Genomic DNA, 230686 nt, shown 5'->3' on the forward strand with positions numbered 1-230686 from the left:
CTATTTCCTGATATATTTTTTAGGTTCAATGACAAATTTTTTCCTGCAGCCTTCCGAGCAGAATCCGTACACAGTCTTTTCATATACGGCTGTTCTGGTATGGCCTGCTTTTACCTTCATTTTGCATACCGGATCGTTACCGTCTTTTTTCAGCGTGTCCGTCTGCAGGGTTTCGCTAACAACCTTATCGTTTGCTTTAGCAACAGAAATACCCAGCAACAGCATCGCTACTATTATATATCTTATCTTTTTCATCTTTTTTACTTTTGTTGTCACGGCTTTGATTCTTTATTTTTCTTTCAAAAGAATATCCATGTCTCCCATTAGCTTTTCTACCTGATCTTGCTTGGTTCCATCATACGCTTCGCGCACCCTCCGGTGCTTATCGATCAGCACCAGATAACCCTGGTGCACATAACCTCCCGGAGCGGCCTTGTCTTCGTTGACCGACACCAGGTAATCCTTTTGGGCCATGGCGTAAACAAGGTCCTTAGCTCCCCACACAAACTGCCATTGTTTACCTGCTGCCCCAAGCCTGGTACGGTAGGCCTTCAGCCTCGATGGAATATCATAACGGTAATCAATCGTGTGGGATAAAAACATCACCTCAGGATTGCCCTTATATTTTTCATACACTTTTAAAAGGTTGCGGTGCATGATGGGGCAAATGGTTGGGCAGGAAGTAAAAAAGAAATCCGCCACATAGATTTTGCCGTCGAAATCTTTATTGGTTACCATTAAGCTATCCTGGTTTAAAAAGCTGAAATCCGATATGGCTTTGTAAACCGTATCAATCACGGGTTTTCCATCTACCATGGTCTGCTTCACCCCATCCGGTATCAGCGGCAATCTGCGCGCTGTTTGCCCGCACGAGCAGATCATGGCGACCACTGCAAGCAGCAGCAGGCACTTTAAAGTTTCCTTCTTCATCTATTCGCTTTTTAAATTAATGTTTACTGTGGTCATGTTCAGCCACTGCTGAAGCAGGTTTCAGGTTAAACTTTTCCAGGTAAGCATCCGATTCATCCAGCGCCTTTTTGTATTCACCATCAAGCTTTTTGATCCTGATCATCTCAGCCTGAAAATACTTCACCGCCTCTCCATTACTCTTTCCCTCAATATCCGGCTGGAAATGATGCATCCAGTCCATCATATTATCATCTGCCTTATTCAGCTTTGCAATCAATAAACTGATTTTATTTTTTTCCTCCGTGGTATCAAGATCGGGCTTTGCCTGCTTAAGCTCCTTTAATCTTACTTTGGAAAGGGTATCCAGTACCATTCTGTTTTTTACTGCCTTTTCCCCATCTCCCATTACCTTATCATGAAGATCCATCACCTCCTGGCGTACGGTTTTATAATCGGGTTCACTTTTACAGCCAATGGTCATTGCTGCACAGAAGGCAAATGCACCTAAGGCACCTAAACTTTTTTTGATTAAATTTTTAATATCCATAACTTGAATTTTTAGATTGTGTATTTAAAACGGAATACTCATGTGTACCATCAGGCGGTTTCCGGCATATGCCCTTCCGCCTGCCAGGTCCTGCGATCTGATGTTCTGATAATTGGCGCCTACCGAAAGTCCTTTCATGGCAACCTCCAGGCCTGCAACTGCTGAAAGCGAATAACCACCAGACACGTCGACCATATATTTTTTGTTCTCCACATCCTTATCCGCGGTCTCATAGAGTAGCCCTGCATTTGGCGCTACCGTTACGGTATGGGCGATGCGGAACTTATAGTACACCAGCGCGTTTGCGGTAAATTTATTGCCGTAACGGTACGCATACTGGTTTTCGGTATTTATTTTATAGTTGGCATTCAGGTTCAGTCCAAGGTCGTTATAGCGGATATCATAAGCTGCATTTACTGTAAAATCGGTACTTGCGGTACCCAGCTGGAAATTGTTGGGCGATTCCTGAACGGCCAGGCGCTCGGCAGGTTCATATTTCCCGGTAGGTACCTTAATACCAGCCCCCACCCAAAGCGACTGTACAAGTAGTTTTTCGCCCAGGGTGCCAGTATGGTTGAACAGGTTATAGTATCCCATTACTGCAATATCGCCTGGTCCGTTCTTTGTACCATTTGCTTCCTGGCTTTTACGCTGGTTGAAGTTATAAGGAACAAATGCTAAAACGCGAAACTTCTTTCCAAAGTTCCATCCTCCCCACAGTTCAGCGCTCTGGTAGGTCTCGTCTGCGGTCAGCGGCGTGCGCTCCCCTTGCGGCCCAAGGTGGGTATGCAGGGATTTGTACTGATAACGCAGCCCTAAAAACCGCTTGTTATATTCGGGCAGGATCCCGATGTAGTAGCTCCCCACCCCGCAGCCGCAGATATCGCAGGCCAGGGAAGGAAAGCTAAGTGCCATCAGAAAGATCCATATCAATGTTTTTTTTATGCTCATCCAAATTGTTATTGTTCGGCCAGGGCCGGATTATTTATAAAAGTCTCATCGTTCAGTGTAGCTAAAAATGCCAGGAGTTTCCCCTTTTCATCATCACTCAGGGCAATGCCCAACCTGGCGCCATTCTTTAGGATGGGATCCAGGTTTGGAAGGTCCTGCACCTGCGAGTTGTAATGTTCCAGTACACCGTCAAGCGTTAAAAATCTGCCGTCATGCATGTAAGGCGCTGTATATTTCAGGTTTCGGAGTGATGGTACCTTGAACTTGTACCTGTCCGTTGCAATCAGCGTTGCTGTATATAATCCCTGGTCATTTATCGGGCTTAAAGAAAGTCCGTTGTTGTGAAAAGATCCGTCGGTGAACAAAGGCTCGCTGTGGCAAGAAACGCATTTCTCTTTAAAGAGCAGATAACCTTGCTGCTCCTGAGTGGTAAAGGATACACCCGCTTCCTTTCTCATCACTTTATCGTATTTGGAATTGCTGCTGATGCACATCACCATAAACTGCGATAGTGCTTTCATCATCCTTGCAGTGGTGATTTCCTCACTGCCAAAAGCTTTCCTGAACAGGGTGGTATATTTTGGCAATAGCCTCAGTTTTGCCATCACGTTATCCACGCTTTCATCCATTTCTTCGTGGTTGGTAATGGGCGCAACAGGCTGCAGGTCGAGGTCAAAAATGCCTCCGCCCCACATAAAAGCTTTATTCCAGGCCAGGTTCATAATTGGCGGAGAATTCCGGGTACCCAGGCGGTCATCTATGCCATGGCTCACATCATGCCCGTGCTGCGTAAAAGCAGAAGACTGGATATGGCAGGAGCCGCAGCTTACCGTATTGTTTCTGGATAGCCTGGCTTCGTAAAAAAGGCTTCGCCCCAGCTCAAAGCCTGCCCTGGTTACCGGATTGGCAGAAAGGTTGTAAACCGGCTGCGGAAAATTGGCCGGTTGCTGAAATCCCAGAAAAGTTTCCACCTGCTCTTGCACCATATCGCTCTTCTTGCAGGCGTAAACAAAAAGACATAGCGAAAAAATAATCAATAGCTGTTTTTTACTCATCATGCCTAGTTTTCGGTGTGGTCGTGTCTGAACATACTGGTCAGGTTTTTTGCAATGTTTACGCTATAATCGCTGAACATCACATTGGGATGCGCGGCGATACTAAAGCCATTAGGCCCGTTAAATACCTTCATCGCATCTACAAAAAGGTGCACGTTACTCTGCCTGTCCTTTCTCACTTTGGCAATACCTGCAGTGGTCAGATCGACGGTGATGGTTTTGATATTGTTGATTGTCGGCGCAGCATAACCACCAAAGCCGCCGATGTGGTATTTGAATTGTTTCTTTCCGGTTGGATCACCATTTGCATCATCCGAAATCACCCCTGAATTTCCTTCAAACCTGAAAAATATGTAACCGGAGTTCCAGCCCCAGTACATGCCTCCGCTATCATGATCGCCATTTGCTGCCGGGTCAAGTACTCCTGTACGCTTATCAATGCCCATCGTACTTCTCAGGCTATCTACACCTAAAGTAAAAGTAAGCCTGGTATAATCGCCCTCAGGCACGCGTACTTTTGCAAAACGGGTAGCTTTGTCTGATGATCTGATCAGAAAATAACTGCTATCCTGTTTTACTGCGTATTCTTTTCCATCTGCGGTAGCCACCTTAATGTTGCTGATGAAATACTGCAGCATGGAAACGGTAAACTTTTCGCCGGCTGCGTTGGTGTAAGGCGCAGCGGTATTGTTGAAGGTAAGCGTGCGGTCGCCAATGATGTTATCGAACTCTACTGAAAAAGGTGCCAGATTGGTTTCCACAAATTCCGGAGCGGGTTCATCACTTTTTTTACAGGAGGCCAATATTGAAAAACAGGCCAGGAGCAAAATGAACTGATTATATCTTTTATTAAATTTTTCCATTATACATTAATTAGGATTACTGAATTTTTTATTTTTTGTGAAAGCATCATCCGTAAGGGCGGATAAGAAAGCTTTTATGGCCGCTTTTTCTGCCTGCGAGATCGGAATACCTAAATTGCCATTATTTTGATACAGGGCCCGATCTACAGTTGCTGAATAGGTGATTCCCGAACGATAGTGCTCTAACACCTGGTCCAGGTTACTGAATCGTCCATCATGCATATACGGAGCGGTGAGCATCACGTTCCTTAATGAAGGGGTTTTGAATTTTCCTATATCAGCCGCATCAAAGCTCACACGGTACCTTCCCTGGTAAATGCCTTCCAGATCGGCTGGAAAAGCGGCATCAATGCCGTTATTGTGATAGCTGTAGTCGGTAAAAAGTTGACCCTGGTGGCAGCTGCCACATTTTGCATTTACCAGCGCAAGTCCCTCCATTTCCTGGCTGCTCAATGTCGCGCCAGGCACTTTCCTGGCATATCGATCATATTTTGAACCAGCAGAGATCAATGTCCTTTGAAACTGTGCCAATGCCTTAAGTACATCTGTCGAGGTTATTTCCCTGTTAAACACCAGTTTAAACCTTTTAACGTAATCCGGCACCGCTTTTAGTTCCCTTTCCAGCTCATAAAGATCCTGATGCATTTCATCCTCACTGGTCAATGGTCCTAAGGCCTGCGATTCGAGGTTCTTTGATCCACCGTCCCAGAAAAGGCCGCTTTTTGCCCATGCCAGATTAAACAGTGTTGGTGTATGGCGGTGAAGGGGCTTAGCCGATACCCCGATATTGGTCAATGCGGTTGCATCAGAAAAGGCAATATCCTGCCTGTGGCAGGATGCACAGGAAAGTTTGTTGTTTCCTGATAATCTTGCGTCATAAAATAAGATCCTCCCCAGCTCAGTTCCTTCAGCAGTAAGCGGATTGTCCGCATCGTCTGCTACCTTCGGGAAATTACCCGGCACTTCCAGTCTGGCTGGTGTAGGTGCCGGGAAATTTTCAATAGCGCTGTGATCCTTTTTACAGGATATCACCGTGCCCGAAATCAGAATCAAGGCAGAAAGATGCAGGACTGCATATTTGCCGCTCATGCCAATTAGTTTGCAGACTTAACCGAAAAAACTTTACCACTGTAATTGGCTGCTACAGCACTCATTACAGCTGCCTGCGATGCGCCGACAGTTGGTGTAGCCATCACATCAATGCCGTCAAATGCTTTTGAAAGGTCTACATTGAGAACAATGTTTGCTGATTTTGAAGCGCCGATTTTAATGGTTTGTGGAAGATTCAATGCAACCGTTTTATAATTGGCGTTTAACCCTGTTTCTACCTTAAGTGTTTTACTGGTAGTGCCTTCTTTAACGGTTCCGGTAGCCGAAGTAAAGATATAGCTGGTCAGCCACATCCACGATACGTTGGTCATCCCGTTCAACTGAGAAAGCTCACCCGACTGTAGGCTCATATTATCGTTATATTTCTGGTCTACCCCAACGCCAAACTTAATGGCTTTATAATCACCGGCAGGAATTTCTTTCAGCACTACGTCTTCGCGTTTTGTTGCCGGGTAGATGGTTCCGGCATTATCATTGTTTACCCCTACAAGGTTTATGGCACCTGTTTCCTCCAATAAATAATAAGATCCCGGAACCTTTACTTCCTCGCCTGCTGCATTTACCAGCGCTACGTTGCTTACCCAGTACCTGAACCTGGTAAAATTAAAGGTTTTGGTGCCCAGGGCGAAGTCTTTGTTCAATGCAAAATCGCTGCCATTAAAGGTAGCATCAAAAGTAACGGTAGTTTTGCCGGCACCATCGGCAACGGTAACCAACTCATCTTTTGAACATGAAGTAAATAAAATTGCAGATAATGATATGATGGTTAAAAATTTTTTCATTTTTTTTAATATAATTCGTTTGGGCATACCTATCGTATGCCATTACGGTATGGGTTTGTCATTTGGATTTTTTGGGCAGAATTCTCCCGAAAATAAAATACAGGCCTAAACACCAGGGTTAGCCAAAAAAATGACAACCATGGATGAACATTATACAAATGCCTGGCAATCAGAAAATTCCTGGATGCAACCGGCAAAAAAAGATAAAACAATTGGGTTTAAGCCTGAAAACTTAAGGCTTTTGGCGGCTGGAATATAGAAAAGGCACGGTGCATGGTACCCGGCACCTGACGTTCCGGATAGATCATTTTAACAGTTGAGCGTTTAAAGGTAAAGGACGAGGCAGCGGCAGGCAACGCTTCCATGTAATGGCTTCGCTGGTTTTCCCTTTCCTGTTTTTTCTCCTTTTCCTCGGCCTGCTTTAATTTCTTCATCAGAAAACATTTCCCATTACAGTGCATCCACGGACGGTTCCTGTTCTCGCATAGTTTTTCTGTTATATACTTCTGGTTTACCTCGAAACCGGCATAGATAAAAAAACGCGAAAAATTGGATCCGATCAGTGCAAATAATAGAGATATGGCAACAAACCTGTTCAACATTTCGCCGCAAAGATAACGATAAACAAACCCGAAAATAAAATAAAACAAATAAATTACCACAAAGCCTTTTCAAAAAGCCGTTTTGAGGTGAAAATTTACTGGCTTAAGCCGTTTATCCCCTTATCTGAGGCGTTCTTTAATTTATTGTGTAAGCGTAAATCGGCCGAGTTGATCTATTCGGGCCTTATGTTTACAACAAAAATAAAGCCTGCGCCGGCGTTTAACACCTGGCTGCATCAGGCAGAAATTCAACAGGTTTCCATCATTTTTATGTAATCATGTAATTGTGGTATTGTTAACGGCATGGCCAGCGGTATTTGCCTGCAGCTTTTCCTTGATGCTGGATTTTACGGTTGGCGGGTTCCTGCTTTTTCTCTTTTTTGTGCGCATCTTTTTATTCTGGTCATCTATCAGAACCTGAGCGATACAGTAGCCCTGATACTGAAAGGCGTTCCCGGCGTAAAATGAATCTCCTCCACTGGCAGGGGCTCATTCTGCAACCTCGATTCGGTTGCAAACTGCGTTTCATTCCATGCCCGGTTAAAAATGTTTTCGGTAATCAAGCCAAAGGTAAAACGGTTCCACATATAGTTCACATTGGCATCGGTAATAAAATAACCCCTGGCAATAATGGAGTTATCCCCATTAGCCGGGCGTGAGGCAAGATAGCGGGCCTTAATGCTCCCGGAGAAGTTATCCAGGTCTTTCATGCTCAGCCCCCCGGTAAAGGTAAAAGGTGGCGCAAGGGGAATGTAGTTTGCCCCTTCCGGCTCATCCGGTGCCCTCCCGTGGTTGTAGGTCATATCGCCGTTTATAAAAAACCAATTGTTTAACTGGTAGCGCAATCCAAAATCAATCCCCTTCCTTGCTGTTCTCCCACTGGGCTCAATTACCCCTTCATCACCAACATATACAAATTCCTGTTGCAGATAAAGATACCACAGGGCTGCGTTTAGTATCAAACGTGGTGCCGGTTTCCAGCTTGCCCCAAGGTCTGCTCCATAAGCAGCCGGCAGGATTTCCTGAGTCTTCTTTGCTATCACCACGCGCGAATCATTGCTATGAAATCCCTTCCCCATTTTCAAAAAGAACTGAAGGTCTTTACGCTCGTTATATAGAAAATTCAGCTTAGGACTTATCGTGGCCTTTCCTGTACGGGCAGCAAAATTACCATTCAAATGATCAACATACTTAAAGTTAAAGTAATCCAGGCGAACGGCAGGATTGATCAGGAGTTTACCCATATCAATCTCTGTATTCAAAAAGGCATAAGCATTAATTTCAGAAACATCACCAAACTGAACCTGTTCAAGGGTAGTGCTCCGGTTTAGCGTATGGGAAAGCTCAATATCTTTAACCTGGTCTGCCCTTAAGCCGGCACCGAACTGCATGCCATAGTCAGCCCCTGATAAACTGTATTTCTTATTCAATACCGATTGCAGCCCATATATGTTCCTGCCCTCCTGCTGTTTAATCTGGTCTCCGTTCACCGGATCACTAAGAAAAAAAGTAAAGTTGCTGTAAAGCCCGAAATCATAACGGCTGTAAAAGGCGCTGGATTTGAGCGAGGTACTTTCATTGATGAACTGATCGTATTGCAGATTGAGATTGGTGCGGCTGGTTTTTCCACCCTCATTGGCATCAATAGCCCCGAATCGGGAAATGAGTCCCTCATCTACCGCACGTTGTGGAATCTGGCCGGAGGCGAGCCACGAACTATTAAAGTGCATGGCTGAAAACGAAAGCTTATCGAGGTTATTGAACAACCGGGTATATTTCCCCATCAGGTTAAGCCTTTTAAAATCCTGGCTAGCCTCAAAAGGACCATCGCTTTTCATATAACTCCCGGCTACATAGGCCGCCTGTCTGGCATCATTTACCAGATTAATCAGTCCAAGTCCCTTAAAGGTATTGAACTTTCCGCCCTCCAGCGTAAGGGAGTTGTGATCTAACCTGTCCTTTGTCTGGAATGCAACGTAGCCGGCGGTAGCCAGGTTACCTTTATCTGCATGATAGGGGCCTTTATCAAAATCAATCTTTTCCACCAGTTCAGGAATCAGGAAATGCAGGTCTGCATAACCCTGCCCGTGCGCATGACTGACCATGTTTACCGGCATACCATCTACAGAAATGTTGATATCTGTTCCATGATCCAGGTCGAAACCACGAAGAAAAAGTTGTTCTGCCTTTCCCCCGCCGGCATGCTGGCCGATAAAGAGGCCGGGTACTTTTCTTAAAAGTTCCTGCGAAGAATTTACCGGGTTTGTAGCGAGATCCACAGCCGCTACAGACGATAGATGGTTTATACCTTCCGATACAACCACTTCATTGAGCTGGAAATTAGCGGGTAATAAACTGATATTCATTTCAAATCCGTCTACAGCTGTTGTTACAGGTAAATAACCCAGCAGCGTTACCCGGATGGAATCGCCCTTTCTTACCTCTTTCATCATAAAAAAACCAGCCTCATTGGTATGTGCATGCTTTTTGCTCCGCAGGTTCTCCAGGTAAACATCTGCTAAAGGGAAATCCCCGGCAGTGTTTATCTTACCCTTTAAAACCTGCGCAAAAAGACTTGTTGAGCACAGGCTCAGCATCATCGCATAAAAAATCTTCATCGGGGGCGAAACTACAAAATGTTATAAATGATTTCGCATTAGCCCATCACTTCGCAGAGAATAAAACGAATACCGGTGAGTTGGCCCACTATGTGTATCGGCGGGGCGTTCATCTTTTTTAGTAAAATCAGGTTGCTTTTTTTGCAGGATGAAAAATTTAAAGCAATTCACAATCGTGCCGTTTTGTTGCATTACCGGCGCAACCGGCCATGCTCCTGTTACCTCAAATTTAAAAGGTTATTTTGAGATTAAAAAAAAGATCACCTAACTCACTAAAATCGTTTTTATTGAAAGTATTTAAAGCTTCTTACTGATAAATTTTATATTGAAAAACTAAACAATAAGTACTACAGAACAAATATTTTTAATCTTGATTAGCAACATTTTACGAGGGGTAATCATGAAATAAAATGACGATGAGATGCGTTTTACTTTCAGGCGGATCAGAATTCCTCAAATTGACCTGATTTAAAAGCCGCAAAGATTCATACAATGCCCCTTTCTCTGCAATGCCAGGCCAGCAAAAATGTCGAGGAAATATTCAATTTCTCCCGTAGGGCTTTAAGTTTTTTCTCAATATGGCTCAGGCTGGATGAAGACATTCCCTTTTTTTTGAAATAGGCTGCTATCGATTTTTGCTTTACCCCTTCGGTGGTGAGTTTTAAAATAAGTTTTTCTTCGCCGGTCAGTTCAGCTAAAATTTCATCACCCGGAAAGCGGCGAAGATTGGCTGAGCAATATTTCCGGCCATCGTTAACGGTTTTTATTGCTGTTTTAAAAGCATTAACTGCGCCAAAAGATTTATGCACGTAGGCATCAATCTGGTAATCTTTAAAAAGCCGGTCGGCAATGTTTTTACGGTCATCTGCAGAAAAAACCATCACTTTGATTGCCGGCTGTATTTCCTTAACCGTCCGGATCAATTCCCAGCCGGAAGAAATTTCCCTTTTTTCAGTATCCCCCTTAAAAGATAGATCAGCAATAAGCAACTGATAGGGATGAGCTTCGCTGATGGCCTTTTTTACCCGGCTATAGGCATAATCGCAGTTCACTACATAATCGCGGTTATCCTGTACAATGCCCAGGTCTTCCAATGCCATCCTCAGTGCGATATTCATAAATTCTTCGTCTTCTGCAATGAGTACTTTTTTAAACATATATCACTATCTTAAATGATTTAAGCCTTTTGGGGCTCCCGGCTCAAAATTAATCAGGATCACACATGATCAATTACGGGTTACCTTTCGGATGTTCAAAGATGGTTCTAATTTACAGGTGTTTGTTTAAGTTGTCCAATCTTCAATAACAACTCCGTCAAGTCGTTCAAAATCGCTTACGTTTTTTGTTACCAAGGTTAGGTTATTGAAAATGGCTGTTGTTCCGATCAGCAAATCAAAATCGTCTAGCACGCGGCCTTTGGTTTTCAGTCGGGCTTTTTCTTTTGCATAAATGTCGAGAACAGGGAAAATGGGAAGAATGATAAATTTTGCTATAAATGCTTCTATGTTTTTTCGATTATTTTCTTTATGAATGCTGTTTTCAACACCAAATTTAAGCTCTGCTAAGGTAACTTCCGACAAAAAGCAGTTTTCTTCGCCTATGGCTTTTATTTTTTCGTGCAGGTTAAACTTTCCTTTGATAAAATAAATGCATATATTGGTGTCAAGCAAGTATTTGTTCACAACTCTTCTCTTTTTCTGGTAAAGTTTCTTGCTGCTTTAAGTTCTGCAACCAATTCATCAGCGGTTTGGTCAGATTCCCAGGAGCCATATAACACATCCAAAGAAATTTCTTTTTCTTTCCTCTCAGTCGTTTTCATTGATTTTGACAGTCGGGCGATAAGCTCCAGCTTATTATCGGGACTTAAACTTTTCAGCAAGGTGAAGTAACTGTCTATCAGATTGATATTTATATCTGCTGTTTTCATTTTCTGTCGTAATTTATGATTACAAAAATAATAAAAAAGTGTTTTTGCTTTAGATAGCCATTGTCGTAATTGTTCTACTTATATATTTTCTATTACTAATTTAATGATTTTATATTTACGTTTCAGTACTATTTTTTGTTTAAGTCGGCTATTATATTATAGATTTTTTATGGTTGCAAATGGTTGCAACTTTCACATTATCGGCAAATATTTTATTTCCCATTTTAAAGCAGCCTACCAACGATGTTGCCGATAGGCTACGGTAATTTATTCTTTGTCAATCTCAATGACTAACTTACCCTGTAATGTAGTAATGATTACATGTGAATGGCATTCGAAACCGATTTGCTCCAACCATTTTCCTTGTAACATGATTTGTGGAACAATTGATCTGTTCCAGGCATAATCCCTACATTTTGGTTGAATTTTTAACCTTCTCATTCCGTTTGGAAGTTTTGGTTTTCTGGGTTCACAGGCTCCGCACCTACAGGTTTTGTTCGGTTGTAACTCCTGGGTTACTTTTGGTGTTTTTTTCGACGTTCGCATAGTTGAAAAATAATAAAACACCAGGTCGCTGCGAACGTCGCCGGAGACCGGAAATGCACAGTACTTTCAACTGCTCGCCTGGATATTGTTAATAAAATTTTGTCTATTGGATTGCTCCAACAACGTTCGCACAATAAATATAGGAATTTTATTTTAATTGGTCATGAGATAAATGGCTGATATTTGTATTTTTTATAGTTAAATATTTAATTGATTAAGCAGCCTCTTGAAATTATTAAAAATTATTTTTTGTATTTCTGCTTCTTCTAAATGCCACTCATTAGTTAAAAAAGAAATTACTTCTTTCACTTCACCTGGTCTTATCGGAAGACTACCATGATTAATAAATGGCCCATCGGTTTCAGTTAAAATGAGCTCTCTGGGTATATTTGATATGATTTTTCTTCCAGATGCAGATCTCGTCATAGCCGGATTAATAGAAAAAAAATATTTTGTGTCTACAATATCTTCAATCATATTTATTCCTCCTGAATACCAATGGAAAATTGCAGACTTTATGCTGTTTTTTATTAGAAGCTCTAAAACTTCTTTTTCAGCTTTTCTAGAGTGAATACTTAAAATTTTTTTTTGCCCGGAGATGGCCTTTAATATCTTGGTAAAAGTGTTTATTTGAATTTCTTTTGTAGAAATACCCTCATTAGAGAAGTCTAAACCTACTTCACCAATGTATGACGTCTTGTTGATATTTTTGAGAAATTTATTAAACTCCTTTTCGTGCGAATCTGCCATTAAAGGATGCATACCTAAAGCTAATCGTATCCGTTTTAACGATTGAAAGTGCATATATCCCATTTCAAAGTGACTTGGAAGATTTGTCATCGCTAGTACCGTTATATCATTTTTTACTAAATCCTTCAGTACTTGTTTTGGATTAGGATATAAATCTATGTGGCAATGTGTATCAATAATCATCTTAACCCTAACTCAGATTTAATAAATATATTTCCTTTGTCACTAAACAACTTTAGTACTTCTTGTTTTGACCTTAATACCATTTCAGCATAATCCGTGAGTTCGTTTATTTCGATATTACCATTTACTAATAAATCTCTTTTCATTTTTTCCAAAGAAATCTCTTTTCTTAAATAATTAATTAATGCTGGCAAATCTGTACTGTATTTCCTTGAATCTGGCCTAGTAATAAAATTCCCATATTGGTTTTCATTATCTAGTCCTGCCTTATGCAAAGCAGCCCTTCTATAAATACAAGGCATGCAAATCCCACACTCCTGAACACCTCTTTTTACTTCCCAATTTTGCTTTCTTCCTCTTTTTCCACAGGAAACCGATTTTTGGAAAATGCTTTGTATAAATGTTTGATTTGCACATTCTGTAAACATTTCTCCTTTTGTTTTAAACGTATAAGGATTGTGTATCACGGTAGACAATCCCAATTCCCTAAGTAATTCCTGTGTATTTTTTAAAACATAAGGATGAGTTGTTCTTGTACTCAAAGAACTTACTCTTGAAGGTGTAAGAGGATAATTAATTGATATTGTACCATTCTCAGGAATGATTAAATTATCGACTGGAGATAAATAGCAACCTAACCCAATAAAAAACAGAGATCGACTGCGATAATTATTTTCTATGGTTACTCTGTTATCATCTGAGTCTTTTCTTGATAATGCTAATTTTGATTGTACCCAATATATTTTATCTGGATATTGAGTTATTAAATGTCTCAATAATGTTCTTTGGTCTCCACTTGGACCTGGTGATTTTGAATCAAAATGAGAAACTAAAAGTATCCTTTCATTATTTCTTAACTTCTCCAATTCATCAATAACACCTATTAAAGAATCTAATCCACCTGAAAATAAGCTTACAGATTTAATAGTATTTTTTTCATAAGTTGGAGTTTTTCTTCTATTCGCACGTGGTTGAAACAAATCAATATCTTCAATTTCTCGGAATGAAATCTGCCAATTATCTCCTGTTAAGAAATCTAAAATCTGTTTAAATTTATCTTCTTTACCACTCCAAATAGCTAAATTATTCACAGGAAACTCTACTTCTATATCTCTTGTCCAGCCATCGTTTGAGTAATTAGCACGGCTAAGTAAGTTATCCACACCATAAACAATTGCTGATACAAGAAAAAAATCAAATTTTACAGAAGTAAAATCAGATGAGAAATCAAAAACTCTTTCATATCCTAAGAAAGATAATGAAACATTTCTATTCACTCCGTTATCTATATAACAAAGCTGTAAATCTGAGAACTTTCCATAATCTGGGTTCTCAATAACTACGTTTACTCTCATAACTATTCAAATACGGTTAATATATCTTCTTGAATATTTTTTACAAGCCTATCGGCTTCATCTGAACTCCAATCAATGTTTTGTAATGGATTTCTTTTATGCATATCTCCAACTCTTTCAATTATGAAATTTTTTATTTGGGTAAAAAGATTATTGCAATCACTTTCGCTCTTACTTTTTATTAAATTTTCATAAAACCACTTTGATAAAAGCTCATTTATGTAATAGCCAAAATACTTTACTATTACATCTTCCAATGTATTGGTTGTAAAGGTTTCTTCTAGTAAAGTTTGCACATCATCTATAGATTCAGCCTGCCCCATTAATTCTTCTAATAATAATCTTGTAGCTTCTTTTGCTGCATTATCATCTATAGTTGTTGCATTACCAGAACAATATTCAATTAGATGATTAATGACGTCACCAACCGTTTTATTATCAATATCTGTTAAACCGGTAGATTCAAGTGCTGTTCTAATATTATTACCCGAACCAATAAATGTTGAAAATATTCCTCCGATTTTCTTTGCAGTTCTGATACTGCTTCTTCCTCCTACACTCGAGCCCCCACGCCCTCCTGTTGATGCTCCACCCAATGCTGAAACGAAATTCCCAATTATAGTTCGTAGTTTCTGATCAGTTAGAACAGACGAATCACAATTTGAGGTAAGCGAAGAACTAAGCGTACCCCAATTTGGAACCATTGAGTGCTTTACATCGGAAAATGATTTAGATGTTCCCATTTTTATTTTTTTAAATTATATGCTTTACTTGCTCTAGATTTTCCATCTTTGAAATAGTCATTTAAAAATTCTCCTATTTCAGGTTCTGATTTAAAATCCGCTAATCTTGTTGCAATGGCGGGTTCAATATCAGATACACTAATTATCTTAAGAGATTCTATGTAATGATAAACTGTGTTTTCAATTTTATCCCCTGTCATTATATTGAATATTTCATAAAGCCTTTTTTGTTGAGGATTCCTTTTTAAATTTGAAGATAATAAGTTGAAAAATGCTTCTTTTTCAATATCGCTAAATGACTGAAACTTCTGAGCAAGTAAAGATTTGGTAACTGTTACCGTCATATTATCCGGTAACAACTCATTAAACAATGCTCGTACTAATGGAGGAATCATACTTGTAGCAGTAATAGAATTTTCTAATTTATCACGGGCGATCCAATAATAATCTCGTAGATCAATTCCTGATAGTAGTGGCTCAATCTGAAACCATTTTATTATTTTGGGTTTATTCCATTCTTTAAAATCAGTATCTTTTATTTCTGAGATAATATCATTAATTTCATTATCCTTACATATAGCTTCTATTTCAGTCAACTCTTTTGGTAATCCGTCCTGAAGAATCTGCCACTCAAATAGCTTTTTGAACAATTTTGGTTCAGAATATTCAAGGATCATCATTTTTGCAAGAATTGCATCATTAAAACTTTCCAACGATGCAACTTCTGCAAGCCTTTTCCTGATCGTGTAAGTATTTAAAAACCGTTTGATCTGTCTGGGATTTCCATACAAACTGTTTGTGATTAATGGTACCAATGCAGGGATTGTAATTACATTGTTTTTAACTTTTTCAAATTCCTCAGCCTCTAAAATCTTTTCAAAGTTTGATAATCCAAATGCAGAATACTTATTTGTTTGTCTATATTTCGTAAATTCATCAAGTACATTTTTAAACTTGATATCGCCTATCTCTTTTTTACAGATAAGCATTGATATGTAAGTTTCAACTTCTGATTCGGAAAGTCTTGGCAAAGAATATGGAAGCTGGATTAATTTTTCTAGATAATCAATTACAATACGGTTGTTTTCTTCTTCAATTTCTTTGTTATTTTTGTATTTATGCTCAATAGCATATTTGACTATTCGAGGGTCTGCTCCTATAATGAATGCTGTTTTCGGTACATTCAAGAAAAGTTTAATTGCTTCAAGATTTTCAATAATTCTTTCAGGACTACATCTATCTAAATCATCAATTATAACAACTAATCTTTTGAATCCTGTAGCCTCTAAGAGTTCAGAGAAATCTTTTCTAAATTCTGCAACAGCATTAATAGATTTTTTATCTTCTTCTTTTCCCTGTTTAACAAATGCACTATATATTTCTCTTCCTTCTTCAGATTGAAGTCTTTCTATTATGTTCTCTGGATTATCTCCCCATTCAGCCAACTTTTGGAATGCAAATGGAATTAAGCTAAGACCTCCAGTAAAGTATGCAGAAACAGCAGGCAAGGCAACATTCTTCATAACCATCCCGGCACCACGTATCCAATCGATAGATTTCCAAAGCTTCTTTGCTTTTTCTTTTATCGAATCCTTTATTTCTTCCGAAATCTTCTTGTTTTCCTCCAATTCCTTGAGAATTGAATTTAGTAACGCAGCTTTAGCATCATCATATCCCTCGAAAGTCCATCCATTAAAATATATGCTTAGAGAATCTTTGTCATCTGCTTTATCAAATTCTTCTTTGACAATTTGTAAGATGCTGGATTTTCCACTTCCCCAATCACCAAAAACTCCTATCGTAATTGGTAAAATAGATTCGTCATTAATAATGTTGATTAACAAATCTGCATGTACTTTAAATCCTAAAAGATCTTCAGAGGTTTCGTTATCTGCCCACATAATTTATTGTTTATTTTTTTTAAATTTTTCCATAATTAAATCCCCATCACTTCCACCTTACTCCTTCCACTCTGTTGCTTGCTCACTTTAATCTGCACCGGGATCCGTTCCGTCATTTCCTGTACGTGCGAGATCACGCCTACTTTACGGCCCTGGTTGTGCAGGCGTTCGAGGGCATCCATGGCGATATTGAGGGTGGTAGGATCCAGCGAGCCGAAACCTTCATCAATAAATAAGGATTCTACTTTCATGCGGCTGGACGACAGCGAGGCTAAACCTAAGGCTAAGGCCAGTGATACGAGGAAAGACTCTCCACCCGAAAGCGAATAAACCGTACGTACTTCATCGCCCATATCCTGATCTACCACCTGAAGGCCCAGCGATGCCGGAATGCGTTCGATCCGGTAACGGTTGGTTAAGGCCTGCAAATGGATATTGGCATAACCGAGCAACACATCCAGCGTATATTCCTGCGCAATCTGGCGGAATTTCTTCCCATCGGCCGAACCAATAATCTCGTTGAGCTTGGCCCAGTTTTCGGTGATGGCTGCCTGTGTTGCGATACTTTGCAGCAGGTCGCCGATCCGGTTTTTGTTGGCTTCATCCTGTTGCAACCGGAAGCTGTTTTCTCCTTTTTTATGCTTCTTTTCTTCCACTTCCAACCGGGCATTCGCCTGCAGGGTCATCAGTTCCTCAAGTGCTGTTTCCGAGTTACTGTTTTCCTGATGACGGTCCAGAGCCTGTTTCCGTTCGGTCAGAATGCTGTTGGCTTTGGTCAGTTCCTCGTCAATGGCCTGCAATGCCATCCGTTCATCTTCGATCCAGTCATTCCCTAAAGCCAGTAAGCGGTAAAGATCGTCCAGGTTTAGGGATTGACCGTTCTTTTGGTTATAATCGTCCAGCCAGTCCTGCATTTGCCCGGAAGTTTTCCGGATGGCCGTCTCCAATGTGGTTAGGGCATTCGTGAGTTCCTGTTGCTGGGTTAGGACTTTGATATGTTCGATGGCCACCTCTTGCTGCCTGGCTTTCACCTGTTCTACATCTGCCTGTGCTTGAGTAACTGCCTGTTTGAATTGACATTCCATCTCATCAGCAGGCTGACCGTCGAAGAGCGCTTTACGTTGTTGAACAAGATCCCGATACGATTGCTGTTGCGTCAGGTGGATTTCTGTTTTCCTGCCGGCTTCCGTTACCATAGTTTCGGCCTGGCTTTTAAGTTCTTTCAGCGTAGCTTCTAAGGCTGTTTTTTCCCGGATATGAATTTCCAGTTTTTCGGCATGTTCTTTCCATTCCAACGCAAAGTTGGTGATGCTTTCCACAAATGCTCCAGGGTTTTCTTTCCACTTATCTATCCAGCCTGATGCTGTAAAATAAGGCGTAAGAAGCTGTTCAATTTCACTTAGGTGGATGGTGGCAAGTTCTTGTTCGCGTTCAGACTGGCTTTGCTGTTCGTTATAAATCGACAAGCTGTTTTGAAGATCTTTGAGTTGTCCGGAAAGCGCATCGGTACTTTCTTTGAGCTGATCGATCCCGGTTTTAGCGGTTTCGAGTTCCAGCTTCTGCTCGGCATAGGCTTTTAATTGAGCAGATAAACCGGCTTGTCTCGTTTTAAGGGCTTCTAATTGTGCTGCGATCCAGTCTGCTTTTTCGGTATCGGCGATGTCATGGCTATTTTTGGCGATGTCTAAGTGCGCCCAGGTTTGCCTTTGTTGGGTTAAGGCTGAAGCTTTAGATTCTATTTCTTCATATCGACGCCGGATGTTTTCCTGTAGGGTTGTACATTCCTGTTCCAGGGCATTATGACGGCTTTGGAGGCTCAGATGATGTTGTGTTTTCTGCTGACAGGATTTTTCCAGCTGGGCCAAAAATTTTTCCAGTTGCGGATTTTGAATAGCATAAGGATGATGGGTGCTGCCACATACCGGACAAGGTTCATCATCCATCAGGGCTTCCCTCAACGTTTGTACATTTTCTGCTGATGCCAGACGGGCCTGTTGCAGGATTTGATCTGCGGTATCGCTTTCCGCTTTTGATAAAGGGATTTCCTGTTTCAGTTGTTGTAAAATTGCTTGTTTGCCCTCATAATCGGCTTGATCCTGTTTTTGTTTCTGCCCCAGGTTTTCCCACTCCGTTTGGGCATAATGCAAGAGCTGCCATTGTGCCTGTGCCCTGATGCTTTCCTCTACTTTTTGGTCGGTCTCGGTTTTATCGAGGGTTAAAGTTTCAACCGGAATGGAGTGTAACGTTTCGGACTTTGCTTCATACGTTTTTCGGGTATCGTCCAGCAATTGAAGTTGTTGTTTCCAGCTGTTCTCAAAGGTTTTCTGCTTTACTTCTGTCGTCTGGATTTTATTTTTTACCTCGACCAATTTTGCCGAGGAAGCTTCTACGTTCACCTGGAGTTTTTGCGCATCTTCAAGTTTGGCGAGGATGAGGTCTGTATGTTCGGCAACCGCTTTCCGGTGGGCCTGCTCGTTTTGCCACTGCGTCATACTTTCAATCTGTGAAACCAGATCGCTAAAGGTTTGCTGTTTTTCTTTTAAGGTATCCTGATGCTGCCGGTTTTGTACGTCCGCTTTTTCAGCGTCTGCTTTCAGCCCGTCCAACTGTTCTTTTTTCTCTCCCAGCAAGGTATCCAGTTTGCGGGCTTGTTCCAGTAATGGCAGGGCATCGGCCAGTTTCTGGCTTTGAAGGGAAAGCTGGTGTTCAACCTGTTGAAGTTGTGTTTCCAGGGTTTCTTTTTGCTGCTGTAAAGAAACAAGGGTTTCTTTTATGGTTGCCAAAGCGGTTGTTTTAGCGGCATATTGTTCTTGTGACTGCGCTAAAGCATCTGCCCAGCTTCGGGTTTGTTGCACATGTTCAACCATACGCAGGTGCTGGCTTCTTGGCAGGGCCGCATTTTTGTTTTCCGATGCCTGCTGTAAAGACCGAACGGCTTCATCATGGCCTTGCCGGTATTTGGCCAGCTGCTCGTGCCAACTGATTCCTGCATTTAACCTATCCAGTTCTTTTTCCAGCTCTGTAATCTGCTTTTCCAGAAGTGCCTGATCTGCGGTTAAGGCTTGCAGTTCTTCATCGCTCAGGGTGATGATGCCTTCTTTACGGATATGGAGATCGCGCAGCTGTGATTCTTCTGCTTTGTATTTTTCAAAGATCTTCCTGGAGATTTCGGAATAAATATGGGTTCCGGTCAGTTTTTCAAGCAGGGAAGATTTCTCATCCCGGTTGGCTTTCATAAAAGCGGTAAAGTCTCCCTGCGCCAGCAATACCGAACGGGTAAACTGTTCGAAATTCAAGCCGACCAATCTTGCGATTTCACTATAGGTTTCTGCTTTTCTTCCCGGAAGATCAACCTGATTGGAAATGTTTTTTAAGGTCACGGCATCCGACTGCATGCTTCCGTCGCCGCGATTCCGAGCCCTTCTCACACTCCAGGTTGCCCGATAGTTTTGTCCGTCGATTCCTCTGAAATCCACCTCTGCAAATCCCTCTGCCGTCCCGTCACGTAAGATACCGCGCACATCGCCCTGGCTCAGCGTGCTGCCCTGAACGTCTTTAATCTCTATACCTGTTTCCCTCGCTTGCAAATATCGCGGTGTTTTACCATATAAGGCCAGGCATAAGGCATCTAATATGGTCGATTTTCCCGCTCCGGTTGGGCCGGTAATGGCAAAAATACCCGCCGAACATAAGGGTTCTGCCGTAAAATCAATTTCGGTAGTGCCTTCCAAAGACGCTAAATTTTTAATGCGTATGGCTATTATCTTCATGTTATCCGGCGGTTTGGTTTACTTCCTCTACAACCTGTTGAAATAATTGCATGATTTCCGATGGTACTTCGCTATGGTATCGGGATTGGTAGACTTTACCGAAAACATCAATTGGTTGCAGTTCATTCAGTTTTTCAGCGGTAATGAGTTCCTGGGTCTCTTTGGTGGAAGCCGGATACTGCGCATCGATTTTGGCTAGCCGTACAGGTTTACCAGCCAGGGCCGTTTCTATTTTATGCCGTAAAGCGGGCTCGGGTCCATCGAGTAACACACGCACTTGCAGATAAGGCATATTTTCCGGGTTGGAATCGGCTACTGGTAGTTGTTCCAAAAGGGAAATGACTTCATGTAATGGCTGATGCTGTTGTGGAATTTTTTGCAATGGCACAGATACTGGAATTTCAATCGCTTTCAGATCGCTGATTTCCTGATCAAGGTCAAAAACAATGACCTGATGTTTGTAATGAATTTCGGAAAAAGACATTGGCAAGGGACTGCCGGAATACCGGATATGTTCTTTTCCGCCAATTTTTTGTGCTTTGTGGATGTGTCCCAAAGCCACATATTTGATGTCGGGATGAAAAGCTGTGGCTGAAATGCATTCCACACCACCCATGATCAGCCTTTCGGTTTTATCCAGATCAGTAATTTCTGCCTGCTGGGTATGCAAATGTCCCATGGCAATGACGGGTTGATTTTCCGTGTTATATTGTTGAGCATAATTAAAAGCGTCCTGATATAAAGCTGCCACGCCTTCGGTATACGGATTGGCACAGTCGGCAATGGCCGGATAGTCGCCCATACGCAGAAAAGGAATGGCCAGGCACCAGGCTTTGATGGTCCCGGAAGCATCGTGTATTTTAACCAGCAGTTTTTCGTAATCGATATTTCCCAAGGCATCTTTTTCTACCAGGCCAATGATGTGAACATTAGAGGATTCCAGTAAAGGTTTGGGTGCTTCCAAACGTGCTGCTGAGTCATGGTTCCCAGCCGTAATGATAATTTGCAGACCAGGCAGTGCTGTTGTTGCCTCATTTAGGAAACGGTAGAACATCCTCACCGAGGCTGCCGACGGGTTGGAACTATCAAAGATGTCACCACTGATCAGCAGCACCTCAATTTTTTCAGCAACCAAGGTTTTCACCAGCCAATTCAGAAATTGCTGATGTTCGTAGCTTCGGTCGTATTCGTGAAACAGCTGACCAATGTGCCAGTCTGCAGTGTGTAGAAATTTCATAATAGGGATTTTAAATACGCTCAATATTTATCGTATAATACTTATAGGATAAAAAAGTCCATAGCTAAAATAGCCATGCAAACCACGTAATGCTTTAGTAAAGCTGCTTATCGAATTAAAATGGGGGCTGGTCTATTTGGTTTTTTCATGATGAGGCGTTATTAGTTGATGCAATTTAATCAATTCAAAAACAAATTTCCAAATAATTTATGTGCCCGCATAAATTCTTACAGCACTACTATTACTATCGGATCGAAATTAAGCTAAATAAACAGCATAAGGATGAGGGAAACCGTAAGGTTAGACAGTTTATTTTTATATCAGACGCTTCGATTGTAAAGAAAAAAATGATTTCCTGGTATCTGGTATGTCTAATTTTGGCTAAAATTCATTTTTTTAAGTGTCTAAGACGTAACTGATAGTCAGAAGATTTAATTTTAATTGCTTCTTTTTTAACCACTTATTTAAAATAGAAAAAGTACGTTCTAAATAGTTTAAAATATATTTTTACATATTAAACAGAACTTCTATATTTGCAGCTCATTAAAAAAATGGGCCTCGGTAGCTCAGTTGGATAGAGCAACGGTTTTCTAAACCGTGGGTCAGGGGTTCGAATCCCTTCCGGGGTACTTAAGATGGCTTTCAGATCAACCCTGAAAGCCATTTTCATTTTAACGTATGCTACATCTGTTTGGAATTTTACGCAAGGGTTTAAAATTATTTAATTAATTATAAATTGAAACGTTTGGTTTGACGGGTTAGACAGAAACCACATACCATTACTTCTGAATATCCGGATTGCAATCTATTTCTTTCTTTTAGCGGAAAGGTTTTACTTTTGGACAGGCAATGATTTGCTAGCCGATATCATCACTGAACTCACTTGTTCCGCCTATACGCTCTAAATCAGTGCCAACCGGTAAGTGCAGATATGGGATAATGGCCTGATGATAATTTACAATGGTATTGACTTCGTAGATCATGGTATGCGTATGGCCGCCTAAAAGTTATTCTCTAACATGCAAACCTGATTACCTGGCTGCTTAACTGAACCGGTAAGCTTTAAACGCAAATAGCATAAGCCTTTTTTAATATGATTGACCATCCGAGCCGCATAAACAATTACTAAAGCGGTGTGTTATCAACTAATCAAATTTAATGCACAATATGATGAAATACCTGATGATGATACTTTATTGTTTTCTGATCTCTACGGCAGTCAGTTTGTTTGGGGTATTTATTTTGCAGACGATGAAGGTAATGGGTACAGCAGACACTGATTTTATCAACTTACCTTATGGCATTGCAGTCGGTTTCAATATCTGCCTGGCTTTTGGCACCCTGCCAGTATTATTTAACCTCAATAATACGGTTAAGTTTAGTCCGCTAATGAGTGCCTTAAGCTTTTTTCTGCTGCCAATGATACTGGTATTATTCTCCTTATTATTGATGTGGGACGAGCCATGGCCAGGAATACTCTTTGCGTTTCCTTATTTATCAGTATTAATGATTTTCTTTATGCGCTTTAGACGCGGACAGCATTTAAAGCAATATAATCAATAAAATTTCCCTGCAACCGGTATTGGACATTCGATACCTGGAGGGAAGCTTTATAAAGTAATTAATCGCTGGCCGACCGGATGTTGCGTATTAAATGAAGCACCTGCTGTATGGGTACCTTAATTATTACCAAGCGGGATTTATTACAATGATTGCCCAGGTTTGTAAACCTATAGTCTACACCCCAAACTAAGCATCTTCACCATTCCAAACATCATCATCAGCCTGCCTGATTTTTTTGTGACCGGAACTGACGCTCTTTAATTCTTCGTGGTGGTAATTTCTTTCCGGATTTTCGGGCAAGGTATGGTCATGATGGTCTGGCACTTGCTGCTGGTGCGCCGGCTTTTTTAGCTCCGGTAAATCATCGTGTACAACAGAGGGTGTTAAAATTTTCTTTGTGGGCTTATTGTGGTTTTCCATAATGACAATGGTATCAAATTTTAAGCCACAAGCAACATGTGGGTAATTTTTTTAGGGCGAGGGTAGCTGATGGGTTAAAAGCAGTAACTAAAAAAGGGCAATTATGGAGGGGTTACCAAAATCAGTTTAACATACCCCACTCCCCTTTAACCATGATAATTACCTTTAAAAGATGGTTTCGATAAACTTAAGGCCGGGAACTTATGGTGACACGTTTACGGCAACAATAAAAAAAGCCATTGGATGTTTTTATTTTTAGCCTCGTTGCCTCACCTGTTTGTTAATGAATAGCGACCGGATTTAGCTGAATAGCTAATTTGGCAAACCTGAGCACCTCTATACTCTGAAAACCGAAATCCTCTACCACTTTGCCTAGAATGAGGTAACAGCCTTTTCCTTTAAAAGGATACTGCGGGCTGGTATTGGGGAAATGGGTGGTATCAAAAAAATCGCCCCTGGCATCTAAAAAGGTACCGAACCACATTTTGTTATTTTTAATGGTATGAACAGTTTTTTCGCATACGTAATTCCCCACCATCCTTACCGTTTGGCCGAGGTACCTGGACAGATCGGCCGCCATTACCTCCCCGCGGAAAGGTGTTTTCAGAAAATCGAACATGTTATAGTTGAGCGGATAGCCCAACAGCTCTAATTCTGTGTAGGCATTTTCCAGATCAGAATCTGCCAGTGCCGGGAGCTGATAGGTTTTATAACTGATGTTAAACAGTTCGGCATGGTTTACTTTTTTCTGTTTAAAACCCAGGTATTGATGTACATCCCAGAGCAGGGTTTTACGATCTTTGCCGGTAAAGCGCAGCGCACCAAGCCTGATGAGGATAATGGCCTGTTCAAGCGAGATACAGGTACGCTTTACAAAATCTTCGAGATGGAGATACAAACCATTTGCGGCACGCTCCTGCGGAATGATTTTAATGACTTTTTCTTCCAGGCCCTGAATACCAATAAAGCCAAGGTAGGCATCCTCCCCCCTGATATTGACCACCTCATCGCTATGGTTAACACAGGGCAGGTGCACTTTGGCACCTGTTTTCTGCAGTTCGTACACGTAAACCCAGCGACTGTAAAAACCACCGTAATTATTCAGTACCGCTACCATAAACTCCATGGGGTAATAGGTTTTAAGGTAAAGGCTCTGGTAACTTTCAACAGCAAAGGAGGCCGAATGTGCTTTTGAAAAACTGTAACCGGCAAAAGAGGAGATTTGCCGCCAAACTTCGGTAATAAGCGCTTCTGAATGGCCCTGTTTTCTGGCTGAGGCAAAAAATTTATTCACCAGTTCATCAAAAGCCAGTTTTGAGCGGTACTTCCCGCTCATGGCTTTACGCAGGATATCGGCATCAGCCAGGTTTAAACCCGCAAAATAGTGGCATACTTTGATCACATCTTCCTGGTACACCATTACGCCATAGGTTTCGCTGAGCTGTTGTTTCATCACATCGCACAGGTAGACTACCTTTTCCGGGGCATGGTAACGTTCTATATACGATTTCATCATACCTGAACTGGCCACACCCGGGCGGATGATGGAACTGGCGGCCACGAGGGTAAGGTAATTGTCACATTTGAGTTTTTTGAGCAACTGCCGCATGGCCGGCGATTCGATGTAAAAACACCCGATGGGCTGACCTTCTTTAAGGATTGCATTTACTTTCTGGTCTTTTTTAAAGCTTTTGAAATCGTGGATATCGATGTCTTTATTTTTGTTCTGTTTAATGAGCTGCACCGCCTCGCGGATGTGCCCGATACCCCGCTGGCTTAAAATATCAAACTTTTCGTAACCGATGGCTTCAGCCTCGTACATATCCCATTGCACCGTAGGGAAACCTTTTGGGGGCATATCTAACGCAGTATAATAGGTAATCGGCTCCTGGGAAATCAAAATCCCGCCGGCATGGATAGAACGTTGATTGGGCATACTCCTGAGGTACCGGTGTACCGCCAGCAACTTCTGGTAAGTTGCATCTGACAAATTTTCGCGTTCTTTGGCGGGATCGGTAAAACCATCTATTTCTGCCTTAGGCAAACCCAAAACCTTACCAATTTCCCTGATTACTGCACGGTCTTTAAAAGTGCTCATGGTACCCAAAAACGCAACATGCCATTTTGGATAACGTTTAAAAATATATTTCTGAATGGTTTCCCGCTCATCCCAGGAGAAATCGATATCAAAATCGGGCGGGCTGGTTCGTTTCTCATGCAGGAAACGTTCGAAATACAGATCGAGATCAATGGGATCTACATCGGTAATGCGCAGGCAATAGGCAACCATACTGTTGGCGCCCGAGCCGCGGCCCACGTGGTAAAAACCACATTTATTGATGGCATACCGTACAATATCAAACGTGATGAGGAAATAAGCGCAGAAGTTTTTAAGTTCGATGATGCGAAGTTCTTTCTCCAGCCGTTTAAGGGCCTCCTGGTGGTATTCGCCATAACGGTATTTAAGCCCCAATGTGGCCAGCCGGCGGAGCATTTTTTTATCGCCCTCTACCCCTGTTTTGGTATAGTGAAACCTGTTTTTTGAGCTGGGTACGGTAGTCTCTTCAAAATAGGCGCTTAAATCGCAGCTGTTGATCAGCTTTTGGGTATTCTGAACGATAAAAGGATACTGCTCAAACCGCTGGGTAAGTTCGGCCTCGGGAATGAGAAATTCATCAGGTTCACATTTTTCGTCGTCAGGAACCTTACTTAAAAGGGTATTGAGTGCAATGGCCCGTAAATACTCATGCAAGCGATAGGTAACTTTATTGCTTATGGTAACGGGATGCCATACCAGCAGCTTATCTTTTTGCTTTAAAAGCGGATGTTGATACAAATGATTGAGCTGTTTTGCACGGATGCCGACATATTCGTTGGCATTAAGCGTTTTATTGAACGTTTTATAAAAGGGGTAAACGATATACACATTTTCCATTGCCGGCGGCGTTTGAGGAAGCGGAAGGTGATGAATATGATGGTGGCTTAAAAATGTATTGAGCTCGCGCATGCCTTCCTTATTTTTGGCAATACCCACATAGCGTAAACCATTATCGCCGCGGAATTCGATACCGGCTACCGGCTTGATCTGATAAGGGATATTACCTTTGTGTATATCATCAGCCTCTTTGGCTATGCCCTGTTTGTAACACTCGCGGATAAACTCAACCGCCCCGCCTGAGTTATTGATATCAGTAAGCACCATTTGGTGAATACCCAGATGCCGTGCGGCAGCAATAAGCTGATTAATGCTTTGTGTACCATATTTAAGGCTATAAGAAGAATGCACATTTAAAAACATAATTACTCGTATGATTTGGTACCTGTTGTTCCCTTCTCCCTCATAAAACTTCTGATTTTTGACCGCTTTCTGATTTCAGGCGCCTGTTCTGCCTCGTCGGCATTTTCGATCAGTTTTTTATTTTTACGCGGGTTGTATTTGATCACTTTCCCTTGTTCATCGCGGGGTGGCTGGGTAACAATACAAGCCTTTACCACTGCTTCGGCACCATAACTGTTGCGCACCCTATCCATGGCCTGGCAAAGGCTATACTCTTCTTCAGCAACGTTATACAGGCCAATCTGTTCGTAACCACTTACCAAGTGGGAAAGTTTTACGCCTACCAGGCGCAGCAGCATCCGTTTTGCATATACTTTTTCGAAGAGGCGATGGGCTTTGCTGATCAGAAATGAATCAAGCGAGGTATAGGGGATCCGCTCCTGCTGGGTAACGGTTTCGAAATTGGTATAACGCACGGTTACGGTAATGCAGGCAGTGAGTTTTTGCTGGTTGCGCAGCTGGAAAGTTAACCCGCTGACCATTCCGGTTATAATGGCTTTTAATTTAGCCATATCCATGGTATCGCTTTCAAAAGTGGCCTGTGTGCCGATAGATTTTCTTTCGCGGTAAGGCACCACGGGCGAAAGATCGATCCCGTTTGCCTTTTGCCATAAGCTTAAGCCATGCTGACCCAAAATTTTAAACATCAGCTGTTGCGGGATCTGAGTAAGTGTGCGGATATCGCGAACCCCCATTTCGCTCAGTTTTTTATAGGTGGCATGGCCAATGCCCGGAATTTTATGGATAGCCAAAGGATCGAGAAAGGGCCGCAATTCAGGAAAACTGACCTGCCTTTCGCCATCAGGCTTCGATTCGTTCGTGGCGATTTTAGCTACGGTTTTATTGATCGACAGGCCAAAGGAAATAGGCAGGTGCAGCTCTTTCATAATGTTTTGCCTGAGTGCAGATGCGAATTTCATGCAGCCAAAAAAGCGGTCCATACCGGTCATATCGATATAATGCTCATCAATGCTGGCTTTTTCGAAAAGCGGAACCTGATCGGCAATCATCTCGGTAATCTCATGCGAGGCTTTGGAATATTCTTCCATATCGCCTTTTAAAAATATGGCCTGAGGGCATAATAATTTAGCCGTCCTGCCCGGCATTGCAGCATGTATGCCATATTTTCGCGCCTCGTAACTACAGGAAGCAACCACCCCTCTATCGCCGCCGCCACCGATAATTACCGGCTTACCGGATAACCCGGGATTTTTTCTGATTTCTACAGATACAAAAAATGCATCCTGATCCATATGAATAATCTGCCTGTTTTGATCCATTTTCTTATGATTAGGGTGATTGAAATCAAAATTACTAATATTTTTAGTTTATTTAAAAATTGTAGCGCCGGTAGTTGTAAATTAATGCTAATAAATTTAGCCAATAATTAATGAAAATAGTTTATCCCTCCACTAAAAATGATGCAAACCATTGATGTACTGCGGCAATAAATGGAACTGATGGTGTGCATGTTAGGATACAGCCCACCTGGGCGGTTAGGCGAAACGGAGGATTGGAGACGGATATGGACCGCGAAAAATTGGCTTGTACCCGGGGCCCGGGTCTGTGCCCTCCCCGCATTGATGGCAGGTTAAATTTTACGATAGGCCAAAGGCCACAACAATCATTTGCTGGTCTGCTGTTTTGGTTATAAAAATAAAACTTTGTGTTCTTTTAAACTGTTAACTTAACAATCAACAAGATGGCTATGGAAACTAAAGACAATAAAAAAGCGGCTGAAAAAGCAAAAAATGAAAAAGGAAGCTCAAAAGGTAAGGCTTCCTTTGATCAGAATGGCGAAGGGGCATCAGAAAAATTTGGCCAGGCTGGCTCAACACCAAATGAATCAGGCGATGGCGGACCTGGCACAGTAAACAAAAACAAAGAAAATTAAAAGATAAAAAGAGTTTTACACTCTTTTTATCTTTCGTAAATACTCATCTTCTCGGCCAGTTCAATGATGCTTTTGATTTTAAGCTTTTGAAAAAGCCTAAGTTTATACGTACTTACTGTACCCATTTGAAGGTTTAGCTGATTGGAAATTTCCAGTACACCAATACCTTTTGTTAAAAGCTCTGCTACTTCCAGTTCGCGGCCGGATAGTTTGGTGAAAGGGTTATCGGCATCATTTCCCAATATGCTGTTAAACATATTCTCTTTAACATTTCTGCTGGAGTAGCGGCTACCCGCTAAAATAGTAGTAATTGCCGTTACAATTTCTGACTCTTCAGCATTTTTGGTTAAATAACCAGATGCACCTGATTTTAAATAAGGTACAGCATAAATGTTTTCATTTAATGACGAGAATACCAGAATTTTTGCGTTGGGCTGAACCACCTTAAGCTGATCGATTACCTTGAGGTTGTTACCACCCGGCAAATTCACATCGATGATGATTAAACTTGGTAATTTTTCGGTTTCTACCAGCGCCTGCTCCATTGTAGCGGCGTGAATGATTTCGACACCAGGCCAAAAGTCTGATATTAAGCCTTTTAAACCACGACGGATAATTTCGTGATCATCGGCGATGAGTACAGTAAAAGTACTTACGGCATTTTTTGTTTTCATGTATAATTAAGGATATTCTGCAAGTTAGCAAAAAGTTACTTTTTTCATACAATTGTAGTGAATTTTTTGTTAAAACTTGTAAATATTATTATACACAATTTAACTTTTTTGTTGAAAACTTGAAATATGCAGCAGCGCCGTCAATGAATTTCCTGCCTATACCATTCTAACCCAGGGAATAAACACCTGCCTGTTGATGGCTGTTACCAATCCCTTTTTAGCAGTTTAACACTGCCATTACGCATAAGCAGCCCCTATCTGATTTTGCTATAAGCACGAATGAAACCGAAAGAAATAACACACTGGTTAATAAACAGATAACAGCCAAAACAGATCTAAAAAACACTTTTGTATTGAGGAGAAAAAGAAAATATCAGTATTGTTTGCTGACACGAATAAATGAAAACCATTTTAAACAGGAACGGCCACCAATGTACACCCAATACTACATATTAAAGAAAAAACGTACCTGAATTTAAGGGCGTGTATTAAAAATATTTTATTGACAAAAGTCAACTGAATATTTCAGAGTGTTATTAATACTACATATTGATAAACGCCAATACATGAAATACAGAAGCAAAGAAAACTCATTAAAAATGATCAGATCCTGGCCCGGATACGGCTCAGTGTTTCCAACCTGATGGCAAGGAAAGAAGCGATGTATTTTAGTGAAACCCGGTTAATAAGATCGGGAAAGGAAACCAGGAACCGCTGGTATCGTTTTTCAGCAGAAGAAATTCTGCAGAGATAGGCACGTTCTTCAGCCGAACGGTAATATAACTCCATCATTTTCCTGCCCACAATATTCGCTTCGGTAAAGTTCTCATATAGGTGTTCTGACAGCACGTGCGGAATGGCAATCAAATCAACATCTTCCAATGCCTGTAAATATTCATCTGATTCGCTTTCTAACCATAAATTGCGTATGGTACCCACTACTTCGTTTTCTTTCGCAATCCAGGTGGTAATTTCGGTACTTCCGTCTTTGATAAACCCCCTGACAACGCCTTTTACAATCAAAAAGAGATATTTATTGCGGTCAACCGGTGAAATGACGTATTTGTTCTTTCTATAGCTGACTGGAAACGTATGCTTATTGATGCGTCTTTCAATTTCATCATTTAATGGATGAAACTTCTTGAAAATATCGATCAGTGGCGAAGAATTGTTGTATTTTTTCCACTTGTCCTCATCAGATAAATTAACTGCAATCATAGCATCAGGGTTCGGATAGACAAATTTTTCCTTTTAAAGAAATTTGCCTGTAATAATAAGCACATTGATTTAAAAAAAGAAGTTTTTAATCACTTATCACTCAAAATGACATCAAAAAGTTTTCTCTACCCCAAGGCCAAATAATGCAAAGTCGTACTTTACCGGATCTGAGGGGTCGAATTCCTTTAACCGGGCAGTTAACTCTACCGCTGTTAACCAATCGGTTTGCTTTCGGTTAATGAGGCCTAACAACCGCCCTACCCTGTCTACATGCACATCGCAAGGACAAATCAGATCTTTAGGCTTCAGCCTGTCCCAGATCCCGAAATCAACACCGTTATGATCGGCCCTGACCATCCACCTTAAAAACATATTTAAACGCTTGCAGGTTGATTTTTGCTGTGGTGAAGAGATATGCTTTTTGGTACGGTGCGGAAAATCATCAAGCGAAAAAAAATACTGCCTGAAATAATTGAGGCTTTGTTCAATGGAAACCTGGAGCTGCCCGGCTAAACAAACTTCGGGAGCGGCATAGGTTACCACTTCAGCTACCTTGATACAGACATCAGGAACTACTTCCTGTTTAGGCAGAAAAGCCTGTTCCAGACTATCAAACCGGCTGTAATGCATGTTGAAGAACGAAATAAAATAAAGAAGATCTGTATCGTTAAAGGTACGGTGCTTAAAGTGAAGCAGCCGTTTTAAATCATTGTCGTTATGGTTCAGAACAAAATCGTATGGGGCATTGTCCATCCGGTTAAGCAAATCGCGGCATTTACTGATGATGGTTTTCCGTTGACCCCAGGCCAAAACCGCGGCAAAAAAACCAGCAATTTCGATATCCTGTTTTTTATCAAAAAGATGCGGAATGCAAACCGGATCGTTGGCGATAAAATCAGGATGATTGTACTGCTCGGCTTTGCGGTCAAGAAAATTCTTTAGCTCCAGAAATTGCATATGGGTAATTATTTTTTACGAAAACAGCAGCACACCAGCAGCTAACTAAACCGGGTTGAAACGGTATCATTTTTTGTTTTGGAGATTTTGATAAAGCCGGCACTTCGGCAAAAAGATGCAGTGTAAAGCCCTACGAACAAAACCTTAGCACGGCAGCTGCTTTACAAAAAATAAAAAAACCGGGCAAATGATCACCATAATGCCCGATAGAATTTTAAGCCAGTGCGCGTTCCAGATCTTCCAAAAGATCATCAATATCTTCTACGCCCACGCTTAAACGCAGCAGATTATCCGTCACGCCAACTTTCTCCCTTTCTTCTTTTGGAATGGAACCATGCGTCATGGTAGCCGGGTGATTGATTAAAGATTCTACCCCGCCTAAAGATTCGGCAAGTGTAAATACCTTAAAGTTAGATGAAATCCGGAAGGTTTCTTCCAGATCAGCGTTTTTTAACGTAATCGAAATCATGCCTCCAAAGCCCCGCATCTGTTTTTTAGCTACCGCATGGTTAGGATGATCTTCGAAACCCGGCCAATAGATTTTATCAACCTTTGGATGTGTTTTTAGATAATGTGCAACACGCTCCCCGTTTTCGCAATGTGCCCTCATCCGGAGATGAAGCGTTTTAATGCCCCTTAAAACCAAAAAGGCATCTTGCGGACCCGGTGTTGCACCGCAGGCATTGTAAATAAACCACAGCTCTTTATACAATTGCTCATTATTGGTTACCAAAGCCCCCATTACAACATCAGAGTGGCCACCGATATATTTGGTTACCGAATGCATCACAATGTCGGCACCGAGATCGATAGGGTTTTGCAGGTATGGCGATGCAAAGGTATTATCGACAGTTAATATGAGGTTTTTCTCCTTGGTAATTTTTGCTACCCCCTCAATATCAATAATCTGCATGGTTGGATTGGTGGGTGTTTCTATCCACACCAGCTTTGTTTTATCGTTGATATAAGGCAAAATATTTTCTGGGCTGGAAAGATCCAGAAAATGGAATTTGATGCCATATTTGCTATATATTTTAGTAAAAATACGGTATGAGCCACCATAAAGATCATTTCCGGTAATCACTTCATCCCCCGGTTGCAATAATTTTAATACCGCATCAGTAGCGCCCATCCCGCTGGAAAAGGCTAAGCCATATTTGGCATTCTCTAAAGCAGCCAAACAATCTTCCAAAGCCTTACGGGTAGGGTTTGTTCCTCTTGAATACTCGTAGCCCTTGTTATCTCCGGGAGATTTTTGCCAATAGGTGGAGGTTTGATATATGGGTGTCATTACGGCACCAGTAGTTGGATCAGGCTCTTGCCCGGCATGTATGGCTTTAGTTGCGAATTTCATTTTTTTTTAGTTTTGAGATTTGAGACAATAGATGTGAGATACAAGATTTGTTTTCTCTCAAATCTTATATCTCATATCTAAAACCTACCTAATATGCTCTTGCAAACAATACCCTTTGGGTAGACGGCTTTCCTGAATAAATACATACGCCATCTTCCAGTTTATTATTTAACGGAATACAACGTATAGTTGCTTTCGTTTCTTCCTTAATTTTTTGTTCCGTTTCCGGCGTTCCGTCCCAATGTGCCGAAATAAAACCGGCTTTGGTATCCAACAGTTCCTGAAATTCTTCGTAACTGTTTGCTTCGGTGATATGCTCATCACGATAAGCCAGTGCCTTATTGAACATGTTCTGTTGAATATCTTCCAATAATTTGGCTACATAGATATCGAGGCCCTCCTGCGGTACTGTTTGTTTAACTTTGGTATCTCTGCGGGCAATTTCTACCGTTTTATTTTCCAGATCGCGGCCGCCAATCGCGATGCGCACCGGCACGCCTTTCATTTCGTAATCCGCAAATTTAAAGCCCGGGCGTTGCGTATCACGATCATCATATTTAACCGAAATACCCATTCCCTTTAAACGTAAGCTTAGTTCGTTAACATATGCTGAAATTTTAGCAAGATCCTCATCGCTTTTGTAGATCGGAACAATAACCACCTGTACCGGTGCCAGTTTCGGTGGAATAACCAGGCCGGAATCATCACTGTGTGCCATAATCAATGCACCCATTAAACGGGTAGAAACGCCCCATGAGGTAGCCCATACATGGTCCAATTTTCCATCTTTGCCCGTAAATTTAACATCGAAAGCTTTTGCAAAATTCTGTCCTAAAAAGTGCGAAGTACCCGCCTGCAGCGCTTTACCATCCTGCATCAAAGCTTCAATGCAATAGGTATCCAAAGCACCTGCAAAACGCTCGTTTGGTGATTTACGCCCCCTGATTACCGGAACGGCTAACCAGTTTTCTGCAAAATCGGCATAGATATGCAACATACGTTCGGTTTCTTCAATCGCCTCTTCTGCAGTAGCGTGGGCCGTATGTCCTTCCTGCCATAAAAATTCAGCCGTACGCAGAAACAGCCTGGTACGCATTTCCCACCTTACTACATTGGCCCATTGGTTAATGAGTATGGGTAAATCGCGGTATGACTGGATCCACCCCTTATAGGTATTCCAGATAATGGTTTCTGAAGTTGGCCTGACGATTAATTCTTCTTCCAATTTGGCAGTTTCATCTACAACGATATTGCCATTGCCATCGTTTTTAAGCCGGTAATGGGTGACAACAGCACATTCTGTCGCAAATCCCTCTACGTGCGAGGCTTCCTTTGAAAAAAATGACTTTGGGATGAATAATGGAAAATAAGCATTCTGATGCCCGGTATCTTTAAACATCTTATCGAGTATGGCCTGCATTTTTTCCCATATGGCATAGCCGTTGGGCTTTATAACCATGCAGCCACGCACCGCAGAATGCTCTGCGAGGTCGGCTTTCAATACGATATCATTATACCACTGGGAATAATCTGTCTCTCTACTTGTAATTTCTTTGCTCATCTTATGTATTTGGAACGTAATTTGTACGTTAAAATGTGTAAAATTAATGGCAAATTTATAAATTTATGCCTACAAACGATTAACAACAACCTCAAATATTTTACAGCTGTTTTTCGACCAAAAAAATAGGCAATAATTCTTTACTTTTGATTTGTTTATTACATAAGTAAACGCACACAACTAAATATAAACACAATGAAACCAATTAAATTTTTACCCATTGTCATGATTGCCACCGCCGGGATGGTGGCCTCATGCTCAACATCCAAACTGGCTCAAACAAAGCCGGTTGATGATGTTTATAATTCTGTAGCGAAAGCCAGAGAGGTGGAAGTTGTTCTTCCTGCTCAAAATCAACAGGCGCAGAATCAAAACAACGGTCAGGAAGAATATGATGAGTATTATGGAACTAGCAATCCATATTACGACATGGATTATGCTTCCAGGATCAACCGTTTTCATAACGGATACAGCTTTCAGGGTTATTATGACCCCTATTTCGATAACTACTATTATGGCAACAGTTATGGCCCTTCCAACTATTTAGGTTTTGGTTTGGGCTGGAACAGCGGTTATGGTTTAGGTGGCTGGGGCTTTGGCGGCGGCTGGGGCTGGGGCAGTATCTGGAACAACCCTTTCTATTATGGCAACTACGGTTTCGGCTGGAATAACCCTTGGGCATGGAACGCCTGGGGACCTTACTCCTATTACGACCGTTTTGGCTGGGGCGGTGGATACTACGGCGGAGGCTGGGGTATCGGCGGAGGATATTATGGCGGCGGTGTATATACCAACAACAATTTCAGACCAAGGCCAGGAAGTAATGACAGGGGTACCCCTAGATATGGCAATGGAAATGGTGGTAACTTAGGCAGACCAAGCAGAAGTGGTATTGTGAATCAGAACGGAGGCGTATCTTACGCACCAAACAACAATGCCGGCAGGCCGGTTAGAAACCAGGGTGGCTATAGCCAAAATGACGGCATGCAAAGCGGCAGACCAACCAGAAACAGTAATTATTCACCTCAGCAAGGCTCACAAAGCAGCAGACCTACCAGAAATGAAGGTTATACCCCTCCTGCAAGAACCGAAAGCAGGCCAACTTATTCTCCTCCACCATCATCATATGGCGGCGGCGGTGGCGGCTCTACTGGTGGTGGAGGCGGTGGTGGCTCAAGACCATCAAGAGCTGGAAGAGGTTAATTATAAAATCTAAACACACAAATGAAAAAAATAATCATGGCTTCTCTAGTAGCTACAGTAGCTGCTATGGGAACAACATATGCCCAAAGTTATGCACCTGATGCATTCCGTTTCTCTCAAACCAATTATGGTAGCTCTGCCCGTTTTAAAGGAATGGGCGGCGCGCAAATCGGCGTTGGTGGCGATATCGGTTCTATTAATGCCAATCCTGCCGGATTAGGCTTGTTTACCAAATCGGAATTTAGCATCACACCCGAATTTAACTCGGTATCTAACAATAGCGCTTACCTGGGAAATAATACGAAAGCCAATAAAAGCCAGATTAACCTGAATAATATAGGCGTGGTATTTTACAGTCCTGCAGCTAAAATGAAAGGAGCTGCTGTAGATAAAGGTTTAGTAAGTACGGTATTTGGCTTAAGCTATACCCGCAACAATGATTTTTTGAATAACATCAATTACAATGGTTTAAATACCAATAGCTCCATCAGGGATTCTTACGTAGATCAGGCCAATAATTTCGGTGTATCAAACAGCATTGCTGGTGATGCCTACAACAGTTTCCTGATTAATAAAAACACCCCTACTTATCCGAACCGATATTCTGCCGAGCCTTACAATAATGCCAGTTTCCAACAGAACTGGAACGAATCGAGGTTAGGTTCGACTTCAGAATTTAACGTGGCTGGTGCACTTAATTTTGGCAATAAGGTATACATCGGCGCTACAGCAAGTTTTGTTAATGTTAGGTACACCAGCGACGCTGCATTTACTGAGTCAGGTATTGTTAATTCTTATAATGATGGCGACGCTGTACCTACCTACAACGGAAATGAAAATTACAACCTTAGCCATTTCAGGAACCAGGAAACAAAAGGCGGTGGATTTAACTTGAAATTAGGTGCTATTTTCAGACCGGTTAGCGAATTAAGGATCGGCTTAAATTTCCAGACACCAACCTGGATGAACATTGAAGATAATACCAGTGAGACTTTGCAAGCTACCACTGCAGGAAATGCGAATACCGGACCAACCAAATCTAACAATCCAACGCAATATTATGCATTCACATATAACTTACGTACACCACTTAAAGCTTCAGCTGGTATCAGTTATGTTATTGCAGGTACTGCCTTAATATCAGCTGATGTGGATTATGTAGATTATTCTTCTATGCGTTTCTCTGATGCTAATGGCTCAGATATTTCAACCATCAATGCCAACAATTCTTTTATCAAAAATAATTATAAAGAAACTATCAACTATAGAGCCGGCGCTGAGGTAAAAGTAACTAATGAATTAAGTTTACGTGCAGGTTATGGAGTAAATGGAAGTGGTATTAAAGATGGTGACAACAATTTCTTTAAAGGTCAATACTACACGGGTGGTATCGGATATCGTATAGATAATTATTATTTCGATGTTGCATACCAGAACTATAAAACGAATTTCAATTCAAGTCCTTATTTACTGGATGATTATACAGAACCGGTTGCTGATGTTAAAAGCAATAGAAATAATGTATTCCTTACTTTTGGAGTAAGGTTTTAAGTTTAACTACACGATATAAAAACGGCTCAGTTTAAAAACTGAAGCCGTTTTTATTTACTCTTCACCAAAATCTCTTGCTCGCCATATACCACGCCCCCATCGGTTACACCCTGTATAACAATTTTAAATGCCCCGGTTAAATCGCCTGTATTAAAGCTGACAGGTGTTTCACCGTTAATCATTACCTGATAATTCCAATATACGGTTGAAAAATTGATTGGTTCGTTTTTGTTATTGATATCAGATGTATAAAATTCTTTTGGCAGGCTAATTCCTTTTAATATCAGCAGATTCAATTTGGATTCATCATCTGTACAACCCTGATAAATGACTGAAACACGTGCTCTTCCATCTAAATATTTTTTTCCTTTAATAGGTTCCCGACTGTCATAATCGCCTAAATGATTAGGACAGTTTAAAATATTAAACTTGCATACATAGTCGCCACATCTGTTAACTCCTCTTTTGCCGAAGTAAGTACTGTTGTCTATAGTTTTATTTATAACTACATCTTTCAGCTTAATGCCCATAGCTGCAGTAATACTATAGCTATTGTCATCAGCAACTTCAGTTTTACTTACGGGTTGAGTAAAGGACTGTTGCAGCAGATAAGCTTTAATATCTTTTTGTGGTTCATTAATCTTAAGTTCAAAATTTTCATAGTCGGGCGTGCCCATACTTAACCACACATTGGGCTTGGATTCACTGGTAAGCAGGTTAGCGAAAGGGATGCTGAACTTACCACTACTATCGGTACTTAAAACATTAATGTTAGTACCGGCAATAGTATTTAAACTCATAGGGACTTTTAACATTTTATTTTTGCGAGTGATGCTTCCATTATACTCCAAACTTGACAGTAACTGAGACTTTTCAGTTTTTTTTAATTCAACTTCGGGCCACTTATACTTTCGCCAGCCTTTTACCAGCAGTATATCGTTTAAATAATCTTTATCACTAAACTTCCGCCCAAAGCTATTGTTTGGAAAATCGCTGAGCTTGTCCAAATAACAGGCATCGATAATGTTTGTATTGTTAGCTAATAATAACCGGTTTGACTGTACACAAGCAATGGAAACCAGCCCGGCTACAGGTTTATTATTTCTATTAGTTATTTTCAATGTTAGATTGACCTGCTCACGCGTTTGATATTCAATTTTTTCAGGTATAACCTTAACCTGATTAATTTGATCATAATGCGCAAAGAAGATCCGTTCTGCCAAGGGTTTATAGTTACTATCTAAAACGGTTATAGTATTTAAGCCCACCGGCACAGAATCTAAATTAAACCTGATCGGTTGTATTTTACCTGGCTTTAACGCGACGGTACCTTGCAAAAAAATAGCCGAAAAGTTATGCACCAGGAGGTGTACATTCGCATTGAAATTAGTTTCCAGTTGTATTTTGAATTCATCATCACTAATGGCCGATGGCATACTTAAAGCCACACCTTTATTCAGGACGGATGGTAAAGAGTAAGAAATAGCCTGCTGGCCATCCGCCAGTAATTTGAGCATATAACGCCGTGTTGATTTGGGCATCAGATAGAAAGCACCAATTCCCATCGAACTACTGGAAATGGTATCAATTGGTATGTTATCTTCGTACAATACTCCTCTTGCCCTTACTCCTGCTCCTGCCATATCTTTTATCTCAAAGCCAACTTTTGTCTTTAACTCATTAACCAAATAGCCACCTTCCGGATAGAAACTAACCCGATACTTTGGGCTGTTCATAACCGGAAGCTCAAATTTTACATCACGTGTATCATTTCCTTTTTTAATAAAGATACTCAGCAGGTTGTTTTGGGTTGTAATTTTATCAGCAGGATAATCGATCATTAATTCTCCAATAACACTGCTTTTGCCTACCGCAGACTTTAAAAGCTGTTTATCGCGTCCGATCTGATATTTAATCTGAGCATCTTCTACAAAGCGGTTTTCGCTAGTTAAAATTTTCAATAAAACAGTACCATTACCAGTACGTTCATCAAAAGGTTTGAAAACAGAAACCTTGTCTACTAAGGGGTTAACTGTAGTAGATTTGATAGTAACCAGTTGAATAAATTCGGCATCGGGCTTTCCATCTAACATGACGTTTGTATTAGCTACGAATCGATAATCTCCACCCTGTAATGAATCGGGAAGGTTAAATGCACCGTAGCAAATACCTTTATCTATTAAAAATTTTTTTTGAGATACTACACTACTGTCCCTGTTGTTAATAAGAGATAAGTGAAGCGTATGGTACGCATCCATACCGGCTACTGCTTTAAGCAGGTAAGCCGTAAACCATACCTGATCATTATTGGTATATACATTCTTATCAAAATGTACAAACAGGTTAGATTGCAGATTATTTGAACCATAGTGATTCAGGTTTATAGCTATACTATCGAGTTGATGATTTTGTGCCTTTACTGATACACAAAGGAAAACAAATAAAAAAGTAACCAGCAGATGTTTTAAAAGCATAATATTAGTATGCTTAAAAATCACCTTTTTATTTTGATTATTCAAATAAATCCAAATTAATAAACTTGCCTGATCTTGTGATGAAGCCAATTTTGCATACACAAAAGTTTAAATCCTTTTCCAGTACATATGCCAAAGCAATCTTATTAAATGTTTACTATACCATGCTTTACCGCATACAAAGCCAATCCGGTACGGCTTTTGAGCTGTAGTTTTTCACAGAGTGAATTCCTATACCCATCAATGGTACGCGGACTCACAAACATTTCTGCTGCAATTTCATTATAGGTCTTTTCTGTACAGGTGTATTTTAAAAATTCCATCTCCCGTTCTGTTAATTTTACAAAACCGGATAGCTTTGAACCAGGTGACAAAGCACTCAACGATTGCATGACCTTTCGGGTAACCAGTTCATTGTAAAAGTAGCCTTTGCTTAATACCTCATCAAAAGCCATTTTAAGTTCTTCAGGTTCAGCATCTTTCAGCACATAACCTTTAGCACCATTGGTAATCATCTTAATGATGGCCGTTTCGGCATCCATTGTACTTAACGCAAGTATATTTACCTCGGGATGATTCCTGTGCAACCATGAAGCCGTGCTATAGCCATCCATTTCAGGCATATTGATATCTAACAAGGCAATGTCTGGTAAACCATATATTTCTAACTGTCTGATAAAATCCTGGCCGTTTGCAGCCTCAAATAAGATATTATAGCCTTGAAAATAGCTGATCAATGCGGCCAATCCTTTTCTAAATAATACATGATCATCAACCAAGGCTATCTGTTTAATCTGCTCAGACATAAGGTATAGTTAAGGTAATTTTGGTTCCATTATTAATCACACTGTCGATTGTCGCTTCTCCCATAATCAATTTAGCGCGCTTTACAATATTCAAAAGACCCAATCCGGTATCAATTTTGGCTTTTTCAACGGTGCTAAAACCGACACCATTATCTGCAATAGTGATGTTTAGCTGTTCTGCAAAATCAAATACGACCTCTATTCTGGTGGCCTGGGCATGCTTTAAAATATTTTGCAAACTTTCCTGTACAATCCTGAAAGTAATTATTTTCTTCTGTTCGGTAATGTGCTGCTCCTTACCGGTTACCTCAACTTTGGTTACAATTGCCCCTGCCCTGCTTATGCGTTGCAGCTCCTGCTCAACGGCCTGCACCAGGCTTAACTCCTGAATGCGGCTTGTACTCAAACTTTTCGCAATATCACGTAAATCGTTTAGCGCATTGCCTACATTCCCTTTAATCTCGGTGACCAACACTTTCTCGCTTCTTTCTTTTTTTTCCAATAAACTTAACTGCAGTTTAGCCAAACTTAACAATTGGCCGACATTGTCGTGTATTTCCTGGCTTATGGTATCGAATGTCTGCTCCTGCATTTCCAAACGCGATTGCAGCAACTGCTCGCCGTACTGTTTTTCCAGTTCTCCTTTTTCTTTTGCATACTGAAATTTCTTTTTCTGAAAATAAAGCATAAAGAAAACAATCGCACTACTTAGCGCGAAAAAGATAATGATGCTGGGAATAATTACAAAGAGTACTTCTCTGTCTTGATCATTTTGCATAAAAAAGCGTAAGCAAACAATAAATACATGATGATATTGGTGATTAGATTTAATTTTTTCAGTTTAACCGCTAACTGCTCATAATTTGCGGTTAAATAATGGAACATTCCCATATAGGGTACAACGCAGGTGTAATACACAATCAAGCCGATAGCAACCCAGAATTCACCTTCGTTTAAAAGTGAAGTTGTTTCGTTTGATGTTAATTTTTCGTAGCAGTAGATAAGCGCAAAAAAGATAATAATTGTTCCGCCAAACACAAAAGAATAGCTACTCCACTGCAATATATTAAAGCAATAAAAACTAAATATATACCAGAGCACCGGGAATATAAACAAGAATAGGTTTATCGCTTTTAGCACGTAGGTATTTTTGACAATCTGCTTTAAGAAATAAGCATAGAACATAAATTCCACCAGAATAAAAAAATTATACTGGGGCAATATATTTCCCTGATAACCAAAATTTTGCCTGAATAAAAACACACTCAATTCCAGCAGAAAAGTATAAGTGCATAACAAAGCAACTGTTTTGAGTTGCCTTGTTATTTTGTTCATTTGGTAAATACCCGTGATGGCGGATACCCCCAGCGAGATAAGATATAGATATTTGAGATACATAAAATTTAAATATGTATCTAAAATAAGTATTTACTATTAATTTGAAACATCAAGTGCTGCCATATTATCAGTTGATGGAGGTGGAGTGGGATCTCCGGTATCCATTGTGTACAAATTGTTTAACATATTCCTTAATATTTTATATTCTTCTGTATTTAATAAATCTAATATTTTGTCCAATCTAACTCTATCATATGGCTTTTGTAAAAGTTTTTTCCATACAGGATTATCTCCAATAAATGAATGACCTATTTCTGCAATTGTTTCTATTGTTCTTAAAATTAAAATTTCATCATCCAGATAAATCTCGCTATTGTTTTCATCTATAAATATAAAATCAACTGTTAGCCGCTGTTTATAAGTCTGAGGAACTACTCCACCAAAAGTCCCTTCGATTTCATCTTCATCCGTATAAGAAACCAATCTTATTTTTAAGCCATAACCCGAGTATTTTTTTAAATGATCTTCAATTAAATCGCGTAACTCTTTAATCTTTTCGATATCAAACCATAGGTGCTTTGTTTCAAAACACTTATTGCTTTCATCTTCAACGGTCAAAGTTGAAGTAAGTCTGTCCCGTTTCCCATCTGGAGTTTGAAAATTTCCCACGTACTCTAGAGCAAGTTCTTTTGATATTGGCTCAATGGTGCTATCTTTTGGTTTACCCGCTTTTATGTAATATACACCACTGTCATGTTTATCGGTTGTACTTACAAAAATTAAATTAAACCGACCTCGTTTGCTTTCAATCTGATTCGGACCATAAGTTCCAAAATAAATCCGAAAGCCGTCTATTTTTTCATTTTCATTAATTAATTCATTTATATGATCTGATACGACTTTCGCTTGATGGAAATATACTTCCTGCGTTTCAGATAATGCTCCATTTTCTTTTGCAGCATGATATAGTACACCATACTTATGTGCGTTGAACCATGCTTTTCTGGCATCGCCAATTGATTTTGGCACGTAGATACGTGGTAATATTAGACTACTCATAATTTCTGCTTTTAGTTTGAGGTTTATAAATAACTTATACCTAAATATACACGATGAAAATTTGAAATTGAAAATTCTCCAACCATACCCCACTCAGGCAAAAAGCCTTTCAAAACCTTAAAAATCAAGCCATAACGCATTTAAATTAAGTATCACATTTTTTAACCCTCTTCTATTTATTTTAAAATACAGCGATTTCACGGTAGTGTATTGCGTTTTTCACGTGTACAAATTCGAGCGGTTTCACGCTTGATTTGGATATAATCTCCATGGTAGTTTTGAATGAGCAATTGGTTTAATGGGGAAGCTGAAAACCAAAAAGAGTAGGCACTATAATTAAAAGAATTAAAAATGAGTTCGCTTGGAGAATTAAATCAAAAATTTGACTTAGATGTATTATCAGAACAGTTAAAGGCAACTGTTGACTCAAAAGATCCGGTAGGATATATGCGAAGCAACATTAATTGGGAAATTGATAAAGATTTAGACGACAAACCAAATTTGGATATGGTTGCAAATATGATGAGCATATCATATTCATCAAATATTGGTTATGAAATGTGGAATCCATTTCGAAGGTTCCTTGAATGGCTGGGCAGAAATAAAACGGCAAGCCAGATAAAAAAAATTCTTTGTAAAATCTATGCTGAGATACAGAAACTGATTGATGAAGAAGCGGGATTGAAAAAAATATTAACTGTTGCATTATCAGCAATAGCGGCTACAATCGGGATAGGTGCCATCAATCCGATGATCCTCACTTTGGTTGTAGGTTTTCTTGCAACAATGATTTTAAAAGGTGCAGCCAATTTTTGTGGTATTTAAATTTTATTCTATTACATCAATTGTAATGAACAACTCTTAAAACCACGTCTTATGCTTGCATAATTAGTACGTTTTTCAGGTTATATCATTCCAAATAACCTTCCACCCTCTTTACCCATCTCATCTATTTTAGCCTCAACCACTGCATCTTTAATCAATTCTGGTGCGTGGTGGGGCTTTTTTCGTGCATCAATAACCAATGGTCCTTTACAGCCCCAGTGTTTATTAATGGTAAAATCGTTAATGCCATAAATATCTGCTGCAGGGTTGCTTCTCGTAAAAGTTACCCAAACAAAATTATTAACCGTTGCAGCGGTAAACGCTGCGTCATCAGCCAGAATAATTAAGGGTAGGCCCGATAAATCCTGATTCATTAGTATCATGTTTAATAAAGCAATTTCAGCAGCCGTTTTCTCAGCATTTTTATACCTATTGCCTTGCAGGACTAAAACCCCTGGCACCGCTATTTTTGGTTGGTTAAAATCGTCACTCAGCCTTAGTCCTTCAGGAATTTTATCCCACAGTGCGCGTTTTTTTTCCCCTGCTGCAGCAATAACAACCTTCGATCCACTATTTAATCCGTCGCCACTGTAATCAAGTGTATCAATGGTGGTATTGGTGTAAAAATGAATGTCCCTGCTAAAATCCACCCTTTCCAGTACGTGTTTTATAAAATCATCGATATGGTGCGTACTTAAATGCTGATCATCTTCCTGAGCTGCAATAAAAAGATATTTAGCCAGGCTCAACTGGTTTTTGCCTAAAATATGATTGGCTATGGTTAAAATTTCCTGCGGCCTTCTCTCTATTAAATAAGGTGTATAACGCTCACTACCTATGGCAAAAAGCAAGGGATGTACACCGGCCGCATCTACTGCATGTACTTCCTTTAAGCCATGTATTTCCTGCGGAATGGCCGAACCTGTAATTTCATGAATCAGTGCGCCAAAGCTGGTATCTTCCTGCGGCGGACGACCAACCACCGTAAATGACCATATGGCATCTTTTTTATGGTACACGTTGTGTACTTTCATTAAAGGAAACGGATGGGTTAAGCTGTAATATCCTAAATGATCGCCAAAAGGGCCTTCCGGTTTATTTTCGTTTGGGTACACAGTACCTGTGATGATAAAATCGGCATCCGCAGAGATACAGAAACCTTCATCATCATAAAAATAGCGGAAACGCCTGTTACCCAGTGCGCCGGCAAAAGTCATTTCAGACAAACCTTCGGGTAAAGGCATTACAGCAGCCAGGGGATGTGAAGGTGGGCCCCCAACAAAAATACTCACCTTTAAAGGTTGACCCATCGCATTCGCTTTTGATTGGTGCACACCTATCCCTCTGTGGATCTGGTAATGCAAACCGATTTCCTTATCCTGAATATAGTCATTTCCACCTAACTGAATACGGTACATTCCAAGGTTTGCATTCAACACACCCGGCTTTTCGATATCTTCCGTATAAACCTGCGGCATGGTAACAAAAGGTCCGCCATCCATAGGCCAGTTCACAATCTGTGGTAACTGACTGATGCTGGTTTTCAAAAACTTACTTTTAGCAGATGGTGTTTTTAGCGGCAGTGCAGATAAAGCTGACATTGCAGAGCCGACATATTTGAGAGGATTTTTTAATGCCTTCATGGGGTCGTTCCTCAAGGCAACCAACTGTTGCACTTTGGGTAAGGTATCTCTGAAAATGAACTTTGATCTCTCTAAGGTTCCAAATAAATTGGAAACGGCAGGAAAAGGGCTTCCTTTTACTTTTTCAAATAGAATAGCCGGACCTTTATTTTCGTAAACCCGTAAATGGATCGCGGCCATTTCCAAATAAGGATCTACTTCTTCTTTTATCCTGATCAAATGACCATGCTTTTCGAGATCTGAAACACATGCTGCTAAACTTTTATATGCCATGTTCAAAGATAAATATTTAGACTTTCTATAAAACAAAAAAGCCTTATATAACCAGATTTTACAATAAATCTACTTACATAAGGCCAATAACCTACTATTTATAATACTATCTCTTACCAGCGAAAGAACGTAACATCCAGGTATTTTTCTCTTTAAACTGCATAAACTTGTTTACCATGTCGTTGGTTCCATCATCACCAGCCTGTTCAGATGCTTCCATTACTTCACGTTCCAACTCGATCAGTGTGGCCATATCGTCTAAAATGGCTTCAACCATATCTAAATCTTTCATGCCAATGGTATCCACTTCCTTGATTTTGGATTCCTTAATGTAATCGGCAAAGCGACTGTGTGGCGGTTTTCCTAAAGTCAACACACGCTCTGCAATCTCATCTATGGTTAACTGAGCATTAGAATACAATTCTTCGAACTTTACATGAAGCGTAAAAAAATTCTGCCCTTTAATGTTCCAGTGGCAGCCTCTTAATTTTTGATAATGAATATGGTAATTAGCCAGATAATCGTTTAACAGATCTACAACTGGTTTAACTTCTTTTTCATTCAAGCTTATTTCTTTCGCGTCCATTTTATTATGATTTATATTGTTTTTGATGTGAACGTAACAAACGGAATTTATAAAAGTTTGCTCAATTTTGTCTTTTGAACAATACGTTATTTATTCAATCGTTTAATAGCTAATAAATAGCAAAACGAAGATATTACAAATATTTGTAAATGAATAACATAACATTATTGACAGATTAAAATCATCCCGGTATTAGTCGCAAGTCAACCGTTCAACTTAAGATGTTTAGCAATATTATTCGTATAATTGCGCTCCTTGATTTAGAAATTTATATAGAAATAAATGCATAAAATATATTTATCTGCTGTTGTATTATTTGCCTTAAATATTGCAAATGCAAAAGCCAATACAGCGAGAGACTCTATCGGTGTAGAAAATAATAATGGAAAAAAACTCATCGTTCACCAGACTGTAGCAAAAGATACCTATTATTCTATCGGAAGAAGATACAATGTATCCCCAAAGGATATTATGGCTTTTAACAACAACAAATATTTACAGGTGGGGGTCATCATCAAAGTGCCTACCAATATTCCTTTTGCTGCTAGCGGATCATCCAATACAGAGACAGCTTCTGCTATAGGTACTGTGGTTGAACATACCATTAAGCCGAAAGAAAACCTGAACATGCTGGCCGAAAAATATGGCACCACCATCACTGAAATTAAGGCATTAAATCAGTTAAAAAGCAATAATTTAAGTATTGGGCAGGTTTTAAAAATACCGGCAAAAAACGGAACGCAGGTTGCAGAAGCCGAACCGCCAGTGAGCCAATCTGCGAGAACCAATACAGCGTCAACGGTAAGCAACACGCCTTCGTCCGATCAAACCATGATTGAACACACCGTTGCAGCAAAAGAGTTTTTAGGAAAAATTGCGGAGAAATATGGCACTACGGTTGAAGAAATAAAAAGGGCCAACAATTTGTCAGGCAATAACCTCCGGATTGGGCAAAAGCTTAAAATTCCCGCCACTAAAAATATTGATGAAAATAAAGCATTAGCGACTGCCGATGAGAAACCGGTACAGGAAAGCAAACCTACCGATGCAGCAGGCAACCATACCGTTTTAAGAAACGAAACAATTTTTACCATTGCCAAGCAGTATGGCGTTACGGCCTACCAACTCAGGAAAATGAACAATCTTCCTGATAATGCCATTACCATCGGACAGGTTTTAAAGGTACCTGGAGGAATTATTACAGATGTTCAGGTACCAAAAGAAAAACAGGCTGAAACAACAACAAAAGAAGTTCCTGCGGCCAGCAAGGAAGAAAGTTTTATCCACACAGTAGCTACTGGTGAAAACATTTTTTCCATTGCTAAAAAATATAACCTGACTGCCTATCAGATCAGAACGGCAAATAAACTTGAGGACAATAATATCAAAGTTGATCAGAAACTGATTATTCCTAAGCCACCACAACCAAGATCGGTAAATGATTTATCAAAAGAAGAACAGGAAAATGAGCCGGACAGCACCATGGTTAAAGATCCTAAACTCCGCCGCGACCCGAGCGTATACGGTTTAAGCCAGATTGAAGAAAAAGGAACGGCAGTATGGATTGCAGACCAGGATTTAGACGGAACGAAAATGTTGGTTTTACACCGCACAGCACCTGTAGGAAGGGTAATTAAGATTACCAACCCCATGACCAACCGTACCACCTTTGCAAAAGTTGTTGGTAAATTTACAGAAAACGAATCTACAAAAGATGTTATTATTGTGATGACTAAGGCAGTAGCCGATTCGTTGGGAGCTTTAGACAAACGTTTTTTCTGCAATTTAACCTATAGTGCTCAATGAGTGTAAACAAAAAACCATTTATAATTGGTATTGCCGGTGGCAGCGGATCGGGCAAAACATTTTTCTTAAACTGCTTTCTCCATCATTTTAAACAGGATGAAGTGACGCTCGTATCGCAGGATGATTATTACATTCCGGCTGGCGATATGACACAGGAAGAAAACAAATTGTACAATTTTGACCTACCCTCAACCATTGATAGCGAACAGTTTTTAAAAGACATTAAACAGCTGATCAACGGCGAAGTGGTTTATAAAAAGGAATACAACTTCAACAATCCACTGGCTGTTGTTAAAATCCTGGAAATCAAATCAGCCCCTATCATTATTGTGGAGGGCCTTTTTATTCTTCACTTTAAAGAAATTGCAGCATTATTGGATCATACTATTTTTGTTGATGCAGATGAGCATATTGCTTTAGACCGCCGTATTAAACGTGATGGTTTAGAACGTGGTTACCCTGAAGATGATGTACTTTACAAATGGCATAACCACGTGGTGCCTGCTTATAAAGAATACCTTTTACCCTACCGCAACGAGTGCAATAAGGTAGTGATGAATAATACCAACGAACCCGATGAAATCATTGCCATCACAGAAGATATTTCAAATAATTTAAGGAATAGCGTTCTGGTTGATATACAGTAAATCAAAAAGGAGTCAGGTTTAAGAGCCTGACTCCTTTTTGATTATTATAGCTTTTGTCAGCCTGAGCGGAGTCGAAAACATGCTGTAATATAATTGAAAGCGTTTCGGCCGCCCCAACCTGACAAAATGGAAATCATAATCGCCGTAGCTTGTGTCTCCGCCAACCACTAATTAATCCAGTCTCATTTCAGGGATTTCGCCCTCCACGATTAATCTTCCAGCTGTAGATTGTTGTATAAACTCGATACTTACCCCTGGTGCACGCTCTAAAAGTTTAAAACCACCTTCAGGTAAAATATCCAGCACAGCCAGTTCAGTTACAATTTTTTTGATACATTTTACCCCGGTTAAAGGCAAAGTACACTTTGGCAACAACTTGCTTTCTCCGGCTTTATTAATATGCTGCATGGCTACAATAATATTTTTGGCTGATGCCACTAAATCCATTGCGCCCCCCATTCCCTTCACCATTTTACCCGGAATTTTCCAATTGGCGATATCTCCGTTTTCTGATACTTCCATGGCACCTAAAATGGTCAAATCTACTTTTTGTGCGCGGATCATCCCGAAACTCATGGCCGAGTCAAAAATAGAGGACCCCGGCAAGGTAGTAATGGTTTGTTTTCCTGCATTAATTAAATCGGCATCTTCTTCCCCTTCAAAAGGGAACGGTCCCATACCCAACAAACCGTTTTCTGATTGCAATACGACGTTAATTCCCTTTGGAATATAATTGGCCACCAGCGTAGGTATGCCAATGCCCAGGTTAACATAGTATCCGTCTTTTATTTCTTTAGCGATGCGCTGTGCGATCTCTTCTTTTGAAAATGCCATTATTTATTTTTTCCGATTAAGCCTAAATGTGTGTGATTAAATGCATCGCTATATTTTAAACCATAGCCCAGCGCCCTATCCATACTGGAATGAGCGAACAATATGATGCCCGATAACTGCAATGCCGGCACCTTATAATAAAATCCGATCAGGAAAGTTAAAATTGCAATTGCTTTATGGTGAAATAAATTATAACACCACGCACCGACTTTTGAACCTGCAAGATACCCCAACATACTTAAATCTGGGACAAGCAAGAGAGCCGGAAATACCCACCATTGAAAGGATAGCTTTGAAAAGGCAAATACCGCCAGCAGAAACATGCCGATTTCTTCAATTGCAATGATTTTTTTCATTACGATTTTGTTCTTACAGTTCGTTGTTCAATTCTTTTCTCATAATCCCTACCCTGAAAAATGCGATGTACATAAATGCCAGGGGTATGAATATAATCAGGATCCAACTCACCTGCTTCTACCAGTTCTTCCACCTCAGCGATGGTAATTTTACCTGCCATAGCCATTACCGGATTAAAATTTCTGCTGGTGGATCTAAAGATCAGATTCCCTGCGGTATCTCCTTTCCAGGCTTTTACAATAGCAAAATCCGCATCAAATGCATATTCCATTAAATAATCCTTGCCATTAAAATTACGGACTTCCTTACCTTCTGCCACCTCTGTGCCTACACCTGCAGGGGTAAAAATTGCGGGCATCCCGTATCCTGCGGCCAGGCAGCGGGTAGCCAAAGTACCTTGTGGAATAAGCTCTACCTCTAGTTCGCCACTCAACAATTGACGTTCAAATTCCGCATTTTCGCCTACATAAGATGAAATCATTTTTTTAACCTGCCGTTGTTTCAGCATCAAACCAATACCAAAATCGTCAACACCAGCATTGTTAGAAATACAAGTGAGGTTTTTTACCTGCTTGTTTACCAGCGCCTGAATACAATTTTCCGGAATCCCGCAAAGCCCGAAACCACCGAGCATAAGGGTTGTACCATCTGATATATCTTTGATAGCCTCTTCAGCACCAGATACCACTTTATTTATCATTTTATGAATTTTTGGTTAGTTCGCTAAATTACAAATTGCCATCAGAAATGTAGCATTTAAAAATTTTAAATCAATCAGGAATACAAATTGATTGGAATTAATCTAAATAACCCTTACCTTTGTGTTGAAATGATTGACGAGAGAGAAGAAAATAAATTCATATTACCCACCGACCCTGAATTTCAAAAGGGAATGGGTTTTATTTTCAGTTGTACTGCTGAGCATAAGAAATGTTGCGAGAAATTTAAAAAAGGTAAACGTTGTAAGAAGTGTCCCGGCAACAAAAAGAAATAGGTTATTTCGCTATTTCCACAATCTTATCATCACTTCCATTACTGGTGCAGATGTAAAGTTTTCCTTCCGGCGATTGACAAATAGCCCTTACCCTGCCATAGGTGTTAACGTAAAAATCTTTAGTTTCAATAATTTTAGACTGCGCGTCATCTAATTTCAATTGCATTAATTTTGTGCCCTTTAATACCGCCAACAATAAAGAGTTTTTAAACTGCGGGATATAGTTGTTATTATAATAGGTTAAGCCACTTGGCGCAATAGTTGGTGTCCAATTGATTAACGGTTCTGCTACGTTATTGGAGCTGCAAAAAGACTGCTCTCCGCTTTCGTTACAGAATCCTTTTATATTTGGCCATCCGTAATTTCTTCCTTTTTCAATAACATTAATTTCGTCATCAGAATCAGGTCCATGTTCAGAAGAGAAAATTTTATTACCCACCTGGGTCAGTCCCTGCGGATTTCTGTGGCCTAAAGACCAAACCGGATTATTTGGATAAGGATTATCGGCGGGAATAGAGCCATCTAAATTTATTCTTAAAATTTTACCTGCTAAAGAATTAATGTTTTGGGGAAGATTAGTATCAGCAGCGTCACCCGTACTGATATACAGTTTACCTCCGCTGATCAACAAGCGAGAACCGTTATGAATAGAAGCAGCAGGAATCTGATCCAGTAAAACCTGTGGACTCGTTAAATTTCCCCCGGCATAGGTATAGCGCACTACTTTAGCGCTATAGGTATTTCCATAACCATAAATTACATAAACAAAAGGATTGCTTGCAAAATCGGGATGCAATGTCATTCCAAGCAAACCGCCTTCTCCATTGGTGCGTACTTCGGTTATGGTTAGCAAAGCTGTTACCTGGCCTGTAACAGGATTTAACCGGCTGATTTTACCTGCTTTTTCCGTAAACCAGATAAAATTATCGGGACCATACACCATTTCCCAGGGCTGGTTCAGTCCTGATACAATTACCTTTGATTTTAATTCTGCATCCTGCAGGTTACCTTGATCTTCACTACCATTGTCCGTTTTCTTGCAAGTTGCGGTAAGCAGTACCACAAAAAGGCAAAGTAATACTTTTTTCATAAGCGTAACATTTTAAAAACAACACAGTTACGCCTATAAAGTTTTGTATGCTATCAGGTGTCTTCATCTGACAGGCTAAATTGTAGAGCGAATATGAGAGTAATTTAGAAAGAGAGTGGCGAACAGGAGTTTTCTCAGTGTCGGATGGAAACATCCAACATCACTATTGGTGTCAGATGTTGCCATCTGAGAGATTTCAAAAAAATAGTGCCGGATGGTAACGCCCAGCACCACAATTAAGCATAATTGCGTTAAGATTATCTTCGATGAGCACTTGTGGTTCACAATCGAGTTGAAATGATGATTCATCTCCTTGCGCTTACACTCCTTAGAAAGAGACGAATAAATAATTTTGCGATTTTATTGCAAATGAGAATAGTCGTCTGTGAGAAAGCAATGTTAAAGCGTTTGCCATCACCCCTAATGGTAGGATTGCATCGTGCCCCGCAATTACGGAACAGGCGAATGAAAGTCAAAAATCTCCATCATCCATTTTACATCTTACATTTCCCGTCCGAATCAATTCAAATACACATAGGTAATGCCATCACCACCCCTGTCGGCATGCTCATCTTCCATCCTGTTTACCTGGCTATACTTGCGTAAATATTCCCTGATCATCTTCCTCAAAATTCCGTCGCCTTTTCCATGTATCAGTTTAATAGACGGAAAGCCGAGCATAATTGCTTTGTCTAGATACTTTTCTACTTCGAATAACGCATCTTCGGTACGTTTTCCACGAAGATCCAGTTCTGCCCTGAAGCCAGAAACCGCATCATTCATCCGCCCGGCGAAAGAACTGGCGCTACTTTGAATTACTTTTTTAGCTTCGCGGTTGCTTACTTTTTGTACACGGTTCTGTTTGACCGTCGACCGTAAATCGCCAATAGCCAACACCAGTTCATTGCGGTTTATTTCCAAAACCTGACCAATGGTTTCACTATCATTAAATTTCACCAAATCACCGATTTCAATTTCACCGCCAACTACTACAGGCAAAGGTTTTGGACGTTCTTTTGGCACTGTATTTTTAACCAGTTCTTTTTGTAAATTCTGGCGGAGTTCTTTAGTTACTTCTTTATCAGCTTGCTTTTCCTTTATCTCGGCAATTGTATTTTCAACCAGTTTATTGGCATTTTTTATGATATTCTGGGCCTCTTGTTTGGCCTCCTTAATCAATAACTTTCTATTTTCCTCTAAAAAGCTCTTTAGCTTTTCATTTTCAGCAACCAGGTTTTTTGCTTTATTCTGCTGGTTGGCCAAACTTACTTTGGCATCATAAACATTTTTCTTTTCACGTTCCAGATCAACAAGCATCGTATCTATCCTATTCTGGTTTGAACCTGTCTTCTCTTTCGCAAGCTCAATAACCTCCTTAGGCAAACCTATGTTCTGTGCAATTTCAAATGCATAAGAACTGCCTGGCTTACCCATTTCGAGGACATACAGTGGTTTCATTTTGGCATTATCAAAAAGCATGGAGGCATTTTCCAAGCCTGCTGTATTACCTGCAAACAGTTTTAAATTAGAATAATGCGTGGTGATTACTCCCCGAACCTTTTTATTATTTAACACTTCCAAAACAGCCTCAGCCATTGGTCCGCCAAATTGCGGATCGGTACCCGTACCAAATTCATCAATCAGCACCATTGTTTTCGGCGAGGCATGTTCTACGAAATAGCGCATCTTCTTTAAATGTGCACTATAGGTACTCAGATCGCTTTCTATGGACTGATCATCGCCGATATCTGCAAAAATATTCTCAAAAATCCCTACTTCGCTATTGGCGTCAACCGGAATTAACAGACCAGTTTGCAACATAATCTGTAAAAGGCCAACCGTTTTCATACAAACCGATTTACCACCGGCATTTGGCCCCGAAACCAGCACCACACGTGTTTCGGCATCTATATGAATATTTAAAGGAGTTACCGTCTTCTTTTCGGCAGCAAATGAGATCGATAATAAAGGGTGCCGTGCATTGATCAGCCTGGTTTTAGGCTCTTTTAAGAGACCCGGCATTTCGGCTTCAATATCCATTGCAAATAATGCTTTTGCCCGAACAAAATCCAGTTTGGTTAAAAAACCGTGGTACGAAAGCAATAATGGCGAATAAGGCCGCAGATCATCCGTTAAGGCAATTAAAATCTTAATAATTTCACGGCGTTTATCAAATTCTAAATCGCGCAGTTTATTATTTAACGTAAAAACTTCTTCAGGTTCAATATAAACCGTTTGCCCGGTTGCCGATTCATCGTGCACAAAGCCTTTCAGCTTGCGTTTATTTTCTGCTAAAACCGGAATGCACATCCTTCCATCACGAATGGTCAAACTACCGTCGGCAACCCAATTATTTGCTATAGCCTGCTTATAAATAGCATCCATCCGCTTACGCACATCCTGTTCTGCCTTCGAAATGGCCGAAGTAATTTCCTGCAATTCTTTTGATGCGTTGGGTTTAATCTTTCCTTTTGCATCGATTACGGTTTCTATTTTCCGGAGAATGTTTTTTTCAATCGGGAGATGTTCAAATAAAGCTTCAAGTGTAGGGTATACTTCTGCACGTTCTTCAAAAAAACGGAGTACAGAAAAAACAGTCTGCAATGAAGTGTATACCTGAAACCATTCCTCTTCTAAAAGGTACGTGCCTTCAACCCTGATTTTTTCAACCAGCGATTTAATATCAAAAAAGGTATTGATCTGTAAAGGCTCCTGATTTTGCAGGATGCTCTTAAACTCCTTGGTTTGACGTAAGAATTTATCAATTTGATCAAAACGGTTCATCACCTGCATCTTTTCTACCATTGCCTGGCCCATAGGGCTCAAACAATGTTTGCTGATCAGTTGCCTGATTTCTACAAAACCTAAACGTTCTAAACAATTATTGGGATATAACATATTATTGTACTGCAACTGGTGTGGGCAATGTACTTACCACTCCGGCTTTTTTTATATTAATGAGTGAATCGGCCTCTTTTTTCTTTTTGGCAATTGCTGCCACCGCTTTAACCTTTGATAAAGAATCGGGTTTCATTTTTTTTCTGATCGCAAGAGAATCGGCCTTAAATTTCTTTGCTATCACCAACGAATCAGTTTTAAACTGTTTTTTTCTGATCATTAAATCGGCTAACTCCGTTCCTTTTTTTTGTTTAGCCAACATTTTCTGTACGTTTTTATACACGGTTTCCAATTCAACAGGGTTGGTATTGTACCAGAGTAAACTTTTATTATACTGGGCAGAATCTGTTCCAAACTTTTTGTAAATCCCCTTGTAATAAGCAGCGGCAACTTTCTTTGCCGAGTCTACTACATAAATGCTGGAAAGATATCCGTCTACAATGTGCATATCATATAAAATCTTTTCCATTTTATCAGGTTTGATAATGTCGTCAGGTATGCCCGGCTTACAGCCAAACCATAATATAGCTGTCATTAAAACCCATATTAATCTCTTCATCCTTAATTTAAGTATTATTTTTTGCCCAAATTGCGGCAAGGTTATTAATTTTACCAAAAATAGTTATAAATGAGCATAGCTGATAATCTTAAACAATATAAAAGCGAAGTTGAATCAGAGGGGATTAAACTCATTGCAGTTTCGAAGACACAACCGATAGCATCAATTTTAGAAGCATACAACGCCGGACAGCGCATTTTCGGAGAAAACCACGTACAGGAGATGGTTGAAAAAGAGGCACAGCTTCCAAAAGATATCGAATGGCATTTGATTGGTCATTTACAGAGCAATAAGGTAAAATACATCGCTCCTTTTGTTAAACTTATCCATGGTGTTGACAGCCTAAAATTGCTACAGGAAATCAACAAACAAGCGGCCAAAAACAAACGCATCATTGATTGTTTATTACAGGTTTATATTGCTGATGAAGACACCAAATTCGGACTTGGTTTTGACGAAGTAGTTGAACTGTTACGCGCGGAAGAGTTAGCCGAATTGAAAAACATCCGTATTGTAGGTTTAATGGGAATTGCCACCAATACGAAGAACGAAAAACAGATTGCAACAGAGTTTAACGAATTGAAAGTGTTTTTTGATGGCATTAAAGTAAGTTTTTTCCGCAAAGATGAAGCTTTTAAAGAAATATCAACCGGAATGAGTGCCGATTATAAAATCGCCATTGAAGAAGGAAGTACAATGGTGCGCATTGGTAGCAGTATTTTTGGAAAAAGGATAATCAAACATTTTAAAACAGATATTTCGGCAAATTAATATGGAGTTTAACATCAGATTTGCAACAGCACAAGATTGTCCGAGAATATTAGAGCTCATTAATGAACTGGCTGTTTATGAGCGGGCTCCTGAAGAAGTTACCGTTACCTTAGATCATTTCATTGATGCCGGTTTCGGTAAAAATCCGGTATGGAAAGCTTATGTAGCTGAGGTTGATCATACCATCGTCGGATTCGCATTATATTACACACGCTATTCTACCTGGAAAGGATGCAGGTTATATCTTGAAGATTTTATCGTTACGGAAGAATTCAGAGGAAAGGGATTAGGCAAGATATTATTTGAAAAAGTAATAGAAGAGGCAAAAAACGGCAACTATAGCGGCATGGTTTGGCAAGTGTTAGATTGGAACGAACCTGCAATAAATTTCTATCATAAATATAAAGCGCATTTGGAAAGCGGATGGATCAACGCATCGCTATCTAAAGAACAGATCAAGGCATTTTAATATGGATATTTTTAAGTTTGGAGGTGCCTCGGTAAAAGATGCAGCAGGTGTAAAAAACCTGGCCAATATTGTACACGATTATAAAAAAGGAAATCTGCTGATCGTTATTTCAGCCATGGGCAAAATCACCAACAGATTGGAAGACCTTACCTATGCATACCTGTCGAAAAATGACGAAGCACATGCCGTTTTTGAAGAAATAAAACATTTCCATTTCAGCATTATCGATGAACTTTTTCAGGGACAACACCACCCTGTTTATGATGATGTAGCCAACACCTTTGTTGAAATAGAATGGTTGATTGAGGATGAGCCAGATCATAATGCCGATTACATCTACGATCAGATTGTATCTATCGGCGAGATCGTTTCTACTAAAATTGTAGCGGCCTGGTTAAATGAAACGGGCAATAAAACCCTTTGGGCAGATGCGCGCAACTATATCCAGACGGATAATACGTATAAAGAAGGTAAAGTTGACTGGGTTAAGACCAACCAAATCATACAGAAAGACCTAAAACCATTGTTAACAGACAATATCGTTGTAACACAAGGTTTTATTGGTGGAACGAGCGAAAATTATACTACAACACTGGGTCGCGAAGGCTCTGATTATTCGGCAGCGATATTTGCTTCCTGTTTAGATGCCGCGGGCTTAACCATCTGGAAAGATGTTCCAGGGGTATTAAATGCAGATCCGAAGTGGTTTGATGAAACGGAATTGATTGCACAACTTTCTTATCATGATGCGATAGAACTTACCTACTATGGCGCAACAGTAATTCACCCAAAAACCATAAAGCCCCTTCAAAACAAGGGTATTCCACTTTTCGTGAGGTCCTTTATCCAGCCGGAAGGTTCAGGAACAGCCATTACCAAAGAAAATAATCCATTGCCTGTTCCATCTTTTATATTTAAGGTAAACCAGGCGCTGATTTCTATTTTCCCAAAAGACTATTCTTTTATTATTGAAGAAAACCTGAGCAATATTTTCGAGCTATTCCATACACATAAGATCAAAATTAATACAATGCTTAACTCGGCCATTAGTTTTTCAGTGAGTATTGATGATCATCCAGTACAGATCGAAAAACTGATCAATGATCTGTCGGAAGAGTTTACCGTAAAATATAACAAAGGACTTGAACTGGTAACCATCCGTTATTACAATCAGCAAACCATTGATCGTGTAAGCATTGACAAAGATATTTTGTTGGAAGTAAAGAGTCGGCACACCTGCCAGATGGTGATGAAGAATAAAAGTAGTAGCAAGTAATTAGTATTAAGAATCAAGATCGGATACTCCCCTTAATACCCGCTACCTATTACTTGATACTGTTATAAACAATGAACAATAAACTTTTAGCTCGAGCCGTACAAGATTACATCAATGCAAATTTAAACGCTGATGTAAACCAGATTGCTTTAGCAAAAAGTCGGTTCGAAGGTATAAGCCCTGCAGAGCTAGCTACACAAATTACCGCAAAAAAGAAATCAGAAAAGAAATTACCTTCCTGGTTTAATACCGGAAACATTTATTATCCGCCGGTACTATCCATAGAACAAACCTCTTCTGAAGTGACTGCAGCATACAAATCAAAACTGGCTAAAGGTGATACGTTGATTGATATTACCGGAGGCTTCGGAATAGACAGTTATTACTTTTCACAAAAGGTAAAAACTGTAACGCACTGCGAAATCAATCCTGAACTATCTGCAATAGCACAGCATAATGCACAGGCTTTACATGCAATGAATATAGAATTTCAGGCAGAAGATGGCATTGCCTATATCAAAGATAAGGATGCATGTTTTGATACCATCTATGTTGATCCTGCGCGAAGAGCTGAAAAAGGCAAAGTTTTTATGCTCAAAGATTGCACGCCCGATGTGGTAAGCAATCTTGACGTATTACTGGAAAAATCTTCACGAATAATCATAAAAACTGCCCCATTACTCGATATTTCTGCCGGATTATCAGCATTGAGACACGTAAGCGAAATCCATATTGTAAGTGTAAGAAACGAATGCAAAGAACTTTTGTGGGTAATAGATAAAGATTACGAAAACGACACAAAGATTAAGGCCGTAACTTTAAATAATGAGATTGAAAAGGATTTTTCCTTTTACAGATCGTCATCAAATACTTCAGTACATTTTACAGACCGTTTGAGCATTGGCGAATACCTGTACGAGCCTGATGCTGCCTTATTAAAATCGGGTGCTTTTAATTTAATTGGAGCAACCTACGGGCTCTTAAAATTACATCCTCAAACACAGCTGTTTAGTGCTGATAGTATAAAAACAGATTTTCCAGGCCGAATTTTTAAAATTGAAGCCATCCTGAATACCGGCGAACTGAAAAAAGATACCAGGTTAAAAGGTAACGTCATTGTACGCAACTATCCTGCAAAGCCCGAAGATTTGGTCAGGAAATATAAAATTAAAGCTGATCAGAATCAGTTTTTGGTTTTTACCAAAATTGCAAATGGAGAAAATGTGATTTTGAAAGGATTGATTATACAATATTATTAATCGCAATACCTTTCCCAGGACCAATCAATCCATCATAAAGCCGATAACCAAATCAGAAATAGCTGACATTAAAACCTGAATTAAATAAGCGAAATGGCGGAAGTTTACAACCCCCGCCATTTTTAATAGTATTTATCAATCTGTTACCAAGAATCACCAAACAAAGTAAAACCACTTCAATTGCCATACTGTTCTCATCAACACCTCATCCATCCTACATTTTACATCATCCATCAAACCTCTTCCATCTACCAGGCTACATTCTTTCCGGAGAAGTGATTCCCAGTATCAGCATTCCGGCATGAATAATATCCGCAGTTTTTCTACAAAGGTTTAAGCGGAATTGTTTCAACTCACCTTCTTCAGTTTTTACTATTGGCGGTACCTCATGGTAAAACTTATTAAACAACTTGGCCAGTTCATATAAATAGTTGGCCAAACTCGCCGGGCTGAAAGCCTTGGCAGCGATTTCTATTTCTGCAGGGTATTTGGCCAATTGCAGGATCATTTCCAGCTCAACTGCTGATATCCCTGAAAACTGCTCACCGGCCGTTGCAAACTGATAGTTCGATTTACTTAGCAAAGATTTAATCCTGGCATGAGTGTACTGAATAAAAGGGCCGGTATTGCCTTGAAAATCAATGCTCTCGGCCGGATTGAACAATAAACGTTTTTTAGGTTCTACCTTCAGTAAGAAATATTTTAAAGCACCCAAACCAATGTTTTTGTAAAGCGCTTCTTTATCTTCCTGAGGGAAATCGTTGGTTTTACCCAGTTCTTCGGTTTTCTCGCGTGCGGTAGTGATCATGCTTTCAATCAGTTCATCAGCATCTACCACGGTTCCTTCACGGCTTTTCATCTTTCCGTTAGGTAAATCTACCATCCCGTATGAAAGGTGATATAAACCTTTCGCCCAGCTTTTCCCCAGTTTCTCTAAAATGAGGAATAATACTTTAAAATGGTAATCCTGCTCGTTACCTACCACATAAATCGACTCATCCATATTGAAATCCTCGTGTTTCATTTCGGCAGTACCTAAATCCTGGGTAATGTAAACGGAAGTACCATCTGCACGCAATACCAGTTTCTGGTCTAAACCATCTGCAGTCAAATCAATCCAAACTGAACCATCTTCTTTTTTAAAAAATACACCTTTGGCCAGTCCTTCGTCAACCGTACCTTTTCCTAAAAGATAGGTATTGCTTTCGTAATAGAACTTATCAAAATCTACACCCAGGTTTTTATAGGTAATATTAAAACCTGCGTATACCCACTCGTTCATCGTTTTCCAAAGCGAAACCACTTCCTCATCACCCTGTTCCCATTTTAAAAGCATTTGTTGAGCTTCCTTAATTAATGGTGCATTTTTCTTGGCCTCTTCTTCCGTTTGCCCCGCTGCTTTTAAAGCATCAATCTCTTTTTTATATTCTTTATCAAATATGACGTAGTATCGGCCAACCAAATGGTCCCCCTTTTCGCCCGTACTTTCCGGGGTTTCGCCATTACCCCATTTTTGCCAGGCCAGCATCGATTTGCAGATGTGTATACCGCGGTCGTTAACCAGGTTTACTTTTACCACATCATAACCATAAGCTTTAAGCAATTCGGAAACAGAATAACCCAATAAATTATTACGCACATGGCCCAAATGAAGCGGTTTGTTGGTATTTGGTGATGAATACTCTACCATTACCTTTTTTCCGTTTGAGGGAAAAACACCGAAATCAGGCGCCAAAATTTCTTCGTTAAACTGCTTCAGGAAATAACTTTCAGCAATGCTGAGGTTCAAAAAGCCTTTAACTACATTAAATTTTGTAATATCTTCTACGTGAGCAACTAAATATTCACCAATTTCGGTTGCAGTTTGCTCAGGGGATTTTTTAGAGATTTTCGTGATCGGAAAAACCACGATTGTAGCCTGACCTTCAAATTCTTTACGCGTTTCCTGTATATTGATTACACTTTCAGCTATTTCTTCCTTATAAAGCTCCAAAATGGCTTTCTGTGTCTCGGTAATAATAAAATTCATGGCGTAAAAATATATAAAAAAGGTGGAAGGTGAAAGGTTTAAGCTGGAAGGTTTTTAAGCTTCTTCATGCCAGGAAAGGTGCTGTAGTGCCTGTCAGCGCCGATAGCCGTTCTTTCCGCTATAGTCCCGGTTGAAAAAACCGGGAGCTGCCGCTACAATAAGGTTTAAAGATGCCGGCCATTGTACATTAAAGCAGGGATCTGAGTCAGCGGCCCGGCAATTCTTCGTACCTCCGACTTTCCAACCCCTGACTTTTAAAAAATTCTAATAGCTTTGTAACAACTAATTTATTTATGAGCGAGCAGAATCTAAACTTTAAAGTGAATGTAAACACCGAAATCGGCAGGTTACGCAAATTGTTAATTCATAGCCCGGATAGCGGTTTGGGCAAAGTAGTACCATCTAAAGCACAAGACTGGCTTTTCGAAGATATTGTTCATTTAGATACCATCCGTAAGGGTGAATATGACTATTACATCAAACTGTTGATGTACTTTTTAGATCCGGATAAGATAAAGGGCAAACTGGCTGAAATTGATTCTGAAGAGGCCAACCGAAATTTCTATAAGCCCAATCATCCTGAATTTCACAACTCGACAGCAGTAATCGAAATACAGAATTTATTGAGCGAAATGCTGGAGGATGAATCCATCAGAAAGAAACTGGTAGCCGCAGTTTGTGCCATTGAGGGCTGTACTTATAAAGTTCAGATTGAACTTACTCAAACCCCGGCCAAAGAACTGGCAGAGATTTTTATTTCAGGCACCCTGGCCAACGATACGATGATGTTTGCGCCAATTCCAAACCTCATTTTTACCCGTGATGTGGGTACCACGATCAATAACCATATTCTCTTAAATAAGCCAGCAAAAAAAGCGCGTGTACGCGAAACGCTTTTAATGCGCTATATCTTTTTTAACCACCCGTTATTTGAAGGTTACCGCAACAACATCCTCGAAATTCCGGATGTTACCATGCACTTTTTAAGGCCTGGTGATGAGCCTGCTTTCAGCACCACGCTTGAGGGCGGAGATGTGATGATGGTTAGTCCTAACCACGTATTAATCGGGTGTAGCGAAAGAACATCAGAACATGGTGCCAATGAAGCCATTAAACTCTTATTTGATCAAAATGTGGTTGAAAAGGTAACGGTAGTCAAAATACCGAATAAACGCGACTATATGCACCTGGACACTGTTTTCACACAGGTTAAACGCAATACCTGGGTGATCCTAAACTCGATTGCGCACTCGCCGAAATATAACCCTTACGAGCCGATCAATTTCTTAAAAGAGCCCGAAAAACTCGAAGCCACAACTGCCATTCAGTTTACTAAAGCCAATCCGCAGGAACCAAAGCATTTCGAGCATGTAGAAGCCTTGCTGAACGACATTAGCCAGAATGATTTAAAGAGTACCGAACCTACTAAAATTATTTATAGCGGAAACAATACCTTCCCTTACGATTCAAGAGAGCAATGGACCGATTCGTGCAACCTGTTAGCCATTAAAGAAGGTGTAGTTTTAGGTTACGACAGGAACGATAAAACGGTTGAAGCCTTCAAAGCGGCAGGTTTTGACGTGGTTGATGTAAAAGATTTAATCCAGGACCTGGAAAGTGGCAAGGTAAATACCGAAACCATAACCGATACGTTGATTTTAATGCCATCAGCAGAGCTATCGCGCGCCCGGGGAGGTTTCCATTGTATGAGTTTACCTATTTTAAGAGACAATATCTGAGGCTAAGAAGGTATAAGGTAAAAGGTGTAAGGTTTATACGCCTAAACCCTATACCTCAAACCCTATACCCTTTACCTAAACCTCAAACCCTAAACCCTAAACCATTTACCACGATGCAAACTACTAACCATATCCTCATGATCCGCCCGGTTGATTTTAAATTCAACGAGCAAACGGCAGGAAATAATAAGTTCCAGGTTGCCTCTACCGAAATTGATGTACAAACAGAAGCCTTAAAAGAATTCGATGGTTTTGTTGATCTTTTGCGCAAAAATGATGTCGATGTTACGGTAGTGGATGATACGTTGCAACCAGAAACCCCCGACTCGATTTTCCCGAACAACTGGGTATCTTTTCACGAAGATGGCTCGGTTTATCTATATCCCATGTTTTCTGAAAACCGCCGTTTAGAGCGCAGGAAGGAAATACTTGAAAGCCTGAAAACCAGGTTTGAGCTAAACCATGTAAACGACCTGAGTTTTTATGAAATGCAATATGCTTTTTTGGAAGGAACAGGCAGCATGGTGCTGGATCGCACCAATAAAATTGCCTATGCCTGCTTAAGTGTACGGACTGATGAAGAGGTCTTAAATAACTTTTGCATGCTTACCGGATACGAGCCTGTGGTTTTTCAGGCGGTAGATGGCGATAATTTCCCGATTTACCACACCAACGTGATGATGTGTATTGGAGATCGTTTCGCAGTAATTTGTCTTGATTCGATCAGAAATGCTGAAGAACGTATGCAGGTGAGCATCAGTTTAAAAGGTAGCGGTAAAGAAATTATCGAAATCAGTCTGGAACAGATGAACAAGTTTGCAGGTAACATGCTACAGGTTTCCAATGCGGCCGGCGAAAGTTTACTGGTAATGTCAGAGCAGGCATATTTATCCTTAAACGCTGAACAGGTTAAAGCATTGGAACAGTACAGCCGCATCATTTATGCACCACTTTATACCATTGAAAAAAATGGAGGTGGCAGCGCAAGATGTATGCTGGCAGAAATACATTTGCCGGTTAAGTAAATACCTTTCGTCATTTCAAATGTAGCGCAGTCCCGAACTTTTGGGAAGAAATTTTTCGCCGTGGTTCGTTTCTGCACGAACCACTTTATTTTTTTGTCACGGAAGCTCATAACACGCGGAAAACCGAACTAAGAGAATACGCCTTGCTATCAAATTATTCCAATTAGTTTTATTACTTTCGCGAAAAATTTAAATATCCATGTCTTTACTACAAGAATTGCAAACCCGTTCAGGAAATAAATGTGAGTTATGCACCGCTGAAAACAATTTATCGGTTTATGAAGTACCTCCTACCAGCAATGCGAACAGCGATAACAGCATTTTAGTTTGTAAAACCTGTTTAGACCAGATTGAAAAAAATGAACAACTTGATGCCAGTCACTGGAAAATTTTACCAGAAACCATGTGGTCTGAATTTCCGCCTGTTCAGGTAGTGGCCTGGCGCATGTTAAGCCGCCTGAGAAATGAAGGTTGGGCAGCGGATAGTCTGGATATTTTATACCTGGACGATGAAACTTTAGAATGGGCTAAAAAAACCGGCGACCACGAACAGGAAGGAACAGTAGAGTTTCATCAGGACAGCAATGGAACCCGTTTATTTGAAGGCGATACCGTAGTTTTAGTTAAAACGCTCGATGTTAAAGGTTCTACACTAAGTGCCAAATTGGGTACGGTGGTAAAAAACATCCGCCTGGTACACGATAATACCGAACAGATTGAAGGCAAAGTAGAAGGCCAAACCATTGTGATTTTGACCAAATATTTAAGAAAGGGATAATTATCTAGCTGGCGCCGTGTCAAACGTGTGCCTGTGAGCTTAAAGATTTCACCATTAGAAACCTCATTATCAGCTTTATACACCGTGTTCCGTGTCTTCACCAACCATTTATTTTTTGCCACGGAAGCTCAGAACTCATGGAAAACTTTCACATTAAAGCACCTTGCTATAAAACCAAAAATAGCTACACGGTATTTGCCACCTTAAACCTGATCGGAACGGGCAAGAGTGCAACGAGTAAAGTGGAGAGCAGGGCCAACCCAAACCTATAAAAACAGGAACCTGCTTTTCAAATTATTGTTAAATATTAATCTCTTTCAAGATACGGAGAGTCTTAGCGAGACGCTAAGAACAGATAGTTGCTGGCGCGCGTTTCAAACGCATGCCTGAATAGCTTAACGATTGTATCGTTAGAAAACTCATTATCATCTTTATATACCGTGTTCCGTGTCTTCACCAACCATTTATTTTTTGCCACGGAAGCTCAGAACTCACGTAAAACTTTCACATTAAAGCACCTTGCTATAAAACCATAAATAGCTGCACGGTATTTGCCACCTAAACCTGATCGGAACGGGCACGAGTGCAACGGGTAAAGTGGAGAGCATGGCCAACCCAAACCTATAAAACACAGAAACCTGCTTTTCAAATTATTGTTAAATATTAATCTCTTTCAAGATACGGAGAGTCTTAGCGAGACGCTAAGAACAGATAGTAGACGCTAAGACCAGATAGTTTGCTTGCGCCCGTTACAAACGCGTGCATAATAGCAAAACGATTGCATCGTTTTAACCATATTTTAAATCATGGTGCTTGTTGTTTTGCCACGGAAGCTAGAAATACACGGAAATTATTCGCATAAAAGCAACCTCAATATGAACCCCTGAATAGTATTACAGTCTTTGCCATATAAACCTCATCGGAACGGGCACGAGTGCAACGGGTAAAGTGGAGCGCAGGACCAACCCAAGCCTATAAAAACAGGAACCTGCTTTCCTAAAAACAAGAAGCAGATAAAATGAAATAAATAATTGAATTACAATAACTTAAATAAAAAACCAATCACATATTATTTTAAAAACATTTTATATTAAAATTTTGTAATTAAACCAAGCGTTTCCTCACAGTAAAAATATTTTTAATAGCGTTTAATTCTCGATTTAAAATTACATTTTTGCAAAAATTATTTAAAAGTAAATGCAGAGTTACTCAGAATTTCTCGATCTAAGCGTTGGCTTTCCGCAGGAAGGCTTTGATGTGATAGATGATGAATTATATTTTCAGGATTTAAACCTGATGGAAATGATTGAAACTTACGGTACTCCCCTACGTTTCACATACTTACCCATGGTAAGTAAGAAAATTCAGCAGGCGAAGATTCTTTTCCAGACTGCCATTTTAAAAAACAACTACCGCGGCGATTACAAATATTGTTATTGTACTAAAAGTTCGCATTTCAGACACATTGTAGAAGAAGCTTTAAAGAACAATATTCACCTCGAAACTTCTTCTGCTTTTGATATGCCTATGGTTGATGCACTGGAAAAGAAAGGTGCCTTAACTAAAGATACCACGATTATCTGCAACGGGTTTAAAACCTACCAATACAAACAGTATATCATTGATATGCTGCATGATGGTTACACCAATATTATCCCGGTTTTAGACAACAAAGAGGAATTTAACCTTTTTGATGACGAGGTAGATATAGATACCCCTTGTAACCTGGGTATCCGTATTGCTGCTGAAGAACAACCCGATTCGCAGTTTTATACTTCGCGTTTAGGCGTACGCATGGAAGATGTAATTGATTTTTACAATAATAAAATTGTACATAATCCAAATTTCCGGGTAAAGCTTTTACACTTCTTCATCAATTCGGGTATTACTGATTCGCCATATTACTGGAACGAATTGGAAAAATATGTGACCCTTTACTGCAAATTTAAAAAAATCAATCCTGATTTAGATACGCTCGACATTGGTGGCGGTATGCCGTTCAAAGATTCGTTGGTTTTTGATTTCGATTACGAATATATGGTAAACGAAATTGTAAAAAGGATTAAAGAAATCTGTGCCATCCACGAAGTAATGGAACCAGATATTATCACCGAATTTGGTAAATATACGGTTGCTGAAGCTTCCGGAATTCTGTACAAGGTTTTGGGTCGTAAACAACAAAACGACCGCGAACGCTGGTTAATGCTGGATGGTTCTTTTATCACCAACCTGCCTGATGTTTGGGCGTTGAACCAAAAATATATCCTGCTACCGATTAACAACTGGGATGCAGAATACGAACGTGTTAACTTAGGTGGTATTACCTGCGACGGACAAGATTATTACAACCAGGAAGCACATATGAACAGTGTATTTATGCCAAAAACCCGTAAGGTACAATATTTAGGATTCTTCCATACCGGTGCGTATCAGGAAGTATTGAGCGGATATGGCGGTATACACCATTGCTTATTACCAAGTCCGAAACATGTACTGATCCGTAGAAACCGAGACGAGAGTTTTAACTTTGAAGTTTTTGGCGAAGAACAGAACAGTAAGCAGGTATTGAAGATATTAGGTTACTAGATCATTTGGTTTAGCGAGCGTAAAACAAAACATTAATTAAAATACATAAATACCTCAGTTTTTTTACTGAGGTATTTTTTTTATATTTGAATATGGCACGTGAACAAATTAAGTTATTCGATCGGATCATTGCTACTGATGGTTTGATGGGAGGAAGACCTACAATACGCGGGTTGAGATTTCCGGTTTCTGATATACTTGAACTATTAGCAAGTGGCATGAGTGAGGAACAAATCCTCGAAGAACATCCCATCCTGGAAAAAGAAGATATTAGGGCTGTCCTTTTATACAGCGCCCAAAAAGTAGATGAGGACTTAATGTATGAATGATTGGGAAATTTGGGTCGACACCAATATATCTCCTATAATTGCCAAATGGCTTTCAGAATACACAAATTTTAAAACAAAATCTTCTTTCAGCCTAAATTTGCATTCAGTAGATGACTTGACCATTTTTAGAATGGCTCAAATTAAAAGAATGTCATAATTGTTTCCAAGGATTCTGATTTCAAAGAATTAATCGATTGGTTTAGTGCTCCTCCAAACTTATTCTTATTAAATTCGGGAATTGTTCAAACAAACTGTTTTGGCAAAAGCTGGAACCAAAGATTAACCCAGCATTAGAAGTTCTTTTAAATAAAACAGAAGAAGTCAACGTAATTAGTATCACATAACATATATTTAAAAATGCAATTCGGTAAAGTAGAAGATCCTTCAATAATAGATTATACCCTTCCGGCTGATGCGCCTGAAACAGCGGCAATTTTAGCCAAAAATAAACCTAATCAATCTTTTAAGGCTTATGTAGGTTGTGCGAAATGGAACAAGGCCGATTTAAAGGGCTTTTACCCAAAGGGAACAAAAGACGAGCTTACCTATTATGCTACTCAATTTAATTCAATTGAACTTAATGCCACCTTTTATGGCATGCCAACCAGCGAACAGGTCATTACATGGACGCAAAAAACACCTGCAGATTTTAAGTTTTTTCCTAAACTGACCAATACCATCAGTCACTTTAAAAGATTAATCAACGTTAAAGAGCCTGTAGCGCAATATTGCGATGCCATCAGTAATTTCGAAGACAAACTGGGCATGGCTTTTCTTCAATTGCACGACAACTTTAGACCCAAGGATTTTGAAAGGTTAAAAATTGTGATCAACGAATTTCCAAAGGTTATTCCTTTAGGTGTTGAAGTAAGAAATACGGAGTGGTTTACCAACCCGGCCATCGCCAATGAATTTGCTAAACTTTTTGAAGATAACGGAATAACCAACATCATTGTTGATACTTCAGGACGAAGAGATATGCTGCACATGCGGTTAACCACACCGACAGCTTTTATCCGTTTTGTAGGTGCCAACGACGATGAAATTGATAAAAAACGTTTAGATGACTGGATTGAAAGAATTGTGGACTGGAAAGCGCAGGGTTTAGAAAACCTATATTTTTTCGTCCATCAAAATGTTGAACTTTCCTCTCCACTATTTTCCGCTTATTTTACAGAGAAACTGAACAAAGCGGTAGGGACTGATTTAAAGATTCCGGTAATGGCGAACCAAGCTCCACCTAGTTCACCCAGTTTGTTTTAACAGTTAAAAGATGAATCAACGGAATATGCTTTCTACAAAAGAGCGGGCAGATTAGCGTATTTCTGAATTTGGAGCCAATGCGAAACAAAATATGGTCAGATCTCTGCACTATCCTTGATTTACGGTCTTCATTAAATGAATAAATCATGCATTGAAAAAAATCTTGGAATGAAAATCGAGCCGATTTGTGGATTGCTTGCATTTTATTTTTAATTTCGTGCCATTATGAAAGAAACAGTGGTGAGCGGTATTCGCTCAACAGGAAAATTACATTTGGGTAATTATTATGGCGCAGTTAAAAACTTTGTTCAAATGCAGAACGACTATAACTGCTACTTTTTTATCGCCGATTTACATTCCTTAACTACACACCCTACTCCGGCAGATTTGCACGGAAACATTAAACATGTTTTGGTTGAATACCTTGCCAGTGGGATAGATCCGGAAACTAGCACCATATATATACAGAGTGATGTACCTGAAGTTGCAGAGCTTTATTTATACCTGAATATGAATGCTTATATGGGTGAATTGGAACGCAGCACTTCATTTAAAGATAAGGTTCGTGCCAATCCCGATAATGTTAACGCAGGTTTATTAACCTATCCGGTATTAATGGCGGCTGATATTTTAATCCACAAGGCTACCAAAGTACCGGTTGGGAAAGATCAGGAACAACATTTGGAAATGGCCCGTACTTTCGGGAACCGTTTCAACAGGTTATACCACACGGAATACTTCCCCGAGCCTTATGCTTTTAGCTATACCGATAACCTGATTAAGGTACCTGGTTTAGATGGAAAAGGAAAAATGGGCAAATCGGAGGGCGAAGCCAATGCTGTTTACCTTTCCGATGATCCTGAAACCATCCGTAAAAAAGTGATGCGTGCAGTTAGTGATGGTGGCCCGACAGAAGAAAACCAGCCAAAACCTGAGCCGATCCAGAATCTTTTTGATTTAATGAAAGTGGTATCGAGTGCTGATACACTTGCACATTTCGAAGATTTATATAGCAAAATGCAGATCCGTTACGGAGATTTCAAAAAACAACTGGCAGAAGATATGATATTGGCGACTGCACCGATGCGTGAGCGTATTCAGGATATCGCCAAAGATGATGCTTATTTAAGGCAGGTAGCCAAACATGGTGCGTTGAAGGCCCGTGAAAGCGCACAAAAAACCATCAGAGAGGTTCGAAGTTTAATCGGGTTTAAAAGTTTTTAATTATTTAACAGATTTGAGAGGTGAGAAGCCAGATTTGAGATAGATTATTTTATTTCAGAATCTCATATCTCATATCTCATATCTCATATCTAACAAAGATGCACATAGCAATTGTAGGCAATATAGGTGCCGGTAAAACGACCTTGACAGGCTTATTGGCCAAGAATTATGGATGGGAAGCTTTGTACGAAGCCGTGGACAATAACCCTTACCTGGAAGATTTTTACAGCGACATGAAACGCTGGAGTTTTAATCTTCAGATTTATTTCCTGAACAGCCGTTTTCAACAGATCACTGATATTGAGGTTAACAAACGCAATGTAATACAGGACAGAACCATTTATGAGGATGCCTATATTTTTGCAGAAAACCTGCACGACATGGCTTTAATGACTACCCGCGACCATGAAAATTACAGGGCTATTTTCGATAATATTACTTCATTTATTAAACCGCCAGATTTACTGGTATATCTGCGTGCATCGGTACCTACGTTAGTCAACAATATACAACGCCGTGGACGTGAGTACGAAGCGAGTATCCGGATTGACTACCTGTCTAAACTGAACGAAAAATACGAAGCCTGGATTAAAGGATATAAACTCGGCAAGTTATTGATTTTGGATAAGGATAAACTGGATTTCACCAATAATCCTGAAGATTTGGGAACAGTAATTCAATCCATTGAAGCAGAAATTAACGGGTTGTTTTAGTCCAAACTCCTAAATTGGAGTTGAATTGTGATAGATGCTTAAATATTCAATGTGATTGTATGGAAAAAGACTTCGGGCATGAAAATCCAGAAAATTGGAAATGGGGTACTTTTTATTTCAATAAAAAAGACGCCAGGTTAATTGTTCCGAAGCGTATAAAATTACTTGGATGGACACTTAATTTTGCCCATCCAATTTCTTACTTGATCATCGCATTCATAGTTGTATTTGTTTTTTATCAATTCTATCGCAACAATATATGACCGATAAAAATTTAAAATTTCCGCCAGGAGATTTAGGAGTTATAGGCATTATACCTGCCCGCTATGCCTCTACACGTTTTCCAGGAAAACCATTGGTTGATATCGCTGGTAAAACGATGATCCAGCGGGTATACGAACAGGCTTTGAAAGCAAAAACTTTATCTAAAGTAATTGTTGCTACTGATGACGAGCGAATTGCTGATGAAGTAACGAGGTTTGGTGGAGAATTTGCATTTACGGCTTCTCACCACCAAAGTGGAACCGACAGGTGTGCTGAAGTAATTGAAAAAATGCCTGGTTTTGATATTGTTATTAATATTCAGGGCGATGAACCCTTTATCGAGCCGGCACAAATTGATTTGCTGACCAGCTGTTTTGTAGCAGACAAGGTAGATTTGGCCACTTTAATTAAACCGATCCAAAGCCAGGAAAGCATTTATAACCCGAACAGTCCGAAAGTGGTAATTGACGTAAACGGCCGTGCCATGTATTTTAGCCGTAGCCCGATTCCTTTTATCAGAAATGGCGAACCGGGTGTATGGGCAGAAAAACACCAGTTTTATAAACATATCGGTATTTATGGCTACCGTACCGAAGCCTTAAAAGCCATCACCCAATTACCGCCTTCGTCTTTAGAGATTGCCGAAAGCCTTGAGCAACTGCGTTGGATTGAAAACGGATTTTACATCCAAACAAAAATAACTGATTTAGAGACAGTTGCCATAGACACACCGGAGGATTTATTGAAGTTAAATAATCTATTGGAGGCGCTAAAGCACGAGTAAGGTTTATTGGTTATTGGTTATTGATCACTGTTCATTGGTTATTGATCATTTGTTCATGCCAAGTGCTAATAGCTTGAGAGCAATCTACTCCGACCTCTAGACCAATGACTTCGGACTTTGGACATCGGACTATTTCACCACCAGCTCCATCTGTATATTGCATCGTGCGTATGGTGTAGGTTTAGCTGGCACTTTTTTAAAGCCTAATTTATGGTAAAGGTTAATGGCCGGTTTTAAAATGGTATTGCTTTCTAAATAGATTTTAGATGCGCCTAATGATCTTGCTTTATCAATAATTGCATTTGCCAATAGAAAACCTACATTTTTACCCTGAACTTTCGGCGATACCGCCATTTTGGCGAGTTCAAAATCATATTCACCATCATTCATCTTAATTAGCGCACAAACGCCAATTGGTTCACCATCATAATTTGCAACTAATATAAAACCTCCTTTATCTACAATATAACCTTGCGGATCGTCCAATGCTTTATAATCAGATTCTTCCATGGTAAAATACTTCGAAATCCATTCTACATTTAACGACCTGAAAACCTCCTGGTGTTCAGGTTTGTAATCTATAATTTCAACATTAGCACCATCGCGTTCTTTTTTCTTGTCCATAACCCTTCTTAACAAGCTTTTTTGTTCCAATAAAAATTCCCACTCTCCTATTGCTTCCCAAAGTTTGTGTTGTGCTTGTGCCGAGATTTCTTCAATTGCCGCATTCACATCTATAAGCTGATCCTTTATTCCTTCTGAAATTTTCATTCCTTTTTTCGAAAGGCTTATCACATTTCTACGTCCATCAGTTTCGTCCTTATTTTCTTTAACATAACCTTTTTTAAGCATTTCACTAATGATTTTACTAACCGAAGGGTGAGAATGGCCAATGGCTTTGGCAAGTTCGGTAACCGTTTTTTCCCGCTCTTTGGTTAATGCGTAAAATACCGGAAACCATTTAGGCTACATATCAATATGATACAATGTATAAATCTCTGCAGCATTTTCAGTCACTTTATCAGTTAACATTCTTAACCTGCTTCCGATCGCTACTTTACCTATCTCATCAAAAAATCCCATAAAAAATAATTAATTACGTAACCAGTTACGCAAATTTAAATGATTATTTGAAATACCGATACAATCGTTCATTTCCTGATATTATTTTAAGTAGCCTGAATTGTAATAAACTTAAAATTTGTATTTTAGGAACATGAGAAAATTACCGATCTTCATGGTTTGCTGCTTCATTGTATTTTCTGCCTGTCAATCTAAACAGGGTAAAGAATCAGGTGCCGTCGAATTCAAAAATATAAATCAAAGCGTAGCCAAATCGTTTTCCGATTTAAAAACACTCGATACCTTTAAAATAGAACTAACCGGCAGAAAACCAGAGGAAATGGTATTGAATTTTACGATCAAAAATGCTGACGGAAAAGAAATTTACAATACCAAAATCAAAGGCACTGAATTATTGGGTAGCACAGATCCAAATATTGATCTTTCAAAGGAGAAAGACCAGATTGTTTTCTTAAAAACCATAGCCGATGATTTTTTTAGCGATGAAAATTTTCTTGAGCCTGCCGTTATGCCGGAGGATAAAGCCGATAAGTATACTCCAGATAAAGCCCTTTATGAAGAGTTAAAAAAATCAGGCCTAAATGGCTTTAAATATCGTTTAGGAAAAGAAAACAATATTTACATCGCCTGGAGCGAGAAAGAGCAGCAGGTAACGGTTTACTATAATTGCTGCTAGCTAGTATCTAAGCTCAGAAATTTAGAAATGAAAAGGCCTGAATTTATTGCAAATCGATTAAGAGAAATTTTCATAAGCGGTTATTGGATAGCCAATACCAATTATAAAGATCAATTACAAAGCATTAATCGGGAACAGGCCGTTCAGCAGGTAGGTGACTTAAATACGATTGCTGCCTTAACTTATCATATCAATTATTATTTATCAGGCATTCTAGATCTATTTAACGGCGGTCTTCTTGAAATTAAAGATCAATATAGTTTCAACCTACCCCCTATCCATGCTGAAGCTGACTGGAAACAACTGGTTAAGAAATTGCTAGCCAATGCGGCCGCCTTTGCTGATGAAGTGGAAAAAATGCCTGACGAAAAATTGGATGAGGTATTTGTAGATGAAAAGTACAGTACCTATCTGCGAAATATAGAAGCTGTTATAGAACACAGTTATTACCATTTGGGGCAGATTGTATTGATCAGAAAATTGATTCGAAAATAAAAACCAATGTCGTAAACCGTCAAACTCAACCCTAAAAAAAAATATTGCAAGTATTTTAGCTAAACTAATCAAATAGTTGTATTTTCACGCACCATAGCCAAACAACTATTTATCAACGTTTTCTCTGTACATGCTCAAAAATCTCCTCACCGTATTTATATTTTCGGTACTATTTCTTCCTGCCTTAGCTCAAAAAGCCAATATTAAAGGTGTTGTAGTCGACACTGTAGAAAAAAGAAACCTTTCAAACAGTTCAATACTGCTCATTAACAGCAAGGATTCCGTTCTGGTCAGGGATACCAGAGCCAAAGGAAACGGCGAGTTTGAACTGGCCAACCTAAAAAAAGGCACTTACACCTTGGTCATCACCTACCCTAAAATGGCCGACTATATCAGAGATATCCAATTGTCAGATTCATCAAAATTTAACCTGGGTACAATTGCAATGGATAATAAAGCCACCCTTTTGAATGAAGTGACGATTAAGGCACAAAAACAAGCCATCAGGATGAAAGGCGATACGATAACGTACCAGGCAGATAGTTTTGCCGTAAAACCACATGCCAACTTACAGGATTTGTTGAGGCGGTTACCTGGAATTGAGGTAGATAAAAACGGTGCCATCAAAGCCGGTGGTAAGGATGTAAATACCTTGCTGGTAGATGGGGAAGAATTTTTTGGTGACGATCCGCTTCTCGCCCAGAAATACCTAAAAGCCAATGCAGTAAACGAAGTAGAAGTATATGATAAAAAGAGTAAGAACGAGGAGCTGACGGGCATTAAGGAAGAAGATTCAAAAGAAAAGGTGATCAACGTGAAGCTGAAAGAGAATGCTAAAAATGGCTATATCAGTACAACGGAAGCGAGCAGCGACCTGAATAAATACCGCAACTTAGGTGCCATGGCGGGAGTTTATAAGGGGAAGTTGAAAGTGGCCGCTTTCGGTTTCAACAACAACATCAGTACTGAATCTAAAACCAACAACGCCATGAGCCGCCTGAAGGGGGATGAATATGATGTGATCGAGGTTGGTGATGATGGCAGTTCTGTTATGATCAGCTATGGTAACAATGATGATGATGATTTCAGGCCTGGTGGCGGTATTCCGAATATTACAACTTATGGTGCGCATTTTTCCAATAAATGGAAGGACAATAAGCTGGGTATGAAACTGAACTTCAAAGGAGCGGATAACAGTTCATTTAACGAAAGCACCAGTCGTAATGAATCGCTGATTCCAAATGGCACCACCTTTTTAAGTCAGGGCGCAAGCCGGGAGGAAAACCGCACGACAGGGCAAAGCCTGCGTGGAAGTACAGAGTTCAAGCTCGATTCGCTATCGAACCTGAAGATTTCTTTCGGGGGACGCCAGCAACACAGTTCGTCCAGCAGTTTCAGCAACAGCGAAACGAAAAACGGACGGGGCATTATGGTAAATAGCAACAACGAAAATGGGTATTCTAACGGCAAAAGTGAAGCCTTTAACGGTAATATCGGCTATGTGAAGAAATTTAAAACCAAAGGGCGGATTTTAACGGTAGACCTACAGCCGGAAAACAACCGGAATAATAATGAACGGAATAGCCTGAACCAGACAAATCTGTTTGATTCTACGGGTGTGATGCTGACTCCGGATCGCCGAAACTACCTGAATGACGACCAATCTAGCAAAACTTCACTGGCCTCGCGGATTTCTTATACCGAGCCCCTGAGCAAAAGACTCTCATTACAGGCAGGATATAGTTTTAAAACCATCCGTTCCAGCAGCAAGAAGTACACCTACAACCGCGATCTGGGTAACCAGAAAATCGATTCATTAAGTAACTTTTTCGAATTCAATAACTTTTCCAATGTCGGGAATGCGGTATTGCAGTACAAGGGCAAAAAGTTTACGCTACGCGGCGGAACACAGGCCATTCAAACCACTTTCCACCTGGACGATGTAGACAGGAACCGCCAGGTGAACCGCTCCTATATCAACTGGGCACCCGAAACGAGCCTGAGTTATAAACTGGGCCGGAGCGGCAGCATCTCCGCCGGTTATAGAGGGAGCACCGATCAGCCAGATATTGAGCAGCTGCAACCATTAAGGCAGGTGAATAGTCCTTTATACACATTAATCGGCAACCCTAACCTTAGGCCATCATTCAACAATAACTTCAACCTCAACATCAATACCTATCAGCAGAAATCTGAAATTTTTGCCTACAGTTATCTGGGTTATAATTTTGTGCAAAATGCAGTAGCTTCCAGCACCACAGTTGATCAATCTAACAAAACTGTGACCACTTTTGTCAACCTGAATGGCGGAAAAAGCCTCTATGCCGGCGGTAGTATCGGGAAAAGTTTTAGCAAGATCCACCTGAATACGAATATGGGTTTCAATTATAACTATAACCAGGACGTTTCTATCCTGAATAAAGAATTAAATAAAACCAGCCGGAGCAGCATGTCCTTAAGACCACGGATCAGTATCTATCATGATAAGTTTAGCCTGGAATACAATGTTTCCCTAAATTTCTCCAAAAGCCGTTCTACCATCGGCACGGTTAATGATGGGAAGAACTTCCGTCATGATCATGAGATTTCAGGGAACATCAATCTTCCCTACAGTACGGAATTCAATACTTCCGTGTCCTTATCTTACCAACCGGCCAATGCATCATTTGCCCGCCCGGTAAACATTGCTATATGGAATGCCTATCTGTCTAAAAGGATGCTAAAGGCTGAAGAAATGGAGATCAGGGCTTCAATTTCCGATATCCTGGGTCAAAGGGTTGGTTATAACCGTTATGTAAACGGGAACAGTATAGGAGAAAGCACTAACAGCTTTATTCCAAGATATGTATTGATAGGTGTGGTTTATAATTTAAACGGCAATTTTGTTAAAAATGAAAAGAAATAATTTAGCTGCGCTCTGGCTGATCTTCAATCTAATTTTAGGTCTGCAGATGGTTCATGCACAAACAGTATTCATCAGGAGTGCTAAAATTACTTTTGAGAAAAAGGTGAACATTAAAGAGCAACTCGCCAATAACCAGTGGCTGACTGATGAGGCCAGAGAGAAAATGGGTAAATACCGCACCACCAACTGGGAATACAGTTTCAATGACAGCACCTCGGTTTACCGGGCTAAACCAAAGGAGAGTTTAGGCGACAATGCCTTCTTCTTCAGTTCTGACAATACGGATGAACTGTTTACAGATTTGGCGAAGAGCAAACGTGTGAAAAGAAAAAGTATTATGGGCGATGATTTTATCCTGAAGGATACCATCCCGGGTCTGAAGTGGAAAATTATGCACGATCTGCGTAACATTGCCGGTTATGAATGCAGAAAAGCTATCGCTAAGATCAATGATACGGTTACCGTAGTGGCCTTTTATACGGATGAAATTTTATTAAAAGGCGGCCCGGAAGGCTTTACCGGTTTACCCGGAATGATATTGGGTTTAGCCATCCCACGTTACAATACCACCTGGTTTGCCACCAGGATAGAAGCGAAAAACGTTCCGATCTTAAACATCAGTCCACCAACAAAAGGAAAGAAAACCGACTCGGAAAAAGATTTGAAAAAATTGATTGATCTTTATACCCGTTATGATGATAAAAAGAACCCGAGAAAGATAGAAGATATTAAAAAGGAACTTTATTCATTATTTCTTTAGATCAGCATTTTTTGTTAACAATTTCAATATCAGCCAGATGATAACCACAAAAAATATTCTAATCACAGCCTAAAAGCCGTATTTTTTTTTCTTACCTTTGTATCCCGTACAAAAACAATTAAGCAGGCCTCAAACGCCTGCTTGATATCACAAATTATCAATCATGACAAAGTATATTTTTGTTACGGGCGGTGTAACTTCCTCTTTAGGTAAGGGCATCATTTCCGCATCTTTAGCTAAACTTTTACAGGCACGTGGCTACCGTGTAACCATTCAGAAATTCGATCCGTACATTAATATCGATCCAGGAACATTGAATCCATACGAACATGGCGAATGCTTTGTGACAGAAGATGGTGCCGAAACCGATCTGGATCTTGGTCATTACGAACGTTTTCTTAACGTTCCGACTTCACAGGCCAATAACATCACTACCGGCCGCATCTACCAAAATGTAATCAGTAAAGAACGCAAAGGTGAATACCTGGGCAAAACGGTACAGGTTGTTCCACATATTACCGATGAGATAAAACGCAACATGCGTATTCTGGGCGAAAGTGGCGAATACGATATTGTGATTACTGAGTTGGGTGGTACAGTTGGTGATATCGAATCTTTGCCATTTATCGAAGCTGTTCGTCAGTTTAAATGGGAAGAAGGGAGTACCAATGCCATTGTAATCCACTTAACCCTGGTTCCTTATCTGGCTGCTGCAGGTGAGTTAAAAACAAAACCAACTCAACACTCTGTTAAAGCATTACTGGAGTATGGTATACAACCAGATATTTTAGTTTGCCGTACCGAGCACCACTTGAGTGCTGACCTGAGAAAAAAAATAGCCTTATTCTGTAACGTTAACATCAATGCCGTAATCGAATCAATGGATGCATCTACCATTTACGATGTACCTTTACTGATGTTAAAAGAACAACTAGATAAAACGGTTTTATCGAAATTAAAACTGCCGACAAAAAACGATCCGGATATGGAAAGCTGGAAAGATTTCCTTGGGCGTTTAAAAAACCCGACTGCTGAGGTAAAAATCGGCCTGATTGGTAAATATGTAGAGCTACCGGATGCATACAAATCGATTATCGAATCTTTTGTACACGCAGGCTCTAAAAATGAATGTAAAGTCAGGGTAGAATATATTCACTCTGAGGGTATTTTCCCTGATAACGTAAAAGAAAAACTGGGTCATTTACAAGGCGTTTTAGTGGCGCCTGGTTTTGGTAGCCGCGGTATAGAAGGTAAAATCGATGCCATAAAATACGTTCGTGAAAATAATGTGCCTTTCTTTGGAATCTGTTTAGGTATGCAATGTGCCGTTATCGAATTTGGGCGTAATGTTTTAGGCTTGAAAGATGCGCACACTACCGAAATAGAAGAAAATTCTGCAAATCCGGTTATCAATATGATGGAAGAGCAGAAAAAAGTAACCAATAAAGGTGGTACAATGCGTTTAGGCTCATACCCTTGCGATATCAAAAAAGGTACAAAAGCTTATTCTATTTACGGCAAGTCACATATCAACGAGCGCCATCGTCACCGTTACGAATTTAATAACGCTTATTTAAAGCAATATGAAGAGGCAGGAATGATTGCTTCAGGTATGAATCCACAGACTAATTTAGTTGAGATCGTAGAGCTTAAAAACCATCCGTTTTTCGTTGGCGGACAGTTTCACCCAGAATTAAAATCAACAGTTGCTAATCCTCACCCACTTTTTGTTAAATTTGTCGCCGCTGCAATGGAGTTTGCAAAAAAGAAAACGAATTAAAAAGCAGTACATACATAAATAATGGATAGAAATACCTTTACAGGACTGTTCCTGATTATGATCATTTTGGCAGGATCATTCTACTTTTTGAAGCCGAACGAGGCCGAAATAAAAAAAGCCAAAGAAACAGAGCGTTTAGATTCTTTGAAAAAAGCCGGTATTGCACCTGCACAAAAAGACACCACTAAAACAGCTGCAATGACTAACCCTGCGGTAGATTCTGCAGCATTAAAAGGTCCTTTTGGTACTGCCTTAAACGGCACGGAAGCCAACACTGTGCTGGAAAACGAAAATTTATTAATTAAATTAAGTAATAAAGGTGGTAAAATTATCTCAGTTGAAGTTAAAGGACAGAAAACCTTTACCGGCAAACCGGTTGTTTTATTTGATGGTAACCAGAATAAATTTGGTTTAAATCTTAACGCTGCCGGTAAGGTAATCAATACTAACGATTTATACTTTACACCAACTAAAACCGGCAGTACGGTTACCATGCGCGCCAATTATGGTGCAAATGCTTATGTAGAGTATGTTTACGATTTAAAAGCATTGAGTAACAAAGTTGCTTTTAACATTAATCTGGTTGGCTTACAGCAGGTAATTGCTGGCAACAGCATCGGTTTAAACTGGCAGACTACTTTACTGCAACAAGAAAAATCCATCGAAAGCGAACACCGTTATTCTGCACCATATTATAAATATTTAGATGGCGATGTAAACCACTTAAGTGTTTCTAAAGATGAAAAAGAAGAACTATCAAAAGGCAAAATCCAGTGGTTCTCTTTCAAACAGCACTTTTTCTCGGCATCATTAATAGCTAAACAAGCTTTTGAAAAAGGAAGTTTAGAGGTTAAAATTCCAACTGCTCCGGGCCAGGTAAAATTCTACGATGCCAATATGCAACTGCCATATACGCATAGTGCAAACCAGGTTTATGAAATGGAGTTTTATTTTGGTACCAACAAATTCTCTGCTCTAAAAGCACAGGGATACGATCTGGAACAGCAGGTTGATATGGGTTACTGGCCTTTAAAATACATTAACCGCTTTATTGTATTACCGGTATTCAATTTCTTGAACAGCTTTGGCTGGAACTACGGTTTAATCATCCTGGTACTGACTATTTTGTTAAAAGTGGCCTTATCGCCGCTTACCTACAAGTCATACCTTTCAATGGCTAAAATGCGTGTATTGAAACCGGAAATGGACGAAATTAAAGCTAAAGTAGGTGAAGATAACCCAACATTGGTTCAGCAGGAATATTTAAAACTGTACAAAAAAGCAGGTGTAAACCCACTTGGCGGTTGTTTGCCTATGGTACTACAGTTGCCTTTGGTAATGGCGTTTTTCTTCTTCTTCCCTAACCTGTTTGAGTTAAGAGGTGAGAGTTTCCTTTGGATGAAAGATTTATCAACCTATGATGAGTTTATCAAATTTGGCGTAAAAATCCCTTTCATTGGTGATCACTTAAGCTTAATGTGTGTATTGATGACGGTATCAACGCTGATCATGACGTATTTCAACAACCAGGTTTCTGGTGCTACGGGTCAGATGAAATATATCGGTTACATCATGCCAATCATTTTCTTAGGCGTATTAAACAGCTATCCAGCCGGATTAAACTATTATTATTTCTTAGCCAACTTAATGACTTTCGGACAGCAGTTCCTGATCCGCAAAATGGTTGATGATGAAAAAATCCATGCTTTAATCCAGCAGAACAAAGCCAGACCAGTTGATGAGAAAAAGAAAAAATCTAAATTCCAACAGCGTTTAGATGACTACATGCGTCAGCAGCAACAGCAACAAACCAAGAAATAATCTTGTTTTATTCCAAAACAAAAATCCCCGGTTATTTTTAAGTAATCGGGGATTTCTGTTTTGGGCTGAGCGATAAGTGCATGGCGTTAGGCGCTTGTGCCCACACCGCCTAATCTTCTCCCCTTTAACCTTTGCCTTTCCAAATAACGCCTTAAATTGTAATATTTGGTATACAAGTTTCTTAATAAGCTAAAATTTTCCAATTTTAGAAGATTAAATCAACAAACTAATTAATTTAAAATGCAAAAGAGACTAACTGTTATTCTGTTTTTCGTTGTCAGCTTTGCCTACGCACAAAAGAAACCTTTAGATCATTCGGTGTACGATACCTGGGAATCAATAGGCACAAAGCAATTATCAAATAATGGCCAATGGGCGATGTACAGCATCTTACAGCAGGAAGGAGATGCGCAGTTATACCTTGCCAATATCAAAACAAATATCAAAATCAATGTTCCCAGAGGGATGAATGCGCAATTCAGCAATGATTCAAAATTTGCGGCTTTCAACATCCGTCCGCTAAATAAAGAGCTGCGTCAGGCCAAAATCAAAAAGAAAAAGTCAGACGAATTACCAAAAGATTCATTAGGGATTGCCAACCTTACAAATAATGCGGTAACAAAAGTACCCAGGGTAAAATCTTTCAAATTCCCGGAAGAAGGCACTGGTGTATTGGCGTATTTAACTGAAAAACCAGATACTGCGCAAAAAGCCATGAAACCTGTTGAAAAAAAAGATGGCGAAACTGATTTTGCTGATGATGAGCCTGCCGGAAAAGGTAAAACCGAAGAAGGAACAGATCTGGTGGTAAAAAACCTTACAACAGGAACTGACAAGACCTATAAGTATGTTACTGATTACTACTTCAGCAAAGATGGCAAACAATTGGTTTTTGCTTGCAGTGGATCTAAAAAAGACAAAACGGCTCCACAGGGCGTATTCTTGCTCAACACCGAAAAAGGTACCTTAAAAACGCTGATTAAAGGTAAGGGAAGTTTTAAGAATTTCACTTTTGATGAAGAAAGCGAACACGTGGCATTTGTAGGTGAACAAAGTCCGGAAAAAAGGGAAATAAAAGACTACAATATTTATTATAGCTCTTTAACACTTGACACGGCGCAGATCCTGGTTGATTTTGATATGCCCGGACTACCAGCGAAATGGTCGGTTAATGGTGATGGCAAAATTGCTTTCAGCAAAGATGGGAAGAAGTTATATTTTGGCATATCGCCTGTTAAAAAACCAAAAGACACTACAATAGTAGATTTTGAAGTGGCTAAAGTTGATGTGTGGAATTATAAAGATGATTATTTGCAACCCATGCAGCTTAAAAATGCAGAAAGAGACAGCAAAAAAAGTTATTTATCAGTTATTGATGTTTACAGCAGTGATCCAAAAGTAATTCCGCTAACCGATGTAAAACTACCTGATGCCAGTATCATCGCTGAAGGTGATGCAGCGGAGGTTTTGGCTTCTACCGATTACGGCAGGCGGATCGAATCGCAATGGAGCGGTTCAACTTCAAAAGATTATTACCTGGTTGACACAAAAAACGGCCAGAAAAAGAAAATCATCGAAAACCTAAATGGTTACGCTTTGGCATCACCCGCGGGGAATTATATCCTTTACTTCGATCGGAAACTAGGCAGCTGGAACACTTATCAGGTAGCCAGCGGAAAGGTTACCGTTTTAACCGCAGGCTTAACTGAAAAGTTTGTTGATGAAGAAAATGATGTACCAGACCTTCCTTCTGCTTATGGTTTAGCCACCTGGACCGAGGGCGATAAAGCGGTCCTGATTAATGATAAATATGATCTATGGTCGTTTTCGCCAGATGGAAAATCGGCACCGAAAAATATCACTGCAGGCTTTGGAAGAGCAAACAACATCACCTTCCGTTACGAGAACGTACGGACAGACAGAACAGAAAGAAATGCCAGTAAGTTTGTTAAAGCAAATGAATTGGTTTGGTTATCTGCCTTTAATAATCTGACCAAAGAAAACGGCTTTTACCGCACTAACGTAGGTACTTCTAAGGCACCCGAACCAGTTGTAATGGCAAAATTTAAGTATTCCGGTCTCACAAAAGCTAAAGATGCTGATATTTACATCTACGATAAAGCAAATTATGTAGAATCGCCAGATGTTTACATCACTACTGATTTCAAAACCGAAACCAAATTGAGCAACACGAATCCGCAACAAAAAAACTACAATTGGGGTACTGCAGAATTGGTGAAGTGGACTACACCGAAAGGTTATAAAGCTGAAGGGATTTTGTACAAACCGGAAAATTTCGATCCAAATAAAAAATATCCGATGATTGCTTATTTCTACGAAAAATTATCGGATGGTTTATATACTTACCAAGCACCAGCACCTACACCCTCCCGCTTAAATATTTCCTACTTTGTAAGTAACGGCTACCTGGTGTTTGCACCAGATATTAGCTATGAAAACGGACACCCGGGAAAATCGGCAGTTGAGTTCATCAATTCAGGTGTGGAAAGCCTGAAGAAAAACAGTTGGGTAGATGGCAGCAAAATTGGTATTCAAGGTCAAAGCTGGGGCGGTTACCAGGTGGCTTACCTCATTACGCAAAACAATATGTATGCTGCTGCCTGGGCAGGTGCACCTGTAGTGAACATGACTTCTGCTTATGGTGGTATCCGTTGGGAAACCGGTATGAACCGTCAGTTCCAGTATGAAAAAACACAAAGCCGCATTGGTGCAACCCTTTGGGAAAAACCAGAGTTATATATCGAAAACTCTCCATTGTTTATGCTACCAAAGGTAAATACCCCGGTTGTGATTATGGCTAATGATGCAGATGGTGCAGTGCCATGGTACCAGGGCATCGAAATGTTCACCGCCCTGCGCCGTTTAGGTAAACCGGTTTGGATGCTAAACTATAATGGTGAAGCGCATAACCTGGTTCAACGCCAGAACCGGAAAGATATTCAGATCCGTGAACAGCAGTTTTTCGATTATTATCTAAAAGGCGCCAAAGCTCCGGCCTGGATGACAATTGGAATTCCCGCTACCGAAAAAGGAAAAACATGGGGCTTTGAGTTAACAGATGATAAACCGTAGTTAATCCTGGGTTAGAAGATCGAAGTCCATGGTTGATAGTACATTTATTATGTGCCATGGATTTTCTGTTTAGGGGTATGATGGATAAGTCTGATGTATACTTGCAATCGTCACCCTGATCCGATAACGCTTATCGGATTTATTTCAAGGTCTATTCAGCGAGAAAGATGCTGGAAACAACTTCAGCATGAAGATCGTAAATAGAACAACGATTCTTATGAATTTCAGCTTAAAAAAACTATTTTCACGCATCAAATAAAACTAAACAATCCTAATGGCATTAAGCAGAATCTGGTCGGCATTTATTATTATAGCTATTGTTGTAGCAAGTATTAAATGTTTCTTCTTCGGACACAGCGATATATTTAACTGGATGGTAATTGGCAAATCATCCGACCCTTTAAATCCTTTAAAATTAGATGGCATTATCGAAACCTGCTGGATTGCGGTAGACCTTTGTATTAAATTAGTAGGAACATTAGCTTTATTTATGGGCTTAATGAGCATCGCTGAAAAGGCAGGCGGCATCCGTTTATTATCCAGAATTATAGGTCCTTTTTTTTCAAAACTTTTCCCGGAGATTCCGAAAGGACACCCTTCTATGGGGCATATGATCATGAATTTCTCTGCCAATTTGTTAGGCCTAGATAATGCAGCCACACCATTCGGTATAAAGGCGATGGAAAGTTTGCAGGAGCTGAATCCCAATAAGGAAGTGGCCAGCAACTCACAGATTATGTTTTTATGCCTGCACGCCGCCGGTTTGTGTTTAATTCCGGTCAGTGTAATTGCCATCAGGTCTACCCAAAATGCGCAAGACCCTACCGATATTTTTATCCCCTGTTTAATTGTAACCTTTGTAGGTACAATGGCTGCAATGCTTATTGTATCTTTTAGGCAGAAAATAAATTTACTTCAACCCGTTATCATTACCTGGGTACTTGGTATATCAGCTATAATAGGTTTGCTGGTTTGGTATGTAAGCAAGTTAAATGCAGAAAGTATAAAATCATTTTCGGGCTTATTGAGCGGAGGTATAATTTTACTGATTTTTTTATTGATTGTATTGGGTGCCCTGTATAAAAAAATAGATGTTTTTGACGCTTTTATTGATGGCGCTAAGGGTGGATTTGAAACGGCACTGAAAATTATCCCTTACCTGGTGGGTATTTTGGTAGCCGTAAGCATGCTGAGAACAAGCGGAACTTTTGATGTAGTGATGAGTGGAATTAAAAGTTTGTTCGTATTCTTTGGAGCCGACACCAAATTTGTCGACGCCCTGCCTACAGCCTTAATCAGGCCTTTAAGTGGCGGTGCGGCCCGTGGTATGATGGTGAGTACAATGATTTCAAGCGGACCTGATTCATTTGCCAGTAAACTTTCGGGAGTTTTTCAGGGCGCTTCAGATACGACCTTTTATGTGGTAGCGGTTTACTTTGGCGCTGTTGGAATAAAAAATACGCGTTATGCAATAGGCTCGATGTTACTGGCTGATCTGGTTGGCGTTTGTACGGCAATTGCGCTCAGTTACATGTTTTTTGCTTAGTTTGATGAATTGGTTATTGGCGATTGCTCATTGGTGAATTGGCGCCCAGGTTATGATTTACCGGGCCGGTTTCTTACCTGTTGACGCCATCCAACATTGGCTTCGCTATCGGATTATAGCTTTCAGGTTAAGCGCGATTGATAAAGATTCTTCATTGCAATCAGCATGACAACATAGGAAAATACTGAAAAAATCCCTGCCAGAAATTCATCTGACAGGGATTTTAATATCTTAAAATAAACAGAAGCCTTATGCCTCAAATGTTTATCATGCAATACTAGCGGGAGTTTGGGGAGATATTCTATTGATAATTTCATCAATCGCGTCTGGATCAATCACCGCATTTTTCGAAGCACACCATTTTTCCGACTTATTATCTAACCAGATACAGAAAGAATGGTAACCGTCTAAAATTACAGCATAAGTTTCATGAAAATCATCTTGAATACGCATGCAAAATCCCTTAAAAATTTTGCCTCTCACGTTAAACTGCAGAGTGGAATAATTTTCTAACATGGCTCATTATATTTTAGGTTAATTTACAACAAAATATAGATGAGAATGTTTTGTTAATATAAAGGAATTAACAACTTATTCTTAAGCGTTGTAACTTAATTTAACCTATGTTTAACATGTTCGAATAACCTTTCGCAATCAACCGTTTTTTTGAAGGCAAAGATAGTTCACATTGAAGATTTAGAATCGTACGTCCTCTTTTCACGATTGACGTTTCTGCAACCACTTCGTCGCCCTCACTTGCTGTTGCAAAATAGTCGATGTAATTATTTACAGTGGTATACCGATCGTTTAATCCCATCGTAAAAACCGTTGCACCGATCAGGTCGTCAATAATGCCAGCCGTTACGCCGCCGTGCAAAATCTGATATGGATTAGTCATTTCTTTACGGATCGTATAGCAACACACCAGTTTTCCATGCGCTGCTTCGACTAAAACCGGTGCCAGCCAGTTCATAAAGTTAGAAGGCGAATCAGTAATCACTTTACCAATCGATTGTCTTAAAAAATTTAGTCGCTGCTCGCTCAAAGAGGGTTCCATAATTATAAATGCTTAAATATTTGATGCTTTAGGTAAAGGTAAGGAAAATGAGGCACAGTCTTTAGAACGAAAGGTTAATAACCCTTATCCGATTATAGATATGAGGATCATATTAAAATTCATTTTACATATTTAAAGCGCAGGGCCAGTACAAAAAAACAAAGCTCCCTCCCGTTTTTCGCTTATACGCTTCGCTTCCTCGTACCTCGTTGCTGCAGGGTAACGCTGCAACCGGGGCTAAATGGCCAAAACTGTATTTCATTTGTGGGGTTGCAGGGTGCACAAACCTTTGTTTTTAAAACCTAAGGGATTGAGCGGAATAGCCCGGAGCGCAGCGAGGACTATTAGTGAAAGCGGGCTATTGCCCGCCAAGAAACACGAACCGCCCATTTCCTGATTAAAAAAGCCTTATTATCTTTGTAGCGCAAGGCCTCTGCCGAACACCTCATTTCTGCCTGTTTTACGCTTCGTTGTCTCGTATCTTGTTGCTGTTGGCTAATGATGCTACCGGGGCTATTGGCCAATACAGCATTTCATTTGCGGGGTTGCAGGGTGCACAAACCTTTGTTCTTAAACCCGATTGCAATGTAAAGCCCGCATCCCGATTTTTTCAATCGGGAGAGGACTTGAAATGAAAAGCGGGACCAGCGACCGCCAAGAATCACTTAACGTTCATTTCATATAACATATCTTCAATTAAAAAGATTGCTTCGTCGTTCCTCCTCGCAATGACGGATAAAAGAAATTCGGTAAAACTATTGATCTGCGGCAAAAGCATTTTTTTTTAACTCTTAAAGTGGAATTATCATTTTAAAACTCAAATTTCTGCCCATATTGTAAATCCCTGACCGGCCGTTGGGCGATTGGTTATAATATTCGAAATACTTTAACCTGTTTAAATTAGACTGATAAGCAATATTGAAAATATTATCGGCCTGAAGAAATATATCGCAGATGGTTTTTCCTTTTCTTGTTATCAGCGTTGATCCGATCCCGCCATTAATTAAGGTATAGCCTGCCGTAAAGCTTTCTGTATTGTCAAGTGCATAAAATTTGTCCTGATCGGCGAAGAGGGCAGCATCGATTTTGATATAAGGTTTATCAAAAATGCCGATAGGTTTTTGAGCGGTTGCCTTGATTTCGGTTCTCACCTGCAAAGGCGGAATAAAAGGTAGATATCTGACCTCATCACCATACTGATCCAATAGTTCCCGGTTTTGATTCAATCCTACGGTATAAGCTAAACTATTATTGAAACTTAGCCATTTTAAAGCGTTGGGATGCAGATTGATAGAAATTTCCGCACCGTATAGCCTGGCTTTTGATTGCTGGTATTGATAGGTGAGGTTTCCCGGAACAATAACCACCTGATTCCCATTGGCATCGGTTAAGCGCGATTGATAAATGTAGTTGTGGATCTGGTTATTAAACAGTTCCAGGCTGATATCGGCATCTTTCAAATAGGCGATCATGCCAAGATCTTGCTGAAGGTTAAATTCTGGTTTAAATGTCCTGTTCCCTAAATATACAATGTGCGCACCCGGATCCAGTCCGTTGGAACCGATTTCTGTAATGTTTGGAGCCCGGTACCCCCTGGCAATGTTGGCCTTGATCAAAAACCTTTCTGAAATATTGTAAGTTAAACCCAGACTGCCAGATAAACCATAATAATTTTTAGTAAAAGATGGAAATTGCAGTTTTCCAGTTAGGTCGCCAGCACTTACCCGTTTATCAAAACACGTTAGCACATTAGTACCCACATAAAAATCATCCCAACTGATGTTTCTCCTGTCGATCCTGATCCCTCCCGAAACATCTACCTTTCCCATTGATTTTTTTGCAAAATAGAATGCACCAATATCAAAGAGTTTATAATCCGGGATTGGAAAATCGGTAGCATCCTTACTCTTGTTAACCTGGTACATGCCATTTAGTCCAACTGTACTTTCGATACCTGCAAAATCGGGCAGGTTGTACTTAAGATCATAATTAAAAGTGTTCAATACCACGTAAAGCCCGGGCTGATTTGGCCTTGTAGGGTGATTATATTCTCTTCTTACACTCTGTTGGCCGCCAACCAATACATTTAAATCACTGGTTCCGAATTTGAACTGACTCGTGTTATAAAAACGGAAGTGTTGAATGTGTTGATGTAAAGGGTTAATGATATAGGTATTCAGATCGCGTTCTGCTACAAGAGGCCTGTTTTTGATATCGTCCCCTTCATCCAACACCTGCCTGGTAAATCTTCTTGATAAAGAATCTCTACTACCATCTGGGATTTCCATTACATTATCATAATAGGTAACGGCTGTTTTAGAAAAACCCCAGCTTTTATCTAACCTGGCACTGGCAGATAGATTGTACTCTCTAAAAGCGGTTCCATACACCAATCCATCAATCTTATTCCGGTAATTATGTGCCATTTTTCCGGTAGCCCTAAAGGTATATTTCCAATCATTTTTGACGTAAGCCAGTCCTACTGACGAACCGATCATTCCATTATTGCTTTGATAATTTGCGGTAAGATCGCCTTTTAACTTCCCGTTTTCAAAACCAGGCGTATAGGGGATCATATTAATTACACCAGCCAATGCATCGGACCCATAGGTTAAACTGGCCGGACCTTTTACCACCTCTACCCTGGTAATGGCGTATTCATCTACCTCAATTCCATGTTCGTCGCCCCACTGCTGTCCCTCCTGCCTCAAACCATCGTACAAAGTTAGCACGCGATTGTAGCCTAAGCCCCTGATAAATGGTTTAGAAACGTTTGGACCGGTAGTAACTGCTGTAATACCAGGAACGCCTTTCACGATAGCATCTATTAAATTGGTATTTACGTTTTGGTCCATTGTTTTTCTGGAAAGTACGGCAATGGGTACCGGGCTTTTCCGTAATTGTGTGGCCCGGTTTACCCCGGTAATAACCACATCGTTTAAGTTGGAAGAAAGGCTTAATAAATCGGCATTAACCGTAACAGTATCTGCTTTCAACGTTACCCTGACTACATGAGCCTGATAACCAATGCCTGAAAACACCAGATCACAAATCCCGTAAGGAATTTCCTTTAATACATAACTTCCTGAACGGTTCGATTTTGTTGAACTTTTACTACCTGAAACTTTAACGGTGATATTTTCCAGAACTTCGCCATTTGATGTGACTATACCTTTTACTATCGCATGTTGTGCAATAGCATTTAGCGATATCAATAAACAGAAAAAACTAAGGGACAGCAATTTCATAAAAAATGATTTATCTAAATATAATTTTAGACAAATCTAAATTTTAATTTAAATATATCAAATAAAATATTTAGACAATATTTTATTTCATTTTGACTTTACTGCACAAGCTTGCTACCTAGCGCAGATGTTAGCGTGCTAAGCTTAAGTCACGGCGTGACTTGTGCTTTTAAATTATTTGTTGCTGAAAGGAAGTCTGTGGGAATATATCCTTTCCTGGCGGCGTATTTCTATCTTAGAAAACCCTATTTAAATGTTCTTGTACAGTTATCATCCCAAACCTTATTTTATCATGGGTAATTGGTCATAGAAAAGTAATTGAAACTAAACATCTAAAGGATTGTTGTGCCTAAGAATTTAAAACAATACAAACTATTTAACTAAAATATATGTTGGTGATCAATAATTTCGAGGAGTACGAATCCTATCTGGGTAAAGAGCTAGGCATTTCGCAGTGGCACACTATAGACCAGGAGCAGATCAATAAATTTGCGGATGCGACTTTAGATCATCAATGGATTCACACTGATACCGAACGGGCTAAAAATGAAGGGCCATTTAAGGCAACGATTGCACATGGCTACTTAACCCTGTCTTTAATCCCCTATTTATGGAAACAGATTGCCGATGTGCGCAATATTAAAATGGAAATCAATTATGGAATTGAGCGTTTTAAATTTGGCCAGGCTGTTTTAGTGAATAGTGAAGTACAATTAAAAGCCAAACTGATGTTCATCAGTAATTTAAGAGGGATTACTAAAGTAACCATTCAGGCTACACTTGTGATTAAAGACCAGCCTAAACCAGCTTACGTGGGCGATGTGGTATTCTTATACCATTTTATATAGATGCTTGGTAGATATGAAAACCTTAAGAATTTCATTTTTTATTCTCCTGTTGATTTAACTCGACAGGCACCCATACGTTTTCATGATTGTTACATTAAGGTGGAAACAATCCGGCTGGCCAGTCGTTAATTTACAGAGAAGATCAATAAAATTAAGATATGGAAAACATCATCACCCCTGTTCAGTTAATCAACAACCATGCAAATAACGGTAATAAAGCGACTTTAAAAATCGGAAGTAAGTTTCAATGGGATCCTAAATATGCCTCCAAAGAAACACCTTCCTTTGATTCTTTTAAAAGTGAAATCGAAAATTTTTACGAATACAAACTGGTATTTGGTTATGAAGGTGCAGTTGGCCAAAGTATTTACATGGTAACCGGTGTGAAATAAATACTGCAATCAGTTCTTAACTATCATCATAACTGGCACCTGACTACTCACACTTGACCAAAACGATTAGGTCAATAAGAAGTTTAGCGTAAAGTTTAATATATAAAAAGCCCGGATATCCACCCAGGCTTTTCTTATCAACTAACCTAAACTTATAAATACTAACCAAATATTTATACTGCAAAACTAGATATCGATTATTAATCCAGTGTTAAATATTTATCATCTGTTAAGTGCGTTTGATGATTAATCGTGATCGATACTCATGGTCGGGTCTGATTATAAAAAATTGAAGAACCTCAACACTTATTTCGCAGCCCGGGTTGCCTTATCAAAAGATAATACCAGGTTCTTTTGATCAATCTGATTTAACGGCATTTCATGTACATTTTTACCAAGGCCGGTCGTAAAGTAAACATCGGCTTTAACCGTCTCCCCTTTTTCAATACCATCTTCAAATAGCGCGATCCCAAACAAACTGCTGTCTACTTTTGATGAGGCCTTAATACTCACTGTACCCAGCGCATACTTGACATTATTCTTCAGGGTAACAACGCCCTGTTTATAGGTGTAACTTACTCCTTTCAATGTTTCCAGGTAGGTTTTATTTTTACTGGTAATCGGTTGATAGGTTTGGCCGTAACCTGAAAATCCACAGGCTGCCAGCACTGAAACAAAAATGATTTTTTTCATGATCTTATCAGAACTAAATAATACTTAAATATCACAAAAAAGCTTATTATAAATCAACTAAAACAAACTTTGAACCTGATAAATGAAGGATTTTACAAATTAATGAAGAAAGGCGTAAAAATACTGATATTCAGGGCATTTAATACATTTTAACCTGAAAACGACACCTAAATGATAACACATCACTTCGTCGATTTTCACCATATATCTTTGGATAATTATATCTCTAACTGAAAATTATTTTCATCACCATAACCAGCAAGGCTGCTGTTAATGTATTTAAAAAATTAACCATATTATTGCCAATTACGCCTCTACGCTCCAGCACAGCGCCCAAGATAGAATCAGTCAGGTTTCCCGCCGTGCCGGCAATAACGATCAAACAAAAATTCATATTCCATCCGGATCCGAGCGCCTCAATACCTGCAATAACAATACTGCCTGCCACACCGATCAATGTTCCTTCCAAACTGATTACCCCATCGTTTCCACAGCGGTCAGGTCTGAAAGACATCACATTAAAGAAACGCGTTCCATAAAGCATCCCCAGTTCAGATGATAAGGTATCTGATGTGGCTGAGGCAAAAGCGGCCGCCATTGCCGCAAGCATTAAATAGTTCAGCGAAGGATAAAACAGCATCACTACAGCCGCTACACCCGCAACCCCGGCATTAGCCAGTACCTGGAGTGCGGTACGGCCGTTCCTGGTTTCGGTTATCGTAGCAGAAATCTGTTTTTTATTTCGCTGCCATGAAGTGGCAGCAGAACCCAAAATAAAAAATGTGGTCATCATCGCCAGGCCGGTGTAACCAGCCGCAAAATAAATCAAGCAAGCCAGTATAGCTCCGGCAAACGCAGCTATAAAGGTAAGTTTTTTAGTTAAGATACTGTAAGCCATACCCGCCAGAACAATAACAGGCAAAAAGATAACGCTGTTTAACATCCGTCAAATATATTCGAATTATTTGTGAAACTTAAGCTAACCAATTAGCAGATGAGCAACAACCTGCACTCTCCCTCTTTTTCCAGCGGTGCCCGGTGGATACAGGGTAAACATTGTTGATCAGGATGAGCTACGGCCAGTCTCCACAAATGGCCTACTTCCAATTTTACAGGCCTTGCACCTGTTTTAGCCTGGTAATGCAGGTCAAAATAATGTTCCGTCAAAAAGCTTTCAAATTCGTCCTCTGAACCCTCGTGCAATTCGCTAAGCTTTTGTCTGATTTCCGGCACCCAAACTTTTTGTTCAGCTTGATCGTTAGGTAAGATTTCACTCGCAGCCCCATAATAAGTACATAAAAAAGTATCAGTACCAACGGGCGAACGATCTACATGAAAAGAATATACATCTGTTGATATGAAATCGAATTCTTCATCACGCTCGTAACTTTTAATTAAATTTAGCGAAGGTGACGCACCAGCCTCTGTTAAGCGTTCAAAATCGTGCATGATCTGTGTTCTTGCGATATTTCCCGGTTCTGAAAGTTTGAGCGCCCGGAGTTCATCCATCGAAATTTCCGTAAGATTTGTTTTTAGTTTGAGTTTAGATACAATTTCTTTAAAATCGCCTGATAGGTCTCGCTGCCAGCATACCGCATTCAGGTCGCCCTTAAAAGCCGTATCCATCAGTTGAGAAAAAGTGGAGACCACTGTAACCTGCGTACTTTCAGAAAATTTGTTTTCCATTTATATTTAAATCACACAACCATTTGCTGCAAAAGTAGGGATTACGTTAAAAGACAAGGTGAAAATCACCTTATTTTTAGAAAGAATAACTGGGCAACGCATTTTAAACGTTTTGACTATTGTCCAATCTTATCAACTGATACAATATCATTATAAGATTATGATAAACCTAAAGACAGGCTTTATTAAGTTTTATACTTTATTTTCCCATAACAAGCCGGTAGGTAAATGCAGTTTTTTTATCTGTCAAATCCCATTTCGAAACTTCATCCAAAACGGCTTGCTTATGCTTCTTGCTGATATCGCGAAGGGCATTACCTACTGACTTTCTCAGATATTCGCTATCATCAGATTTGTTTGTACCGATCAGCGCAATGGCAATTTTCGGATAATCTTTAAAATAAGGACGGCCCGTCCAAATGCGAAGACCTTCGGTTACTGCTCTTTTTACATTCGGGTTAGGCGCTGAAAGCCATTTTTTAATCACTGGAATACTTTTCCCGTAACCTATAATTTTGCAATATTGGTCGAAAGCTTTTGCCAGCATTTCCTGTACCCGCCAGTTTTGATCATCTGCCACGCGTGTTTCAAGGAGCGAAAGTGCTTCCGGGTGGGTTGGCGAGAGTATTCCTAACATATAGGTGGCCAGCATCCTTACCTGATAACTATCATCGGCTAAAAACTGAAGCGCAAGGTCGTAATGCGATTCATCCTGAATTGCAAAAATCTGGTCGCCGGCATCGATAATGTGCCTGAATCCATGTTCGATTTGCTTGATATGGTCAATGATTAACGGTATCATTCCTCAAGGCATAGGTTATTATTGTACTGCTTGTCCGTCCCTGGCCGGTGTATCCGATATTCTAACCTGAGATCTATTACTCAAATATACGATCTTAAATACATCCCTGGTCAATTTTTGGGTCAAAAATCAACCCATTCCGTAATAGAAAAAATGAGCCTAACAGTAAAACGGGCTCAACTTCAAAGGTATGCCTAATATGCTGCCTATAATAAAGTCCGGTTCGAAGCCTTATCAATAGCTTTATTATGATCGATCAACAGACAATCATCTATTCAAAATATTTATAAACGTTTAGTTTACCACAGCGTTCACCCTGGCTACAAAATCATCGATACTGAAAGGTTTCGCAATAAAATCGTCTGGATAGCATTTTCTGTTAACCTCTGCTACAGAGCAATGTGCAGACATCATCAGCACCGGAACACCAAGTGTACGCTGATCATTTTTTACCTCCCGGCACAAGTCGTGGCCACTGCCATCAGGCAGGCGAACATCCAAAATCACCAGGCTCGGATCAGTAAAAAGCAAATCTTTTCTAAAGCTCCGTATATCAGGATATAATTTAACCTCATAATTCTCTTCATCCAATAACAATCCTATGATCTCCCTGATATCACGATCGTCCTCTAAAACCATTATTTTCTTTTTCATCATCGTTCCCATGTGTATCAATATAACCATTTGGATGCCATTTGGTTTTATGAATTTAGAAACAATTAACCATCCGCGTAAAACATACTCATTTATTCAAGTCAGGATGGTGATTACCAATCCTGCAAAATTAATGGATTGATTTAGAGATAAGCATGATATTTCAATCAGGAAAAGGGTTCAGCCCAACACTTGTTTAATTCGAACAGGTCCCTTAATCTTTTTAACGTCTACTTCCTTACCTTTCTGGGTAATTAAAATCTTTCCATTATTGCAAAGGTCTATCGCCACCTCCATAACGGCCGCCATTTGTTCCCGCCAGTGACCGGGGAAGAGCATTCTGGCAATTTCTGATGGGCAGGTGCTTTTATCAGCCCCCCGCTGTTCAGCCACGGCCAATATGCGTTCTGCTATTTCTTTCTTTCCTTGCATCACCACTAAAACGCAAGCCATCTCCAATTGGTTTTGAAGAATGCCAGCACCAGACCAGTAAACGGTAAAACAATATGTTGCAGATACATTATCGAGATTTAAAATATACCAATTCACAGAATAAGCATTCGGCTTTAGAATTACTCAAAACTTTCAGCGTTTTATCAAGTTCTTATTGTAGCAACTTTAAAAATCCCAATGAATATCGGAATAATAGCACATCTAAAACATCCCATCCGCAAGCCATATATGGGCGGATTGGAGGCTTTCACTTACGAAATTACTAAAAGACTCATTGCCAGGGGGCATACGGTTACCTTATATGCAAGCGAACTGAGCGATCCTGACCTCAATGTTAATGTGATACTTACCGATGTAGATTACGACAGGGAAACGCTAAGCAGGTTCAGGTCTCATGAACTTAGTGAAGATTTTATATCTACACACCATGCTTATCTGGAACTGATGCAGGATATAGACGGCCGCAAACATGATGTGATCTTCAACAACAGCCTTAATTATGTTCCGCTTACCATGTCTACCATCACAACCACGCCAATGGTTACCGTACTACATACGCCTCCTATTTTTGAAATGAAGCGGGCCATGTTACAAGAACGTAAAACAGGCCGAATACGTTACGTGAGTGTTTCTAAACCCAATGCGCTTGCGTGGCAACCTTTTCTTAATCATTGTGAGGTGATTTGTAATGGTGTGGATATTTCATTATGGAAGTTTTATGCCAAACCCACTGGAAATTACGTGGTCTGGTTTGGAAGGATCCATCCTGATAAAGGCACACACATTGCTATACAAGCCGCAAAAATAGCAGGATATCCAATTAAACTGGCCGGCAGTATTGCTGATACACATTATTTTCAGACTTATGTTGAGCCGCTGCTTGGTGAGGGTGTGGAACTGCTGGGAAACTGCAGCCATGAAACACTTAATGAATTAATAGGCAATGCCAGATGCGCGCTCATTACTCCCTGCTGGGATGAACCATTTGGTCTTGTTGTGGCCGAAAGCCTTGCCTGCGGTACACCCGTAGCGGGGATCTCGCGTGGGGCACTTCCCTATCTGGTAACTGCCGGAACGGGTTGTTTAACAAGCAGCAACGATCCTGAAGAACTGGCAAACTGCATAACCAAGGCTGTTGATATGGATCGGGCAACCTGCCGACGCCAGGCAGAAGAAAACCTGGATATCGAACGGATGATCGATGCTTACGAAATATTGTTAACAGAGACCGTAAAAAGCGTAGCTTGATATGGAAATCGCTTTTTACGTTCATCACCATGGATCAGGCCATTTGATGCGGTGCCTGGCGATTGCTTCTGCACTTAAAAATTGTCACATCGCTTTTCTGGGAAGCAGGCTTGAACAGTATAGATCACTGATTCCTAACAACATAAAGCTCATTTCCCTACCGATGGATACGCCTGGCGATCAGGATCTTGACGTTGTGAATCAAAGCCCGGTCGGGCTGCATTATGCACCGCTAAATGTTAACGGACAACTGCAACGGGTAAACACAATCACCAGTTTTTTGGCCAGTAACCCTAATTTGCTGTTTATTGTAGATGTTTCGGTTGAAGTTGCTATGCTGTCGAAACTCTGCGGCGTACCCACGATTGTGGTGAGGCAGCATGGCCTGCGAGATGATTTACCACATCAAATCTGCTACCGCAATGCGATTGGATTATTAGCCCCGTTTGATGAGCGGATGTCTGGCCAGGTGCCGGAATGGATCAGCAACAAAACCTTTTACACTGGCGGGCTTAGCCGGTTTGCACCAAGTGCAGATTTGTCTGATGCCAGCAAACAGAATGTAGCCGTACTGATCGGAAGTGGTGGCACAAGTATAAACAACCATTTTCTGGAACATCTGTCTGTTCAATGCCGGCAATGGATATTCCATATTGTAGGCAATATCCACAGTTCGAAAAACATCAATAATTTACATTTCTACGGAAAGCTGGAAGATCCCCGCACTGTTCTGGCAAACTGCTGCCTTGTAATAGGCAATGCCGGCCATAACACGGTGATGGAATGTGCTTCGCTCAATAAACGTTTCATTGCCGTATCCGAAGAACGTCCGTTTAAAGAACAGGAAGAAAAAGCACGTATTATCGAAGACCTGGCTCTCGCAGTACACATCCCCGCTTCTGAGATATTCAGGGTTGATTGGGAAGAAATACTTGAAAACTCGTTAGCCAGTCGCCCCAACTGGAATGGATTAATCAGCAGTGATGCAGCTGAACGTGCTGCAGCCTATTTAATGCATACCCACCGCACCGTCTTTCAGCACAATTAAGTTAATTTAAGCGCAGTTTCAATTTCCGGGGCTGAAGGCATGCGCTTTAATTCAAGACTATCTTTAGACCATCTAATTAATCCTGCTCGTTCAAACTTGCTTAGCCAGCCCTCCATAGGCCAGATACCCCATTTTCCCTGAAAAGCCTTTGCATTGCTGATGATGTCTAAAAGATGGTTCATTGGAGGGTCGTAACTTGGATGATATTGATGGAAGGCTGTTGCGCTTATAGTAATCATCGGTATTGCTTTTGCTTTAGCGGAAAAAGCGAAGTCGGTATCTTCTGCCCCATAACCGATAAAAAGCTCATCAAATCCGCCAATTTCCTTAAAAGTGGTTTTCCTACAGCCAAAATTAAGCGACCAAAAAAGTTCATAAGGATATTGATCAATATTTTCACGGATAGGATCTGCTATGCTATATTCCATCAGACGTTCGAAAAAGTCATTTTTTTCCATCGCCTTAGCGGTTAAATATCGTACACGACCTGAAATAAGTGAATCAGCGCTGGAAAAAGCTTCAATATAAAGAGAAAGAAAATCTGGTGCCGGGATACAGTCAGCATCGAGAAATATTACGTGATCACAAGATGCTAGCGAAACCGCAGCATTTCTTGCCGCTGCCAGCGGTAGTTGATGCACGCTGTTCACCACTTGCTGTTTGACAGGAAAAGTTGAGGATGGCATTTGATAGGGTTCCTCATTCATATGTATAACTACGAGTTCAGTTGGTTTTGGTGTGCAGCGTTCCAATCCAAGAACCATATTAACGAGTGCAGTACGTCGGTTTTTAACAATCGTAACCAGTGAGATATCCATATTATAATTAACCATTACAAAGGTCAAAAAGTTTAGCAGAATCTGTTTGTAGACATTATTTAAATAGTAGAAAGGGAGTATTTTAACACACCATACCGATTTTTATCATCATCATATGATTGTCAGCATTTTGCTTATTTCGGCAAATTGCTTACCAATGTCGTATATTTGTTACATATCAAATCCAAACAGCCTATAGCAAAAAAGCCCTACTTAAATCATTTCAACTAGTTATCTATGAGAAAATATATTCTGAGCATCTTCTGCATCATTTTATCATTAAGCTTTTTCTTATTGGCTACGAGTGGTAAAAAAATCGGGCATCTAAAAACCGTTGCCAGGGTTTCAACCCCAATTAAACCGAGTTATGATGCGTATGCAAAATCACTTTATAACCAGGTTCATTTAAAAGATTCTGGTTTGACCTACCCTGTATTTGAAAAAGCACTTACAGGATATTATAACCTTAAGGAAGCTGGTAGATTATCTGAGCATGCACTTTTAAGTATTGCAGATTTTGATCAAAAAAGCACCAGGAAAAGGCTTTATGTGTTAGACTTAAGTAAAAAGCGAATTGTATTAAATACCTGGGTGGCACATGGGCAGCGCAGTGGTGAAGATGAAACGGTAACATTTTCCAACCAAAACGATTCGTATAGCAGCAGTATCGGCTTTTACGTTACCGGTGAAGAATACGTAGGCGCCCATGGAAGATCGCTCCGCTTAGATGGTATGGATGCAGGATATAATGATAATGCGAGAATGCGTTCCATTGTCATTCATGGTGCACCATATGTAAGCCAGGGTACCATTGAGGCTTTAGGGCGTTTAGGACGCAGTCAGGGTTGTCCGGCGGTGAATCCTAAACTATCCGATCAATTGATCAGTGCAATGGGTGAAGGAAGTGTGCTTTTTATCAATAAAAGTGCAGAGAAATATGCTTCCCGTTACCTGGATGAGAAGCAGGCCGCACTGGCTGCGCTACCAGCCCTGAACAATAACACTGATCAGGGCCAGTTCCACATGGACTAAGCCTTATTCAAGTGCGTATAAAGTACAGCATCCTGACCATAAATATCATTGGCAAACATCAGCTTACCGCTATTTGAATCTTTCCAGCAGGTAAAGTAGACCAGGTATACCGCAACCTGTTTAGGAAGAGAAATGTTTTCGGCTTTTGGATCTTTGCTTTGCATTCCTTCTTTAATTTTATCGAATTTTCCGCCCGGACCAAAAAGCACCCTGGCAAGTTCCATAGGCTTTTCCAGCCTAACACAACCATGGCTTACCGCCCTCACCGCCAGGTTAAAGGCTGCTTGGGCTGGTGTATCATGCAGGTAGACACTGCTTTGGTTATTAAAAAGGAATTTGATTTTACCCAACGAATTGTCGGCGCCCGGCTGCTGCTTGAAGGTATAGGTTTTTCCTACATCAGGTGCAGACCAGTCGATAGTCTCCGTATCCTCAACCTTTTTTCCTTTATAAAAAACGTCAATATTTTTATTGCTTAAATAATAACGGTCTTGAGAGGCATACTTCACAATTTCATTACTGGCTATACTTTCAGGGATATTCCAAACCGGATTAACCTGCACACTATGGATCATACTTTTCAGTTGAGGAGTTTCCCGATTAAATGCCCGGTCTTTTTTCAGGTCGTTTTCATCATATTCAGTTAAAGAGGTTGACTGTCCGGTATTGCGCCCTTCCCCCACGCATACCTTCATGCTTAAAACCGGTTTTTGTTTTTCCATTACCTGAAGTTCAAAAGCTGGTATATTTACCCATACATACTTATCTTCCTGTTTGGCAGTGTGCCATCTCAGGCGTTCCATATTTACTTCTATAATTCGCCTCGTTTCTTCAGCAGAATGACCAGGAGCGGTAATTTTCTGACTCAGCGCAGTCTGTAGCGTTTTATAGGCTTCAGATTTGGGTTGGATACTATCTAAAAAAGCTGTGATGCTACTGGTTTGATATGGCTTTTTAAACGAAATGGAATCTGGTCGGAGTACCTTGGTGTAAAATTGTGCAAATATTTTTCTGGGGCTTACTATTCCGTATTGCATAGCCGCCGCATAATCGGTAATAGCGCCACTTGCAATCAATTCGAGATCAATAACCGCATCATAAGCTTTATCAATCGTATTTACCTCTATTTTGGAGTAAATTTTCTCTAACGCTGCGTTAAATTTAGCGGCCTGGAAGTTTTCAGCCGAAAGACCGTGTTCTTCTGCCGCACTAATTTTTTTCGCTGCATTTTTTAATCCACTGTCGGGAAGAAATTTAGCTATTAAAACCGGTTGGTAATCTGCCTGCTCGTAAATTTGCTCCGTAAATTTTGGGTTCGACATCGATTTCCCTCTTTTGCTTAATGCCGCTTTCAATTTATCGTTCAACACCTCAGCATCAAGGTCTTTATACAATTTAATACCGGTAATTTTGGTTAGTTCGGCACCAGTTTTTGATTTAGGCTTGTTACAGGCCTCCATTAGTATCAAACATGGTAAAAGCATCAATAGGCTTCTCAAAAGTTTAGGTACTTGTTTATTTTTCATGCTCATATAATTGGTTTTTCGTCAAATTGTTTTTACAAACCACATAATCACCTGTTAATTAATGATTTATTTTTTCAAGAAATTAAGATTAAGAGGTTTACAAAAGCGCGGCATTCCACTTCTGATAAAATGTATTTAAAAAAATTAAAGTTGTGACTTGAATTGTTCACGTTGAGCCAGGCCCATAATAAGCTTAATGAAATATCAAAACCTCTTAAAACATTTCAAAAAAATTTGCTCCAAGCGACCATTGACAGCCCCAACAAAAGAATCGTCATCTCCGTAGCAACGCGAAGTGGAAAGATCTTTGGATTAAGTTGACCGAAATCAAATTAAAAGATCTCTCTACTGAGGTAGAGATGACGATCATATCATTTACATTAATGTTTATGCAATAATTTATCCCTCAGGATGAGCGTTGATCGATTAAGGATGCCCGCTTCCACCAGCTGCACCGTAAATCTGTCCGGTTGCGTAACTTGCGCTATCATCTGCCAATTGCACATAAATTGATGCCAACTCTGCTGGCTGGCCTGGCCGCGCCAAAGGCGTTTGTTCGCCAAACTTTTCAATTGCATCCTGTGGTTGGCCGCCACTGGTTTGCAGCGGAGTCCATACGGGGCCCGGTGCCACGCCATTTACACGAATGCCTTTAGGACCAAGTTGTTTTGATAACGATTTTACGAAAGCCACATTGGCTGCTTTGGTCTGTGCGTAGTCAAAGAGGTTTTCTGAAGGGTCGTATGCCTGTACTGAACTGGTTGATATAATCACCGATCCAGGTTTTAAGTGTGGTAATGCAGCTTTGGTAATCCAGAACGGGGCGTAAATATTCGTTTTCATCGTGGCATCAAATTGCTCTTCACTTAATTCAGAAAGTGAGTCAACCGCCTGTTGTTTACCAGCATTATTTACCAATATATCCAGGCCGCCCAGTTTTTCTACCGCATCATTGACCAATTGCTTGCAAAATTCGCTGCTGGTAATATCACCAGGGATAGCGTATGCATTTTGCCCTGCATCGGTAATAAGCTGAACTACTTCATCGGCATCAGTCTGCTCTTCAGGCAGGTAATTGATTACCACATCAGCACCTTCACGTGCATACGCTATGGCTGCTGCCCGGCCAATACCGGAATCTCCGCCTGTGATTAAAGCTTTTCTGCCCTTCAACCTGCCGGAACCTCGGTAACTTTCCTCACCATGATCTGGCTGAGGGCTCATTTTACTGGCCAGCCCGGGAGGTTGCTGTGGCTGGCGCTGAAAGGGAGGTTTAGGATATTGCTCCAACGGATTCTTTAATGTTGTATTTTGTTCATTTTTCATAGTAAAATATTTTGATGTTTGCTTAAAGCAACAAGGCTAAAATGGCCTTTGTTCAAATTATTTTCATTTAAATTCATTAATCCTGTGAAGAATGGACTTAACAGTTACCACTGTAAACGTTTTCCTGCCCGATAATAATCTGCGCCATCGGATTTTTAGCGAACTGCCCGGCATGATCCCTGTTGTTGTTCAGGTAGCGGTAAAAAAAGCCTGGTAACCTGCTTAATTTGATAATCAAGATGTTGTTTTTGCCATATCAGAGTATTGGATTTTAACACTCGTTTCCTATAGTTCTGCTCAATACCTAACCGTGCTTGTTTGTACATGAAAACAAAATACAAAAAGCCAATAACTGCATTTTAACGATCAATCAATTGATATTACTTATCCTTTTTGAACGGAGGAGCTAAAAAGTTAAAAATAAGCCTGTTCAAGTAATCTGGTCGCTCAAATGGCACATAATGTGTGGCATTCGGCACGATTTCCAGCTGGGATTTAGCTATACTGGCTGCAATGAGCTTAGTATGCTCGGCTTTAATTACATCGTTACTTCCAGCGACAACTAATACAGGGTTTTGGATTTGCTGCAATTGTTCAGGAGTCATGTTAGGTTGCGCCAACATTAGCTGAATCAATCTGGGGTTTTGGCTTGGGGCTTTCGCCAGCAATTGATGTTTAAAAGAGGCCATCAAACTATCCGAAATACCAGACGGATAAAGGTTGGCACCTATGGTTACAATTTTGCTGACCATATCCGGATGTGCCAGATTAAAACTTAATGCGGTATTCCCTCCGTCGCTCCAGCCAATGATATTCACTTTTTTCAAATCCAACGCGATAAGCACTTTGTATAAATCGTTAGCAAATTTGTCATAACTATATGGCTCTTCAGATAAATCAGTACTTCTTCCCTGGCTTCTGGTATCAATGGCGATAACCCTGCAGTGCTTTGCAAAAAAGGGTATTTGACGATAAAAATCTGCTATGCTTCCATTATTTCCATGTAAAAGTATCAACGGTTCTCCTTTACCATACTGTTCAGTGTAAATTCTTGCATCGCCAAGATCAATATAACTACCTCTCTTATTCCTTCCGTAGCCGCTTTTAATGGATTCCCGCTTGTGCTGATAGTAATCTGCTAACATCGCGATCTCCGGACTGTTATCAGCCAATGAATTTTCCTGCGGCTTTAGGTTTTCCCCTCCTTTCTGGTATCGGATATCAAGATTAGCAATAAACGTTCCCGCACTGTTTTCCCAGTTTCCCTGTTTTTGATATCGGAAAAGAAGATCCTTAGCCAGGGTCTTTTTTGCTGAAACCCCAAAAATAAAATTTCCACTACTGTCTGGCACATAATCAACAAGCTGCAGGGTTACGGCAATCTGATCCAAACCGTCAAAATTCAGATGATGTGGTGCAAGATCTATTTTTTGCCAGCCTAAAGAAGTAGTCCGATAGGTAATAAGTTTTCTTAAAAGATTGCTGTCTGGTAAATTATTTTTTACCGCATATAGATTAAACTTTAAGGTAATAGAAGCGTATTTTGAGCTGGGGATAATGTAAAAATTATAAGCTTTAAGTACAGTCTGATGATAGATCTCAAAAATATTTCCCTGTTCAATACTTGGAACATTTTTGTCAAACATTCTGGAAAAAGTTATCATCGGTCTGGATCGCTGCCCTATAAGCTGCTCCTTCATTTTGTTCCCTTTTATAACCACTTCAGCCATATCAAAAACCTTTTCTTTAAGGGTAACCAACATTCCGGGTTTGAATTCTGAACGCCCAACTTGCTGGTCATTAAAACCAACGGCGCTGAAGATTACAGGACTTTGTGATAAGCTATCCGGGATAACCAGTTTAAACATACCGTAGCCACTGGCTACAGTACCGACTTTACTATTTTTAATACCTATTGAGCAATGCGGAACGGGTTGCCGGTTGGAATCTCTTACAACACCGGTCAATATGTATTGTGCGTTTGCATTAATGAAGATAAACAGCGCTAGCAACGTAAAATATAGTTTTTTAAAAAGATGTATTATTATTTCCATATTAACGAGATGATTAAACCAATCAGATTGGTTGCATCAATACACCCAAAAAATAACTTTACCCGATGGATTCCACAACATTTACTTATACTGATCAACAATACCAGCATAAAGCTTTTGATCTAAATTTCTAATATCTTTGTTTTATTCTGGCTATGGCAAAAAAAGCACAAGACATCCCGGTTAACGTTTTACCAAATGGCACCAGCCGGGGCATCATGATGTTAAGAAAAATACTTTGATGGGTTTCCTGACAATGAGCAGGTTAGCAGGCCCCATCGTGATGATGGCTATACCTTTATATTGCAGGAAAACGGAATCACCAATATTGAGATAGATTTTCAAATCTGCAGCATTCAGGCTCCTGCAATCATCTACCTCCATCCGAGTCAGGTTCACCGACTCATCGCATTTGAAAAAGCCGAACTCAGTACCTGGATTATTGCGGAGGAAAACCTCCATCCTAAGTACCTAAGGATGTTAAACGAGCTGATGCCGGCAAGTGCTTTGGCACTGAGCAATGAAACACTTGCCATTTTTTTGCAGGTGGCTAGTCTATCTCATAACCTTTACACAAAACCTGACGAAAACTTATATCGTTCCACACTGATAGAGATCATTAATAGCCTGGCCGCACTCACCAGTTCACTATATCAGGCCCAATCCAGCCTTACTGAAAACCGCACCAGGTTTAATATCGTAGCCAGAGCCTTCAGAAAGGAATTAGACCTTCGTTACAAAACCGTAAAGCGTCCGGCATTGTATGCAGATTTCCTGAACATCTCTGTCTCATATCTCAATGAATGTGTAAAGACTGCTACAGGGCAATCGCTTTCAAACAATATCCAACAACGCGTAATGTTGGAAGCTAAAAGGCTTCTTTATCATTCAGACAAATCAGTAAAAGAAATCGCAATTGAACTTGGTTATGATGATTATTCCTATTTCATAAGGCTGTTCGTAAAAGTAACCGGATCAAAACCGTTATACTTCCGGAATAAAAACCGCGGATAGTCCTATACTTACGCCGTATAGACATTCTTTAAACGCATTACATGACGTTCCTTTGTGCTATTAAACAAGCCATATGGAAACTTCAAAAAAAATAAATTTAATAAACGGAATTGATATCGCTATTGTTGGTGGAGGACCTGGCGGACTCGCCCTTGCGCGATTATTACAGCTTAAAGGTGCTCACGTGAATGTATACGAAAGAGATCTTAATCAAAAGGCACGCGTACAGGGTGCAATTGTGGACCTGCACTATCATTCAGGACTGAAAGTGCTTGAAGCAGCGGGACTGATGGATGCTTTTAAGGCCCGATATATGCGCGGGGCAGACAGTTTCAGGTTAGTAGATGAAAATGCGAATGTTTTAGCGGATGATTATTTTCAAAGTGGCCGATATACGTTCGGCGATGAACATTTTCGTCCCGAAATTGACAGGGGTGCCCTTAGGGATATCCTGATCGATTCGTTACTACCGGGTACGGTGGTCTGGGACAGTCAGCTGATTCACCTGTCTCTCAGTAACGAGCGATGGGAAATGCAGTTCAAAAATGGCACTCATGCCAGCTCGGATCTGGTTATCGGCTGTGACGGGCATCGCTCCGGCGTCAGGGAATACCTAACAGATATCCAGTCAGTGTATTCGGGTGCCAGCATCATTCAGGGAGAGATTGATGCCCCACAAACAGCTTGTTCTGAACTGTACTCCATGATCAACAATGGAAGCCTTATGGCAGCAGGACAGGGAAAGATGCTGATGGTACAGCCAAGGGGCGACGGTGGCCTGACCTTTTATGCAGCATCAATGTACCCGGAAAACTGGGAAAAAGTTAGTGGTATAGATTTCCGTATTTCAAGGGAAGTAAGTGATTATCTCAATAATTTTTATGATGGCTGGCATCTGGCATTTCATACAATGTTCAGTGCCTGCACACATTTTACCTACCGGCCACTTCATTATCATCCGTTAACACTACGCTGGCAAACCAAACCCAACATTACGGTTTTGGGAGATGCCGCTCATCTGATGCCGCCAAACGGCGAGGGTGTAAATCTGGCGATGCTGGATGCGCTTGACCTAAGCGAGTGCCTGACTAACGGCACTTATCAAAATATCGAATATGCGTTAAGGGCTTATGAAGATAGGATGTTTGCAAGAGCTTCTCCTATCTGTGAAGAGACCGTAGAAGGGATTGAGGATTTCGCTTCACCAAACAAAGAAGCCATCCAAAAACTTATACAGGTTTTCGGTAATGATGGAAATGTTTGAAATAATACGCGGTAGAATTGCAGCATTTTATTTATGAATAACTGCTTTTTTCTTATACCGCTTAAAATGACATTTAAGTATGTTAATCACCCAGAAGTGAACCCGAAATTTAAAAATTTCGGGTTCACGTGATGTAGAATTTAAATGGGAGTAACTTCAGGTAATTTATCGTTGGATGCCGTCTCATTCAACAGATCGATAAGTGCCTTAGCCGTTGGGCCGGCCGATAATGGATTTTGACCGGTAACGAGCAAGCCGTCCTTTTCCACATGCGATAAAAATGGCACAAGAGCTGTTTTTACTTCAGCACCGAGTTCTTCCAGTTTAGTTTGAAGCAGATAAGGTACATTGCCACTTCTGCCCACCAAAGTTTCTTCGGTATTGCTGAAAGCTGAAACGATTTTTCCCTTTAAAAAACCCGGACGTTGTCTTTCTGCACTGATCAATGCCGCCGGCCCATGACATACCGCAGCAACCGGTTTACCAGCATCCAGGAAATCAAGGATTAAAATTCCGCTGTTATTGTCTTGTGCAAGATCCCATATTGGGCCATGGCCTCCGGGATAGAACACCGCATCGTAATCGTCAGACCTGATCTGATCTAAAACCTGGGTGTGCGAAAAGGCTGCTTTCGCTGCCTCATCGTCATTGTACCTACGGTTAGCGCCGGTTACATGTTCAGTTAATTCACTCATCGGATCTACGGGAGGCCTCCCTCCTTTTGGACTGGCTAAATTTACCTGATAACCTGCATCTATAAACTCATAATAGGGATCTGTGAACTCACCTAACCAAACACCTGTTTTTCCATCAGTATTTTCCATCCCGCTATGTGATGTTAATACCATCAATATCTTCTTCATAAAAGCCTTATTTAATATCATCGGGTTCTAGTTCATTTCCTTCTTCATCAACACGCTGGTGTTCGTTCCAGTTTGAATCCTGGTCGGTTTTATCCTGCTGCTTCACATTTTCCTCCTGTGTTTGCAATTCCTTTTCTTTAGGGTCTACCATAACAATGATTTTAGTTTAAATAACAACAGCGCCGGACATAAATAGTTCAGTAAAATGAATAATATGCGTAAATTCCAGGTTGCTTAACCCATAGCCTGTTATTTATAATTGATTAAAAATTAATAACCTATATTTATCGTAAGAGACTTATCATGATCAAAAAAGAAATTTTAACAGACAGGCTGATATTGCGTGAACTGGAGACACATGACCATTCGTTTATCTTTCAGCTGGTTAATTCTGCAGGCTGGCTGGAATTTATTGGCGACAGGAAGATAAAGACAGATGAAGATGCGCTGGCCTATGTTGAAAAGATCATAGCTAATCCCTTAGTCAAATATTGGATAGTGAAACCGAAGGCAAATGATCTGCCGCTGGGAATTATCACACTTATTAAAAGAGACGATCTGGAATATTATGATATTGGCTTTGCTTTTTTAACGGGCCATACAGAAGTAGGATATGCCTATGAAGCTACAAGCGCCGTACTTGATATGCTCCCTGATTCGATTCTGACAGATAAAATACTGGCCATTACAACAGATCGAAACAGCCGCTCAGTAAAGCTACTGGAAAAATTGAAATTTAAATACGAGCGCCAGGTGGATATTGCAGGAAAAACAATGTTGCAATATGCTTTAAGCACAGATGAGATACAGATCGGCAAAATTACCCGTTCATTTTTTAAACTATTTGATAATACTTTGAATGAACCTGATTTTGAACCGGTTTACCAGCTATGCACTACTTCTGCAAGCATCATCAGAAAATCTGCTATCCATGCAGATGTTTACGGGCTGGAATCTTTTATTGAACCACGAAGAAAAATATTAACAGATGGTACATTACAACAATTCACAGAATTCGAAACAGATGAAGAAACCAGGATTATCGGAAATATCGCACAGCGGTACTCAAAATACCGGAAACAAGGCATGCTAAACGGCGTTTATTTTGAGGGCCGCGGGCATAAGTTCTTTCATTTTATGAAAGAGGCAGGCGAATGGAAAATTGCACACGTTATCTGGGAGGATGAAGTTTAAATCTAAATAAGAAAGTGATAAATGTATCCAATTTCCAAAACCAGTGCCAGCTACTTTTGAGCCTGACCTGAAGGTATCGGATATTGATGATTTTAAATCATTGCGTTTTCCTGATCAGTAAGTGATAAATGGCCAGGCAACCCGGAATCATCGGAAGAATTGCGGTCCACATGCCCGGAAAGTAGTACTGCCCGGTGGTTTTAACATAAAAATTGGGCATCATCGGGATTGTGGCACCTTTAATTGATGCTGTTAATGAATGCGGATCATTTGGAAGCAGCTCAGGGGCAATAAGCGGAAAAATAAAATGGGTAAATTCTGCTACACCCGGACCGATAAATATAAACCAGGCTACAAATCCTGCAATCGGGACTTTATAACACAGTCCAAGTGAAGTAAGGGTATAAATAACCGGACCGATTAGCGCAAACACCATCAAAAAACTCTTTTCGCTCCATGGAATACCAAATAGCCTGCTCATGGCTGGCGCAAAGCCCATGAGGTATTCCTCAACAATGTGAATCTGTAAAGCAGCAACGGTAAGGATAAAAAGCGGTAGGATAATGTTGGGTTCTACCGGTTTTTTCAGATACGTAAAATACCAGCAGCACAGGCCAACAAGTGCCGAGCCTCCTACAATGATAACAGGTGGAAGCCCGATAGAAAGATATCCTATAATGGGTGCTACAACCGTAAACGTACAGGCTGCCATAACGCTTAACTTCTGGGATGATGATAACGGATTTTTCATAACAGATGAATTTTAACCCGAAAGTACAACCCTGTCACGCCCCTGCATTTATCATATGATAAAAACTATTTCATAGCCCTGATTCTGCTTAACGATACCTGTGTAATACCGAGGTAAGAAGCCAGATCGGCCAGACTGATGCGTTGCAAAAGTGGTCCGTGTGCTTGCAGAAACTTATGGTAAGCGATCTGAGCTTTTTCTTCAAGGGTACCGCCAATTCTTTCCATCATATTTACCGCAGCAAGTGCGAGAAGTTTCCGGTAAAAGGTTTCCATGGAATGATACCGCTTGCAAAGCATTTCCAGGTCATCGTAATTGAGACAGGTAATCTCAGTATCTTCAAGCGCTTGTACAGCATAGGCAGAAGGCCGCTGAGCTAAAAAACTGTCAATAACCGTAAACATACTTCCTTCCGCGAAAAAGCGCATAATAAATTCCCGGGTATCGGTATAAAAGAAAGTTTTAATCAAGCCACTGTCTATAAAATAGATCCGCTTACATACCGCCCCGGTTTCGAGGATCAGCTCTCCTTTACGATATTTCTTTTGATAAAGTTTTGATCGCATACTTTCGTTTGCTTCGCTTTCAAGAGGGGAAAGTGATGAGACAAAAGCTAAAAAGTTAGTTGCATCGGCAAAGTGATCGGTGATCATGACCACAAATTACAAAAATAGCGGTAAAATTTGGCTCAACATTATATTTAAATCTGCGTGAAAGGAAATAACCGGTTTGATCTGATGGGAGTAATAATGATAACCTTTGTAATAAAAAAAGCTGCGGGAAACCTCCGTTATCCCACAGCCGTCATCAACAAACTAATTTTTTTTTATTTCTCCCCTATTACTTCCCCGCAGGTTAGCATATTTTTTGGGTAATAAGGATTTTCGATTTTCTTGTCGTTACTTAACCAGGTCACACCAGTCATTGGGCATTTCTGCTGGTAAACGGTTGTATTTTCTGGTTTCAACTTATCAATGATTACCCAAAGCTGTTCAGATAACTTTTCCATAATTTTTCGCTGCTCATCCAACGACGAAGACGCAGCGATTTGATCAGCCAATGCTTTAATGCTTATACGGGTAGTTGTGGCCACGTTCATTTGCTGCAAAGTGAGCTTTTTAAATTTGAATTGACCAAGTGCTGCTGAAAATTCAGTAGAGGAAATAGCCGTTTTTTTGGCGTCGGAAATCACCAGGCCATTCTTCATTCCCATATAACTGCTGATAATGGCTTTTTTTTGCGTTTCTCTTTGCTTCACCAATTCAGGTACTACTTCCTGCGAAGACGTTTTTACTTGTGCTTTTACGGTAAAAACCAAGCCACTTACAGCCATAACTGCTGCCAATATATACTTTTTCATACTATGGGTTTAAAGTTGTTTTTTTCATAATTTTGTCTATTTCCCGTTGCATATCTGCCAGGTGTATGGCTTCAATTCCTGTTGTTTGAGGTATTAAGGCGTTTACTTTTTTTCTGATGGCCTGGATATGAGCAATGGCTTCAAGCCTCACATCACTACGCTGTGCACTATTCATCATCTTACCATCTGCCACATCTTTTGGATTAATTAACATGCCGACTTTTTCCAGGTAAGAACGTTGTAAACTCCTCAAATACGAATCCTGTAAAGGATTATTAGATTCCTTTTTCCATACCAAAGGCAGCAGATCATTTAGAAACTCGCTTACCGGATAAGGATCTTTTGCATTTAAAGCTTTCTGACTCAGGTTGAACAATAAACCCTGACTTAAGAAAATATTCAACATCTGCGTTTGCTGATCGGAAATATCTTCCATAGGCTTCAGGTTGATATAATCGGAAATTTCTTTCGGATATAACCATAGTGGAGCGTCGAATACCTGGCGACCAACATAGTCAACCGCATTTTTAACCTTTTGCTTTGGGATTTCTGCATAGACCACACCTTTTTCATCCACGCTTCTTTTGGTTACGTATCGGTTGCCCACGCTTTTGAGCACATGGTAAAGGTAGCGGCTATACTGGGCAACAACTCCTTTGTGCAATTCCGCTAAATTATCATATTGATCGCCAGACTCATAAGTCCACTGCTTCAGATTAGCAACCACGCGTTTAAGGTTTTTTATCCCGTAATCACTGGCAGCAACAGCATCATCACCTAAATCTTCTGCCTGGCTCCTCGGGTCTTCATCCTTACCTTCACCACCAAACCATAATCTCGGGTTTTTAGTCAGCGTATCGGTCGTCATTTTACTAAGTAGTTTTTCTTCGGCAAATTCATCCTTTTCGCGATCGAAATAGCGATAGCCCCAGTTGATTGCCCATTCGTCATATGCGCCAATTCTCGGATAAATGCCTTTAGGCCCAATATGGTCTTCAGGCTGCGCTACATAGTTAAAACGTGCATAATCCATTATGGAAACCGTATGTCCGTTTTTCTCTACCCAGGCCTTATCGCGTAATTTTTCAACCGGCGTTTGGCTACTGGCGCCCATGTTATGCCGAAGTCCCAAAGTATGCCCCAGCTCGTGCGAAGAAACAAAACGGATCAATTGTCCCATAAGCTCATCATCAAACTGCATTTTCTGTGCCCTTTTATCCAGCGGACCAGCTTGTATCATGTACCAGTTGTGTACCAGTTTCATCACGTTATGATACCAGCCAACATGGCTCTCCATAATCTCGCCGCTACGTGGATCGCTGATCCGTGGTCCGTAAGCATTTGGCGTTTCCGAAGCATAGTAACGGATGACCGAGAAACGGGCATCTTCCAGGCTCATGGTCGTATCCGCTTCGGGCCATTCTTTACCTATAATGGCGTTTTTAAAACCAGCCTGCTCAAACGCTTTCTGCCAATCATTTATTCCTGCAATAAGATAAGGGCGCCATTTTTTTGGCGTAGCCGGATCAATGTAATAAACGATTTGCTTTTTAGGTTCAACCAGAATCCCTTTTTTGTATTTTGCCACATCTTGCTTTTTAGGCTCTAAACGGTAGCGCTGTACAATATATTTGGTTTGTGTACGCTGGTAATCTTCATCAAAAAGAATGTATTTATTAGCAAAAAAGCCAACTCTTTCATCAAAAAGACGCTTACGCATGGGCACTTTCGGCAATAGAATAATCGAAGTATTTAACCTTAAAGTAGTAGCTCCGGTAATTGCACCAACCGTAAAACCCGGACCAGAGGTTGCATAGGTTTTGGTGGTTTTGATTTCGGTGTTTATCGGATAACAGGAAATACGTTCAATAAAAGAGCGGTCATCAGCTAAAGCGCTAAGTTTCTTTGCCGATTTTTCTTCAGCCGGGATAGCTACTACGGCAACATCCTTCTTAAAGAAGTCGGTTACATCAATAACATAGTTTCCTGTTAATGGATTTTTAGCTTTGATATCGAAACTGGCAATAATCGGGCTTTCCTGCGACTGCATTACCGCCTGAAAAATCGGACCTTCGGTAGTTTTACTTTCCTGGCGATAAACAACCCCTTTTAAAAAGAGGTTGTTATTGTTTCCTTTCTGAAAAAATAGGGTTTGCTCATTTACTTTCTCACCACCGAAACTTCCATAACCTTGCGGCGTAGTCACGTACCGGGTTACCGCCAGCAGGTATCTGCCAAGCAAAGTGTCTGGCACTTCGAAATACCATTTTTGATCTACCTGGCGAACATTAAAAAGCCCATTCTGGGCTATAGCGGTAGAAGGAATAACTTTGGTGTAATCCATCGGTGCTTTTTTGGCAGCACTATCAGGTTTAACTACAGGTTTTTGACCAAATGCAGTAAGGGAGAGCGTACATGCGATCGGAAATAGGACTGATTTAAAATTCATCTTAGAACGGAAGGGTTTCGTTAGTATTCAATCTTAGATTTGGATTAAGTTTCATTGCACCTGATGGAAAAGGAATAATATATAATCTGGAGTTAGGACTTAATGAGTAAGTTACCTGAGGAACAGTCTTGTTCACAATGGGAAAAGTATGTGTAACTGTTTTAGCATAATCGGGTTCATTATTTAATCGTTTCAAATCAAAGAAGCGATGGAAACCAAGCAGTAATTCCTTTCTTCTTTCCGTAATAATGATATTCATGGTTTCCTTTACGGTAGTAGGAACCGGCAAGGTAACAGTGCCACTCAATATTCTTTTAGCACGCAGCTGATTGATAATAGCCATGGCTTCATTTAGATTCCCTTCACGGGCCAAACACTCAGCAAGCATAAGATATACCTCCGTTGTTTTCATACCTACGGTTGGGTAAAAGAATTTGGTGTAGTTTACGCTAAAATAGGCTGTTCCTGCACCGGCATCCATTAAAGATGTACTTGTTGTGTTCATGAACAGATTAAACCGGGCATCGTTTGTACCAAAAAGTTTAACCAATTCGGGACTCAAAATACAGGTGTACGCAAAACTCATTTCAGTATACCCGGTCATATACTGGAAACTAAGCACTTCCGGATTTTCACCCGCTAATACAGGCACAGCATTTGGTCCGCCCAATTTGTTATAGGCAACTAAATCGTAAATGGCATTATTATAACTCAACGATTTTTGTGCGGCTTCTTTGGCCAAAGCAAACTCATGCTTAAACATATGAATTTTTGCCTTTAATCCCCACGCAAAGGCTAGAGATGGGTGATAAGGATCAACAGGTACTTTTTGGAGGTACGGAAGTGCATCGTCGATATCCTTCTGTATAAAATCGTAAACTTGTGCTACCGTAGACTTCGCTGGCTTTGCTTCAAGATCATACTTATCCATGATGCAGATACCACCATCCGTTGCCGCCGTAGCCGGGTCGTAAGCTTTAGCATAAACGTTGACCAGCATAAAATGATCAAAGGCCCTGTACACCTTCGCTTCTGCTTTTGCTAGTTGTTTAATGTTATCATCACCCTTACTTCCATCTACAAGTGAGATAATCGTGTTCCATCTGTTGATATAAGCGTAAGTTTGACTATAGAAAGATGATGCCGTCAATAAATTTGTGCGGGCATCGGTATCATCAAAGGTAAAGTTGATAATGTCAATGTTTTTTATCTGACCAATCACATATGACTCGCGAATCCACTGATCGTCAACCAGGTATTGAAAGTTATTGATTGGATAAGCCCTGTTTGGAAGTGATACCAGTTTGTAAAAATCATCAGCGGTTTCAACCACGATCGAACCGGTCGGTATAACGTCGGTATATTTTTTACAGCCTCCTACCATAACTACCAGTAAAAGAGCCATGATGTATGAATATTTTTTCATCTTTTGATTAAAAAGTTACGTTAAGACCAAGAATGAATGTTTTAGGAATTTGTAAAGACCTGGTTCCGGAATTAGGCGAATAGGTTTCCGGATCAATATCATCGCCAGCTGCACTCCAGTACCATAAATTGTTGACCTGGCCTGATATTCGAACATTATTTAAATGAATTAAACGACTGATTTGTCGAGGTAAATTATAAGAGACAACAATGTTTCTTAGTTTGATGTAAGATGCGTCCAGTACCTGAACATCTGAATATCGCCACAGGCGACTTAATGTACTAGCGTAATTGGCGGCAGAGGTAGCATAATCTACAAATAGACGAGGTAATTCACTCGTTGTTGTACCCGTCCATCTTTGGGTAATATCTTGGTCGTACACCGTGGTTGATGACAGATCGGTTACATCTTTTCTTAATTTATTACCACCTGAGAATACCAACATCGCACTTAACTCGAAATTTTTGTAGCTAATTTTTTGACTGAATGAACCTGAATACAAAGGTGTCAACGAACCCATATTCACAATGGCATTTCTGTTTGTAATATCTTTAACTGCTGTAGGAACTCCGGCTGAATTGAATGTTACATTAGCGTTACCATTTTCATCTAAAAAGTATGGGTAACCGTTTGTCATGCCTCCATATTGATAGGCGTAGAGCGAATTAAATTGCTGTCCTACAAAAAAGTAATCTGTTGGTGAACCAATATACGAGTAGGCATTCTGTGCAGCTGTGTTGACTGCCATCACTTTGTTTCTATTATATCCGATTACAAACTGAGAACTTAATAACAGATCACCTGATTTATACCAGTCACCAATTAAATTTAATTCTATCCCTCTGTTTCTTAATGCACCATTGTTAAGCACTCTAGATAAAGCACCAACTGTAGGATCTAATTCTGTACTCACCAATAAATCGCTGCTGTATTTGTTATACAAATCTAAACTACCACGTAAACTGTTATTTAGCATGGAAAAATCTATACCGAAATTGGTAGAGGCAACCTTTTCCCAGCGCAATTTTGGATTAGGAAGTGCAGAAATATTGGTGTACTGCAGTGATGGGAACAAGCCATCATTTCTAAGTGTTGCTGTTAAGTATGGGGAAGAAGTCTGATCTACGTTCCCATTTATTCCATAGGTAGCACGTACCTTTAACGTGTTCAACCACTCAATATCTTTCATAAAATTTTCGCGGTTTGCGTTCCAACCTAAACCTACAGACCATAAAGGGCGGTTTTTATATTGAGGATCCACACCAAACAAATCAGCCTGGTCTACACGAATACTTCCGGTTAAATTATATTTTCCCTGAAAGGTATAACTCATATTGCTATATGCAGAAAAATACCTGTGTTTGATTTGTTCCTGTTTGGTAGCTAAAGCACTAAGGGTCCTTGTACCGCCAATGTAACTGGTTATTCCGGTGTTGCTTAATGCAAATGAATTGAGCGTAACAGAGTTCAGCGTAACAGGGTCATAACCATACCTTACATTCTCCAAACTTCTCGGCACTAGCGTTTGCCTCATTTCTACCCCGGCGATGGCTGCAATATTATGTTCCTGATTTTTACCAAAACTATGATCATAGCTCAACTGATTTCTAAAGGTGTAATTGTTACTTTTTTTATTTATTTGATAAAACCTTCCACCTTCAGGTAAATTACGTGTGTAAATATTCGTTGCAGCATTGTAACTCGTTAAATAGTTATAGGCATATCGCATTCTGTAACTATTTTTATCAAAAAAGGATTCCCGATCTGAATTATTATTTTCATACTGAAATTGCATGCTATAACTTAAACCCTTATAAATTTTTGCCTGCAGGTTTGCAAATGCCCTTAAGTTGATAGCCTTACTTTTATCTAATCCTTCTTGAAGTGACTCTAAAACATTAAACCTGAATGATTTAAAATTATTATTGTTTTTTAAGGTTGCTATAACTGCTGGATTTACTTCCCCAGATGTACTAAAACCATCTTTTAATTTCACATAATCCGAATAAACCAGGTTTCCGTTTCCATCTGTAATCTGCGCATACCTCGGCTGTAACAAGTAGTCGGTATAATCAAAACTACTGGTAGAACTGGTGTTATAGGAAGCATTTATGCCAACTGTAGCTGTCAACCATTTCTGTAAATTAAATGTAGATTTATTGTAAATATTGAAATTCTCAGATTTGTTATATTTCATTCGCAAATCTGATGCATCATAATTTAGCGACAAATAGTTACTACTCTTTCCGTTGCCTGAATTAAAAGATAAGTTGTATCGCTGTCTTACTTCACTTTGCCAGACATTATCCGCGTAGTCTTTAAGGTAATCATTTTGCCTCAATTGATTAATTGTGGCATTCAATTGATCGGCACTGATGCCACCTGCAGCTTGCTGACGATAAAGTTCATACAATGGACTGTAATATTTTATCGTTCCGTTATTTACATTACCATAGCTATTAAACATCGCATCTGTAGTTGCAAAACGGGCTCTTTCGTTGTTGTAAACTGCCGTTTCGTAATCTATTTGATCACTGGTTGAAGCATAATGCATACTCTCGAAATCGGGCTTTCCGGTAATAAACAAATCAGCGTTTAGCGTGATATTTACCCCTTTTGCTTTACCTCCTTTTGTAGTCACCACGATTACACCATTACCTGAACGTGAGCCATAAATAGATGCCGCTGCACCATCTTTTAATACCGTAATCGACTCTACATCATATGGATTAATTTGATCGAGTGTAAGTTCTGAAGGTAAACCATCCACGACAATTAATGGACTTGTACCTATATTGGTCGAATAAGTACCTACACCCCTCAATACCGGCTGATCGGCGGTTAATCCCTTTGGATTTTTGGTATATAATAAACCTGCAACCTTGCCCTCCAAAGCCGCTAATAAATCTGGATTAATCTGCCGGTTAAGTGTTGCACTATCTACCACCGAAATTGCCGCTGCACTTCTTTCTCTAGGTAAAGCCTGAAAGCCATTGACTACAACCTCAGATAATAGCGAAGCATCGCTTTTAAGTTTAATTGTAACGATATTTTGCGCAGCGATCCTATCAATTTTTTGTAATAGCGGTCTGTATCCGATATAATTGATGTCGAGGGTATTATATTGATCGGTTAAGCCAATGTTAAAATGCCCGTTACCATCAGTCACTGCAAATTTTGTGGTTCCCTTTAATTTGACAGAAGCGCCCGGAAGCGGTCCGCCAATGGTATCAGTTACCATACCATGCAAAGTGTATTCGCCTGCATTTTCACTTCTGGTTTTTAAAACGATGGTTTTACCGTTGCTGATTTCGTAAGTAAAATCCTGTCCTTTGGTTACTGCATCCATTAAAATCCTGATGTCGGGCGTGGTTAAGGTAATGGTAATCGGTTTTGCCGTTTTTACCAGGTCAGCATCATATACAAACTCGTAAGATGTTTTTTGGGAAATCTGTGTAATGACCGTGTTGAGTGGTGCCTGAAAAAACTTGTACTGGTTGTTTTGCGCATTTACATTCAACGAAAAAAATAATGCTAAGCACAATAATGCCAGCCAGTTCAATAAATTGCTGCGTCCCGTCCGGACGAAGCGAAAGTAAAGGTTTGTCATAAAAAATTAGTTTGGTTGGTTGTTAATTGACGACGATGGATAAAAACCTATTCTTTTTTTAAAACAATCTGATTGCCCTTCAAATCAAACTCAAGATCAGTAGCCTTGGCGATCATTTCAAGCACCTCTTTAATATCTGCCTTACGGGATATCCGCATATAAAGGTTTTTTGATGGCATTGATGCGGGCTGAACCTCTAGATTATACCACCTCGCCAACCTTTGCATTACTACGGCTACCGGAACATCATTGAAAAGAAACTCTCCCTTCGTCCAGGCATTAAAATCTGCAGCAGAAACATCCTTTAGCGATAAATGACCATAAGCAGAAAAAACCTGCTGATTAGGTTTCAGCAGCACATTTTTCCCTTCCGCGTTACTGAAGCTTACACTTCCTTCTAAAAGTGTAGCCTCTACACCCTTGGTTTCAGGATAACTGTTCACATTAAACTGGGTACCTAAAACTTTAATTTCGTTTCCGCCTACATTAACGATAAAAGGTTTATCAGCATTTTTGGTTACACTAAAAAATGCTTCACCTTCCACATACACTTTCCTTTCCGGCCCGCGGAAGCCTGTAGGAAATGTTAGTTTCGAGCCTGCGTTCAACGCCACCATAGAGCCGTCGCTCAAAGTAACCTTGAACTCTCCACCCCTTGGTGTAGTAATGGTGTTCAGTTTCACTGCCGTTGCCGAATCAGCATTCACCCCCATAAACACAACCGTGCCATTGCTTTGCGTCCTCACCGTTACCCCACCATGTTGGTAAAGCAGTCGTGCTTTTTTAGCCCCTAAAGTGTCATTTCTCCCATTGAAACTCAAATAGGCTTTTTCACCACCGGGAACAACTTTTGTTCCCTTTGATAAGTCGCGGCTCACTAATAGTCCGGCAGATAAGATGACCACCACCGCAGCAGCATTCCGGATAAACCGAGCTGTACCGATCAGTTTCAACACGCTGTTTTTTGGTCTTGCGAAAATTTCATCCGCCAAACGGCCGTGAATAACTTCAAGACGTGCAACATCTGCCTGATCTAAAGACTGGGTTTCCAGGTCAAATCCACTTTTGATCAACCCGTCAAGTTCAGCCTGATCGGCCTCTTCTAAATAAGCAAAAAGCATTTCAAGCTCCCTGGCATTACTTTTATTGGCAATAAAGCGGTCGAATAATTGTTTGTTTGAAGGTCGTTTTTCCATCGTTGTCTATATATATTATGCACGAGATGGACAAACACACTATCCGCACTTAAAATTTTTTATTTTTTTAAATAAGCGGCAATACAAAGCAGAATAAACTCCTTGGAGTGAAAGAAAACATATCGCTTGATGTATCTGGTAGCATTAACCAACTGGTTGCTTACTGTTGAAGAACTGAGTGATAAGATTTCTGCTGCTTCCTGATAAGTTTTCCCCTCTATTTTACAAAGTTTAAATATTTCCTTTCGCTGTGGAGGTAATTTTTCGATCGCCTGATTTAACAATTCAACCCGCTCTTTGTTGAAAATATAATCTTCCGTTTGCTCATAAAATTCGGCAAAAGTTTCCAGCAAATAGCGCTGCATTTTTACATCAAGGGCAACGCGCCTGTAATAACCATAAATAGTATGTTGCGCAATGGTAAAAATCCATCCCGCAAAAGAACGGTTTAGATCAATCTCTGCGCGGTTTAACCAAACTTTTAAGAAAACATCCTGCATCAGCTCATCAACCACCTCGTTAACCTTAACCATCCGCTGCATTTTAGGCAGAAGCAACCTGCTGTATTTCGAATAAATAAAATCAAAGCCCTCGCGATTGCCTTTTATCAGGCTATCGAGTTGCCGTAGTTCTTCATGATCGTTGGGATGGCCGGTTAACATTTTGCCAAAAATACACATTAAGCGTTTAAAATTGAATACATTAACACCCTTAGGCAGGCATTTGAAAAAATAAACCGGTTTGGAATACCTGATTGATTGGCTGATACAGGAATGTAAAAATTCATGCTGAGATGCAACGCGCCTATAAATCTGGTGTCTTATTCCTAAATACCTTACCATCTATGAATAAAACCGGAATTATTGCTCTGCTATTGCTTACCTACACCAACATTTTTGCCCAGAAGACTTTTCGTGACAAGCTCGATAGCGTGTTTACCGTTATGTACAATCAAAATCAGTTTAACGGTTCTGTATTAGTAGCCGAAAAAGGTAAAATATTGCTGGCAAAAGGTTATGGCTTCCGCGATACTTTATCCAGGTATCAAACAAATGAAAATACCATCTATGAACTGGGATCTTGCTCAAAACAGTTTACAGCTACAGCCATTGTACTGCTGCACCGGAAAGGCCTGCTGCAATATGATGATCCGATAACCAAATACATTCCCGAACTGGGCAGATGGCAAAATGTTACAATATATGATCTGCTTAGGCATACCAGTGGCCTTCCTGAATACATTGGAGACATGGCCAAAGGATGGGACCACAGAAAAATTGCCACCAATAAAGATCTGATCACATTTTATGCAGCCCGGAAAGATACTTTGAGTTTTAAACCAGGCAGCATGCACCGGTATAACAATACCAATTATGCGCTGCTGGCCAGTATCATTGAGCGCATCTCTGGAAAAACTTATGCAGATTATTTGAAAGATAACATTTTCAGGCCACTAAAGATGAAGTCAACATTCGTTTATAACCGAAGACAAAACCCTAAAAAGATAAAAAATTATGCTACTGGTTATGTTTGGAAGCGCCAATCTTTTGATAAAATTACATCCGAAAACCCAAATTACGGTGACAGTGTAGTATACTATCTGGATGGCATCGTCGGAAGTGCCAAGGTTAACTCCACCATCATGGATCTGTATAAATGGGAAAATGCGCTCAAATCAAATACCTTTCTTACTCCCAACGAATTTGAACTGATGACTGAAGTGACGAAAACCTCAAAAGGAAAAAACATCCCTTATGGTTTCGGACTTGAACTTTCCGGAGGAAAAAACAACCTTTCATTTGGCCATACAGGCAGCTGGGATGGTTATGCTTCTTTTATTTATCATAAGGCAGGTAAAGACAGAACCATTATTACCCTCCAGAATTTTAAAATGGGCGCTTATCCCTTTGAGACCATTAACCAGATTTTGGATAAACGCAAAACCGAGATAGAATACCCTAAAAAAATCACCTTACCAGCTCCGCAGATCGCACAATATGAGGGGACTTACATCAGCAGGGATGATGGGGAAGAACAGCTGATTACTTACTTAGATGGCCACCTGGTGCATAACACCAACCGGATTAAATGGGATATGCGTTTTTTCCCCATTGCTGAGAACGAATTTCAGGGCATCAGGCAAGGTGGCGCAGATGGCGTACTTAGATTTACGCAATTGCCTAATCAGGAGATAAAACTAGAAATGCTGGAGTATGGCAAAGTGATAGGAACGGCCTTCAGGAAAACCAATAATTAAAACATCAGGGATTTAATAAGAAATCACTTAATATTGAAATTATTTATCTTAAAAATGTAACCGCGACACATTTAGTTACATCTAACAGGAAAATTATTTATCGAATGAAAAGTACAGGCCTGCGTTTATCCTATTTAATTTTGCTATTCTGCTCTGTTTTTTTGAGTCGTTCAACTGCACAGGATGTACCAGCGAAAAACAGGTCGAAACCTTTTTCATTTCCGCCTCAATTGGAAATGCGTGTACCATTTGGCCCTACTGCTTTTCCAAACGGATCAAATTTTTATCTGATCTATGAGCTTTATCTCACGAACTTCGGTGCTTCACCCATTCATTTAAAAAGGATGGAACTGCTTAACGGAGACCGGAGCGGCAACGCCCCAGTCCTATCTTTTGACTCGCTTGAACTCAAAACCATGGTGAAAATTTTGGGTAACAACAATCTAAAAGACGCCTTAAATATTGAAGCCGGGCAGAGTGCGGTCGTAGAAGCAAAAACGAGTAACAAGACAGGATTTCCGAATAATATCATACACCGGGTCATTGCCTCGGCTGATTCTTTAGATGGAGCGGCAATAAACACACATACTACTAAAATCCAAACGCTTAAACCTCCTGTATCGGGTTCGGATTGGATTGCAGCCGATGGCCCTGGCAACAGTATTGATAATCATCACCGACGGGGGAACATCATTCTTGGCGGACACACCGTAAATTCAAGGCGTTTCGCCATTGACTGGAAAAAGGTCAAAGACAGTGTATCTTTTTCCGGTGATGCGGCAAATGTGCGTTCGTATTTCTGTTACGGAGAAAAAATCTTTGCAGTAGCCGATGGCACAATCATCTCTGCTACAGATGGATTACCTGATAACATTCCGGGGCATGGAAAAGCCTTCCACCCGGCAGTGCCACTCACCTTTGAAAAACTGCCCGGTAACAATATCGTAATTGATCTTGGCGACGGACACTATGCCCACTATATGCACATGCAGCCAGGTAGCTTGCATGTTAAAAAGGGCGATCATGTACGCAAAGGGCAATTATTGGGCAACATCGGTAATTCCGGAGATGCGCGCGAGCCACATCTGCATTTTGAGGTGACTACTTCCTCAAAGCTCCTTTATGGCGATGGTATTCCTTACATCATTGACCATTACCGGCTGGGCTACCAAAATGGTTTCGATGATGTACACCATAATGAATTACCTAAAGAAAAACAAATTGTAGATTTTGGAAACGCACGGGAAAGGTAACCAGCAAAGACTTTTATCATTAACTATTCATCTTTATTAAATGTTATAAATGATCTGCCATAGTTTTTAACTTAATACCGGTTGCCACCGCTTTACTTATAATTGCTTATGTTTATTTCAAACTTTTATTGTATTATTAAAATGTTAGATCATTTGAGACCATCTATATTATTATTACTGCTATCATTATTGTTTTTAAAAGCAAATAGCCAGGACATACATCAACGGATCATCACCTCTGACATTAAGAATTTTTGGACAGCTTACGATAAGATTAAGGCGACCAGCGATAGCACTTTACAGGTAGGCTACATTAATGATCTGTTTATTAAACGCGGTACTGATGGCCTGAAGTCTATTATGAAAGCAAGAGGATATACTGCTAAATCTTATGTTGATGCGATCCACAATTATCCACTATTCTGGCATTCAGTACGAGCTAATACCCAACGCGCAGATGAATTTGCAGACAGTATCGCCAAAGAAATTGATAAATTGGCCGGGATTTACAAAAAGCTTAAACCTGCCCGTATTTATTTTACTATTGGGGCCCTACGTACCAACGGGACAACATTGGATGGGAACGTTTTAATAGGAAGTGAACTTGCGCTCGCTGATGCACATACTGTATCTTCTGAATTCCCGAAAGCGCTATCACACCTGAAAGCGTTTTTTAGCAGCAACCCGATCCGCTCAACCGTATTCTTAAATGTGCATGAATATGTACATACCCAGCAGAAGAGCAGTATTGGCTATAATCTCCTTTCTCAATGCGTTATTGAAGGCGTAGCAGAATTTTTAGCAGTTACGGTTACCGGTAAACCCTCACAAACGCCGGCTATTCAGTTTGGATCACAGAATTTTGAAAAAATAAGAAGCGTATTTGCCAAACAAATGTTTTTTGAAGATAGTGGATTCTGGTTATACAGCAATGCCGATAATGAATTCAAAATGCGCGATCTGGGCTATTATGTAGGATATGAAATCTGCAAAAAATATTATCAAAATGCTAAAGATAAAAATCTGGCCATAAGTGAAATGATTACGTTCGATTACAATAATCCATCGGCTTTACATCATTTTGTTGATCGATCCGGTTATTTTGAAAAACCGGCATCAAAATTTTACCGGCAATACGATAAAAGCAGGCCGACTGTTACGGGCATTAAAGAGTTTAAAAACGGAAGCAAAAAAGTTGATTCTGGTTTATCCCAGATTACGATTAAATTTGCTGATAAAATGGATAAACGGTACCGGAATTTTGAACTTGGACCGCTGGGAGAAACACATATATTAAAGATAAAAGAATTTAAAGGCTTTTCTGCTGACGGATATTCTGCTTCGTTCGATGTCGTTTTAAAACCCAATCACAAATACCAGCTAATGGTAGGGAGCGGTTTCCGCAATGAGAACGGAATACCACTTAAACCATATCTGATCGAATTTACCACCACAAAATAGTTTGCCTGTGTGATTCAGTATATTCGGTATCAATGAGGCATTCCTGACTCTCCTCCGATTTACAGCAGATGTCAACCTGAACCGGGATCACTTAATGGATTAAATTCAGCATCATCAACTTGCCAACTTATAGTTAACCCTGCAGCGGCTTCCGACCTAAATTAAGCCGTATGACTCACGTTAAATTATCTATTCACCAAGGCCACCTGCGTGTAATCATTACAACTTATGGTTTTCTATTTTATGCTATATTTTAAGTGAGTTAGACTTGACAACAGGTTATGAACACAAAAAGCCTTTCTCCTGAAAAGCTTTTTGCAGTCCGGATAAACCTGTTATTTCTTGTTTAAACTTTTTTAACATTTACAGCCTGTAAACCTTTTCTGCCTTCGGCTACTTCAAATTCTACTTTGTCGTTTTCTTTCAAACTTTCAATTCCGCCTAAAACATCTTTAAAATGCACAAATAAGTCTTTATTGTCTTCTTGTACAATAAATCCAAAGCCTTTTTCCGTATTAAACCATTTAACTTTTCCGGTTGCCATAAAAAAATAAAAATTGTATAAATAAATAAACCTTTTACGCCTTGATCAGCATTTAATTTAAACAATTGCGTATTAATTCAAATAAAACAACCAGTTTAAAGCATTAATATTGAAACAAAACTATCAAATATAATAACTTACTCATATAACACAAGTCATTTTGGCCTGTTCAACAAGAATGTTGCGTTTAAAAAATAAATTATTTATTTGGCTGAGGTGTTGTACGTAAATAAGGTTTAATAACCTGGTGTCCTTTCGGAAATTTAGCCGGAATATCTTCTGTCTTAATGCTGTTTACCACAATTACGTCTTCCCCATCTTTCCAATCTGCGGGGGTAGCCACGCTGTAATTTGCGGTAAGCTGCAAAGAATCAATTACACGCAATACTTCATTAAAATTACGTCCGGTTGATGCCGGATAAGTAATGATCAATTTTACTTTCTTATCGGGACTGATGACGAACAATGACCTTACCGTTAATGTTTCAGAAGCATTCGGGTGGATCATGTCATATAGATTGGCTACAGTTTTATCCGGATCGGCGATAATTGGAAACTCCACCGAAGTATTTTGAGTTTCGTTGATATCATTTATCCATCCTTTATGCGAATCGGCAGAATCTACACTCAGGGCTAAAACTTTGACATTTCTTTTTTCAAACTCATCTTTCAATGCAGCTGTTCTACCTAATTCAGTAGTGCAAACCGGTGTATAATCAGCAGGGTGTGAAAACAGTACGCCCCAGCTATCGCCTAAATACTCGTAAAAATCTATTTCGCCAATAGAGGTATCGGCTTTAAAATTTGGTGCGGTATCGCCTAATCTTATACTCATGATCTTATTAATTTAATTTTTGACTAACACAAATCTAAACAATACCATAGTAAATACATAGATTTTATATTAATTTTAGACTTCCAAATTACAAATCCAACAAAAAGCCCTGAAGAAATAATCTACAGGGCCTAAAAGTATTAATTTGTTTGGGGTATTGTCTTAATATGCTTTGATCATAAATACATAATCTTGTATTTTTTCAATCTGCTTGGTACGTTTTAAACCAGAAAGCAAGCTTTTTTTATTGGCTGAAAGTTTATTTGTGCCTAGCGAATCCTGAGGGATAGCCCTCATGGCCTCCAGGATATATTTTGATTTTATGGCAAAGGCTGCACCTTCTGTCTGATCTGGCTTGCCACTTATGATACCGACCAAATTTCCGTTATTATCCAAAACCGGCCCCCCACTATTACCCGGATTAACTGAAATAGCTACCTGATATTGGGTGGTGTCCCCCACAAAACCATTTTTAGAACTTACGTAACCTTCGCCAAGTACGGCATCATCTTTCGGATAACCTAAGGTGTATACAATTTCACCAATGTTACTGGTATTTCTTTTGATGGTATATGGAATAGAAGATAAGTTACTGAAATGTTTGTCGCTTATTTTAAGAATGGCAATATCATTTTGAGGATCTGTGTAAACAGATTTTACTTTAAATGATTCTCCTTTACTGTTTTGTACATATAAAGAATCGGCACCATTAATAATATGCAGGTTGGTTAAAATGTAACCATTTGTAGAAATGGCAAAACCAGTACCGCCAAAACTATTTTGACTATTTGGTTTATCAGCAGTTGCGCTACTGTGCTTGATGTTTCTGATTAAGCTATTTTGAGTTTTAATGGCATTATTTACCCGGTTACTTAACTGCCTGTAGCGCTCGGCCTGTTGAGTACTATGCTGAATAGAATAAATGGAAACCAGAGAAAGTACAACAAAAGATGCGGCAACTGCAATGGCAGATTTATGTTTCCGCCATAGCTGAACCACGCGTGAAGGATGTGGCCTCAGTGTAGCAGCCAAACCTTCCACATCAATTTCTGAATGGATATGGTTTAACTGTTCTTTTAAACGCAACTGCTCTGCAAATGTATCCATAGAAGCTAAAAAGAACTTATGCGAAACTACTTTGTGATCTACTGTAGCGTCGTTAAGACGTAACTTTTCAAAAGCTTCCATTTCCTGTGCATTAAGTTTACCTAACAGATAATCTTCAATAATTGCATCTAACTCCAAATCGTTTCTCATTTCAAATTATGGTTGAAAAAATAATTTCTTTAACCGCTGCAGGCATTTATACTTTTGCGTTTTTGCGTTATCGGTATTGGTATAACCGAACTTTTCGCAGATATCCTGCATGGATAAATTATGGATATAAAAATCCTGAATAATGGTTTTACAAGGTTCGCCCAGATGATCAAGTGCTGATTGCATTTTTACAAATGACGCGTCTTTCTCTTCATGGTGTTCTACATCTTCCTCTATAGCAAAAACATCCTCATAATCAGTAATACTTCCGGTTTTTTTACTGTTCAGACTAAGTTTTTTTAACCAGATACGCCTGCAAACTGAATAAATGTATGTTTTCAATTTGCTGCTCAGCTCAAAATTACCAGCCTTAATTTTGTTATATAAGATTATTATGCCTTCCTGGTATACATCTTTTGCATCATCTTCATCGCCGTTGTTATTCAGAATAAACTGCAAAACCATTGCATAATATGCTTTGTATAACTTATTAAGTATATCTTCTGAGTTATTTAGGATACCTAAAATAACCTCTCTATCTGTTGGAACTGAACCCTTTAAACTGTTATTCACTAGTTAATACATTTTTCTGTAAATAGTAACCCAATATTAGACAAAAAAATATTTATAGCCACTATAATTGCTTAATACAAACATCAGGCAAACGGTAACCCAAATTCAGGCTAAAAAAATATTTTAACTTTTCTGTAAATTTTCGGGTTACCTTTTTACCTTTGCCGCATTAATAAGAAATTAATTACTAAAAAAATTCAAAAATGAAAAATGCATTCAAATTAGGCTTTTTAGCTTTAGCTTTATCTTTATCAGTTGTTGCTTGTAACTCAGAGAAAAAAGCTGAAGGTGCTGATACTACTTTAACTGATTCTTCTACTATCGTAACTGATACTACTGCAAAAGATACTTCAGTTAAAGATTCTACAGTAAAAGATACAACTGTAAAAACTACTACAGAAAAAACTGAAGTTAAACACTAGTCTAACTTACTCATAAAAAAAGCGCCTTAAAGTCATCTTCAAAGCGCTTTTTTATTTTTATTCACTTTTTTTATTTTTTTTGGGTTACCTTTTTAAATCTTCGGTATTAACAGGTAAATTAATTAATTACTTAAAAAATATTCAAAATGAAAAATGCATTCAAATTAGGCTTCTTAGCTTTAGCTTTATCTTTATCAGTTGTTGCTTGTAACTCAGAGAAAAAAGCAGAAGGTGCTGATACTACAGCTACTGATTCTTCAACTGTAATCACTGATACTACAGCTAAAGATACTACAGTTAAAGATTCTACAGTAAAAGATACAACTGTAAAAACTACTACAGAAAAAACTGAAGTTAAACACTAGTCTAACTTACTCATAAAAAAAGCCTTTGAAATTCATTTTTCAAGGGCTTTTTTATTTTTCCACGTCAAATACAGGTTACCTTTTAAAATTTTTAGTATTAATGGTATATATTAACCCTAAAACATATACCAAGATGAAAAATGCATTCAAATTAGGCTTTTTAGCCATGGCTTTATCACTAACTGTAGCTGCTTGTGGCGAATCAGGTAAAAAAGCGGATGGCGCCGATACAACAGTTACAGATTCGTCGACGATTATTACAGATACAACCAAGGTTGATACAGTAGTAAAAGATTCTACCGTAAAAGACACTTCTGTTAAGGCCACAACCGAAAAAACCGAAGTAAAACACTAATTTCCATCAATTAATTAATATAAAAAGGTCTCGGTTTTAATAATTGAGACCTTTTTATATTAATAAACCGGGTTACTTTTTGAATATTCCGGCATTAACTTGAAATTAATTAATTTTTAAAACCAAACCAGACAAAAAAAATGAAAAATGTATTCAAAATGAGCTTTTTAGCGTTAGCTTTATCGTTATCTGTTGCAGCTTGTAAATCAGAAAAAAAAGATGGCGGAACAGATTCATCTAAAGTTGACTCAACAGTTGTAGATACTACAGTTAAAGATACAACTGTGAGAGATACAACCGTAAAAGATACCGTAAAAGCTGACACGACTAAAAAGTAGTTACCTGCATTAAATTTTCACCCTGAGCTTGTCGAAGCCTTTCAGAATGTTTTAAAGTTTTGATACTTCGTCAAGCTCAGTATGAACAAAGCTAAATATGATATATGTTAGCGTTGAAGCTACAGCTTACGACACAACCTCTTTTTATTTTAGCGATCAAGGCCTTAAAATCCATCAATTGTAGTAAATTTGCGGCAAAAATATAATCCGCATAATGAATTTAACATCACTACAAGCTATTTCACCTGTTGATGGCCGTTACAGAAGAACTACAGAAGGTTTAGCCGCTTACTTTTCTGAAGAGGCTTTAATTAAATACCGGGTTTTTGTAGAAATCGAATATTTTATCGCGCTTTGCGAAATCAACTTGCCTGGCTTGGAGAATTTTGATCGAAATCTTTATGTTGAACTACGCAAAATCCATGAAAATTTTTCAGAAGCTGACGCTTTAGAAATTAAGGAAACCGAAAAAGTAACCAATCATGACGTTAAAGCAGTAGAATATTTTATCAAAAATAAATTTGATGCTTTATCTCTTCAAAACTATAAAGAGTTTATCCATTTTGGTTTAACCTCTCAGGACATCAATAATACTGCTATTCCCTATTCCATCAAACTGGCTTTAAATGAGTGTTATTATCCGGCTATTGATGCTTTAATCGAAAAAATAACTGCGCTGGCAATGGAATGGAAAGATATTCCGATGTTGGCGCATACACACGGTCAGCCAGCCTCACCTACCAAATTAGGAAAAGAGTTTTTGGTTTTTGCGGAGCGTTTGGCCATCCAGGTAGAAAGTTTAAAAAGTATCCCTAATAGTGCCAAATTCGGTGGGGCAACCGGCAATTTCAATGCACACCACATTGCTTACCCTCAGGTAAACTGGGTTGATTTTTCAAACCAATTCGTGAATGAGACATTAGGTTTATCGCGTGCACAACACACTACGCAGATTGAGCACTATGATCAGTTTGCCGCACAATGTGATGCCTTGAAACGAATCAATAACATTATTATCGATTTGGACAGAGATATCTGGACTTATATTTCAAAAAACTATTTCAAACAGAAGATCAAAGCCGGAGAGATCGGTTCATCAGCAATGCCACATAAGGTTAACCCGATTGATTTTGAAAACGCAGAAGGAAACGCTGGGATTGCAAACGCACTTTTCGAATTCTTTGCTGCCAAACTGCCGATTTCACGCTTGCAAAGAGATTTAACAGACTCTACCGTTTTAAGGAATATTGGCGTTCCTTTCGGACATACATTAATTGCCATTCAAGCTACTTTGCGTGGATTAAATAAGATTTTGTTAAACGAAACGGCTTTACATGCAGATTTAGATGAAAACTGGGCAGTTGTGGCAGAGGCTATACAAACTGTTTTAAGAAGAGAAAACTATCCTAACCCTTACGAAGCCCTGAAAGAATTAACCAGAACAAATGCTAAAATCAATGCAGCAAGTATTGCCGAATTTATTGAAGGTTTAAAGATTGCAGAAGATATAAAAGAACAATTAAGAACCATATCTCCTTTTAATTATACCGGCGTTTTTTAGTTAAATTAAATTGACGTTAAGCAGACAGCCGATAAAGGTTTTATTTAGGAGTAATTGTTAATTTTGTTTATTCAAATAGATAAGACATGACGATTAACGTATATACAGAACAGACTCCGAATCCGGCTACCATGAAATTTATGGTAAACAAACTGTTAATAAACGGCAGCGAGGATTTTGCGACTAAAGAGAGTGCTGAACATTCGCCTTTTGCTAAAGAGTTGTTTAAGTTCAACTTTGTTTCTGGCGTTTTTTTCGCCAGTAATTTTGTTACCATCACCAAAACAGATGATGCAGAATGGGCAGATATTGAGGCGATCTTAAAAGAATTTGTGAAAGGCGCTGTAGAATCTGAATTAAAAATTAAAGAAGCAGCTGCAGAAGAAACGCCGACGTTTGAAGGTACAGAAACTGAAATTAAAATTCAACAGATTTTACACGATTATGTACGCCCTGCTGTTGAACAGGATGGTGGTGCTATTACATACAAATCTTTTGATGAAGGTGTAGTAACTGTAGAATTACGCGGCTCTTGCAGTGGCTGTCCATCCTCTACCATTACACTTAAATCAGGCATTCAGAACTTATTGCAGAGAATGGTGCCGGAAGTTACCGAGGTGGTTTCTGAAGCGCTTTAAAATGGTGCATTTTTCATAGTATATATAGTGAAAAGGTCGCGATGAGAATCGCGACCTTTTTTATGCTTTTTTCGTTAATCCATTCTGATAGAGCATAAATTCGTCTATTCACAATTGCCTGAAGAGGTTAATCAATGATTTTTTACGGCGTTGTCCTTAATTTTGCTCAAAAAAGATACAAAAGCTGTAGAACATATTAAATTCCATCATTGCGATGATTTTCAACGAAAACCTTTGCAGAATTCTCAGATCACTTCTGTTTGATCACATTGAACCGCCAACCCTGAATACTGCAATTGAGCATTAATTAATAGCATTGACCTGATTTCGATCATCCAGCCTCGTGCTAAACATCCTTATCAGTAAGTACAAATATGCTTCCCTCTCCTACCCGCCTTTGTTTAAAGCCATCAAAAATAAATAAAGCACAAAACCAGCAGGGACAAACGACTGGTCTATACTAGCGCAAATTATATTTTTCGCTAATCTGCTAAGCTAGCTGCTAATTTTCATTGTATTTTCTTGCCGGTTTATTTCATAAATATACTGTTCGCTGCCGCACATTTACTGTCCGGAAATGAACAGACATAAACTAGAAATAAGGAAAAAACCACCTCAAATGGCTATTAAAGCGCTATTTATATTCTGGCATAAGCTTAGTTAAGTATGCCGCAGAATAATACTGGTGCAGATTAATTCCATGAATTGACCACCTTAACCGAAAAGTTTAACATATAATTTAATAAACAGACAATGAAAACTTCAATTAAATCGCTCATCGCTATGGTATGTACAACAATGACTTTAACAGCTACCTACCCAAATAATTTATGTGCAGCAGAAAAAAGCAAAACTACTTTTATTAAGATCCAAAACTTTAGAAAGATTGTGATAAATGGAAATATAGAAGTGATGCTGGTTCAGCAACCAAGAGTTGGCGTATCTTATGCAGATGATAACAATGGAACTGTAAAAGTTATTCAACAAGGTGAGGTATTACGCGTTACCAACTCCGATACACAAAAGTGTAAACTTATTATTTATGTAAATGATATCTACCGCATTGAGGCAAGCCAAAATGCAGTACTGAGAACAGATGCGAAGCTCAGCACCAAATTTCTCCAGGTTATCCTTAAAGACAATGCCATTGCAGATATTAATACCAGTAGTGAGGGATTATATACTGAAATTCTGGATAACAGTACGTTAAAACTAAAAGGCAATACTAACCACCACGCTTTGGTTATGGGTAAAACGCCTAATTTAACCATAAATGGTTTTGTGTCAGTTCAAACAGATGTCAGGCGCGTAGAAACAGCTGACGAAAAAATTGCTGCGCTAGCTCTTTAAGTTAAACACCTTTTACAAAATATCCAACATACTGATATTGAATAAATTGAAATCATTTTTTTTATTTTAATTTACTTTAAAAAATAAAAAAAATGTATCATAAGTATATTTTATCATACTGGGGAATAATTTATGGTGTAGAGATTAATCTGATTGACAGATAAATTTAAGTAGATAATATCTTTGGAGAAATCGTCATTCCCAACTTGATTAGGAATCTTAAGCTAAGCGCTTTAAAAATTCTCGCACATTCGGGAATGACGTTTTTTTTTGAAGAGTATGCTACAATGCCGGTTTCCCGAAGTATCGGACCAAATAGTAAAAGAATTTTATCTGAATGCATTAGTAAAATTTTGCTACCCCGATAAGCCAAACAAAGGCTAAGCTCAATGTGACGAATTCAAAGTAGTTAGGATTATTTAACTCTGTTCAATTTCCTTAAGGCTATTCATTTTTTTATAGGCTAAGAATCCTTTAATATCTTCGAAATGTTCACGAACACGTTTATTGCCAAATTCAAATACTTTTTGCACCAATCCGTCAAGGAAATCACGATCGTGCGAAACCAAAATCAAAGTACCATCAAAATCCTTCAGTGCGTCCTTAATAATATCTTTGGTTTTCATATCCAAATGGTTGGTAGGCTCATCCAGTATCAATACATTAACAGGCTCTAACAACAGTTTAATCATTGCTAAACGCGTTTTCTCACCGCCAGAAAGTACTTTAACTTTTTTGGTGGTATCATCGCCACTGAACATAAAGGCACCTAACAGGTCCTTGATTTTAATGGAACCATCGCTCAACGGAATTTGATCAATGATTTCAAACACGGTGAGGTTTTCATCAAGTAAAGCGGCCTGATTTTGCGCAAAATAACCAATTTTAGCATTGTGTCCCACTTTTAAGCTGCCTTCAAAATCAATTTCCCCCATAATGGCTTTGATCATAGTCGATTTACCTTCACCGTTTTTACCTACAAATGCCACTTTTTCTCCGCGCTCAATTACCATTGATGCTTTTTCGAAAACCACATGATCTCCATAAGTTTTGGTAAGCTCCTCTACCATTACCGGATACTGACCCGAACGTGGAGACGGTGGAAACTTTAGCCTTAACGCCGATGTATCTACTTCATCAATTTCGATTATTTCCAGTTTCTCAAGCATTTTCACGCGAGATTGCACTTGTAATGTTTTAGAATAAGTTCCCCTAAAACGGTCAATAAATTCCTGGTTATCAGCAATAAAACGCTGTTGCTCTTCGTAAGCCTTCAATTGATGGATACGACGATCAGCACGCAGCTGGAGATAATGGCTGTATTTTGCTTTATAATCGTAAATCCTTCCCATCGTCACTTCAATAGTACGGTTGGTGATGTTATCTATAAAAGTACGATCATGTGAAATCACCATTACGGCCTTTGCCGAATTGATCAGGAAATCTTCCAGCCATTGAATACTTTCAATATCCATGTGGTTGGTAGGCTCATCCAATAGAATCAAATCAGGTTTTTTCAATAAAATCTTGGCTAACTCAATGCGCATACGCCATCCGCCTGAAAACTCGGCGGTTTGGCGGCTAAAGTCTTTACGTTCAAAACCCAAACCTTTTAATACTTTTTCTACTTCAGCATCGTAATTGGTTTCTTCAATTGAATAAAATTTCTCACTTAATTCTGATACGCGCTCGATCAGCTTCATGTAATCATCACTTTCGTAATCAGTACGGATCGTAAGCTGTTCATTCAGTTCATCAAGCTCTTTCTGCATCTGGTTTACCTCCGCAAAGGCTTTCATAGTTTCCTCAAAAACAGTAACATGATCCTGAGTGAGTAAATGCTGTGGCAAATAGGCAATTACAGCTTCTTTCGGACCGGTTACGCTACCGGAAGTAGGCTTGGCTACATCAGCAATTATTTTTAGTATGGTAGACTTGCCTGCGCCATTTTTACCCATAAGAGCGATTTTGTCGTTCTCGTTTATGGAAAAGGTTACATCGCTAAAAAGGTTGTTTCCGCCAAATGATACGGAGATATTATTTACATTGATCACAAATCGGGAATATTAAATTAGCGGCAAAGATAAAGGAAAGCAGTTAAATTCTTGTCAGAATAAACCACATAAAAAGCACTTCTTTGGATGCCACTATTTTACTCAAACAGAATAGCAATTACATCTGCACCTGTTTAGATTTTACATCAAAAACAGAAAATTATCCCCGCATGATGACAGATTTCCAGCTCAAAGCCTGAACGATTGGTTTGAAAGGTTAATCATCGAATTTTATTGCCTCCATAAGGCTGAACCAAGAAGCACACAGCAAAATCAACAACATTAAAAAAAAGTGTCAGAAAAAAAACACATTACGTCCATTTGCTGTTATATACCCTAAATTCAACCACATAACGAGCGCTATCAGGCAATGATTGAGGAAAAATCAAAAACAACGGACCTTGCGGCGCATATCCATACCAAGCTGAATCACAGCAGACTGGCACTGGCTACTCCTCCCTTGACTGTTCTCGAAGACCTTTTCGAGTGCCTTTTTTACACCTCGATGAGAACAGAAGAAGGTGAGCTGACCAAAGTAGCCGTAACGCTCATTGATCCTGCCAACCCAGATCCGGCTCCACCGAGAAAAATCGTTTCCGAACGATGGAGCTGCGTAGAATTTGCTCAACGCATTCCACTTGATATCAGGTCGCTGGTAAAGCTTTCAAAGGCAGCCGACCCATCTGGCACCTCTCTTGCCGTTTATTATGATCAGGATGGAAAACTCTTTATCTGGGGAATGATCGATCAGGCGATGCACTACCAGAGTTTTCTGAACTATGAATCTGAATCAGGATCTGAACAGCCTGGGCTGTTTCAGGTATTTATAGACGATATTGCCACGCTTAAGGTCATGTTCGACTATGAACTGCTGGCCACCTTAAAACAAAATGTACTGGTTACCCGCTATCTGGACGTATTTACCATCGGACCAGTATCTAAAATTATCAGAAAAAATGCCGGTGCCATCAGGGCTGAAATCAAAAATTTCCTTGCCGCATCGCACCCCGGGGAAGATTTCACAGATTGGGAAGAATTTGTAGACAGTATATGGACCCAAACCCTATCGAGGTTATTGCTAAAAATCCAAAACTACCATCATGGCGGGGCAGTACTGATCTCAGAAGATAGCACCGATGTTGACATCAAATACGCAGTAAATTATAAAAGATTGCTGCTGGCCATCAGCGGCTACCTAAAGCAGGCCATCAATAGCTATATTACAGAAAACAGGATTGACCAACGGTTGGCGTCGGGCAAGCAAACGGTCACTAAATTACTTTACGAGCAGGAAACTATTGCCCTGCATGCCAAAACAGAGGTGGCCAATGAAATTAAGGGTTCGGTAAGTTTCATCGCCTCTCAAAGCTGTGTTGACGGCGTCGTGTTATTTGGCCAGGATATGGTGGCAAGGGGATTTGGAGGTGTAATCCGTTCTAAAAAAATGCCAAGAAAAATCTACATTTCTGCTACGGCCACTGCAACTGCTAAATCACTGCTACCCACAGACCCGAAACACTTTGGTACAAGACACCGCTCTATGATCGCCTACTGCTGGGAGCATCCTGGCAGCTTAGGTATTGTGGTTTCACAAGATGGAGATATCCGTGTGTTTTCAAGAATCGAAGATAAGCTAATTATGTGGGAGAACATCAAAACACAGCAATATCAAAAGAGCGGAAAGCTCAAAGCAACAAGAAGCTAAACCTAGATAAAATTAACGCTACAATTAATATAATTTGAATAATATAGCAATACTTCCCCAGAACGAAAAGCAGCGGCTACAGGCACTTGATTCTTATCAGATTATGGATAGCCTGCCTGAAGAAGATTTCGATGAGCTGACAAAAATGGCTTCACAAATCTGTGGAACGCCCATTGCGCTGATTACCCTGTTAGATAGCTCTCGACAGTGGTTTAAGAGCAAATTAGGAATTGATGTCCAACAGACTCCAAGAGCGCATGCTTTTTGCGCACATACTATTGTTGATCCAACTGGGGTGATGGTAGTTAGCGACGCCAGGGAAGACCAGCGGTTTGCTGAAAACCCTTTGGTTACCGGGGATCCGAACATCGCATTCTATGCCGGAATTTCACTACTGACACCCGAAGGAATGGCGCTAGGTTCGCTTTGTGTAATAGATACTGTTCCAAGAAAGCTCGATGAGCAGCAAATCTGGTCGCTCAAGGTACTGGGAAAACAGGTAATTGCCCGGATGGAACTAAGAAAAAAACTGCTGCTGCTTTGTGAAACGAACAGACGCCTTGCTGAGACCAATCAGTTTATGCAGCAGTTCGCCACAACTGCCGCCCACGATATCAAAAACCCATTGACTACCATTTCAATGAGTGCCGAATTATTAACCAGACACCTTGAAAATAGCGGCGATAAAAAAGGCCATAACTTAGCATTGGTATGCCTGAATGGTATAAAAGCCCTTAGGAAACTTATTAACGACATGTTAGACTACTCCATTAGGCCAGAAATTCTGACAGGACAGCATGAAACCATTGAACTTGGTAGCTTCTTACGCAAAACAGTATCGATGCTCAGCATTCCGGAAAATGTACAGATCAGTTACCCGGAAGCCAAAATTGAGATCAGCACCTCGGCCATCGCACTGCAGCAGATTATGATTAACCTATTAACCAACTCTGTGCGGTACAATGATAAACAGACCTGCCTGATTCAGATAGACTGTGTTATTATTGACGACCTGGCCAACATTACCGTTCGCGATAATGGGATAGGCATTAGAAAAGAAGAGCTGGAGCGTATCTTCCAAAGAAATGTTACCCTAAATACTTCAGACCGTTTTGCCCAGAGTGGAACGGGGATTGGCCTCGCTACAGTAAAACTTTTAGTAGAAAAGTTAGGCGGTGAGATCAGTGTCCAATCAACCCCACACATTGGCAGTGCCTTTACCTTTACAATCAGATCAAAAAAAACAGCATAAATACAAGTTTAAAAGCATTATATATTTGAAAATTATGGTTAAGCAGTTAAAAACCAACGCTTAGTAAGTATTCAGGTCATCTGTTTGATGAGATCATTTGCTGAATAATTATCCTGTTTCTGCTCAATTGGTGATGCGCATAGATCTGTCGGTTTATCTCTTAGCAGTTAAACTTTTAAGCCCTTTAACTAAATAATGTTCACCGTCGGACCAAAGTGTCTGACCTTTTGTTAGCCAGGACAGCCCAAACGCTTCTACGGCAATGGATTCAAATACGTAGATTACCGGAAAGCCTTTCAGGTCGGGTTTGAATATAAAGTACAGGCCTAAAATAACCAGGCAAGCTATAATGATCCAGCCGCAAACCTTGAAAACAATATTCCGTTTACCTTTCTGGCTTAGTGTCCCGTCGGTATTAAAACAATTTTCTTTTCTGCCTTTGGTAAAAAATACCAGTGAAAGAATAGCCAGTACAAATAGAAAAGTTGCCGCAAATATAAAGTGAATGGCAGTGCCGGCAAGTTTGGGGAAAACGCCTCCGCTATTGGTATGAACACTGTTAAGACAGTCTTTGCACCGCTGCATGGTAGGTACAAATGCAACACCTATGCTGCCAATCCCTGCAATAAAAGTAAGCAGGCGTTCTTTCCAGTTATAACCGGAATAAGTAATTAAAAATGCGCCGAGTACACAAAGGATAACCACCAGAATATCGCCTCTATCTGTGTAAAAATAATCACTGATAGAGGGTTCAAAGCCATAATATTCTGAATCACGGCTGGGAAAAATGGCCAGGGCAATTGGTAGTGACACGCCACCGAAGCCAATTAAATTACGCAATGTAAGGTAGGAGAAAACCAATTCATTATTGTCTTCTTTAAGCTTATCGACCGAAGTAACTTCATTTTTTAGTGTTTTCATTTCAATTATAAATTTATAATTCTTTAATAATGTTGATTGAATTATTGAATCTGAAATCCAACCTCCACCCAAGGTTTTATAAGCGGGAATCTGGGTTTTTCGGGATAGACCGATCACCCAACTGATGAAGCCACTGCAATCACATAAGCCATCCCTGGAAGGAAGGGTATCTTTTGGAGCATACCACCGCTCGCTAATTTATACGCAATTGATGAATTGATAACAGATTTTGCTCGATTAATCAGCATTGAAGCCGGGGTTGGAAGGCTAAACCTGGCATCTTCCGGAATGTCATGCATATTCGGAATCTGAATAATCTGATTGATAAATAGCTGATCGGGATGCTGAATCTGGTTCAGATTAAGTATGGTGCTTAATGGAACATTAAACTTTAAAGCAATTTTACTGAGTGTGCAACCAGCTGAAACGGTATAGACCATAAAGTATTTTATGTTTAATTGACGGTTAATTATTTAAAAAATGCTGCTATTGTTAATTAATTCAGCTTTTTTGTTTTTTTACTTTGATAGCCAGACCTCAAAATGACCAGGTCTGGTTCCTCTGCCATTCCCCGGAATTTTCACTGGTGCGGGGCTCATGGTCAGGTTCGGAAATTGACTGCGAACAATATTGAACAGACGCAATGCTTCAGAGAATTCTTCTGCACGATAATACCTAATTTCGGTTTTCGCAGGTATGTATCGGTCACCCCTTTTTCCAATATTTTCGATACCTGGAACCTGAAAATTCTCATTTTGCAATACTGTCTGAAGTACATTTGCCTGTCCACGCTGATCTTCACTGCTAATGTGCAAATAGGCCCTTGGTAGTATAAGCGATGTAGAAACAGACACTAAAGGTGACTCCTTTTGTTCTATAAGCTCATTGACTTTTGCTTTCTCTATCTTCTGTGCAGGCGTCGGATTTATAATGGTATCCAGCGCTTTGCTCTTTTCTTTTAAAATAAGATAGTTGGCATGCTCAATTTTTAGCGTATCATAATACTCTTTCCATGATTTTTTGAGTTCACCATTTGGTGCAACAATCATTAAATATCTGGATAACTGGAATCTTTCCTCCAGCCCATCAACTTTTTTCACATCTTGGGCATATTTGTCAAAATACTCGAGTTCTTTTACATCCTGCTCCCTTTCCTTAAAAAGATCGGTGATAATTAGCGTAACGGTGGCTATGGCAATCGAAACAATAGTATATTTAAAAAGATCGATCATCCTATCAAGCCGTTCCAATTCGATTGTTTTATCTTTAAGGTTTTTAATGGCGATGATCAGGCCGATTATCGCAATACCAATTAAGGCGGCATATAATGTTAGTGAAACAGTTCCTGTGTTTGAGAGCATCATATTTATATTTTTTGTTTGTTTGATTATTGGCTTTTGAGCAGATATTTACTAATACTTAAATTTAAACAGATAAACGCTCCAATAAAATACTCAATACTGGGTATTTAGCGACTGGTCATTTCAGCAGCCTTTTATTAAGAGCATTAAAGTACAGTTAATGAAAGCGCTTGCACGAAGTCAGTCTGGATTATATTTTTTAAGTACAGATCATAGACCAACTCTATGGTTGATTACTAGAATTCACTATCAGGGTTAACATTTACCTTTTAGCTAAACCAGAAAGCATTAAAACCGCAGCAAATTCGCTTATTGCAATCATTTTAAATTTTCACCATCCTTAAAATGTAAACGCCTAAATACAAGGCCTGATAATATAGTCAGGGCACCTACTACAAGAAAGGTATACCTGAATGCATTATGGATATCATCATGGATGAGTTTTACATCTCCCTGAAATATTTTTAAAATAATCAGCCCGAAGGCAACACCAAAGCCGATTGCCAGCTGCTGATTAACGGAGATTAAAGAATTGCCACTACTGGTATGATACTCACGCAGATCCGCAATAGAAATGGTGTTCATGGCTGTAAATTGAATGGAGTTAAAAAAGCCCATCATCACGATAATGGGTACATAGTAGTAAATAGACGAACTGATGGCGGGTATCGCCATTGTACAGATCAGACAGCCAATGATAAAAGTATTGGCCATTAATGTGGTTCGGTAACCAAACCTGTTCAGGATTTCAATGACCTGCGATTTTGCAAGAATAGCGGTTAGTGCCATAGGGGCGATGATCCAGCCAGAAACTACTGCAGATTGGCCGTAAGCAATCTGAATCATCATGGGCAATAATAAAGGTATAGCACTGATACCCAAACGTGTGGCAAGGTTACCGAGTATACCCACCCTAAATGTTCTCACCTGAAACAGGTTCAGTGGAAAAATAGGATTATTGTCTGTTACGGCATGCCGGTAATAAAAATAAAGCATCAATACACCGAGTGATAAAATAGCCAGGGCGGGCGTAGTGTAAACCTCGTCTCCCAGGAGTTCAAGCGCAATAGAGAGCAATAATGATGCTGTAGCAAATATCAGAAAACCACGCAAATCAAAATCAATCTCATCAGATCGATAATCAGGCATGTACCTCAGGCTAAGCACAATACCCAAAACACCCATCGGTATATTAATCAAAAATATCCAGTGCCATGACAGGTAGTCTACCATATACCCTCCAACTAGCGGGCCTAAAACGGGGCCAATGAGCGCTGGTATAATTGCAAAATTCATCGCTTTCAATAAATCTTTTTTTGGAAAACTCTTTACCAGCGCTAGTTTACCAACAGGTGTCATCAAACTCCCTCCCACCCCCTGAATGATTCTTGACATGACCAGTTGAGTGAGGTTTCCGGAGAGCGAGCAGAACAGAGATCCTGCGCTGAAAAGTACCAACGACAGAATAAAAACCCTCTTGGTTCCAAACTTATCAGATAAAAAACCACTTACCGGCATAAACACTGCAAGTGTTAATACATAACCGATAATGGCATTTTGCATATTCAAGGGAGATTGATGAAGATCTTTCGCGATAGCCGGAAGCGATGTATTGAGTATCGTCGAATCGAGCATTTGCATAAAAATAGCGGTAGCCAATATCATTGGCAGCACACGTTTTGTAGCCTCTATATTTTTTGATGGTAAATGTTGCGGCATGGCTAAATTGGTCTGTTTTGAATGATATAACGTTCGGTATTTTTGAATTATCTTACCCAGTCACAATATTAAGTGCCTGTAAATATATAGGCAATAACACCTCACCTACAAATTTGGTTGTTTAATTTAAAAGTTCACCAACCATATCATCATATCACACAGATGGATTAATGATTCGCCTAAAAGTCAGGTTTACCCTAGGCCCAATAGGTTGAGCGGTCTTGGCAATCCGGTGTTCCCATCTTGTCTGCAAATCACCTTTCATAATTAAAAGAGATCCGTGTTCCAACCTGACGGCATATTTTTCCCGGTGTTTTTCTTTTTTCCGGATATCAAAACTGCGTACAGCACCAAAGGAAACAGAGGCGATAACCGGATGCGATCCCATTACCGTTTCCTTATCACTATGCCAGGCCACCGAATCATTGCCGTTACGATAATAATTGAGCAATACACTATTAAATGTAATTCCGGCAATGGGTTCCACCCATTTTTTAAGTTCCAAAAGTGGGGTTGTCCATTCCATTGGTGCAGACTTGCCAAGGACTCCATAGTCAATGTCCTCAATATCTCCATACCATGCGGTAAGCCTGGGTGTAAGTACTTCCCGGTCGTACATTTTTACAAGCCTTTGCTGCCAGGGCGTGTTCTGAACAAAGGTTTTGAGCAACAGATCGCTTTGATCCTGATCGATAAAACCTGCGTGATATTCGAGCACATCTCTCGGTAGTCCTGCCGATTGCCCGCTAGGAGCAAAAAAACTCAATTGTTCCATTACCTGTTCACCTCTTCCCACCCAAATGATTCTTTTTTATAAACCAGTGGCTTTGCGAGCAACGAAAAATCATCCGAAAAATTATGGTTGAATACCTGGAAGTTTACCGACCACTCATCTTTGAGCAAACCTGGCACAAACTTTGAAAATATGCCTTGAAAGCTTTTAAAGTTAATCCCTTCTTTGCAGATGATCATATAGGCAGCATCCGACCTTAACACCACTTTTTCGACCAGATTCGGCCAACGCGAACAGATTTCATGGGGAAGGTAGTTAAAATACTGTGCATCAATATGACCGGTAAGACCAATCAGAAGATCCTTGCTAAGTTCATCACAATTTTGAAGCTTCCAGGTACCTTGCCATTTTTGCATACTGCCAATCAGTTCACCATCCAGCACGATCTTCCAAGGCTCTCCAACCCCAAAACGGATCAATTGATAAACCACTGATATTCCACTTTCATCCTCAAAAAAATATTCCAACTCCGTCATAAAAAAGATCCTTTTTATATTTTTTAAAGATCAAATATAAATACTTTTACTAAATAAATTAGCATTTATTAACATTTTTATATTACAAAAGTTCAATAATACGACTTAAAACCATAATAAAATATTTTTGTTCACAATTTAATAATACTAATATTTTTAGTATTATTTTTGCAAGGGTGATATAGAAATTATTTTCCCTGCTCTAGCAAAAGGATATGGCGGCTGTTAAAAAGGATATTATAGGCAAACTTCAGGAACAGATCCTGAATCTTCAGGGCTTTAAACCTGAAAGGAATGCTCATGGGATAGACTTTGGACTGGGTATAATTTCCACTGCTTTCCCGGGTAATGCATTTCCATTGGCTGCCCTGCACGAATTTTTAGCGACAAATCTGGAAGATGCAGCGGCAAGTGGCGGCTTTATTTCTGCCCTGCTTTCTACCCTGATGAAAAAAGGTGGTCTTTGCCTGTGGATCAGTACGCAACGCAAAATCTTCCCTCCTTCACTCATCACTTTTGGCCTGTCGCCAGAACGCATCATTTTTATTGACCTGCAAAACGAAAGGGATGTATTATGGGCAAGTGAGGAAGCATTAAAGTGCGAAAGCCTCACTGCAGTAGTAACTGAACTGGATGAGATCAGTTTTGCGCAGAGCAGAAGGCTCCAACTGGTGATCGAAAAAAGCAGGGTTACCGCTTTTGTAATCCGAAAAAATGCGGAAAAACTCAGTTCTACCATGGCGACGGCCAGGTGGCGCATATCTGCTATGCCAAGCGGGGCCATTGATGGATTACCCGGACTAGGCTTCGCCAGGTGGCATGTTGAACTGCTGAAGGTTAAAAACGGAATACCTGGCAACTGGACGATCGAATATGCAGCCGGAACTTTTAAACCAGTAAAACAGGTACCTTTTAACGATCTGAAAATCAGGAAAGCGGTATGATGCAAAAAAGATATATGTCTATATGGTTTTCTACCCTGCTTACCGACTGGATCCGCATCAAGCGGCCAGCTTTGAAGGATTTGCCGCTTGTTTTTTCAGATAAGGCCGGTAACCGAATGGTGATTACCGCCGCCAGTAAAGAAGCGGCTTTGCTCGGTATCCACCTGGGAATGCCGCTGGCGGATGCCAGGGCGATTGTACCCGATTTGGAAGTCATCGAAAACCAATGCCATAAATCCAAAAAGTTATTAACCGCACTTGGCAGGTGGTGCATCCGTTACACCCCGTTGGTGGCTTTAGAGGAAGATCAGGGCCTGATTTTAGATATCAGCGGCTGTGCTCATCTGTGGGGAGGTGAAAAAGCATATCTCCGCGAAATCGTTAACCGCTTACGTGGGATAGGCTATCAGGTCAGGGCTGCGATTTCAGATACTATGGGTACTGCCTGGGCCGTATCGCGTTATGGAAGGGTTTCCCCCATCATTAAAAGTGGTGAAGAGCTGAATGCGCTTCTGCCCCTGCCGCCAATGGCGCTCCGCATTTCGCGCATAGCCAGTCAAAAATTGATCAAGCTTGGGCTAAAGACCATCGGCAGTTTTATTGCTATGCCCCGATCAGTATTGCGCAGAAGGATCGGAGAAGACAGTATGGAAAGAATTGAGCAGGTATTGGGAGAAAAAGAAGATGTTTTTTTACCGATTACTGTTCCTGAAGTTTATAGCGAAAGATTGGCTAGTATGGAGCCGATCAGAACGCGGAAAGGGATTGAAATCGCCATCGAAAAACTGCTGCTTCAACTTTGCACCAAACTGCAAAGTGATGGAATGGGCCTCCGTTCGGCCCTGTTGCAAAGCTACCGGATAGATGGCCAGGTAATTAAAACCCAAATTGGTACCAATAGCCCAAGTATCAATACGAGCCATCTTTTCAAGCTGTTTTCACTCCAGATCGATAAGATTGAGCCCAAAATGGGTATTGAACTTTTCACTATGGATGCGGTTAGGTTTGACCGGCTGGATCCAGGTCAGGAATCTTTATGGATGACAGAAAAAAATATGAGCAACCAAAAGGTCATTGAACTTTTGGATAGGCTGGCCGGAAAACTGGGTGCCCAGTCCATTCATCGCTATCTGCCACAGCCTCATCACTGGCCGGAGCGATCCATTAAAAATACGGATTCCATTACCGAGCCGCTTTCTTTACCCTGGCGCACTGACCGCTTGCGCCCGGTACAGCTACTTAAAGTACCAGAGCCTGTACAGGTTACTGTCCCTATCCCCGATTATCCACCCATGCTGTTTCGCTATCAGGGCGTTACCCATCAGGTAAAAAAAGCAGACGGGCCGGAACGCATTGAACGTGAATGGTGGCTGGAAAAGGGTGAGCATCGGGATTACTATCAATTGGAAGATGCAGAGGGAAAACGCTACTGGCTTTTCAGATCTGGTCATTATAGTCCGGAGAAACCCTCTCAATGGTTTATACACGGTTTTTTTGCTTAGTGAAATGGAATATATAGAACTTCAGGTAACGAGTAATTTTAGTTTCCTCAGGGGGGCTTCACACCCAGAAGAATTGATCGATCAGGCGGCAGTTATGGGCTACCGCAAACTGGCCATTACCGATCGCAATACGCTGGCAGGAATTGTGCGTGCACATGTAGCGGCGAGAAACCACGCTATCGAACTGATACCTGCCTGCAGGCTAGATTTACTGGATGGACCATCGATATTGGCTTATCCAACAGACAGAAAAGCCTATTGCCGACTTTCTGCTTTGCTTAGCCTGGGTAATAGCCGGGCAGAAAAAGGCAGTTGCCACCTTCATCAGGCTGATGTATTTGAACATAGCGAGGGTATAAAGTTTATTGTAATCCCCCCAGATGAAATGAACTCCATTTTTGATTACCAGGAGAACTTTAAAGCTCAACTGTCAGATTTCAGAAAAAAATTCGGCAATAATCTGTTTTTAGCTGCAACAATGGGTTATACCGGAGCTGACCATAAAAAACTGTTCAGGCTAAACCAGTTATCGCAAGTGCTGGATATTCCGCTTATTGCCACAAACGATGTACATTACCATCATCCAGACCGGCGGGAACTGCAGGATATACTCACCTGTACGCGCGAAAAATGCACGGTTCAGAACGCCGGATTTTTGCTCCACCAGAATGCAGAGCGGCATTTAAAGGATCAGGCAGAAATGATCAGGCTCTTTAGGCAGTATCCGCAAGCCATAAAAAACAGTATCTTATTGGCTGAGTCCTGCCAGTTTTCACTGGACAGTTTAGAATATGTGTATCCGGAAGAAATTACTACCGATGGAAGATCGCCACAGGAGGAACTCAGCTATCTTTCCTGGAAAGGTGCCAGAGAGATGTTTGGTGAAGAAATTCCGGAAAAAATTACTGCTAACATTCGGTATGAACTTAAATTTATGGAAGAAATGAACTATGCTTCCTATTTTCTCACTGTATATGATATTGTCAGGTTTGCGCGTTCAAAAGGAATTTTATGCCAGGGACGTGGCTCTGCAGCCAATTCAACCGTATGCTATTGCCTGGGCATTACTTCGGTCAACCCCACCAAATTCGACCTTCTTTTTGAGCGTTTTATCTCTTCAGCCAGAAATGAGCCGCCGGATATTGATGTGGATTTTGAACATGAACGCAGAGAAGAGGTGATCCAGTATATTTATCAGAAATACGGCCGCGACCGGGCGGCCATTGTTGCTACTGTAACCCAGCAGCATCAAAAAGGTGCAATACGGGATGTGGGTAAGGCCATGGGACTTTCGGTAGACACCGTGGCCAAGTTATCAGGGGCAATCTGGGAATTTACCGACGAATGGTTTGAAGAGGCGCGGATACTGGAAGCCGGACTCAACCCTAAGGATCCGCTATTAAAAAAGGTATTGCAACTTACCGGGCAAATGATGGGTTTTCCCCGCCAGCTGGGCCAGCATACGGGTGGATTTGTGATTACCCAGGGAAAACTGACTGACCTCTGCCCCATTATAAATGCCCGAATGGCAGACCGCACCAATATAGAATGGAACAAAGATGATATCGACGCATTGGGTTTTCTAAAAATTGATGTGCTGGGATTGGGTATGCTCACCTGTATACGGAAAGGGTTTGAGCTGGCTAAAAAACATTACGACCTTGATTTAACCCTGGCCAATATCAATGAAGAGGAAGATCCAAAGGTATATGAGATGATCAGCAATGCAGATACCATTGGCGTTTTTCAGATCGAAAGCCGGGCACAGCAATCGATGCTGCCCCGTTTACGCCCCGAGTGTTTTTATGATCTGGTTATCGAAGTAGCCATTGTGCGCCCGGGGCCTATTCAGGGAGATATGGTGCACCCCTATCTAAGGAGAAGGAATAATGAAGAAGCTGTTGAATACCCTTCGCCCGAACTGGAAGAAATATTATACAGAACGAAAGGTGTGCCTTTGTTCCAGGAACAGGCGATGAAAATTGCCATAGTAGCGGCGGGTTTCTCTCCGGCTGAGGCAGATGCTTTAAGGCGCAGCATGGCCACTTTCAAATTTAAGGGGCTGGTCAACCAGTTTGAAAAAAAACTCATTGATGGGATGTTGGAACGCGGCTATAGTGAAGATTTTGCCAAACGTATCTTCAAACAGCTGGAGGGTTTTGGAAGTTACGGTTTCCCCGAAAGCCATGCCGCGAGCTTTGCGCTCCTGGTATATGTGTCATGCTGGCTGAAATGTTACTATCCCGATGTTTTTGCAGCAGCATTGCTCAACAGTATGCCCATGGGCTTTTATCAACCGGCACAGATTGTAATTGATGCCAGGAACCATGGCGTGGAGGTCCGTGCGATAGATGTTAACTATTCGGCCTGGGACAATATACTGGAGGAAAAAACCGGAAAATATCATGCCATTCGCCTGGGCTTTCGCCAGATCAAGGGGATTGCCCTGGAAGAAATGGAATTACTTGTTAAAGGAAGAGCAGCTTCCTATAAAATGATACATGAGCTGATGGATGCCGGCGTATCACAGCGCACGCTGGAAATTTTGGCTGATGCGGATGCTTTCCGCTCATTGGGAATGGACAGGCGGCAGGCACTTTGGGAGGTTTCGGCACTGGCAGACCGTCCGGTTGGCATATTCGAAAAACAAGCCTCTGAAAGTGAAAAAGAACCACAGTTATCACTGCCACTAATGCATGATTCTGAACATGTTGTACACGATTATACCACTACGGCGCTGTCGCTCAAAGCGCATCCCGTAAGTTTTGTTCGCGAAAAACTGAGTTTGCTTAAAATCCTTTCTACCAAAGAAGCCGCAGCATCCTGGGATGGCAGATTGGTAAAAGTTGCAGGGCTGGTACTGGTACGCCAGCGACCCGGAACTGCAGGCGGAGTCTGTTTTATCACTGTTGAAGATGAAACAGGTGTAGCGAATCTGGTTGTTTTCCAACATCTTTTTGAGAAGTACCGAAAGGAGATCCTGGGTGCAAGGCTTCTGATGGTAGAAGGAAAACTACAGCGTGAGGGTGAGGTGGTGCACGTTATTGTAAAACGCTGTTTTGATCTGACCAGTCTGTTGAAAGGACTCTCCGATACAGGGCATGAAGAACTCCCTTTGTTAACGCTTTCAAGGTCAGATGAACGCGTGCCTTACCCAACGGAAAACAAACGTACACAAAAAAGAGAGCAGGCAGATGGAACAGTGTTCCCTCCAGCCAGGAACTTTAAATAGTTTCGGGTTGAAGGCCTTAATAAAAAAATCAGTTGGTTTTAACTCACAATAATCAGTACCATATTAAGTTGCGTGGCAATATCATCGCAATAAGTAGTCTGGTATTTGCCAACGTAAACCCGATAATGGAAACGGCATTATTTAACAGCCACAGTTTAAAGTTTACCAAATAATCAAGATAACCTGGAGACCATGCTCCAGGATTATCGCCATGTGCGCCACCAGCCCTATGAGAGGGGCCTACGTAGTACCAAATACAGCACACAAAACTTTACTTTTCTAAAAGGGCAAAAGTACACCATAAGTATGGAGACTGCCCGTGCGAATCGCCCACGTTTCTCGGGCGGTCGTAATAATATTGTTTATCATTTTTCTTGTTTGTACCTACACATACTTCTGCAACATCACCCTTCTCATTGATGTAAGGAACCAATGCCAACCACGCTTTTCGGGCCACTGGTGCATATTCCTGCTTATTTAGCCATCCCTGTTTCACTCCGCTGATCAGGGCATAGGTAAACATCGCTGATCCTGAAGTTTCTGCCCAACAATCAGGCTCATCAATTAATTGGTTCCACATGCCACTGGGCCTTTGGTAATCTTTCAAACTTTTCATCATCGTTTCATAACCTTTCATGATCCTAGGGCGGTCCTTACTGTCTTTAGGCAGCAAACGCAACAGTTCTGTCATGCCTGCGGCCATCCATCCATTGCCACGCCCCCAATAAAACGGCACATCAGGCGCATGATAGAAAAGGCCGTTAGGGCGCTGCAGTTCATCCAGGTAAAGCACCATTTCGCGAGCAGCCCGATCAATATATTTCCGGTCTCCGGTGGCTTTATAAGCCTGTGCCTGTACAATGGTAATCATGTACATATCATCAATCCATAGGCGGGTTTGCCACGAAAACCCTTTATCTGCCCATTCTTTCTGCTTTTGATCAGCATTAGGCGGAAGCGTCCACTGCGTATCCGCATAAGGTATACCCAGATCGAAATAACGTTTGTCTTTGGTAATCTGGTAGAGTTCCAACGGTAAACTGCCAAACATATTCAGGTCAACATGGTTCATAACCGGTAACAGTTGTTTTTCCTGTGAAGTAAGTTTCTCAAACCTTTCTTCCAAAAGTGATAGGAGCTTTTTATCTTTTGTTAACTTGGCGTAACGCAGCGCCCCTGTCCAATTAAAAGTTTCAGGATAGCTGATCCATTTGCCCCCATGGAGCATATGTTTTCTGTCTGGAAAGCGGTATGCCAAGCGTTTTCCCACTTCCTTTGGTCCAAAACCCTCCGGAAAATCTATTAACAGATTTTGCTGGGCAAACAGGATATTACTGGTAATCAAGAGTAAAAATAAGGAGATTGATTTTCTACACATATACATTTATATTTTGGTCATCGTTCTTTTAGTGAAAAATTTTTTCTTTTAAAAAAATATAGTCGGCTACCACGTTCAGCATGATCTGATAATACATATTCTTTTTAGGTCCTGCACTGGCAAAACAGACCGCATGGCCTGTACCCCTTTCAACTTCAGCAAAAACGAATTTAAAATCAGGTGAATAAAGCCATGAATGCAATGCAGCATCGAAATGAAAAATGTGGCATTCAATGTTACATGCCCTTGTTGGTAAACTGAAAAATTCAAGGCAATAGGCTATTTTTAATTCTATAATGCCATAACTGAATAGGTCAACCAGGACTTGTGTTTTTTCAACCGCTTTTTCCATTTTTAGCTTCACGTTTTGCAGGTAAACCTGGTATTAGTAGCCAGGGTTCTGTTCTAGTCTTGCGCCATTGTTGCGCTCAATTTCTGAAGCAGGAATAGGCCATAGGTTATAAGTGGTAAGTACATCGTTATAATAAGGATTACATTTCTTTACACGATCGTAAACCAGACCAAGCCTCATCAGGGTGATCCTTCTTTTTTCTTCCGAACCCAGCTCACGCATCCGCTCATCTAAAATATAATCAATGTTCACGTTCGCTGGCAATACAGGAGATGCATTTGATCTGGCGCGCACCACATTAATATCAGCTGCAGCTTTATCAAGCTGGTTTAAACCTAAATAAGCTTCGGCCCTGAGTAAGTAGGTTTCTGCCAACCTGAACATATACTGATCAGCATAGGTTCCACCTGCACTTGCTTTAAGCAGCAGCTCCGATTTATCCTGAAACATGCCATCAGGATGGTCGCCGGGAGTAGTTACCTTCGATTGGAAAGCATAAAAATCCCTTCGAGGCACGGTGATACCTGCAGGCGGATTTATGGTGGATATGGTTTGCCCAAATCGTGGATGTGCCGGATTAGTTACCTTAAACTCACGCACAAAGTTGAATGGTGCATTCCTGAGGTCGTTATTAAAATCGCTCTGCCAAATCACATCCGAAAAATATTTGGTGGGTATTGCCCAACCAATTCCCCTACCGCCGCTATAATCGCTGATGGGATATAAAAATGGCTGAATACTGCTTCCGGCAAGCCTGAATGTAAGAAATTGTGGGGCAAAATGCCGTTCCATCTGATAAGAGCCACCAATTCCTGTAGAAACAGCTCCACCGCCAGGTACATCAGTTTCAAATTGAACCACCCAAAGGCTTTCCCGGTTGGTTCCATTTTTCCGGTTTTGGTTGCCACGCTGAAAAAGATCCCAATACACATTTTTTGTAGCGTCTGAAGCTTTCACCCCGAACCTGGTCGTCATCAGGCCAACATTGGGGTTACTGATTACGGTAGAAGCTGCATCTACCGCATTTTGAAACTGCCCGGCCGCCAGGTAAACTTCCGACAGGAGATGGTAAGCCGCAAGGTTATTAATTTCCCCATCCTGCACCACATTGATAGCAGGCAGGTTTGATGATGCAAATTTAAGATCGCTGATGGCCTGCTCCAGTACCGCGGTTTTAGGTTCCCGTACATAATCTGTTTTGGGCGATACTACCTCGGTTGTGTTTAAAGGTACGCCACCGTACAGATAGGCAAGTGTACGGAAAGCCATACCCCTGAAAAATTTCGCTTTGGCTTCCATTAGCGTTTTATCTGCGGGAGAAAGTGCTGAAGCTGGAATGCGATCGATAATGGTGTTCGACTCCGCAATAATTTTATAAAGAGATGTCCAGTGAATTAAAGGAATTTCGGTACTCAGCGGCGAGTAGGCCGCGATCATATTGGTGTGCCTGGTGGTGGAAGGCTGACCGTCAAAAACAAGGTCACAACCAAACACATAATCGAAAGGCCGCTGCTCACCACTGTTATAAAACTCGCTTCTTACCCGGCTATATAAATTGTTCACGGTAGCATCAAAGTCTTTAATATTATTGTAGGCATTTGTGGTGCTCAAAAAATCCAGTGGTTCTTCATCCAGAAAAGATTTTTTACAGGAGAAAAACGTCATGATCAGGGCAGCAGCTATAATTGTAAAGGTTATCTTTTTCATTGTTTTTTATTTAAAATGTAACATTGAGACCTAAAGAATAGCCTTTGAATACAGGCCTCCCATCATTGGTCAATCCCTGGTTGGTTTCCGGGTCCCAACCATCCCATTTGGTCCAGGTAGCCAGGTTTCTGCCACTTACAAATACATTCAGGTTCTGCAATTTCATGCGCTCAATCAGTTTCCCACTGAATTTATAAGAAAGAGAAACATCCTGTAGCCGCACAAAACTGCGGCGCTGAAAAAGTGGCGGGTTCAAGGTTGCAGAAACAATAGAGCGGGGATATTTGCCATCGGGGTTATCTGGCGACCAGAAATCTATACCACTGAGGTAATTGTTTCTGATGGAATTATCATCTCTGATCAGCCGCGCGGTATTGCCGGCAAGATATGATTTATTTCCACCCTGAACGGAATTTAAAAATATGCTTAAGGTAAAGTTTCTGTATTGAAAATTGTTCAGCAAACTGATTCGGTAAGCTGGCGCTGATGATCCCAATACCGCTCTATCATTCGCATTGATTACGCCATCACCGTTTTGATCAACAATCCGGTAAGTTCCCGGAGAATAACCTGTAGGAATTTTTTCACCTATTTGCCAGATCCCATTCACCTGATAATCATAGATTACAGCAGTAGGCTGACCGATAAAAAGGCCACTCTGGGGAAGGTCATCTTCAACCCCATCGCCGTTACGATCGCCCAATAACTTCACCACTTTATTTACATTCCTGGCAAAGTTTAAAGAAGATGTCCATTTAAATCCACTGCCGTTGATGTTTTTTGAATTCAAGGAAACTTCCAGGCCTTTATTGTTCAATTGCCCGATGTTGGTGAGAATATTGCTAAAACCGGTAACTACCGGAATGTTTACCGAATAAAGAAGGTCGGTTGTTTTGGTATCATAATATTCGATTACGCCTGATAACCTGCTTTTAAGCAAAGTAAACTCCAACCCCAGGTTGGCGCCTGTGGTGCGTTCCCATTTTAAATCCGGATTAGACAGGGAATTAACCTGCTGGCCAAATTGCGTGGAACCACCATCGCCAAAAACATACGACGCACTTACGCCTACGTTGGCGAGCGATGAATACCTTGTGGTCTGATTTCCGGCAACGCCATATCCTACCCTAAGTTTCAGGTTATCTACCCAGTTAACTTTAAAAAATGGCTCCTTCGAAATATCCCAACCTGCTGATACTGATGGAAAAATACCATATTTATTGTTTTCTGCAAAACCTGAGAATCCATCCCTCCTAATGGTACCGGTAAACAGATATTTGCTCTCATAATTATAATTTAGACGGAACATCTGATAATTTAAGGTTTCTCTCCATGCATTGGATATGGCGAAGCGGTTGGTACCCTGCTGCAGGTTATCGTAACCGAGGGTTAACCTCGAAAAACCTGTTGAATATGCCCTGGTATAGCTGTTATCGCGTGCAATTGCACCATAAAGTAACGTTCCGGTAAAACTGTGTTTACCAATCGCTTTATTATAGGTTAACAAATTATCAAAGGTATAATCATAATAAGTGGTATTTTCTTTCGAGGCCTGCCCGGTAAGGTTGGCATCGTACATGTTGGATATATTTTTAAAATCGAGGCGGTAATTGTTACCAAAACTGATTTTATAGCTCAGTCCTTTAACAGGTAGCTGCACATTACCGTAAACATTGGCAAAGAAATAATTGTGGCGGTCGTAATCTTTCGCCTGATAGTTCAACAAAGGATTAGTCACATTGGTATTAAAGGGATTGATTTTCAGGTTACCGTTATTATCCCAGGGCAGAATTAATGGCGACATTAAATTGATATCTACAAAACTGGGTTCTACACCATCTTCATTTATAAAAGTACCGAACGATTGCAGGCCAATGGTAAGCCAGTCTGTGGCCTTTGTTTCGATGTTTGCCCTGATGGTTTTCCGTTTAAAAATATCATTATTAATAAAACCTGAATTTCGGGTTAAACTCCCTGACAACAGGTAGTTGATTTTATCCGTTCCGCCTGATACACTCAGTTGGTTATCCACTATTGAACCCGTTTTAGTGGCTTCGTCATACCAGCTAAAATCATTTGGTAACAGATTGCCTTGTGCATCCTTCATAGAAGCATCTACCTTACTTACCAGATTAAATGCAGGATTAGGTCTTGTAAAATCAGGTGCAAGAAAAGCCTCATCATAGTACAAATATTTCACATGTTCTAAATATTCATCCCTCGCCATTGGCCTGAGGTCTATATTGGGCTTTTGAATTGCATACTGGGAAGAAAAAGAAATCCTGGTCCGGCCGATGGCACCTTTTCTACTGGTGATGAGGATTACTCCGTTTGCGGCCTGTGCGCCATAAACTGCCGTAGCACTCGCATCTTTTAAGATGTCAATTGAGGCAATATCATCCGGATTAATAGAAGTTAAAGACCCGTTATATTGTACTCCATCCAAAATAATCAATACATTCTGGTTACCCCCCAATGTATTTTGCCCCCTGATGCTGATGCCTGGTGTAGCACCTGCGCGATTTACCTGCCCCACGTTCAACCCTGGTACAGTTCCCTGTAAAAGGTTGGCCACATTGGTGGCAGGTGAATTTCTAAAATCATCGAGATTTGCCCGCACCACCGATCCAGTTACATCTGCTTTTTTCTGTGTTCCATAACCTACCACTACCACTTCATCCAGATTGGCCTGTGAAGATTTTAACACCACATTAATATTTTTCAGGTTACCAACGGTTACCTCCTGTACATCATAACCGATATAAGAAAATAAAAGCACCGTTTGGGCATCGGTTACACTGATTTTATACATACCATTTTCATCAGTCACAGCAGTGGCCGAACCATTTTTCACCTTAACTGAAACTCCCGGTATCGGTGATTTTGTTTTTTCGTCTGTAACTTTACCAGTAATACTGATATCGTCCCGGCTGAAGAAAGCAGATTCAGTTTTCTTATATAGCAACACAGCTGCAATGCTAGCGTTTGCTGTAGCGGTAAAGGCCAATACCATGACCGGCAAAAAAGTGATGGCTATAATTCTTTTGGGTAGAATTCTATATCTCATATTTGGTTAAAATTTTTGATCCGCTAAACCTTGTAAATGGGCATTATTAGGTTAGCGAAATATGCAAAGCGGTGATGCAGGGTTTTTATATCTGGTTTCCTGGTATCAAAGTAAAAAAATGCTCTTTATAAAAAATGTTCATTCCTTTGTCGTTTTATCTCAAAATGAGATGAGTGGTTGAACATGACGTGTATCTTCAACCACTCCTATTCACCCACTGGTACCGGAATATTCACTCCTGTGGCTGTGGCTGTCCCAAAATTTGGCGAGCCATCTGTATTCCAGGTCAGTTTTTGCATCCTTGGTGTTCTCGATCCATTGCTGGTATTGGCTACGCTACGCGCATGGTAAATAAACCAGTTTTCGCTTTGCAATACCCCATTAGGATCGGTATAACTGCTGGTAAAAAAGCCGTTGTGCCCAGGGCCATAAACCCCATTGGCATCGCTTTTAACAAATACCTGCTTTTTATTGATCCAATCGGCTGCTATCATCGGATCGCCCCCATTTCTTAGCTGGATCTGCGCCAAACAATAATTATCGCTACTGTAGCGGCTGGCAGAATAAATAATAAACAGCGGGCTATTGGCATCTTTTCTAAGCATAATAGGGCCCTCGTTAACACCTGCTCCTAAAGAACCACTTGGTTCATATTTTTCCCAATTATTAGTGGGCGATGATATTTTTACCCTATCGCTGCTTATTGTCCAGGGGTTAGACATCTGAGCGATGTAGATATATTGTTTGTATTTGGTGGCCACATTCTCCCATCCTGACCAGATGAAATAGTTCGCAGTTCCAACAGTTAAAACCGATCCGTCAATTGCCCATTGATCGCTTGGATCGCTGATTTTGCCTTTAAATGTCCAGCTACCTGTAGTAGGATCGGCATTGGAATTTTCAAGCACATACATGCGATGGGTAACATCGCCTCCATCATTTGCGGCAAAATAGAGGTACCATTTTCCGGAAAGAAAATGTAATTCCGGTGCCCAGATATTAGATGAATAAGCTGCACCTGTCGGAGGTGTCCATACTACTGTTTCAGCTGCCGTAGCAAGTAAAGACATGGTTCTGGTTTTTCTCAACCCAATATTGCTCCCACGGGTATACATAAAGTAGTAATAACCATCCTTTTGAGCAACATAAGGGTCGGCCCTGCTCGCATTAATCAGCGGATTCTGGAAATTGGTATCATGAAAATTAAACATTCCCTGTGTACCGGTTAGGGCGGTTTTCTGCCTGATTTTGGTACCAGGTGTATTGCTTTCAGGATCGACCGCCATTTTCATACCAGTGGCCCTGTTGGTAAGGGTGTATACATTATTACCACCTGTATAGTCGATAGCCCATTGTTGTGCGTCGCTGCCATCATCGGTACCCTGTTGCAAAATATCTCCTGATGTAGTTGATGGTGATTTAAGGCATTTATTACTGGTCACATTAACAAGTTTGTAATAAGTGGCATCAGTTTTCACCAGCTTCCATTTCTGGCCATTGTTAGGAAACCACGACCATTGCTGGATAGGCGCATTTTCTGCCGTTGAGTTACCGGTAACTTCTACCACCGGGCCGTCAGGCAATGATGAAGTTCCACGGATGCGGTATATTGCCCCATCAATCAAGGTACCCAATGGCGGTGCCGCGGCAATTACAGTTGAGGCAGACAGTTTTCCGACTTTGCTTACATCAGCATCCTCAGTAAATGGCCCTTTCTGGCAGGAACCAGTTAAAACAACCAGGGCGGTTGCGAGATGAATCCATAAATTGTTTCCCATAGTACAAGGTTGAAACTGCAAAGGCTTGTTAAGCTCGTAGAAGGATTTTGCAGCTAGGTTATTAATTTGGTTAAATCAGATCAAAGTAAGGAAATGATGCCTTTAAAATTTGTTCATCTTTTTGTCGAAATGTCTCAAACAATCTTTAAAAAACCATATAAACAACTGAAAATCAGCACCCAAAAAATCAACCATTTAAAACCCGGTAAAAAGGCACCTCAAGTTGGATTATACAACACCACGATTTATATATATTTGAGATTAACTTGAATATGCGTTTTGTATTATTTTATCTGTTGTTGAATTTGTTTTTTGCAGCTTCTACCTGCGAGGGGCAATCCTATTATTTCAGGCAATACCAGGCCGACGATGGTTTGGCACATAATTCGGTTAATACGGTTATACAGGATAAAAAGGGCATGATTTGGGTAGGAACCCGAGGCGGTTTAAACCGCTTTGATGGCTATACTTTCAAGACCTTTAAAAATGAAAAAAGCCGCTTCGGAAATATTGGCAACAACATTATTGTAAGCCTTGCTGAAGATAAAAACGGCATATTATGGATAGGTACAGGTCGTGGCATTTTTAAATACGACCCTGTCAAAGAGCTATTTACACCACTGAAAACCGACTTTAAAAAGTACATCAATACTATTCTGGTGGATCATGAAAACAACCTTTATTTTTTAGCGAACAGGGTACTTTTTAAATATGTACAGCAAGATCACAAGATCATAGACTTAAAACTAAGTGCAGCCTGCCTCGCCATTGATGAACACCGGAACATTTTGGTTGGCAATGATAATGGCGAACTGGTTACTTATAACCCAAAGAATGGATCAAAAAAAACTGTAAGAATTATTAGTGAATCCATACCTGCAAACCTCCGGTCGATCAGCAAAATATATCCAACGGGCAACCATAATATACTGGTAGGATGTTTTAAGCGTGGATTGAAAAGTTATGATACCAAAACCGGGCTGATCAGATCTCTGATTCTTAAAAACAGCGACAATACGGATATTTATGTACGCGATATCACCCCAGGTAAAAAAAACGAGTATTGGATTGCCACAGAATCTGGTATTTACATCTATAACCTGGCCACGAACACCAATATCAATTTACGCAAACAACCTGGCGATCCTTATTCCGTGCCCGACAATGCGGTATACACGGTTTGTAAGGATCATGAAGGTGGCATGTGGGCAGGTACTTATTTCGGAGGATTGGGTTATTTTTCCAGGAACAATGCAAGGTTCGAAAAATATTATCCGCTGTTGGGCACCAATTCTATTTCTGGAAATGCAGTGAGGGAAATCTGTCCCGATAGTAAAGGCAATTTGTGGATCGGGACGGAAGATGCCGGTGTGAACAAATTTAATCCAAAAACCGGGCTTTTCACCAATTACAAAGCCAACGGTAAAGCAGGAAATTTATCGTACCCCAATATCCATGGCCTGCTCGCTTTAGATCATCAATTGCTGGTGGGGCCGTTTTTACACGGCCTGGAAATTATGGATATGGATAAAGGAAAAGTGATGGAGCGTTTTAAGACCATTGGCGACGAAAACGAAGAAACGAGCGACTTTGTACTTTCGATCCACCGCGCTAAAGATAGCACCATTTATGTGGGTACTGGCTATAATATGGGTTCGGGTCTATTTATTTTTAACCAAAGTAAGAGAACATTTAAACGGATTAATGAGATTCCCATAAATTCATATGTTTACGATATCTGGGAAGATCGGTTTGGTAATATCTGGACCGGTAGCGTATCGCGTGGGGCATTTTATTTTCACCCCAAAACAGGTAAACATGGCAACATCTCTTTTGGTGAAAAGGTTAACAATAAGACGATCCATGATTTTCCGGTATGCGGCATCATGGAAGACAGCAATAATGCGATGTGGTTTACTACCGAAGGCGGTGGACTGATCAGGTTGAGTGCAGACCGGAAAATAATGACAAAATTTACAACCGAGAACGGACTGCCCACCAATATCCTGTTCCGGGCATTAGAAGACAACTCCAAGCATTTATGGATCAGCTCGCTCAAAGGCTTGATCTGTTTTGACCTGCTGACCGAAAGATTTAAAATCTACACCAAATCAAATGGGCTGATTACGGATCAATTTAATTTCAGTTCAGCCTATAAAGCCCCAGATGGCAGAATGTATTTTGGATCGGTAAGGGGAATGATTTCTTTTGACCCTAAAGATTTTGAGCAGAAAGACACTGCCCCTCCTACTTTTATCACCGGTTTCCAGATCAACAATAAGGAAGTTTTTCCCAATGTTGAAAATAGTCCGCTGAGCAGGTCTGTATCTTATACCGATACCATTGTGCTGGCGCACAATCAGAACAATTTCAGTATTGAATTTGCTGCGCTTAACTATTCTTCCCCGGAAGTAACCAGATACGAATACGTAATGAAAGGTGTAGACCAGGGCACCACTTACCTCAATAATAACCGAAAGGCTTATTTTACGGATTTATCGCCAGGAAAATACACTTTCTTGGTTAGGGCTAAAAGCAATGTAGACAGCTGGACGGGCAAAGAGCGTAGGCTTTTTATCCAAATCCTCCCACCATTTTGGAAAAGCACTACGGCTTATATTTGTTATCTGCTAATGATTGCAACAGGTCTGTTTCTGGCCATTCGCTATTATCACCGCTACATCGAACGGAAAAATCTCAATGAACTGCAACTGTTCGAACACGAAAAGGAAAAAGAGATTTACCAGGCCAAAATTGAGTTTTTCACCAATATCGCCCATGAAATACAAACGCCACTGACACTGATTCTAGGTCCGGTGGAAATGATGCTGGAAGAAGCACCGGAACAACCCCTAAAAAACAGTTTGCTGATGGTTGAAAAAAATGCAAACCGCCTGGCCAAATTAACCAATCAACTGCTCGATTTCCGTAAGACGGAGATGCACCAGTTCGGCTTAAACTTTGTGAATACCGATATCAACCAGCTCTTAGCAGAACAGGTGAATGCGTTTAAACAGGAAGCACTGAAAAGTAATATTTTACTTGATCTTGAGCTGCCTAAAACCCCTGTGGTTGCCTTTGCTGATCGCGAAGCATTGATCAAAATCTGCAACAATTTAATTTCCAATGCCATCAAATATGGAACAAGCCAGGTGAAGGTAAGCCTCGGTATATCCGGCAAAACTGATGATAACTTTAACATTACTTTTGCCAATGATGGTAAAGGAATCCCGCTACAATATCGTTCTCAGATTTTTGAACCGTTCTTCAGGTTATACGGTAAAGATAAACCAGGTACGGGTATCGGCCTCTCACTTGCAAAATCATTGGCAGAACTGCATAACGGCTCTTTACGACTCTTGGAGAGCGATACGGATAAAGTGGTTTTTGAATTAATTTTACCTATACACCAAAAATTTGAATTTAAACTGAGCAGCTGGAGAAAGATCAAATAGATATGACGGAAAGTATTTTAATTATTGACGACAACGAGGATATTCTTGAATTTCTCACACAGGTGTTCGGGAGCAGCTATAAACTGCATCTGGCGCTTAATGGAGAGGTTGCGCAGGAAATTCTGGATAATGAAATTGTTGACCTGATTATTTCGGATATTATGATGCCAGGTATTGACGGATTTGAACTTTGCAGGCTTATCAAATCTAATGTAGAATATTGCCACATCCCTATTATCCTGTTAACCTCCAAAAATACCTATAAGGCACATATTGAAGGGCTGGAAGTAGGTGCGGATCTGTATATCAAAAAACCATTTTCACCTCAATTGTTGCGGGTGCAGGTGACCAACCTACTCCAGAACCGTTTAAAAATAAAGGCCCATTTCGCGAGTTCACCTTTTGAGGATGTGCGTGTGATGGCCAACTCGAAAATTGAAGAGGCTTTTTTAAAAAGGCTGGATGAGTATGTCCGCAAGAATATTCAGAATTCTTATCTCGATATCGACCAGTTGGCAGAACACATGCACATGAGCCGACCAACCCTCTACCGCAAGATAAAAGCCATTTCGGCCCTTTCGCCAAAAGAGCTTATTGATGTGACCCGGCTCAAAAAAGCAACTAAACTGATCGCCCAAAACGAATTTACTTTTTTTGAGATTGCAAAAATGGTCGGTTATAGTTCACAAAGTTTGTTTAATAAAAATTTCCTGAAGTATTTTAAAGTAACACCACAAGAGTATATGAATTCACTCCGTAAGGATATCGACGGCTAAAAAAAGGTAACTGGGTGGCTATAAAAATATATCGTTTTATGCGAAAGGTCTGTGAGGATACAGGCTTTGTCAAATAATTCAGCTGAGGTGGCTTAGGTGGCCATAAACAAAAATGCTTCTAAGAAAAAACGTTAAGGACAGATCTCTTGTGCACGACTGCGCCATGTAAGAAAAATAAGAACATATCAGCTTATGAGTCCCTTAAATGTTTGATATGGTAAAAACTAAAGACAAATAGTTTAATTAAGGCCTGTGAGGACACAGACCTTGACACTTTGTTTTTTGAGATGTTAATATTTAAAAACTTTTCCTTCAACCATTACTTCCTGGCGAGTGGCATCAAAGGTGGCCTTCCCGCCCGTGCGTACGGCAGCGTTTGTCATAATATTTGCAATGGAATGCTGATAGCCTGCTTCTACCGGCGCATTAGGCTCTTTCCTGCTGCGAATACATTCCAGCCAGTTGCGCATGTGATTGGAGCTCAACACATCGGCACCCGTATTGGCTGACGCTGCAGCAGCAGATGGGGCAGCAAGTTTAATTTCAGGCAACAGGTTAGCTTTCATTTTCATAGCCGCCGCAGCCCTTTCGGTTAAGCCCCCGCGCGGCGATATGGTATTGGTAATCAGGTTCAGCTCCCCGCCATTCGCGTAATAAATCTCTGCCGGTTTTTCATCACCGTTGTGCATCCTGGAGCTAAATACCACCTGGAAACCTTTTGTAAGGTCATCAAATGGTCCATAATCAAAAACAGCTGTGGTAGTGTCCCAATTGCGTCGACCATCTTTCCATTGATAAATGCCTCCATTAGCGGTTACGCTACGCGGACGTGATAAACCTGTAAACCAATGTACAGTATCAATCTGATGGCTCATCCATTGGCCGGGCATACCAGATGAATAAGGCCAGAAAAGACGATACTCCAGGTAAATCCTCGGATCAAAGGCTTCGTATGGGCGGTTCAATAAAAAGCGTTTCCAATCCGTATCCTCTTCTTTTAGCCTGGCTACCAGGTCTGGACGGCGCCAGCGGCCTGGTTGATTTACATTCCAGCTGAGCTCTACCATCGTAATATCACCAAACTTACCCTCCTTAATAAAATCGGCAGCGGCTTTGTAATTTTGTCCACTGCGCCGCTGTGAGCCGATCTGCAGAATCTGTTTAGAAGACCTTACTGCTTTTAATGCAGCACGGGCATCTTCCGTGGTTTCGGCAAAAGGTTTTTCGCAATACACGTCCTTTTTATTTTTAACTGCTTCAATGGCATGCAAGGCATGTGCAAAATCAGGTGTACTGATTATCACCGCATCAAGATCTTTTAAGCCATAAAGCTCATCATTGTTTCTACAGGAGGTAATGCTATGGCCAATTTTGTTTTTGATATGTTCGGCACCTAAAGCACGACGGTAACTCCAAAGATCGGAAAGCGCAACGATATCAAAGTTCAGTTCTTTATGATGATTTAAAAAGCAGGGAAAAAGCGTATCCTTAAAACGGTCGGAAAACCCTACTACGCCAACCCTAACCCGGTCGTTTGCACCAATGATATTCGCATAACTCTTGGCCGACATTCCAAAAGTACCTGCATAAGTACCCGCCGCAGCAATTGCGGCCTTTTTTATAAAGTCTCTCCTTGATTCTTCCATCATTTCAGGTCATTAAAGGGTTTTGATTTTGATGTTCCGGTAAGAAACGGTGTTGCCATGATCCTGTATCAGGATATGGCCTTTTTTTGCCTCTCCAAAGTTTTTCCATGTTTTGTATTTACTTCCGGCCACCAGTTTTCTGAAATCTTCTGATCCACGTTCATACTCCACCACTTTTACCCCGTTTAACCAATGTTCTACATGGTTGTTCGGATAAACCCGCACTTCGCCACTGTTCCACTCTCCAATTGGCTTAATTACCGAAGCAGGTTTGTTGGATGGCATCAGATCGTACAGCGAAGCGAGTGTACGGTTACCGTTTTTGCCGAGTTTCGCATCGGGATGTCTTTCATCATCCAATACCTGAAATTCGAGTCCGATGCCTGAAAGATTGGTTTTTTCTTCTTCGGTTACAAAATATTTTATGCCGCTATTTGCCCCTGGGCTAAGTTTAAAATCAAATTTTAAAATAAAGGCCGAAAATTCATCACGGGTAACAATATCGCCGCCAGAGCCCTGCTCTTGTCCGTTTGATGCCAATACCGTTAAGATCCCGTTTTTCATTTCCCAGCCTTTGGATGGAAATTGCTCTTTGAATATAGCACGCCAACCCGTTGCATCCCTGCCATTCCACAGCAGTTTAAAACCTTCTTTCTTTTCGCTCTTACTCAGCGTATTTTGAGCATAAGTTAGGTTTACGGTGAAAATGCCCAATATGAACATGTAAATTAACCTGTAGTTTTTCATTGAATTTTTGTTACTGTAATTATTGATGTGTTTAGAAAATTTAGTTTTGAGGCTACGTCAGGTATTCAGCCCGTCTGAAACCAAAAAGGATAGTAAGATTTATAAATATCCAAGATAATGGCCATAATATCTGCACGAATACGCTTAACGGGTTCATAATTGGTTATACTGCCAAAGTAAGCCAATGGGCTTCGCAAAATATGTTCAATTTATTGTTGATTTGTCTCATTTTACACGATCAAAAAATAGAAATGGACCAAAATATCCAGTTTAAAAACGGTTTAATCAACGTATAACCAAAGGCAGAAAAACAAAAACAACAACTTTAAAATCAATAATTTATAGTAAAAAAAACCACTAAAACAGACACTAAAAAAGAATAGATAATGTGGCTTTCACTATTAATAAATGATGCATTAAAGCATACGCGTTCCATCACAGCTGCCTTTCCAGCTATTTATAATTGTTTATTTTCGGACAAATAACCAGATAACAAAAAGACAATTTATCCCTTTATATACATGCTCAATTTTCGATCATCTACATTTTTTGAACCATTCTTAAATGGCATGAAGTGCCTACACAATCAAGAAGATTCGGTTAAACAAGAAGCTCCTATTTTCAGGATTCAAACTTTTGCCACTTATTTTGCTATTCTGATGATCAGTTTGTGCTTTTTTTCCTGTAAATTAAAAAAAACGCAATCTGTTCAATACAGCACCGAGCATACAGCCCCTTTACTGGTTAATCCGGCCCTGCCCGGCGATAATCCTGATCCCTCTATTATCAGGATTGGTGGAGTGTATTATGCAACCTCTACCACAAATGAATGGGCACCTTATTTTACCATTTATAAATCAACCGATCTTAAAAACTGGAAACTGGTTAATCACGTTTTCCCGGATGGATTCAGAGACATGAAAAACCAATGGGGCGAGAATAACTTTTGGGCGTCGGAACTGGTTTATGACCAAAAACAGAATCGGATTTATGCCTATTACACGGCGCATAACCGCGAAACAAAAGGAAATCCGGGCTTACAATGCGGAACCGCCTGGATTGATGCAGACAAAATTGAAACCGGTAAATTTACCGACAATGGCCCCGTGATTATTGAAGATGAATGCGGCGCAATAGATGCATTTGAATTGCAGCAAAATGGAAAAATTTATGCCTTCTGGAAAAATGATGGCAATGGTTGTGGCAAAGAAAGCTGGATCTGGAAACAGGAAATTAACGATAGCCGTACCAAACTGCTGGGGCAGAAAAGCAAGGTTTTTACCAGTAGCCAGCCTTGGGAAACAGGACTTGTAGAAGGCGCCTGCTTTTTTACCCTGGGAGAATATGTGTATAGCCTATATTCGGTTGGTGGCTGCTGCGACGCAAAATGCAATTACAAAACCGGCATTGCCAGAACAAAAGACCTGAATAGCGGCGTATGGGAGAAATACATTAACAATCCGATTATGGTGAGCAATGATCGGTGGAATTGTCCAGGCCACGGCACGGTGGTTAAAACTGCGGATGACAGGCTATTTATGCTATACCACGCTTTTAATAAAAAATATGATGTTTTTGTAGGCCGTGAGGGTGTTATCGAAGAATTAATTGTTGGCGCTGATGGCTGGCCTGTATTGCATAATGCCAGCTTTCCCAACCGACCAAAAGCTGATCTTAATTTTATTGACAATTTTACAACGGATCAAAAACTGGATCTCGCCTGGCAGTGGCCTTCCAGATCGCAAAGACCAACGATGTTTTTTGACAAGGGCCTGAAATTGGCGGCATCTAACCAAAACCATGCGCTTGGTACCTTTTTGGGACAATACATCAAAACCGTAAATTTCAGCATTAGTGCGGCAATAAATCCTGGTGACGCGAAAACCGGCATTTGCCTGGGAGGAGCCATTTTTAAAAGTAAATGGCCGGGAGAACTTGGTGGAATAGGCATTAAAGTATCGAAAGATAGCCTGATCGTTTTCGATAATTTTGAGGGGAATTACACCATGCTCAAAGCATCGGCTGAAAATTTAAACAAGCCAGTGCAGTTGAAAATGCAGATTAGTAATGATGGCAGACAAATCGAATTTTTCTATAAAAAACAGGCAGCAGAATGGCTTAGTTTTTATCGTACGGATTTTTTAGCCGATAAATATGTGCCTTGGGGAATGGGCTACCGAGCTGGCATTGTGGTAAAGGGTAATCCATCACAAACCGGGAGTTTTAGTAGTTTTAGGCTGATAAATAATTAGCTATAGAAGTATAGATGGTCGGTGAGACACCGACCATCCATACATATAACTCCATTTTAGCGGGATCTAATTAAGACCCCTACCATTGAATCTGCTGATCTTCGTCTGGTATGAGGGTATTCAGATCACGCTGCATCGATAATGTGCCCTCTACTTTATATTTCAGCCTTTGACCGGGTACAGTGGTATAATCTTCGAACTCATAAGACAGGTAAAGCGTGGTGTAAACATGCTTTAAATAAGGTAGCTTCGGATCCATAGCCTCATCTCTGGTATAGTAAGAAACTGTAGCCCCCACCTTGAATTTATTGTTCGCCGTGTTATCGCTCCAGATTTCCAGTTTCTTCTTTTGAAGATCTATCTTTTCATCGGTAAACTTGATGAAGACCTTGTAATTTTTGCGGTCGAGGTAATCTATATCCCTGATCCCCGCATAGAGAAAAATGGTTTTATCATCTACTACAAACGTCCTATGGGTATTCAAGGTTAAAGGCTCAGTATCTCCCTCTAAAAATATTTTGTACAAGGTACCGCCATATTCGCCAGAGTAATCGTTAAAAGGAGTAATGCGCAACATTGTTCTCCGATAATATTTATTTGGATTCGCCTGATAATCGTAAGCAGGATCGCTTAAGATCTGCAGGGGCAATACCCATTTATCAGCCTGATCAAGGTTACCTAAGGTAAAATCAATCGGTATGGTAACCGTGCTTACCCCTGCAGGCGCCGTTATACGTTGCGGCATCGTGTAATAATTTTTATCCAGTTGCCTGAAATACAATTCCTGGCGATGGCCATACTGTTCCTGATTCAGTTTGGAAAGGGTATCAGGATCCAAACCGATATGGATCGTACGGTCTTTAACGTTTGGGGTAGAGCCGCTGATAATAACCGGTAAGTTAAATCTTAATTTACCCTGGGCATTGTAACGGATGTAACACCAGGTTACACCCTGGGCAGTTGGATTGGATTTAAATGATGCCATCTGGACGAATTGTTCTTCTTTCCACTCATCACGGCATGATACACAACATATCAATGTGATGATCATGTAAACTAGTTGATATATACGTTTCATTGTTTATTAAGGATAATGGGTTATTCAGGATTTGTCCAACCCGGGTTTTGGGTGAGGTATTTATTACGTTTTAATTCATCATAATGAATAGGCCAGAACCACATTTTAAGCGTAAAAATGGAAGGTAAAGAAGGCGTTTCTACCACGGTATGAAAAAGGTCTGCCTGTGCTTTGGTGGCATAGGCGTTGTATCCATAAACCGGCGCAGATTCTTCTGAGGGGGCATCCGTCCAACGGCGAAGATCAAAATAACGTTGCCCTTCCGCAAAAAATTCGATCTGCCGTTCTCTTTTTAATTTTATGCGGAACTGGTTCGGATCAGCATAGACCTGGCTGGTATAGTCAGCCAGTCCGGCGCGGATACGGATGGGCTGGATTCCCTTTTTCATTTCTGAAACGTTACGTGATATCGCATGTGTCCTGCTACCATCCCACGAAAGAATACTGTAAGAACCATTCAGCTCATTTAAGGCTTCTGCATAGATCAACAATACCTCTGCATAACGGATGGCGGGATCAACCTTTTGCTTCATCCTGCTTTGATCGTAAGCCGTTACTGCTACGTTACTGATGTCATCAGGATGGATATATTTTTTGATTCCCACACCTGTTCGGGGCCAGTAAGAAGTATTTTTGTAGCCATTGGGATCGCCCCTGTAATAAAATATCTGCATATTACTCTTTTCATCCTTTACGCTCTCGGCGTTCAATAAATTCCAGGTTGAGCCATTATACGAAACCGAAGCATAAAACCGGGGCTCGCGCCTGGCGAACTGTTTGTTTACGCCCACGCCCAGCGGACCCAATTCTGGATAGCTGGCCAACTCTTCTTGTTTTACGTAACCAGAGGCCCTCGGTGCCGAATTGTACCGACCTTCGTAACCCGGCCTGCCTGCATACATGCTGTTCATACCGGGTATATCGCTACCATTGTTCATGTAATAGGCATCTACTTGCTTCTGGGTCATGCCATGCGAGTTATAGCCTTTTCCTTCCAGGCGCGGCAGCTGGTGTAATACCAATACATTAATGCCTTCACCACCCTGATTTTGGCCATGGGTAAAAATCAGTTCTGGATTTTGATAAGCCGGAACAGTTCCGTTAAATAAAGAGCGGTAAGATTCGAAAGGATCAATATCGCTCCAGCCAGAAGGCCAGTTACTGTTAGAAAAATTACTGTCAAAAGGTGGCGTTACCGTTGCCGGGTAAGCAGCATCTCCAGTTGCTCTTTTATAGGCCACATACAAGCGGTACTGCCCTAAATCCATCACATCTTTTGCCGCAGCAGCGGCTCTTGCCCATTTCGATTCATCGTAAGTGCGCGCAAGTAAGGGTTTGCCATCTTTGGTTACCATGGCTGCCGCTACTTCTGCAGGGGCTTTTCCATTGGCTAACGGACTTGCGGCATATAATAATATCCTGGCCCTGAGTGCGAGCGCCGCGCCGCGTGTTGGCCTGGCCACCTGTTGTATACCCTGCTGGGCAGATAGCCCTTTGGCGGCTTCCGCCAGCTCGTCAGCCAGGTAAACCGCACATTCTTCGTAAGAATTTCGTGGTTGGGCGATATCATCATACTCTTTGGTATAATCGATACCTTCGCTGGCTATAATCGGTACAGGACCATAAGTACGCAGCAATATCCAATAAAAATAAGCCCTTAAAAAGCGGGCCTGCCCTTTTAAATCCGCAATTTCTTTTGCTGTAAATTTGGTATTGATATCGATGTTTTTAATGAAAATAGATGCCTGCCTGATTCCTTTATAAGCTGTATTCCATATTTCTTTGCTTTCACCGTTCAGTCCGTTTTCGGTATACTGCCCATTTTTCCATCTTTTATAGCCATCACTTTCATCACCATAATACATGTCATCAGCAAAATTAAAGGGTACCGTTTTTTTGCTGCTTACATCCTGCATGTAGTTGCTACCTAAAAAAGAGTAGGCTTGGGCAAGCCATCGGTTTGCATAATCGGGGTTGGTAAAAACCTCTTCCGTGGTTAGCCTTTCATCAAAAAGATAATCGGAGTCGAGAAATTTCTTACACCCGTTCATAGTGACAATAGCGATCAATAAGCTTAATGCCACCATTGTTTTTTTTAAATTCTTCATCGCTTATAAATTAACTGATACGCCTAATGATAGTGTTTTGCTCAGTGGGTACACTTTGCCGGTTGAGCTTCCTAACTCCGGATCCCAAAGTTTAAACTTACTGAAGGTAAGCAGGTTGGTGCCGATTAAAAAGAAACGGACATTGTTTAGATGCGCCTTGTTTACCAGGGTTTTAGGTAATGAATAGCCGATATCCAATGTTTTTAAACGCAGATAGGAACCATCCCTGAGCCAAAATGTTGATGCCCTGTAATTATTGGCATTTGGGCCATACGTTAAACGCGGATAATCGGCATTGGGATCTTCATTGACGCCTAAAGTCCAACGGTTACTATCGGCAATCTCGCTTAAAATATTTCCCCAGTTCTGGCCTAAGCTGAACATATAAACCGAAGAGCCATTGATAAAATAAGTTGATTTGCCTACGCCCTGAAAATGCACATTGATGTCCAGCCCTTTCCAGCTTGTTGAAAGGCCAAAGCCATAGGTAAAATTAGGGCGGGTAGTTGCTCCAATAGCCACAATATCGTTATCATCAATAATGCCATCGCCATTAATATCCTTGTATTTGATATCGCCTGGCATTACTTCGCCAAAACTTTGCCGCGGACTGTTACGGATATCATTATAATCGGTGAACAAGCCTAAATCTATCAGTCCCCTCGCCTGGTCTACCCGGTGCCCTTCCTGAAGCTTATAGCTGTAAATGGTGTTTTCTTCATCCCTTTCAATAATTTCATTTTTACTATAAGTAGCGTTGCCGCGCAGTGTAAAATCAACGTTATTGAGCTTCTGTTTGAAGGTAAAACTTCCATCAAATCCGTGGGCTTTAACCTTACCTACATTGGCCGATGGATTATTCTCCAGGCCTACAAATCCCGGTAAGAAATTCCGGCTCATGTAAATCCCGTCACGACTTTCCCTAAAATAATCTACCGTCCCGCTAATTTTATCGTGGAATAAAGCATAATCAATTCCAAGATCCTGTTTCGTCGCTACTTCCCAGGTTACATTTGGCGAGGCAACCGACGAATAACGGATGCCTGTCCAGGGATTTGAAGAATCGTAGTCCCCAAAATTATAACCACCTGCCGTCATCTGTTCTAAGCTGTAGAGATAAGGAAAGCGAATATTGCCTAAATTATCATTCCCGGTTTTGCCATACGAATAGCGTATTTTAAACATATCCACCCAGCCCAATTTTTTCACCACTGGTTCCTCACCTACGTTCCATGCGCCAGAAATGGCCGGAAAAAATCCGAACCGATAATCTTTGTGAAAATTTTCGGAACCGGTATATCCAAAATTAAAGTCCACATAGTATCGCGAATTCCAGTTGTAATTTGCGCGCCCAGCCATACCTTGGTTTCGGCGGGCAATCCCGTTTTTAAGATCGGTACCAATATTTTGGGTAAATACCCTGGAAGCCTGCGTGTATTTGATCACAGCACCAAAATTATGCGAGGCAATGCTTCGGTTATAATGTGTTTCCCATTCAAAAAACTCATTTTTGTTGCCGTCAGAACCTGCCGTTTGTGTCATTTTCTGTTCTTCCTTAATCCGTTTAAACACCAGCTCACCTGCCGTATTCCGGTAACGGTTGGCACTCCAAAGCTCCGGAAATTTATAGCGTTTGATGTAATTGTTGTTGTAGGTATCATAGCCAAAGCGGCCCACAAAACGGAGCCCCCTGGTAATAAAATCGAGCCCCTGGTTTAGGTTTAACGTGGTTTGAATGTTGTTGCTCCAGCTTTCGTTATAACCGGTCATGGTACCCTGTACCCAAGGGTTAAAACGATCCATATCGTTATCCGGATTAGTGTCGCCATCATCACTGGCGGGGATTTTCCCATCCGAGTAACGCAGTGGTGAGGTGATGGCATTATAACCCATCAGCGCCGTCCAGATGGCGTCACTACCTACTCCAGGGTCGTTTTGTTTTCGCAGCGAACCCGATACCCCTACGGTTAACAGGGTAGATTTAGTAATGTCCATGTCAACGCTCAAACGGTAGGTATATTTATTGAAACTGGCATTGGTATTGTAATCTTTCAGGGCATCATCCACCTTGTACATCCCTTGCTGGTTCTGATAGCTTCCCGATAAATAGTAGCGTGCCGTTTTTCCGCCCCCGCTCAGGTTAAGCATACTGCGTTGACTCTTGGCGGCATCTCGCAGCACCACATCCATCCAGTTTACATTCGGAAAGAGGTCGGGATCGAGACCCAGGCGCAGGATTTCGAGTTCCGACTTTGAGAATAGGGGTTCCTGGTTACGTACAATTTTTGCTTCATTGGCCATAGATGCATACGTATAGCCATCAACAAACTCCGGAAGCTTAGTGAGTGTGTTGTAAAAGCCTTCTACTTTTGCATTGATATTTACCTTACCCTCCTTTCCCCTTTTGGTTTTAATCAGGATTACCCCATTTGCACCTCTACTGCCATACATAGCGGTTGCTGAAGCATCTTTTAACACGGAAAAGGACTCCACATCCTCCACATTGATCTCGTTCATATCCCGTTCAAAACCATCAATCAATACCAAAGCCGCATTACTGGCACCAAAGGTAGAGATGCTCCTCACCCAGAACTCGGAAATACTGCCCGGCCGCCCTGAAGTTTGCATGGCTTGTATCCCTGGTACCACCCCAGCGAGTGCATCAGCCATTGAGGTGGACGGATTGGATTTTAGCTGATCGACATTAACCGTGGTAATAGCGCCGGTAATGGCAATCTTTTTTTCAGCACCGGTAGCCGTTACCACCACTTCGTTGAGTACACTCGCATCTGATTCCTTCAAGGTCACGTTTACCACTCGTTGTTCTTTTACCAACACTTCTTTCTTTTCGTAGCCCACGTAGGAAAATACAAGGGTTTGATAGGCGGGCATTTTGATACTGAATCTTCCCTCACCATCGGTAATGGCCCCAAGTCCAGGCAGGTTGCTTACCGAGATACTTACCCCCGGAATAGGCAGTTTTTTCTCGTCGGTTACCGTACCCTTTACAATTACCTCCTGTGCCAGAATATTAATGGAAATTCCAAGCATCAAAAGGCAGGTTAATAAAATAAATCTCATCATTATATCTGGTGTATTTTAAAATTATTCTTCTTTAGCTATTTTGCGGATAAGCCAGTTCCCGGTATCGCCGATATAAAAGCATTTCCTGGTTTCATCATAGGTAATGGCCTGGGGATTATTGAAACGGGCTTCCGTACGTAAATCGCCATCAGCGTAACCACTTGTTCCATTGTTGCCACGCCCGGCAAAGGTGCTTACCCTTCCCTGTGGGGTTAAGGTGCGGATGGCATGGTTGGCTTTGTCGCAGAAATAGAAATCATACTGGTCTCCTCCCGTAGCTTCATAATCAGGATTTTTCACAAATACCCCTTGCACCGGGTTATTCAATCTGGCATTTGTGCCTATTCCATCGGCATAACCGGCGGTACCTGCAGCCCCACAAATGGTATAGGGGGTCTTAAAAGTCTTAGTGGCGCGATCATAATCGGTACGCATAATGAAATGTTTGTCGTATTCAACCAGATAGGCGTAGTCTCCCGAGGGGTGCATCACCATGTAAACGGCTACGGCACTATAAGGATTGGAAAATACCAACTTATCCTCTTTGGAATTAAAATCATATCTGCGGATATCGCCAGCCCTAAACCTAGAATAATAAAGTTCACGATTCTGAGGGTGTACCATGGTTCCATTTACCCCGCGGGCGTAAACCTCGATTGCTTTTTTTTGCAGAAAATTGGATTCGCGGCTAAAGATGTAATTGCCATTTTTCGTATCGCTGGAGTGGTTGTGCGAAACAATCATGTCCTGGTTGCCGTCAATTCGCCAATTAATAATGGATACCCTATCGAGGTCTGTCCTAAAATAACTTACATATTTCTTCTCAAAATCGATAAGGCGGCAACTGTTCACATCTGCTGAAAAGTATAGGCGATTAGGATTTTTCGGATCTATTGTGAGCCAGGTGATCCCTTTAAATGCACCACAATCATTAAATGGCCCTTCTTTTTCTTCAAAATTAGAAGCCACCTGATAATATTTACCTAGAAAGGTAGAAACCAGTAACTTGCGGGCATAAGCAAACACCTCTTTAGATATTGCCTGGGCAAGTGCCTGGTCATTGCCATCAAGTATGGTTACTTTGATATCGCCATCATAGGCCTCTTCTGGAATGACACAATAAATACTATTGTTTTTTACCCCGATAACTTTAGCCACTTTTCCACCAATGGTTACCTTTATTTTCGAAATGTCATTACCGAAATTATTGCCATAAATAACCAGGTTATTCCCTACTCCGCCTTGCTTTGGATAAAAATCAGTAATCAGCACTTCTTTAGCTGGATCATAAGCATCTTCCTGCTGCAATTTTTCTTGCTTACACCGCGCTAAAGAAAGTAGAATCAGCCCGAGCAACATCCATTGGATCTGCCAGCGCATAGTTTTAACATTTTTTTTTGTTTTCATATATACCTATCGCTTTTCCGGCTCAAACCGGCTTGCATAAATTTAGATCGTTAACCACTTGTGGTTAGGTTGATTACCTACATCGAGGTATGCTAATGATATATTCTTTACCAGGCAATTTCAAGGAAATGTTGTTTGATATTATTGTAGTCGCGGTTACGAAGCAGTAAACACTGCATGCCTAAAATTGCGGGCATAGAAATTCCTTCCGGCTTTAAATAAAGTGCCGATAATAGGTTTAAATGCCCCAATATATCTTGCCTAAATATGATTGCTGATTGCCAAAATGCGACTGCGGTGTCGCAGCCGCGAACATCAAAAAAACACTAAAACGTTTTTACGAAAACAAACTATTTGTGTTTACCAAACACAAATTACCGTTTGATAATGATTAACGTCAATTTGCGCCAGGTAGTAATTTTAGCATGATTCGTTTAGTCCGTAAAACGCATGGTTGATGGTTAGGCCTTGCAATTATCGTAAGAAGCTATTTGGCTGAGTTTTACTGGACTATAAACGTATTTAGAATAGATAGGTAGTTGTTGAGCATCATATCAATTTAGTTTTCGTTTCCCTGGTTAGTAATATATTAAGTTAAACCATTGATGGTCAGCTATCTGAAATAAATATTTGTTTTCTCATAATACATGTTGAAACTGCAAAAAGCATCGTGTTGCCTATTGAAAACTTGCAGTAAGGTTTGCTATTTGGTTAATTGAAATCAAAGTAAAGGAATCGTGATTTTATTATCTGTTCAATATTTTGTCGATTTGTATCAACTTTTAGCAAAGTAGCCTTATTTAATTATCATTATTTTTCAATTTCGCTGCAAATGTAATTGGTCCGCAAAAATCTGAAAGCAGTTTATCTTAAAACAACCAGTTCTTTTAAATAGCTTTTTAACATTCAGCACGATATCATTCAGCTCAAATTGATATGACGTCTGGAGGAAAACGTGAGACAGATGAGGCGAGTAAAATTAGAAATTAAGTAATTGTTTAGCAAAGGCTTAACACTAACACTGGGAATCAAAAAACGCACAATAATTGTACTGGTTCATTTTCCATATTTTGGAGACGGGTCATCTCGTCACGCTAATGGCTCATTAAAATCAACCGGCTTGCTGGCGTTAGTACTAAAAGGGTTTATACTTATCTCGATCATCAGATTTTCATAATAAAAATAAAAGCCGAAGGTGTTTCTAATCTTTCTGGGCTCACCATCCATCACAACATAAGCTTCATTTTTAATGTTGTTAAATACCTGGTGCACCGCGGCTTCATCTTCCTGATAAAATCCGATATGAAAATTAGCGGGATAATCTGGTAGTTTATCTTCGTTGTTCAGCACCTGTCCCCAGATAACCAGCGCAAAATTTCTGTTGTTCTGCATCACGGCCATTTTACCATTGCGGTTGGTGACCAATTCGAAGTCTAAATGTTTATGAAATAGTTCAATAGCACGATTTACATCTTTTACGACCAGGTTAATGTGATTTAATTCCATATTTTTTTGCGTTTTAATTTACAATACAAAATTAACTAAGGTCCATAAAGGTCAATTGTATAAATCGGTCATTTTTATTCCAAACCAATACAGTTGGTTTCGATCCTGAAAATTTTTTCACTGTCTTGATAAAATGAGATTGGTCTGCATAGTCTAATTCGGGATAAAAAGTTCCGGATTTTAATTGTTTAAGCGCATTTGAAAATTTGATGATATCAATATAGGTTTTTAGCGTTATCCCAAGCCATTTGCTGAAATAACGATTAATTGATCTGGCCGTCCATCCGATAGCGGTTGCCATTGCTTCTACCTTAATTTCGCCGTTATTTTGGTTAATCAGTTCAAATAGGCTTAAGCGGCGTTGATCGATGTTTTTGTTCATCAGGCGAGTAATCGTTATGCAAGTTTTATCATAGAAAGCTGAGAAGTCGTGCATATCCGCTTTGCAAAAGCCTATAAAATCGGTTTCAAATACATATTTTTTATTACGGAGATCTGCGAAAGACGGCTTAAACAGGTATTCTGCAGCTGTCGGATAAAAACTGACGGCAAACATACGTGATTTGGGAAAAGCAGGTTTCATGATCGGCTCATCGCAAATGCCGCTAATAAAAATTTCAAAATGATCTTGCTGATCTAAAAAAAGGAACAGGTCTATTTTCCATCCGGAAAGATAATCCCATCTATACTTTCCTCGACATCATTTGTCACCATCCATATGCTTTCAATAAGGTGGTTTAAACTTACAGGGGGGCGCTTTGAAAGGTATGAAATTTGATGTTTCGACATACACGCTTAAACTGGAACAGGTATATATTGCAAAACTATCATTTTTATTCTCCTATTATCCCCATCATATACCAATCCTCGTTAATAGCGATAAGTGCTTTACTAAACCAATAACAAAAATCAATGTTGTTTAAGGATGGAAATACATAAAAAGTTTATGGCAAAAGCCATTGCATTATCGGAACAGAACCTTCAATCGTTAAAAGGAGGTCCATTTGGTGCTTTAATTGTGCGTGATGGTAAGATCCTGAGTGCTGAAGCCAATTCAGTTACACGGGACTGTGATCCAACTGCCCATGCAGAAATAAACGCAATCAGGCAAGCAGCCAAAAAAATCGGAAAAGCCGACCTGTCAGGCTGTACGATCTATACCAGCGCAGAGCCCTGTCCAATGTGCCTGAGTGCCATATACTGGTCCAATATTAAGCAGGTATACTATGGAAATACAAGAACTGATGCAGAATGGGCAGGCTTTGGTGATCAATTTATTTTGGATGCCTTACAGGAACCGATAGAAAAACAACCAATAGCCTTTGAAAGGATTATGCCCGGAGAAGCCATAAAAGCATTTGAGCAATGGCGCGCGGGAGGCCAAATGCTTGAAGAAAAAGTTAAGGATGGATCTTTATAATTCACTTAATAATGTCGCAATTAAGACGCTAAAAATCCCTATCGATGCTGCTATAAAACAGCATGTAAAACTAATTAACCAGAACGTGTTACTCCCCCCCTCCTTAATGAGGAGGGGAGTAAACCACTGCATGCTGTAACCTATTATTACATCTTAAATCAATAAGAGATTTCAGATCTTAACATTTATAAATTTGCTTTCAGGGTATAAACAGACACCGAGCCTGCTTCACAATAAAATTCTGCCCATCCATCCTCACCGATGGTAATTTCTCTGTCGCAATGGCCCAGGTAATCGCTAAAAACCTTTCCTGCAAACCCAGCGCCCATTTCCATACGCTTATTCCCAGCTTCACCGTTTGATAAAACCACCGCAAGGCCCGAACCCTGGTGTTCCTCATCTCCCGAACGTGTCCAGCCAATGCAACTCGGGTGGTCAAAATAATCTCGCTGAAAACCATAAGCAAATGTTTTTCTCAACTGTAGCAACGCCTCCAGCTGAGGTAGTGCAGCCATGGTTACCTCATGGTCTTTTCCATCGTCTCCTTTGTCGGTATAAGCCGATCCATATACATCTGCATAAAAAACGCAAGGGTAACCTGCTTCACGAAGTAAAATGATGGCATAAGCATGTGCCCTGAACCATGGCTCTACCGTTTGTTCCAGTGATTGGAGTGGTTGGGTATCGTGGTTTTCAACCAACGTTACGGCAAGTTCTGGCCTCATTGAAACCAGTGATCCATTTAATATGGTGCTCAGGTCATATTGTTCGCCTTCCTTACTGGCATGAGAGAAATTTGCCTGAAGACTCGCATCAAATAACGACATACGGCCCTGGGTAGCATCGATATAATCAAGCATAGCCTGCGGATCGTAAGGTGACCAATACTCTCCCACTGTAAATAGTTCTTTTCCTGTTTCAGCCCGAAGATAGTCCAGCCATTCATTGTAAAAATCAGCAGGCATGTGTTTAATCGCATCCAAACGCAGTCCATCAAAACCGGTAGTTCGATAAAACCACAGCCCCCAACGTTTAAGTTCTTCTCTTACAGCAGGATTCCGAAAATCGATATCAGTAAGCATCAGGTAATCATAATTTCCATTTTCTGTATCCAGAACATCTTCCCATCCCGATCCATATTGATTTTGAATACTGAACACCGCCGATTCCTGGGTCCTGGCATCGTAATCTACACCGGTAAAACATTGAAAATCCCATTGAAATTCAGAATATTTCCCTCCGCGTCCCGGATAGGTAAATTTGGTATAAGCATCGATCTCAAATGGTTCGGAGATGAATTCATTTCTGTTTTCAGGGTTTACCTTGCGTACCATCACCGGCTCATGGTCATCTGCCCCACCAAGATGGTTCAGCACAATATCTACATAAACATTTATACCGGCCTGCTGCGCTGATTTAATCGCCCCCAGATATTCCGCTTTTGTGCCATATTTAGTGGCAATGCTTCCTTTTTGGTCAAACTCGCCAAGATCATATAAGTCATAAGAATCATAACCAGTTGAATCTTTGCCATCCATACCTTTATGCGCTGGAGGCAGCCAAATGGAGTCTATCCCCATTTCTTTTAATTTAGCAGCATCTTGTTGTACCTTTTTCCAAAGGCTGCCGTCGTTGGGATAGTACCATTCAAAGTACTGCAACATCGTATGATTTTCCATCTTTAAACAAATTTAGTAGAGCATATACCTTGCAAATGGTGTTATTGTTTTGAAATTCACCAAGACTTGATTAATTTGTTTAGTAATAGGCAGTTTTGAGATACAGATGACTAACACCCATGCCGTTCAAGCGTGGAAATAGAATAGTGGAATACCGAAATGGCCACAACGTTTATTTAGTGTTTTGTATAACCCTAAACAGATCGCCCAGGCTGAAATAAAAGTACAATAAGCTACTAATTAGTGGCACTAAATTAAACAAAGTTGATTATTTATTTAGAGTGCTGAGCTAATTATTGCTCATTTCACAAAGTTTTTCGATTTTTTGGATAACTTAGCAACAAGTTACTAGTTGATTTTGGGAAGTGGCCAATAATGGGTAAAATAATTCAGAAATTACATAATGAGACCGAGCTTTTTGCAAAACTTGCTATTGGCGATGAGCAATCTTTCGAAATTATTTATCGCCATTATGTAAAACGGTTATTTCCATATGTTGAAAAACTGGTAAAAGTTCCGGAACTGGCCGAAGAATTGGTTCAAGAGATTTTTGTTCAGATATGGATCAACAGACAAGCATTTGCCAACGTACAGCATCCCACGGCTTATCTTTTCAGTATCGCAAACAGACAGGCCTTGAAATACCTCAAAAAGGTTGCAAATGACGAGCGGATTTTACAGCGCATAACCAGCTATATTGACCCCCCCAGAAACGAAACCGAAGAACAAATAGTATTGCGCGAAAGCGTCGAGGTCATTAAAGAGGCCGTTGCACAACTTCCTGATCAACGCCGTTTGATATGGGAGCTGAGCAGAAATGAGGGGCTTAGTCATGAGCAGATTGCAACCAGGCTAAACATCTCTAAAAACACGGTCAAAAATCAAATGGTCCATTCCCTTAGGTATGTACGTGAATTTCTCAGCAAACGGGATATTTCATTACCAGGTTTAATAATTATTTTCCTGATTAACAGGAAACTATAAAATTTTTATAGTTAAGCATAGTCCTATCTAAGCCGTTATCGTACTCATCAATTAAACAGCGAGAAATAAATCACTGGCTACATTGACATCAAATGCAAAAAGAACCATCCGCTATTGAAATACTCTTTACAAAATATACCCGTGGCGAGGCTACAACCGAAGAAACCCTTCGGCTTTTCAAACTCATTGGTTCAGACAGGCATGATGTTGAAATTAGTGAGCTTTTAGCCTCCGAGTTAGACCATACCGCTCCTGCCGGTAAATATGAAACTAACTGGGAAAAGTCGTTAATTCGTATTAAAGAGCAAGCTTTCCAGCCTAACCGAAGTGTATTAAAAAGAAAGCACATCAGGCTGTGGCCCCGGATTTTAACGGCTGGTGCAGCAATCTTAATCCTTACCCTTGGAATCAATTATTTCATGTCAAGGCAAACCGCCCATAGTTACGAACATTTAACACAAAATGATATCGCCCCGGGTAAAGTGGGTGCAACGTTAACATTAGCCAACGGCAAAACCATAAATTTAGCGAATATAGTTCGTGGCGAATCGATCAGGGAAAATGGTATTGTTATTTCAAAAACTGCTGATGGACAATTGCAATATCAAAGCCATCCAAACAAAAATGATGAGCAAGATCTACATACCTTATCTACAGCCTTGGGGCAAACCTATACCCTTACCCTTCCGGATCAAACAAAAGTGTGGTTAAATGCCGCCTCGAGTTTAACCTATCATAGCACGCTAAAAGAGAAGGGTGTACGTAGGGTTCAGCTTAAAGGGGAAGCCTATTTTGAAGTAGCAAAAGATAAAACCCGCCCTTTTTTAGTGGAAAGTGGAACGCAGACGATTGAAGTATTAGGTACGCATTTCAACGTTAATGCCTATGCTGATGAAAAAACGTATAGAACAACTTTGCTGGAAGGTCGCGTCAAAATTACAGATCATGCTCAAAGCAGAATATTGCTTCCTGGATACCAGGCTGCTACTTTAAACGGGGAGATCAGATTAAGCCAGGTGGATACGGACTTTGCCGTAGCCTGGAAAAGCAATAATTTTACATTCGATCGCCTCGATATTATGGAAATTATGCGAATGATAGCCCGGTGGTACGATGTTGAGGTCATCTACAAAGAAGAAATTCCTTCCGGCAAGTTTTGGGGATCCGTATCACGGTTCGACCATATTTCTCAAGTATTGATTCCACTCGAAGCCACAGGAAATGTGCATTTTAAAATCGAAGGAAGAAAGGTGTATGTCTATCAATAATCGCAATCGGGTAAATCAGCCGCTGCATATAACAGAAAATTAATTACTAATAATCAATTAACCACCAAACAAACTTAAACTAACGAAAGGAATGATACTAAAGCCATACTAAACAACATTTAACTTGGAGGTAACCATACCCTGATTGCAGTCAGGATATGGTAGATACTGGCCTCGAAAAAATTATCAACGATTTGCAGATGCTAAAGTTAAACTGACAATTGCATCATGCATTAACCAGACAACCAAACTTAGACAATAATGCGCACTAAAGCAATATTGATGGTATTTCATTGTACCGTTAAGTCCCTGTCGCAACCTAAATAATGTGTTAAAAAAACTAAAAATTAAACCGGATATGCCCAGGTATATCCATAAAATTTGGCTGATGATGCGATTAACCACCGTAATTTTAATAGCCGTGATGGTGCAGGTAAGTGCCGCCGGCTTTGCTCAGAAAATCAGCTTAGACAAGTCAAAGGCCTCGCTGGAAGAGATAATTAAAAGCCTTCGTATACAGAGCGGGTACAATTTTGTAGTGCCTGGCGATTTACTGGACGATGCAAAAGCGGTTACCATAAAGGTGCAAAATGCAGACTTCAAAAAGGTATTGGAACAGATTTTCGAAAGTCAACCCATTGCATACGAAATCAACAACAACACGGTAACATTGAAGTCCAAGCCAAAAACTATTTTTGAAAATATCTTCGAGCGATTACTGTCCATCACCGTAACAGGAAAAGTAATAGACGAACTCACAGGAAGTCCGCTGGCTGGTGCCAACATCATGGTGAAGGGTCAAAAACAATTTACGCGTACCGGAGCTGATGGTACTTTTTTGCTTCAGAATGTTAATGAAGATGCCATTCTGCTTATTAGTTATATTGGGTACACGACTAAAGATATTAAAGCCGCAAAAGATCTTGGTGTGATCAGACTAGGCGTTGATGTTGGCAAATTAGAGGACGTAGCGGTTACCGTAAACACCGGTTACCAGAGGATAAAACCAGAACAGAGTACCGGTTCGGTTGCTCAACTCGGCACAAAAGAATACGAATCGAGGGTAAGTTCTAATTTCCTGGACGGATTGGTAAACAGATTGCCTGGATTGCTAATCAATAACGACGTACAGTTTACGAGCACGGTACCAGGCAGCGGACAATCAACACGGCCGCTGTTTAATATCCGTGGTATTTCCACCATGTCGGCTAACCAAAGTCCTTTAATCGTTGTTGATGGTTATCCGACGGAATTAACACTGGAAATGATCGATCCCAATGAGATCAAATCTGTTACCATCCTTAAAGATGCGGCTTCAGCAACCATATACGGTGTAAGGGCATCCAACGGTGTAATCATTATCGAAAGAAAACAGGCCAATCCCGGAGCAGCACAGTTCAATTTCAGAACGACACTAGGTTTAAGACCCGAGGAAAATTATGGCCGTTACCGATGGGATCCACAGGCATCAGCCATTAATGCCAGCTACCTCAGGGAAAGACAAGCGCTAATTATCACACCAACAAGCTGGTCTTCCTTATATGGAACGGCATCGGGTGTAGGTGGAAATGTTAGGCGCTCTACTCCTTACTACATCCAGGCACAGCTTGCTGCTGGTATTATTACCCCTGAACAGGCCGAAAGCTCATTTGCAGAACTGGCAAATTATGACAACCTGAATGATTATAGCCGATTATTCCTAAGAACTGCGGCAACGCAGACCAATACCTTAAACGTTTCTGGTGGTACGCCCAGTGCATTGTATTACATTACGGCCAATTATACCAACAACCGGGACAATAAAATTTTAAACGACAATAACAGATTTTTACTAACGGGCCGTACCACACTGAAGTTGGGCAGAAAACTGAGCCTTGAGCTCACCACCGAATACCAGGAACAACGTTCGAATGGCGCACCTGTACCTGGTCCAGCCGATTTTGCAGGTTACGAACGTTATGAAGATGTGAACGGCAATCCCGCTCCTATCATTTCGAAAAGTTATGCCCCTGTATTCAATACCGTACTTTTATCCCAGGGTTTGTTAGACCAGAACTATTATCCGCTGATTGATGCCCAGTTAGTGAATGATAAAACGCAAACATTGAACAGTAAAACCATTGCTAACTTTAACTACAACCTTGGAAAGGGCTTTAATCTTCTGTTTGGAGGAGTATATGAAACCTCCAGGTCAGAAATCAGGCATTTAGCCGGGCGCGGTTCTTCAGAAGTGAATGCCTGGGTGAATAACTATACGGTTACGCCTACAACCGCCAATGCCTCGCTGGCCTTCAAAAGAAATCTGCCTGATGGAGATTTCCTTCGGCAGCAAAATGCCACCAATACCGGATATACTGCCCGTACCCAGTTGAATTTCAATAAAATAATCGGGAATCATTCATTTAATGCCATAGCCGGGGGCGAATTACGAAATATCATAAGCAAAGGTAATTTAGCTTCTTACTTTGGTTACAACGACCAAAGCTTGTTGCAACAACCGGTAGATTATGCTTCCATTTTTGGCGGCTTAGCTGCAGTACGCGGCACACTGGTTACGAACAATACACTCGGACAACTGACTGACTTCTTTAACCAATCCTATAACGAGGATCGGTTTTTATCTGCTTTCTCCAACGTGGTTTATTCCTTTAAAAATAAATATTCATTATCGGGCAGTATTCGTATCGATCAATCCAACCTCTTTGGTAGCGACCCTAAATATAAATACAAGCCCTTATGGTCGGTGGGTGCAGCCTGGAATATCCACCAGGAGAGCCTCTTGAGCAAGCTTAACTGGCTTCACCAATTAAAGTTGCGGAGTGCTTTTGGCTTTAATGGAAACGTAGCGAAGCTTTCGCTTCCACAGGTTATTGCGCAGGCTCAAAATAATACACAAAATACCCCAACACTGAGCTCCCTGATATTGGTATCGAACGCCAACACCGGGCTACGCTGGGAACAAACTGCAAACTTTAACCTTGGGCTTGATTTTAACGTTTTTAAAAATATAAGCGGCAGCATAGACTATTATACCAAGAAAACAACTGATGTAATGGGAAACTCATCCATTGATCCAACTTTGGGTGCTCCATCAGCTTTGGTCAATTATGCCAGCATCAGAAATAATGGATTGGAATTCAGTCTTAAGGCTGATTGGATAGCTAACAAAAACTTTAACTGGAACACGGGTGTGGTGATTGGCAAGAATAGCAGCAAAGTACTTGATGTTTATCGAACCGGCCGCTACGACCCCCAAATAATAGATGTACTGGGCTTTGTAAGTGGTTATCCTGTAGGTGCAATGTTCTCTTATAACACCAAAGGCCTAAATAACGAAGGACATCCTATTATTTTAGATCCGAAAGGCGCTGAATATGTGGTCAATACCAGCAGCACAACCAATCCGTTGGTGATTGCCATGTCAAATAAAGATTCCGGATTGGTACAATATTCTGGAACTACGGTTCCAAGTATCAATGCCGGGTTGAGTAACCGTGTAGACGTGGGCAATTTTTATTTCTTCGCCATGGTTAATTACTATGGGGGATTTAAAGTACGTGTACCCAGACCTAGTCCGGCCGACCTGAGGCCTTTAGAAGGCTCAAATAATTTCTGGCGGGTTGCGGGCGATGAATTCAAAACAGATATCCCCAATCTGGTTGACCTGAATAGTGCAAACCCATCTTGGGCTTATCGATACAATAGCAATTACGTGGTACATGGCGATTATCTGACCATCGGAGATATTACGGTTTCCTATCGTTTGAACGACCTCAATTTTATAAAAAAGGCCGGCTTCAAAAATTTCGAGATAAAAGCTCAGGCTTCAAACCTCTACACGGTTGGATTTAACCGTTACAACTATAGTCCGGGTACCGGAAGTTACGCTAAATCATACGTAACCCCGACCTATACACTGGGTTTATTCACTAACTTCTAAAATTATACTAATGAAGATCTTTACATATATAGGCCTGTTGTCGCTTATTTCAGGCTTGCTTTTAAGCGGTTGCGACAAATACCTGGATGTTGAACCGAAGGGAAAGCAATTGCTGAAAACAACAAACGACTATGACCTTTGGTTAAATAGCACGGTTTTCACCACTGAAACGGAAACCAATATCCTGAATTACATGACAGACAATATCGATTTGCCAAATGTCGGTAATCCACCCACTTCTCTGGCAGATTTGATTTATACCTGGGCACCCCAATTCACCACAGATATCACTTCAGTAACCTATCTCTGGGGCGACCACTACCGTAGAATTAGCCTATACAATACGGTTTTGATAGGTATAGAAGCTGCCCAAGGTGGTACCGAATCACAAAAGAACAGCCTGAAAGCGGAAGCATTACTCGGCCGTGCACATTCTTACTTTTACCTCGTAAACGAGTATGCAAAACCTTATGATCCTGCAACGGCGGCCACTGACTTGGCAGTACCTTATGTAACCTCTGATAATGTGAGTCAAAAAGCGCCGCCAAGAAGTACATCCGCTGAAATTTATCAACATATCATCAACGACATTAATGAGGCAATTCCCAATCTGCCGGCTGATAACAGCAACGCCAGGTTTAGAGGTTCAAAGGCCGCGGCATACAGTGTGCTGGCCAGGGTTTACCTTTATAGGAGAGAATATACTGAAGCGCTGCGTTATGCAGAGCTGGCTTTGACAAACACCCGCGCAACCATGATCGATTTAACGACACCATCAGGTTTTCCAACTACCTTAAATGTTGTATCACATCCTGATGTGATCTACGGTAAAGGCACAAATGCCGCTGGATTGCCCCTGGCTCAGGAATTAAAGAGTACGTTCGCTGCGAACGATGCAAGAAAGACTGTGCTATACCTGAATTGGGCAAGCAACGTTAGGGGATCAACTCAATTTTATGCTGCCGCAGTTACCCCGGCCTTTCAACTCACCAATACGGGTACCACAGTGCAGGAAATGCATTTAATTGCTGCTGAAGGTGCAGCAAGAGCCAACAATTTGACGGTTGCGCTCGGCCACCTGAATGAAGTTCGTAGAAATCGACTTACGGGTACACCGATCTCCAGCAGAGATTTCAACTCAGAAAGCCAAAAGGTGATATTGGATGAGGTACTGGCAGAACGCAGAAGGGAATTACCTTTTCACGGCCTTCGCTGGTTTGATATGCGAAGATTAGACATGGAAAACAAAATGCCTTCCGTAACCAGAATTAATGCGCAAAACGTTGTCATTGCCACGCTTGAACCACACAGCAACAAATATACACTTCAAATACCAGTGCAAGTATTGGCGTATAACCCAGACATGGTACAGAATCCATAACCACTAAAACTCAGAAAATGAAGATATCAAACTTTAATATACTGGCAATCTGCACGGTCATCATGCTTTATCTGTCATGTAAAAAAGATCAGGTAAACCGCGAGCCACTCCCTGGCGGGCTTGTTGCCTTTGATCTGCCAGCAACGTCAGACGTTGTGTCAAGACCGCTGGACATTAAAAATACTGCTGTAGTTAGCGTAGAGATAAAAGCTACTTTAGAAGGCAGCAGCTCCTCTGGTATACACTATGTTACCTTCGCACCTGATACCAGTAAAATCAACGATTATAGAGCAAAGTATGGCAGTGGTGCGCTATTGCTCCCTACAACAAGTTATCTCTTTTACAAACCAACTGTGGCTATCCCTGCTGGAACAAATGTTTCAGAGGCTGCAGTATTAAATCTTGGTTTCCAAACTACCCTCAAAAAGTTTAGTGCCTATGTGCTACCCGTTACCATTACATCAATAGACGGGCAAAATCAGGATCCGAAGACACGAAAAGTTGTTTATTATGTATTTAATACTGGTGATGCACTTTATGTAGACCATACCGGTTTTACCCTTACTGCTACAGCCTCTTCAACAGGCGGTGCAAACAGTGCAGGACGAGCGGTAGATGCCAATACAACCGGGACCTATTGGCTAAGTGCTACAACAGCTTCCCTACCACAATTTGTAACCGCAGACTTTGCCAGGGAAATTACATTTTCTGGCTTAGATTACTTTATTCCGACGGTTGTAACACCAACAACCGGAGGCTATACCACCTCTGCTAAGGTAGAAACGAGCAGCAATGGCACTATCTGGACAGATAAAGGTATCTATGCCGTGGATGTAACCAACGCGACCAGAAGACAGACCATTAACTTACCTGCATTAACCACTGCAAGATATTTGCGTTTCACCATTTTAACGGCCACACCATTTGTTCAATCAGGTACCAGCTACAGCGTAGGTTTTGTGGGCGGAATTGTTTTGAGGAACTGATAGAAGAATCCTTTTATTTAAAAATAATAAACATGAAAAAATTACTGATTTCAATCTTAATGGTATTACCTATCGTGGTAGCAGCCCAAAAAAACTATACCATCACCGGAAATATTCCTGCCTTAAAAGAACCGGCAAAGGCTTACCTGGTGACGCTTCAGGCAGATAAATGGAAAGAAACCGATTCTACTGAAATTAAAAATGGAAAATTTGAGTTTTACGGGCGTGTTAACGAACCGCAACAGGCACTGATCGCCATTAAGCCACTCCGCTTGAAACAAAGCGCAACACATGGCGATACTAAAGGTTTTTTCCTGGAAAATGCTGCGATTAGGCTAGATGCGACAGATTCCATTAAAAATGCAAACGTGAGCGGTTCTGTAGTTGATCGCGAAAATAGCGAGCGAGAGGCGATGATCAGTGAGGTAACGGCAAAAATAATGATGCTGCAAAGGGAATATGGCAAGAAAGCTACTGATGGAACTTACCTGAAAACGGTTGCAGAGCGCAAAATGGCAGCCGATAGCATCCAAAAACTGGTCGCTCAAAACAGAGCAATAAATATGAAATTCGCTGAAGACCACCTGAATTCATTCGCTGGCTTATATGCTTATAATATGTATGTACTTGATAACAAGTTTGAAGCAGCAAAAGTAGAGCCTTTGTTCCATAGATTCTCTCCTGAGTTAAAATCATCGCCACTAGGTAAAAAAACGGTCGAAAAAATTGAAATTGGAAAAAGACGTCAAACTGGCTCAAAAGTGACTGACTTTACCCAAAATGATATCAATGGAAAACCATTTAAACTTTCCTCGTTAAAAGGGAAATATGTATTGATCGATTTTTGGGCAAGCTGGTGCCTTCCCTGCCGTGCAGAAAATCCAAATGTAGTAAAAGCCTATAGCGCCCTCAGGGATAAGAACTTCGAGATCGTTAGCGTTTCACTCGATTACCCTGGAGGACAAAAGGTATGGGAAGAGGCGGTTAAAAACGATGGCATGCCATGGATCCACGTCAGTGATCTAAAAGGCTGGAAAAACGAAGTTGCCATGATGTACGGAATTAATTCTGTACCACAAAATGTTTTGGTTGATCCTCAAGGCGTAATTGTAGCGAAAAATCTTCGCGGCGAAAACTTACTGGATCAGCTCAAAAAAATCATCAATTAACCGAAAAAATAGATTAAAAAAACTATGAAAACTAATCTGATAAACATTTTTGTCCTGTTCACCTGCCTTGCTACCGGCAAAACAATGGCACAAGATAAATTTACCATTAACGGTACATTGCCTAAAGTCGGAACGGAGAAAATGGTATTGTTAACCTTTATCAACGATAACGGCAAAAGCGTTGTAGACAGCACAGTGTTAACTAACGGAAAATTCACGTTTAAGGGCACCACCGCTTTCGGAAACAAAGCCTATCTCGAATTAAAAGCGATTAAGCAAAATTCTTTAAAAAGAACAAATCCTGATTTTAGCGATTTCTATCTTGAAAAAGGAACAACAACAGTAAAGGGTATTGATAGCATGGCCAATGCCCGCATTACCGGCACAAAGGCACAGGAAGAATATAATCAATACAATGCAAAAACAGCCAGGTTAATTGCTCAATTTAAAGAAATTAGCGAGCGATTTGCAAAGGTTTATTACGCAAAAGTGAAAGATTCGGTAGAAATTAAAAAGATACAGGCAGAAGCAAAGCCTGTACATGCCAAAATTGAAGCTGCCCTGGATTCATTTATTTTTAATCATCCGGATTCTTATGTGACTGCAGATCTGATTCACCAAAATAAAATGGCGGTAATTGATGTGGTTAAATTTGATCCTTATTATCAAATCTTAACGCCCCGGGTACTCGCCAGCTTTACTGGAAAAAAAATTACTGATAAGTATGAAAAGGCAAAACAATTTGCAGTAGGCAGATTGATTGATTTTACCTTGCCAGACAAAGATGGAAAAGAATTCAAGTTATCTTCACTCAAAGGAAAGTATGTACTTGTTGATTTCTGGGCCAGCTGGTGCGTACCCTGCCGTGCGGAAAATCCATTTTTGTTAAAAGCGTATCATGAATTAAAAGATAAAAATTTTGAAATTGTGGGCGTCTCGCTGGATGATACAAAGGCGGCCTGGATGAGAGCTGTTGAGCAGGACAAATTGCCCTGGACACAAGTGAGCGATGTAAAAGGTTTTAAGACAGAAGTAGCTGTGCGCTTCGGTATTACGGCCATTCCCCAAAACGTACTGATTGATCCGGCCGGAAAAGTAATTGCAAAAGATTTAAGGGGCGAAGATGTAAATAAAAAAATAGCGGGCTTTATCAAATAGGGATAAAATACCTGCAGACGGGATTTGTAAAGGAGGTCAGGATCTTATACCCTGGCCTTCAAAAAAATTAAATACAAAGGCTGGTCAGACTGAAATTAGTTTAATAAGCAGATATGGCAAGGTCTTACATTGGGCAGGTAATATTGCGCTAAAAGTTTAGCATGCGATATGCAAAAAAATTAACCGGGCCTTTGCCATAGCAGATCAAGGTATAGGGAAAGAAACGGAGGAATTACAATGATCCCAATTATCCCCCTTCTGCTGATCGACCTTTAAACCAAAGAGGATCATAAACAAAAACTTCATACCAAAATGAGCCCTGACCCAAACATTCATCTTTTAAAGACGGTTAGGTAGATATGGAACAAGATCAAAACATAAAAACAACCTCAAGAACTGTCGTTATCACCGGTGCATCAAGTGGTGCCGGACGGGCCATTGCACTGGCCTTTGCGGAAAATGGCGATCGGGTAGTGATTGCTGCGAGGAATATCGATGCACTGAAAGACCTAGCTGCCGAATGCGAAAGTGTTGGAGGCGCGGCAGAGTGCGTTGCCTGCGACACCTCTGATTATCACCAGGTGCTCAACCTGGCGGCAACAGCTGCAAGTATCGGTACCGGTATTGATGTTTGGGTCAATAATGCGGGAGTACTTGCTATTGGCAGTTTCGACCAGACACCCATGGAAGTAAGTGAGCAGGTGATCAAAACCAACCTTTTGGGTTATATGTATGGTGCCCACGCCGTAATGCCCTATTTTAAAAAACAGGGTCAGGGAATCCTGATCAACAATATTTCAATCGGAGGATTTCTGCCCGTTCCTTTCGGTGCTGGTTATTCTGCTGCCAAGTTCGGACTTCGTGGCTTCTCTGCCTCGTTGAAGTCTGAACTCCGACAATACCGTAACATCCATGTCTGCGATGCATTTCCCGGCTTTCTGGATACACCGGGCATGCAACATGCTGCCAATTATACCGGCAAAGTACTCAAACCGGGCCCTGTAGTCTACGACCCTAACCGCCTGGCCCATGAAATCTTCAAACTCTCGCTCAACCCCAGATCTGAAAAAATGGTGGGCAGTTTTTCAACAATCATGCGCCTTTCCCGTGCATTGTTCCCAACCCTGACCACCACCTTCGCAGGAAGTGTGATCCGTACCTACCTCAAACATGCCAAAGCTATCGAACCCACCAACGGCAATATTTTCAGTCCGGTAGCCTATGGCAATTCGGTACATGGCGGATGGGGAATTCCCGGAAGGCCAAAAGCGCACCGTAAATATGTGGCACTGGGTGCAGGGCTACTGCTCAGTGCATTACTCATCAAAAAGAAATGGTAAATGGAGAACAAAATTGTTTTTTTCGGCGATAGCCTGGTGGCCGGATACGGTCTCAAAGACCCTTTATCTGAATCCATCCCAGCCCTCATCAATGCAAAACTAAAAAAGCTCGGACTAAAACACACTGTAATTAACGCAGGCCTAAGCGGAGATACTACGGCTTCTGCCCTATCCAGACTTGGCCATGTCCTGAATGAAAACCCAGCGATTTTTGTCCTTGAACTTGGTGCCAATGACTTCCTTCGTGGCATGAGTCCGGTGCTGATCCTATCCAACCTGCAGCTCATCATCAACAAAGTTAAATCTACCTGTCCGTCGGCATCCATACTTTTGTTGGGCATCGAATTACCATACTGGGCAACCGGCTGGCATCAAAGTGATTATTCTGGTATATTTCCGGCACTGGCTGAAAAAAACGGCCTTTCGCTGGTACCGTCATTTTTAAAAAATGTAGCAGGCATACGCGCACTCAATATGCACGATGGTGTTCACCCGCTTAAAGAAGGATACGAGATCGCGGCGGAAAATATCTGGACGGAATTGTACAGAATTATTCAGGAGCGTGGTAGCCTCACTGACTTATTGTAACCCATAGTCACCTCATGATCGCTCCCAACATACAAGACTTTGGACAGATTGGGCGTTATATTTCGGTATTAGCCAGACGCCAGGACCAGTTAAGGTTTATATTGGCCTGCTCACAGCATGCGATTTATTAATGGCTGAAATGACCTTATTTATTTTTTTTTACATATTTATGTAGCCTAGCTAGTTTTCCATTTAGGAATCAGCAAAACCTATTCGGGGGGGGAATGTAATTATTTTGGATATCATTATCCAGCCAGTTGAATGGTAAATACGGTAAGCGGCCTGACCGTTTTCAAAGAAAAATCGAAACCGTGGTTGAGCAGTATTTCTCTAACCAGGGTTAGCCCAATCCCCTGTCCATCTTTTTTTGTGCTGAAAAACGGGCTAAAAAGTTGCGCAGCATTTTCCTCAGATATACCTTTTCCATTGTCGTAAATATTGAGCTGGTGTTTAGCAGAATCTAATTCTATCTGGATAACGCCGTTGCTTTTTATCGCTTGAATTGAATTTTTAAGAATGTTTATCAGGGCCTGTTCCATTTGTTCAACATCGGCGGTAATAAAATATGATGATGTTGGTAAATCCAGTTCAAACCGGATTTCTTTTTCGTTTGCAGCGAAATGCATTAATGCTGACACCGATTTGAGGAGTTCAACCAGATCTGTTCTCTTTCTGTTCGCTGCCGGAAGTTTAACCAGATTGGCAAAATTCCGCATAAATACATTTAGGTTCTGATTACGCTCAACAGCAATTTTCATGGCATTTTTTAATAGCTGCTCGTCCTCTTCCAGCCATAAATTATCTTGCGCCAATGCCGTATTAATAATTGAATTTACGGGACCAACTGTATTGTTCACCTCATGCGCCATCATCCTGATCACCTTACTGTAAACACTTTTTTCGGCTGCAAAAATTTCTGCCGTTACTTCCTCCATCATGATAAAAATCCGCTCAAAACCCCTGTCCATAAATCTCGACTTTTGAATTTTGTATGTATGCAATCCATCTGTACGGAGCATTTTTGATGTTCCGGTTTTCATACCCAGGATCTGATTTTCGAGCATATCAGGATTCGCTTTTGTAATTTCCAGCGCTTTTGGATTAATCTGCTTTAACTGCCCATCATAGTCAAGAATAATAATTCCCGTTGGGGAAGTCTGAATAAGCTTTTCGAGAAAAAAATGCTGTTCTTCCTGCTTTGTTCGCTCAGTTCTCAATTCGTCAATCATGCGGTTATAAACATCCACAAGCTCATCTACTTCTTTTTTTCCGGTCAATAAAAATTTAACGTTAAAATCCCGGTCTTTTATGGCTGAAATGCCTTGTTTTAAATAGGTAAGCGGACTGACTAGCTGCTTATAAAGGCTAATTGATATAACAACAGAAACCAGTACAAATGCCTCTGACAGCATAAATATGAGTTTGTTTTTATCAAAAATGAAATAGCTCATCACCAGGCAGATGAGGTGAAGAATGACGATAAACAGGATATACTTAGTCTTCAGTTTCATTAAATGGAATTTGATATTTTTCCAAACGGCGATAAAGGGCATTCCTGGTAATCCCCAATGATGCCGCGGCTTTTGTAATTCTGTTTTTATGGAAATTCATGGCCTGCTTAACCATTTCTGCCTCCATCTGGTCTAAAGTCATGGTACCTACTCCGGGCAATCTGACTTTATCGCTATTTAATGGTGACAAATTTAACTGTGATTGAAAATCATCAATCGTTAATTCATTTGTACTGCTGATCAGTACCGTTCGTTCAACCAGGTTTTTAAGCTGGCGGATGTTACCGGGCAAAGGCAGTTGCTGTAACCAGCGTAAGGCACCAGGTGCTATTGATAACGCTTCCCTACCGTAAATTTCTTTCAGATTATTAATAAAGAAGTTAACCAGTAAAGGAATATCAGATGGTCTTTCCCTTAACGCGGGCAGATGAATAGTGATCAGGTTAATACGGTACAACAAATCCTCCCTGAACAAGCCTGACGCTACCCTTTCGTTTAAATTTTTGTTTGTCGCACAAACTACCCTGGTATCAACTGTTTTGGTTCGGCTGCTGCCTAAAACTTCATACGTACGGTCTTGTAAAACCCTTAATAACTTCACCTGACCTGCTGCATCCAGATCGCCTATCTCATCCAGGAAAATGGTTCCTTTATTCGCCATTTCAAACCTGCCCGTCCTATCGAAACGGGCATCAGTAAAAGCTCCGCGAACATGGCCAAACATTTCGCTCTCAAATAACGAAGATGAAATTCCGCCCAGATTAACTTTTACAAAAGGCTTGCCCGAGCGGTTGCTGTTTTCGTGAATGGCCTCTGCTATTAGCTCCTTACCCGTTCCGCTTTCGCCTGTAATCAATATTGATGCATTGGTTGAAGCTACGCGACCAATGGTTTCCAGAATATTCAGCAAGGTTGGGTCTTCACCTATGATCTGTTTAAAATTATATTTCTTATCCAGTTCCTTTCTGCTTTGGGAGCGCGGTTTTTTACCATTTATTTCTAATAAGGTTGCTACCGATTGCAGCAGGTGTTCGTTATTCCATGGTTTATTAATAAAATCGTTTGCGCCAAATTTCATCCCCTGCACAGCAAGTTCTATACTCGCCCATCCGGTAATTAATATAATCGGAACACTGGCATCAACAGTTCTGATTTTTTTCAGCAAACTCATGCCTTCTTCTCCCGAGGTATCAATAGAAAAATTTAAATCCAGAACCACAAGTGCAGGCTTTTGGGTTTTTACTACCTCAAAAGCCTGCACAGCGTTATCAACAGGAATAACCTCGTAGCCCGCCCCTTTTAAGAGAAGTGAAATGGAAGTTCTAACGGCAATATCATCATCAACTACTAAAATCATATACGAAGTTAACCATTTAGTCTTCATGCAGTGCAACGGCCGGATGAATTGCCGCAGCTTGCCTGCCCGGATATAAGGAGCATGCGATAACCAATGTATAAATAAATAAAACAGAGAGTAAAATGGCAATAAGGTAAACGCTTGAAGCTATATCAAATACGTTTAACAGCGGAAACTGAACAGCAAAGAAACAGCCGATCAGAACAGATATTGTAGCTAAGATTAACGATTCGAGTACCATTTGAGTTGACACGGAAACGCCGCTTGCACCAATTGCCCGCCTCAGGCCAATTTCGCCTTTCCGTTTATTAATGTTATACCATAACACACCGAAAAGACCAAGGGCAACATTAATAATCAGGAAACCCGCAACGATGATGAACAATAACATCGGGATAATGGTTTCCTTATTTTTGGCATCGCGCATTTCATCAACATGCTGAATTTCGACTGCACTGCGCATCGTTGTGGCCATAAACTTATATAGCTTGCTTTCAAACCTGGCACCGGCAGTTTCCCGTACCTTTATTAAAAGTGTACTCGCCCACTTCAAATTTGTTGTATCCAACTGAGTAAACATAACATTGTTCGCCGGCAAGAAATCACCATTTGCCTTAAAATCGTTAACAACACCTATGATTTTGAATTTATTTTTATCATCAAAATCGCCAATCAGCTTTCCAGCAGCCTTTGCGGTTCCGAACAACTCTTTGCTAAAGGTCTCGTTAATGACAATTCCTTTATTTTTGCTGATCAGGTCTTCCGGAGTAAACCATCTCCCGTCAACGAGTTTAACACTCCAAACTTTTTGGTAATCATCTCCCACATTAAAATCGCTAATGTTATTGAATTTCTTTCCTCCTTGCGTTAATCCGGTGCTTATAAAACTGGATGAATAGGGATAATTCGAGCTCGAAAAACTTACCGCTTCAATTTCAGGCATTGCTTGTAGTGCTTTGTTCAGATTGGTATAAAAAATACCAAGCGAATCAGCATTTTTCGATAATCGGTCGCCATTATAGCTAACTGACCAAACCCTATTATAATCAAAGCCAAGTGGCTTGATGTAATTCTTATAGTAATAGGTTAAATAAGAAAAAACAGCAAACACAACCAGAAAGGAAATCAGAATTTCAGACAGAAAAAGGAAGTTTTGTCTCCTTTTGTTCCAAATTAATTTAAACAGATGTTTATACATATATTTTGTTTTGAGGCTCTAAGCCTTTAATGCTCTAACAATATTTAATTTCGACATTCTCCATGCCGGGTATACGCCTGAGATCAATCCAAAGCAAAAACAGGTAATCAGACTAAAAAACAATACCGTTAAATTCATGGTGAGATTAAAGCTTGATATGTAATCTGATTTGTTGATGAGGTAAATAACCAGCAGGGATAAAAAGATCCCTATAATGCCTCCAATAAAAGTGAGAATGAGGTTTTCTACAATAAACTGGTAAACCAATGTTTTTGATGAAGCACCAAAAGCCTTGCGTACGCCAATTTCTGATGAGCGCTCCATGATGCGGGTAATATTGATATTGACTAAATTTATGGTTGGCAGCAATAAAAACAGGAGTATAAAAATTCCGCCTACGGTGATTACTTTTGTGATCCCGTTACTGGTCGAATCTCCTGCTATTCTACGGGCAACACTGGTTTTAAATCCATCTGCATTGCAATAAATCTTATTAAAATCTGACGGGACTGGCAGTTTATCAACCATTTGGGCAAACTCTTTTTTCATCCTGGGTACATCATTTTCCGTACGGCCTAAAAGCACGGCATTATATGAACCCATTAGTCTTGTATCTTTACTATCTTTTGAAAGCGTATAGGGCAAATACATATCGCCGGCAAAATTGCGTACAGCACCTGAAACATTATCAACCACTCCAATTACCCGGTAGTTAATGTTATCTGCAGAAATGTATTGGCCAATTACCGATTTTTGATCACCGAAATAAGCTTCTTTTGTTTTTTTAGAAATCACGGCAACACGTTCTGCACTTTTAATTTCCCTTTCACCATAAGGTTTGCCTTCCAGAAACCGGTACGATAAAACATTCCAGTAATCTGCATTGGTGTATTTATAACCTATTACCAGCTTTTTATTGTTGAGATAAGCATTAGATGATCTCTGATCAGACGAAATGGCCATTTTATAAACCGTTTTCAACTTCGAAACATAATGTTCAAAGAAATAAAACGACAGGTTGCTCATATTCATCCAACCTTCCTTGGTATTTTTTACTTCTATACGCTCAACATAAAGCGAACGATGTTGATTGTAATCAGGATATCCCGGATTAAACATTTTATCTGCAAGTGCAGTGGCTACCATTAAGATGGTTAGTGTAAGGCTGATGCCAAACAAGCTGATGAAAGTGAAAAATTTCCTTCTTTTTAAAACAGCTATCGCAATTTTGAAATAATTTTTTAACATAGCTGAAATTATTGAACCTGTGAACCATCAAAAAGACGAACCAATCTGTGTGTTTTTTGCGCCATGCTTTCGTCATGTGTAACCATCACGATTGTTGTACCTTCATTTTTGTTCAGATTGATGAGGATATTCATGATCTCATTTCCCATAGCGCTATCAAGGTTTCCTGTTGGCTCATCCGCAAGGATAATCTGAGGGCGGCCAACAATAGCCCTGGCAATGGCAACACGCTGGCGTTGCCCACCCGAAAGCTGCGTAGGGAAATGTTTTAAACGGTTGCTCAGGCCAACTTTTTCCAATGCTTCAGTAGCTAGCGACTTTCTTTCCTTAGCAGATGAATCGCGGTACAATAAAGGTAGTTCTACATTATCCAACACCTGCAGATCATTAATCAGGTGGTAACTCTGAAAAATAAATCCAAGCTTCTCATTTCTGAAATGGGCCAGTTTTTTATCAGAAAAACTGCGAATGTCCTGGTCATCTATTTTGATATCTCCCTTCGATGGTTCATCGAGCAAGCCCATAATGTTCAGCAAAGTACTTTTTCCGCAGCCCGATGGCCCCATAATGGAAAGAAATTCTCCCTTTGCAATGTCGAGGTTAATACCGTTTATAGCCAGGGTTTCCACAGTAGCCGTCCGGTAAACTTTTTCAATATTTTTTAAGCGTATCATCATGTATAATTAGTAATTAAGATTTATTAATAAGTTATTTTAATGTTTTTTTCAAAATCGTAAAGAGAAAGATAGCGAAGCTGATAATAAGCACCCCAAAAATCGCGGAGCGAAGAAACGTAATCGCGTTTTGCTGCATCATTTTCCTGGAAAGCAATACTTAAATCGGTAATGCTCAGGTTGCCTAAAACATAGCGTTCGCTGGCTATCTTATATTTTTCTGCGGCAATTTTTGCAGCCGTATCTGTAAGCTTGGTCTGTTCTTTCATCATATTAAAAAGCGTTACCTGCGTTACGATCTGCTGTTTAAAAGTTTGCTTATCCTGCTCAACAGCATAAGTTACCAGTTGCTCATTTGCTTGTGCTGTTTTTGTTCTTGATTTAGACCTGCCCCAATCCATAACCGGAATAGACAACTGTAGTTCAACGGTTTGCTGGTTTTTCGGATTCCTGTAAACATCAAAAGCACTCAAGCCGGCATTGGAAAAACCCAGATTTGCCCTCAATGTAGCCTTAAGTCCATTTTCGCCCTTTGCTTTGGCCACATCTCTTCTGGCTTCTGCCAACCGGCGGGCAAAACCAATCGCATCAGAACGGTTTGCAAAGGCTTCAGCCAAAACTTTTTCAGTAGCCACAGTCATTTGAGCAACGGCCTGCGGCATATCCAATTTTATCCTATCGTCGCCCTCAATACCCGTGTAACTGCGGAGGTTCAGTGTGGCCACCTCTACATCTCTTTTAGCCGTCCCAACGGCTTTCTGGGCATTAAGCACCTCCAGCTGAAGCTGGAGGATCTCATTTTTTGAAATCTTGCCCAATTCAAATTTAGTATTGGCAATGCTCAGGATCCTTTTGGTGTTCGCATAATTTAATTCAGCAATATCAAGGTTAACCTGCGCTAACAGTAAATCGAAAAAATATTCGGTAACGGTAATTGATATTTTCTCCTGTGTTTCGATAAAAACCTGCTTACTCTCACTGTATTTTAATGGTTCAATTTTCTTGTCCCATTTTAAGCTGTTAAACTGTAATAGCGGTTGTGTGTAACCAACTCCGTAAGGAATACCATTATAAAGTACACTGTTTCTGTCAAAATCATCAAAACGCTGCAGTTGGGTAGTTCCATAAATGGTGCCGCCCGTTGCTGCAATACTTTGACTAAAATTTAGTGTCAGTGAGGAATTATCATAATGTACGGGCTGGAAAAGAATACTTCCGTTGGGTTGCTGTACCTGGGTATAAGTTTCGGTATAGCCGGGTAAAATACCCTCTAAAGCCAACTGTGGCTGGTAATTTGATTTGAAAGTACGCCACTCCCAGTATTTTGTTTCTTTAACCGTTGCAGCCTGTTTTGCCGCAATAGAATTGGCCCTGGCCATTTCAACTACCTGTAGCAGGTTAAGCTTAAGCGTATCGGTACCTGCAAATACTACATTTAATGAACTTAGTAAAACAGCTAATCCAATAAGTACAATTTTCTTCATCATCTTAACGGCTTATTGTTACTTTTTCCGAGTTTTTGAAATCAGCCATATCCGAAGTAATGATTTCGTCTCCAGCTTTTAACCCACTTAAAATTTCAACATAATCAAAGTTGCTTAAACCTGTTTTCACGGTGCGCTTTTCGGCTATACCGTTTTTCAATACAAAGATCTCCTGTAAATTTGAACCGTTAAAAGCTGGCCCGTTCGCCACCCTTAAAACACCATTTCGGGTATCAGTAACTAAAAAAACATCTACTTTTTGATTGGGCCTTAATACTTTACTGTCTTTTTGATTCAACTGGATATCAAACGATACGGTGGCATTGGTTACTGCCGGTGAGATATTTACAACTGAACCTCTAAGTTGCGTATCGCCAATTCTGATGATAGCAGCCATGTTATTGTGGATTTTATCCATTAGATTATCAGACATGCTACCTGCAACTTTAAAGCCGCTTAAATCGGCTATACGTACCAAGGCGTCGCCTTCGTGTACACTGGAGCCAATATTTTTATTTACCCAGGTAATTACCCCGGGCCTGGTTGCCGTTACATCGGCCAGATCAAGTTTCCGTTTCAATGCATCCAAATCATTTTTTTGAATGGCCAGTGCAATCTCAGCCTCCCTGATTTCGATTTTCATGGTTTGCTGCTTACTTTTAATTTCATTTTCGAGCTGTAACTTCTCCAGTTCGGCAACCTTTAAATCAAGCTCAGCCCGCTCCACATCCTCTTTGGTGCCCCCACCGGCTTTAAGTAATCGTTTTGCCGATGAAACAGCATCTTTAAGGTTACTGATCCGCAACTGTTTTATGGCGTTGCTCGATTTAACATCGAAAAAACTTTTTTCTAAATCAAGCTTTAGCTTACTAATTTCATTTTGTTTGGACTCCATCTGAAATTGCAGCTTTCCATAATCGGTTTGGCTTACTGATTTATCCAGCAATAGAATGGATTGCCCCTTATTCACTTTTTTTCCGGCATCCATCAAAACATTTTTTATCGATGCACTTATCGGGCTGGTTAACACTTCTTCGAATTCGGGCAGCACTTCACCGGTGGCATTAATCGTATTTTCGATTATTCCGGTCTCAACTTTTGCCGTCGTGATATTGGCTTCCGTAAGTGCAGCTTTAAAATAAAACCGTACAAACCAGATACTGGCTATCAGCAAAATAAGGATGATAAAAACCAGCAAGTAATTTTTTTTCTTGTTTTTAGCTAAAACTTCTTCTTCAATGAGTTTGTCCATTTAAACATTTTTTGGACAAGCTTTTACAAGCGGAATGCCAATAACAAGACATTGATAATCAGGTATTTATGATTTTAAACAAATATAAAAATGCCCGATATCGAACGTTTTGTCTGTTATCGAACGGATAAGGTCTGGGTCCTGATGATGATAGAAATACAATTTTTTTAAAGGGTTCTGATTTGTCTGGTCAAACAGCTAGCTGATAATAATAAGCTTACATAGTTGGTTAACTATTATTGTTGGGTGATATTGATGGAAACGATTATAAACCCTAAAACCGGCATGTGAAGAGAAATATCTTAAGAGCAGAGGCAAAATTAGCGGAAATCACGAAAAAGAAACATAAGATAGCACGGTATAGCCAGTCCTAAATGATTCGATTTTAACATTAACCCGATTATTTCCAATTTTCACCAAATCGGCCATTAATGATAAGCGGGGACAAATTGGTTCGGCATTCCCAAAAATTCGATTTTGAAAACCGACAAAATCGAATCGCGTTAGCGACCGAAACATTCCAACTTATATATTTGAAAATCAATAAAATATAAGTAAAAAAACTACAAAATCTCCTACCCAATTACGGGTTAATGGCAGTGCGTAATTAGAACCATTTTTTCCGATGAATTAATTTAAACAGTCAATTTTCCAAACTCCCAAAAAAACATTAGGGTTGCCCTCACAAGAGCAACCCATTTTTTTAAAACTTCAATATGCTTAAAAACTTTCCCTCATCAATTATTCCAGAGAAAACATTTCCCAGCCAGAAATAGTAGTCCTGTTGCATTTCATTGCCGACTGGCCGTTTTCTGAAGAAATGTTTTTACCATTATTCCCTTTGAGGGAGATTTTTCCATTTGTATTTACCACCCAGTCAAATTTTTCCCAATCACTCATGCTTGTGCGGTTGCAGGTAATCCCGATTGTGGCGCCATTTTCTGAAGATACATATTTGTTCATGCTTTTCAGGGCAATTTTTCCTCCACCAGCATCAACAATGGTGAAGCTTTCCCAGTCAGAGGCAGTCGCCCGGTTGCACCTCATGGCTACTTCACCGTTTTCACCAGAAACAAACAGGTTATTAGAACCTTTTAATTTAACCGTCTGACCAATTGGAGGTTCGGCCTGTATTTGCAGATTGCCCAATTCCAGCCATCCGTTTGTAAAAGTTCCGGTTACGGCAAGCGCAATACCTGGCTTGTTGTCATTCGTTTTATCGATGATGGCTACCCCCCATTTATAATTGCCAGCAGGCAGGTTAATTGCCGTTGTGGTAAAATTGTAAATCATAGGGTTATCTTTCACCCACATAGAAGGTTCACCATTTTCATCTATAAAAAGTTTTTTAACCACACCAGCGGTATCCAGAATGGCAAAAGCCACTTTGTACTTATAATTCCACTGTGGAATGTTGTTAGGGCAGTAACCCCAACCCATGTTTCTCCAGCGATGGCCTATTGTAGCGGTAGCCCCGTTGGCAATCTCATTTGGTAACGATACCTGATCAGGATACAGCCGGTAGCCTCCTTCTGCATTGAAGCGCTGTACCAATGGAAAACTGGTTTGAAACCAGGAAGCTACTTCTCCAACCCTAAAATCCATCATATTTACAGCCGCTTCTGCCGATCTTTCAAATTCAGCTTTTCTGACGTCTTCAGGATGCCCTTCGCGATATTGTCCGCTTGAATCGATCCAATAGCGGTGTGTGCCGGTCACAATCCATCCCCCTTCCATAATAATCGGGCGTTTATGTTTCCAGGTGGCTGCAAAGTTTTTCTCCCAGCTTTGGTAATAATCGGTCATTGCAAAAGCATCATGCCGCAGGCTATACCCTTGATTGATCGCTTTCACCAGTAACTGGTTGCTGTTTGGGTTTGCTGCGCCCCAGCTTGTTGGATGACCTATTAACCGGTGATAGTTAATTACCAGCGGCACTTTGGTGAAAGTCCTGTTATAGAGTGCCATGATCCAATCCAGTACCTCTTCCTTTACAGTTTCTGTTTGTGCAGCTGTTAATACGCCCGGAGCGGCATACACGGTATTATGTGCTTCGCCCCATTTACCTAAACCATAGGCATCAATAAAAGAGGTGCGAACAGGATCATTAAAATCTTTGGCAAGTTCTTCGATGAATGTGGTATAATATTGCCTGAAAACCGGATCCTGGGGAAAAGGGGTTTTCTGCGCTGGTACTGCAGGGTTTGATAACCAATATTGAGCACCCGCGGTGAATACAAAGGCAGGAGTATTTTCCCCCTGGTCGCGCCCATCGACCACGATCCGGAATGCGATAGGCAAGCCTCTGGTTTTAACACCGTTGATAAGTTTACCGATCTGTGAGTTGGGGTCTCTCCACGCATAAACACCTGGGCTTGGATTAAGCGATCGCCAGCTGGTGCGGATATAACAGGCTGAGGCGTAATCTATCGCCTTTACATTGGCACCCAGTTCGGGTACGAAAAACTGACTGTCCCAATACGTTTCGGTGGCATCTCGTTTGCCATACATTACCCACCCATTTAATGGATTCCGTAACACCGAAGTACTATTATAAACAGGGTTAATCAGCACGTTATTGGCAATAACAGCCAATTTTTGTGGTCCCTTATCAAAAGTTTGTGAAAGGTTTTCTTCCACCATTTTGGAACAGGAAAGCGAATGCAGCCCCATAAGAGCAAGCAGCGTTACCTTTCCGGTCCACCCAAAAATGAGTTTTTTCATAGTAATAAATATTAAATTTTAGATTAGAGGTTTTGCTATTAATTCGGTACCTATTTTGAACCTGAGACTAAATTTTCTTTACACTAAACTTTTTTTCTCTATAGGAATTGAGGAAAAATGCCAATCCTTTTTAAAAGGAAGTTAAGCGTAAACCTTATCGATTAAAATGGTAATTGGCGAAGCGGATAAAATTTGCCCAGTCATAAACATTGAGGTCGTGTTTTCCTTCCCTGAAATGGTAACCTATAGCCGAATTAATAATTGGACTGTTCACCTTAGGCATCTCCTTCGGCAGACTAACCTTCTTACCATAGAGATCATAAACAGGCTCCGCATGTACCAATGAAAGAAATGAGCCGTAAGGGTCTGCCCAGCGATCTTCAGTAGTGTTGGTGGTATAAACCGGCCTTGGCGCAATCAAACCTATGAGCATATGCTGATCAACAGGCAGGTTGTTTACATCATTGCTATATTTTTTGTAATTGTTGTTGAACCAGTAACCAAACTGTTTATTAATCAGGCTGATGGTTTCTCCATATTTACGCCTGGCCAGTGCTGCACCCGTACTTCCTGAGCAACTGCTAAACACCATGGCGAAGCGTTGATCCTGGGCTGCAGACCATAAAGCAGTTTTGCCACCCCTCGAATGCCCTACCAGCGCAACCCTGTTAAAGTCGATTTCTTTATCCGTTTTAAAATAATCCATTACCCTGCTTGCCGCCCAGGCCCACACGCCAATGGCTTTCATGCCATTATCTTTTTCCAGCTCTGCAGGAAACAACTGATTTAATACACCGTTCTGATAACTATCCTTCCGATCAGGCGCTACATCCGAATGATGAAAGGCCGCCATGGCGTAACCGCTGTCTATGACCATTTCGGCTGGCCAGAAAGTACTCTTTTCTATTCTTGCCGGATCTGTATTTCTTCTACTGCGGTTGTTAATTAGTAAAAACACCGGAGCAGGTTTTGTCCGCTTATTGGGGGTGAAGAGCACAACGGGAAAAGATACTGAATGACCATCTTTCCATGCCGTAATTATTATCTCTTTCAAATGGGCTTTTCCAGCCATGGCAGTTGCATTTTCGTTGGTCACCACAAATTTTAAATTATCAAAACCTTCTGGTGTTTTTCCGTAAATGTGTTCTTCAAACAGGGCTAAAAGTTCGGGTCTGCGCTGCTTTTCCCACATGGAGACATTTTTAATCTTTTTGCCCCTTGCAGTAACCAGTATATCGGGTAAAGTATAGGCAGGCACGGCACTTTCATCATAGTTAACGATTTCTCCCATAAAGCGGTCTGTTTTCTGCGCATATGCTCCAGCCGATAAAAACACCGGACCAATCACGCAGGCCAATGCTTTTTTCTTCCAAATGTTGACGTGCCAACTGCCTTGACCGGCAAAGGATTTTAGTCTGTTCATCATACTCAATACCCTGGGTTTTGAATAAGTTTACTCGCCTTATTGATTTCTGATTGTTGAAACGGATACCAATAATTTTTACTGGTAAAGGTTCGGTTTTCAATTACAAATGGGCTATAAGTTAGCGCAGTACCCACCTTCGTGATTTTCATCCCCCTAACTGCTCCGTTAAAATTACTTTCCCCGTCCTTCCAGCGGCGGACATCAAAAAACCGTTGTTCTTCGAAACACAATTCTACCCGGCGTTCATTTTTAATCCTGTCGCGCATTTGCGATTGTGTTAACCCGGCAAGTGCAGGCATTCCGGCGCGGTTACGTACCGCATTTATCGCATTGTAAACCTCCGCATTCGGACCTCCAGATTCGTTCAGGGCCTCTGCATAGATCAGTAAAATTTCTGCATAACGAAACAATACCCAAGGCCTTCTTACGCTCGTGGTACCGGTAATGTTGTAAGTAGCGTTACCGCTTAAAAATTTCCGCAGGTAATAACCAGATTTTGTACTGTTTACATTGGAAGGCACATTATCACGTCCACCTTCATAGGTCTCTACAGCTCGTGTTAAGCTTCCTGTTTTAAAATTTGCGCCGTTAACTACAATAAACTGGTTTAAACGCGGATCTCTGTTCGCATAAGGATTTTGTGGGTCATAGCCTGATGTAGGGTCGGTTATGGCTTTGCCATTGGTCATTTCAAATGCGTCAACCAAATTCTGCGTCGGGTTTGTTCTGCCCAACCCACCGGTGAAACTAATGGGCGCATTATTGGCTTCGATAGCATTGGTGTTGCTTGCCGGCGTAGCAAAAATTACCTCGTTGTTATAAGAGGTTGCAGTGGTAGTGTAATCCCATAAGTTTGGAAATAAGGCGGTACTTAATAAGCTGTGTTTATTTAAGTCGATTAAATCTTTTGCTGCATTGGCCGCATTTTGCCAGCGTTGCAGATCGTTGCCCGTATTGTATAAAGGACTTGCGTAAACCAGCAGCGTTTTTGCTTTAAGCGCCATTCCCGCAGCCTTTGTGGCACGTCCGTAATTGGCGGCATCCCAATCTTTTGTGGAGGCTGCCGGAATCTGACTGATGGCCGAGTCGCAATCCTTGACAATTTGTTTTACAACCTCATCAGCAGAATTGCGGGGAATATTCAGGTCTTCTACCGGCGAAAACGAGCGGGTGGCAAGAACAATCCCACCATATCTTTTGAACAACTCATAGTGTAACAAAGCCCGTAGAAAAAATGCTTCTCCTCTTAATCCGCGGAGATCACTTGCGGGAAAAATTACCGCCGTGGGCGATCGCTCCAGAAAAGTATTGATTACCCATAAACCGTTATAAAGATTGGTATACTGTTCATCAAAAGTCCTTAAACTGCTCCAGTTACCATTATTAAAGATGTTCACATTGCTGTTTAAGTTTGAATTTACGGCTTCGTCACTTCCGCTGGCCATTAATGCACCCGAGCCATCAACATTGTACCTGGCCAGCATATAATTATAACCGTTGTTTAAATACTCGCGTACACGCCTGTCGGTATTCCAGATCGCTTCTTCGTTAACAGGACCTTCACTATACGAGGGTTCAAAAAATTCGTCCTTGCAGGCAGTAAAGCTCATTAGCAAAACCGCCAGTACCATTTGCATTACATATATTTTATTTTTCATACTCATTTTGAGTTAAAATTTAACAGTTAAGCCTACCGCAAAGGTTTTTACGTAAGGGTAAGACGAAAAACGACCTGCATTGGGTGTTTCGGGATCAATACCCAGTTCACCGAGTTTGGAAATTGAGAAAATATTATTACCACTTACAAAGATCCTTGCGCCTTTAAAACGTAAGCGTTGGTTAAAGCTTTGTGGCGTACTGTATCCAATTTCAGCAGACCTGAGTTTTAAAAAATCTCCTGAATACAACCAAAAGGTGGAGTTGGCCGTGTTGTTCCCATTGTCTGATATTGCGATACGGGGATATTTTGCCGTGGCCGCTGTTGCCGGGGTCCAGGTATCTAAACTGAGCTGATTTAAGCCATTCGGACCTGCATATACAATGTCAGAGACATCTACAGTTCTGCCAGCAACGCCCTGGAACTGTGCGCCTAAATCAAACTGTTTATATCGGATATTAAAACCGAAGCCATAATATATTTTCGGAATATCGGTATAGTCGCTCGAAATGGCATCGTTGGCATCGATGACGTTATCATTGTTCACATCCCTGTATTTCAGATCGCCCGGCACCACAAGGCTCGAAAGGGTTTGCTTCGGACTGGAATTAATCTCTGCCTGGCTCTGAAAAATACCTTCAGCGATGTAATAATTTCCGCCATTCACATACCGGCCTATAGTAGACTGGTTAGGCAATACATTCTCCGTTCTTTCCAAAATAATATTTTTAGCATAGGTAAAGTTCGCGTTGGTACTGATCAGCACTTCACCAATTTTTTTATGGAAAGTTCCGCTGGCATCGAATCCTTTGCTGCTTACCTTGCCAGAATTTACCTGCGCAATCGCTATCCCAAGGATCCCAGGTAAGTTCGCGGGCCCAAGGATATCCGTTCTTTTTTCATCAAAATAATCAACAGAGAAGGAAAGTGCGCCTTTAAAAAAATCTACATCTGTACCCAGGTTCAACCGGTCAATTTTTTCCCAGGTGGTTAAGGGGTTACCTGCAGGGCTTACCAGCCTGGCTGTGGTTGACGTAGAAAAAGTTGACCCTAAGAATGGTCCCGCGTCTCTGGTAAACAGCGTGCGGTATGGCAGTCTGACCACATTACCATTGGCATCGTAAGTTGGGCCAATATTACCTGAGCGACCATAAGATCCGCGCAGTTTCATATAACTGATCACTGAAGCATCTTTCAGAAAATCTTCTTTAGATATTAACCACCCTGCCGATACCGCCGGAAAAAAACCAAAACGTCTTCCAGGCGCATAGTTTTCAGATCCGGAGTAACTCCCCGTAAATCCCAACTGGTAACGTTGCTTAAAACTGTAATCTGCCCGCCCTACAATCATCCGTGAGCGGTAATCCAAACGGTCTACCGCCGCACTTACATATTGCTGCGCCCTTACGTTTGCCTTTACCTGGTGATCTGTAGCAAAAGTTCTGTTGTAATCCAAGCCAAACCAGAACTCATTATTTTTGGTATTGGTTTGGAAAGCTGCAGTACGGTAGGCAATAACTGCCGGCGTGCGATAAGTTTGTACAGGTGTTACGGTTTGATTAAAAACTGCATAGTTCTGAGACAATCCATCACCATAATTACCATAACCATCATAAGAAAAGAATAAGTTAGCCGAAAGGCCTCTGGTAATAAAATCCATTTTCTGATCGGCCATGATACTGGCCAGCAATATATTGGTGGTGGTTCTGGAAAATCCTGTAGACTGTAACTGGCCCAGGGGATTACTTTGAAAGAGTGAAGTTCCGCCGTAAGATCCATCTGCATTTAAAATCGGAAAGGCATTTGGCGGTAAGTTGTACAGGTTACTCAAAACCGTGCTGGTGCCATCACCAACATCATTGCGTACTTCGCTCCTCACGCCTGCCAACAAGGTCAGCGTAAGTGTTTTGGTCACATCATAATCTAAATTGATGCGAAAGTTATAACGTTTGTAGCCATAGTTAGAATCGTAGTTGGGTGTTTCTGTTTCCCTAAAAAGACCTTGCTGATTAAAGTAGCTCACGGAGCTGAAATAACGAACCCTGTTGCTCCCTCCGCTAAACGTGAGTGCATATCTTTGCGTAGCTGCCCTTTTGCTCAAAAAGCGGTCTAAATAGTTATTATCCGGATAAAGGTAAGGGTTGGTTTGGTTTTTATAACCTTCAAGTGCTGCATCATTGTAAGCAGGTGCCTGGCCCACATTGGTTAAGCCCTGATTATATAAAGTAGCAAAATCAAATGAATTTAAGGGTTTGATGAGGTTGCTGGCAGATTGGAAACCGCCCTGGGCATCAAAAGAAATCAGGTTCTCTCCTATTTTACCTCTTTTTGTGGTGACCAAAATTGCGCCATTACCTCCATTCAGGCCATACCAGTTTAAACCAGCAGCATCTTTTAATACGGTTACACTTTCAATTTCACTGATATCCATATCTTCGAAATCACGTTCAATTCCATCAACCAGAAAAGCTGGCGTAGCGCCTTGCGCATACGATGATTTTCCCCGGATTTGATAGGACACGTTTCCACCGCCCGGCTGATTACCTGTCCACCTGAATAAAAAGCCACTTAACCTCCCCGCCAGTAAACCAGAAAGGTTACTGATCGGTACTTGCGTAAGCTGATTATAGCGAAGCGAGCTCTGGGCATAATTCAATTCTTCTCTGCTGCGTGTAGCAAACGGAATTTCTATTAATTTATCTGTCGAGTCTGTGTAGTTAGCTTTCCTAACCCTGACGGTATCCTGCTTACCGTTAGTCTGTGCAAAGGCTTTGCAGGTAAGCAAATAGCTAATGATGCATAGCATAACGCCCGAACATTTAATATATCTTGTCATTTCTTATCTTTTAAAATTGATGTACAACCCAATCACTACCATCCCGGATTCTGTTTCAATGCGCCACTGGTCTTATTCATTTCTGCACGGGGAATAGGATACAAATACATATTATTATTAAATACCTTTTTAAATGCAGGCAATTCGATCACATTATAGCTGAAAGAACCGTTGGCATTTTTAACCACTTTCATGGCCTTCATTGGCTGGGCCACAATTTCAGCACCTTTTTTCCAGCGAAGGATATCCCACCAGCGCATGTCTTCGAAAGCGAACTCGATGGCCCTTTCGTTTCTGATGCGTTCGCGCATTTCAGCCTGGCTGAGACCAGCTGGTAAAACCGGCATTTTAGCGCGCAGGCGAATGGCATTTACCGCACTGTATACTTCTGCGCTTGGCCCTGATTCTTCATTTAAAGCTTCTGCATAATTGATCAGCACTTCGGCATATCGGTAAAAAACATAATTCAATAATGCTGATGCGGTTGAGCCCGAACGTGAAGCCTCCGGCCAAAGCCTTTTCAGGTAGTAACTGGTTTTGGTTATGGAAGTGGCCGTACTGATATCGGTTCCGTAAGTGATAATACCCTGGGCATTAGGTTCAGATTGCCAGGTTTGTACCGCACGTCCCTGCCAGGTGGCATTATTATAAAGGATGTTCACATAAAACCGCGGATCTCTGTTGAGGTAAGGATTTTGCGGATTATATCCTGAGGTAGCATCGGTAATGGGTTTGCCACTGGCCATTTCGTACAAATCAACATGATTCTGAACAGGTGAAAGGTTAGATTGTGCCCCTCCATAACTTGTAGGAATCAAAAAATCGCTTAGGTAGGTACCAATAAATCCACGGCCACCACGGGGCCAGATCCGGATGTATTCGTTAGAGTTTGCTACCGTAAGCACATTGGCGTAATTGGGCTCCAGTGAAAATTTGTTCAGGTCGATAATTGCCTTTGATGCCTCTGCCGCTTTTTTCCATTTCGCCAAATCATTTTCCGGATTATTTAACGGACTGGCATCGAAGAGCATGGCTCTTGCTTTAAGCGCCATAACCGCAGCCCCCGTAGCCCGGTTAGATTGTGCTGCCGGATTGGGCCAGTCGGCATTGGTTAGTGGTAATAGCGTAAGGGCTTGTTCCAAATCACTTAAAATTAAAGCAAAGGTTTCTGCATAACTGCTGCGTGGAAGGTCTGTAGAGGCTTCTGTAAAGTCTTGTGGCTGGGTTAATATCACAACCCCTCCAAAACGCCTTAACAACTCGAAATAGAAGTAAGCACGGAGATAAAGTTGCTCACCTTTAATATAATTGGGATTGTAAAGATCGGTCCAGGGAACTTTATCCATATTAGCCAGCATCAGGTTTGCATTTCTGATTCCACGGTACATTTGAGCGTAAATGCCTGTCACATCAGAAGCTCCCGGATCCAGAAACTGGCCACTGTTCATCGCCGCCACCTCTATCTGACCATTATTAGCAATAGACTCATCTGTAAACTGTGAGGTCATTCCTTTATATCCGCTCAGGCGGCCATAATCCGAAATGGAAAAAGTATACGTAAAATCGCCAAAGCGGGAAGCCGTTAAGGGGTCTTTAAAAACCTCTTCAAGGTCGCTCTGAATACCCACATCACGCTGTAAAAAATCCTTTTTGCAGGAATAACCAATACAGACAATAAATAAAAACAAAAGATATATGATTTTTTTCATGATGGTAACCTTTAATTAGAGTGATAAATTGAGGCCAAAATTGAAAACTTTAGTAGTCGGAATAGTAGCTATTGAAGAAGCATAAGCGTTCCCCGATAAGCTGTTTTCAGGATCGATGCCATAAAAATTTGTCCAGGTGATTAAATTCTGACCGCTAACGAATACGGTAAGGCCATTTAGGCGAATTCTATTGACCAATTTTTTTGGCAGACTATAACTAAACTGCACGTTTCGTAATTTGATGTAAGAAGCATCTTGCAATGTGAAGTCGTTTAGGCTTTCGTTAGGATTTGCATTCAGGCCCGGACGGATTACCGGCCAGCTGGCATTGGTATTGCCTGGTGTCCATCTGTTTAACATTGGTGCATAATACTGGTTAAGGCCGCCACTTTGAAACACCACGTTTGAACTCACATTCGTTACCCCATTAAAAAGTGCCGATAATTGAAATCCTTTGTACCCAAATTGCATATTCAGACTTGCATTGTATTCCGGAATATTAGGATGCCCGATGGCGATTACATCCTGATTATTAATAATTCCGTCGCCGTTAACATCCTGATATTTAAAATCGCCGGGTATAGAAGGATAAGCTGTAATTTTATTCAACGGACTGCTATCAATATCCTGTTGATCTGCATAAAAACCGAGCACATGGTATCCAAAATAGGTACCGATCGGCTTGCCCGACACGCGTAGATTTTCGGCAAGACCAGGTGCTTCATCCAGTACCCTGCGCTCATTTCTGGCATAACTCAGGTTGGCTGTAAAGGAATAGGTAAAGTCATTAACCTTATCCCGGTAAGTTGCCGATAGTTCATATCCGTGGTTGTAATTGACACCATAATTGGTACTTGGCACGGTGGCGCCGTAAGTTGCAAAACTGGTTGCCGAACGGGTGGTTAAAATATCCGAACGCTCATCATCAAAAAGGTCAGCAGTGATGTTCAGTTTATCTTTAAATAAAGAAAGATCAAGTCCGATATTTCGTTTTAAAGACACCTCAAAGGTGATAAACGGATTGCCATATTGTAACTGGGTATAGGTAGGCGCGCTAAAGTTACTGTTCGGATTTCCGAATACCACGTTTGATCCGGCGCCAAACCTGTTCTGATAATAGAAACGGCTTGTACCGGGACTTGGAATCCCTACCCTTCCAATCGAACCTCTGATTTTAAACATGCTGATCCAGGTAAATTTTTTCATCCATTCCTCATTGGCCAGATTATAACCTAAGGTTGCTGCCGGAAAAAAGCCGTAGCGATAACCCTTGGCATAATTCTCTGAACCATTGTAGGTTGCACTGGCTGTTAGAAAGTATTTATTTCCATAGTTATAAGTAGCCTCCGAAATGATTCCCTGGTTGGCATAAGGCGCGGCAGCCGCAGCCGAGCCCTGCAGTTCGCGCTGACCGATTAGATTGGCACTGATGTTATGCTTGCCAAACGATCTCCCATAGGTTAAAAACAACTGCAGATTCGTTTTGGTAAAACCACTTCTTGAATAGGCAGGCGCCCCAAAAAAATCGTTATAGGTACCACCCACAGGTGTTAGTGCCAAAGTGGCCCTGTTGAGTTCCAGATAGCCGATACTTCCACGCTGCAACTTTCCTGATAATTGTGTGGCATCGTAGCCAAACTGGGCCTTAAAACTCAGACCCTGGGTTAAGAAATCAAGTTTTTGCTTTACGGTGAAAATCGATTCGGCAATATTGTTATCGGTAAAGGCATATCCACCATAAGTGAGTAAAGCGTAAGGATTGAAAGCGTTTACCCCGCCCAATCCATAATTTACGATATGGTTATAGTTTCCATCCAGGGCAATAATCCTAGGATCATCGGAGTTGATGTATTCTTTAAAGAACGGAGCTGCCCATGAAGGCATTTTCAAAGCCCTGCCCACCAGCCCTTCAATACCGTTGCTGACCACCCCCGCCGGGTCGTTATATTCACTCATGCCTGCCGGGCTGTAACGGTGCTCGTTCCTGCCGGCAAGGTTAACTTCGAAATTGGTGGTTTTGGTCAGATCGATGCCTACCCTGGCCCTGAAATTGTAACGGCTGTAGCTTGGGGAAGTAGAATAATCTAATGGTGTTTTAAATTCCTTAAAATTCCCTTCCTCGCGCATATGGCTAAATGAAGTAAAATATTTTACCTTTTCACTCCCGCCTGATATGGTCAGGTTCTGCTGGTTCTGCATCCAATGGTCTTTAACCAGTTCATCGTACCATTGCACATCCGGATAAAGTAATGGATTACCGTTTCCGGCCTTAAAAATCGCTAAATCCTCATCGGTGAAGGTTCTGGATTCACCCACGTTGCGCTGCCCCTCGCTTAACAGCATAGCACTTTCATAAGCGCCAAGAATTTCAGGACGGGAGGTTGCACTGATGATGCCCAGATTACCGGAAAATGTGACCCTTGCCGGTCCCTCAACTCCCTTCTTGGTAGTCACCACAAACACGCCGTTAGCACCTTTCAAACCATATAGAGCGGTAGATGAGGCATCCTTCAGTATGTTTATGCTTTCAATTTCATTGGGATCAATATCACCGAAAGAGGTCCTTTCCACACCATCCACAATGATAAGCGCTGTAGCCGAGGGCGAAACCTGTCCGCGGATATACAAAGCAGCACCGTTAATTCCCGGACGTCCGGAAGTTTGCTGCACCACCAGACCAGGCACGCGACCTGCCAAGGCATTGTTCACATTCGTTACCGGCGCTTTCAATAAATCCTGGCCCGAAACGGTACTGATTGCAGCAGTAACGGCTGATCTTCTTTGTGTAGAATAACCATTTACCACTACTTCACTGAGCGAACTGCTTGCGGAAACCAGCGTGATGTTGATTACACCAGCAGCCCCTATGGTAACTTCTTTGCTTTCGAACCCAATGGTTGAAAATACAAGTACCTGCCCAGGATTAACATTGATTTTATATTTTCCATCCAGATCGGTCTGGACACCCGTAGTGGTACCTTTTATTCTGATGGTTGCACCAGGAATAGGCTGGTTTTTCTCATCTTTTACGGTTCCGGTTATTTCCTGAAACCGCATTGCAGGGCGTTTGGCAACGAAGCTGACGGAAATTTTTATGGGCCTGGCCGGCAATGCCTGGGCCTTACACCAAAATGCAGCAACCAAAAGAAGCCAGCCTTTGGACCTTAGGTTTATGTTTTTTATCATCTATCTTGGATATGGTTAGAATTATCTTTTTTTAATATTTCTGCTTTTTTTTGCGCAATACAAATCTCCAGGACGCGCTGATGCGTCCTCATCAATTCCCCAAAAGGGTGCAGGTTTATCGCCGAATTAAAAATGGAGATGGAAAAGCATTAAAAGGGTTGATTCCAGCTTTTATGCTAAAACTCGGGTCAGGCAATGCCAGTCAGGTTGAAAGGCTTTTTTAATAGTATCGCCCGTAATTCAGATTTTGTGTTTTCCTCAATTTCAACAAGGGGAATGGTTAAGAAATAGGTTGTCATAATATTTAGGTTTATTATTTGGTTAACACAAATCTATATGCTTATCTGCTTTGGAGGGTTCACTTTTGTACGGAAATGGTTTGTTTTTGTACGCAGGAGTAATATTTGCAGTTTATTTTTAGAAAGTTTGTGTTTTACAAAAAAAATAACCCAAGCGGACTAAAGTTTAGTACCTGCAATTATTTTATCGATTCGTTTTTGAGATGATTTTACCCGCCACTATACGAAGATATTTCGCGAATTCTTCAGAAACATTTTCAGGCTTAAATTTGATATGCTTAACCGAATCATTAAACAACATCCCATACCAAATTAATCCGCCAAGGTATTTCCCCGCATCATTGGCATGGTTCGGATCGAATACGAGCTCGTTTTTATTCCAATAGTAACCCACATTGATCGAATGGGTCTGATCAGGCAGACTTGGGGCTGTCGGATGCTCATAATTAAATGAAAGATCAGGTTTAAAGCCATATTTCCTGTCATTGGCTACAATTTGGAAAGCATCACCTACTGGTAAAATCGGAGCATTGATCCGCTTAGCCAGAAGATGATAAGCCGCACGTGAATTCTGCCACATTTCCTGCTGGTTAATCGCAGTTTTACCCCCGGCTATCCGCCCAAATTTCTTTGCATCGGTACGGTAAGCCCAGGTTTGATGGATAACAATACGCGCCTGGGGTTGCAATGCTTTCACATAAGCAATAAGTTTGCTGGCATAGGGATAGTAGGTTGAGGAGTCTGCCGAAAGATAAGAATACTGCTGAATCGTAACCATGTCCCATTTTCCTTCACCCAACAACATTTTTAATGATTTCCCGCCGTAAGGTTTTCCCTTTGGGTCATCAGCATTGGCTTCTGCTTTTTCTACATACCCCCAATGCTGCTCAAGTGAATGTCCACCAAGTTCTGCGCGCCCTATAATGAGCATTTTTCCACTTTCTTTTGCCAGTTGCGGCAAAAAGGCAGATGCATTTTGAGAAAAACTGTTCCCTATAATAAATAAACGTAAGGTATCTTGCCGGCTTTGCGCAAAACCATTTGCGGCCAGGCAAACCAGCAAAAGGGAATACATGCTCAACTTAACTGAAGCTGGGAGTGATAGTTTCATATTCATCTTCATATCAATGATCTTAGTGTGCCTGCTTTGGTTTCTTCATATATTCATACAATTGAGTGCCTGCGAGCAAAAAGGCGCCAACGCCATACACCTCAGTACTACCGGCATTTACGGCATCCGGACTTGCGCCGATGGGCTGTACATAACCCAGCATGCCATCTTCATTCACGGCAGAAACCATAGCTTTCCATGATTTTTCTACCACAGGAAAATATTGTTGTTTTTTCAAAACACCGTGATTTAAACCCCAGGCAATGGCATAGCAAAAAAAGCCGGTCCCGCTCATCTCCTTAACCGGAAAACTTGCAGGATCCAATAATGAAGCATGCCAGCTGCCGTCCGGCTGCTGTAATCCCGCTACTCTGGATACCATATCCTTATAAAGCTGAATCATTTTATTTCTATCCGGGTGGTTTTTTGGCGTATTCTCCAACACCCTTACCAGGCCGGCCAATACCCATCCATTACCTCTTGACCAGAATATTTTTTGCCCGTTTTTCTCTCTTTTTTTGAAAAAACTTTCATCTCTGAAAAACAGCTTCTCCGAAGGGTCATATAAAAATCCGGTTGTCTTCCACCATAATTTAACAGCTGTATTAAGATACTTTTCATCTCGGGTAGCCGTACTGAGATAAGCAAGCGAAGGCGGCCCCATAAAGAGGGCATCGCACCAGGCCCACTCCCTTTTCTGAATATTATTTTTCCAGTTCAAAGGTTCGTCGTGTGGCTGGCTGATGATACTATCGGCCTGTAAAATAAAAGGAGCAATCATCTTTTTATGCTTAAATTTGCTGTAAAGCTGCGCATAAGTTTGTCCTATACAATAATCATCTGCATAAAAGCGCAAATGTCCGGTATTCCAGCCCAAATCATTTCCAATATCGACCAGCGTCTGCAAGTAACGTTCGTTGCCCCGCAGGTTGCCGAAAGAAAAAATACCGGTATAGCAGGCACCATTGGTCCAATCTGCTTTTCTATGATTAAAGCCTTTGTTCTTCCAGATATTTAATTGCCAGTCTGCCACCCGCTGCATCTTTTTAAAAATGTTTGCGGTTTCCAGAATAGAATCAGTTTTTAAAGGTGTTTCACCTGAAAAAGCACTAAGCCCGCCGTAACAGCTAAATACCAGGATCAGCAGCAATCGTTTTAAATTCATATTTTTCATTTATTAATTGATTATTTTTGATAAACCCTTATATAATCCACTTCAAACCTGGCCGGGAAGGTGGTTTGAGAAGGATCGCCACCCTGTTTACCCCCTATTGCCAAATCGAGCAGCATATAATGAGGTTGTTTAAAAGGATTAATATTGGTACCATCCTGGTTCACCAACCGGTCTAATGACACTTTATTTAAAAGCTGGTTATCTACATAAAGTGCAATGTTGTTTTCATCCCAGTCCATTCGCCAGATATGAAAGCGATCTGCCCATGCCTGACCGCCAAGGGAATCAATATTTTTCTCTGTGCTAAACCAGGCGTCTTTTCGGTTTGCATCCATAAAGGCGATATTGGCGAGCAATTTTTTCCGGTAATATTCCATCATATCGATTTCACCGGTTGCAGGCCAGGATCCTTTGGTTCCCAGCGTCCACCAGGCTGGCCAGATGCCATCCCTGATATCAATCTTGCCTCGCATCACAAACCTTCCGTAAAGCCAGCTGTGTAATCCTTGTGTTTTGATGCTGGCAGAAGTGTAATCCGCTTCCCGACTACGCTTTCTCCAGTCGCTGCTTCCTTCCTTAAAATCGGGGTTTGCCTTTTTCTCTCTTTTGGCCTCCAGAATTAGTTTGCCGTTTTCACACCTTGCATTTTCCTTTTGGTACCATTGGTATTCTTCATTGCGTTCAAATCCGAGTTCGTAAGTCCAGTTAGCCGGATCAGGTGCGCCGTTGTTATTAAATTCTTCGGCCCATACCAGTTTGTACCCCCCTGAATGGAGTGCTGGAGGCTTAGGATTTTTTGTTTGTTGGGCTACTCCCGATAAGCTGATGCATAAGGCACAGGCCGGCAATAATAATTTAATTAGATATTTTTTCATGGGGAATAATTTATTGGTATCCATTTAATCGTAAGGGCATAAGGGTTGGAAATGTCCAGGCATAATCATGTGTAGTATACATAATGGGGCGATATGGTGCAAGATAATCATCAAATTGCGGCGAAGGATAAATGCCATTCATCGCTTCCAGTAAGTTGGCCGGCCAGAAACCTGTTACGGTATGCACACTACCCGTATCCGGATTTTTGAAAAATTTCCATTCTTCGGGGTGCTGATTGTAGTAAAAAAGATAATCAAGTGCTTTTTTGAATGATGCCCCATCGCGCGATGCTTGAAAAAGGTTTTCTCCAGTTTGGTTATAAATGATCCAGCCGGATGCGGTAAGCGGTGCCAAAGAAAAATAGGTATACCAAATGCCTTTCCCCTGTCGTTTTACTTCCTCCACCAGGTGTCCATCCGGGGCAATTTTATCGAAAAGATCTTTTTTGATCAAGGTTATGTTTTGCTGCATATCTTCCCGGTCTTCCAGGTAGGTGTCTGCCAGGATAGAAGCCAAACGAGACCAATCGCCAGAATTGTTGTTCCGGTACCGGATGCTGTTTGCCGCAGCACGAAATACATTTTTAGTCCACCATTTAAATTGTATTACCTCTTTAGGCTGCCATCTTTTATAATCTTTGAGCAAATCGGCACTGATCATCAAGGTAGTACCAGAATACGACATTACCAGTGAACCATCCAGTTGAGAATATTTTTTATTGACCGCTGCCCAGGCATTCAGAAAATAAATGGCTTTGTCTGCATATTTTGTTTTTCCACTCAGACGATAAGCCAAGGCACAGCTGTATGCCGAAAAACCATCTACCTGAAGCGCCCGTGAAGTTCGGCGATGGGTTTCCTTATCAACGTAAAAACCCGGAATACTGAAATCTTCTACTGCATGTTGTGTGACCAGTAAAGCTGAATCTGCCTTGACCAACAAAGCTTTATAGGCTGATAAATAAGGTTCTTTTTTGGCTTTAAGCTGTTTTTTAACAAAATCGATCTGCTGTTGCGGATGCATCCCCTGCAGCTGATGTTGTGCAAAAGCTTCCTGCCGCGGCATTACGCAAAATAGGATACCTGTAAATAAAAGGATGAGAAAAAATTTCAAGTGGTTCATAGGCGCTATTTGGTTGATAATGAAAGCTTCAATGTTGTAATGATTTGCATGCTCTCCAATAATTTCTTAAATGTGGTTATGCTCTGTACTAAAGCGTTTTTTATATTCAGACGGACTGGTTTCAAATTGTTTTTTAAAGCATACACTAAAATATTTGGCGTTGTTGAATCCGGTTTGATAAGCCACTTCTGCCACGGTCAAATCTGCATGTTCCAATAAGTATGCGCTTCTTTTAAGCCGGATGTTCAAAATAAATTCTTTGATCGACATGCCCACAATGTCATTGATCTTTTGGTACAGGATTGTTCTTCCGGTATTCATATCCGACACAAAATCGTCTACCGAGTAATTGGGATTAGCCATATGCTGCTCAATAAACTTCATGGCCTTAATCAGCAATTCCTCATCCATTGAAGTAATGGTTACCTTAGCCGGATCTACGACCAATCGCTTGCTGTACATTTCCCTCATTTCCTGCTGGTTTTTCAAAATGGTATCCATCTGCTGAATCAGGTATTCTATTTCAAAAGGTTTATCGATAAAAACGGTTGCGCCATGTTCAAGCGCTTTGGTTTTATTCTGGTTTACATCACCCATTCCCGAAATCATGATGACAGGAATGTGGCTGGTTTTAAAGTTCTGCCGCAAATGGTTACATACCTCAAACCCATTGGTGTTTGGCATCATCAGGTCGGTAATAATGAGTTGAGGGTATATTTTTTCAGCTTTAATAATGCCCTCATGACCATCGCTGGCCAGATACACATTGTACTTTTCAGACAAACGGCGTTCCAGATAGTTGCGCAGGTTTGAATCATCGTCTATTAGTAAAATGCTGGTCGATTTCCTGGCATTTTTTGGTGATAGCTCAGGTTCTTCGGCTTCTAAAAGAATTTCATCAATTTCGGAGATGGTATAATCGTACACGTTCGACTGCATATCGCCAGATCCTGCTTCTTTTTTTAGCGGGAGCATCATCGTAAACGAAACTTTATTGGTTTTATTTACCATCCAGATTTTTCCCCCAATGGCATCAACCAGTTCCTTCACAATGGCCAGGCCAAGACCCGAACTTTCTTCAAAAGTAGGGCGATAAGATGACAAGCGGTTAAAGGAGGTAAATAGTTTTGCAATTTGCTCTTCCGAAAAGCCTATACTCGTATTTAACACTTCAATAGATATGTATTCCCTTTCAAGGAGATCCGGCTCAATAGCTAACCTCGACTGCTCTTCGGCTGTAGATTGATAAATCCTTACGCCTACATAGCCTTTACCAGAGGTGTACTTTAAGGCATTGGAGAAAAGATTGGTCAGGATTTTTTCAATAATATCATAATCGAAAGCCACAAACAAATGGTCTGCATGAGCAGTAAAATTGGTTTCTATTTCTTTTTTGTTTGCATAGAGTTCAAAAAGTCCAAAAACATCGTGTACAAAACTGATGAAATCGCCAAGCTGTGGATTTAGGGTTATTTTCTGGCTTTCTATCTCCCGGAAACGAAGTAACTGACTAATTGAACGCTGTATGCGCGCCACATTTTTCTCAATTAATTGCATATAGCCCGCTGCATGGTCATTTTTCTGAACGGTTTCTTTTAACTGCTTCAGTGGTTCAAGCACCAGGGTAAGCGGAGTTTTAAGATCGTGGGAAATATTGGTGAAAAAATCAGTCCTCGCCTGGTTCAGATCCCGCATGTTCTGTTCTTTAAGTGCTTCTAAAGCCAGTCGTTCCTTAAAAACCTTTTTATTGGTATAATACCGCATGATGAAGAATAAAAGGCCCAGCACAATTAAAGTGTAAATGGAGTAAGCCCACCAGGAGAGGAAAAACGGTGGGTTGACATGGAAATAAAGCCTTGAAATTTCGTCGCCCCAGAGCCCGTCATTGTTGGAGGCCTTGATCTCAAAAACATAATCTCCGCCTGGTAAATTAAAGAACTGAACAGCTTGTTGATTAGTGTTCAGCTTCATCCATTTATCGTTTAAGCCAAGCATGCGATAAGAAAACTGATTTTTATCTGCCGATAAATAGCTGTTTGACGAAAAACGGATTTCTATATTAGACTGGTGACTGGAAAGTTTGATTTTTCCCTCATCGTGATTGCTTAATGTGGAAATATCTTTGCTTAAAGGTGAATCTTGCGTTACATTGCTTACCAGTTGGTTGTTAATTAATAAGCTAGTAAAAAACACCCTCGGTTTCTGTATGTTTTTATTGAGGTATTGCGGATCAAAAAGTACAAATCCGTTGGTCCCCCCAAACAATAGCTCTCCTTTTTTGGTCTTATAGGCCGACCTTAAATAGAAAGAACCGCAACTGTTTGCTTTATAAAATCTGGCTTTTTCAAACTTCTGAGTTTTCTGATCGAAAAAGTACAGCCCATCGTTGGTGCTAAACCAGATATTTCCGGAAATATCGTCTTCCAGAATACCAAAAACAATTTTAGGAGAAAAGCCATTGGTACTGTTAAAGTTAAGATAGCGTCCGTCTTTCTTTAAAAGATTTACACCTCTTCCCGAAGTACCGAGCCAGAGGTCTCCATTTGATGCCTCATAGTAGCAACCCAGGTGATTTACCGCGTAAGGACCATCTTTGATCACATAATGACGCAGAACTTTAAGTGTTTTCAGGTCTGCAATATACAGCCCCTGATGAGTAACCAGACGAAGATGCTGCTGCTGATCAAGCGAAATGGCTTCAATTTCTACATCTAACACCTGACCGTTTGCAGCAATCAGTTTAACCATTTCGGTTTCTGCTACCTCGTTCCGTTTACGGTGGAAGAAGTTTTTATCCGGATCGGTCATCCACCAGGTTCCCCCTGCATCCCGTACAAAATCATACACGGTTAGAGGCTGCCGGCTGCCGGGCGACAGGATGTTGAGGTTGGTAAAACGCTTTGTTGCTATTTCATAGGCAGAAATGCCTCCGTTAAAGGAAGAAATAAACAGTTTTTTCCGATCGGAATCAAATTTTAAGCGCTTGACCATGTTGGAGTTGATGGAATTGGCTTCGGCCTTGGTAAAATGGCGGAAGCTGTCATCCTTCCGGTTCCAATAGTTGAGTCCACCGCCCTCTGTGGCAATCCAGACATTACCCATATCGTCTTCCTGAAAACCACTTACGATGGGATGGTTGAGCCCGCCCGGGCTCGTTGTAAAATAGCGGACATAAGCATCATAAAGTGAACAATAAGCAATTTTACCACCATAAGTGCCAATCCATGCTCCCTGATCAGGATCACCATAAATGGTCCATATGGAATTATTGGGCAATGAAAAAGCATCGTTCGGGTTCATTTTGAGCAGCTTGCTGATCTGCGTTTGCGGATCATAAAGCAGCAGTCCGGCTTGTGTCGCTACCCACATGATGCCCAGCTGATCGATAAAGATTTTTTTGGCAATCGTCGTCTGGAAACCCGGTCCTGTAACCGGAATGTTTTTTTTGATTACCCCTTTGGCGTCGGTCACGAATATACCACCCCGATGGGTAAGAAAATAATAGTCGCCCCCATAGGCTACAGCATCATTCACCACAAAGGAGGTTTGACCCAAATTGGTAAAAACTGAAAAGTGCGCCGTTCTGGTATCAAATCTGTAAAGTAAATTTTCCTGAGAGAGATAAATATTTCCTTTCAGGCTGATCACACTGTCGAAATACCTGTTGGTAGGAAGTTTGATTTTCTTAAAAACCTTTTTCTCCAGGCCAGATATATATAAACTGTCGCCAGAAAGCATGTATAGATTGCCATCATTATGGAGACATATAGAGCGGATTTTTCCAGGGAGAACCAGTTCAAAATTAAATTGCCCATAGTTAAACTTCAATAAACCATGATTAGTGCCCAAAAATAATCCGCCCTTTTTATCGGTCACCAAAGAACCGTAAGCCCATTTTACCTTTGGATTGCTCTTCGAGGCCAGGTCATTTAGCTGATAAAAACTGTTCCCGTCGTACATAAAAACAGCATCCGGACCAGTATACCACATGCGCCCTAAACTATCTTTAGTGATGCTCTGAATACCACTGTAATAAGATGTTTCGGGCATTACATGGAACCGATACCTGGAAATATCAAGTGCAGCGGCACTTTTCAGCAAAAAGGCTGAAAAAAAAAGCAGCAAACAGAAGATTTTCCGGATATCCTTAAGGTTGAAATGCATACGCAGGTATTCTTTTTGGTTATAATGATCGTTTAAATTTCCCATCTATCAATTTCTTTCCAGTTTCAGCTGAAAGATATCAATAGCGAAGGGATACAGCTAAAATAAGTGTTATCATCGCCACGGTTAAGCCTGGATATCATAAATTGTAATTCCTTTCGGATTTGTTACGTTTAGTTTCGCTTGTCGCTATCAATGACATTTAAAGAATCACCGTCATTTCGACTGAAGCGCAGCGAAATGGAGAAATCTTACATAGTTCAAGGATTTCTCCACTGCGGTCGAAATGACGATGCTTCGAGACTATTCAAACTTATTATACATCTGCCCTTCATATTAAATTTATACCATAATTTATCCCTCAATATTCCCATTCGATAATTTATAATATACTACAATCTTTTCTTCAAACGACTCAGCGCCTCCACATAATAATAATCTGCATAGGTTAAGGGCACATCTACTTCTGATTTAAAGGGAAATGCTCCGGTGCTGTGCATCAGGATAAAATTCCCGTTTTCGCCCAACTTTGCCGTGTATTCATCAGAAGCGAGTGTCCGGATTTGCTTTTCTACCACTTCCATATATTTCTTTTTAGTATCGGCATCTACAAAATCACTCAATTCGGTTAATGCAGAAGCCATAATACAGGCAGCTGAAGCATCTCTTGGCGTATCAGCCCGCACCGGAACATCGTAATCCCAGTAAGGAATAAAATCTTTGGGCATTTTAGGATGGTTGATCAGAAAATCAGCGATATGCATGGCCTGCTCCAGATAACGCTTTTCTCTGGTTTCGCGATAGAGATAAGTATAGCCGTAAAGGCCCCATGCCTGTCCACGGCTCCACGCAGAATCATCAGCATAGCCTTGATGGGTTTGCTTTTTATGCGGAAGACCAGTCTGCCGGTTATATGAAACGACATGGTAAGAGCTGTAATCTGGTCTGAAATGATGCGTTATGGTTTTATCAGCGTGCGAAATTGCCATTTTTTTCAGTTGTTCATTTGTGGATTGTCTGCTGGCCCATAACAGCAATTCCAGATTCATGATATTATCAATAATGACCGGATATTGCCAGATGGCATTATTATGGTCCCATGACCTGATGAGGCCAACTCCAGGATCATAGCGGGTAGCCAGCGATTGTGCGCCCTTCAGCAAAACTGCCTTGTAAGATGTATCGCCGGTTAAACGTAAGCCATTGCCAAAACTACAATACAGCATAAAACCTACATCGTGGTTATCGGTGGTGAATTTTTCACGTTCTACCCTGGCCGTATACAATTTAGCAAACGCTAACAGCGCTGGATTTTTACTATGCTCATAAACATACCATAGCGAACCCGGAAAAAATCCGCTACACCACCAACGTGAATCAGATATGGTGTTTTTGCCCGCTTCGAACGACCGTGGTAATACATCTGCCTGATGCTCATATTTCCTGGCCATTAACAGGCTTTGCTGTTCGGCAAAATCCAAGGCTTGATCAACAACGGTTTTCAAATTTTGCGCATGTGTAAGGTTGTTACATAATAACCCCGTTAACAACAGCGCTAAAAAATATCTCCTCATAAATTTATTTGATGTTTTTATAATAATCTGCAATAACATACCAGGCTTTTTTACGAAACCCCTGATCAGAAACCAGTCCTTTTCTGTTCCAGCCATCCTGATAAGTGGGGTGAAAGCGAAACGGCGACCGGAAATCGAACAATACCCAGGGCGAAATGCCATTGAGATTCGGAATATTTTTAAACATTTCCAGATTATCCTGATATAGCCGGGCCTGGTAGTCTTCGCTCCATGAACTTGCTACATCAGCATCACCGGTTTTACCGTATAACGCCTCAGCACCAAATTCTGAAATGATCAAAGGTTTGTTGCTGGCCACATCCCAAATAGCCTTTTTTGGCGCAACCGGCCAGGGATGATACCAGCCCATATATTTATTAATGGCTACCACATCTATTTCATTTATAAAAGGGTCGTCCATTACAAAGCGTTGTTTATCCGGATTAAACCGAACCAGATCAAATGCAGCCGTAATTAAACGGGTGCTATCGATATCTTTCGTGCATTTAATCAGGTATTTCAGGAATTCATTCCGCGCAGCAGACGGCTGGGTTTCATTGGCCATACCCCAGAAAGAGATGGCGCATCGGTTTTTATCCCGCATCACCATTTCGCTAATCATCTTTCCGGCTTTCTTTTTGGTTTCCTGGTTTTCAAAATCAATCCCTTGCCAGATTGGTGTCTCCTCCCACAACAAAAAACCCATTTTTTCAGCTGCACGTACCGTATATTCATTTTGAGGATAATGTGCCAAACGGATCATATTGCAGCCCAAAGCTTTCGCTTCAGACAAAAGCATCATGGCATCTGCCTCAGAGAAAGCTCTACCTTTACGTTGTGGAATTTCCTCATGAAAACTGATCGATTTTAGAAAGACCGGCTTCTCATTCAGGTATATCTGTGTTCCTTTTACCGCCAGGTTTCTAAAACCAATCCATTCTGCTACCTGATCTTCTTTGGTAGATACCAACACCTGGTACAGTTTGGGTGATGCCGGCGACCAGCGCTGTATTTTTTTTACATCAGTGATTGACACGTTAGCAGTCCCGTATTGATCGGTAACCAGCTTTTGTTTGATATTCAGTTCAGGAATCTCAACTGTTACCGCTACATTTTTTTGTTTATCAACAACTTTAACCTTGGCATTAATCTGACCCGGATGATTTTTATCCAATTGAATAAAATAATCCTGAATAAATATTTTTGGCGTTGATACCAGCATCACATCGCGTGTAATACCGCCATAGTTCCACCAATCGAATGATTTCGCAGGAATCGCATCAGCAGTGCGGGTATTGTTTACCTCCAGTGCTAAAAAGTTGTCTGATTGTTTCACCAGATCTGTTACCTCTACCTGAAAAGGCGTGAAACCACCTTCATGTTGGGCAATTTCCTTTCCGTTCAGATAAACCTTACAACGATAACTTACCGCAGCAAAGTAAATAAACAGACGTTCGTGATCTGTTTTGGGTGCATCAAAATGCCTGGCATACCAAACCGTGCCTTCATAGTATTTGAGTTCGGGCAATTGGCTGTTCCAGTCTGAAGGCACATTCAGTTTTAAACCACCATCAAAGGCATATTCATAAAAATCTGTCTTTCCGGCTGGTTTTTTATTGAGGTAAATTTTGTTTTTCCTTCCCTGATCGTACTGGTCTATAATCGCTTCCCATTTCCCGTTAAGGGATTGTGTTGTTCTGCCGTATACATTAACAAGGGTCTCCTGGGCAGAAAGCTTAGACAAAAAGCAACACAACGGTAGGAGCAAATTAAAAATGGTTCTTCTTGGTTTCATAAAAGTACCGTGTTTATTTTTTAAAAATCTTCATCGCGAAACCACCACCCTGGGCCATGTTAATGGATAATTTTCGATCGGTAGGGATCTCTATCCGCTGTTTTTTGTAGTCGGAAGCGATTTTACTGGCGTTAATTCCATCCTGGTAAATCTCTGCAGCATAATCCCCGCTACCGAGAAAGCTGAGGTCAAGATCAAGTTTGCGTGCCTCCCAATTGGTTAAAGCGCCCAGGTACCAGGTGTTGCCCTTTTGGCGGGCAGTGGCAATGTATTGCCCAATCTCACCATTAAGTACAACGGTACGGTCCCAAACCGTAGGGATAGCGCTTATGAAATCGGTACATTCCTGCTCCCTCGCATAATTGTCGGGGCTATCGCAAAGCATATTTAAGGGCGATTCGAAAACCACATATTCAGCCAGTTGCCTGCAGCGCGTTCCCTGACTCATGGGTTCATCATTTATTCCTCTGTGACTACGCTTGGTGGCATTACGCATGGCACCTTGGGTATAATCTACTGGTCCAGCAATCATCCTGATAAAAGGCATCGTTACATCGTAGGTAACCATATCCATCTCTGGCCCGGTCCATTTCATCTGTTCCAGACCGTTCACAGCTTCATAATTAATTACATTCGGAAAAGTACGGTTTAGCCCGGTAGGTTTATAGGTACCGTGAAAATCGACCATCAAGTTATATTTTGCTGCCGTTTCTGCCGCCCGGTAATGAAAATCAACCATTTCCTGATCATCGCGGTCCATGAAATCGATCTTAAAACCTTTTATGCCCAGCCGGGAATAACGCTTACAAGCCTCCTCCAGATCGCGCGCAAAGGCATAATATCCTGCCCAGAGAATAATATCTACATTTTTGGTTTTCCCATAGGCAACCAGTTCTTTCAGATTAATTTCCGGTACAACCTCAAACAAACTCGCCTTCAGATTTACTGCCCAGCCTTCGTCCAGGATCACATATTCTATTTTATTTTTGGCAGCAAAATCTATGTAAGCCTTATAGGTTTCTGTATTCACACCTGAAACAAAGTCTACCTTGCTCAGTCCCAAGTTATTCCACCATTCCCAGGCTACTTTGCCAGGTTTTATCCATGAAATATCCTTTAACCGGCTGGGCTCTGCCAGTTTGTAAACCATATCATTGTCAGCTAAATCTTTATCGCTGGTGGAGACAATGGCTATACGCCATGGAAATTTTGTTTTTGCCTTACTTTTAGCAAGATAAGGCTGGCGCGCGGTGACAATTTGCTGCAGCTGGTTATGTCCGCCCTGCACGATAGATTTTGGGTAAGGGGCAAAGTTGGCTTCGAGAACAGTTCTTCCGGTAGGATTAAAAAGAAACATACCCGGGTAGCTTTGCAGATCAGCTTCGGCCAGACACACTTTTTTACCTTGATCCATTTCTACCACCAAAGGAGAAAAAGCAAGCTTCAGGTTATCCATTTTGCTCAATGGGCTGTAGGTGTAGGTATTTTCAAACGAATTGAAATATTGGCCCTCAATGGTCTTCTCTTTAGTTTTTACATATGGAATGTAGGCCTTATAATCTTTTTGGAATTGGAAAGCGGCCAGCTCTTCATTCACAATAAAATCCTGCTTAGCCGTAGATACAAAACGGTAAGCCATTCCTTCATTGTATAGTCGAAAAATCAGTTTGTAATCTTCCTCAAATTCCAGCGTCAATTCTGCGTATTCATCATTGATACGGTTTCTTTTATAAAAATAGGCAGGGATTTCCTGTTTAACGGTAATGGTTTTGCTTTGTTTCAAATGAGATTTGATGCCGAAGGTTTTTCCATTGCTAAGTTTCATGGCTATGGCACCAGAATTCAGAACAATTTCTTCATCATGCGCCAGCTGAAAACGGATACTATCAGCAATGCTTACATCCACCTGCAATCGCCCGTCTGGAGAATTCAGACTAAGCCTCTTCTGGGCGATTGCGGGAATGCTGAGGAACGTTAAAAGGAAAAGATTTAATATGTTTTTCATTGGTTTATTTTAAAATGGTATAGCTGTACATCACGAAATCATTTATAGCAGGCAAGGTTACTTTCAAAGCACCTTTTCTACCAGTAGTTTGAATCATCGGCTTCCCGTTGCCCAGCAGTGGCTTTAATTGTATTTTAACTTTTTCGGGTAACCAGGTTTCCAGTATGCCCGTTCCATCAAGTGTATTTTCCCTGAACACGATAAAATATCCCCTGTCTTTGTGAATCGATTGAAAACCTGTCCATGATTTGCCCGAAGGTTCCTCACCAATCGGTAAAATGGTTCCCTGATGAAAATCGTGCTGCACCTTTTTATACTTCGCAATTGATGCGCCCAGTTGCAGGGCTTCTTTAGGTAAACCCGTGCCTTCAAACCAGGCCAGTGGCTGGGCCGCCATGGTAATGGCAAAAAGATATTCGAAAGTATAGCTGGATGGCGCGAATGGATCGCTGCCATACTTGTCTGCATTTCTCCATTTGTTCAAAAATTCGATCTGCAACTTCTCTGGTGGTACATATTTAGAAAGTTGCCATAAGTTGCGGAGTGTCCAGTAAGGATAGTAGTTTTGCCAGTCGGTATAACGGTTCTCCAAAAAAATATTGCCGTATTCGGTAAAAAGATGATAACCGCCCCTGCGACCCGCAGTAGCATCGAGATTGAAAACAGCCTGGTTTTCTGTTTCGCTCAAGAGCTTATTAAACATTTTGGTTAGATTAATTTCTGATTGTTTGTTGGGAATGGAGAGTCCATCAATTTTAAATGTCCTGATTCCGTACATTCGGTACAGTTCGGCCATTGCTGAAGCATCTTTCTCCCAGTCTGCATAGTCATGCTGAATACTGGGATTAAACCACAGGCAAATTTCAATACCCAACGCTTTACCTCTTTTTACAATCGGACCGAATCCGTTAGGATATTTTACCGTATCGGGTTTCCAATATCTGGGATTATTCCAAATATCTGTAAACGATCCTTTGGTCAGGGCAGAATTCGGGCTTTTTCCCTGCTGCCATCCGTCATCGATCTGAAAATGGGTGATACCCAATTTGGCTGCAGCGTCCAGTTCCAGCAGGCTAAACTTTTCATTCACTTTAGCATCCTGGCTCCGATCACCCCAGGTATTCATCATCACCATCTCATCGCGCTGTAGCTCATTTTTACGGATGGTTTTCTGATAGCCACGTAAGGCCTGTAGTTGGTTAATCTCCTGGCCGCTGTAAATGCCTAACACCACCGTATAAGCTTTTCGCCACTCATCCTGACGAACATCGCTTGCATTAAGCCCCAATCCGTTTATGGCAAAATGTCCAAATTCAGTCGTAAAATCCTGACCGCCGTAAGCAAGCTGCGTAGCAGTTCCCGGGGCTTCCTTTAAGAAGAAAAAACCGGCATCTTTTTCCTGGTTGTGTGCAAAAAGCAAGTTACCCCGGTAACTTTTTTTTCTGTACGGAATAAACTTATTCTCCTGTACAAGATTGTTGTTCCAATCGGTTACGTCAAAAAATTCGACCGCCTTAACCTGCCAATGGAAACCGTCTAGCTTTAACTGATCTAAAATGGCGGTAGAACCATTAACCTTCATGTCCTCTGCAAATTCAATATTTTTTTGATCAGCGGCATTGATGGCTTGTACCCCTGCTATACCGGCTAGCCGCCCTCTTAGATAGGTTTCGCAGGCAATTGAAGCGCTTTGAGGGTTAATCCGGTAAACCCGCCTGATATCAAGCTTACCTATAGAAAAAGAAATAACGGTTTGCTGTTCGGCGATGTGAATGGCATCTTCGTTCCTTGTCAAAACTTCATAATGACCGTTTTGAGGTGCATTGCCAGCTTGAATGTAAAAATCAGGGTTCCCCAGCTTGTTAAACCAAACTTTCCCGCCTTTCTTATCACTTAGGCTATAGGTAATTACATTTCCCTTGTTCCATATAAACTTGCGCTCGATAAATTGATTGCCTATCGTCAGGGTATCTTGATCCAGGCGACTGTAGCAAGCATCCTGGGCAGCGCAAGGAAAACAACCCACCAAAAGCGAAAGCAACAGTAAAAAAATACAAATTCCTACTGTTAAATTGCTTTTAATCTTTGCAAAAACTGGCATCAGTATCACCTGCGATCGAAGATTAACGAAACGCTGCGGAAAACCCCGCCTGAAGATCTCATAATTTATAACTGTCATATTTGGAGATTCCAAAACTAGCGACTTGTGCTTAAGGTGGGGTTCAGTTTTGTACGGAAATGGTTCAGTTTTGTACAAAGTAACCAATATGCGCCTTTTTTAACGCTGGCACTTATGGGTACACCTATGTCTTTTAAATCTGTTTAAGTAAAATTAAGTTTTAGAATAATCCATTAAAGAGACCAGACGAAACTGGGGGTTGTTATTATGGGCTGGTACCATCAATCCATACCGCTATTGGCAGGCATGCGGA

General features: G+C 40.7%; 181 protein-coding genes, 1 tRNA gene and 1 pseudogene. 68 read left to right on the plus strand and 115 right to left on the minus strand.

From position 1 onward, the window contains the following. From ACIQXP_RS06625 to ACIQXP_RS06720, 20 genes are all read right to left on the minus strand, one after another. Positions 1-255, minus strand: coding sequence for a YHS domain-containing protein (locus tag ACIQXP_RS06625; RefSeq protein WP_387505040.1), 255 nt, complete (start codon positions 253-255; stop codon positions 1-3). A gap of 33 nt (positions 256-288) precedes the next feature. Further along, positions 289-930 carry an SCO family protein gene (locus ACIQXP_RS06630; RefSeq protein ID WP_387505039.1) on the minus strand — a complete coding sequence of 214 codons (642 nt, stop codon included), beginning with the start codon at positions 928-930 and terminating at the stop codon, positions 289-291. Between the two features lie 16 nt (positions 931-946). Next, entirely contained in the window at positions 947-1456 is a 510-nt protein-coding gene (locus ACIQXP_RS06635; protein WP_387505038.1) for a hypothetical protein, read from the minus strand. A gap of 24 nt (positions 1457-1480) precedes the next feature. Next, positions 1481-2407, minus strand: coding sequence for a transporter family protein (locus tag ACIQXP_RS06640; protein ID WP_387505037.1), 927 nt, complete (start codon positions 2405-2407; stop codon positions 1481-1483). 8 nt (positions 2408-2415) lie between these two features. Then, a complete protein-coding gene (locus tag ACIQXP_RS06645) occupies positions 2416-3462 on the minus strand; it encodes a cytochrome-c peroxidase (protein WP_387505143.1) in 1047 nt (348 codons plus the stop codon). 5 nt (positions 3463-3467) lie between these two features. Further along, complete coding sequence (locus ACIQXP_RS06650) at positions 3468-4325, minus strand: MbnP family protein (RefSeq protein ID WP_387505036.1); 858 nt, start codon at positions 4323-4325, stop codon at positions 3468-3470. 6 nt (positions 4326-4331) lie between these two features. Next, positions 4332-5414, minus strand: a complete 1083-nt coding sequence (locus tag ACIQXP_RS06655; RefSeq protein ID WP_387505035.1) for a cytochrome-c peroxidase — start codon at positions 5412-5414, stop codon at positions 4332-4334. Between the two features lie 5 nt (positions 5415-5419). Beyond that, complete coding sequence (locus tag ACIQXP_RS06660; RefSeq protein WP_387505034.1) at positions 5420-6217, minus strand: MbnP family protein; 798 nt, start codon at positions 6215-6217, stop codon at positions 5420-5422. Positions 6218-6435: 218 nt separating this feature from the next. Next, on the minus strand, positions 6436-6651 hold the full coding sequence (locus tag ACIQXP_RS06665; protein WP_293741224.1) for a hypothetical protein: 216 nt from the start codon (positions 6649-6651) through the stop codon (positions 6436-6438). A 578-nt stretch (positions 6652-7229) separates the two neighbouring features. Further along, entirely contained in the window at positions 7230-9437 is a 2208-nt protein-coding gene (locus tag ACIQXP_RS06670; protein ID WP_387505033.1) for a TonB-dependent receptor, read from the minus strand. A gap of 485 nt (positions 9438-9922) precedes the next feature. Beyond that, positions 9923-10594, minus strand: a complete 672-nt coding sequence (locus ACIQXP_RS06675; RefSeq protein WP_387505032.1) for a response regulator — start codon at positions 10592-10594, stop codon at positions 9923-9925. 126 nt (positions 10595-10720) lie between these two features. Continuing rightward, positions 10721-11119: a type II toxin-antitoxin system VapC family toxin gene (locus tag ACIQXP_RS06680; RefSeq protein ID WP_387505031.1), complete on the minus strand. Its 399-nt coding sequence runs from the start codon at positions 11117-11119 to the stop codon at positions 10721-10723. Next, positions 11116-11364, minus strand: coding sequence for a hypothetical protein (locus ACIQXP_RS06685; protein ID WP_387505030.1), 249 nt, complete (start codon positions 11362-11364; stop codon positions 11116-11118). The genes ACIQXP_RS06680 and ACIQXP_RS06685 overlap by 4 nt, the downstream gene beginning before the upstream one ends. 267 nt (positions 11365-11631) lie before the next feature. Continuing rightward, positions 11632-11805, minus strand: coding sequence for a SymE family type I addiction module toxin (locus ACIQXP_RS06690; protein ID WP_205055451.1), 174 nt, complete (start codon positions 11803-11805; stop codon positions 11632-11634). Positions 11806-12108: 303 nt separating this feature from the next. Further along, positions 12109-12843: a Qat anti-phage system TatD family nuclease QatD gene (gene qatD / locus ACIQXP_RS06695; protein ID WP_387505029.1), complete on the minus strand. Its 735-nt coding sequence runs from the start codon at positions 12841-12843 to the stop codon at positions 12109-12111. Beyond that, a complete protein-coding gene (qatC, locus tag ACIQXP_RS06700; protein WP_387505028.1) occupies positions 12840-14198 on the minus strand; it encodes a Qat anti-phage system QueC-like protein QatC in 1359 nt (452 codons plus the stop codon). Before qatC ends, qatD begins: the two co-directional genes overlap by 4 nt. Positions 14199-14200: 2 nt before the next feature. Further along, on the minus strand, positions 14201-14941 hold the full coding sequence (locus ACIQXP_RS06705) for a hypothetical protein (RefSeq protein ID WP_387505027.1): 741 nt from the start codon (positions 14939-14941) through the stop codon (positions 14201-14203). A 2-nt stretch (positions 14942-14943) separates the two neighbouring features. Continuing rightward, on the minus strand, positions 14944-16842 hold the full coding sequence (locus ACIQXP_RS06710; protein ID WP_387505026.1) for a KAP family P-loop NTPase fold protein: 1899 nt from the start codon (positions 16840-16842) through the stop codon (positions 14944-14946). 35 nt (positions 16843-16877) lie between these two features. Further along, complete coding sequence (locus tag ACIQXP_RS06715) at positions 16878-20612, minus strand: AAA family ATPase (RefSeq protein WP_387505025.1); 3735 nt, start codon at positions 20610-20612, stop codon at positions 16878-16880. 1 nt (position 20613) lies between these two features. Continuing rightward, complete coding sequence (locus ACIQXP_RS06720) at positions 20614-21849, minus strand: exonuclease SbcCD subunit D (RefSeq protein WP_387505024.1); 1236 nt, start codon at positions 21847-21849, stop codon at positions 20614-20616. A gap of 555 nt (positions 21850-22404) precedes the next feature. Between ACIQXP_RS06720 and ACIQXP_RS06725 the strand changes: the two genes are divergently transcribed. Next, positions 22405-22478, plus strand: a tRNA-Arg gene (locus tag ACIQXP_RS06725). A gap of 228 nt (positions 22479-22706) precedes the next feature. Here the strand turns inward: ACIQXP_RS06725 and ACIQXP_RS06730 are convergent. Then, a complete protein-coding gene (locus ACIQXP_RS06730) occupies positions 22707-22832 on the minus strand; it encodes a hypothetical protein (protein WP_387505023.1) in 126 nt (41 codons plus the stop codon). 184 nt (positions 22833-23016) lie between these two features. On the opposite strand from ACIQXP_RS06730, the gene ACIQXP_RS06735 reads away from it, so the two are divergent. Continuing rightward, positions 23017-23412 carry a hypothetical protein gene (locus tag ACIQXP_RS06735; RefSeq protein ID WP_387505022.1) on the plus strand — a complete coding sequence of 132 codons (396 nt, stop codon included), beginning with the start codon at positions 23017-23019 and terminating at the stop codon, positions 23410-23412. Positions 23413-23598: 186 nt separating this feature from the next. On the opposite strand, the gene ACIQXP_RS06740 is transcribed toward ACIQXP_RS06735, so the two are convergent. The 3 genes from ACIQXP_RS06740 to dinB form a co-directional block, all read right to left on the minus strand. Then, entirely contained in the window at positions 23599-23832 is a 234-nt protein-coding gene (locus tag ACIQXP_RS06740) for a hypothetical protein (RefSeq protein ID WP_387505021.1), read from the minus strand. Between the two features lie 280 nt (positions 23833-24112). After that, positions 24113-27130, minus strand: coding sequence for a DNA polymerase III subunit alpha (locus ACIQXP_RS06745; RefSeq protein ID WP_387505020.1), 3018 nt, complete (start codon positions 27128-27130; stop codon positions 24113-24115). Positions 27131-27132: 2 nt separating this feature from the next. Then, complete coding sequence (gene dinB / locus ACIQXP_RS06750) at positions 27133-28449, minus strand: DNA polymerase IV (RefSeq protein WP_387505019.1); 1317 nt, start codon at positions 28447-28449, stop codon at positions 27133-27135. Positions 28450-28877: 428 nt separating this feature from the next. Between dinB and ACIQXP_RS06755 the strand changes: the two genes are divergently transcribed. Continuing rightward, positions 28878-29063, plus strand: coding sequence for a hypothetical protein (locus tag ACIQXP_RS06755; RefSeq protein WP_387505018.1), 186 nt, complete (start codon positions 28878-28880; stop codon positions 29061-29063). 26 nt (positions 29064-29089) lie between these two features. On the opposite strand, the gene ACIQXP_RS06760 is transcribed toward ACIQXP_RS06755, so the two are convergent. From ACIQXP_RS06760 to proS, 5 genes are all read right to left on the minus strand, one after another. Continuing rightward, on the minus strand, positions 29090-29737 hold the full coding sequence (locus ACIQXP_RS06760) for a response regulator (protein WP_090987053.1): 648 nt from the start codon (positions 29735-29737) through the stop codon (positions 29090-29092). 603 nt (positions 29738-30340) lie between these two features. Next, positions 30341-30955, minus strand: coding sequence for a Crp/Fnr family transcriptional regulator (locus ACIQXP_RS06765; RefSeq protein ID WP_145855126.1), 615 nt, complete (start codon positions 30953-30955; stop codon positions 30341-30343). 111 nt (positions 30956-31066) lie between these two features. After that, complete coding sequence (locus tag ACIQXP_RS06770; RefSeq protein ID WP_387505017.1) at positions 31067-31912, minus strand: TIGR02757 family protein; 846 nt, start codon at positions 31910-31912, stop codon at positions 31067-31069. Positions 31913-32126: 214 nt separating this feature from the next. Next, entirely contained in the window at positions 32127-33266 is a 1140-nt protein-coding gene (locus ACIQXP_RS06775; RefSeq protein ID WP_387505016.1) for a cystathionine gamma-synthase, read from the minus strand. Between the two features lie 88 nt (positions 33267-33354). Beyond that, positions 33355-34827 carry a proline--tRNA ligase gene (gene proS / locus ACIQXP_RS06780; protein WP_387505015.1) on the minus strand — a complete coding sequence of 491 codons (1473 nt, stop codon included), beginning with the start codon at positions 34825-34827 and terminating at the stop codon, positions 33355-33357. 195 nt (positions 34828-35022) lie between these two features. On the opposite strand from proS, the gene ACIQXP_RS06785 reads away from it, so the two are divergent. Together ACIQXP_RS06785 and ACIQXP_RS06790 are read left to right on the plus strand one after the other, a co-directional pair. Next, positions 35023-36030: a hypothetical protein gene (locus tag ACIQXP_RS06785; RefSeq protein ID WP_387505014.1), complete on the plus strand. Its 1008-nt coding sequence runs from the start codon at positions 35023-35025 to the stop codon at positions 36028-36030. Between the two features lie 21 nt (positions 36031-36051). Continuing rightward, positions 36052-37581, plus strand: a complete 1530-nt coding sequence (locus ACIQXP_RS06790) for an OmpP1/FadL family transporter (RefSeq protein WP_387505013.1) — start codon at positions 36052-36054, stop codon at positions 37579-37581. Between the two features lie 50 nt (positions 37582-37631). Here ACIQXP_RS06790 and ACIQXP_RS06795 read toward each other — a convergent pair whose 3' ends face one another. From ACIQXP_RS06795 to ACIQXP_RS06815, 5 genes are all read right to left on the minus strand, one after another. Then, the gene (locus tag ACIQXP_RS06795) at positions 37632-40055 is read right to left on the minus strand and encodes a hypothetical protein (RefSeq protein ID WP_387505012.1); all 2424 of its coding nucleotides are present in this window, start codon (positions 40053-40055) and stop codon (positions 37632-37634) included. A 146-nt stretch (positions 40056-40201) separates the two neighbouring features. Further along, positions 40202-40861: a response regulator gene (locus ACIQXP_RS06800; protein ID WP_387505011.1), complete on the minus strand. Its 660-nt coding sequence runs from the start codon at positions 40859-40861 to the stop codon at positions 40202-40204. Beyond that, a complete protein-coding gene (locus ACIQXP_RS06805) occupies positions 40854-41639 on the minus strand; it encodes a sensor histidine kinase (protein ID WP_387505010.1) in 786 nt (261 codons plus the stop codon). Before ACIQXP_RS06805 ends, ACIQXP_RS06800 begins: the two co-directional genes overlap by 8 nt. Next, on the minus strand, positions 41603-42196 hold the full coding sequence (locus tag ACIQXP_RS06810) for a hypothetical protein (protein WP_387505009.1): 594 nt from the start codon (positions 42194-42196) through the stop codon (positions 41603-41605). Before ACIQXP_RS06810 ends, ACIQXP_RS06805 begins: the two co-directional genes overlap by 37 nt. A 99-nt stretch (positions 42197-42295) precedes the next feature. After that, positions 42296-43258, minus strand: a complete 963-nt coding sequence (locus tag ACIQXP_RS06815) for a hypothetical protein (protein WP_387505008.1) — start codon at positions 43256-43258, stop codon at positions 42296-42298. A gap of 351 nt (positions 43259-43609) precedes the next feature. Between ACIQXP_RS06815 and ACIQXP_RS06820 the strand changes: the two genes are divergently transcribed. Beyond that, a complete protein-coding gene (locus ACIQXP_RS06820) occupies positions 43610-44083 on the plus strand; it encodes a hypothetical protein (protein ID WP_387505007.1) in 474 nt (157 codons plus the stop codon). Between the two features lie 80 nt (positions 44084-44163). Here ACIQXP_RS06820 and ACIQXP_RS06825 read toward each other — a convergent pair whose 3' ends face one another. Further along, entirely contained in the window at positions 44164-45999 is a 1836-nt protein-coding gene (locus tag ACIQXP_RS06825; RefSeq protein WP_387505006.1) for a UbiD family decarboxylase, read from the minus strand. A 106-nt stretch (positions 46000-46105) separates the two neighbouring features. After that, positions 46106-46585, minus strand: a complete 480-nt coding sequence (locus ACIQXP_RS06830; RefSeq protein WP_090987034.1) for a Dps family protein — start codon at positions 46583-46585, stop codon at positions 46106-46108. A gap of 282 nt (positions 46586-46867) precedes the next feature. On the opposite strand from ACIQXP_RS06830, the gene ACIQXP_RS06835 reads away from it, so the two are divergent. Further along, positions 46868-48391 carry a muramidase family protein gene (locus ACIQXP_RS06835; RefSeq protein ID WP_293741254.1) on the plus strand — a complete coding sequence of 508 codons (1524 nt, stop codon included), beginning with the start codon at positions 46868-46870 and terminating at the stop codon, positions 48389-48391. Further along, positions 48388-49038 (plus strand): uridine kinase family protein, encoded by a 651-nt coding sequence (locus ACIQXP_RS06840; RefSeq protein WP_293741255.1) that lies wholly within the window; start codon positions 48388-48390, stop codon positions 49036-49038. The genes ACIQXP_RS06835 and ACIQXP_RS06840 overlap by 4 nt, the downstream gene beginning before the upstream one ends. A 171-nt stretch (positions 49039-49209) precedes the next feature. On the opposite strand, the gene ACIQXP_RS06845 is transcribed toward ACIQXP_RS06840, so the two are convergent. The 6 genes from ACIQXP_RS06845 to ACIQXP_RS06870 all read right to left on the minus strand — a co-directional run bounded on the left by ACIQXP_RS06845 (position 49210) and on the right by ACIQXP_RS06870 (position 55746). Next, on the minus strand, positions 49210-49872 hold the full coding sequence (locus ACIQXP_RS06845; RefSeq protein ID WP_025142848.1) for a CoA transferase subunit B: 663 nt from the start codon (positions 49870-49872) through the stop codon (positions 49210-49212). Beyond that, the gene (locus tag ACIQXP_RS06850; protein WP_145855157.1) at positions 49872-50228 is read right to left on the minus strand and encodes a DUF4260 domain-containing protein; all 357 of its coding nucleotides are present in this window, start codon (positions 50226-50228) and stop codon (positions 49872-49874) included. Before ACIQXP_RS06850 ends, ACIQXP_RS06845 begins: the two co-directional genes overlap by 1 nt. Further along, the gene (locus ACIQXP_RS06855) at positions 50228-50929 is read right to left on the minus strand and encodes a CoA transferase subunit A (RefSeq protein WP_387505005.1); all 702 of its coding nucleotides are present in this window, start codon (positions 50927-50929) and stop codon (positions 50228-50230) included. The genes ACIQXP_RS06850 and ACIQXP_RS06855 overlap by 1 nt, the downstream gene beginning before the upstream one ends. Positions 50930-51224: 295 nt before the next feature. Then, on the minus strand, positions 51225-52313 hold the full coding sequence (locus ACIQXP_RS06860) for a PQQ-dependent sugar dehydrogenase (protein ID WP_387505004.1): 1089 nt from the start codon (positions 52311-52313) through the stop codon (positions 51225-51227). A gap of 519 nt (positions 52314-52832) precedes the next feature. Further along, on the minus strand, positions 52833-55211 hold the full coding sequence (locus tag ACIQXP_RS06865) for an endonuclease MutS2 (protein ID WP_387505003.1): 2379 nt from the start codon (positions 55209-55211) through the stop codon (positions 52833-52835). 1 nt (position 55212) lies between these two features. Further along, complete coding sequence (locus tag ACIQXP_RS06870) at positions 55213-55746, minus strand: DUF4296 domain-containing protein (protein ID WP_159435293.1); 534 nt, start codon at positions 55744-55746, stop codon at positions 55213-55215. Between the two features lie 93 nt (positions 55747-55839). On the opposite strand from ACIQXP_RS06870, the gene ACIQXP_RS06875 reads away from it, so the two are divergent. The 4 genes from ACIQXP_RS06875 to ACIQXP_RS06890 all read left to right on the plus strand — a co-directional run bounded on the left by ACIQXP_RS06875 (position 55840) and on the right by ACIQXP_RS06890 (position 59545). Then, the gene (locus ACIQXP_RS06875) at positions 55840-56541 is read left to right on the plus strand and encodes a YggS family pyridoxal phosphate-dependent enzyme (protein WP_293742934.1); all 702 of its coding nucleotides are present in this window, start codon (positions 55840-55842) and stop codon (positions 56539-56541) included. Between the two features lies 1 nt (position 56542). After that, the gene (locus tag ACIQXP_RS06880) at positions 56543-57010 is read left to right on the plus strand and encodes a GNAT family N-acetyltransferase (RefSeq protein ID WP_293742935.1); all 468 of its coding nucleotides are present in this window, start codon (positions 56543-56545) and stop codon (positions 57008-57010) included. A gap of 1 nt (position 57011) precedes the next feature. Continuing rightward, on the plus strand, positions 57012-58286 hold the full coding sequence (locus ACIQXP_RS06885; protein WP_387505002.1) for an aspartate kinase: 1275 nt from the start codon (positions 57012-57014) through the stop codon (positions 58284-58286). A 71-nt stretch (positions 58287-58357) separates the two neighbouring features. Beyond that, positions 58358-59545 carry a class I SAM-dependent methyltransferase gene (locus ACIQXP_RS06890; RefSeq protein WP_387505001.1) on the plus strand — a complete coding sequence of 396 codons (1188 nt, stop codon included), beginning with the start codon at positions 58358-58360 and terminating at the stop codon, positions 59543-59545. Positions 59546-59801: 256 nt separating this feature from the next. Here ACIQXP_RS06890 and argS read toward each other — a convergent pair whose 3' ends face one another. Beyond that, positions 59802-61574, minus strand: coding sequence for an arginine--tRNA ligase (gene argS / locus ACIQXP_RS06895; protein WP_387505000.1), 1773 nt, complete (start codon positions 61572-61574; stop codon positions 59802-59804). A 293-nt stretch (positions 61575-61867) separates the two neighbouring features. Between argS and ACIQXP_RS06900 the strand changes: the two genes are divergently transcribed. The 11 genes from ACIQXP_RS06900 to kdsB all read left to right on the plus strand — a co-directional run bounded on the left by ACIQXP_RS06900 (position 61868) and on the right by kdsB (position 72279). After that, the gene (locus ACIQXP_RS06900; RefSeq protein ID WP_387504999.1) at positions 61868-63313 is read left to right on the plus strand and encodes an arginine deiminase family protein; all 1446 of its coding nucleotides are present in this window, start codon (positions 61868-61870) and stop codon (positions 63311-63313) included. 113 nt (positions 63314-63426) lie between these two features. Further along, on the plus strand, positions 63427-64338 hold the full coding sequence (ctlX, locus tag ACIQXP_RS06905) for a citrulline utilization hydrolase CtlX (protein WP_387504998.1): 912 nt from the start codon (positions 63427-63429) through the stop codon (positions 64336-64338). A gap of 199 nt (positions 64339-64537) precedes the next feature. After that, positions 64538-65116: a PhnA domain-containing protein gene (locus ACIQXP_RS06910; RefSeq protein ID WP_293742941.1), complete on the plus strand. Its 579-nt coding sequence runs from the start codon at positions 64538-64540 to the stop codon at positions 65114-65116. A 137-nt stretch (positions 65117-65253) separates the two neighbouring features. After that, complete coding sequence (locus tag ACIQXP_RS06915; RefSeq protein WP_293742942.1) at positions 65254-65388, plus strand: hypothetical protein; 135 nt, start codon at positions 65254-65256, stop codon at positions 65386-65388. Positions 65389-66313: 925 nt separating this feature from the next. After that, the gene (locus tag ACIQXP_RS06920; RefSeq protein ID WP_090496099.1) at positions 66314-67702 is read left to right on the plus strand and encodes an arginine decarboxylase; all 1389 of its coding nucleotides are present in this window, start codon (positions 66314-66316) and stop codon (positions 67700-67702) included. Between the two features lie 92 nt (positions 67703-67794). Next, positions 67795-68031, plus strand: coding sequence for a DUF433 domain-containing protein (locus ACIQXP_RS06925; protein ID WP_134203763.1), 237 nt, complete (start codon positions 67795-67797; stop codon positions 68029-68031). Between the two features lie 357 nt (positions 68032-68388). After that, positions 68389-69294 carry a DUF72 domain-containing protein gene (locus ACIQXP_RS06930; RefSeq protein WP_387504997.1) on the plus strand — a complete coding sequence of 302 codons (906 nt, stop codon included), beginning with the start codon at positions 68389-68391 and terminating at the stop codon, positions 69292-69294. 225 nt (positions 69295-69519) lie between these two features. Beyond that, positions 69520-70518: a tryptophan--tRNA ligase gene (gene trpS / locus ACIQXP_RS06935; RefSeq protein ID WP_387504996.1), complete on the plus strand. Its 999-nt coding sequence runs from the start codon at positions 69520-69522 to the stop codon at positions 70516-70518. Between the two features lie 98 nt (positions 70519-70616). Further along, positions 70617-71231, plus strand: coding sequence for a deoxynucleoside kinase (locus tag ACIQXP_RS06940; RefSeq protein WP_145855181.1), 615 nt, complete (start codon positions 70617-70619; stop codon positions 71229-71231). 59 nt (positions 71232-71290) lie between these two features. Continuing rightward, positions 71291-71494 (plus strand): DUF5808 domain-containing protein, encoded by a 204-nt coding sequence (locus ACIQXP_RS06945; protein ID WP_293742945.1) that lies wholly within the window; start codon positions 71291-71293, stop codon positions 71492-71494. Then, positions 71491-72279 carry a 3-deoxy-manno-octulosonate cytidylyltransferase gene (gene kdsB, locus ACIQXP_RS06950; RefSeq protein WP_293742946.1) on the plus strand — a complete coding sequence of 263 codons (789 nt, stop codon included), beginning with the start codon at positions 71491-71493 and terminating at the stop codon, positions 72277-72279. Before ACIQXP_RS06945 ends, kdsB begins: the two co-directional genes overlap by 4 nt. Positions 72280-72408: 129 nt before the next feature. On the opposite strand, the gene ACIQXP_RS06955 is transcribed toward kdsB, so the two are convergent. Both ACIQXP_RS06955 and ACIQXP_RS06960 read right to left on the minus strand, forming a co-directional pair. Next, positions 72409-73050 (minus strand): GNAT family N-acetyltransferase, encoded by a 642-nt coding sequence (locus ACIQXP_RS06955; RefSeq protein WP_387505142.1) that lies wholly within the window; start codon positions 73048-73050, stop codon positions 72409-72411. A 39-nt stretch (positions 73051-73089) separates the two neighbouring features. Next, positions 73090-73230, minus strand: a pseudogene (locus ACIQXP_RS06960) (MarR family transcriptional regulator); the annotation flags it as partial. A 265-nt stretch (positions 73231-73495) separates the two neighbouring features. On the opposite strand from ACIQXP_RS06960, the gene ACIQXP_RS06965 reads away from it, so the two are divergent. From ACIQXP_RS06965 to ACIQXP_RS07000, 8 genes are all read left to right on the plus strand, one after another. After that, complete coding sequence (locus tag ACIQXP_RS06965; RefSeq protein WP_387504995.1) at positions 73496-74038, plus strand: hypothetical protein; 543 nt, start codon at positions 73496-73498, stop codon at positions 74036-74038. Between the two features lie 27 nt (positions 74039-74065). Further along, entirely contained in the window at positions 74066-74533 is a 468-nt protein-coding gene (locus tag ACIQXP_RS06970) for a DinB family protein (protein ID WP_387504994.1), read from the plus strand. Positions 74534-74663: 130 nt separating this feature from the next. After that, positions 74664-77438 carry an outer membrane beta-barrel protein gene (locus ACIQXP_RS06975; protein ID WP_387504993.1) on the plus strand — a complete coding sequence of 925 codons (2775 nt, stop codon included), beginning with the start codon at positions 74664-74666 and terminating at the stop codon, positions 77436-77438. Continuing rightward, positions 77425-78198, plus strand: coding sequence for a GLPGLI family protein (locus ACIQXP_RS06980; protein ID WP_387504992.1), 774 nt, complete (start codon positions 77425-77427; stop codon positions 78196-78198). The genes ACIQXP_RS06975 and ACIQXP_RS06980 overlap by 14 nt, the downstream gene beginning before the upstream one ends. A 163-nt stretch (positions 78199-78361) precedes the next feature. Then, positions 78362-79978 carry a CTP synthase gene (locus ACIQXP_RS06985; protein ID WP_293742952.1) on the plus strand — a complete coding sequence of 539 codons (1617 nt, stop codon included), beginning with the start codon at positions 78362-78364 and terminating at the stop codon, positions 79976-79978. 21 nt (positions 79979-79999) lie between these two features. Continuing rightward, positions 80000-81799 (plus strand): membrane protein insertase YidC, encoded by a 1800-nt coding sequence (yidC, locus tag ACIQXP_RS06990; RefSeq protein WP_387504991.1) that lies wholly within the window; start codon positions 80000-80002, stop codon positions 81797-81799. 240 nt (positions 81800-82039) lie between these two features. Next, on the plus strand, positions 82040-84892 hold the full coding sequence (locus ACIQXP_RS06995) for a S9 family peptidase (RefSeq protein WP_387504990.1): 2853 nt from the start codon (positions 82040-82042) through the stop codon (positions 84890-84892). Positions 84893-85166: 274 nt separating this feature from the next. After that, the gene (locus ACIQXP_RS07000) at positions 85167-86438 is read left to right on the plus strand and encodes a nucleoside recognition domain-containing protein (RefSeq protein ID WP_090985612.1); all 1272 of its coding nucleotides are present in this window, start codon (positions 85167-85169) and stop codon (positions 86436-86438) included. A gap of 267 nt (positions 86439-86705) precedes the next feature. Here ACIQXP_RS07000 and ACIQXP_RS07005 read toward each other — a convergent pair whose 3' ends face one another. The 3 genes from ACIQXP_RS07005 to ACIQXP_RS07015 all read right to left on the minus strand — a co-directional run bounded on the left by ACIQXP_RS07005 (position 86706) and on the right by ACIQXP_RS07015 (position 90743). Further along, on the minus strand, positions 86706-86954 hold the full coding sequence (locus tag ACIQXP_RS07005) for a hypothetical protein (protein ID WP_293742956.1): 249 nt from the start codon (positions 86952-86954) through the stop codon (positions 86706-86708). Between the two features lie 100 nt (positions 86955-87054). Then, positions 87055-87495 (minus strand): PaaI family thioesterase, encoded by a 441-nt coding sequence (locus ACIQXP_RS07010; RefSeq protein WP_387504989.1) that lies wholly within the window; start codon positions 87493-87495, stop codon positions 87055-87057. Positions 87496-88286: 791 nt separating this feature from the next. Next, the gene (locus ACIQXP_RS07015) at positions 88287-90743 is read right to left on the minus strand and encodes a TonB-dependent receptor (RefSeq protein WP_387504988.1); all 2457 of its coding nucleotides are present in this window, start codon (positions 90741-90743) and stop codon (positions 88287-88289) included. A gap of 389 nt (positions 90744-91132) precedes the next feature. Between ACIQXP_RS07015 and ACIQXP_RS07020 the strand changes: the two genes are divergently transcribed. Both ACIQXP_RS07020 and ACIQXP_RS07025 read left to right on the plus strand, forming a co-directional pair. Beyond that, complete coding sequence (locus tag ACIQXP_RS07020; RefSeq protein WP_387504987.1) at positions 91133-91591, plus strand: MaoC family dehydratase; 459 nt, start codon at positions 91133-91135, stop codon at positions 91589-91591. Positions 91592-91749: 158 nt separating this feature from the next. Further along, positions 91750-91983: a hypothetical protein gene (locus ACIQXP_RS07025; RefSeq protein ID WP_090985604.1), complete on the plus strand. Its 234-nt coding sequence runs from the start codon at positions 91750-91752 to the stop codon at positions 91981-91983. Between the two features lie 306 nt (positions 91984-92289). Here the strand turns inward: ACIQXP_RS07025 and ACIQXP_RS07030 are convergent, their stop codons facing one another. The 6 genes from ACIQXP_RS07030 to ACIQXP_RS07055 all read right to left on the minus strand — a co-directional run bounded on the left by ACIQXP_RS07030 (position 92290) and on the right by ACIQXP_RS07055 (position 96367). Beyond that, positions 92290-92676: a hypothetical protein gene (locus ACIQXP_RS07030; protein WP_387504986.1), complete on the minus strand. Its 387-nt coding sequence runs from the start codon at positions 92674-92676 to the stop codon at positions 92290-92292. Positions 92677-92902: 226 nt separating this feature from the next. Then, entirely contained in the window at positions 92903-93619 is a 717-nt protein-coding gene (locus ACIQXP_RS07035; RefSeq protein WP_293742961.1) for a DUF92 domain-containing protein, read from the minus strand. Between the two features lie 44 nt (positions 93620-93663). Continuing rightward, entirely contained in the window at positions 93664-94362 is a 699-nt protein-coding gene (locus ACIQXP_RS07040; protein ID WP_293742962.1) for a DUF1826 domain-containing protein, read from the minus strand. Positions 94363-94561: 199 nt separating this feature from the next. Further along, a complete protein-coding gene (locus ACIQXP_RS07045) occupies positions 94562-95164 on the minus strand; it encodes a DNA alkylation repair protein (RefSeq protein ID WP_387504985.1) in 603 nt (200 codons plus the stop codon). Between the two features lie 294 nt (positions 95165-95458). Continuing rightward, complete coding sequence (locus ACIQXP_RS07050) at positions 95459-95848, minus strand: response regulator transcription factor (RefSeq protein ID WP_293742964.1); 390 nt, start codon at positions 95846-95848, stop codon at positions 95459-95461. A gap of 150 nt (positions 95849-95998) precedes the next feature. Beyond that, on the minus strand, positions 95999-96367 hold the full coding sequence (locus ACIQXP_RS07055; protein WP_387504984.1) for a DUF3253 domain-containing protein: 369 nt from the start codon (positions 96365-96367) through the stop codon (positions 95999-96001). Between the two features lie 81 nt (positions 96368-96448). Between ACIQXP_RS07055 and ACIQXP_RS07060 the strand changes: the two genes are divergently transcribed. Continuing rightward, positions 96449-97519, plus strand: a complete 1071-nt coding sequence (locus ACIQXP_RS07060) for a glycosyltransferase family 4 protein (protein WP_387504983.1) — start codon at positions 96449-96451, stop codon at positions 97517-97519. Position 97520: 1 nt separating this feature from the next. Further along, a complete protein-coding gene (locus ACIQXP_RS07065; protein WP_387504982.1) occupies positions 97521-98567 on the plus strand; it encodes a glycosyltransferase in 1047 nt (348 codons plus the stop codon). On the opposite strand, the gene ACIQXP_RS07070 is transcribed toward ACIQXP_RS07065, so the two are convergent. Further along, the gene (locus ACIQXP_RS07070; RefSeq protein WP_387504981.1) at positions 98564-99385 is read right to left on the minus strand and encodes a glycosyltransferase family 2 protein; all 822 of its coding nucleotides are present in this window, start codon (positions 99383-99385) and stop codon (positions 98564-98566) included. The two genes, ACIQXP_RS07065 and ACIQXP_RS07070, sit on opposite strands and share 4 nt — an antisense overlap. Positions 99386-99622: 237 nt before the next feature. On the opposite strand from ACIQXP_RS07070, the gene ACIQXP_RS07075 reads away from it, so the two are divergent. Next, positions 99623-100417 (plus strand): murein L,D-transpeptidase catalytic domain family protein, encoded by a 795-nt coding sequence (locus ACIQXP_RS07075; protein WP_387504980.1) that lies wholly within the window; start codon positions 99623-99625, stop codon positions 100415-100417. Here ACIQXP_RS07075 and ACIQXP_RS07080 read toward each other — a convergent pair. Both ACIQXP_RS07080 and ACIQXP_RS07085 read right to left on the minus strand, forming a co-directional pair. Continuing rightward, positions 100414-101943 (minus strand): L,D-transpeptidase family protein, encoded by a 1530-nt coding sequence (locus ACIQXP_RS07080; protein ID WP_387504979.1) that lies wholly within the window; start codon positions 101941-101943, stop codon positions 100414-100416. The genes ACIQXP_RS07075 and ACIQXP_RS07080 overlap by 4 nt on opposite strands. A gap of 426 nt (positions 101944-102369) precedes the next feature. Then, positions 102370-103269 carry an SDR family oxidoreductase gene (locus ACIQXP_RS07085; protein ID WP_293742971.1) on the minus strand — a complete coding sequence of 300 codons (900 nt, stop codon included), beginning with the start codon at positions 103267-103269 and terminating at the stop codon, positions 102370-102372. A 91-nt stretch (positions 103270-103360) separates the two neighbouring features. On the opposite strand from ACIQXP_RS07085, the gene ACIQXP_RS07090 reads away from it, so the two are divergent. After that, positions 103361-103486, plus strand: coding sequence for a hypothetical protein (locus ACIQXP_RS07090; RefSeq protein ID WP_387504978.1), 126 nt, complete (start codon positions 103361-103363; stop codon positions 103484-103486). Between the two features lie 163 nt (positions 103487-103649). On the opposite strand, the gene ACIQXP_RS07095 is transcribed toward ACIQXP_RS07090, so the two are convergent. Then, the gene (locus tag ACIQXP_RS07095) at positions 103650-105323 is read right to left on the minus strand and encodes an alpha/beta fold hydrolase (RefSeq protein WP_387504977.1); all 1674 of its coding nucleotides are present in this window, start codon (positions 105321-105323) and stop codon (positions 103650-103652) included. A 303-nt stretch (positions 105324-105626) separates the two neighbouring features. On the opposite strand from ACIQXP_RS07095, the gene ACIQXP_RS07100 reads away from it, so the two are divergent. Both ACIQXP_RS07100 and ACIQXP_RS07105 read left to right on the plus strand, forming a co-directional pair. Further along, on the plus strand, positions 105627-106337 hold the full coding sequence (locus tag ACIQXP_RS07100; protein WP_387504976.1) for a helix-turn-helix domain-containing protein: 711 nt from the start codon (positions 105627-105629) through the stop codon (positions 106335-106337). 73 nt (positions 106338-106410) lie between these two features. After that, positions 106411-107601 carry an FAD-dependent oxidoreductase gene (locus ACIQXP_RS07105; protein WP_387504975.1) on the plus strand — a complete coding sequence of 397 codons (1191 nt, stop codon included), beginning with the start codon at positions 106411-106413 and terminating at the stop codon, positions 107599-107601. Between the two features lie 140 nt (positions 107602-107741). Here ACIQXP_RS07105 and ACIQXP_RS07110 read toward each other — a convergent pair whose 3' ends face one another. Next, positions 107742-108464: a type 1 glutamine amidotransferase domain-containing protein gene (locus ACIQXP_RS07110; RefSeq protein WP_293742976.1), complete on the minus strand. Its 723-nt coding sequence runs from the start codon at positions 108462-108464 to the stop codon at positions 107742-107744. Between the two features lie 7 nt (positions 108465-108471). Beyond that, on the minus strand, positions 108472-108615 hold the full coding sequence (locus ACIQXP_RS07115) for a hypothetical protein (RefSeq protein WP_293742977.1): 144 nt from the start codon (positions 108613-108615) through the stop codon (positions 108472-108474). 152 nt (positions 108616-108767) lie between these two features. Between ACIQXP_RS07115 and ACIQXP_RS07120 the strand changes: the two genes are divergently transcribed. Beyond that, complete coding sequence (locus ACIQXP_RS07120) at positions 108768-109658, plus strand: GNAT family N-acetyltransferase (protein WP_387504974.1); 891 nt, start codon at positions 108768-108770, stop codon at positions 109656-109658. A 97-nt stretch (positions 109659-109755) separates the two neighbouring features. On the opposite strand, the gene ACIQXP_RS07125 is transcribed toward ACIQXP_RS07120, so the two are convergent. The 8 genes from ACIQXP_RS07125 to ACIQXP_RS07160 all read right to left on the minus strand — a co-directional run bounded on the left by ACIQXP_RS07125 (position 109756) and on the right by ACIQXP_RS07160 (position 121130). Next, positions 109756-110409, minus strand: coding sequence for a hypothetical protein (locus ACIQXP_RS07125; RefSeq protein WP_293742979.1), 654 nt, complete (start codon positions 110407-110409; stop codon positions 109756-109758). Between the two features lie 65 nt (positions 110410-110474). After that, positions 110475-111062: a Crp/Fnr family transcriptional regulator gene (locus ACIQXP_RS07130; protein WP_293742980.1), complete on the minus strand. Its 588-nt coding sequence runs from the start codon at positions 111060-111062 to the stop codon at positions 110475-110477. Between the two features lie 173 nt (positions 111063-111235). Further along, a complete protein-coding gene (locus ACIQXP_RS07135) occupies positions 111236-111769 on the minus strand; it encodes a DUF3347 domain-containing protein (protein ID WP_293742981.1) in 534 nt (177 codons plus the stop codon). Position 111770: 1 nt separating this feature from the next. After that, positions 111771-114218, minus strand: coding sequence for a zinc-dependent metalloprotease (locus tag ACIQXP_RS07140; protein WP_293742982.1), 2448 nt, complete (start codon positions 114216-114218; stop codon positions 111771-111773). 1 nt (position 114219) lies between these two features. After that, positions 114220-115644, minus strand: a complete 1425-nt coding sequence (locus tag ACIQXP_RS07145; RefSeq protein WP_387504973.1) for a RagB/SusD family nutrient uptake outer membrane protein — start codon at positions 115642-115644, stop codon at positions 114220-114222. A 7-nt stretch (positions 115645-115651) separates the two neighbouring features. Next, the gene (locus ACIQXP_RS07150; protein WP_387504972.1) at positions 115652-119254 is read right to left on the minus strand and encodes a SusC/RagA family TonB-linked outer membrane protein; all 3603 of its coding nucleotides are present in this window, start codon (positions 119252-119254) and stop codon (positions 115652-115654) included. Between the two features lie 47 nt (positions 119255-119301). Next, positions 119302-120450 carry a FecR family protein gene (locus tag ACIQXP_RS07155; RefSeq protein WP_387504971.1) on the minus strand — a complete coding sequence of 383 codons (1149 nt, stop codon included), beginning with the start codon at positions 120448-120450 and terminating at the stop codon, positions 119302-119304. Between the two features lie 59 nt (positions 120451-120509). Further along, on the minus strand, positions 120510-121130 hold the full coding sequence (locus tag ACIQXP_RS07160) for an RNA polymerase sigma factor (RefSeq protein WP_293742986.1): 621 nt from the start codon (positions 121128-121130) through the stop codon (positions 120510-120512). 164 nt (positions 121131-121294) lie between these two features. Between ACIQXP_RS07160 and ACIQXP_RS07165 the strand changes: the two genes are divergently transcribed. From ACIQXP_RS07165 to ACIQXP_RS07175, 3 genes are all read left to right on the plus strand, one after another. Further along, positions 121295-122707, plus strand: a complete 1413-nt coding sequence (locus ACIQXP_RS07165) for a serine hydrolase domain-containing protein (protein WP_387504970.1) — start codon at positions 121295-121297, stop codon at positions 122705-122707. Positions 122708-122811: 104 nt separating this feature from the next. Beyond that, on the plus strand, positions 122812-123960 hold the full coding sequence (locus tag ACIQXP_RS07170) for a M23 family metallopeptidase (RefSeq protein WP_387504969.1): 1149 nt from the start codon (positions 122812-122814) through the stop codon (positions 123958-123960). Between the two features lie 153 nt (positions 123961-124113). Continuing rightward, on the plus strand, positions 124114-125421 hold the full coding sequence (locus ACIQXP_RS07175) for a DUF2268 domain-containing putative Zn-dependent protease (protein ID WP_387504968.1): 1308 nt from the start codon (positions 124114-124116) through the stop codon (positions 125419-125421). Positions 125422-125767: 346 nt separating this feature from the next. Here the strand turns inward: ACIQXP_RS07175 and ACIQXP_RS07180 are convergent, their stop codons facing one another. The 4 genes from ACIQXP_RS07180 to ACIQXP_RS07195 all read right to left on the minus strand — a co-directional run bounded on the left by ACIQXP_RS07180 (position 125768) and on the right by ACIQXP_RS07195 (position 128630). Further along, positions 125768-125965: a cold-shock protein gene (locus ACIQXP_RS07180; protein ID WP_293742990.1), complete on the minus strand. Its 198-nt coding sequence runs from the start codon at positions 125963-125965 to the stop codon at positions 125768-125770. 199 nt (positions 125966-126164) lie between these two features. Then, positions 126165-126800, minus strand: a complete 636-nt coding sequence (locus ACIQXP_RS07185; RefSeq protein ID WP_090985540.1) for a peroxiredoxin — start codon at positions 126798-126800, stop codon at positions 126165-126167. A 162-nt stretch (positions 126801-126962) separates the two neighbouring features. Beyond that, positions 126963-128057, minus strand: coding sequence for a S1C family serine protease (locus tag ACIQXP_RS07190; RefSeq protein WP_293742991.1), 1095 nt, complete (start codon positions 128055-128057; stop codon positions 126963-126965). Positions 128058-128063: 6 nt separating this feature from the next. After that, positions 128064-128630 carry an RNA polymerase sigma factor gene (locus ACIQXP_RS07195; RefSeq protein WP_293742992.1) on the minus strand — a complete coding sequence of 189 codons (567 nt, stop codon included), beginning with the start codon at positions 128628-128630 and terminating at the stop codon, positions 128064-128066. A 203-nt stretch (positions 128631-128833) separates the two neighbouring features. Here ACIQXP_RS07195 and ACIQXP_RS07200 point away from each other — a divergent pair, with 203 nt between their 5' ends. The 7 genes from ACIQXP_RS07200 to ACIQXP_RS07230 all read left to right on the plus strand — a co-directional run bounded on the left by ACIQXP_RS07200 (position 128834) and on the right by ACIQXP_RS07230 (position 133659). After that, positions 128834-129052: a hypothetical protein gene (locus ACIQXP_RS07200; RefSeq protein ID WP_090985534.1), complete on the plus strand. Its 219-nt coding sequence runs from the start codon at positions 128834-128836 to the stop codon at positions 129050-129052. A gap of 146 nt (positions 129053-129198) precedes the next feature. Next, complete coding sequence (locus ACIQXP_RS07205; protein ID WP_121283151.1) at positions 129199-129417, plus strand: hypothetical protein; 219 nt, start codon at positions 129199-129201, stop codon at positions 129415-129417. A gap of 133 nt (positions 129418-129550) precedes the next feature. Continuing rightward, positions 129551-129772: a hypothetical protein gene (locus ACIQXP_RS07210; protein ID WP_293742993.1), complete on the plus strand. Its 222-nt coding sequence runs from the start codon at positions 129551-129553 to the stop codon at positions 129770-129772. Between the two features lie 140 nt (positions 129773-129912). Then, positions 129913-130110 (plus strand): hypothetical protein, encoded by a 198-nt coding sequence (locus ACIQXP_RS07215; protein WP_293742994.1) that lies wholly within the window; start codon positions 129913-129915, stop codon positions 130108-130110. A 214-nt stretch (positions 130111-130324) separates the two neighbouring features. Continuing rightward, entirely contained in the window at positions 130325-131671 is a 1347-nt protein-coding gene (purB, locus tag ACIQXP_RS07220) for an adenylosuccinate lyase (RefSeq protein WP_293742995.1), read from the plus strand. 86 nt (positions 131672-131757) lie between these two features. Continuing rightward, the gene (locus ACIQXP_RS07225) at positions 131758-132309 is read left to right on the plus strand and encodes a NifU family protein (RefSeq protein WP_090985525.1); all 552 of its coding nucleotides are present in this window, start codon (positions 131758-131760) and stop codon (positions 132307-132309) included. A gap of 753 nt (positions 132310-133062) precedes the next feature. Next, on the plus strand, positions 133063-133659 hold the full coding sequence (locus ACIQXP_RS07230) for a GIN domain-containing protein (protein ID WP_293742996.1): 597 nt from the start codon (positions 133063-133065) through the stop codon (positions 133657-133659). A 419-nt stretch (positions 133660-134078) separates the two neighbouring features. On the opposite strand, the gene ACIQXP_RS07235 is transcribed toward ACIQXP_RS07230, so the two are convergent. Beyond that, entirely contained in the window at positions 134079-135713 is a 1635-nt protein-coding gene (locus ACIQXP_RS07235; protein WP_387504967.1) for an ABC-F family ATP-binding cassette domain-containing protein, read from the minus strand. A 370-nt stretch (positions 135714-136083) separates the two neighbouring features. Here ACIQXP_RS07235 and ACIQXP_RS07240 point away from each other — a divergent pair, with 370 nt between their 5' ends. Then, positions 136084-137418, plus strand: a complete 1335-nt coding sequence (locus ACIQXP_RS07240; protein ID WP_293742998.1) for a putative sensor domain DACNV-containing protein — start codon at positions 136084-136086, stop codon at positions 137416-137418. Positions 137419-137452: 34 nt separating this feature from the next. Further along, positions 137453-138670, plus strand: a complete 1218-nt coding sequence (locus tag ACIQXP_RS07245) for a sensor histidine kinase (protein WP_387504966.1) — start codon at positions 137453-137455, stop codon at positions 138668-138670. 153 nt (positions 138671-138823) lie between these two features. Here ACIQXP_RS07245 and ACIQXP_RS07250 read toward each other — a convergent pair whose 3' ends face one another. The 6 genes from ACIQXP_RS07250 to ACIQXP_RS07275 form a co-directional block, all read right to left on the minus strand. Further along, on the minus strand, positions 138824-139591 hold the full coding sequence (locus ACIQXP_RS07250; RefSeq protein WP_387504965.1) for a hypothetical protein: 768 nt from the start codon (positions 139589-139591) through the stop codon (positions 138824-138826). A gap of 113 nt (positions 139592-139704) precedes the next feature. Beyond that, positions 139705-140031: a LysM peptidoglycan-binding domain-containing protein gene (locus ACIQXP_RS07255; RefSeq protein WP_387504964.1), complete on the minus strand. Its 327-nt coding sequence runs from the start codon at positions 140029-140031 to the stop codon at positions 139705-139707. A gap of 78 nt (positions 140032-140109) precedes the next feature. After that, the gene (locus tag ACIQXP_RS07260) at positions 140110-140955 is read right to left on the minus strand and encodes a hypothetical protein (protein ID WP_387504963.1); all 846 of its coding nucleotides are present in this window, start codon (positions 140953-140955) and stop codon (positions 140110-140112) included. A 315-nt stretch (positions 140956-141270) separates the two neighbouring features. Next, positions 141271-142671: an MFS transporter gene (locus ACIQXP_RS07265; RefSeq protein ID WP_387504962.1), complete on the minus strand. Its 1401-nt coding sequence runs from the start codon at positions 142669-142671 to the stop codon at positions 141271-141273. A gap of 154 nt (positions 142672-142825) precedes the next feature. Further along, complete coding sequence (locus ACIQXP_RS07270; protein WP_387504961.1) at positions 142826-143467, minus strand: alpha-ketoglutarate-dependent dioxygenase AlkB family protein; 642 nt, start codon at positions 143465-143467, stop codon at positions 142826-142828. Continuing rightward, a complete protein-coding gene (locus ACIQXP_RS07275; protein ID WP_293743005.1) occupies positions 143446-143940 on the minus strand; it encodes a hypothetical protein in 495 nt (164 codons plus the stop codon). The genes ACIQXP_RS07270 and ACIQXP_RS07275 overlap by 22 nt, the downstream gene beginning before the upstream one ends. A 215-nt stretch (positions 143941-144155) precedes the next feature. Here ACIQXP_RS07275 and ACIQXP_RS07280 point away from each other — a divergent pair, with 215 nt between their 5' ends. From ACIQXP_RS07280 to ACIQXP_RS07290, 3 genes are read left to right on the plus strand one after another with little or no spacing between them, the layout of a single operon-like run. Further along, positions 144156-144884 carry an ImuA family protein gene (locus ACIQXP_RS07280; protein ID WP_387504960.1) on the plus strand — a complete coding sequence of 243 codons (729 nt, stop codon included), beginning with the start codon at positions 144156-144158 and terminating at the stop codon, positions 144882-144884. Beyond that, on the plus strand, positions 144881-146386 hold the full coding sequence (locus tag ACIQXP_RS07285) for a Y-family DNA polymerase (RefSeq protein WP_387504959.1): 1506 nt from the start codon (positions 144881-144883) through the stop codon (positions 146384-146386). Before ACIQXP_RS07280 ends, ACIQXP_RS07285 begins: the two co-directional genes overlap by 4 nt. 4 nt (positions 146387-146390) lie before the next feature. Continuing rightward, entirely contained in the window at positions 146391-149618 is a 3228-nt protein-coding gene (locus ACIQXP_RS07290; RefSeq protein ID WP_387504958.1) for an error-prone DNA polymerase, read from the plus strand. A gap of 271 nt (positions 149619-149889) precedes the next feature. Here the strand turns inward: ACIQXP_RS07290 and ACIQXP_RS07295 are convergent, their stop codons facing one another. The 5 genes from ACIQXP_RS07295 to ACIQXP_RS07315 all read right to left on the minus strand — a co-directional run bounded on the left by ACIQXP_RS07295 (position 149890) and on the right by ACIQXP_RS07315 (position 157900). Continuing rightward, complete coding sequence (locus tag ACIQXP_RS07295; protein WP_387504957.1) at positions 149890-150996, minus strand: glycoside hydrolase family 88/105 protein; 1107 nt, start codon at positions 150994-150996, stop codon at positions 149890-149892. 28 nt (positions 150997-151024) lie between these two features. After that, positions 151025-151348, minus strand: a complete 324-nt coding sequence (locus tag ACIQXP_RS07300) for a hypothetical protein (protein WP_387504956.1) — start codon at positions 151346-151348, stop codon at positions 151025-151027. A gap of 33 nt (positions 151349-151381) precedes the next feature. Beyond that, positions 151382-153055, minus strand: coding sequence for a RagB/SusD family nutrient uptake outer membrane protein (locus ACIQXP_RS07305; protein ID WP_387504955.1), 1674 nt, complete (start codon positions 153053-153055; stop codon positions 151382-151384). A 10-nt stretch (positions 153056-153065) separates the two neighbouring features. Beyond that, entirely contained in the window at positions 153066-156122 is a 3057-nt protein-coding gene (locus ACIQXP_RS07310) for a SusC/RagA family TonB-linked outer membrane protein (protein WP_387504954.1), read from the minus strand. 206 nt (positions 156123-156328) lie between these two features. Next, a complete protein-coding gene (locus ACIQXP_RS07315; RefSeq protein WP_387504953.1) occupies positions 156329-157900 on the minus strand; it encodes a family 43 glycosylhydrolase in 1572 nt (523 codons plus the stop codon). 272 nt (positions 157901-158172) lie between these two features. Here ACIQXP_RS07315 and ACIQXP_RS07320 point away from each other — a divergent pair, with 272 nt between their 5' ends. Next, positions 158173-161355, plus strand: coding sequence for a ligand-binding sensor domain-containing protein (locus ACIQXP_RS07320; RefSeq protein ID WP_387504952.1), 3183 nt, complete (start codon positions 158173-158175; stop codon positions 161353-161355). 2 nt (positions 161356-161357) lie between these two features. Next, positions 161358-162131: a response regulator transcription factor gene (locus tag ACIQXP_RS07325; RefSeq protein ID WP_293743015.1), complete on the plus strand. Its 774-nt coding sequence runs from the start codon at positions 161358-161360 to the stop codon at positions 162129-162131. Between the two features lie 290 nt (positions 162132-162421). Here ACIQXP_RS07325 and ACIQXP_RS07330 read toward each other — a convergent pair whose 3' ends face one another. Together ACIQXP_RS07330 and ACIQXP_RS07335 are read right to left on the minus strand one after the other, a co-directional pair. Further along, positions 162422-163777, minus strand: coding sequence for a Gfo/Idh/MocA family protein (locus tag ACIQXP_RS07330; RefSeq protein ID WP_387505141.1), 1356 nt, complete (start codon positions 163775-163777; stop codon positions 162422-162424). Between the two features lie 12 nt (positions 163778-163789). Further along, the gene (locus ACIQXP_RS07335; RefSeq protein WP_387504951.1) at positions 163790-164524 is read right to left on the minus strand and encodes a 3-keto-disaccharide hydrolase; all 735 of its coding nucleotides are present in this window, start codon (positions 164522-164524) and stop codon (positions 163790-163792) included. Positions 164525-165093: 569 nt separating this feature from the next. Here ACIQXP_RS07335 and ACIQXP_RS07340 point away from each other — a divergent pair. Continuing rightward, complete coding sequence (locus ACIQXP_RS07340; RefSeq protein ID WP_387504950.1) at positions 165094-166776, plus strand: family 43 glycosylhydrolase; 1683 nt, start codon at positions 165094-165096, stop codon at positions 166774-166776. Between the two features lie 79 nt (positions 166777-166855). Here ACIQXP_RS07340 and ACIQXP_RS07345 read toward each other — a convergent pair whose 3' ends face one another. From ACIQXP_RS07345 to ACIQXP_RS07370, 6 genes are all read right to left on the minus strand, one after another. Continuing rightward, entirely contained in the window at positions 166856-167854 is a 999-nt protein-coding gene (locus ACIQXP_RS07345; protein WP_387504949.1) for a DUF4973 domain-containing protein, read from the minus strand. A gap of 20 nt (positions 167855-167874) precedes the next feature. Further along, positions 167875-169962 carry a RagB/SusD family nutrient uptake outer membrane protein gene (locus ACIQXP_RS07350; RefSeq protein WP_387504948.1) on the minus strand — a complete coding sequence of 696 codons (2088 nt, stop codon included), beginning with the start codon at positions 169960-169962 and terminating at the stop codon, positions 167875-167877. 3 nt (positions 169963-169965) lie between these two features. Further along, the gene (locus ACIQXP_RS07355) at positions 169966-173046 is read right to left on the minus strand and encodes a SusC/RagA family TonB-linked outer membrane protein (RefSeq protein ID WP_293743019.1); all 3081 of its coding nucleotides are present in this window, start codon (positions 173044-173046) and stop codon (positions 169966-169968) included. 21 nt (positions 173047-173067) lie between these two features. Beyond that, positions 173068-174453, minus strand: coding sequence for an IPT/TIG domain-containing protein (locus ACIQXP_RS07360; RefSeq protein WP_387504947.1), 1386 nt, complete (start codon positions 174451-174453; stop codon positions 173068-173070). Between the two features lie 1089 nt (positions 174454-175542). Then, positions 175543-175959 (minus strand): VOC family protein, encoded by a 417-nt coding sequence (locus ACIQXP_RS07365; protein WP_293743021.1) that lies wholly within the window; start codon positions 175957-175959, stop codon positions 175543-175545. A gap of 31 nt (positions 175960-175990) precedes the next feature. Next, on the minus strand, positions 175991-176341 hold the full coding sequence (locus ACIQXP_RS07370; RefSeq protein WP_293743022.1) for a helix-turn-helix domain-containing protein: 351 nt from the start codon (positions 176339-176341) through the stop codon (positions 175991-175993). 543 nt (positions 176342-176884) lie between these two features. On the opposite strand from ACIQXP_RS07370, the gene ACIQXP_RS07375 reads away from it, so the two are divergent. Further along, the gene (locus ACIQXP_RS07375; protein WP_293743023.1) at positions 176885-177379 is read left to right on the plus strand and encodes a nucleoside deaminase; all 495 of its coding nucleotides are present in this window, start codon (positions 176885-176887) and stop codon (positions 177377-177379) included. 185 nt (positions 177380-177564) lie between these two features. On the opposite strand, the gene ACIQXP_RS07380 is transcribed toward ACIQXP_RS07375, so the two are convergent. After that, positions 177565-179058 (minus strand): alpha-amylase, encoded by a 1494-nt coding sequence (locus ACIQXP_RS07380; RefSeq protein WP_293743024.1) that lies wholly within the window; start codon positions 179056-179058, stop codon positions 177565-177567. 375 nt (positions 179059-179433) lie between these two features. Here ACIQXP_RS07380 and ACIQXP_RS07385 point away from each other — a divergent pair, with 375 nt between their 5' ends. The 9 genes from ACIQXP_RS07385 to ACIQXP_RS07425 all read left to right on the plus strand — a co-directional run bounded on the left by ACIQXP_RS07385 (position 179434) and on the right by ACIQXP_RS07425 (position 191872). Beyond that, a complete protein-coding gene (locus tag ACIQXP_RS07385) occupies positions 179434-180042 on the plus strand; it encodes an RNA polymerase sigma factor (protein ID WP_387504945.1) in 609 nt (202 codons plus the stop codon). A 92-nt stretch (positions 180043-180134) separates the two neighbouring features. Next, positions 180135-181310: a FecR family protein gene (locus ACIQXP_RS07390; RefSeq protein WP_387504944.1), complete on the plus strand. Its 1176-nt coding sequence runs from the start codon at positions 180135-180137 to the stop codon at positions 181308-181310. A gap of 388 nt (positions 181311-181698) precedes the next feature. Beyond that, a complete protein-coding gene (locus tag ACIQXP_RS07395; RefSeq protein ID WP_387504943.1) occupies positions 181699-185250 on the plus strand; it encodes a SusC/RagA family TonB-linked outer membrane protein in 3552 nt (1183 codons plus the stop codon). A 10-nt stretch (positions 185251-185260) separates the two neighbouring features. Continuing rightward, a complete protein-coding gene (locus ACIQXP_RS07400; protein WP_387504942.1) occupies positions 185261-186631 on the plus strand; it encodes a RagB/SusD family nutrient uptake outer membrane protein in 1371 nt (456 codons plus the stop codon). A 17-nt stretch (positions 186632-186648) separates the two neighbouring features. Continuing rightward, on the plus strand, positions 186649-187617 hold the full coding sequence (locus ACIQXP_RS07405) for a BT_3987 domain-containing protein (protein ID WP_387504941.1): 969 nt from the start codon (positions 186649-186651) through the stop codon (positions 187615-187617). Positions 187618-187649: 32 nt separating this feature from the next. Next, positions 187650-188786 (plus strand): TlpA disulfide reductase family protein, encoded by a 1137-nt coding sequence (locus tag ACIQXP_RS07410; RefSeq protein WP_293743030.1) that lies wholly within the window; start codon positions 187650-187652, stop codon positions 188784-188786. 24 nt (positions 188787-188810) lie between these two features. Continuing rightward, positions 188811-189944, plus strand: coding sequence for a redoxin domain-containing protein (locus ACIQXP_RS07415; protein ID WP_387504940.1), 1134 nt, complete (start codon positions 188811-188813; stop codon positions 189942-189944). A 359-nt stretch (positions 189945-190303) separates the two neighbouring features. Then, positions 190304-191284 (plus strand): SDR family oxidoreductase, encoded by a 981-nt coding sequence (locus ACIQXP_RS07420; RefSeq protein ID WP_293743032.1) that lies wholly within the window; start codon positions 190304-190306, stop codon positions 191282-191284. Continuing rightward, the gene (locus tag ACIQXP_RS07425) at positions 191285-191872 is read left to right on the plus strand and encodes an arylesterase (protein WP_293743033.1); all 588 of its coding nucleotides are present in this window, start codon (positions 191285-191287) and stop codon (positions 191870-191872) included. 245 nt (positions 191873-192117) lie between these two features. Here ACIQXP_RS07425 and ACIQXP_RS07430 read toward each other — a convergent pair whose 3' ends face one another. The 22 genes from ACIQXP_RS07430 to ACIQXP_RS07535 form a co-directional block, all read right to left on the minus strand. Continuing rightward, on the minus strand, positions 192118-193383 hold the full coding sequence (locus ACIQXP_RS07430) for a sensor histidine kinase (protein WP_387504939.1): 1266 nt from the start codon (positions 193381-193383) through the stop codon (positions 192118-192120). Next, positions 193367-194740, minus strand: coding sequence for a sigma-54-dependent transcriptional regulator (locus ACIQXP_RS07435; RefSeq protein ID WP_387504938.1), 1374 nt, complete (start codon positions 194738-194740; stop codon positions 193367-193369). The genes ACIQXP_RS07430 and ACIQXP_RS07435 overlap by 17 nt, the downstream gene beginning before the upstream one ends. A gap of 16 nt (positions 194741-194756) precedes the next feature. After that, positions 194757-195938: an ABC transporter permease gene (locus ACIQXP_RS07440; RefSeq protein ID WP_387504937.1), complete on the minus strand. Its 1182-nt coding sequence runs from the start codon at positions 195936-195938 to the stop codon at positions 194757-194759. Positions 195939-195956: 18 nt separating this feature from the next. Beyond that, complete coding sequence (locus ACIQXP_RS07445; RefSeq protein WP_387504936.1) at positions 195957-197186, minus strand: ABC transporter permease; 1230 nt, start codon at positions 197184-197186, stop codon at positions 195957-195959. Between the two features lie 8 nt (positions 197187-197194). After that, on the minus strand, positions 197195-197863 hold the full coding sequence (locus ACIQXP_RS07450; RefSeq protein WP_427429422.1) for an ABC transporter ATP-binding protein: 669 nt from the start codon (positions 197861-197863) through the stop codon (positions 197195-197197). Between the two features lie 23 nt (positions 197864-197886). Further along, a complete protein-coding gene (locus ACIQXP_RS07455) occupies positions 197887-199347 on the minus strand; it encodes a TolC family protein (protein WP_387504935.1) in 1461 nt (486 codons plus the stop codon). 1 nt (position 199348) lies between these two features. Beyond that, positions 199349-200596, minus strand: a complete 1248-nt coding sequence (locus tag ACIQXP_RS07460; RefSeq protein WP_387504934.1) for an efflux RND transporter periplasmic adaptor subunit — start codon at positions 200594-200596, stop codon at positions 199349-199351. 741 nt (positions 200597-201337) lie between these two features. Then, entirely contained in the window at positions 201338-203320 is a 1983-nt protein-coding gene (locus ACIQXP_RS07465; protein WP_387504933.1) for a DUF4832 domain-containing protein, read from the minus strand. A 154-nt stretch (positions 203321-203474) separates the two neighbouring features. Then, on the minus strand, positions 203475-204746 hold the full coding sequence (locus ACIQXP_RS07470) for a glucuronyl esterase domain-containing protein (protein WP_387504932.1): 1272 nt from the start codon (positions 204744-204746) through the stop codon (positions 203475-203477). Between the two features lie 2 nt (positions 204747-204748). Beyond that, complete coding sequence (locus tag ACIQXP_RS07475; RefSeq protein WP_387504931.1) at positions 204749-206404, minus strand: RagB/SusD family nutrient uptake outer membrane protein; 1656 nt, start codon at positions 206402-206404, stop codon at positions 204749-204751. A 12-nt stretch (positions 206405-206416) separates the two neighbouring features. Continuing rightward, positions 206417-209239 (minus strand): SusC/RagA family TonB-linked outer membrane protein, encoded by a 2823-nt coding sequence (locus tag ACIQXP_RS07480; protein ID WP_387504930.1) that lies wholly within the window; start codon positions 209237-209239, stop codon positions 206417-206419. A 35-nt stretch (positions 209240-209274) separates the two neighbouring features. Further along, positions 209275-210948 carry a RagB/SusD family nutrient uptake outer membrane protein gene (locus ACIQXP_RS07485; RefSeq protein ID WP_293743044.1) on the minus strand — a complete coding sequence of 558 codons (1674 nt, stop codon included), beginning with the start codon at positions 210946-210948 and terminating at the stop codon, positions 209275-209277. Positions 210949-210963: 15 nt separating this feature from the next. After that, a complete protein-coding gene (locus ACIQXP_RS07490) occupies positions 210964-214134 on the minus strand; it encodes a SusC/RagA family TonB-linked outer membrane protein (protein WP_293743045.1) in 3171 nt (1056 codons plus the stop codon). 483 nt (positions 214135-214617) lie between these two features. Then, positions 214618-215544, minus strand: a complete 927-nt coding sequence (locus ACIQXP_RS07495) for a DUF4886 domain-containing protein (RefSeq protein WP_387504929.1) — start codon at positions 215542-215544, stop codon at positions 214618-214620. Positions 215545-215566: 22 nt separating this feature from the next. Then, positions 215567-216709: a glycoside hydrolase family 88/105 protein gene (locus tag ACIQXP_RS07500; protein WP_387504928.1), complete on the minus strand. Its 1143-nt coding sequence runs from the start codon at positions 216707-216709 to the stop codon at positions 215567-215569. Positions 216710-216729: 20 nt separating this feature from the next. After that, a complete protein-coding gene (locus tag ACIQXP_RS07505; protein WP_387504927.1) occupies positions 216730-217593 on the minus strand; it encodes a glycoside hydrolase family 16 protein in 864 nt (287 codons plus the stop codon). A gap of 10 nt (positions 217594-217603) precedes the next feature. Next, entirely contained in the window at positions 217604-218716 is a 1113-nt protein-coding gene (locus ACIQXP_RS07510) for an alginate lyase family protein (RefSeq protein ID WP_293743051.1), read from the minus strand. 66 nt (positions 218717-218782) lie between these two features. Beyond that, a complete protein-coding gene (locus ACIQXP_RS07515; protein ID WP_387504926.1) occupies positions 218783-222925 on the minus strand; it encodes a hybrid sensor histidine kinase/response regulator transcription factor in 4143 nt (1380 codons plus the stop codon). Between the two features lie 347 nt (positions 222926-223272). Beyond that, positions 223273-224454 carry a glycoside hydrolase family 88 protein gene (locus tag ACIQXP_RS07520; protein WP_387504925.1) on the minus strand — a complete coding sequence of 394 codons (1182 nt, stop codon included), beginning with the start codon at positions 224452-224454 and terminating at the stop codon, positions 223273-223275. Between the two features lie 4 nt (positions 224455-224458). Beyond that, positions 224459-226249, minus strand: coding sequence for a glycoside hydrolase family 2 protein (locus ACIQXP_RS07525; protein WP_387504924.1), 1791 nt, complete (start codon positions 226247-226249; stop codon positions 224459-224461). Positions 226250-226262: 13 nt separating this feature from the next. Beyond that, the gene (locus tag ACIQXP_RS07530) at positions 226263-228254 is read right to left on the minus strand and encodes a glycoside hydrolase family 97 protein (RefSeq protein WP_387504923.1); all 1992 of its coding nucleotides are present in this window, start codon (positions 228252-228254) and stop codon (positions 226263-226265) included. 4 nt (positions 228255-228258) lie between these two features. Further along, positions 228259-230433, minus strand: a complete 2175-nt coding sequence (locus ACIQXP_RS07535) for an alpha-galactosidase (RefSeq protein WP_387504922.1) — start codon at positions 230431-230433, stop codon at positions 228259-228261. Between the last annotated feature and the right edge of the window lie 253 nt (positions 230434-230686).

The organism is Pedobacter suwonensis (assembly GCF_044762335.1).
In the GTDB taxonomy this organism is placed as follows: Bacteria; Bacteroidota; Bacteroidia; order Sphingobacteriales; family Sphingobacteriaceae; genus Pedobacter.

Bases quoted from the DNA above. Each gene is read 5' to 3' on its own strand.
- ACIQXP_RS07395 (WP_387504943.1), top strand. From the start codon at position 181,699: ATGATGCGATTAACCACCGTAATTTTAATAGCCGTGATGGTGCAGGTA.
- ACIQXP_RS06795 (WP_387505012.1), bottom strand. From the start codon at position 40,055: ATGCTTTTAAAACATCTGCTGGTTACTTTTTTATTTGTTTTCCTTTGT.
- ACIQXP_RS06785 (WP_387505014.1), top strand. From the start codon at position 35,023: ATGAAACCAATTAAATTTTTACCCATTGTCATGATTGCCACCGCCGGG.
- ACIQXP_RS06835 (WP_293741254.1), top strand. From the start codon at position 46,868: ATGCATAAAATATATTTATCTGCTGTTGTATTATTTGCCTTAAATATT.
- ACIQXP_RS07150 (WP_387504972.1), bottom strand. From the start codon at position 119,254: ATGACAAACCTTTACTTTCGCTTCGTCCGGACGGGACGCAGCAATTTA.
- ACIQXP_RS06800 (WP_387505011.1), bottom strand. From the start codon at position 40,861: ATGTCTGAGCAGATTAAACAGATAGCCTTGGTTGATGATCATGTATTA.
- ACIQXP_RS07320 (WP_387504952.1), top strand. From the start codon at position 158,173: ATGCGTTTTGTATTATTTTATCTGTTGTTGAATTTGTTTTTTGCAGCT.
- ACIQXP_RS07500 (WP_387504928.1), bottom strand. From the start codon at position 216,709: ATGAATTTAAAACGATTGCTGCTGATCCTGGTATTTAGCTGTTACGGC.
- ACIQXP_RS07470 (WP_387504932.1), bottom strand. From the start codon at position 204,746: ATGATGAACAGACTAAAATCCTTTGCCGGTCAAGGCAGTTGGCACGTC.
- ACIQXP_RS07525 (WP_387504924.1), bottom strand. From the start codon at position 226,249: ATGAAACCAAGAAGAACCATTTTTAATTTGCTCCTACCGTTGTGTTGC.
- ACIQXP_RS07415 (WP_387504940.1), top strand. From the start codon at position 188,811: ATGAAAACTAATCTGATAAACATTTTTGTCCTGTTCACCTGCCTTGCT.
- ACIQXP_RS07185 (WP_090985540.1), bottom strand. From the start codon at position 126,800: ATGAGTATAAGATTAGGCGATACCGCACCAAATTTTAAAGCCGATACC.
- ctlX (WP_387504998.1), top strand. From the start codon at position 63,427: ATGCAAACTACTAACCATATCCTCATGATCCGCCCGGTTGATTTTAAA.
- ACIQXP_RS06885 (WP_387505002.1), top strand. From the start codon at position 57,012: ATGGATATTTTTAAGTTTGGAGGTGCCTCGGTAAAAGATGCAGCAGGT.
- ACIQXP_RS07255 (WP_387504964.1), bottom strand. From the start codon at position 140,031: ATGGTCTATACCGTTTCAGCTGGTTGCACACTCAGTAAAATTGCTTTA.
- ACIQXP_RS06925 (WP_134203763.1), top strand. From the start codon at position 67,795: ATGGCACGTGAACAAATTAAGTTATTCGATCGGATCATTGCTACTGAT.
- ACIQXP_RS07335 (WP_387504951.1), bottom strand. From the start codon at position 164,524: ATGAAAAACTACAGGTTAATTTACATGTTCATATTGGGCATTTTCACC.
- ACIQXP_RS06675 (WP_387505032.1), bottom strand. From the start codon at position 10,594: ATGTTTAAAAAAGTACTCATTGCAGAAGACGAAGAATTTATGAATATC.
- ACIQXP_RS06720 (WP_387505024.1), bottom strand. From the start codon at position 21,849: ATGAAATTTCTACACACTGCAGACTGGCACATTGGTCAGCTGTTTCAC.
- ACIQXP_RS07140 (WP_293742982.1), bottom strand. From the start codon at position 114,218: ATGAATTTTAAATCAGTCCTATTTCCGATCGCATGTACGCTCTCCCTT.
- ACIQXP_RS06850 (WP_145855157.1), bottom strand. From the start codon at position 50,228: ATGAAAAAAATCATTGCAATTGAAGAAATCGGCATGTTTCTGCTGGCG.
- ACIQXP_RS07040 (WP_293742962.1), bottom strand. From the start codon at position 94,362: ATGGAAAACAAATTTTCTGAAAGTACGCAGGTTACAGTGGTCTCCACT.
- ACIQXP_RS07060 (WP_387504983.1), top strand. From the start codon at position 96,449: ATGAATATCGGAATAATAGCACATCTAAAACATCCCATCCGCAAGCCA.
- ACIQXP_RS06790 (WP_387505013.1), top strand. From the start codon at position 36,052: ATGAAAAAAATAATCATGGCTTCTCTAGTAGCTACAGTAGCTGCTATG.
- ACIQXP_RS07430 (WP_387504939.1), bottom strand. From the start codon at position 193,383: ATGAAACTGAAGACTAAGTATATCCTGTTTATCGTCATTCTTCACCTC.
- ACIQXP_RS07445 (WP_387504936.1), bottom strand. From the start codon at position 197,186: ATGTTAAAAAATTATTTCAAAATTGCGATAGCTGTTTTAAAAAGAAGG.
- ACIQXP_RS07145 (WP_387504973.1), bottom strand. From the start codon at position 115,644: ATGAAAAAATATTCATACATCATGGCTCTTTTACTGGTAGTTATGGTA.
- ACIQXP_RS07375 (WP_293743023.1), top strand. From the start codon at position 176,885: ATGGAAATACATAAAAAGTTTATGGCAAAAGCCATTGCATTATCGGAA.
- ACIQXP_RS06670 (WP_387505033.1), bottom strand. From the start codon at position 9,437: ATGAAGATTTTTTATGCGATGATGCTGAGCCTGTGCTCAACAAGTCTT.
- ACIQXP_RS06865 (WP_387505003.1), bottom strand. From the start codon at position 55,211: ATGTTATATCCCAATAATTGTTTAGAACGTTTAGGTTTTGTAGAAATC.
- ACIQXP_RS07530 (WP_387504923.1), bottom strand. From the start codon at position 228,254: ATGAAAAACATATTAAATCTTTTCCTTTTAACGTTCCTCAGCATTCCC.
- ACIQXP_RS07240 (WP_293742998.1), top strand. From the start codon at position 136,084: ATGATTGAGGAAAAATCAAAAACAACGGACCTTGCGGCGCATATCCAT.
- ACIQXP_RS07385 (WP_387504945.1), top strand. From the start codon at position 179,434: ATGGGTAAAATAATTCAGAAATTACATAATGAGACCGAGCTTTTTGCA.
- ACIQXP_RS06910 (WP_293742941.1), top strand. From the start codon at position 64,538: ATGTCTTTACTACAAGAATTGCAAACCCGTTCAGGAAATAAATGTGAG.
- ACIQXP_RS06685 (WP_387505030.1), bottom strand. From the start codon at position 11,364: ATGAAAACAGCAGATATAAATATCAATCTGATAGACAGTTACTTCACC.
- qatC (WP_387505028.1), bottom strand. From the start codon at position 14,198: ATGAGAGTAAACGTAGTTATTGAGAACCCAGATTATGGAAAGTTCTCA.
- ACIQXP_RS07075 (WP_387504980.1), top strand. From the start codon at position 99,623: ATGAGAAAATATATTCTGAGCATCTTCTGCATCATTTTATCATTAAGC.
- ACIQXP_RS07300 (WP_387504956.1), bottom strand. From the start codon at position 151,348: ATGGAAAAAGCGGTTGAAAAAACACAAGTCCTGGTTGACCTATTCAGT.
- ACIQXP_RS06740 (WP_387505021.1), bottom strand. From the start codon at position 23,832: ATGGAAAACCACAATAAGCCCACAAAGAAAATTTTAACACCCTCTGTT.
- ACIQXP_RS07000 (WP_090985612.1), top strand. From the start codon at position 85,167: ATGGCATTAAGCAGAATCTGGTCGGCATTTATTATTATAGCTATTGTT.
- ACIQXP_RS06860 (WP_387505004.1), bottom strand. From the start codon at position 52,313: ATGAAAAAAGTATTACTTTGCCTTTTTGTGGTACTGCTTACCGCAACT.
- ACIQXP_RS06655 (WP_387505035.1), bottom strand. From the start codon at position 5,414: ATGAGCGGCAAATATGCAGTCCTGCATCTTTCTGCCTTGATTCTGATT.
- ACIQXP_RS06855 (WP_387505005.1), bottom strand. From the start codon at position 50,929: ATGATAAATAAAGTGGTATCTGGTGCTGAAGAGGCTATCAAAGATATA.
- ACIQXP_RS07110 (WP_293742976.1), bottom strand. From the start codon at position 108,464: ATGAAGAAGATATTGATGGTATTAACATCACATAGCGGGATGGAAAAT.
- ACIQXP_RS07475 (WP_387504931.1), bottom strand. From the start codon at position 206,404: ATGAAAAATAAAATATATGTAATGCAAATGGTACTGGCGGTTTTGCTA.
- ACIQXP_RS07115 (WP_293742977.1), bottom strand. From the start codon at position 108,615: ATGGTAGACCCTAAAGAAAAGGAATTGCAAACACAGGAGGAAAATGTG.
- ACIQXP_RS07165 (WP_387504970.1), top strand. From the start codon at position 121,295: ATGAATAAAACCGGAATTATTGCTCTGCTATTGCTTACCTACACCAAC.
- ACIQXP_RS06975 (WP_387504993.1), top strand. From the start codon at position 74,664: ATGCTCAAAAATCTCCTCACCGTATTTATATTTTCGGTACTATTTCTT.
- ACIQXP_RS06830 (WP_090987034.1), bottom strand. From the start codon at position 46,585: ATGGACGCGAAAGAAATAAGCTTGAATGAAAAAGAAGTTAAACCAGTT.
- ACIQXP_RS07190 (WP_293742991.1), bottom strand. From the start codon at position 128,057: ATGAGAAACGATTTGGAGTTAGATGCAATTATTGAAGATTATCTGTTA.
- ACIQXP_RS06635 (WP_387505038.1), bottom strand. From the start codon at position 1,456: ATGGATATTAAAAATTTAATCAAAAAAAGTTTAGGTGCCTTAGGTGCA.
- ACIQXP_RS06705 (WP_387505027.1), bottom strand. From the start codon at position 14,941: ATGGGAACATCTAAATCATTTTCCGATGTAAAGCACTCAATGGTTCCA.
- ACIQXP_RS06815 (WP_387505008.1), bottom strand. From the start codon at position 43,258: ATGAGTAGTCTAATATTACCACGTATCTACGTGCCAAAATCAATTGGC.
- ACIQXP_RS07505 (WP_387504927.1), bottom strand. From the start codon at position 217,593: ATGAAAAAATATCTAATTAAATTATTATTGCCGGCCTGTGCCTTATGC.
- ACIQXP_RS06930 (WP_387504997.1), top strand. From the start codon at position 68,389: ATGCAATTCGGTAAAGTAGAAGATCCTTCAATAATAGATTATACCCTT.
- ACIQXP_RS07210 (WP_293742993.1), top strand. From the start codon at position 129,551: ATGAAAAATGCATTCAAATTAGGCTTTTTAGCCATGGCTTTATCACTA.
- ACIQXP_RS07400 (WP_387504942.1), top strand. From the start codon at position 185,261: ATGAAGATCTTTACATATATAGGCCTGTTGTCGCTTATTTCAGGCTTG.
- ACIQXP_RS06965 (WP_387504995.1), top strand. From the start codon at position 73,496: ATGAGAAAATTACCGATCTTCATGGTTTGCTGCTTCATTGTATTTTCT.
- ACIQXP_RS07135 (WP_293742981.1), bottom strand. From the start codon at position 111,769: ATGAAAAAGTATATATTGGCAGCAGTTATGGCTGTAAGTGGCTTGGTT.
- ACIQXP_RS07015 (WP_387504988.1), bottom strand. From the start codon at position 90,743: ATGAAATTGCTGTCCCTTAGTTTTTTCTGTTTATTGATATCGCTAAAT.
- dinB (WP_387505019.1), bottom strand. From the start codon at position 28,449: ATGGATCAAAACAGGCAGATTATTCATATGGATCAGGATGCATTTTTT.
- ACIQXP_RS06955 (WP_387505142.1), bottom strand. From the start codon at position 73,050: ATGAAAATTTCAGAAGGAATAAAGGATCAGCTTATAGATGTGAATGCG.
- ACIQXP_RS06915 (WP_293742942.1), top strand. From the start codon at position 65,254: ATGGAAAACTTTCACATTAAAGCACCTTGCTATAAAACCAAAAATAGC.
- ACIQXP_RS07080 (WP_387504979.1), bottom strand. From the start codon at position 101,943: ATGAAAAATAAACAAGTACCTAAACTTTTGAGAAGCCTATTGATGCTT.
- ACIQXP_RS07065 (WP_387504982.1), top strand. From the start codon at position 97,521: ATGGAAATCGCTTTTTACGTTCATCACCATGGATCAGGCCATTTGATG.
- ACIQXP_RS07095 (WP_387504977.1), bottom strand. From the start codon at position 105,323: ATGGAAATAATAATACATCTTTTTAAAAAACTATATTTTACGTTGCTA.
- ACIQXP_RS07005 (WP_293742956.1), bottom strand. From the start codon at position 86,954: ATGTTAGAAAATTATTCCACTCTGCAGTTTAACGTGAGAGGCAAAATT.
- ACIQXP_RS06890 (WP_387505001.1), top strand. From the start codon at position 58,358: ATGAACAATAAACTTTTAGCTCGAGCCGTACAAGATTACATCAATGCA.
- ACIQXP_RS06985 (WP_293742952.1), top strand. From the start codon at position 78,362: ATGACAAAGTATATTTTTGTTACGGGCGGTGTAACTTCCTCTTTAGGT.
- ACIQXP_RS07495 (WP_387504929.1), bottom strand. From the start codon at position 215,544: ATGAAACTATCACTCCCAGCTTCAGTTAAGTTGAGCATGTATTCCCTT.
- ACIQXP_RS06970 (WP_387504994.1), top strand. From the start codon at position 74,066: ATGAAAAGGCCTGAATTTATTGCAAATCGATTAAGAGAAATTTTCATA.
- ACIQXP_RS07330 (WP_387505141.1), bottom strand. From the start codon at position 163,777: ATGGAAGAATCAAGGAGAGACTTTATAAAAAAGGCCGCAATTGCTGCG.
- ACIQXP_RS07215 (WP_293742994.1), top strand. From the start codon at position 129,913: ATGAAAAATGTATTCAAAATGAGCTTTTTAGCGTTAGCTTTATCGTTA.
- kdsB (WP_293742946.1), top strand. From the start codon at position 71,491: ATGACCGATAAAAATTTAAAATTTCCGCCAGGAGATTTAGGAGTTATA.
- ACIQXP_RS07380 (WP_293743024.1), bottom strand. From the start codon at position 179,058: ATGGAAAATCATACGATGTTGCAGTACTTTGAATGGTACTATCCCAAC.
- ACIQXP_RS07285 (WP_387504959.1), top strand. From the start codon at position 144,881: ATGATGCAAAAAAGATATATGTCTATATGGTTTTCTACCCTGCTTACC.
- ACIQXP_RS06765 (WP_145855126.1), bottom strand. From the start codon at position 30,955: ATGATTGCAGTTAATTTATCTGATGAGGACAAGTGGAAAAAATACAAC.
- ACIQXP_RS07460 (WP_387504934.1), bottom strand. From the start codon at position 200,596: ATGGACAAACTCATTGAAGAAGAAGTTTTAGCTAAAAACAAGAAAAAA.
- ACIQXP_RS07455 (WP_387504935.1), bottom strand. From the start codon at position 199,347: ATGATGAAGAAAATTGTACTTATTGGATTAGCTGTTTTACTAAGTTCA.
- ACIQXP_RS07440 (WP_387504937.1), bottom strand. From the start codon at position 195,938: ATGTATAAACATCTGTTTAAATTAATTTGGAACAAAAGGAGACAAAAC.
- ACIQXP_RS07315 (WP_387504953.1), bottom strand. From the start codon at position 157,900: ATGGGAAACAATTTATGGATTCATCTCGCAACCGCCCTGGTTGTTTTA.
- ACIQXP_RS07180 (WP_293742990.1), bottom strand. From the start codon at position 125,965: ATGGCAACCGGAAAAGTTAAATGGTTTAATACGGAAAAAGGCTTTGGA.
- proS (WP_387505015.1), bottom strand. From the start codon at position 34,827: ATGAGCAAAGAAATTACAAGTAGAGAGACAGATTATTCCCAGTGGTAT.
- ACIQXP_RS07345 (WP_387504949.1), bottom strand. From the start codon at position 167,854: ATGAAACGTATATATCAACTAGTTTACATGATCATCACATTGATATGT.
- ACIQXP_RS07010 (WP_387504989.1), bottom strand. From the start codon at position 87,495: ATGGAACCCTCTTTGAGCGAGCAGCGACTAAATTTTTTAAGACAATCG.
- ACIQXP_RS07205 (WP_121283151.1), top strand. From the start codon at position 129,199: ATGAAAAATGCATTCAAATTAGGCTTCTTAGCTTTAGCTTTATCTTTA.
- ACIQXP_RS07045 (WP_387504985.1), bottom strand. From the start codon at position 95,164: ATGATACCGTTAATCATTGACCATATCAAGCAAATCGAACATGGATTC.
- ACIQXP_RS07360 (WP_387504947.1), bottom strand. From the start codon at position 174,453: ATGAAAACAAAAAAAAATGTTAAAACTATGCGCTGGCAGATCCAATGG.
- ACIQXP_RS07350 (WP_387504948.1), bottom strand. From the start codon at position 169,962: ATGAAGAATTTAAAAAAAACAATGGTGGCATTAAGCTTATTGATCGCT.
- ACIQXP_RS06650 (WP_387505036.1), bottom strand. From the start codon at position 4,325: ATGGAAAAATTTAATAAAAGATATAATCAGTTCATTTTGCTCCTGGCC.
- ACIQXP_RS07340 (WP_387504950.1), top strand. From the start codon at position 165,094: ATGAAGTGCCTACACAATCAAGAAGATTCGGTTAAACAAGAAGCTCCT.
- ACIQXP_RS06715 (WP_387505025.1), bottom strand. From the start codon at position 20,612: ATGAAGATAATAGCCATACGCATTAAAAATTTAGCGTCTTTGGAAGGC.
- ACIQXP_RS07280 (WP_387504960.1), top strand. From the start codon at position 144,156: ATGGCGGCTGTTAAAAAGGATATTATAGGCAAACTTCAGGAACAGATC.
- ACIQXP_RS07090 (WP_387504978.1), top strand. From the start codon at position 103,361: ATGGACTTAACAGTTACCACTGTAAACGTTTTCCTGCCCGATAATAAT.
- ACIQXP_RS07520 (WP_387504925.1), bottom strand. From the start codon at position 224,454: ATGAGGAGATATTTTTTAGCGCTGTTGTTAACGGGGTTATTATGTAAC.
- ACIQXP_RS07405 (WP_387504941.1), top strand. From the start codon at position 186,649: ATGAAGATATCAAACTTTAATATACTGGCAATCTGCACGGTCATCATG.
- ACIQXP_RS07155 (WP_387504971.1), bottom strand. From the start codon at position 120,450: ATGGAAAAACGACCTTCAAACAAACAATTATTCGACCGCTTTATTGCC.
- trpS (WP_387504996.1), top strand. From the start codon at position 69,520: ATGAAAGAAACAGTGGTGAGCGGTATTCGCTCAACAGGAAAATTACAT.
- ACIQXP_RS06645 (WP_387505143.1), bottom strand. From the start codon at position 3,462: ATGAGTAAAAAACAGCTATTGATTATTTTTTCGCTATGTCTTTTTGTT.
- ACIQXP_RS07355 (WP_293743019.1), bottom strand. From the start codon at position 173,046: ATGATGAGATTTATTTTATTAACCTGCCTTTTGATGCTTGGAATTTCC.
- ACIQXP_RS07490 (WP_293743045.1), bottom strand. From the start codon at position 214,134: ATGATAAAAAACATAAACCTAAGGTCCAAAGGCTGGCTTCTTTTGGTT.
- ACIQXP_RS07365 (WP_293743021.1), bottom strand. From the start codon at position 175,959: ATGGAATTAAATCACATTAACCTGGTCGTAAAAGATGTAAATCGTGCT.
- ACIQXP_RS07425 (WP_293743033.1), top strand. From the start codon at position 191,285: ATGGAGAACAAAATTGTTTTTTTCGGCGATAGCCTGGTGGCCGGATAC.
- ACIQXP_RS06920 (WP_090496099.1), top strand. From the start codon at position 66,314: ATGCAGAGTTACTCAGAATTTCTCGATCTAAGCGTTGGCTTTCCGCAG.
- ACIQXP_RS06810 (WP_387505009.1), bottom strand. From the start codon at position 42,196: ATGAACAAAATAACAAGGCAACTCAAAACAGTTGCTTTGTTATGCACT.
- ACIQXP_RS06870 (WP_159435293.1), bottom strand. From the start codon at position 55,746: ATGACAGCTATATTATGGTTTGGCTGTAAGCCGGGCATACCTGACGAC.
- ACIQXP_RS06760 (WP_090987053.1), bottom strand. From the start codon at position 29,737: ATGAAAACAAAAAATGCCGTAAGTACTTTTACTGTACTCATCGCCGAT.
- ACIQXP_RS07250 (WP_387504965.1), bottom strand. From the start codon at position 139,591: ATGAAAACACTAAAAAATGAAGTTACTTCGGTCGATAAGCTTAAAGAA.
- ACIQXP_RS06805 (WP_387505010.1), bottom strand. From the start codon at position 41,639: ATGCAAAATGATCAAGACAGAGAAGTACTCTTTGTAATTATTCCCAGC.
- ACIQXP_RS07410 (WP_293743030.1), top strand. From the start codon at position 187,650: ATGAAAAAATTACTGATTTCAATCTTAATGGTATTACCTATCGTGGTA.
- ACIQXP_RS07325 (WP_293743015.1), top strand. From the start codon at position 161,358: ATGACGGAAAGTATTTTAATTATTGACGACAACGAGGATATTCTTGAA.
- ACIQXP_RS07510 (WP_293743051.1), bottom strand. From the start codon at position 218,716: ATGAACCACTTGAAATTTTTTCTCATCCTTTTATTTACAGGTATCCTA.
- ACIQXP_RS06775 (WP_387505016.1), bottom strand. From the start codon at position 33,266: ATGAAATTCGCAACTAAAGCCATACATGCCGGGCAAGAGCCTGATCCA.
- ACIQXP_RS07450 (WP_427429422.1), bottom strand. From the start codon at position 197,863: ATGATGATACGCTTAAAAAATATTGAAAAAGTTTACCGGACGGCTACT.
- ACIQXP_RS07200 (WP_090985534.1), top strand. From the start codon at position 128,834: ATGAAAAATGCATTCAAATTAGGCTTTTTAGCTTTAGCTTTATCTTTA.
- ACIQXP_RS07305 (WP_387504955.1), bottom strand. From the start codon at position 153,055: ATGAAAAAGATAACCTTTACAATTATAGCTGCTGCCCTGATCATGACG.
- ACIQXP_RS07480 (WP_387504930.1), bottom strand. From the start codon at position 209,239: ATGACAAGATATATTAAATGTTCGGGCGTTATGCTATGCATCATTAGC.
- qatD (WP_387505029.1), bottom strand. From the start codon at position 12,843: ATGATTATTGATACACATTGCCACATAGATTTATATCCTAATCCAAAA.
- ACIQXP_RS07535 (WP_387504922.1), bottom strand. From the start codon at position 230,433: ATGACAGTTATAAATTATGAGATCTTCAGGCGGGGTTTTCCGCAGCGT.
- ACIQXP_RS06840 (WP_293741255.1), top strand. From the start codon at position 48,388: ATGAGTGTAAACAAAAAACCATTTATAATTGGTATTGCCGGTGGCAGC.
- ACIQXP_RS07125 (WP_293742979.1), bottom strand. From the start codon at position 110,409: ATGAAAAATCCGTTATCATCATCCCAGAAGTTAAGCGTTATGGCAGCC.
- ACIQXP_RS07310 (WP_387504954.1), bottom strand. From the start codon at position 156,122: ATGAGATATAGAATTCTACCCAAAAGAATTATAGCCATCACTTTTTTG.
- ACIQXP_RS07035 (WP_293742961.1), bottom strand. From the start codon at position 93,619: ATGTTAAACAGCGTTATCTTTTTGCCTGTTATTGTTCTGGCGGGTATG.
- ACIQXP_RS07230 (WP_293742996.1), top strand. From the start codon at position 133,063: ATGAAAACTTCAATTAAATCGCTCATCGCTATGGTATGTACAACAATG.
- ACIQXP_RS06625 (WP_387505040.1), bottom strand. From the start codon at position 255: ATGAAAAAGATAAGATATATAATAGTAGCGATGCTGTTGCTGGGTATT.
- ACIQXP_RS06820 (WP_387505007.1), top strand. From the start codon at position 43,610: ATGAGTTCGCTTGGAGAATTAAATCAAAAATTTGACTTAGATGTATTA.
- ACIQXP_RS07390 (WP_387504944.1), top strand. From the start codon at position 180,135: ATGCAAAAAGAACCATCCGCTATTGAAATACTCTTTACAAAATATACC.
- ACIQXP_RS07050 (WP_293742964.1), bottom strand. From the start codon at position 95,848: ATGGTTATATTGATACACATGGGAACGATGATGAAAAAGAAAATAATG.
- ACIQXP_RS07265 (WP_387504962.1), bottom strand. From the start codon at position 142,671: ATGCCGCAACATTTACCATCAAAAAATATAGAGGCTACAAAACGTGTG.
- ACIQXP_RS07170 (WP_387504969.1), top strand. From the start codon at position 122,812: ATGAAAAGTACAGGCCTGCGTTTATCCTATTTAATTTTGCTATTCTGC.
- ACIQXP_RS06745 (WP_387505020.1), bottom strand. From the start codon at position 27,130: ATGTTTTTAAATGTGCATTCTTCTTATAGCCTTAAATATGGTACACAA.
- ACIQXP_RS06940 (WP_145855181.1), top strand. From the start codon at position 70,617: ATGCACATAGCAATTGTAGGCAATATAGGTGCCGGTAAAACGACCTTG.
- ACIQXP_RS06995 (WP_387504990.1), top strand. From the start codon at position 82,040: ATGCAAAAGAGACTAACTGTTATTCTGTTTTTCGTTGTCAGCTTTGCC.
- ACIQXP_RS07160 (WP_293742986.1), bottom strand. From the start codon at position 121,130: ATGTGTATTTTTGGCAAAATGTTAACCGGCCATCCCAACGATCATGAA.
- yidC (WP_387504991.1), top strand. From the start codon at position 80,000: ATGGATAGAAATACCTTTACAGGACTGTTCCTGATTATGATCATTTTG.
- purB (WP_293742995.1), top strand. From the start codon at position 130,325: ATGAATTTAACATCACTACAAGCTATTTCACCTGTTGATGGCCGTTAC.
- ACIQXP_RS07105 (WP_387504975.1), top strand. From the start codon at position 106,411: ATGGAAACTTCAAAAAAAATAAATTTAATAAACGGAATTGATATCGCT.
- ACIQXP_RS06730 (WP_387505023.1), bottom strand. From the start codon at position 22,832: ATGATCTACGAAGTCAATACCATTGTAAATTATCATCAGGCCATTATC.
- ACIQXP_RS07515 (WP_387504926.1), bottom strand. From the start codon at position 222,925: ATGGGAAATTTAAACGATCATTATAACCAAAAAGAATACCTGCGTATG.
- ACIQXP_RS06660 (WP_387505034.1), bottom strand. From the start codon at position 6,217: ATGAAAAAATTTTTAACCATCATATCATTATCTGCAATTTTATTTACT.
- ACIQXP_RS06980 (WP_387504992.1), top strand. From the start codon at position 77,425: ATGAAAAGAAATAATTTAGCTGCGCTCTGGCTGATCTTCAATCTAATT.
- ACIQXP_RS07120 (WP_387504974.1), top strand. From the start codon at position 108,768: ATGATCAAAAAAGAAATTTTAACAGACAGGCTGATATTGCGTGAACTG.
- ACIQXP_RS06900 (WP_387504999.1), top strand. From the start codon at position 61,868: ATGAGCGAGCAGAATCTAAACTTTAAAGTGAATGTAAACACCGAAATC.
- ACIQXP_RS07130 (WP_293742980.1), bottom strand. From the start codon at position 111,062: ATGATCACCGATCACTTTGCCGATGCAACTAACTTTTTAGCTTTTGTC.
- ACIQXP_RS06710 (WP_387505026.1), bottom strand. From the start codon at position 16,842: ATGTGGGCAGATAACGAAACCTCTGAAGATCTTTTAGGATTTAAAGTA.
- ACIQXP_RS06665 (WP_293741224.1), bottom strand. From the start codon at position 6,651: ATGAAGAAATTAAAGCAGGCCGAGGAAAAGGAGAAAAAACAGGAAAGG.
- ACIQXP_RS06945 (WP_293742945.1), top strand. From the start codon at position 71,291: ATGGAAAAAGACTTCGGGCATGAAAATCCAGAAAATTGGAAATGGGGT.
- ACIQXP_RS07485 (WP_293743044.1), bottom strand. From the start codon at position 210,948: ATGAAAAAAATCATATATCTTTTGTTTTTATTTATTGTCTGTATTGGT.
- ACIQXP_RS06880 (WP_293742935.1), top strand. From the start codon at position 56,543: ATGGAGTTTAACATCAGATTTGCAACAGCACAAGATTGTCCGAGAATA.
- ACIQXP_RS07370 (WP_293743022.1), bottom strand. From the start codon at position 176,341: ATGAACAAAAACATCGATCAACGCCGCTTAAGCCTATTTGAACTGATT.
- ACIQXP_RS07275 (WP_293743005.1), bottom strand. From the start codon at position 143,940: ATGACGGAGTTGGAATATTTTTTTGAGGATGAAAGTGGAATATCAGTG.
- ACIQXP_RS07295 (WP_387504957.1), bottom strand. From the start codon at position 150,996: ATGTGTAGAAAATCAATCTCCTTATTTTTACTCTTGATTACCAGTAAT.
- ACIQXP_RS07030 (WP_387504986.1), bottom strand. From the start codon at position 92,676: ATGAAAAAAATCATTTTTGTTTCAGTGCTGGCAGCCTGTGGATTTTCA.
- ACIQXP_RS06845 (WP_025142848.1), bottom strand. From the start codon at position 49,872: ATGGCATTTTCAAAAGAAGAGATCGCACAGCGCATCGCTAAAGAAATA.
- ACIQXP_RS07085 (WP_293742971.1), bottom strand. From the start codon at position 103,269: ATGAAAAATGAACAAAATACAACATTAAAGAATCCGTTGGAGCAATAT.
- ACIQXP_RS07020 (WP_387504987.1), top strand. From the start codon at position 91,133: ATGTTGGTGATCAATAATTTCGAGGAGTACGAATCCTATCTGGGTAAA.
- ACIQXP_RS06755 (WP_387505018.1), top strand. From the start codon at position 28,878: ATGGAAACTAAAGACAATAAAAAAGCGGCTGAAAAAGCAAAAAATGAA.
- ACIQXP_RS06640 (WP_387505037.1), bottom strand. From the start codon at position 2,407: ATGAGCATAAAAAAAACATTGATATGGATCTTTCTGATGGCACTTAGC.
- ACIQXP_RS07435 (WP_387504938.1), bottom strand. From the start codon at position 194,740: ATGATTTTAGTAGTTGATGATGATATTGCCGTTAGAACTTCCATTTCA.
- ACIQXP_RS06825 (WP_387505006.1), bottom strand. From the start codon at position 45,999: ATGGCATATAAAAGTTTAGCAGCATGTGTTTCAGATCTCGAAAAGCAT.
- ACIQXP_RS07225 (WP_090985525.1), top strand. From the start codon at position 131,758: ATGACGATTAACGTATATACAGAACAGACTCCGAATCCGGCTACCATG.
- ACIQXP_RS06630 (WP_387505039.1), bottom strand. From the start codon at position 930: ATGAAGAAGGAAACTTTAAAGTGCCTGCTGCTGCTTGCAGTGGTCGCC.
- ACIQXP_RS07420 (WP_293743032.1), top strand. From the start codon at position 190,304: ATGGAACAAGATCAAAACATAAAAACAACCTCAAGAACTGTCGTTATC.
- ACIQXP_RS07290 (WP_387504958.1), top strand. From the start codon at position 146,391: ATGGAATATATAGAACTTCAGGTAACGAGTAATTTTAGTTTCCTCAGG.
- ACIQXP_RS07070 (WP_387504981.1), bottom strand. From the start codon at position 99,385: ATGGATATCTCACTGGTTACGATTGTTAAAAACCGACGTACTGCACTC.
- argS (WP_387505000.1), bottom strand. From the start codon at position 61,574: ATGAATTTTATTATTACCGAGACACAGAAAGCCATTTTGGAGCTTTAT.
- ACIQXP_RS06875 (WP_293742934.1), top strand. From the start codon at position 55,840: ATGAGCATAGCTGATAATCTTAAACAATATAAAAGCGAAGTTGAATCA.
- ACIQXP_RS06735 (WP_387505022.1), top strand. From the start codon at position 23,017: ATGATGAAATACCTGATGATGATACTTTATTGTTTTCTGATCTCTACG.
- ACIQXP_RS07260 (WP_387504963.1), bottom strand. From the start codon at position 140,955: ATGATGCTCTCAAACACAGGAACTGTTTCACTAACATTATATGCCGCC.
- ACIQXP_RS07025 (WP_090985604.1), top strand. From the start codon at position 91,750: ATGGAAAACATCATCACCCCTGTTCAGTTAATCAACAACCATGCAAAT.
- ACIQXP_RS07465 (WP_387504933.1), bottom strand. From the start codon at position 203,320: ATGAAAAAACTCATTTTTGGGTGGACCGGAAAGGTAACGCTGCTTGCT.
- ACIQXP_RS06690 (WP_205055451.1), bottom strand. From the start codon at position 11,805: ATGAGAAGGTTAAAAATTCAACCAAAATGTAGGGATTATGCCTGGAAC.
- ACIQXP_RS06770 (WP_387505017.1), bottom strand. From the start codon at position 31,912: ATGCAATTTCTGGAGCTAAAGAATTTTCTTGACCGCAAAGCCGAGCAG.